This is a genomic window from Minwuia sp. (genome assembly GCF_048263705.1).
Taxonomy (GTDB): Bacteria; Pseudomonadota; Alphaproteobacteria; order Minwuiales; family Minwuiaceae; genus Minwuia.
Window position 1 is genome coordinate 112,362 of record NZ_JBLXDV010000002.1, and the last position, 225,882, is coordinate 338,243.

At 63.9% G+C, this 225,882-nt stretch carries 214 protein-coding genes and 1 other RNA gene (2 of these 215 running past the window's edge); 113 read left to right on the forward strand and 102 right to left on the reverse strand.

Annotated elements, in window-relative coordinates:
- The 6 genes from murB to lpxC form a co-directional block, all read left to right on the forward strand.
- Positions 1-455, forward strand: partial view of a UDP-N-acetylmuramate dehydrogenase gene (murB, locus tag ACN0X7_RS02950; protein ID WP_417513945.1) — the final stretch only. It extends 475 nt beyond the left edge of the window; the window shows 455 of its 930 coding nt (coding positions 476-930); the start codon falls outside the window, past its left edge; it ends in the stop codon at positions 453-455.
- Complete coding sequence (locus ACN0X7_RS02955; RefSeq protein ID WP_417513947.1) at positions 452-1,357, forward strand: D-alanine--D-alanine ligase; 906 nt, start codon at positions 452-454, stop codon at positions 1,355-1,357. Before murB ends, ACN0X7_RS02955 begins: the two co-directional genes overlap by 4 nt.
- A complete protein-coding gene (locus tag ACN0X7_RS02960) occupies positions 1,345-2,223 on the forward strand; it encodes a cell division protein FtsQ/DivIB (protein ID WP_417513948.1) in 879 nt (292 codons plus the stop codon). Before ACN0X7_RS02955 ends, ACN0X7_RS02960 begins: the two co-directional genes overlap by 13 nt.
- Before the next feature lie 3 nt (positions 2,224-2,226).
- Complete coding sequence (ftsA, locus tag ACN0X7_RS02965; protein ID WP_417513950.1) at positions 2,227-3,471, forward strand: cell division protein FtsA; 1,245 nt, start codon at positions 2,227-2,229, stop codon at positions 3,469-3,471.
- Positions 3,472-3,619: 148 nt separating this feature from the next.
- Positions 3,620-5,251 (forward strand): cell division protein FtsZ, encoded by a 1,632-nt coding sequence (gene ftsZ, locus ACN0X7_RS02970; RefSeq protein ID WP_417513952.1) that lies wholly within the window; start codon positions 3,620-3,622, stop codon positions 5,249-5,251.
- Between the two features lie 245 nt (positions 5,252-5,496).
- A complete protein-coding gene (lpxC, locus tag ACN0X7_RS02975) occupies positions 5,497-6,399 on the forward strand; it encodes a UDP-3-O-acyl-N-acetylglucosamine deacetylase (RefSeq protein ID WP_417513954.1) in 903 nt (300 codons plus the stop codon).
- A gap of 194 nt (positions 6,400-6,593) precedes the next feature.
- Here lpxC and ACN0X7_RS02980 read toward each other — a convergent pair whose 3' ends face one another.
- A complete protein-coding gene (locus ACN0X7_RS02980) occupies positions 6,594-6,998 on the reverse strand; it encodes a helix-turn-helix domain-containing protein (protein ID WP_417513956.1) in 405 nt (134 codons plus the stop codon).
- 143 nt (positions 6,999-7,141) lie between these two features.
- Between ACN0X7_RS02980 and ACN0X7_RS02985 the strand changes: the two genes are divergently transcribed.
- Genes ACN0X7_RS02985 through ligA form a run of 3 tightly spaced genes read left to right on the forward strand, consistent with a single transcriptional unit; the run spans position 7,142 to position 11,745 of the window.
- Complete coding sequence (locus ACN0X7_RS02985; protein ID WP_417513958.1) at positions 7,142-7,987, forward strand: outer membrane protein assembly factor BamD; 846 nt, start codon at positions 7,142-7,144, stop codon at positions 7,985-7,987.
- 12 nt (positions 7,988-7,999) lie between these two features.
- The gene (recN, locus tag ACN0X7_RS02990; RefSeq protein ID WP_417513960.1) at positions 8,000-9,667 is read left to right on the forward strand and encodes a DNA repair protein RecN; all 1,668 of its coding nucleotides are present in this window, start codon (positions 8,000-8,002) and stop codon (positions 9,665-9,667) included.
- Complete coding sequence (gene ligA, locus ACN0X7_RS02995; RefSeq protein ID WP_417513962.1) at positions 9,664-11,745, forward strand: NAD-dependent DNA ligase LigA; 2,082 nt, start codon at positions 9,664-9,666, stop codon at positions 11,743-11,745. The genes recN and ligA overlap by 4 nt, the downstream gene beginning before the upstream one ends.
- 84 nt (positions 11,746-11,829) lie before the next feature.
- On the opposite strand, the gene ACN0X7_RS03000 is transcribed toward ligA, so the two are convergent.
- The 5 genes from ACN0X7_RS03000 to ACN0X7_RS03020 form a co-directional block, all read right to left on the reverse strand.
- Positions 11,830-12,834 carry an ABC transporter ATP-binding protein gene (locus tag ACN0X7_RS03000; protein WP_417513964.1) on the reverse strand — a complete coding sequence of 335 codons (1,005 nt, stop codon included), beginning with the start codon at positions 12,832-12,834 and terminating at the stop codon, positions 11,830-11,832.
- On the reverse strand, positions 12,831-13,814 hold the full coding sequence (locus tag ACN0X7_RS03005; RefSeq protein ID WP_417513966.1) for an ABC transporter ATP-binding protein: 984 nt from the start codon (positions 13,812-13,814) through the stop codon (positions 12,831-12,833). Before ACN0X7_RS03005 ends, ACN0X7_RS03000 begins: the two co-directional genes overlap by 4 nt.
- Positions 13,815-13,818: 4 nt before the next feature.
- Positions 13,819-14,745: an ABC transporter permease gene (locus ACN0X7_RS03010; RefSeq protein WP_417513968.1), complete on the reverse strand. Its 927-nt coding sequence runs from the start codon at positions 14,743-14,745 to the stop codon at positions 13,819-13,821.
- Between the two features lie 2 nt (positions 14,746-14,747).
- Complete coding sequence (locus ACN0X7_RS03015; RefSeq protein ID WP_417513970.1) at positions 14,748-15,731, reverse strand: ABC transporter permease; 984 nt, start codon at positions 15,729-15,731, stop codon at positions 14,748-14,750.
- Between the two features lie 78 nt (positions 15,732-15,809).
- Entirely contained in the window at positions 15,810-17,399 is a 1,590-nt protein-coding gene (locus ACN0X7_RS03020; protein ID WP_417513972.1) for an ABC transporter substrate-binding protein, read from the reverse strand.
- Positions 17,400-18,329: 930 nt separating this feature from the next.
- Between ACN0X7_RS03020 and ACN0X7_RS03025 the strand changes: the two genes are divergently transcribed.
- Together ACN0X7_RS03025 and ACN0X7_RS03030 are read left to right on the forward strand one after the other, a co-directional pair.
- Positions 18,330-18,776, forward strand: a complete 447-nt coding sequence (locus ACN0X7_RS03025) for a cytochrome P460 family protein (RefSeq protein ID WP_417513974.1) — start codon at positions 18,330-18,332, stop codon at positions 18,774-18,776.
- Between the two features lie 149 nt (positions 18,777-18,925).
- On the forward strand, positions 18,926-19,303 hold the full coding sequence (locus ACN0X7_RS03030) for a c-type cytochrome (RefSeq protein ID WP_417513976.1): 378 nt from the start codon (positions 18,926-18,928) through the stop codon (positions 19,301-19,303).
- A gap of 69 nt (positions 19,304-19,372) precedes the next feature.
- Here ACN0X7_RS03030 and ACN0X7_RS03035 read toward each other — a convergent pair whose 3' ends face one another.
- The 7 genes from ACN0X7_RS03035 to ACN0X7_RS03065 form a co-directional block, all read right to left on the reverse strand.
- On the reverse strand, positions 19,373-20,632 hold the full coding sequence (locus ACN0X7_RS03035) for a class I SAM-dependent RNA methyltransferase (RefSeq protein WP_417513978.1): 1,260 nt from the start codon (positions 20,630-20,632) through the stop codon (positions 19,373-19,375).
- A 1-nt stretch (position 20,633) separates the two neighbouring features.
- The gene (locus ACN0X7_RS03040; protein WP_417514662.1) at positions 20,634-21,359 is read right to left on the reverse strand and encodes a TlyA family RNA methyltransferase; all 726 of its coding nucleotides are present in this window, start codon (positions 21,357-21,359) and stop codon (positions 20,634-20,636) included.
- Positions 21,356-22,714 (reverse strand): TRAP transporter large permease, encoded by a 1,359-nt coding sequence (locus ACN0X7_RS03045; RefSeq protein WP_417513980.1) that lies wholly within the window; start codon positions 22,712-22,714, stop codon positions 21,356-21,358. Before ACN0X7_RS03045 ends, ACN0X7_RS03040 begins: the two co-directional genes overlap by 4 nt.
- Before the next feature lie 3 nt (positions 22,715-22,717).
- Positions 22,718-23,389, reverse strand: a complete 672-nt coding sequence (locus tag ACN0X7_RS03050) for a TRAP transporter small permease subunit (protein WP_417513982.1) — start codon at positions 23,387-23,389, stop codon at positions 22,718-22,720.
- Positions 23,390-23,450: 61 nt separating this feature from the next.
- Positions 23,451-24,503 carry a TRAP transporter substrate-binding protein DctP gene (dctP, locus tag ACN0X7_RS03055; RefSeq protein ID WP_417513984.1) on the reverse strand — a complete coding sequence of 351 codons (1,053 nt, stop codon included), beginning with the start codon at positions 24,501-24,503 and terminating at the stop codon, positions 23,451-23,453.
- A gap of 71 nt (positions 24,504-24,574) precedes the next feature.
- Entirely contained in the window at positions 24,575-25,795 is a 1,221-nt protein-coding gene (locus ACN0X7_RS03060; protein ID WP_417513986.1) for a CaiB/BaiF CoA transferase family protein, read from the reverse strand.
- On the reverse strand, positions 25,792-26,304 hold the full coding sequence (locus tag ACN0X7_RS03065; RefSeq protein WP_417513988.1) for a MaoC family dehydratase: 513 nt from the start codon (positions 26,302-26,304) through the stop codon (positions 25,792-25,794). The genes ACN0X7_RS03060 and ACN0X7_RS03065 overlap by 4 nt, the downstream gene beginning before the upstream one ends.
- A gap of 139 nt (positions 26,305-26,443) precedes the next feature.
- On the opposite strand from ACN0X7_RS03065, the gene ACN0X7_RS03070 reads away from it, so the two are divergent.
- Positions 26,444-27,793 carry an MATE family efflux transporter gene (locus ACN0X7_RS03070; RefSeq protein WP_417513990.1) on the forward strand — a complete coding sequence of 450 codons (1,350 nt, stop codon included), beginning with the start codon at positions 26,444-26,446 and terminating at the stop codon, positions 27,791-27,793.
- On the opposite strand, the gene ACN0X7_RS03075 is transcribed toward ACN0X7_RS03070, so the two are convergent.
- From ACN0X7_RS03075 to ACN0X7_RS03105, 7 genes are all read right to left on the reverse strand, one after another.
- Positions 27,781-28,677, reverse strand: a complete 897-nt coding sequence (locus ACN0X7_RS03075) for a DMT family transporter (protein ID WP_417513992.1) — start codon at positions 28,675-28,677, stop codon at positions 27,781-27,783. The genes ACN0X7_RS03070 and ACN0X7_RS03075 overlap by 13 nt on opposite strands.
- Before the next feature lie 62 nt (positions 28,678-28,739).
- A complete protein-coding gene (locus ACN0X7_RS03080) occupies positions 28,740-29,243 on the reverse strand; it encodes a 2,4'-dihydroxyacetophenone dioxygenase family protein (RefSeq protein ID WP_417513994.1) in 504 nt (167 codons plus the stop codon).
- Positions 29,244-29,280: 37 nt separating this feature from the next.
- Entirely contained in the window at positions 29,281-30,873 is a 1,593-nt protein-coding gene (gene ggt, locus ACN0X7_RS03085) for a gamma-glutamyltransferase (protein WP_417513996.1), read from the reverse strand.
- Positions 30,874-30,942: 69 nt separating this feature from the next.
- Positions 30,943-33,198, reverse strand: a complete 2,256-nt coding sequence (locus ACN0X7_RS03090) for a response regulator (RefSeq protein WP_417513998.1) — start codon at positions 33,196-33,198, stop codon at positions 30,943-30,945.
- A gap of 321 nt (positions 33,199-33,519) precedes the next feature.
- A complete protein-coding gene (locus ACN0X7_RS03095) occupies positions 33,520-35,034 on the reverse strand; it encodes a YifB family Mg chelatase-like AAA ATPase (RefSeq protein ID WP_417514000.1) in 1,515 nt (504 codons plus the stop codon).
- 62 nt (positions 35,035-35,096) lie between these two features.
- On the reverse strand, positions 35,097-35,495 hold the full coding sequence (locus ACN0X7_RS03100; protein WP_417514002.1) for a hypothetical protein: 399 nt from the start codon (positions 35,493-35,495) through the stop codon (positions 35,097-35,099).
- A gap of 166 nt (positions 35,496-35,661) precedes the next feature.
- Positions 35,662-36,048 carry a hypothetical protein gene (locus ACN0X7_RS03105; protein ID WP_417514004.1) on the reverse strand — a complete coding sequence of 129 codons (387 nt, stop codon included), beginning with the start codon at positions 36,046-36,048 and terminating at the stop codon, positions 35,662-35,664.
- Between the two features lie 160 nt (positions 36,049-36,208).
- Between ACN0X7_RS03105 and ACN0X7_RS03110 the strand changes: the two genes are divergently transcribed.
- Positions 36,209-37,003 (forward strand): enoyl-CoA hydratase-related protein, encoded by a 795-nt coding sequence (locus tag ACN0X7_RS03110; RefSeq protein WP_417514006.1) that lies wholly within the window; start codon positions 36,209-36,211, stop codon positions 37,001-37,003.
- A gap of 4 nt (positions 37,004-37,007) precedes the next feature.
- Here ACN0X7_RS03110 and ACN0X7_RS03115 read toward each other — a convergent pair whose 3' ends face one another.
- The 3 genes from ACN0X7_RS03115 to ACN0X7_RS03125 form a co-directional block, all read right to left on the reverse strand.
- Positions 37,008-37,829 (reverse strand): glucosaminidase domain-containing protein, encoded by an 822-nt coding sequence (locus ACN0X7_RS03115; RefSeq protein ID WP_417514008.1) that lies wholly within the window; start codon positions 37,827-37,829, stop codon positions 37,008-37,010.
- A gap of 42 nt (positions 37,830-37,871) precedes the next feature.
- On the reverse strand, positions 37,872-39,260 hold the full coding sequence (locus tag ACN0X7_RS03120; RefSeq protein ID WP_417514010.1) for a glutamate--cysteine ligase: 1,389 nt from the start codon (positions 39,258-39,260) through the stop codon (positions 37,872-37,874).
- A 64-nt stretch (positions 39,261-39,324) separates the two neighbouring features.
- Positions 39,325-40,077: a 16S rRNA (uracil(1498)-N(3))-methyltransferase gene (locus tag ACN0X7_RS03125; RefSeq protein ID WP_417514012.1), complete on the reverse strand. Its 753-nt coding sequence runs from the start codon at positions 40,075-40,077 to the stop codon at positions 39,325-39,327.
- 98 nt (positions 40,078-40,175) lie between these two features.
- On the opposite strand from ACN0X7_RS03125, the gene ACN0X7_RS03130 reads away from it, so the two are divergent.
- Genes ACN0X7_RS03130 through ACN0X7_RS03150 form a run of 5 tightly spaced genes read left to right on the forward strand, consistent with a single transcriptional unit; the run spans position 40,176 to position 44,399 of the window.
- Complete coding sequence (locus ACN0X7_RS03130; protein WP_417514014.1) at positions 40,176-41,348, forward strand: amidohydrolase family protein; 1,173 nt, start codon at positions 40,176-40,178, stop codon at positions 41,346-41,348.
- Positions 41,349-41,395: 47 nt separating this feature from the next.
- Positions 41,396-42,493, forward strand: coding sequence for a hypothetical protein (locus ACN0X7_RS03135; protein ID WP_417514016.1), 1,098 nt, complete (start codon positions 41,396-41,398; stop codon positions 42,491-42,493).
- A 42-nt stretch (positions 42,494-42,535) separates the two neighbouring features.
- Entirely contained in the window at positions 42,536-43,345 is an 810-nt protein-coding gene (locus ACN0X7_RS03140) for an enoyl-CoA hydratase (protein WP_417514018.1), read from the forward strand.
- A 1-nt stretch (position 43,346) separates the two neighbouring features.
- A complete protein-coding gene (locus ACN0X7_RS03145; protein WP_417514020.1) occupies positions 43,347-43,856 on the forward strand; it encodes a CoA-binding protein in 510 nt (169 codons plus the stop codon).
- Between the two features lie 3 nt (positions 43,857-43,859).
- Positions 43,860-44,399, forward strand: coding sequence for a carboxymuconolactone decarboxylase family protein (locus ACN0X7_RS03150; protein ID WP_417514022.1), 540 nt, complete (start codon positions 43,860-43,862; stop codon positions 44,397-44,399).
- 10 nt (positions 44,400-44,409) lie between these two features.
- On the opposite strand, the gene ACN0X7_RS03155 is transcribed toward ACN0X7_RS03150, so the two are convergent.
- The gene (locus tag ACN0X7_RS03155; RefSeq protein ID WP_417514023.1) at positions 44,410-45,552 is read right to left on the reverse strand and encodes a GSU2403 family nucleotidyltransferase fold protein; all 1,143 of its coding nucleotides are present in this window, start codon (positions 45,550-45,552) and stop codon (positions 44,410-44,412) included.
- Between the two features lie 205 nt (positions 45,553-45,757).
- Between ACN0X7_RS03155 and ACN0X7_RS03160 the strand changes: the two genes are divergently transcribed.
- Entirely contained in the window at positions 45,758-47,044 is a 1,287-nt protein-coding gene (locus ACN0X7_RS03160) for an O-acetylhomoserine aminocarboxypropyltransferase (RefSeq protein ID WP_417514025.1), read from the forward strand.
- A 3-nt stretch (positions 47,045-47,047) separates the two neighbouring features.
- Here ACN0X7_RS03160 and cysQ read toward each other — a convergent pair whose 3' ends face one another.
- Together cysQ and ACN0X7_RS03170 are read right to left on the reverse strand one after the other, a co-directional pair.
- Entirely contained in the window at positions 47,048-47,833 is a 786-nt protein-coding gene (gene cysQ, locus ACN0X7_RS03165; protein ID WP_417514027.1) for a 3'(2'),5'-bisphosphate nucleotidase CysQ, read from the reverse strand.
- Between the two features lies 1 nt (position 47,834).
- The gene (locus tag ACN0X7_RS03170) at positions 47,835-48,581 is read right to left on the reverse strand and encodes an SDR family oxidoreductase (RefSeq protein ID WP_417514029.1); all 747 of its coding nucleotides are present in this window, start codon (positions 48,579-48,581) and stop codon (positions 47,835-47,837) included.
- 95 nt (positions 48,582-48,676) lie between these two features.
- On the opposite strand from ACN0X7_RS03170, the gene fdhD reads away from it, so the two are divergent.
- From fdhD to ACN0X7_RS03190, 4 genes are read left to right on the forward strand one after another with little or no spacing between them, the layout of a single operon-like run.
- Complete coding sequence (gene fdhD, locus ACN0X7_RS03175; protein WP_417514031.1) at positions 48,677-49,552, forward strand: formate dehydrogenase accessory sulfurtransferase FdhD; 876 nt, start codon at positions 48,677-48,679, stop codon at positions 49,550-49,552.
- Positions 49,549-50,151, forward strand: a complete 603-nt coding sequence (gene mobA / locus ACN0X7_RS03180) for a molybdenum cofactor guanylyltransferase MobA (protein ID WP_417514033.1) — start codon at positions 49,549-49,551, stop codon at positions 50,149-50,151. Before fdhD ends, mobA begins: the two co-directional genes overlap by 4 nt.
- A 59-nt stretch (positions 50,152-50,210) precedes the next feature.
- Positions 50,211-50,984 (forward strand): hypothetical protein, encoded by a 774-nt coding sequence (locus ACN0X7_RS03185; RefSeq protein WP_417514035.1) that lies wholly within the window; start codon positions 50,211-50,213, stop codon positions 50,982-50,984.
- On the forward strand, positions 50,930-51,748 hold the full coding sequence (locus ACN0X7_RS03190; RefSeq protein ID WP_417514037.1) for an FkbM family methyltransferase: 819 nt from the start codon (positions 50,930-50,932) through the stop codon (positions 51,746-51,748). Before ACN0X7_RS03185 ends, ACN0X7_RS03190 begins: the two co-directional genes overlap by 55 nt.
- Positions 51,749-51,858: 110 nt before the next feature.
- Here the strand turns inward: ACN0X7_RS03190 and ACN0X7_RS03195 are convergent, their stop codons facing one another.
- On the reverse strand, positions 51,859-52,608 hold the full coding sequence (locus ACN0X7_RS03195; protein ID WP_417514039.1) for a CoA-transferase: 750 nt from the start codon (positions 52,606-52,608) through the stop codon (positions 51,859-51,861).
- A complete protein-coding gene (locus tag ACN0X7_RS03200) occupies positions 52,605-53,441 on the reverse strand; it encodes a CoA transferase subunit A (RefSeq protein WP_417514041.1) in 837 nt (278 codons plus the stop codon). Before ACN0X7_RS03200 ends, ACN0X7_RS03195 begins: the two co-directional genes overlap by 4 nt.
- Before the next feature lie 183 nt (positions 53,442-53,624).
- Between ACN0X7_RS03200 and ACN0X7_RS03205 the strand changes: the two genes are divergently transcribed.
- The 5 genes from ACN0X7_RS03205 to ACN0X7_RS03225 all read left to right on the forward strand — a co-directional run bounded on the left by ACN0X7_RS03205 (position 53,625) and on the right by ACN0X7_RS03225 (position 56,224).
- Positions 53,625-53,849 (forward strand): hypothetical protein, encoded by a 225-nt coding sequence (locus ACN0X7_RS03205; RefSeq protein ID WP_417514043.1) that lies wholly within the window; start codon positions 53,625-53,627, stop codon positions 53,847-53,849.
- 34 nt (positions 53,850-53,883) lie between these two features.
- Positions 53,884-54,750 carry a sulfurtransferase gene (locus ACN0X7_RS03210; RefSeq protein ID WP_417514044.1) on the forward strand — a complete coding sequence of 289 codons (867 nt, stop codon included), beginning with the start codon at positions 53,884-53,886 and terminating at the stop codon, positions 54,748-54,750.
- Positions 54,751-54,842: 92 nt separating this feature from the next.
- Positions 54,843-55,106: a hypothetical protein gene (locus tag ACN0X7_RS03215; protein WP_417514046.1), complete on the forward strand. Its 264-nt coding sequence runs from the start codon at positions 54,843-54,845 to the stop codon at positions 55,104-55,106.
- A gap of 12 nt (positions 55,107-55,118) precedes the next feature.
- Positions 55,119-55,328, forward strand: coding sequence for a hypothetical protein (locus tag ACN0X7_RS03220; protein WP_417514048.1), 210 nt, complete (start codon positions 55,119-55,121; stop codon positions 55,326-55,328).
- 170 nt (positions 55,329-55,498) lie between these two features.
- A complete protein-coding gene (locus tag ACN0X7_RS03225; protein ID WP_417514050.1) occupies positions 55,499-56,224 on the forward strand; it encodes a hypothetical protein in 726 nt (241 codons plus the stop codon).
- 46 nt (positions 56,225-56,270) lie between these two features.
- Here the strand turns inward: ACN0X7_RS03225 and ACN0X7_RS03230 are convergent, their stop codons facing one another.
- Genes ACN0X7_RS03230 through ACN0X7_RS03240 form a run of 3 tightly spaced genes read right to left on the reverse strand, consistent with a single transcriptional unit; the run spans position 56,271 to position 59,068 of the window.
- A complete protein-coding gene (locus tag ACN0X7_RS03230; RefSeq protein WP_417514052.1) occupies positions 56,271-57,809 on the reverse strand; it encodes a cryptochrome/photolyase family protein in 1,539 nt (512 codons plus the stop codon).
- 9 nt (positions 57,810-57,818) lie between these two features.
- The gene (locus tag ACN0X7_RS03235; protein WP_417514054.1) at positions 57,819-58,478 is read right to left on the reverse strand and encodes a ChrR family anti-sigma-E factor; all 660 of its coding nucleotides are present in this window, start codon (positions 58,476-58,478) and stop codon (positions 57,819-57,821) included.
- Complete coding sequence (locus ACN0X7_RS03240) at positions 58,475-59,068, reverse strand: sigma-70 family RNA polymerase sigma factor (RefSeq protein ID WP_417514056.1); 594 nt, start codon at positions 59,066-59,068, stop codon at positions 58,475-58,477. The genes ACN0X7_RS03235 and ACN0X7_RS03240 overlap by 4 nt, the downstream gene beginning before the upstream one ends.
- A 128-nt stretch (positions 59,069-59,196) precedes the next feature.
- Here ACN0X7_RS03240 and ACN0X7_RS03245 point away from each other — a divergent pair, with 128 nt between their 5' ends.
- The 3 genes from ACN0X7_RS03245 to ACN0X7_RS03255 are packed head-to-tail and all read left to right on the forward strand — an operon-like array spanning position 59,197 to position 62,570.
- Positions 59,197-60,543 carry an NAD(P)/FAD-dependent oxidoreductase gene (locus ACN0X7_RS03245; RefSeq protein ID WP_417514058.1) on the forward strand — a complete coding sequence of 449 codons (1,347 nt, stop codon included), beginning with the start codon at positions 59,197-59,199 and terminating at the stop codon, positions 60,541-60,543.
- A complete protein-coding gene (locus tag ACN0X7_RS03250) occupies positions 60,540-61,319 on the forward strand; it encodes a DUF1365 domain-containing protein (RefSeq protein WP_417514060.1) in 780 nt (259 codons plus the stop codon). Before ACN0X7_RS03245 ends, ACN0X7_RS03250 begins: the two co-directional genes overlap by 4 nt.
- 3 nt (positions 61,320-61,322) lie before the next feature.
- Positions 61,323-62,570, forward strand: a complete 1,248-nt coding sequence (locus tag ACN0X7_RS03255; RefSeq protein ID WP_417514062.1) for a class I SAM-dependent methyltransferase — start codon at positions 61,323-61,325, stop codon at positions 62,568-62,570.
- A 132-nt stretch (positions 62,571-62,702) separates the two neighbouring features.
- Here ACN0X7_RS03255 and ACN0X7_RS03260 read toward each other — a convergent pair whose 3' ends face one another.
- The 3 genes from ACN0X7_RS03260 to ACN0X7_RS03270 are packed head-to-tail and all read right to left on the reverse strand — an operon-like array spanning position 62,703 to position 65,736.
- Complete coding sequence (locus ACN0X7_RS03260) at positions 62,703-64,301, reverse strand: class I adenylate-forming enzyme family protein (RefSeq protein ID WP_417514064.1); 1,599 nt, start codon at positions 64,299-64,301, stop codon at positions 62,703-62,705.
- Positions 64,302-64,315: 14 nt separating this feature from the next.
- Positions 64,316-65,524 carry a serine hydrolase domain-containing protein gene (locus ACN0X7_RS03265; RefSeq protein ID WP_417514066.1) on the reverse strand — a complete coding sequence of 403 codons (1,209 nt, stop codon included), beginning with the start codon at positions 65,522-65,524 and terminating at the stop codon, positions 64,316-64,318.
- Positions 65,521-65,736, reverse strand: coding sequence for a YdcH family protein (locus ACN0X7_RS03270; RefSeq protein ID WP_417514068.1), 216 nt, complete (start codon positions 65,734-65,736; stop codon positions 65,521-65,523). The genes ACN0X7_RS03265 and ACN0X7_RS03270 overlap by 4 nt, the downstream gene beginning before the upstream one ends.
- Positions 65,737-65,891: 155 nt before the next feature.
- Here ACN0X7_RS03270 and ACN0X7_RS03275 point away from each other — a divergent pair, with 155 nt between their 5' ends.
- From ACN0X7_RS03275 to ACN0X7_RS03300, 6 genes are all read left to right on the forward strand, one after another.
- Entirely contained in the window at positions 65,892-66,512 is a 621-nt protein-coding gene (locus ACN0X7_RS03275) for a TIGR02444 family protein (RefSeq protein ID WP_417514070.1), read from the forward strand.
- Between the two features lie 57 nt (positions 66,513-66,569).
- Positions 66,570-66,797, forward strand: a complete 228-nt coding sequence (locus ACN0X7_RS03280) for a DUF465 domain-containing protein (RefSeq protein ID WP_417514072.1) — start codon at positions 66,570-66,572, stop codon at positions 66,795-66,797.
- Positions 66,798-66,882: 85 nt separating this feature from the next.
- A complete protein-coding gene (locus ACN0X7_RS03285; protein WP_417514074.1) occupies positions 66,883-67,887 on the forward strand; it encodes a phosphotransferase family protein in 1,005 nt (334 codons plus the stop codon).
- Positions 67,888-67,996: 109 nt separating this feature from the next.
- Positions 67,997-71,338 (forward strand): DUF2126 domain-containing protein, encoded by a 3,342-nt coding sequence (locus ACN0X7_RS03290; RefSeq protein ID WP_417514076.1) that lies wholly within the window; start codon positions 67,997-67,999, stop codon positions 71,336-71,338.
- Between the two features lie 4 nt (positions 71,339-71,342).
- A complete protein-coding gene (locus ACN0X7_RS03295) occupies positions 71,343-73,928 on the forward strand; it encodes a circularly permuted type 2 ATP-grasp protein (protein WP_417514078.1) in 2,586 nt (861 codons plus the stop codon).
- A complete protein-coding gene (locus tag ACN0X7_RS03300) occupies positions 73,925-74,836 on the forward strand; it encodes a transglutaminase family protein (protein ID WP_417514080.1) in 912 nt (303 codons plus the stop codon). The genes ACN0X7_RS03295 and ACN0X7_RS03300 overlap by 4 nt, the downstream gene beginning before the upstream one ends.
- 184 nt (positions 74,837-75,020) lie before the next feature.
- On the opposite strand, the gene ACN0X7_RS03305 is transcribed toward ACN0X7_RS03300, so the two are convergent.
- The 3 genes from ACN0X7_RS03305 to ACN0X7_RS03315 are packed head-to-tail and all read right to left on the reverse strand — an operon-like array spanning position 75,021 to position 76,889.
- The gene (locus tag ACN0X7_RS03305; RefSeq protein WP_417514082.1) at positions 75,021-75,488 is read right to left on the reverse strand and encodes a nuclear transport factor 2 family protein; all 468 of its coding nucleotides are present in this window, start codon (positions 75,486-75,488) and stop codon (positions 75,021-75,023) included.
- Complete coding sequence (locus tag ACN0X7_RS03310; protein ID WP_417514084.1) at positions 75,436-76,200, reverse strand: SDR family NAD(P)-dependent oxidoreductase; 765 nt, start codon at positions 76,198-76,200, stop codon at positions 75,436-75,438. Before ACN0X7_RS03310 ends, ACN0X7_RS03305 begins: the two co-directional genes overlap by 53 nt.
- Positions 76,197-76,889, reverse strand: coding sequence for a DUF6134 family protein (locus ACN0X7_RS03315; protein WP_417514086.1), 693 nt, complete (start codon positions 76,887-76,889; stop codon positions 76,197-76,199). Before ACN0X7_RS03315 ends, ACN0X7_RS03310 begins: the two co-directional genes overlap by 4 nt.
- Positions 76,890-77,057: 168 nt before the next feature.
- On the opposite strand from ACN0X7_RS03315, the gene ACN0X7_RS03320 reads away from it, so the two are divergent.
- A complete protein-coding gene (locus ACN0X7_RS03320; protein ID WP_417514088.1) occupies positions 77,058-78,017 on the forward strand; it encodes an alpha/beta hydrolase in 960 nt (319 codons plus the stop codon).
- A gap of 8 nt (positions 78,018-78,025) precedes the next feature.
- Here the strand turns inward: ACN0X7_RS03320 and ACN0X7_RS03325 are convergent, their stop codons facing one another.
- The gene (locus ACN0X7_RS03325) at positions 78,026-79,213 is read right to left on the reverse strand and encodes a CaiB/BaiF CoA transferase family protein (RefSeq protein ID WP_417514090.1); all 1,188 of its coding nucleotides are present in this window, start codon (positions 79,211-79,213) and stop codon (positions 78,026-78,028) included.
- Positions 79,214-79,344: 131 nt separating this feature from the next.
- A non-coding RNA gene (ssrS, locus tag ACN0X7_RS03330) (6S RNA) lies at positions 79,345-79,506 on the reverse strand.
- Between the two features lie 131 nt (positions 79,507-79,637).
- On the opposite strand from ssrS, the gene ACN0X7_RS03335 reads away from it, so the two are divergent.
- The 5 genes from ACN0X7_RS03335 (at position 79,638) to ACN0X7_RS03355 (ending at position 84,484) form a co-directional block, all read left to right on the forward strand.
- On the forward strand, positions 79,638-80,381 hold the full coding sequence (locus ACN0X7_RS03335; protein WP_417514092.1) for an SDR family NAD(P)-dependent oxidoreductase: 744 nt from the start codon (positions 79,638-79,640) through the stop codon (positions 80,379-80,381).
- A gap of 19 nt (positions 80,382-80,400) precedes the next feature.
- Positions 80,401-81,936 carry a DHA2 family efflux MFS transporter permease subunit gene (locus ACN0X7_RS03340; RefSeq protein ID WP_417514094.1) on the forward strand — a complete coding sequence of 512 codons (1,536 nt, stop codon included), beginning with the start codon at positions 80,401-80,403 and terminating at the stop codon, positions 81,934-81,936.
- Positions 81,933-82,805 carry a DMT family transporter gene (locus ACN0X7_RS03345; RefSeq protein ID WP_417514096.1) on the forward strand — a complete coding sequence of 291 codons (873 nt, stop codon included), beginning with the start codon at positions 81,933-81,935 and terminating at the stop codon, positions 82,803-82,805. The genes ACN0X7_RS03340 and ACN0X7_RS03345 overlap by 4 nt, the downstream gene beginning before the upstream one ends.
- A 75-nt stretch (positions 82,806-82,880) precedes the next feature.
- Positions 82,881-83,795, forward strand: coding sequence for an aldo/keto reductase (locus ACN0X7_RS03350; RefSeq protein WP_417514098.1), 915 nt, complete (start codon positions 82,881-82,883; stop codon positions 83,793-83,795).
- A complete protein-coding gene (locus ACN0X7_RS03355; RefSeq protein WP_417514100.1) occupies positions 83,795-84,484 on the forward strand; it encodes a DUF6064 family protein in 690 nt (229 codons plus the stop codon). The genes ACN0X7_RS03350 and ACN0X7_RS03355 overlap by 1 nt, the downstream gene beginning before the upstream one ends.
- Here ACN0X7_RS03355 and ACN0X7_RS03360 read toward each other — a convergent pair.
- Both ACN0X7_RS03360 and ACN0X7_RS03365 read right to left on the reverse strand, forming a co-directional pair.
- Positions 84,481-85,068: a HupE/UreJ family protein gene (locus ACN0X7_RS03360; protein WP_417514102.1), complete on the reverse strand. Its 588-nt coding sequence runs from the start codon at positions 85,066-85,068 to the stop codon at positions 84,481-84,483. The two genes, ACN0X7_RS03355 and ACN0X7_RS03360, sit on opposite strands and share 4 nt — an antisense overlap.
- Before the next feature lie 2 nt (positions 85,069-85,070).
- Positions 85,071-85,658, reverse strand: a complete 588-nt coding sequence (locus ACN0X7_RS03365; RefSeq protein ID WP_417514104.1) for a HupE/UreJ family protein — start codon at positions 85,656-85,658, stop codon at positions 85,071-85,073.
- Positions 85,659-85,975: 317 nt separating this feature from the next.
- Here ACN0X7_RS03365 and ACN0X7_RS03370 point away from each other — a divergent pair, with 317 nt between their 5' ends.
- The gene (locus ACN0X7_RS03370) at positions 85,976-89,686 is read left to right on the forward strand and encodes a vitamin B12-dependent ribonucleotide reductase (protein ID WP_417514664.1); all 3,711 of its coding nucleotides are present in this window, start codon (positions 85,976-85,978) and stop codon (positions 89,684-89,686) included.
- Positions 89,683-90,150 (forward strand): GNAT family N-acetyltransferase, encoded by a 468-nt coding sequence (locus ACN0X7_RS03375; protein ID WP_417514106.1) that lies wholly within the window; start codon positions 89,683-89,685, stop codon positions 90,148-90,150. Before ACN0X7_RS03370 ends, ACN0X7_RS03375 begins: the two co-directional genes overlap by 4 nt.
- 157 nt (positions 90,151-90,307) lie before the next feature.
- Here ACN0X7_RS03375 and ACN0X7_RS03380 read toward each other — a convergent pair whose 3' ends face one another.
- The 5 genes from ACN0X7_RS03380 to ACN0X7_RS03400 form a co-directional block, all read right to left on the reverse strand.
- A complete protein-coding gene (locus ACN0X7_RS03380; RefSeq protein ID WP_417514108.1) occupies positions 90,308-91,687 on the reverse strand; it encodes a DUF2330 domain-containing protein in 1,380 nt (459 codons plus the stop codon).
- 85 nt (positions 91,688-91,772) lie between these two features.
- A complete protein-coding gene (locus ACN0X7_RS03385; protein WP_417514110.1) occupies positions 91,773-91,901 on the reverse strand; it encodes a hypothetical protein in 129 nt (42 codons plus the stop codon).
- Positions 91,902-91,983: 82 nt separating this feature from the next.
- Positions 91,984-93,465: a VWA domain-containing protein gene (locus ACN0X7_RS03390; protein WP_417514112.1), complete on the reverse strand. Its 1,482-nt coding sequence runs from the start codon at positions 93,463-93,465 to the stop codon at positions 91,984-91,986.
- A gap of 31 nt (positions 93,466-93,496) precedes the next feature.
- A complete protein-coding gene (shc, locus tag ACN0X7_RS03395; RefSeq protein ID WP_417514114.1) occupies positions 93,497-95,452 on the reverse strand; it encodes a squalene--hopene cyclase in 1,956 nt (651 codons plus the stop codon).
- Between the two features lie 75 nt (positions 95,453-95,527).
- Positions 95,528-97,120 (reverse strand): GMC family oxidoreductase, encoded by a 1,593-nt coding sequence (locus ACN0X7_RS03400; protein WP_417514116.1) that lies wholly within the window; start codon positions 97,118-97,120, stop codon positions 95,528-95,530.
- 147 nt (positions 97,121-97,267) lie between these two features.
- On the opposite strand from ACN0X7_RS03400, the gene ACN0X7_RS03405 reads away from it, so the two are divergent.
- The 9 genes from ACN0X7_RS03405 to ACN0X7_RS03445 all read left to right on the forward strand — a co-directional run bounded on the left by ACN0X7_RS03405 (position 97,268) and on the right by ACN0X7_RS03445 (position 105,859).
- Complete coding sequence (locus tag ACN0X7_RS03405; RefSeq protein ID WP_417514118.1) at positions 97,268-98,029, forward strand: SDR family NAD(P)-dependent oxidoreductase; 762 nt, start codon at positions 97,268-97,270, stop codon at positions 98,027-98,029.
- On the forward strand, positions 98,026-99,486 hold the full coding sequence (locus ACN0X7_RS03410) for an NADH:flavin oxidoreductase (RefSeq protein WP_417514120.1): 1,461 nt from the start codon (positions 98,026-98,028) through the stop codon (positions 99,484-99,486). Before ACN0X7_RS03405 ends, ACN0X7_RS03410 begins: the two co-directional genes overlap by 4 nt.
- Complete coding sequence (locus tag ACN0X7_RS03415; protein WP_417514666.1) at positions 99,486-99,881, forward strand: cupin domain-containing protein; 396 nt, start codon at positions 99,486-99,488, stop codon at positions 99,879-99,881. Before ACN0X7_RS03410 ends, ACN0X7_RS03415 begins: the two co-directional genes overlap by 1 nt.
- Before the next feature lie 91 nt (positions 99,882-99,972).
- Positions 99,973-101,151, forward strand: a complete 1,179-nt coding sequence (locus tag ACN0X7_RS03420; protein WP_417514122.1) for an ABC transporter substrate-binding protein — start codon at positions 99,973-99,975, stop codon at positions 101,149-101,151.
- A gap of 186 nt (positions 101,152-101,337) precedes the next feature.
- On the forward strand, positions 101,338-102,261 hold the full coding sequence (locus ACN0X7_RS03425) for a branched-chain amino acid ABC transporter permease (protein ID WP_417514124.1): 924 nt from the start codon (positions 101,338-101,340) through the stop codon (positions 102,259-102,261).
- Complete coding sequence (locus ACN0X7_RS03430; RefSeq protein ID WP_417514126.1) at positions 102,261-103,238, forward strand: branched-chain amino acid ABC transporter permease; 978 nt, start codon at positions 102,261-102,263, stop codon at positions 103,236-103,238. The genes ACN0X7_RS03425 and ACN0X7_RS03430 overlap by 1 nt, the downstream gene beginning before the upstream one ends.
- Positions 103,231-103,986 (forward strand): ABC transporter ATP-binding protein, encoded by a 756-nt coding sequence (locus ACN0X7_RS03435; RefSeq protein WP_417514128.1) that lies wholly within the window; start codon positions 103,231-103,233, stop codon positions 103,984-103,986. Before ACN0X7_RS03430 ends, ACN0X7_RS03435 begins: the two co-directional genes overlap by 8 nt.
- Positions 103,973-104,680 carry an ABC transporter ATP-binding protein gene (locus ACN0X7_RS03440; RefSeq protein WP_417514130.1) on the forward strand — a complete coding sequence of 236 codons (708 nt, stop codon included), beginning with the start codon at positions 103,973-103,975 and terminating at the stop codon, positions 104,678-104,680. Before ACN0X7_RS03435 ends, ACN0X7_RS03440 begins: the two co-directional genes overlap by 14 nt.
- 120 nt (positions 104,681-104,800) lie before the next feature.
- Positions 104,801-105,859, forward strand: coding sequence for a GGDEF domain-containing protein (locus ACN0X7_RS03445; RefSeq protein ID WP_417514133.1), 1,059 nt, complete (start codon positions 104,801-104,803; stop codon positions 105,857-105,859).
- A 46-nt stretch (positions 105,860-105,905) separates the two neighbouring features.
- Here the strand turns inward: ACN0X7_RS03445 and ACN0X7_RS03450 are convergent, their stop codons facing one another.
- From ACN0X7_RS03450 to ACN0X7_RS03480, 7 genes are all read right to left on the reverse strand, one after another.
- The gene (locus tag ACN0X7_RS03450) at positions 105,906-106,583 is read right to left on the reverse strand and encodes a dienelactone hydrolase family protein (RefSeq protein ID WP_417514135.1); all 678 of its coding nucleotides are present in this window, start codon (positions 106,581-106,583) and stop codon (positions 105,906-105,908) included.
- Positions 106,584-106,634: 51 nt separating this feature from the next.
- Positions 106,635-108,950, reverse strand: coding sequence for a xanthine dehydrogenase family protein molybdopterin-binding subunit (locus ACN0X7_RS03455; protein ID WP_417514137.1), 2,316 nt, complete (start codon positions 108,948-108,950; stop codon positions 106,635-106,637).
- Positions 108,951-109,063: 113 nt separating this feature from the next.
- Complete coding sequence (locus ACN0X7_RS03460) at positions 109,064-109,531, reverse strand: hypothetical protein (protein ID WP_417514139.1); 468 nt, start codon at positions 109,529-109,531, stop codon at positions 109,064-109,066.
- 299 nt (positions 109,532-109,830) lie between these two features.
- Positions 109,831-110,619: an enoyl-CoA hydratase/isomerase family protein gene (locus ACN0X7_RS03465; RefSeq protein WP_417514141.1), complete on the reverse strand. Its 789-nt coding sequence runs from the start codon at positions 110,617-110,619 to the stop codon at positions 109,831-109,833.
- Between the two features lie 82 nt (positions 110,620-110,701).
- Entirely contained in the window at positions 110,702-114,553 is a 3,852-nt protein-coding gene (locus tag ACN0X7_RS03470) for a calcium-binding protein (RefSeq protein ID WP_417514143.1), read from the reverse strand.
- A 141-nt stretch (positions 114,554-114,694) separates the two neighbouring features.
- A complete protein-coding gene (locus tag ACN0X7_RS03475; protein WP_417514145.1) occupies positions 114,695-115,234 on the reverse strand; it encodes a carboxymuconolactone decarboxylase family protein in 540 nt (179 codons plus the stop codon).
- 2 nt (positions 115,235-115,236) lie between these two features.
- Complete coding sequence (locus ACN0X7_RS03480; protein WP_417514147.1) at positions 115,237-116,028, reverse strand: enoyl-CoA hydratase/isomerase family protein; 792 nt, start codon at positions 116,026-116,028, stop codon at positions 115,237-115,239.
- A 66-nt stretch (positions 116,029-116,094) separates the two neighbouring features.
- Here ACN0X7_RS03480 and ACN0X7_RS03485 point away from each other — a divergent pair, with 66 nt between their 5' ends.
- The 9 genes from ACN0X7_RS03485 to metZ all read left to right on the forward strand — a co-directional run bounded on the left by ACN0X7_RS03485 (position 116,095) and on the right by metZ (position 124,344).
- Positions 116,095-116,883 (forward strand): methyltransferase domain-containing protein, encoded by a 789-nt coding sequence (locus ACN0X7_RS03485; protein ID WP_417514149.1) that lies wholly within the window; start codon positions 116,095-116,097, stop codon positions 116,881-116,883.
- A 58-nt stretch (positions 116,884-116,941) separates the two neighbouring features.
- Positions 116,942-117,289: a PilZ domain-containing protein gene (locus ACN0X7_RS03490; RefSeq protein ID WP_417514151.1), complete on the forward strand. Its 348-nt coding sequence runs from the start codon at positions 116,942-116,944 to the stop codon at positions 117,287-117,289.
- A 436-nt stretch (positions 117,290-117,725) separates the two neighbouring features.
- Positions 117,726-119,135, forward strand: a complete 1,410-nt coding sequence (gene cysG / locus ACN0X7_RS03495) for a siroheme synthase CysG (RefSeq protein ID WP_417514153.1) — start codon at positions 117,726-117,728, stop codon at positions 119,133-119,135.
- A 12-nt stretch (positions 119,136-119,147) separates the two neighbouring features.
- On the forward strand, positions 119,148-119,429 hold the full coding sequence (locus tag ACN0X7_RS03500) for a DUF2849 domain-containing protein (protein ID WP_417514155.1): 282 nt from the start codon (positions 119,148-119,150) through the stop codon (positions 119,427-119,429).
- 128 nt (positions 119,430-119,557) lie between these two features.
- Positions 119,558-121,213, forward strand: a complete 1,656-nt coding sequence (locus ACN0X7_RS03505) for a nitrite/sulfite reductase (protein WP_417514157.1) — start codon at positions 119,558-119,560, stop codon at positions 121,211-121,213.
- On the forward strand, positions 121,200-121,706 hold the full coding sequence (locus tag ACN0X7_RS03510) for a DUF934 domain-containing protein (RefSeq protein WP_417514159.1): 507 nt from the start codon (positions 121,200-121,202) through the stop codon (positions 121,704-121,706). Before ACN0X7_RS03505 ends, ACN0X7_RS03510 begins: the two co-directional genes overlap by 14 nt.
- Before the next feature lie 137 nt (positions 121,707-121,843).
- Complete coding sequence (locus ACN0X7_RS03515; RefSeq protein ID WP_417514161.1) at positions 121,844-122,566, forward strand: phosphoadenylyl-sulfate reductase; 723 nt, start codon at positions 121,844-121,846, stop codon at positions 122,564-122,566.
- 156 nt (positions 122,567-122,722) lie between these two features.
- Positions 122,723-123,145 (forward strand): rhodanese-like domain-containing protein, encoded by a 423-nt coding sequence (locus ACN0X7_RS03520; protein WP_417514163.1) that lies wholly within the window; start codon positions 122,723-122,725, stop codon positions 123,143-123,145.
- The gene (metZ, locus tag ACN0X7_RS03525) at positions 123,142-124,344 is read left to right on the forward strand and encodes an O-succinylhomoserine sulfhydrylase (protein ID WP_417514165.1); all 1,203 of its coding nucleotides are present in this window, start codon (positions 123,142-123,144) and stop codon (positions 124,342-124,344) included. Before ACN0X7_RS03520 ends, metZ begins: the two co-directional genes overlap by 4 nt.
- Positions 124,345-124,446: 102 nt before the next feature.
- Here the strand turns inward: metZ and ACN0X7_RS03530 are convergent, their stop codons facing one another.
- The gene (locus ACN0X7_RS03530) at positions 124,447-124,794 is read right to left on the reverse strand and encodes a GIY-YIG nuclease family protein (protein WP_417514167.1); all 348 of its coding nucleotides are present in this window, start codon (positions 124,792-124,794) and stop codon (positions 124,447-124,449) included.
- Positions 124,795-125,048: 254 nt separating this feature from the next.
- Here ACN0X7_RS03530 and parE point away from each other — a divergent pair, with 254 nt between their 5' ends.
- Positions 125,049-127,013 carry a DNA topoisomerase IV subunit B gene (gene parE, locus ACN0X7_RS03535; protein WP_417514169.1) on the forward strand — a complete coding sequence of 655 codons (1,965 nt, stop codon included), beginning with the start codon at positions 125,049-125,051 and terminating at the stop codon, positions 127,011-127,013.
- Positions 127,014-127,076: 63 nt separating this feature from the next.
- Here parE and ACN0X7_RS03540 read toward each other — a convergent pair whose 3' ends face one another.
- Positions 127,077-129,515 (reverse strand): DUF4962 domain-containing protein, encoded by a 2,439-nt coding sequence (locus ACN0X7_RS03540; RefSeq protein ID WP_417514171.1) that lies wholly within the window; start codon positions 129,513-129,515, stop codon positions 127,077-127,079.
- A gap of 56 nt (positions 129,516-129,571) precedes the next feature.
- Entirely contained in the window at positions 129,572-130,246 is a 675-nt protein-coding gene (locus tag ACN0X7_RS03545) for a methyltransferase domain-containing protein (protein ID WP_417514173.1), read from the reverse strand.
- Positions 130,247-130,456: 210 nt separating this feature from the next.
- Between ACN0X7_RS03545 and ACN0X7_RS03550 the strand changes: the two genes are divergently transcribed.
- From ACN0X7_RS03550 to ACN0X7_RS03560, 3 genes are all read left to right on the forward strand, one after another.
- Positions 130,457-131,521, forward strand: a complete 1,065-nt coding sequence (locus ACN0X7_RS03550) for a glycosyltransferase family 4 protein (RefSeq protein WP_417514175.1) — start codon at positions 130,457-130,459, stop codon at positions 131,519-131,521.
- The gene (locus ACN0X7_RS03555) at positions 131,518-133,527 is read left to right on the forward strand and encodes a heparinase II/III domain-containing protein (RefSeq protein WP_417514177.1); all 2,010 of its coding nucleotides are present in this window, start codon (positions 131,518-131,520) and stop codon (positions 133,525-133,527) included. The genes ACN0X7_RS03550 and ACN0X7_RS03555 overlap by 4 nt, the downstream gene beginning before the upstream one ends.
- Positions 133,528-133,590: 63 nt before the next feature.
- Entirely contained in the window at positions 133,591-134,904 is a 1,314-nt protein-coding gene (locus tag ACN0X7_RS03560) for a nucleotide sugar dehydrogenase (protein WP_417514179.1), read from the forward strand.
- 32 nt (positions 134,905-134,936) lie between these two features.
- On the opposite strand, the gene hemF is transcribed toward ACN0X7_RS03560, so the two are convergent.
- Positions 134,937-135,785: an oxygen-dependent coproporphyrinogen oxidase gene (gene hemF / locus ACN0X7_RS03565; protein ID WP_417514181.1), complete on the reverse strand. Its 849-nt coding sequence runs from the start codon at positions 135,783-135,785 to the stop codon at positions 134,937-134,939.
- Positions 135,786-135,884: 99 nt separating this feature from the next.
- Entirely contained in the window at positions 135,885-136,325 is a 441-nt protein-coding gene (locus tag ACN0X7_RS03570) for a tRNA (cytidine(34)-2'-O)-methyltransferase (protein WP_417514183.1), read from the reverse strand.
- Positions 136,326-136,529: 204 nt separating this feature from the next.
- Between ACN0X7_RS03570 and petA the strand changes: the two genes are divergently transcribed.
- The 8 genes from petA to ACN0X7_RS03610 all read left to right on the forward strand — a co-directional run bounded on the left by petA (position 136,530) and on the right by ACN0X7_RS03610 (position 143,595).
- Positions 136,530-137,051 (forward strand): ubiquinol-cytochrome c reductase iron-sulfur subunit, encoded by a 522-nt coding sequence (petA, locus tag ACN0X7_RS03575; RefSeq protein WP_417514185.1) that lies wholly within the window; start codon positions 136,530-136,532, stop codon positions 137,049-137,051.
- Between the two features lie 10 nt (positions 137,052-137,061).
- Complete coding sequence (locus ACN0X7_RS03580) at positions 137,062-138,318, forward strand: cytochrome b (protein WP_417514187.1); 1,257 nt, start codon at positions 137,062-137,064, stop codon at positions 138,316-138,318.
- 2 nt (positions 138,319-138,320) lie between these two features.
- On the forward strand, positions 138,321-139,106 hold the full coding sequence (locus ACN0X7_RS03585; protein ID WP_417514189.1) for a cytochrome c1: 786 nt from the start codon (positions 138,321-138,323) through the stop codon (positions 139,104-139,106).
- A gap of 185 nt (positions 139,107-139,291) precedes the next feature.
- A complete protein-coding gene (locus ACN0X7_RS03590; RefSeq protein ID WP_417514191.1) occupies positions 139,292-140,209 on the forward strand; it encodes a hypothetical protein in 918 nt (305 codons plus the stop codon).
- Between the two features lie 210 nt (positions 140,210-140,419).
- Positions 140,420-141,298, forward strand: a complete 879-nt coding sequence (locus ACN0X7_RS03595; protein ID WP_417514193.1) for an S-methyl-5'-thioadenosine phosphorylase — start codon at positions 140,420-140,422, stop codon at positions 141,296-141,298.
- 6 nt (positions 141,299-141,304) lie between these two features.
- Positions 141,305-141,847: an adenine phosphoribosyltransferase gene (locus ACN0X7_RS03600; protein ID WP_417514195.1), complete on the forward strand. Its 543-nt coding sequence runs from the start codon at positions 141,305-141,307 to the stop codon at positions 141,845-141,847.
- Positions 141,848-141,877: 30 nt separating this feature from the next.
- Positions 141,878-142,735, forward strand: coding sequence for a VOC family protein (locus tag ACN0X7_RS03605; RefSeq protein ID WP_417514197.1), 858 nt, complete (start codon positions 141,878-141,880; stop codon positions 142,733-142,735).
- 11 nt (positions 142,736-142,746) lie between these two features.
- Positions 142,747-143,595, forward strand: coding sequence for an enoyl-CoA hydratase (locus tag ACN0X7_RS03610; protein ID WP_417514199.1), 849 nt, complete (start codon positions 142,747-142,749; stop codon positions 143,593-143,595).
- A gap of 2 nt (positions 143,596-143,597) precedes the next feature.
- Here ACN0X7_RS03610 and ACN0X7_RS03615 read toward each other — a convergent pair whose 3' ends face one another.
- Entirely contained in the window at positions 143,598-144,122 is a 525-nt protein-coding gene (locus ACN0X7_RS03615; RefSeq protein WP_417514201.1) for a DUF721 domain-containing protein, read from the reverse strand.
- Positions 144,123-144,132: 10 nt separating this feature from the next.
- Between ACN0X7_RS03615 and mutY the strand changes: the two genes are divergently transcribed.
- From mutY to ACN0X7_RS03650, 7 genes are all read left to right on the forward strand, one after another.
- Positions 144,133-145,200, forward strand: coding sequence for an A/G-specific adenine glycosylase (mutY, locus tag ACN0X7_RS03620; RefSeq protein ID WP_417514203.1), 1,068 nt, complete (start codon positions 144,133-144,135; stop codon positions 145,198-145,200).
- A gap of 206 nt (positions 145,201-145,406) precedes the next feature.
- Positions 145,407-146,696, forward strand: coding sequence for an alkyl sulfatase dimerization domain-containing protein (locus ACN0X7_RS03625; RefSeq protein ID WP_417514205.1), 1,290 nt, complete (start codon positions 145,407-145,409; stop codon positions 146,694-146,696).
- Between the two features lie 320 nt (positions 146,697-147,016).
- Positions 147,017-148,387, forward strand: a complete 1,371-nt coding sequence (locus ACN0X7_RS03630) for a hypothetical protein (protein ID WP_417514207.1) — start codon at positions 147,017-147,019, stop codon at positions 148,385-148,387.
- Positions 148,388-148,396: 9 nt separating this feature from the next.
- On the forward strand, positions 148,397-148,777 hold the full coding sequence (locus ACN0X7_RS03635; protein ID WP_417514209.1) for a hypothetical protein: 381 nt from the start codon (positions 148,397-148,399) through the stop codon (positions 148,775-148,777).
- The gene (locus ACN0X7_RS03640; protein WP_417514211.1) at positions 148,777-149,157 is read left to right on the forward strand and encodes a hypothetical protein; all 381 of its coding nucleotides are present in this window, start codon (positions 148,777-148,779) and stop codon (positions 149,155-149,157) included. Before ACN0X7_RS03635 ends, ACN0X7_RS03640 begins: the two co-directional genes overlap by 1 nt.
- 614 nt (positions 149,158-149,771) lie before the next feature.
- Positions 149,772-150,464, forward strand: coding sequence for a phosphatidylserine decarboxylase (locus ACN0X7_RS03645; RefSeq protein WP_417514213.1), 693 nt, complete (start codon positions 149,772-149,774; stop codon positions 150,462-150,464).
- On the forward strand, positions 150,461-151,210 hold the full coding sequence (locus ACN0X7_RS03650) for a CDP-alcohol phosphatidyltransferase family protein (protein WP_417514215.1): 750 nt from the start codon (positions 150,461-150,463) through the stop codon (positions 151,208-151,210). Before ACN0X7_RS03645 ends, ACN0X7_RS03650 begins: the two co-directional genes overlap by 4 nt.
- An 88-nt stretch (positions 151,211-151,298) precedes the next feature.
- Here the strand turns inward: ACN0X7_RS03650 and ACN0X7_RS03655 are convergent, their stop codons facing one another.
- The gene (locus ACN0X7_RS03655; protein WP_417514217.1) at positions 151,299-152,165 is read right to left on the reverse strand and encodes a LysR family transcriptional regulator; all 867 of its coding nucleotides are present in this window, start codon (positions 152,163-152,165) and stop codon (positions 151,299-151,301) included.
- Positions 152,166-152,271: 106 nt separating this feature from the next.
- Between ACN0X7_RS03655 and ACN0X7_RS03660 the strand changes: the two genes are divergently transcribed.
- Positions 152,272-153,855: a proton-conducting transporter membrane subunit gene (locus ACN0X7_RS03660; RefSeq protein WP_417514219.1), complete on the forward strand. Its 1,584-nt coding sequence runs from the start codon at positions 152,272-152,274 to the stop codon at positions 153,853-153,855.
- A complete protein-coding gene (locus ACN0X7_RS03665) occupies positions 153,852-156,278 on the forward strand; it encodes a YbcC family protein (protein WP_417514221.1) in 2,427 nt (808 codons plus the stop codon). The genes ACN0X7_RS03660 and ACN0X7_RS03665 overlap by 4 nt, the downstream gene beginning before the upstream one ends.
- A gap of 18 nt (positions 156,279-156,296) precedes the next feature.
- Here the strand turns inward: ACN0X7_RS03665 and ACN0X7_RS03670 are convergent, their stop codons facing one another.
- Both ACN0X7_RS03670 and ACN0X7_RS03675 read right to left on the reverse strand, forming a co-directional pair.
- Complete coding sequence (locus ACN0X7_RS03670) at positions 156,297-157,013, reverse strand: alpha/beta fold hydrolase (RefSeq protein WP_417514223.1); 717 nt, start codon at positions 157,011-157,013, stop codon at positions 156,297-156,299.
- 67 nt (positions 157,014-157,080) lie between these two features.
- On the reverse strand, positions 157,081-157,710 hold the full coding sequence (locus tag ACN0X7_RS03675; protein ID WP_417514225.1) for a pyridoxamine 5'-phosphate oxidase family protein: 630 nt from the start codon (positions 157,708-157,710) through the stop codon (positions 157,081-157,083).
- Positions 157,711-157,826: 116 nt separating this feature from the next.
- Between ACN0X7_RS03675 and ACN0X7_RS03680 the strand changes: the two genes are divergently transcribed.
- Positions 157,827-158,369 carry a GNAT family N-acetyltransferase gene (locus tag ACN0X7_RS03680; protein ID WP_417514226.1) on the forward strand — a complete coding sequence of 181 codons (543 nt, stop codon included), beginning with the start codon at positions 157,827-157,829 and terminating at the stop codon, positions 158,367-158,369.
- Positions 158,370-158,390: 21 nt separating this feature from the next.
- Here ACN0X7_RS03680 and ACN0X7_RS03685 read toward each other — a convergent pair whose 3' ends face one another.
- Positions 158,391-159,146 carry a helix-turn-helix domain-containing protein gene (locus tag ACN0X7_RS03685; protein WP_417514228.1) on the reverse strand — a complete coding sequence of 252 codons (756 nt, stop codon included), beginning with the start codon at positions 159,144-159,146 and terminating at the stop codon, positions 158,391-158,393.
- Positions 159,147-159,166: 20 nt separating this feature from the next.
- Here ACN0X7_RS03685 and ACN0X7_RS03690 point away from each other — a divergent pair, with 20 nt between their 5' ends.
- From ACN0X7_RS03690 to ACN0X7_RS03700, 3 genes are all read left to right on the forward strand, one after another.
- Positions 159,167-159,694: a hypothetical protein gene (locus ACN0X7_RS03690; protein ID WP_417514230.1), complete on the forward strand. Its 528-nt coding sequence runs from the start codon at positions 159,167-159,169 to the stop codon at positions 159,692-159,694.
- A 10-nt stretch (positions 159,695-159,704) separates the two neighbouring features.
- Positions 159,705-160,055, forward strand: a complete 351-nt coding sequence (locus tag ACN0X7_RS03695; RefSeq protein WP_417514232.1) for a hypothetical protein — start codon at positions 159,705-159,707, stop codon at positions 160,053-160,055.
- A 207-nt stretch (positions 160,056-160,262) separates the two neighbouring features.
- Positions 160,263-160,946, forward strand: coding sequence for an SDR family NAD(P)-dependent oxidoreductase (locus ACN0X7_RS03700; protein ID WP_417514234.1), 684 nt, complete (start codon positions 160,263-160,265; stop codon positions 160,944-160,946).
- A 57-nt stretch (positions 160,947-161,003) separates the two neighbouring features.
- Here ACN0X7_RS03700 and ACN0X7_RS03705 read toward each other — a convergent pair whose 3' ends face one another.
- The 3 genes from ACN0X7_RS03705 to ACN0X7_RS03715 all read right to left on the reverse strand — a co-directional run bounded on the left by ACN0X7_RS03705 (position 161,004) and on the right by ACN0X7_RS03715 (position 163,285).
- Entirely contained in the window at positions 161,004-161,606 is a 603-nt protein-coding gene (locus tag ACN0X7_RS03705) for a 2-hydroxychromene-2-carboxylate isomerase (protein WP_417514236.1), read from the reverse strand.
- Between the two features lie 25 nt (positions 161,607-161,631).
- Positions 161,632-162,432 carry a MauE/DoxX family redox-associated membrane protein gene (locus tag ACN0X7_RS03710; RefSeq protein ID WP_417514238.1) on the reverse strand — a complete coding sequence of 267 codons (801 nt, stop codon included), beginning with the start codon at positions 162,430-162,432 and terminating at the stop codon, positions 161,632-161,634.
- An 82-nt stretch (positions 162,433-162,514) separates the two neighbouring features.
- On the reverse strand, positions 162,515-163,285 hold the full coding sequence (locus ACN0X7_RS03715; protein ID WP_417514240.1) for an SDR family oxidoreductase: 771 nt from the start codon (positions 163,283-163,285) through the stop codon (positions 162,515-162,517).
- A gap of 187 nt (positions 163,286-163,472) precedes the next feature.
- Between ACN0X7_RS03715 and ACN0X7_RS03720 the strand changes: the two genes are divergently transcribed.
- The 5 genes from ACN0X7_RS03720 (at position 163,473) to ACN0X7_RS03740 (ending at position 167,850) form a co-directional block, all read left to right on the forward strand.
- Positions 163,473-164,066, forward strand: coding sequence for a superoxide dismutase (locus ACN0X7_RS03720; RefSeq protein WP_417514242.1), 594 nt, complete (start codon positions 163,473-163,475; stop codon positions 164,064-164,066).
- 110 nt (positions 164,067-164,176) lie between these two features.
- A complete protein-coding gene (locus ACN0X7_RS03725; protein ID WP_417514244.1) occupies positions 164,177-164,464 on the forward strand; it encodes a hypothetical protein in 288 nt (95 codons plus the stop codon).
- A 103-nt stretch (positions 164,465-164,567) separates the two neighbouring features.
- On the forward strand, positions 164,568-166,274 hold the full coding sequence (locus ACN0X7_RS03730; RefSeq protein WP_417514246.1) for an AMP-binding protein: 1,707 nt from the start codon (positions 164,568-164,570) through the stop codon (positions 166,272-166,274).
- Positions 166,275-166,278: 4 nt separating this feature from the next.
- Positions 166,279-167,133, forward strand: coding sequence for an alpha/beta hydrolase (locus ACN0X7_RS03735; protein WP_417514248.1), 855 nt, complete (start codon positions 166,279-166,281; stop codon positions 167,131-167,133).
- An 84-nt stretch (positions 167,134-167,217) separates the two neighbouring features.
- Positions 167,218-167,850, forward strand: coding sequence for a LysE family translocator (locus tag ACN0X7_RS03740; RefSeq protein WP_417514250.1), 633 nt, complete (start codon positions 167,218-167,220; stop codon positions 167,848-167,850).
- Positions 167,851-167,854: 4 nt separating this feature from the next.
- Here the strand turns inward: ACN0X7_RS03740 and ACN0X7_RS03745 are convergent, their stop codons facing one another.
- The 3 genes from ACN0X7_RS03745 to ACN0X7_RS03755 are packed head-to-tail and all read right to left on the reverse strand — an operon-like array spanning position 167,855 to position 169,594.
- Positions 167,855-168,154, reverse strand: a complete 300-nt coding sequence (locus ACN0X7_RS03745) for a CcdB family protein (protein WP_417514252.1) — start codon at positions 168,152-168,154, stop codon at positions 167,855-167,857.
- Complete coding sequence (locus ACN0X7_RS03750) at positions 168,154-168,378, reverse strand: type II toxin-antitoxin system CcdA family antitoxin (RefSeq protein WP_417514254.1); 225 nt, start codon at positions 168,376-168,378, stop codon at positions 168,154-168,156. Before ACN0X7_RS03750 ends, ACN0X7_RS03745 begins: the two co-directional genes overlap by 1 nt.
- A 13-nt stretch (positions 168,379-168,391) precedes the next feature.
- Positions 168,392-169,594 (reverse strand): acetyl-CoA acetyltransferase, encoded by a 1,203-nt coding sequence (locus ACN0X7_RS03755; protein WP_417514256.1) that lies wholly within the window; start codon positions 169,592-169,594, stop codon positions 168,392-168,394.
- A gap of 288 nt (positions 169,595-169,882) precedes the next feature.
- Between ACN0X7_RS03755 and ACN0X7_RS03760 the strand changes: the two genes are divergently transcribed.
- A complete protein-coding gene (locus tag ACN0X7_RS03760) occupies positions 169,883-170,569 on the forward strand; it encodes a PRC-barrel domain-containing protein (RefSeq protein WP_417514258.1) in 687 nt (228 codons plus the stop codon).
- A 138-nt stretch (positions 170,570-170,707) separates the two neighbouring features.
- Positions 170,708-170,905 carry a CsbD family protein gene (locus ACN0X7_RS03765; protein WP_417514260.1) on the forward strand — a complete coding sequence of 66 codons (198 nt, stop codon included), beginning with the start codon at positions 170,708-170,710 and terminating at the stop codon, positions 170,903-170,905.
- Between the two features lie 80 nt (positions 170,906-170,985).
- Here ACN0X7_RS03765 and ACN0X7_RS03770 read toward each other — a convergent pair whose 3' ends face one another.
- The gene (locus ACN0X7_RS03770) at positions 170,986-172,617 is read right to left on the reverse strand and encodes a GMC family oxidoreductase (protein ID WP_417514262.1); all 1,632 of its coding nucleotides are present in this window, start codon (positions 172,615-172,617) and stop codon (positions 170,986-170,988) included.
- Positions 172,618-172,886: 269 nt separating this feature from the next.
- Complete coding sequence (locus ACN0X7_RS03775) at positions 172,887-173,861, reverse strand: hypothetical protein (protein ID WP_417514264.1); 975 nt, start codon at positions 173,859-173,861, stop codon at positions 172,887-172,889.
- Between the two features lie 124 nt (positions 173,862-173,985).
- Between ACN0X7_RS03775 and ACN0X7_RS03780 the strand changes: the two genes are divergently transcribed.
- Entirely contained in the window at positions 173,986-174,783 is a 798-nt protein-coding gene (locus tag ACN0X7_RS03780) for a TIGR03084 family metal-binding protein (protein WP_417514266.1), read from the forward strand.
- A 236-nt stretch (positions 174,784-175,019) separates the two neighbouring features.
- On the opposite strand, the gene ACN0X7_RS03785 is transcribed toward ACN0X7_RS03780, so the two are convergent.
- The 6 genes from ACN0X7_RS03785 to ACN0X7_RS03810 form a co-directional block, all read right to left on the reverse strand.
- Positions 175,020-176,519, reverse strand: coding sequence for a CoA-acylating methylmalonate-semialdehyde dehydrogenase (locus tag ACN0X7_RS03785; RefSeq protein ID WP_417514268.1), 1,500 nt, complete (start codon positions 176,517-176,519; stop codon positions 175,020-175,022).
- A gap of 93 nt (positions 176,520-176,612) precedes the next feature.
- The gene (locus tag ACN0X7_RS03790; RefSeq protein WP_417514270.1) at positions 176,613-176,903 is read right to left on the reverse strand and encodes a 4a-hydroxytetrahydrobiopterin dehydratase; all 291 of its coding nucleotides are present in this window, start codon (positions 176,901-176,903) and stop codon (positions 176,613-176,615) included.
- An 18-nt stretch (positions 176,904-176,921) separates the two neighbouring features.
- The gene (locus ACN0X7_RS03795; protein ID WP_417514272.1) at positions 176,922-177,377 is read right to left on the reverse strand and encodes a DUF302 domain-containing protein; all 456 of its coding nucleotides are present in this window, start codon (positions 177,375-177,377) and stop codon (positions 176,922-176,924) included.
- 93 nt (positions 177,378-177,470) lie between these two features.
- Positions 177,471-178,820: an ATP-binding protein gene (locus ACN0X7_RS03800; protein ID WP_417514274.1), complete on the reverse strand. Its 1,350-nt coding sequence runs from the start codon at positions 178,818-178,820 to the stop codon at positions 177,471-177,473.
- Positions 178,821-178,823: 3 nt separating this feature from the next.
- Positions 178,824-179,519, reverse strand: a complete 696-nt coding sequence (locus ACN0X7_RS03805; RefSeq protein ID WP_417514276.1) for a response regulator — start codon at positions 179,517-179,519, stop codon at positions 178,824-178,826.
- The gene (locus ACN0X7_RS03810; protein ID WP_417514278.1) at positions 179,520-180,026 is read right to left on the reverse strand and encodes a MarR family winged helix-turn-helix transcriptional regulator; all 507 of its coding nucleotides are present in this window, start codon (positions 180,024-180,026) and stop codon (positions 179,520-179,522) included.
- A gap of 72 nt (positions 180,027-180,098) precedes the next feature.
- Between ACN0X7_RS03810 and ACN0X7_RS03815 the strand changes: the two genes are divergently transcribed.
- From ACN0X7_RS03815 to ACN0X7_RS03830, 4 genes are all read left to right on the forward strand, one after another.
- Positions 180,099-180,986, forward strand: a complete 888-nt coding sequence (locus ACN0X7_RS03815) for a branched-chain amino acid aminotransferase (RefSeq protein ID WP_417514280.1) — start codon at positions 180,099-180,101, stop codon at positions 180,984-180,986.
- A gap of 92 nt (positions 180,987-181,078) precedes the next feature.
- Positions 181,079-181,633 carry a hypothetical protein gene (locus tag ACN0X7_RS03820; RefSeq protein ID WP_417514282.1) on the forward strand — a complete coding sequence of 185 codons (555 nt, stop codon included), beginning with the start codon at positions 181,079-181,081 and terminating at the stop codon, positions 181,631-181,633.
- A 68-nt stretch (positions 181,634-181,701) separates the two neighbouring features.
- Entirely contained in the window at positions 181,702-182,082 is a 381-nt protein-coding gene (locus ACN0X7_RS03825) for a DUF2794 domain-containing protein (protein WP_417514284.1), read from the forward strand.
- A gap of 2 nt (positions 182,083-182,084) precedes the next feature.
- Positions 182,085-183,299 carry a threonine synthase gene (locus tag ACN0X7_RS03830; RefSeq protein WP_417514286.1) on the forward strand — a complete coding sequence of 405 codons (1,215 nt, stop codon included), beginning with the start codon at positions 182,085-182,087 and terminating at the stop codon, positions 183,297-183,299.
- Between the two features lie 671 nt (positions 183,300-183,970).
- Here ACN0X7_RS03830 and ACN0X7_RS03835 read toward each other — a convergent pair.
- A complete protein-coding gene (locus tag ACN0X7_RS03835; protein WP_417514288.1) occupies positions 183,971-184,810 on the reverse strand; it encodes an enoyl-CoA hydratase in 840 nt (279 codons plus the stop codon).
- Between the two features lie 49 nt (positions 184,811-184,859).
- Here ACN0X7_RS03835 and ACN0X7_RS03840 point away from each other — a divergent pair, with 49 nt between their 5' ends.
- The gene (locus ACN0X7_RS03840; RefSeq protein ID WP_417514290.1) at positions 184,860-185,204 is read left to right on the forward strand and encodes a hypothetical protein; all 345 of its coding nucleotides are present in this window, start codon (positions 184,860-184,862) and stop codon (positions 185,202-185,204) included.
- 30 nt (positions 185,205-185,234) lie between these two features.
- The gene (locus tag ACN0X7_RS03845) at positions 185,235-186,383 is read left to right on the forward strand and encodes an epoxide hydrolase family protein (RefSeq protein WP_417514292.1); all 1,149 of its coding nucleotides are present in this window, start codon (positions 185,235-185,237) and stop codon (positions 186,381-186,383) included.
- 175 nt (positions 186,384-186,558) lie between these two features.
- On the opposite strand, the gene ACN0X7_RS03850 is transcribed toward ACN0X7_RS03845, so the two are convergent.
- A complete protein-coding gene (locus tag ACN0X7_RS03850; protein WP_417514294.1) occupies positions 186,559-187,794 on the reverse strand; it encodes an LLM class flavin-dependent oxidoreductase in 1,236 nt (411 codons plus the stop codon).
- Complete coding sequence (locus ACN0X7_RS03855) at positions 187,791-188,690, reverse strand: SDR family oxidoreductase (protein WP_417514296.1); 900 nt, start codon at positions 188,688-188,690, stop codon at positions 187,791-187,793. The genes ACN0X7_RS03850 and ACN0X7_RS03855 overlap by 4 nt, the downstream gene beginning before the upstream one ends.
- A 154-nt stretch (positions 188,691-188,844) precedes the next feature.
- On the opposite strand from ACN0X7_RS03855, the gene ACN0X7_RS03860 reads away from it, so the two are divergent.
- From ACN0X7_RS03860 to ACN0X7_RS03880, 5 genes are all read left to right on the forward strand, one after another.
- The gene (locus tag ACN0X7_RS03860) at positions 188,845-189,603 is read left to right on the forward strand and encodes a VacJ family lipoprotein (protein ID WP_417514298.1); all 759 of its coding nucleotides are present in this window, start codon (positions 188,845-188,847) and stop codon (positions 189,601-189,603) included.
- A 96-nt stretch (positions 189,604-189,699) separates the two neighbouring features.
- A complete protein-coding gene (locus tag ACN0X7_RS03865) occupies positions 189,700-190,668 on the forward strand; it encodes an aspartate carbamoyltransferase catalytic subunit (protein ID WP_417514300.1) in 969 nt (322 codons plus the stop codon).
- On the forward strand, positions 190,668-191,972 hold the full coding sequence (pyrC, locus tag ACN0X7_RS03870) for a dihydroorotase (RefSeq protein ID WP_417514302.1): 1,305 nt from the start codon (positions 190,668-190,670) through the stop codon (positions 191,970-191,972). The genes ACN0X7_RS03865 and pyrC overlap by 1 nt, the downstream gene beginning before the upstream one ends.
- A 39-nt stretch (positions 191,973-192,011) precedes the next feature.
- Complete coding sequence (gene plsY, locus ACN0X7_RS03875) at positions 192,012-192,626, forward strand: glycerol-3-phosphate 1-O-acyltransferase PlsY (RefSeq protein WP_417514668.1); 615 nt, start codon at positions 192,012-192,014, stop codon at positions 192,624-192,626.
- Entirely contained in the window at positions 192,626-193,405 is a 780-nt protein-coding gene (locus tag ACN0X7_RS03880) for a DUF2927 domain-containing protein (RefSeq protein ID WP_417514304.1), read from the forward strand. Before plsY ends, ACN0X7_RS03880 begins: the two co-directional genes overlap by 1 nt.
- Before the next feature lie 54 nt (positions 193,406-193,459).
- Here ACN0X7_RS03880 and ACN0X7_RS03885 read toward each other — a convergent pair whose 3' ends face one another.
- From ACN0X7_RS03885 to fabI, 4 genes are read right to left on the reverse strand one after another with little or no spacing between them, the layout of a single operon-like run.
- Positions 193,460-194,605, reverse strand: a complete 1,146-nt coding sequence (locus tag ACN0X7_RS03885) for a Crp/Fnr family transcriptional regulator (RefSeq protein WP_417514306.1) — start codon at positions 194,603-194,605, stop codon at positions 193,460-193,462.
- A 42-nt stretch (positions 194,606-194,647) separates the two neighbouring features.
- On the reverse strand, positions 194,648-196,375 hold the full coding sequence (gene sppA / locus ACN0X7_RS03890; RefSeq protein ID WP_417514308.1) for a signal peptide peptidase SppA: 1,728 nt from the start codon (positions 196,373-196,375) through the stop codon (positions 194,648-194,650).
- Entirely contained in the window at positions 196,375-197,448 is a 1,074-nt protein-coding gene (gene aroC, locus ACN0X7_RS03895; protein ID WP_417514310.1) for a chorismate synthase, read from the reverse strand. Before aroC ends, sppA begins: the two co-directional genes overlap by 1 nt.
- Positions 197,449-197,462: 14 nt before the next feature.
- Positions 197,463-198,275 (reverse strand): enoyl-ACP reductase FabI, encoded by an 813-nt coding sequence (fabI, locus tag ACN0X7_RS03900; RefSeq protein ID WP_417514312.1) that lies wholly within the window; start codon positions 198,273-198,275, stop codon positions 197,463-197,465.
- A gap of 153 nt (positions 198,276-198,428) precedes the next feature.
- Between fabI and ACN0X7_RS03905 the strand changes: the two genes are divergently transcribed.
- Entirely contained in the window at positions 198,429-199,694 is a 1,266-nt protein-coding gene (locus tag ACN0X7_RS03905) for a YihY family inner membrane protein (RefSeq protein WP_417514314.1), read from the forward strand.
- A 12-nt stretch (positions 199,695-199,706) separates the two neighbouring features.
- Here ACN0X7_RS03905 and ACN0X7_RS03910 read toward each other — a convergent pair whose 3' ends face one another.
- Positions 199,707-200,726 (reverse strand): lysophospholipase, encoded by a 1,020-nt coding sequence (locus tag ACN0X7_RS03910; RefSeq protein WP_417514316.1) that lies wholly within the window; start codon positions 200,724-200,726, stop codon positions 199,707-199,709.
- On the opposite strand from ACN0X7_RS03910, the gene ACN0X7_RS03915 reads away from it, so the two are divergent.
- On the forward strand, positions 200,726-201,148 hold the full coding sequence (locus tag ACN0X7_RS03915; protein WP_417514318.1) for a nuclear transport factor 2 family protein: 423 nt from the start codon (positions 200,726-200,728) through the stop codon (positions 201,146-201,148). The two genes, ACN0X7_RS03910 and ACN0X7_RS03915, sit on opposite strands and share 1 nt — an antisense overlap.
- A 38-nt stretch (positions 201,149-201,186) precedes the next feature.
- Here the strand turns inward: ACN0X7_RS03915 and ACN0X7_RS03920 are convergent, their stop codons facing one another.
- The 8 genes from ACN0X7_RS03920 to ACN0X7_RS03955 form a co-directional block, all read right to left on the reverse strand.
- Complete coding sequence (locus tag ACN0X7_RS03920; protein ID WP_417514320.1) at positions 201,187-201,774, reverse strand: uracil-DNA glycosylase family protein; 588 nt, start codon at positions 201,772-201,774, stop codon at positions 201,187-201,189.
- Positions 201,775-201,851: 77 nt separating this feature from the next.
- On the reverse strand, positions 201,852-203,135 hold the full coding sequence (locus ACN0X7_RS03925) for a 2Fe-2S iron-sulfur cluster-binding protein (protein ID WP_417514322.1): 1,284 nt from the start codon (positions 203,133-203,135) through the stop codon (positions 201,852-201,854).
- A gap of 99 nt (positions 203,136-203,234) precedes the next feature.
- Positions 203,235-204,734 (reverse strand): hypothetical protein, encoded by a 1,500-nt coding sequence (locus ACN0X7_RS03930; RefSeq protein WP_417514324.1) that lies wholly within the window; start codon positions 204,732-204,734, stop codon positions 203,235-203,237.
- A gap of 96 nt (positions 204,735-204,830) precedes the next feature.
- Positions 204,831-206,606: a multiheme c-type cytochrome gene (locus ACN0X7_RS03935; RefSeq protein WP_417514326.1), complete on the reverse strand. Its 1,776-nt coding sequence runs from the start codon at positions 206,604-206,606 to the stop codon at positions 204,831-204,833.
- Between the two features lie 8 nt (positions 206,607-206,614).
- Entirely contained in the window at positions 206,615-208,621 is a 2,007-nt protein-coding gene (locus ACN0X7_RS03940; RefSeq protein ID WP_417514328.1) for a hypothetical protein, read from the reverse strand.
- A complete protein-coding gene (locus ACN0X7_RS03945) occupies positions 208,618-209,433 on the reverse strand; it encodes a hypothetical protein (RefSeq protein ID WP_417514330.1) in 816 nt (271 codons plus the stop codon). Before ACN0X7_RS03945 ends, ACN0X7_RS03940 begins: the two co-directional genes overlap by 4 nt.
- The gene (locus ACN0X7_RS03950) at positions 209,430-211,100 is read right to left on the reverse strand and encodes a cyclic nucleotide-binding domain-containing protein (RefSeq protein ID WP_417514332.1); all 1,671 of its coding nucleotides are present in this window, start codon (positions 211,098-211,100) and stop codon (positions 209,430-209,432) included. The genes ACN0X7_RS03945 and ACN0X7_RS03950 overlap by 4 nt, the downstream gene beginning before the upstream one ends.
- Before the next feature lie 183 nt (positions 211,101-211,283).
- Positions 211,284-212,258, reverse strand: coding sequence for a multiheme c-type cytochrome (locus tag ACN0X7_RS03955; RefSeq protein ID WP_417514334.1), 975 nt, complete (start codon positions 212,256-212,258; stop codon positions 211,284-211,286).
- A gap of 206 nt (positions 212,259-212,464) precedes the next feature.
- On the opposite strand from ACN0X7_RS03955, the gene ACN0X7_RS03960 reads away from it, so the two are divergent.
- Both ACN0X7_RS03960 and ACN0X7_RS03965 read left to right on the forward strand, forming a co-directional pair.
- Positions 212,465-212,776, forward strand: coding sequence for a tetratricopeptide repeat protein (locus ACN0X7_RS03960; protein ID WP_417514336.1), 312 nt, complete (start codon positions 212,465-212,467; stop codon positions 212,774-212,776).
- A 285-nt stretch (positions 212,777-213,061) separates the two neighbouring features.
- A complete protein-coding gene (locus ACN0X7_RS03965) occupies positions 213,062-214,219 on the forward strand; it encodes a porin (protein WP_417514338.1) in 1,158 nt (385 codons plus the stop codon).
- A 282-nt stretch (positions 214,220-214,501) separates the two neighbouring features.
- Here the strand turns inward: ACN0X7_RS03965 and ACN0X7_RS03970 are convergent, their stop codons facing one another.
- A complete protein-coding gene (locus tag ACN0X7_RS03970) occupies positions 214,502-215,302 on the reverse strand; it encodes a crotonase/enoyl-CoA hydratase family protein (RefSeq protein WP_417514340.1) in 801 nt (266 codons plus the stop codon).
- A 19-nt stretch (positions 215,303-215,321) separates the two neighbouring features.
- Here ACN0X7_RS03970 and ACN0X7_RS03975 point away from each other — a divergent pair, with 19 nt between their 5' ends.
- The gene (locus tag ACN0X7_RS03975; protein ID WP_417514342.1) at positions 215,322-216,032 is read left to right on the forward strand and encodes a hypothetical protein; all 711 of its coding nucleotides are present in this window, start codon (positions 215,322-215,324) and stop codon (positions 216,030-216,032) included.
- Positions 216,033-216,064: 32 nt separating this feature from the next.
- On the opposite strand, the gene ACN0X7_RS03980 is transcribed toward ACN0X7_RS03975, so the two are convergent.
- The gene (locus ACN0X7_RS03980) at positions 216,065-217,093 is read right to left on the reverse strand and encodes a histone deacetylase family protein (protein WP_417514344.1); all 1,029 of its coding nucleotides are present in this window, start codon (positions 217,091-217,093) and stop codon (positions 216,065-216,067) included.
- A 140-nt stretch (positions 217,094-217,233) separates the two neighbouring features.
- On the opposite strand from ACN0X7_RS03980, the gene ACN0X7_RS03985 reads away from it, so the two are divergent.
- Positions 217,234-218,490 carry a D-amino acid dehydrogenase gene (locus tag ACN0X7_RS03985; protein WP_417514346.1) on the forward strand — a complete coding sequence of 419 codons (1,257 nt, stop codon included), beginning with the start codon at positions 217,234-217,236 and terminating at the stop codon, positions 218,488-218,490.
- Here the strand turns inward: ACN0X7_RS03985 and ACN0X7_RS03990 are convergent.
- The 7 genes from ACN0X7_RS03990 to ACN0X7_RS04020 all read right to left on the reverse strand — a co-directional run.
- A complete protein-coding gene (locus ACN0X7_RS03990; protein WP_417514348.1) occupies positions 218,472-219,377 on the reverse strand; it encodes a hypothetical protein in 906 nt (301 codons plus the stop codon). The two genes, ACN0X7_RS03985 and ACN0X7_RS03990, sit on opposite strands and share 19 nt — an antisense overlap.
- Positions 219,374-221,596, reverse strand: a complete 2,223-nt coding sequence (locus ACN0X7_RS03995; RefSeq protein ID WP_417514350.1) for a glycosyltransferase — start codon at positions 221,594-221,596, stop codon at positions 219,374-219,376. The genes ACN0X7_RS03990 and ACN0X7_RS03995 overlap by 4 nt, the downstream gene beginning before the upstream one ends.
- 31 nt (positions 221,597-221,627) lie before the next feature.
- On the reverse strand, positions 221,628-222,722 hold the full coding sequence (locus ACN0X7_RS04000) for a glycosyltransferase (RefSeq protein WP_417514352.1): 1,095 nt from the start codon (positions 222,720-222,722) through the stop codon (positions 221,628-221,630).
- Positions 222,719-223,579, reverse strand: coding sequence for a hypothetical protein (locus ACN0X7_RS04005; protein ID WP_417514354.1), 861 nt, complete (start codon positions 223,577-223,579; stop codon positions 222,719-222,721). Before ACN0X7_RS04005 ends, ACN0X7_RS04000 begins: the two co-directional genes overlap by 4 nt.
- Before the next feature lie 121 nt (positions 223,580-223,700).
- Positions 223,701-224,159, reverse strand: a complete 459-nt coding sequence (locus tag ACN0X7_RS04010) for a hypothetical protein (protein WP_417514356.1) — start codon at positions 224,157-224,159, stop codon at positions 223,701-223,703.
- Positions 224,160-224,206: 47 nt separating this feature from the next.
- Positions 224,207-225,160, reverse strand: coding sequence for an outer membrane beta-barrel protein (locus ACN0X7_RS04015; protein ID WP_417514358.1), 954 nt, complete (start codon positions 225,158-225,160; stop codon positions 224,207-224,209).
- A gap of 237 nt (positions 225,161-225,397) precedes the next feature.
- Positions 225,398-225,882, reverse strand: the 3' portion of a protein-coding gene (locus tag ACN0X7_RS04020; RefSeq protein ID WP_417514360.1) for an NADPH:quinone oxidoreductase family protein. The gene runs 478 nt beyond the window's last position; the window shows 485 of its 963 coding nt (coding positions 479-963); its start codon lies beyond the right edge, outside the window; the stop codon is at positions 225,398-225,400.

Genomic DNA, 225,882 nt, shown 5'->3' on the forward strand with positions numbered 1-225,882 from the left:
TCGACCCGACGGGCCTGCTGCAGTGGTCGATCAACGAACAGCTCGACTTCGGATACAGGACATGTGGTCTGCCCGAGGACCATATCTTCGTCGAGGCCGTCCTGCTGGGCGCGGAGGGCGACCCGGCGCTGATCGCCGAACGCATGGACCGGATCAGTACCGAACGCACGACCAGTCAGCCGGTGAAGTCCAGCACGGGCGGATCAACCTTCGCCAACCCGGACGGGCACAAGGCCTGGGAACTGATCGACGCCGCAGGCTGTCGCGGGCTGGTGATCGGCGACGCGCAGATGTCCGAGCAGCACTGCAACTTCATGATCAACCGCGGCAGCGCAACCGCGCACGATCTCGAAACACTGGGAGAAACCGTCCGCAAGCGTGTACTGGCCCGTTCCGGCGTCGCCCTGCACTGGGAAATCAGACGCATCGGCATCGGCCCGGAGGTGACGGCATGACCCGCGTGGCCGTCATCATGGGCGGATGGTCCGCCGAGCGCGAGGTCTCGCTGGTGACGGGCGAAGCCTGCGCGCGGGCCCTGGAGAACTGCGGCTACGCGGTCGAGCGCGTCGATGTGGACCGCAGCCTCGCCCAGAGGCTGGCCGATGTGGCACCCGACGTGGTCTTCAACGCCCTGCATGGCCGGTTCGGCGAGGACGGGACCGTTCAGGGACTGCTGGAGATCATGGGCATCCCCTACACCCACTCGGGCGTTCTCGCCTCGTCGCTGGCCATGAACAAGCCGGAAGCGAAGGTGCTGTTCCGCGATGTCGGCATTCCGGTGCCCGATGGCGAGGTCATGACACGCAAGGCCCTGGCGGCCCGCACGGATTTCCAGCCGCCCATCGTCATCAAACCCTTCAACGAGGGCTCCTCGGTCGGCGTCGAGATCATTCTGGAAGACGACAACATCCGTCCGCTGGATTCCGGCAATGCCGACGAAAAGGTTCTGGTGGAACGCTACATTCCGGGACGCGAGATTCAGGTCGCCGTGCTGGGCGACCGTGCACTGGGCGCCATCGAGATCGTCTCGCCGGGCCGCTTCTACGATTACGAAGCCAAGTACGCACCGGGCGGATCGCGGCATGTGATGCCGGCACCGATGCCCGGGACGGACTACGACCTGGCACTGGAATACGCCCGGAAAGCCCATCAGGTCCTGGGGTGCCGCGGGCTGACCCGGGCCGACCTGAGATATGACGATACCGGCGAGGGTCCGGCATCGCTTTACCTGCTGGAAATCAACACGCAGCCCGGCATGACGCCGACGTCGCTGGCACCCGAGATCGCCGCCCATCAGGGCATCTCGTTCGAGGATCTCTGCCGGGAACTTGTGGAGGATGCATCATGCGATCGCTGAAGGCCGACGACGCGGACCGGGTCCTGGAATCGAAGAAACCCAGGTCGCGGAAGAAACCGTCGACGGAACGCACGATGCCGCGCCGCAATCGCCGCCGCCGGATGGCATGGGCGGGCGGCCTGATGGCCGTGCTGCTGGTCGGCGCGACAGGTGTCTACGGCTACTCCGACAACTGGCACGGCAAGACAGCCAAGGCCATCGATCGCGGGATCGATCAGGTGCATCGCGGCCTCGGTCTGGGCCTGGCCGAAGTCACCATCAGCGGGCGGCACCGCGCCGGACCCGAGGCCCTGCGCGCGATGCTGGACCTGCAACTGGGAGACCCGATCCTGCGCCTGGACCTGGACGATCTGCGGCAGCAGATCGAACAGAACGGCTGGGTCCGGCATGCGAGCATTTCGCGCCATCTGCCCGGTCGCCTGCATATCGCGATCAACGAACGCGAGCCCTTTGCGCGCTGGCAGCTCAACGGCAAGACCGCGCTGATCGACAGCGAAGGCGAGACGATCCTGCGCAATGTCGGCAGCCGCTATCAGCATCTGCCCCGTCTGGTCGGTCCGCAGGCCAATCTGCGCGCTGGCGAACTGTTCGACCTGCTGGAACGCTCACCCCGGCTGGCGGCGCAGGTCCGGACCGCCAGCCTGATACGGGAACGGCGCTGGGACATCGGGATGGAGAACGGTGTCACCATCCGGCTGCCCGAAACCGAGGCCGGTGACGCATGGGCCCAGTTCAACGAAGTGGACAGGCGCGACGGCCTGCTGGCCAAGCGGCTGAAGCTGATCGACCTGCGTGTGCCCGGTCGCGTCATCGTCCGTCTGAAGCCGCAGCCGGCCGCACCGGTCAACAGCGAAAGGGAAACCTGATCCATGGCATCCTCGCGTTCTCCCATCATTGCCGCGCTGGACGTCGGTTCGTCGAAGGTCGCATGTGCCGTGGCGACCCCGCACAATGGCGGTCACCGGATTCTGGGTGCCGCCACGAAGCGCGCCCACGGCCTGCGCAAGGGTGTCGTGACCGACATGGATGCCGCAGAGGCCGCGATTCGCGCCGCCGTCGACATCGCCGAGCGGATGGCCCAGACCGAGATCGACGAGGTGTTCGTTTCCCTGTCCGGCGGATTCCCGGCATCGCACACGGTGGGCGTGGAGATCACCGCCCCCGATCGCCCGATCGACGATCAGGATGTGCGCCGGCTGCTGCGGCAGGCGGGGGCCAAGTCCGAACCGGGCGAGCGGTCGGTGCTGCACGCCATCCCTGTCGGCTTCTCGCTGGACGGTGCCAGCGGCATCGGGGATCCGCGCGGCATGGTCGGCCGCCGTCTGGGTGTCGATGTCCACATCGCAACGGCGGCCAGCTTCGCCCAGCGCAATCTGGAAATGTGCGTCGGCAGGGCGCACCTGCGTCCCGCCGATCTGATCGCTGGCGCATACGCCGCGGGACTGGGCGCGCTCACCTGGGACGAGCGCGACCTGGGCACGGCGGTCGTGGATCTGGGCGCGGGCATCACCAAGATCGGCATGTTCCGGGATGGCAATCTGGTGCACGTGGAATCCGTGCCGATCGGCGGCGCGCACATCACCAACGACGTGGCACGCATTCTGGCCACCTCCATCGAGGCCGCGGAGCGCCTGAAAACCACCCGCGGCGGCGTCTTCGTCGGACCGCAGGATGACGACGAGACGATCCCTGTTCCCGCCATCGGCGACGGATGGACGGAAGCATCCAGCCAGATGCCGCTTTCGCTGCTGATCGGTGTGATCCGTCCGCGCGTCGAGGAAATCTTCGAGACGGTGCGGGAACGCATCGAATCCAGCGGTCATGCCGCGATGGCCGGCCGCAAGATCGTGCTGACCGGCGGCGGCAGCCTGCTGAGCGGCATTGACCGCCTGGCGCATGACATTCTGGACAAGCCGGTGCGTGTCGCCCGCCCCCTGAACGTCACCGGATTGCCCGAAGCCATGTCCAGCCCGGCCTATACCACGCTGGTCGGATGCCTGGCCTTCGCCGACCGTCGTCTGGAGGCGCGCGCGCAGCTTCATGCGGTCAGCGAATCGCAGCGGCGCGGCGGCGGCATTGCCCGCTTCGGCCGCTGGCTGCGGGAGAACTTCTGATGTCGGAACATCCGCGCCCCAACAGTTTCAACAGGCCCCGCAAGAGGGTCCGAACGGGAAAGGTGCCCCCGTCAAGCGCACCGCAGTCCGGCCAACCGGACCTACCCCCTGAAAACCTCTGTCGAGCAGACAAAAAGGAGGCCTCGACATGCCCATCAATCTGACCACACCGGATCTGAGCGAAACATTGCCTCGCATCGTCGTCTTCGGCGTCGGCGGCGCGGGCGGCAATGCCGTCAACAACATGATCGAATCCGAACTGCAAGGCGTGGAGTTCGTCGCAGCGAACACCGACGCCCAGGCGCTGACCAAGTCACGGGCACCGCGGCAGATTCAGCTCGGTGCCGGCCTGACCCAGGGTCTTGGCGCGGGCGCGCAGCCGGACATCGGCCGCCAAGCCGCCGAGGAAGCGCTGCCACAGCTGATGGAACATCTGGACGGCGCGCACATGTGCTTCATCACCGCCGGCATGGGCGGCGGCACCGGCACGGGTGCCGCTCCGGTGATCGCGCGCGCGGCCCGTGAAGCCGGCGTCCTGACCGTCGGCGTCGTGACCAAGCCGTTCCAGTTCGAAGGCAAGCGCCGCATGACCATCGCCGATGACGGCGTGATCGAGCTGCAGCAGAACGTGGACACGCTGATCGTCATTCCGAACCAGAACCTGTTCCGGGTCGCCAACGAGAAGACCACCTTCGCCGATGCCTTCAAGATCGCCGACGAGGTCCTGCATTCGGGCGTGCGCTCCATCACCGACCTGATGGTCGAACCCGGGCTGATCAATCTCGATTTCGCCGACGTTCGCACCGTCATGAACGAGATGGGCAAGGCCATGATGGGCACCGGCGAGGCCGAGGGCGAGGAACGCGCCCGCCGTGCGGCAGGCGACGCAATCGCCAATCCGCTGCTGGAAGATCTCACCCTGAAGTCCGCCCGCGGCGTGCTGATCAACGTGACCGGCGGCATGGATCTGACCCTGCACGAGGTCGACGAGGCCGCCAGCCTGATCCGCGAGGAGGTCGATGAGGACGCACACATCATCATCGGCTCCATTCTGGATCCCGAGCTGGACGGCAGGATGCGTGTTTCGGTGGTCGCCACCGGCATCGACGCCCTGGAAGCCCAGGCCGCCAAGCCGCAGTCCGGTTTCACGCCCCGCGTTGTCACCGCAAGCGAGCCCGCGCCCGCGCCGGCTTCGACGCCGTCGATGCCTCAGCCGGTCGCACCGCGCATGCCCTCGTTCGGCAGCACGCACGGCGCAACGGCCATGAAGCTGGACGCGCAGGAAGAGGTCGAGGCTGTCGAGATGGAGACGCAGCCCATGATCGACGATGTCGCCGAGGCTGCCATGCCGGAGGCCGCGCCAGAGACGGTTGAAAAGGAAACGGAAGCGAAGAGCGAATACCAGTTCCCGACTTTCCCGACCAACCGGAACGGTCCGCCCGCTTCGGCACCGGTGATTGCACCGGCGGCAAAGCCCTCGGGAGCGTCTGCGCCGACGCCCGAATACGGCACACGGGAGGCTGCCGAGGAGCCGAGGAAGGGCCGCTCGCTGTTCGACCGCCTGACGAAGCGGGCCGCCCGCGATCCGGAGGAGCCGCGCGCTGAATCGCGCCGCAGCCTGTTCGGCAATCGCGACAGCCAGCCGGAAGTACCGGCAGGCCGGAACGAACCGCAGATGGGTGCCCCACGTCTCGACCTGGACGAGCCGGAACAGCCGGCCCAGCGGACGGTCGACGACGACCTCGACATCCCCGCGTTTCTGCGGCGTCAAGCCAACTGAAGACCACCCCAAGGGCAATGTCCCGACAGGGTAACAGTGGGTAACAAAGAGTGACTTGAGCGCTGACGGGGCGATTCATATAACCCTGTCAGCGCTTTTTCTTTTAGTGATTCAAAAGATTGATTGTGGCGCGTTCGAGGCCACGTCAGCCGTCGGTGATCAAGAAGGCGCTGCCGGAGCGGTCGAAGAACAAGAACAAGCGAACGGAACGACGTCGACATGCGTCTAACCAGAGGGTACGGCAAGTGAGCTATCAGAAGACGATTGCCAAGCGTGTGGAATCCAGCGGCGTCGGCCTGCATTCGGGCGTCGATGTCACCATTGCCTTCTCTCCGGCCCCGGTGAATACCGGCATCATGTTCCGGCGCAGTGATCTGGAAGGCGATGCCGCATTGATACCGGCCCGCTTCGATCATGTCGCCGACACACGTTTGTGCACCGTCATTGCCAACCGCCAGGGTGCATCGATCGCCACCATCGAGCACGTCATGGCCGCGCTGGCCGGGATGGAAGTCGACAATGTCTTCGTCGATATCTCCGCCGCCGAGACGCCGGTGATGGACGGCAGCGCGCAACCTTTCGTCGCCATGCTGCAGAAAGCGGGCTTTGTCGAGCAGGAACAGCCGCGCCGTGTGCTGCGCGTCCTGCGTGAAGTGACTGTTGGCGAGGGCGACTACTGGGCGCGCCTGTCCCCCTCTGACGAGTTCCGGCTGAGCTTCAACATCTCCTTCGCCAATCCGCTGCTGGCAGCTCAGTCCACGCATTTCCACAAGGCGTTCAACGATTTCGAGAGCGAGATCGCGTCAGCACGCACCTTCTGCCTGTACGAAGAGATCGAGGGCATGTGGGCTGCGGGTCTGGCCAAGGGCGGCTCGCTGGACAATGCCGTTGTGGTTCAGGGCGACAAGGTGCTGAACCCGGAAGGGTTGCGCTACGAGGACGAAAGCGTGAAGCACAAGGCGCTGGATGCGATCGGTGACCTCTTTACATCCGGCCATCAGATCGTGGGCGCCTATCACGGTGAGCGCGCCGGACACGCGCTGAACAACCAGTTGCTGAAGGCGCTGTTTGCCGATGCGGCCAACTACGTCATCGAGGACGAGGAAACCGACTGGGAAGAACTGCGCCTGGTCGACGCTGCGGACTGACGATCAGTACTGATCGGCAAACGCCGGTCCTGAAACGCTCCAGCATTTGATTGAAACGCCAAAGGCACAAGGCATCATCGCCGTTTCCCTGCGGAAGCAACGGACGACGCAGCGAAAGCTACGCGTGCAGGGTTTTCGGGCAGACCGGAGGCACCGGTTCGGGAGTCGACGATTCAGTGAAAGGCGGGACTGTTCTAGCCGGCCAGCCTGCGTTCGACCTCTTCCATCGCTTCCTCGTCACCATCGGCCAGCGCCCGCACCAGAGTGCTGATCGCGCCCTTCACGTTTCCGCTGGGCAGACGGCTGAAGTTGCGGGCGAGTTCGATGGTGGTGCGGTTGGCCGCGCCATGTTCCAGGGTGTCCACACCGGCATTTTCCTCAAGTCCTTCGAAGAAATAACCGACGACACATCCGAGACGCTGGGACATCGCGAACAACCGGCCCGCGCTCACCCGGTTGGCCCCGGTCTCGTACTTCTGGACCTGCTGATAGGAAATTCCGAGCATCAGTGCGAGATCGTGCTGCGTCATGCCGAGTTCCGTACGACGGCGGCGGATGCGCTCGCCGACATGCCGGTCCACATTTCGGTCCTGTTGCATAAAGTGACTCCTGTCTCGGAATGTGACTCAAACGGTGCGCTGGAAGCCGCATCCGCGGGGCTGCGGCCTCTCACCCGATCAAACTTCAAGTGCCGTGCCGTCCGACCGCTTGATTTAGCGGCATGGCCGTGACAAGAGACGGTATGAGTTCAGTCAGACTTTCGATCCGATCGGTCTTGCGCGCTCCGGTTCTTGCCGCAGCGCTGTTTGTGCTCGTGAACTGCGGCGGTTCGGACGAGAAACCCGTGGCGGTCAATCCGGCCAACGAGCCGCCGGTGGAAGTGCTCTACAACGCGGCGCTCGACCGGCTGGCCGAGCAGGACTACGAGGATGCGGCGGAGGCTTTCGACATCGTCGAGCGCCAGTATCCCTATTCGGTCTGGGCCACCAAGGCCCAGCTGATGGCCATCTTCGCCTATTACATGACCAACGATTACGACCTTGCGATCGGCGCGGCGGAACGGTTCATTCGTCTGAATCCCGGCAGCAAGGAGACCCCCTACGCCCATTACATGATCGCGATCTCCAACTATGAGCAGATCGCCGATGTCGAGCGGGATCAGGGACGGACACGCGAGGCGCTGACCAAGCTGGAAGAGGTCATCCGCCGCTATCCGCGATCATCGTACGCGCAGGACGCCCAGGCCAAGCTCGCCCTGACCCAGGACCATCTGGCGGGCAAGCAGATGTCGGTCGGACGCTATTACCTGGAGCGCGGGCACTACGTCGCCGCGATCAATCGCTTCAAGGTGGTGATCGAGGAATATCAGACCACGAGTCACGCACCCGAAGCGCTGCACCGGCTGGTCGAATCCTATCTGTCGCTGGGTGTCATCGACGAAGCCCGGGCGACGGCTGCCGTTCTGGGGCACAATTACCCGCGCAGCCAGTGGTACCGCGACAGCTTTGCCATGCTGGAAGGCCGCGATCTGATCCCGGAGGAAGACGAAGGATCGTGGATATCGCGCACATGGAAACGCATTTTCTGATGTATATGGGCGATGCTCCGCTCGCTCTCGATTCGTGACATCGTCGTTTTCGACCGGCTGGACCTCGATCTGGCCGACGGGCTCTGCGCCCTGACCGGCGAGACGGGCGCTGGCAAGTCCATCCTGCTGGATTCACTCGGTCTGGCGACCGGTCAGCGCGCCGAGGGCCGCCTGGTCCGCCAGGGTGCCGAGAAAGGCAGCGTGATCGCCGAGTTCGCGCCGCCCGCCGGGCATCCGGCCTGGGATCTTCTTGCCGCGCAGGACATCGATATCGAGGACCGGATCATCGTGCGGCGCTCGCTGAATGCCGATGGGCGCAGCCGCGCCTTCGTCAACGATCTGGCGGTCAGCGTCGGCTTTCTGAACACGCTCGGCCAGTCGCTGGTCGAAGTGCACGGTCAGTCGGCCGAAGTCGGGCTGATGCAGACGGCGAACCATCGCGGCATCCTCGATCAGTTCGCGGGCAATGCGAAACGCCTCTCGGCCGTCGCGAAGGCCCACGCTGCCTGGCGCACGGTCGCCAATGAACTGGCGGAGCGCCGCGCCGCGCTCGAAACCGCTGCGCGCGAGGAAGACTATCTGCGCCACGCGGTCGGCGAACTGGAAGACCTCTCGCCGACGGAAGGCGAAGATGAGGTCCTGGCCGAACGCCGCGCCTTCCTGATGCAGGTCGAGAAGATAGCGGACGCTGTCTCCGACGCGGTGGGCGCGCTGGAGGGCGACGGCGGCGTGACCGGCAGGTTGCGCAGCGCGGAACGGGCGCTGGATCGCGTGCGTGCCCACGCCGAAGGCCGCCTGGATGCCGCCATGCATGCCCTGGAGCGCGCGGCGGTCGAAGCGGATGAGGCAGCGCAGGCCATCGCGGCGATCAGCGCTGATCTGGACGTCGCGCCCGGCGAACTGGCGCAGGTCGATGATCGCCTGTTCGCGCTGAAAGGCATGGCGCGGAAACACCGGATCGAGACATCGGGCCTGATCGGATTGCTGGACAACATGCGCGCACGTCTGGACGCGATCGAGACGGGCGACCGCGACATCGCAAGGCTGGAAGCCGAGGTCGCCGACCGGCGCGCCGGCTTCGTCAAGGCAGCCGAGGCGCTGTCCGAGGCACGACGGGCCGCCGCCGTGGAACTGGACGCCGCGGTGCGCGACGAGCTTGAGCCCCTGCGCATGGGCGGTGCCCGGTTCGTGACCACCGTCGTCCGGCAGGAGGATACCCACTGGGGCGAGAACGGCATGGACCGTGTCGCGTTCGAGGTCGCCACCAACCCCGGCGCCGCGCCCGGACCGATCGCCAGAATTGCGTCGGGAGGCGAACTCTCGCGCTTCATGCTGGCGCTGAAGGTCGTCCTGGCGGAAGTCGGCGATACGCCTGTGCTGGTTTTCGACGAAGTGGACCGCGGTGTGGGCGGCGCAACGGCGAATGCCGTGGGCGAACGGCTGCAGGCGCTGGCGCACCGATTCCAGGTGCTGGTTGTCACCCACAGCCCGCAGGTTGCGGCCCGCGCGGGTCATCAGTGGCTGATTGCCAAACAGGTCGGAGAGAGCGCCACGACCCGTGTCACCGAACTGACAGGCCAAGACCGCCGCGAGGAGATCGCGCGCATGTTGTCGGGTGCCGAGATCACCACAGAAGCCCGTGGTGCGGCCGACAGACTGCTTGAAGGACAGGACAGATGAGCGACGCCATTCCAGACGATGTGCGTGAAGAGCACGCCCGCCTGGTGACGGAAATCCGCGCCCACGACACGCGCTATTATCAGGACGATGCGCCAAGTGTGTCCGATGCCGAATATGATGCATTGCGTCAGCGGCTTCTGTCACTGGAAGCCGAGCACCCGGCACTGGTGACACCGGACAGCCCGTCACAGACGGTCGGTGCGGCACCGGCTTCCGGCTTCAGCAAGGTCGTTCACGCGAGACCGATGCTTTCGCTGGGCAATGCCTTCTCCGAAGAGGACGTCGCCGAGTTTCTGCAGCGCGTCAGACGGTTTCTGAACCTGGGAGAGGACGAACCGGTCGCCATCAACGCCGAACCGAAGATCGACGGGCTGTCCGCATCCCTGCGCTATGAGGGTGGCAAGCTGGTTCAGGGCGCAACACGGGGCGACGGACGCGAAGGCGAGAATGTGACCGCCAACCTGCGCACGGTCGATGACATTCCCGACACCCTGCCGGATGGCGTGCCGGAAGTCTTCGAGGTCCGCGGCGAGGTCTACATGTCGAAGTCGGCCTTCGCCGCGCTCAACGAAGCGCAGGCGGCGGCGGAGAAGCAGATCTACGCCAATCCCCGCAACGCGGCGGCGGGGTCGCTGCGACAGCTCGATTCAACCGTCACGGCGAGCCGGAAACTGAGCTTCTTCGCCTATTCGTGGGGTGAGACGTCCGATCTGCCTGCCGATACCCAGTCCGGCGTTCTCGATGCCTTCAGGAACTGGGGGTTCTCGGTCAATCCCCTGACGCGGCTTTGCCATTCGGTCGACGAGATCATGGCGCTCTACCGGGAGATCGAGACCGCGCGGGGCGAGCTGGACTACGACATCGACGGCGTAGTCTACAAGATCGACCGGCTGGACTGGCAGGAACGGCTGGGGTTCGTCAGCCGCAGTCCCCGCTTTGCCATCGCGCACAAGTTCCCCGCCGAGAAGGCCACCACCCTGTTGCGCGGCATCGACATTCAGGTCGGCCGCACCGGATCGCTCACCCCCGTTGCGCGGCTGGAGCCGGTAACCGTCGGCGGTGTCGTGGTCTCCAACGCGACGCTGCACAATGAGGACGAGATCGCGCGCAAGGACGTTCGGGTCGGTGACACGGTCACCGTTCAGCGCGCGGGCGACGTGATTCCGCAGATCCTGGGGCATCTTCCCGACAAGCGCCCCGCCGATGCCGAGCCGTTCGCGTTCCCCGAGACCTGCCCCGCCTGCGGCAGTCACGCCGTGCGCGATGTGCGCGAGAACGGTGAAATGGATGTGCGGCGGCGCTGTACCGGCGGCCTGATCTGCCCGGCGCAGGCGGTGGAGCGTCTGAAGCACTTCGTTTCCCGGAACGGGTTCGATATCGAAGGGCTGGGCACGAAGCAGATCGAGATGTTCTACGCCGCGGGCGAGGTCACGGCACCGGCCGACATCTTCACGCTGAAGGCGCGCAACGATGATCTGAAGCTGGAAGAACGCGAGGGGTTCGGCGACCTGTCGGTGAAGAACCTGTTCGAGGCCATCGACGCCCGGCGCGAGATCGGGCTGGACCGGTTCCTGTTCGCGCTGGGCATTCGCAATATCGGGCAGCAGACATCGCGCGTGCTGGCAGCCAACTATCTGTCGCTGGAAGCCCTGCTGACCGTACTCGACAAGGCCGTCGAGGAAGGCCCGGAGGGCGAAGCCTGGTCGGAACTCACCGGGATCGACGGGATCGGCAACACGGCGATCGGCGCGCTGACCGGTTTCCTGGACGAACCCCACAACCGGAAAGTGCTGGATGATCTTCTGGCCCAGGTCACGGTCACCGATTTCGACGCACCCGCGCAGGATTCGCCCGTCGCGGGCAAGACCGTCGTGTTCACGGGTACGCTGGAAGCCATGACCCGCGACGAGGCCAAGGCCCGCGCGGAATCCCTCGGTGCCAAGGTCTCCGGTTCCGTGTCGAAAAAGACCGACTATCTGGTCGCCGGACCGGGTGCGGGTTCGAAGGCGAAGAAGGCCGCCGATCTGGGCGTCACGACACTCACTGAACAGGAATGGCTGGATCTGATCGGCGGATGATCCGCACGACCGCACCGTCCGTTCCTTGAGCGTATCCCGGTCTCCTCCCGGGCGGCCTTGCGTCGCTCAGACGGGAGAGAGGACCTACCACTCGGGCAGGCGGCCTTCCTCGACGGCGTGACAGGCGACCATCGAGGGTCCGACGCTGATCGCCCTTGGCACTTCGGTCTTGCACCGGTCGTTGGCCAGCGGGCAGCGCGGATGGAACGGGCAGCCGGGGGGCGGGTCGATCGGGCTCGGAACCTCGCCGGCAACCGGCGTGCGCGCCCGGCCCGACATCTCCAGATCCGGAATCGCGTCCAGCAGCATCCGCGTGTACGGATGCCGCGGCTCGCGGAACAGCGTATCCGTCTCGGCCCATTCGACCAGACGTCCCAGATACATGACGCCGACCTTGGTCGACACATGATAGACGACCGCCAGATCGTGGCTGATGAAGAGGTAGGTCAGGCCGAGCTCTTCCTGAAGTTCCTTCATCAGGTTCAGGATCTGGGCCTGGACCGACACGTCCAGCGCCGACGTCGGTTCGTCGCACACCAGGAACTCGGGCTCACCGGCAAGCGCACGCGCGATAGAGATGCGCTGGCGCTGGCCGCCGGAGAATTCGTGCGGATATTTCTCGCCATCCTTCGGGCTGAGACCGACCTGTGTCAGGTGTTCGCCGACCCGGCGCATGATCTCGTCCTTGTCGCTGGCCAGCTTCAGATGCCGGATCGGCTCGGCGACGATATCGGCGACACGCCAGCGCGGATTCAGGGACGCATACGGGTCCTGAAAGATCATCTGCATGCGGCGCTGGGCCGAGGCATTGCGGCGGCGCGCCTTCTCACCGGACACATCCATGCCGTCGAATTCGATCTCGCCCGCCGTCGGGTTGTAGAGACCGACCACCAGCCGGGCGACGGTCGACTTCCCGCAACCACTCTCACCGACCAGGCTGAAGGTTTCGCCCCGTCCGATCTCGAAGCTGATGCCGTCAACCGCCTTCACGAAAGCTTTCGGCAGCCGTTCGGTGACCCGGTTCAGCCAGGGCGGCGAGACATCGAAGTGACGGACCAGATCATCGACTTTCAGAAGGATGTCGCTCATACCACGCCCTCCTCGGCCGGTTCATGCAGCCAGCAGGACACGTCGTGCGTCCCGTCGCCCATCAGATCGGGTCGCAGCGTATGGCACTTGAACATCACCTTGGGGCAGCGCGGATGGAAGGCGCAGCCGTTCGGGATGTCGGTCAGGCGCGGCATCGATCCGTCGATCTGCGTCAGCTTGGTCGCGCGCGTGCCCATGGTCGGGATCGCGCCCATCAGGCCTTCGGTATAGGGATGTTTCGCCCGCTTGATGACGTCCTGCACAGGACCGATTTCCGCCACACGGCCCGCATACATGACCGCCACGCGATCCGCCGTTTCGGCGATGACGCCCATGTCGTGGGTCACCAGCATGATCGATGTCCCGTGCTCGGCACACAGGCGTTTCAGCAGGGTAATGATCTGTGCCTGAATCGACACATCCAGCGCAGTCGTCGGCTCGTCGGCGATGATCAGCTTGGGCTCAGCGCAAAGCGCCAGGGCGATCACCACGCGCTGCCGCATGCCGCCCGAGAACTGGTGCGGATAATGGTCCAGACGTTCTTCCGCGGCGGGAATGCCGACCTCCCGCAACAGATCCAGCGCCCGCTGCCGCGCCTGTTTCTCGGTCAGTCTGGAATGAGTCTGGATGGTTTCGATCAACTGGTCGGACACGCGGAACAGCGGATTGAGGCTGGTCAGAGGGTCCTGGAAAATCGCCCCGATCTCGCTGCCGCGCAGCTTCCGCATCTCCTCGTAGGACAGATTGTCGATGCGCCGCCCGTTGAGCAGGATCTGCCCTTCGGCGATGCGCCCGGGCGGTTCGATCAGACCGATGATGGCCGCGCCCGTCATGGACTTGCCCGCACCGGATTCGCCGACAACGCCCAGAACCTCGCCCTTGCCGATGCTCAACGAGATATCGTCGACGGCAACCAGCGTGCCGCGCCGGGTCGGAAACTCGACGCGCAGGTTCTTCACTTCAAGTACCGGATCCGCCATCGCCCTACCTCAGCTTCGGATTGAGCGCATCGCGCAGCCAGTCGCCCAGCAGGTTCACCGCGACCACCAGCAGGGCGAGAAAAATGCCCGGGAAAGTGACGATCCACCAGTCGCCGGAAAACAGGAAGTCCGACCCGATGCGGATCAGGGTTCCCAGAGACGGCTCGGTGGCCGGCACACCGACACCCAGAAACGACAGCGTCGCTTCCAGCAGGATCGCGACCGCCAGGTTGATGGTGCCGATCACCAGCACCGGCCCCATGACGTTGGGCAGAACATGGCGATACATGATGGCGATGGATGAAACGCCGATCACGCGCGCGGCCTGCACGTATTCCTTGCTTTTCTCCACCATCGTCGAGCCGCGCACGGTGCGCGCGAACTGCGGCCAGATCGACAGCGCGATGGACGCCACGATCACATACAGCGCCACATCCCCACCCTCCGGGAACACGGCCTTGCTGACGCCGCTGATCAGCAGCGCAATCAGCAGGGCGGGAAAGCTGAGCTGGACGTCGGTGATGCGCATGATGACCGCATCCGTACGGCCCCCGACGAACCCGGCGACCAGCCCCAGCGTGACGCCCAGAACGATGGCCAGTACGACCGATGACAGCCCCACCAGAATGGACACGCGCGAGCCGTAGAGGATCGCCGAATACATGTCCCGGCCCTGATCGTCGGTCCCCAGCACGAACGGCATGTAACCGTCCGGGTGCCAGACCGGCGGTGTCGAGGCATCCAGCAGATCCAGCGCCGCCGGTTCGAACGGATCCTGCGGTGTGATGACCGGCGCGATCATGGCGGCCGTGATCATCACCAGCGCGAGCACCGTCGACATCATCGCCACGGGCGAGGTGCGGAAGCTGTGCCAGATATCGCCGTCCAGAAAGCGGGCGAGATTGTCCTTGAAGCGCGTCCAGGGTCCCATCGTCAGTGCCCCCCACCGGTGCGTTCGACCCTGAGGCGCGGATCGACCGCGTAGTACAGCAGGTCCACGATCAGGTTCAGCACGACGAAGATGAAGGCGACCACGATCAGATAGGTCGACATCACCGGCACATCGGCGAACTGCACGGCCTGCAGGAACAGCAGCCCCATGCCCGGCCACTGGAACACGGTCTCGGTCACGATCGCGAAGGCAATCAGGGAACCGAGCTGCAGTCCGGTTATGGTGATCACCGGGATCATCGTGTTCTTCAGCGCGTGGCGGAAATGAACGGCCCGGTTGGACAGGCCGCGGGCGCGAGCGAACTTCACGAAATCGGTGCGCAGCACCTCCAGCATCTCCGAGCGGACCAGCCGCATCACCAGTGCGAGCTGGAACATCCCCAGCGTGATACCCGGCATGATCAGCGCCAGCCAGCCCGACGAGGTCAGATATCCGGTCTCCCAGAGGCCGATATCCACCGTTTCACCCCGGCCGGACGACGGCAGCCAGTTCAGGATCACGCTGAACACGGCCATCAGCAGGATGCCGATCAGGAACGTCGGCAGCGAAATACCCATCAGCGAGAATGTGAGGAACCCCTGACTGAGCCAACTTCGTGGATAAAGGCCTGTGTAGACTCCGGTTGGTACACCGATCAGCAGCGCAAACAGGGCGGCAACGATCACCAGTTCCAGTGTGGCCGGGAACCGTTCCGCCAGCAGCGCATCGACCGGCCGTCCAAGCCGGTAGCTGATCCCGAAATCGCCCTGCACGACCTGACCGATGTAGCGGCCGAACTGGACCATGACCGGATCGTTCAGCCCCAGCTTTTCCCGCAGTTCCGCACGTTCGGCAAGCGAGGTGTCCTGCCCGACCATCTGTGCCACAGGATCGCCGACGAACCTGAACATGGTGAAGCCGATCAGGGCCACCACCAGCATCACCAGCACGGCCTGGATCAGTCTTCGGATAATGAACGCGATCATTCAGTTGCCCCTCGGAAAGACACAACCCTCCGCCTTCACGGGGAAGACGGAGGGTTGCCGTTCTTTCACATCGACCGATCAGTCGATGGTGACGTGACGCCATGCGAACTGGTTGTCAGCCCGCTGTGCGACGTTCAGGCCGTTGCGCACACCCCATGCCAGCGCCTGCTGGTGCAGCGGGATGTAGGCCACATCGTCGGTGGTCATCTTCCAGGCCTGCTGGATCATCAGATCGCGCTTGCCCTTGTCGGTTTCCGACAGGATCTTGCCGGTCAGTTCGTCCACCTTCGGGTTGCAGTAGCCGCCCAGGTTGAACTTGCCGTTGCCGGTTTCCGCATTGTAGCAGCCGTGCAGGTTGTAGAGCACGTTGAAGCTGTCCAGCGACCCCGGGGTCCAGCCCAGCAGGTAGAACGACGTGTCCAGGCTGGGTGCCAGAACCTTCTTGAAGTACAACGCCTTCGGCTGGGCCAGCAGGTTCACCTTGATACCGACCTTGGCCAGCATGGAAACCACGGCCAGGCAGATCGCCTCGTCGTTTACATAGCGGTCGTTCGGGCAGTCCATGCCGATCTCGAAACCATCCGGATAGCCGGCCTCGGCCAGCAGGGCCTTGGACCGGTCAGGGTCGAACGGAAGACGTGAAAAACCTTCCTGATTGCCGCCGTTGATGCCCGGCGCGACCATCAGCGGGCTCGGCTCGGACAGGCCGCGCATCACCTTCTTCTTGATCAGTTCGACATTGATCGCGTGATAGAACGCCTGACGGACACGGATGTCCTTCATCGGGTTCTTGCCCTTGATGTTCGAATAGAGCAGTTCGTCGCGCGACTGGTCCATGCCCAGGAAGATCGTCCTGAGTTCCGGGCCGACCAGCATCGAGGTGCCGTCATTGCCCGACACGCGGTCCATGTCCTGCACCGGGATCGGATAGGCCATGTCCACCTGTCCCGACAGCAGCGCGGCGACGCGGGTCGCATCGGAACCGATCGGCTTCAGCGTGACCTTGGTCAGGTTGTGCTGCTTGTCGGCATTGCCCCACCAGTCCGGATTGGCCTCGGCCACGGTCTGCACGTCGGCTTCGCGGCTGACCAGCCGGAACGGGCCGGTACCGTTGGCGTTGCGGGTTGCGAAGTTCTCGACATCGCCGGTCGCGGACTCGGCGGTCAGCGCACCGTTCTCTTCCGCCCATCCCTTGGACATCATGCCCCAGGTTTCCCACTCGAAGTGCAGGATCGGGTTTGGCGACTCGGTGACGAAATCCACGGTGTGGTCGTCGACCTTGATCACTTCCTTCACACCGGCGAGACGGGTCTTCAGGTCGGAACCTTCGCCGTTCACGCGGTCGGCGGAGAAGATCACATCGTCTGCGGTGAAATCACGGCCATCGTGGAATTTCACGCCCTTGCGCAGGTAGAAGCGCCAGCGGGTCGGTTCGATGATCTCCCAGCGCTCAGCCAGGGCGGGTTCGATCGAAAGGTCGGCCTTACGCCGGATGAGGCCTTCATAGATGTTGCCCATGAAACCCAGTGTGAAGGTTTCATTCAGGTTGTAGGGATCCATCGAGTTGGCATCGCCCTGGAACGCAAAGGTCAGTTCCTTCGCGCTTGCGCCTGCCGCGCCGATCGCCAGTGCGGCGACGCCAGCAAGTAAGGTGGTTCTGAAGTTCATGGGTTTGGTCCCCCTGCCGTCAGGTTGAATTTTGGAGGCGCTTATGACGCGCCCGCGACGCCGCATAGTGGCTATGCGTCCGAAGGCGCGTCAACGGCTTTGTTTCAAACCCGTGCCGAACCACGACGGACGCTGCGTCACTTGCTCCGGCAATCTCTCACATCGAGTTGAACAACAGTCATTGGTCCGCGCCGCCGGGACGGCAGAGACTGGAAATGTCCGAAACAAGATATCTGAACTCGGGCATGGGACAGGGAATTGGGAGGTTCAGGGATGAAACGCATGAAACACAAATGGCTCTCGGGCGGCGTTGCGCAGATCGCACTGGGTGCCACCATCGCGGCGGGCAGTGCCATCACGCTGGCAAACGTCACATACGCGGTCACGCCCGTCCCGAAGGCAAACCCGACGGCGGTCAGCCGCAGCGACGAGGCGCGTGTTCATCTGGCCGGGGCGCACAAGGCCGGCGAAAACGCCTGCAACCCCTGTGCAGCCAAGAACCCCTGCGCAGCGCAGAACCCCTGTGCCGCAAAGGCGTGCAATCCGTGTGCGGCGAAAGCTTGCAACCCGTGTGCGGCCAAGAACCCCTGCAGCCCGTGCGGTGCCTGCAATCCGTGCGCGGCAAGCACCGGACATTCATCCAAATGCGTGGTCCCCAGGCTGGCCGGGTCAGCCGCCTGCAATCCGTGCGCAGCGAAAAACCCCTGCGCCGCGAAGGCCTGTAACCCATGTGCAGCCAAGAATCCCTGTGCTGCCAAGGCCTGCAATCCGTGCGCTGCAAAGAATCCCTGTGCCGCCAAGGCCTGCAATCCATGTGCTGCGAAAAACCCTTGCAATCCGTGCGGTGCATGCAGCCCGTGTGGCGCGGGTGAAGCCCCCGAGCTGACCGCCGCCGAGGCCAACGGCCTGTATGACTGCCTGAAAGGCGACATGTGGGCGGGTTATGCGAAGTCCGGTCTGACGTCGGCGGAGCGCTATCACGGCTGGGCCAATGTGGCGGCACGTCCCTACCCGTCGGCCACGCATGGCGGTCGGCTGGTCAACAACTACGTGAACGCCACCGGCGCCAGCAACTATGGCAGGTTCGAGGACGCCGGCCCGGCCAGGGTGGGAACCGTGCTGGCGAAAGACAGCTTTACCGTCAACGCCGCCGGAAAGGCCGGACCCGGCCCCCTGTTCCTGATGGAGAAGATGCCACAGGGCTTCAACGCCGATACGGCGGACTGGAACTATATCATCGTCATGCCGAACGGCGCGGTCGGCGGTGCGACGGGAGGCAAGAACAGCGCGAATGTGCAGTTCTGCCACGACTGCCATGTCGCCGTGTCGGATCAGGATCACATGTTCTTCCTGCCCGAAGAGTTCCGCGCCAAATAGCCTTGCCGGCGGCCATGTTCAGTCCGCATTCAGTTCCGCATGCGACAGGCTGCCTGATCAACAGACGGGGATGGTCGTACTAAGTGTCGATCATCCCCGATCCGTTTCCGGCACAGTCGGCAACGATGCGAAGAAAGGTAAGGAACCCGATGAACAAGAAAATTCTGACGATGGCGGCCATGGGCCTGGCGCTCGGTATCGGCACGGCGCATGCGGAGGGCGATCCGGCTGCGGGTGAAAAGGTCTTCAAGAAGTGCAAGATCTGCCACAAGGTCGAGGAAGGCAAGAACAGCCCGGTCGGCCCGAACCTCTATGGCATTTTCGGTCGCGAGGCCGGCAAGGGTGACTTCAAGCGCTATTCAACGGCCTTGAAGAACTCCGGCATCGTGTGGAACGAGGAAACGATCGCCGCCTATCTGAAGGATCCGAAAGGCTACATCCCGAAGAACAAGATGGCCTTCCCCGGCCTGAAGAAGGACAAGGACGTCGAGAATGTCATCGCCTATCTGAAGCAGGTCACCCAGTAGGCGGACAGATTGTTCAGTCACGCAGGGAGGCGGCGCGCGGGCGTCGCCTCTTTTCGTTTCGGGGAGCTCTCACTCCCGGACGAACAGAGCAGCCAGTTCGACGTCCGCGGCCCAGTAGAACTGATCGATGGGCCTGACCTCGACCAGCCGGTAGCCGCCGTCGACCAGCGTCCTGGCGTCCCGGGCAAAGCTGCCCGGCGCGCAGGAGACGTAGATCACCCTGCCCACCCGCGATACCGCCAGCTGTTCCGCCTGATCCTTCGCGCCAGCCGCAGGCGGGTCCAGCACGGCCAGGTCGAACCGCTTCAGTTCGTCGGCGCGCAACGGACGGCGAAACAGGTTGCGCTCTTCCACCCGCGCGTCGGCACCGGGCGTCGCATCGATGCCGGCCTTCAGTGCCGCAATCGCCTGCCGGTCGGAATCGACGGCCAGCGTCGCCTGCGTCAGCGGCAGGCTGCTGGTCAGCGTACCCACGCCGCAGAACAGATCGACCGCGGCCCTTGCGCCTTCGGACCAGTCCGCGATCAGCGTCCGCATGCAGATTTCGGCCTCCCCGTCCGCCTGCAGGAAGACACCCGGTGGCGGCACGACCCGCAACCGTGACCAGTCGAGATGCGGCGGGCGTCGTTCAATCACCGTGCGCGGCATGTCGCCGTCGACGATCGAGATTCGGGCGAGGTCGGTCGTCCGTGCGAAATCGGACAGGGTTTCATGTGTCGTCAGATCGTCGGCCAGCGGTCCGTCCAGCAACAGGTCGATCCCCCCGTCGGTGACATTCGCCTGCGCGCGCAGTTCCTGCCCGGGCTTCAGCAGGGCACCCACAACCCGTCGCAAGGGTTCGAGAAGGGCCTCCAGTTCCGGGCGCATCACGGGGCAGGGTCCGATATCGATCACCCGCTTGCCGCGGCGTTCGTGGAAACCCAGTGTCACGCGCCCCTTTGCAATGACGAGCGCCGTCAGCGCGACCCTGCGCCGGCGCCCCGCATCGCCTTCAAATCCCGCCGTAACCGGCACGTCGGTCAGCCCGCGCCGCTGCAGGGCCTCGACGATCAGTTCGCGTTTCCATGCGCTCAGAAACGCCGGCTTCAGATGCTGAACCGCACAGCCGCCGCAGGCTCCGAAATGCGGGCACGGTGCATCCGTGCGCGCGGGGCCGGCCTCCAGTACCGTCTCCAGAACCGCCCGGTTCGGCCCGCCCTTGCCGCGTTTCTTTTCAGGTGTCGCCGTCACCACGTCGCCCGGCGCCGTCAGCGCCACGAACCAGCGGTCGTCGTCCTTTTCGGCAATGCCATCACCGCCCTGCCCGATGGATTGGATGGTCATCTTCATGTCAGGCCTTCCATGCGGCGATCAGAAACTCACGATTGCCGTCACTACCCTGAACCGGGCTGTCGGTCACGCCCTGAACCCGCCAGCCCATCTCATCGGACAACCAGCACCCGATCGTCTCCGGCACGGCGTCGCGAATGATCGCATCCCGGACAATGCCTCCCTTGCCGACATGAGCGCGCCCGACTTCGAACTGCGGCTTGATCAGGGCGACCAGCCAGGCGGAAGGCGCGGCGCAGGACAGTGCGGCAGGCAGACCGACGGCAAGGCTGATGAAACTCAGGTCCGCGACAATGGCCGAAGGCGCGATGCCGATCAGACCGGCGGTGATGTCGCGTGCGTTGACCCCTTCGATGTTCGTCACGCGGGGGTCTGCCGTCAGGCGGGGATGCAACTGGCCGTGCCCCACATCGACGGCAACCGCGTGCCGGGCACCGCGTGCCAGCAGCACATCGGTAAACCCGCCCGTGGATGCGCCGACATCCAGCGCGTCCCGACCCTCGACCGGCAGTGCGAAGTGGTCCAGCGCGTGCGCCAGCTTCAGGCCGCCCCGGCTCACCCAGGGATGGTCGGCTTCCGTGAGAGTCAGCCGGGCATCGGCTGGCATCATCTGCCCAGGCTTGGTCACACCCGCGACCTTGCCGTCCAGGATCAGCGCGCGGGCGCGGGCGCGACTGGCGGCAAGACCGGCCTGTACCAGAAGCACGTCCGCGCGTTCGCGGTTCACCCCATCATGGTTTCCGGCAGCCATGTGATGATCGCCGGGAACATCACCAGACCGGCCACCGTCAGCACATCGGCAACGAAGAACGGGCCGATCCCGCGGAACACATCAGACAGCGGGATGTCAGGTCTGACGCCGTTCACGACATAGCAGTTCAGACCGATCGGCGGCGTCACGAGACATATCTCGACCATCTTCACGACGATGATGCCGAACCAGATCGATACCTGCGCGGTGCTTTCGAAGCCGAGCTCCGGCCCCAGCGCGATGACAGCCGGGTGTACGACCGGCAGGGTCAGCAACAGCATCCCGATGGCATCCATGAACATGCCCAGGACCGCGTAGGCGAGCAGAATGGTGATCATGATCAGCCACGGATCCAGCGGCAGGGACACGATCCAGTTGGCGAACGTGTCCGGCAGATTGGCAAACCCCAGGAAACGCACGAAGATCAGGACGCCCCAGATGATCGAGAAGATCATCACGGTCAGCTTGGCGGTTTCCAGCAGCGCTTCCTTCAGGCTTTCCCATTTCATGCCCCGCGACATGGCCATGACGAAGACCACGAAGGCCCCCAGCGCGCCGGCTTCGGTCGGTGTCGCAAGGCCGAAGTAGATACCGCCGATGATGATGGCGATGACCAGCATGATCGGGAAGGTGCCCGGGATCGTCTCGAACCGTTCCATCCAGGAAAATCCGGTGATGGGTCGGCCAAGGTCCGGATTGCGCCACGCCCGGAACACGATCAGCAGCGCGTAGATCACGGCGGAGAACAGTCCCGGCAGGAAACCGGCGAGCAACAGCGCGCCGACAGATTCCTCTACGATGATGGCGTAGAGCACGAGGATGGCGCTTGGCGGGATCAGCGATGCCAGCGTACCGCCGGCCGCAACCACACCGGCGGCAAGCCGACGGTCGTACCCGTTCTTCAGCATCTCCGGTATGGCGATGCGTGCGAACACAGCCGCCGTGGAGGTCGACGCACCCGAAACTGCGGCGAAACCGGCAGTCGCGAAGACACTGGCGACCGCCAGGCCGCCGGGCACCCAGCCGATCCAGCGGCGGGCAGCCTCGAAAACGGCCTTGGTGATGCCGGCATAGAAGGCAAGGAAGCCGATCAGGATGAACATGGGCAGCACGCTGAGCGGATAGGCGACTGCCTTCGAATGCGGCGTCTGTCCGGCAATGCCGCCGGCGACGTTGAACGCGCGCCACAGATCGAAGTTGGGCTTCACGTAGAAGATGGCGATCAGCCCGATGAAGCCGACCAGAGCGGTCGCGAAAACCACCCGCATGCCCAGTGCGATCAGGGCACCAAGGGCGATCATGCCGATCACACCGATTGTCAACGGATCCATGGATCAGGTCCCCTTCGGCTGGAAGCGGTCACTGCCGTCGTCCGATTCTTCGATGTCGTGGCGGGCGATTTCTTCAATGGTCATGATTGTCGGAACGGCAACCGGGTCCGCCTCGGGGCGTCCGACCAGCCGCGCGAAGCCGACGAGTTGCAGCAGCAACCTGAGCCAGAGCAGCGAGAAGGCGACCGTGACCAGCAGCTTTGACGGCCAGACCGGCAATTGCACATCGATGGTGGAATCGCCGCTGTCGTAAGACCGCTGGAAATGCGTGAAGCTGTAATAGACAAGCACCGCGACGACGAAAAGCGAGAACAGGATTGCCAGAAACTCGGCGATCCAGAGCATGCGCGGCGACAGCCCCCGCAGCGCCAGATCCATGCGTACGTGCCCGCCCATGCGCTGGCAGTAGGCAATACCCAGAAAGGCGAAGATCGCGATCGCCTGTTCCATCACGTCGATGTAGCCGGGGATCGAGAACCACAGGCCGGGGTCGATACCGAATTCAGCGACCAGCCCGCCGTTGATCCAGATCAGGATGCGGCCCAGCACCTGGGCAACGCCAAGGAACATCAGGCCGAAGATCGAGAAGGCCGCGACCAGATTGAAAACGGTCTCGATACGAAAGAGCCAGCGATCTGTCGTTGCCAGACCACCAGCTTCTGAGGTGTCAGTCATGTGTACCCGGGTTCCAGATGAAGAAATGGTGGAGGCGGATGTCCGCCCCCACCTTCAGACTTCACGAGCCGTTGCGTGCCTTCTCGGCTTCCGCCAGCAGAAAATCGAGCAGTTCCTGCGTCGGCAGACGATCCGCATACAGATCGACAAAGCCTTCTTTCCAGATCGGCTTGCCGATTTCGTCGCGGAACGTGGCCAGTTCCTCTTCGGAGAACCGGATTTCCTGCATCACGGAGGCAAACAGCGGCAGATTGATCTTGTCGGCCGCCAGATAGGCTTCCTTCTGCTTCTCGTAGACGCTGTCCTTCAGCTCCAGCAGCAGATCCTTGTACTGCTGCGGCAGCGCGTTCCAGGCATCCAGGTTGAAGACCGTCGGGCAGTCCGCCGTACCGGGCTGGAAGTTGCCCGTGTACCAGTCGGCAACCTCATGCACCTTGTAGGCGGCATGCGCGTAGGTGAAGGGGAAGGAAACCGCATCCACCGTGCCGCGTTCCAGCAGCGTGTAGACTTCGGTCGCCGGTACGGTCTGCAGGGTGGCACCCAGCTTCTCCATCGCGATGGCGACACCGCCACCGGCACGTACCTTCATGCCCTTCCAGGCGGCCAGGTCGCGCGGCGGCTCGCCACGGCCCAGGAATTCGTACTGCGGCAGCACGCCGGCCATGTAGATCATGGCGTTCATGCCGGCCATTTCCTTCTTCACGGCCGGATGCTGGTAGTAGGCGTCCGAAGCCTTGATGCGGACATTCCAGTCACCGATCGGCAGGAACGGCAGCGAGAAGATCATCGCTGACGGGGTCCGGTCGGGGCTGTAGAAGTTGCAGAAGTTGGCCGCTTCGAAGGCACCGATCTCGATACCGTCGAGATTCTCCTTCGGCTTGGACAGGCCGCCGTAGTTCAGCTTGTAAGTGAACTTGCCGCCGGTGCGCTCGGCGAGTTGCTCCGCCAGATGCTCAAGACCTGCGGTGAACGCGCGGGGCTTGCCCCAGAGCGAGTGATTCCAGGTCACGGCGGGGCCGTCGACCATCTTGGCATGCGAACCGGCCTGCGCCGTGGTCGCGAATGCAAGAGCCGCAGCAGCAATCGCCGCGCCCCTGAGAGCGTTGTGAAGCATCGATATCCTCCCTGATATACTCAAAACTTGTGTTGTTATTGACCGGACCATAGCCGGGCCGGAGGCCGCAATCAATTCGGTTCTGCGGTGACGCCGTCGCGGATCAGTCCATCGATCTCTGCATCGTTCAACCCGACCTGCCTGAGATACAGACGGCTGTGTGCACCTTTCTGCGGCGGCGGCGTCGGATCGGTCACCTGCGCCTCGCGCCCGGTGAAGTTGAAGCCCGGTCCCAGCACATCGATCGGACGGTCCAGCCCAGGCACATCGGGGAGATGGTGCAGCACGCCTCTTTCCCGGACATGCGGATGCGCGGTGATCTCCTCGACATCGCGGAGCTTTCCGGCCGGTACGCTGGATGGCGCCAGCAGCGCCTCCCATTCCAGCGCGGTTCGTGTGGCGAAGACGTCGTCCAGCATCTGCTGGACCCGTTCGGTCACCTCCGCCCTGCCCGCCCAGGGAAAAATATCGGGGCTGTCGATCAGATCCGCGCGCCCGATCACGTGCAGCAGGCTGTTGGCCTGTTTCGGTGTATTGGCCGCCACCACCAGCGTGCCGTCGGCGGTCTCGAACATGCCCGAAAACGGGCTGCCGGACGCCGCCTGCCGCCCGGTCTTCACCTGACGCCGCTGGCTGGCGAGCCACGGCCCGACGACCGGACCCATGATCATCAGCGCCGAATCGAGCATGGCGACATCGACATACTGACCGCCGCCGCCCGCCTTGCGCCCGTACAGCGCCGAGGACAGCGCGAAGGCCGCCACCAGCCCGGCCACATAGTCGATCACCGGCCAGCCGACGCGCGTCGCGCCGTGCGCGTCGTCGCCCTGAACCGCCATCATGCCGGAAATGCCCTGCACGAAGTGATCGTAGGCGGGAATGTCACGCAGCGGACCCGACTGGCCGAAACCGGAAAGCGACAGATAGACGAGATCGTCCCGGTCCTGTCGCAGATCGTCGTACCCGAGCCCCAGTTTCGCCATCGTGCCAGGCCGGTAGTTTTCGATCACGGCATCGCTGGTGGCCGCCAGCTTGCGGAAGATCGCCTGCCCGCGCACATCCTTCAGGTCCAGCGCGACCGAATGCTTGTTGGCGTTCTGGATCAGGAAGGCGTCGGCCATCCCGGCGGCCTTCTGCGCCGGATCGGGGGATGCATAGCGAATGAAATCCAGCGGCTGCACGGCTTCGACGCGGACGATTTCAGCGCCCAGCCAGCCCATCTGATAGGTGCAGAACGGTCCCGCGAACACATGCGTCGCATCCAGGATGCGCACGCCGTCGAAGGGTTTCACGACGCCTTCTCCATCGGCACCCACAGCAGCATCCATTCGGCATAGGCGACGGGATCGGGTTTGCCTTCCTGCTCGAACCGGTTGCCGGTCTTGACCATCAGACGGCCGCCCGACCGCCAGGTCGCGTCCAGGATCGTGATCCGATCGCGCACGCGGACATCGTCGCCGACGACCAGCGGCGCCAGATAGCGCACCTTCTCGAAGCCGTAGTTCAGGCCGAAGGCCGCATCGGCCGGGCGCATCCGCACATTGTCCAGAAAATGTGACAGCAGGCTGGTGACCAGAAAGCCGTGCGCCAGTGTGCCACCATAGGGCCCATCACGCACGGCGCGTTCCGGGTCCAGATGCAGCCAGTGCCTGTGTTCGGTCGCGACGCCGAACATGGTCACCCGTTCCTGATCGATGGTGACCCAGTCGCTGACCCCGAACTCCTTGCCCACAAGATTCGTGAAGTCGGCAATCGTATGCGATCCCCGCTCCGGATCGGTTGCCGTTTCGGAAACTTCCATGCGCGTCCCTCCCCGGACATGCGATATCGATTGTTCCGGCATCGGATTTCTTGCCCGAGCGGAAAACAGAATTGCCTCGTGCTGTGATCATAGTGCGCTACCGTCATGTCCGTCTTCAATGATCGTATCGAGGTCGGCCTTGACCCCCGCAGAACGCAAGCGCGCAGCCCTTCTTTCAGGGCCCATCTGGCCACCGCTGGTGCGGATGGCGGTCCCGACGACCATCGCCATGCTGATTTCGATGATGATGAGCGTTGTCGAGACCTGGTATCTGGGCCGCATCGGCACCGTGGAACTGGCGGGCGTCGCGCTGGTGTTTCCGATCTACATGCTGACCATGATGCTGGCCGCCGGCTCCGTCGGCGGCGCGGCCAGCGGGGCGACGGCCAACGCGGTCGGGGCCGGCGATCAAGCGCGGGCCGAGATGATCCTGCGCGCCAGCATACGTATTGCCGTCGTGGCCGGCCTGCTGATGGGGCTGCTGTTCTGGCTGGTCGGACCGGCCTTCTATGGCCTGCTGGGCGGCGAGGGCGCGGTGCTCGAAGCGGCGCTCAGCTATTCCAACATCCTGATGGCCGGCCTGGTGCTGATGTGGCTGTTCAACATGATCTCCGGCATCCTTCGGGGCGCGGGTGACATGGTGACACCGGCCCTGCTGCAGGCGCTCGTCTCGCTGAGTCATCTGGGATTCTGCTGGCTGTACATCATTCATTTCGACATGGGTATCGAAGGTGCCGCCTTCGCCATGATCAGTGCCTTCGGGGTCGGCACCGCGGGCCTGCTGATGATCTTTCTGACCGGACGCGGCCCCATCGCCTATCGCGCCGGGCCGGTCAGCCGGGCCCTGCTGATGCCGCTGCTGAAGTTGGGATCTCTGGCCGGCATCCAGGCGGTGATGACGATCCTGACGACCCTGCTGGTGACCGGGCTGGTCGGACAACTCGGCGCGGCCTGGCTGGCCGGTTACGGCGTCAGCGCGCGTCTGGAATTCCTGATGATCCCGATCATCTTCGGCGTCGGTGCCGCGCTGATCGCCATCGCGGGCGCCAACCGTGGCGCGGGTCAGCAGGCGCGTGCCGCCAGCATCGCCTGGCGCGGCACGGCAGCAACCACCTGCCTGGTCGGCATCATAGGTCTGCTGAACGCGGCGTTCCCGGAAGCCTGGGCATCACAGTTCACCGACGATCCGGAGGTGATCGCCGCCTCGGCGGTCTACATGCGGCAGGTCGCGCCCTTCTATGCGTTCTTCGCACTCGGGCTGACGCTCTATTTCGCCAGTCAGGCGATGCAGACACTGGGCGTGCCCGTCTTCGGCTCACTGCTGCGACTGCTGGTTATCGCGGGTGGCGGCGCGCTGTTGTGGTCGATCGATGCCGCAACGCCCCAGAACCTGTTCATCGCGGTCGCCGCGGGCATGTGTGCCTATGGCGTCGTGGTCGCGCTGGGGCTGCGGTTCATCTCGTGGCGGCCCGTGCTTCAGCCCGCCTGAGCAGCCAGCCTTTTCCCGCGCCAGTCGTCGTACAGACCGACCGCAAGGAACAGGCCGAACGTCACCACCGCCATGCCTGCGATCTGCGACAGGTCGGGTTGCTCGCCCAGCAGCGGCGCGCCGATCAGGATCGAGAGTGCGGGCACCAGCGACGGAAACACCGCCGCCCGTGCGGGTCCGATCCGCGACACGGTAATCAGGAACAGCAGGGTCGCCAGAAAACCGTTCAGCACGCCCTGCCCGAAGAACTGCATGCCTATGTCGGCCCAGCCGTGAACCGCGATCAGGTCACCATAGTCTGTCGTCGCGACGTGGAACGGCACCAGGGCGAGCGCGCCCAGCACGGACACCACCGCCGTACCGCGCACCGCATCGATCTGCCAGACACGCAGCAGCACGGTGAACACGGCCCAGCACGACGGGGCCGCCACCACCAGAAGATCGCCGATCAGGACATCGCGGTTGAAGGTGACCAGGAAGGCCGCACCCGCGATCAGGATCAGCCCCGATCCGATCAGCAGCAGACCGACCGTCCGCGCCGCGCTCAGGCGTTCCTTCAGGAACAGGATGGACAGCAATGTGGTCATCAGGGTCAGCGTCGCCGGGGCGATCACGCCGCCATGCGAGACCGTGGTCAGGCGCAGCCCTGAACTCAGCAACAGCGCGAAGGCCGGCCCGGCGAAAAGGGTCAGCATGATACCGCGCGCCCAGCCGACGCCGCCAAGGTCACGCACCCCCACCTTCAGCAAAACCGGCAGAAGGATCAGGCCGGCGGGCCAGTAGCGGGCGACGGCCATATCCAGCGGCCGATAGTCCGACGTCATGCCATAGCGCACGATGACGATGTAGCCAGCCCAGATGGATGCCGTGACAAGCCCCAGCAAGACGCCGGTGCCGAGGCTGCCGCGGTTGCCGTAGGTGCCCTGGGGGCTGGGCGTCGCGTCGGTCAGCGGATCAGTTTCTGCACGAAATCATCGCCCAGTCCGACCGACCGGCAGTGGTTCCGGTACTTGTCCAGACGCGTGAACACATCCTCGAAACCGGTCTGCTGGCCGTTCTCGTCGACATAGAGGATCGGTCCGAAGTTGTGGAACAGCACCGTCATGTGACCGGCCTCGCCCTTGGCGAACAGCGTGTGCGTCTCGCCCGCGGGTTCGTAGATGAAGGTGCCGGGCCGGGCGATCCAGTCGTGTTCGACATAGCCCCAGGTCCCCTCCAGCGTGTAGCCGGTGACAGGCGCCGGATGCCGGTGGCGGCTGATGACGCCCTCACCCTTCGCCTTCAGGATGTTGACCCACATGCCCTGCAGCACGTTGAAGAACAGCGGGCGGATCCAGATGTTTTCGCCGCCCGACATCCACTGCCGCTCATCGTCGAAATCGACATCCTCGACCAGTTCCGGTGCCGCGTCCGGCGGCAGGGCCACCGACAGTCTGCTCATCTCGTTCATATCGTCTCTCCCCGTTTCCTCTCCGTGGTGGCGCGTATCAGTATCCCATCGCGCAGCCGTCCTTGCGCGGGTCGGATCCGGCAGCCAGCGTGCCGTTCGCATGGTCGATGCGGATCGCCTGCGCACCGCCCCAGGGCATCTCCGGCTCGTTCACCGGATGCCCCAGATCGGCCAGCCCCTGACGGACGGCATCGGGGACGGAGCGCTCGACATCCAGTTTGCCGCCGACATGGAAGGTGCGCGGACAGTCGATGGCTTCCTGCACGTCCATGCCGTAGTCGAAGATGTTGGTCAGCAGGTGCGCATGGCCGACCGGCTGATAGCCGCCGCCCATCACGCCGAAGCTGAGCTCGCAACGTCCGTCGCCCCCCAGCACCATCCCCGGAATGATGGTGTGCAGCGGACGCTTGTGCGGCGCGACGCAGTTGGGGTGGTCCTTGTCGACCACGAAACCCGCCCCGCGGTTCTGCAGCAGCACGCCCGATTTCGGCGCGGTCTTGCAGGATCCGAACGAGAAATACAGCGAGTTGATGAAGGATACCGCGTTCAGATCCCTGTCCACGACGGTCAGATAGACCGTGTCGCGATAGATCGGGCCGGTCGTCTTCGCCGGATCGGCCATCGCCTTGCTGAGCGAGATCCGGTCGCGCAGTTCGGATGCGAGTTCGTCCGAGAGCAGGTAATCGACCGGCACATCGGCCTGACGCGGATCGGCCACATGCTTGTCCCGTTCGGCAAAGGCGAGCCGGGTCGCCTCGGCCTCGATGTGCAGCCGCTCCACGCTGACCGGATCGTAGGCATTCAGATCGAAGCCTTTCAGGATGTTCAGCATCAGCAGCGCGGTGATCCCCTGCCCGTTCGGCGGAATCTCCATCACGCTGCGGCCCGCATACTCGCTGCTGATCGGATCGACGTATTCGCACTTCTGCGCGGCGAAATCGTCGATCGTGTGGACGGCATCGATCGAGTTCAGATAGCTGACGATATCCGAGACGACATCGCCTTCGTAGAATCCGGCGCGCCCCTTTTCGGCGATCTTCTTCAGCGTGCCGGCAAGTTCCGGCGACTTCCACACAGACCCGACGGCAGGGCTCTGGCCATTGTTCAGATATTGTGCCGCGGAATTGGCGTCGCCGCTCAGGCGGTCAATGTTGCGCGACCAGTCCACCGACACGCGCGGCGTGATGGCGAAGCCGTTCTCGGCATAGCTGATCGCGCGCTGCAGCACGCGATCGATGCCCATCGTGCCGTGATCGTCCAGCAGGCGGCACCACGCGTCGACGGCACCGGGCACGGTGATCGAATGGGGGCTTTCGAGACCAATCTGGGTGATGTTCTGATCCAGCAGGTGGTCCGCCGTCAGCTTGCCCGGCGCATGGCCCGACCCGTTCAGCCCGATGACCGGCCCCTGCCCGCCCTTCTGCAGCAGCACGAAGCAGTCGCCGCCGATGCCGGTGGACATGGGCTCGACCACACACTGTACCGCACAGGCCGCGACCGCCGCGTCGATGGCGTTGCCGCCCGCCTGCAGGATTTCCATCGCCGCAAGGGTCGAAAACGGATGACTGGTCGCGGCGGCACCATTGGTCGCGTGGACGACCGAACGGCCGGGCTGTTGCAGATCGCGCATGGACAAAAGCTCCCCAGGAAAACGAGTTCGTTTCCTATCACGTCGGGGACACGTCGGGGAAGCGCCGGTTCAGTCGCGCGGGCCTGCGCTGCGTCCCGGGCGCCAGTGTTCCAGCGCGCGATTCAGTTCGGCTTCATTGATGGGCTTGGCCAGATAGTCGTCCATCCCCGCATCCAGACACATCTGCTTGTCCTCGGCCATCGCGTTGGCCGTCAGGGCGATGATCGGCAGATCAAGTTCGCCGGCCCGGATCTCCCTGATCTTCCGGGTGGCCTCCAGACCGTCGACTTCGGGCATGTGGATGTCCATCAGGACCAGATCGAACTCGTCCTTTTCGGCGGCTTCTATGGCCTCGGCACCATTGACCACCGGGGTCACCTGATGGCCCTGCTTGCCCAGCAGCGCCAGCGCCAGCATCTGGTTGATCTCATTGTCTTCGGCCAGCAGGATCCGGAGGGGCCCTTCGGAAGCCTTGGCGGACGGCTGACCCGGACTCGGCACAGCCTCCGGCGCATCCGGTTCGATCTCGACTTCCGGCGCACTCACGATCTGGCGCTGCAGCGACAGGCGGCGGATCGGCTTGATCAGATAGGCGTCATAACCGGCATCCTTCAGGTCGTCGGTCTCGCCGCGCCGGGCGGCCGGGACCGAAACCACGAGGCGCGTGTCCGCGACTTTCTCGTCCGCCCGGACCCGCTCAACGAATTCATGGACCGGGATGTCTTCAAGCCCGCCGTCATACAGCACGGCGGTGTAGGGCGTACCGCTGGCCGCCGCACCGGTCAGCTTGGCCAGTGCCTCGGCACCGGTCTTGGCCACGTCTGCAATGCCCCCGGAATCGATGATGTGATCGCTCAGAACCCATCTCGAAATATGGTTTGCGTCGGCGATCAGCACGCGGGCATCCGTCAGCCGCGCGACAGGTGTGCTCTCCACCGCGCCCCGGGCATGTTTCAGCTTCACCTCGAACCAGAACGTGCTGCCCTTGCCGGTTTCCGAAATGATGCCGATCTCGCCATCCATCTTCTCGACGATGCGCCGGGTGATGGCCAGACCCAGACCCGTGCCGCCGTAGCGGCGGGAGACCGACGAATCGACCTGCGTGAACTCCTCGAACAGGGCACGCTGCTTGTCCTCCGGCACACCGATGCCGCTGTCGATCACCTCGACGCGCAGCTTCGCCATGCCGTCCTCGTCGCCCAGCATGCGCATGGCGATCACGACGCCGCCCTCGTGGGTGAACTTCACGGCGTTGCCGACCAGATTGACCAGCGCCTGACGCAACCGGCCCGGATCGCCGATCAGATTGCGCGGCACCGCCGGATCGATCTGGGTCGCCAGTTCGATTCCCCGCTCATAGGCGCGCGGGGCCAGCAGTTCCGCAATCCGCTCGGCCAGATTGGCGACATCCACGTCGATCTCTTCCAGTTCAAGGAAACCGGCTTCGATCTTCGAGAAATCCAGAATGTCATTGATCAGCGTGAGCAGCGACTGCCCGGACTCCTGCACCGCCTCGGCATAGTTCTTCTGCTCGGCCGTCAGCTTGGTATCCAGCAGCAGGCTGGTCATGCCGATGACGCCGTTCATGGGCGTGCGGATCTCGTGGCTCATGGTGGCGAGGAAGCCGGACTTGGCGCGATTCGCGGCCTCGGCCAGATCGCGCGCTTCCTCCAGTTCCTGTTCCTGCACCTTGCGATCGGTGATGTCCCGGCCGACGCGCTGAATCTCCTGGATGCGGCCGTCCGGATCCCGAAGTGCCACATCCTCCCACGATATCCAGCGATAGCCGTTGTCGGTCATGACGCGCTGGTCATAGACCGCGCGGTAGGGCGGCTGAAGCACCCGCTCCATGTCGAAACCCTCGGCCCCCTCGTCATCGGCGACCCGGGGCGAGAACACCTGCCCCACGGTGGCATCCCCGCCCAGCCCGAACGTGCGCGTCAGCGCCTCGTTGGCGAAGGTCAGCCGGCCCTGTGTATCCAGCCGCAGGATCAGGTCATGCTGGGTTTCGACCAGACCGCGATAGCGTTCCTCGTTCGCACGCAGCGTCGAGTTCATGTCGTTCAGCGCCTCGACAGTCTCCGACAGGCGATCGGCCATCTCGCCCATGCGGCGGGCCTGGACGTTCAGACGCATGTATTTCCGCCGGGCGTCCTCGATCAGGATGCCCATGATCAGGACCACCGTGATGACCAGCGCGCTGATGGACTTGGGACCGAGCGTGATTTCGGCTTCCCCGGCGAAGAGATCAGCATTGAATATCCACAGAATGACGCCAATACCAGCCACCGCCAGCAGCGGCGCGAAGTATCGCAACCGCCCCAACGAATGCCGTTGTCGCGTCCTTTCTGGTCCGATATCGATCACCCAATTCTCCGGTGACTAGAGCGTCCTGTTGAACAGTTGGACCGCAACGATTCAACCGAACGCAACGCGCTGCGGCTTCTGCCTGTCTTGAAACGCAACACGATGTGTCCGCAAAACCGCGTTCCGTTCCGGTCCGAATGGCAGAACCGTTTCATTTCGCCACCCGTCCGGCGGGCGACACGCCCGACCACGACCGCCCCTGCAATATTCATGCACTACATTGATAAATGATATGTAACTGCATGCAAACTGGCGAAAATGCCCGCGATCACAGGCGGCTCAGTTGACCGCGCCCCGGCGGCGGTAGGTCAGCGCCTCGGCGATGTGACCACGCTTCACTCCCTGGGAGCCGGCAAGGTCCGCGATCGTGCGCGCGACCCGGATCACACGGGTGTAGCCGCGCGCCGAAAGTTTCAGCCGGTCCGCCGCGTCGGTCAGCAGCGCCTGCGCTTCGGGCTCCGGCGTCGCGACCCGCAGCAGGGCCTCCCCATCGACCTCGGCGTTGGTGCGTCCGGCCATGTCCAGACGATCTGCACGTCCGGCCTGAATCCGCCGGGCGTCGGCGACCCGCGCCGCAACGGCTTCCGAGCCTTCGGCGGCGGGCGGCAGCGACAGGTCTGCGGCCGAAACGGCGGGCACATCGATCACCAGATCGATACGGTCGATCAGGGGTCCGGAAATCTTCGCCTGATAGTCGGCGGCGCAGCGCGGCGCGCGGCTGCAGGCACGTTCGGGATCGTCCAGATGACCGCAGCGGCACGGGTTCATCGCTGCGACAAGCTGCACCCGTGCCGGGTAGGTGACATGCGCGTTGGCCCGCGCCACGACGGCCTCGGCGGTTTCCAGCGGCTGCCGCAGCGCCTCCAGCGCCGGACGCGGAAACTCTGGCAGTTCGTCCAGGAACAGCACCCCGCGATGGGCCAGCGATATCTCTCCCGGTCGAACCTTCAGCCCGCCGCCGACCAGCGCGGGCGTCGAGGTCGAATGGTGCGGGTTGCGGAACGGCCGCCGCCGGCTGAGCTGTCCCCCGGTCAGTTCACCGGCCAGACTGCGGATCATCGAGACTTCCAGCGCTTCGGCGGGTTCCAGCGGCGGCAGCAGACCGGGCAGCCGCGCCGCCAGCATCGACTTGCCCGAGCCCGGCGGTCCCATCATCAGCAGGTTGTGCCCCCCGGCGGCTGCGATCTCCAGCGCCCGCTTGGCGCTTTCCTGCCCCTTTATGTCGCGCAGGTCGGGGCCGCCCGCATCCGTATCGACCGGGCCGGGCTGCGGGGACTGCAGGATCTGGGAGCCCTTGAAATGATTGACGATCGCCAGCAGGTCGCGCGCGGCAACGATATCGATATCGCCGGCCCACGCGGCCTCGCCGCCGCACTCTGCCGGACAGATCAGACCCATGCCCTTCTCGGCGGCTGCAACGCCCGCAGGCAGGACACCGGCAACGGGCGCGATCTGCCCGTCCAGCGCCAGTTCGCCAAGCGCCACGAACCGGGCCATCTCCTCACGCGGCAGCACATCCATCGCGGTCAGCAACGACAACGCAATGGGCAGATCGTAGTGACTGCCTTCCTTGGGCAGGTCGGCGGGCGACAGGTTGACCGTGATCCGCTTCGGCGGCAGGCCCAGGCCGATGGCGTCCAGCGCCGAACGGACCCGCTCCCGGCTCTCGGCAACGGCCTTGTCCGGCAGGCCGACGATGGTGAATGCGGCCATCTGCGGGGAAATCTGGACCTGCACATCGACGTGCCGGGCGCGAAATCCCTGAAAGGAAACTGTGGCGATACGGGCAACCATGATGGCCGCACATTAGCCCCGGAATTGCCGGAACGTAAACAGAACTTTTGCAGAGCCCACATTCAGGCGCAATTGCGCCTCATGCCCGCAGCGCCGAACCAGTCATACGCTTCGCCAGGTTCATCGAAAATCCGGTAGATCACGTTTGCCTGTTCGTTCTCGGCAACAGCTTCGTAGAGCCGCATCAGCAGGCGCTTGCTCTGGTCGCCCACGACAATCGCCGTATGGGGCGTACGGCGCGCGTCGGCGAAGTCGGATGCGCGGCGTGCAAGCTCGCGCATGTCCTCCAGCGTGATCGCGTTCATTTCCGCCTGCCGCAGATCCCAGAGCACGTACCTGGAGGGGGTCTGACGGAAATGCGCCGACGCCACGTCGATCAGTTCGGCAGCCTCCGGCATCCCGGTGACCCTGAAAACGACCAGATCGGATATCGGATCCTGGTGGACATTCACATCAGCCATACGTGCCCTCCCTTTCCGAACGGTTGCACAATTCCTTTGTGATACAATCAGAAAAAACGGGCGCTTGCCAGAGCCAACAACCGTCTGACTGCCATGATCAAATGGTGGTTCTGATGCGGCAGGAATCCGGTCGCACGGTCAGGGAACGACCGCACATGAGCCGGGATCAGCTCCCGCGTTCCTGATCGATCCATTCGACGGCGTCTTCCAGAGTCCCGAATATCCGATAGATCACCGGGGTCCCCGTGGATTCCGCCAGCGCCTCGTAGAGACGCACCAATGCGCGCTTTCCATCGTCATCGACAACCAGCGCGGTGCGGGGATCGGGCCGCGATTTCGAGACATCGGCCGAGCGCCTGGACAGCGCGTGCATGTTGTCCAGCCGTATGGAGCTCAGGTCCGCCTTGCGCAGATCCCAGATCGAACAGGAAGTCGCGTGATTCAGAAAATGGGCATCGCCGGCGGCGATGAAATCCTCGATCGTCAGCAACCCGATTGCGGTGAAGATGACCAGCTCGCGCGCGGCATCGTACTGGATGTTGACCGTTGACATTCTACAGGGACGGCTCCGTTCGATCCTGCCTGCTGATGGATACCGGGACGAAACTGAAGCTTTGGCAGGGGCATTTCAATACCTCAGTTCCGCGAGCGGACATTGCCGTCGCGTCCGTCTATGCTTGACGCGAATCCAATTGTCAGGAGCCTGTCCATCCATGTCCGAATCGCTCGTTCTCACCGACATTGACGCGCGCGGCGTCGCAACCGTGACCATCAACCGCCCGGCGGTGAACAACGCCTACAACAGCGAAATGATCAAGGGCCTGCTTGACGCTTTCGGCACACTGGCAGGCGACGATCGGGTGCGTCTGGTGCTGATCAGGGGCAACGGAAAACACTTCCAGGCCGGCGCCGACCTGAAATGGATTCTCGCCTGCCGGGACAGACCTGTCGCGGCGAACGTCGAGGTGTCGATGGACACCACCAACGCGGTGCGCGGTCTGGACGCTTTCCCCAGGCCGGTGATCTCGCTGGTGCACGGCGGGTGCTTCGGCGGCGGTACCGGCATCGTCGCGGCCTCTGATATCGTCATCGCCTCGGAGGACGCCATCTTCTCCATCACCGAGGCGCGCTGGGGTCTGATGGCCGGACCGATCATCCCGCAGCTTGTCGCCCGCATGGGCGCGAAGAACGTGCGTCGCTACGCCCTGACCTGCGAACGGTTCAGCGCGGCCAAGGCCCTGGAACTCGGGCTGGTCGACGAGGTCTGCGCCACCGGCGATCTGGATGCCACCGTGGCGCCGATGGTAGAGAACCTGCTGCACTGCCCGCCCGATGCGCTGGCCCAGACCAAGGCGCGCATCCGCCAGTTCGGCAACCTGCTGATCGATGACGATCTGGCGCACGACCTGGCCAACGAGCACGCGATGAAGCGCCTGACCGACGAGGCCGGCGAAGGCCTCGTCAGCTTTGTCGAGAAGCGCAAGCCGAGCTGGTATCCGGCGGCCTAGATGTTCAGCCCGGCTTCGGCACGCCCAGCATCAGGCTGCGATTTGCGCGGATCATGTTGCGGATTTCGCGCACATAGGCCTGGCCGCGTTCGGAATAGCGCGTTAGGCCACCGGCCAGACGGTTCGCATCCAGCCTGCGGCCGGCCAGACGCATCTTTGCGCGCAGTTTCCTGAGCGACGCATAGGCACCGACGGTGTTGATCGCGTGCAGATAGGCGCGAACGGAGGCGTTCACATTGGCATAGGCCGCCACCTCGTGGGTCTTGCCGACGGCGCGCCGTGCCGGAATGATCCCGCAGCCGGGCCGGAAACACCACATGCCGAAGATGTTGTTGCCCTGCCGCGCGAAGCGGGACTGGCCCCAGCTCGACTCGTTGGCCGCCTGCGCCAGCATCAGGGTCAGCGGCACGATATCGACCCGCGCCAGCAGCGCATCCCATTCGGTCCCCGTCCAGTCGATCCGATAGGTCCGCGCGACATCGGCGACCCACGCCGGCGTCTCGTCCGCCGCATGGGCCAGCAGCAGCTTCGCGCGCAGTTCGGCAATGCGGCCGTTCTCCTGGCGGATGACCGGGCGCAGCGTGTCGAAGAAGGTCTGCTTCTTCTCCAGCGTCGGCGTCTTCGGTGCGACAGCCATCTCCCGCCCCTTCACGATCGGCGCGGGCAGAAAATGCTTCGGGACCCAGCCGGCAGGCGGACGGCCCACATCATCCAGATCGTCAACCAGCGCAGGACTCTCGGGCGGATGATAGTGCCGCCAAGCGCTGAACCCCGTTGCCGCGAGGACGAACAGGGCCAGCAGCACGAGTTGGAAACGTTGGCTCATGGTGAGACGATGATGTGTCAGGCTGCCGCGTGCAAGAGGTGCCTAATACGCGTATTCGCTGAACACGCGGCTGACGTCGCCGTTCCACGGGCCGTGATACTTCTCCAGCAACTCGTCGGCCATGGAGCGGTTTTCGTCGACCATGTGGCGCAGGGTGCCGAGGAAATGCCGTTCGTCCTGGCCCATGCCGTCGATCTTCGCGCGGGCGGCAAGGCCCCTGTCGGCGATGGTGAGCATGTCGGCGGCGACGTCCCGGACGGTGCGGCCATCGGGCGTCGGGGTGGCAAAGCCCTGCTCCGGCACGGCATTGCGCAGGGCATCGACATCTGTGGCGCGCCATCCGCGGATCAGGTCCAGTGCCGCGTTCTGCGCCATCTGGTCGTACAGCAGCCCGACCCAGAGCGCCGGCAGCGCGCAGATCCGCGCCCAGGGGCCGCCATCGGCGCCACGCATCTCCAGGAATTTCTTCATCCGCACTTCGGTGAAGATGGTCGTCAGGTGATTGTCCCAGTCCTTCAGGGTCGGCTTGTGACCGGGATAGCCGGGCAGCCTGCCGTCCAGAAAATCGCGGAACGACTGGCCGGACGTGTCGATATAGCCCTGATCGTCCCGGTGGACGAAATACATCGGCACATCAAGGGCGTAGTCCACATAATGCTCGAAGCCGAACCCGTCCTCGAAGACGAACGGCAGGTTGCCACAGCGATCCGGATCGGTATCGGTCCAGACGTCGGAGCGCAGGCTGAGCTTGCCGCTCGGCTTGCCTTCCCTGAACGGCGAGTTCGCGAACAGCGCGGTGGCGATCGGCTGCAACGCCATGCCGATGCGGAACTTCTCGACCATGTCGGCCTCGGAGCCGAAGTCGAGGTTCACCTGCACGGTGCAGGTGCGGAACATCATGTCCAGGCCCTTGCCCCCCTTGGTCGGCATGTAGGCCTTCATGATGTCGTAGCGGGGCTTGGGCATCATGTCGAAATCGGCGCGCGTGGCAGTCGGGTGAAAGCCCAGCCCGATGAAGCCGACACCGATCTCGGCGGCAACCTCTTTCACCTGCGCCAGATGGGTGTTCACCTCGGAACAGGTCTCGTGCAGCGTATGCAGCGGCGCGCCCGACAGTTCGAACTGTCCGCCGGGTTCCAGGCTGATCGCCTGCCCGTCCATGGCCATGGCGATCGTGTTGCCCTTTTCCTGAAGGGGCTGCCAGCCGAAACGCTTCAGGCCTTCGAACATGGCGTGCACGCCGGACGGGCCGGCATAGGGGATGGGCTGCAGGGTCTTCAGATCGAAGCCGAACTTCTCGTGTTCGGTCCCGATGCGCCAGGTGTCGCGGGGCTTGGCACCGGATTCGATATAGGCGACCAGCTGGTCACGGCTCTCGACGATGGTCGATGAGAGGGCGCGCCCCTCCGCCGAGTCGATCATGGTCGACATTCCGTTGCTCCGTATTTCCTCACCCTGAGGGCCCGAACCTAGGGCGGATTCGAGCAAAAGGGAATCATTCGAAACCACCATCACCATTGCGCCAGTCGCCGAGGTGCGCCTGCCAGAGCGCGAGCGCGGCAAACGCGGCGGTATCCGCCCGCAGCAGCCGCGGTCCCAAACTGACCGGCACCGATTGCGGCAGCGCGCGGATCATCTGCTGCTCGGACGGGGAGAACCCGCCCTCGGGCCCGATCAGCACGGCCCACCTGCCACCCGGGCAGCACTGCGCGAGCGCCTCGGCGATGGGGGCGGCGTTTGCGCGCTCGTCGGCAAACAGCAATTGCCGGTCCTCCGGCCAGGCCGCGATCACGGTTTCGAGTTTCTGCGGTTCGTGAACGGTCGGCAGTGTCAGCCGCTCGCACTGCTCCGCCGCCTCGCGCGCATTCGCGGCCAGGCGTTCGGTGTTCACGCGACCGACCACCGTGCGTTCGGTCAGGACGGGCCGGATTTCCGATGCGCCGAGTTCACCCGCCTTCTCGGCGATCGTGTCCACCCGCTTGCCCTTGATCGGCGCGAACAGCAGCCAGAGATCGGGTTCTTCGGCCTGAGCGCGCACCTGATCCAGCAGCGCGACATCGACCCGGCTCTTGGAGACATGATCGATGGCCGCGCGCCATTCCCCGTCGCGGCCGTTGAACAGTTTCAGGGTCGCGCCATGACCCAGCCGCATCACGTTGCGCAGATAATGCGCCTGATCCTTCTCCAGCGCGATCTCGCCACCTGCCTTCAGGTCGGTATCGACATGCAGACGCGGTTCCGTAGCCATTCCGGCGCTCCCTGCCCTGTGCGTTCAGCCATTCTCAGCGGTCAGACGATGACCTATTGTACCTGGCCGACAGACGCAACGACCGGGGAGACATCACGATGCCATATGCCGAGGGACGCACCTATCATGACGCCGACGCGCACATCATGGAAACGCCGGACTGGCTGAGTGAATTCGCCGACGATGCCACCTGTCAACGCCTGAAGGACATCTTTGTCGGCTCGGTCGCGCCGGGCGAGGACGAACGCATCGCCGAGGATCTGGCCCTGCATGGCGACGCCGATTATCGCGCGCAGGATGAAGCCGAACTGATGAACCGCAAGAACTGGAAGGCCATCGGCGCAACGCTGAAGGCCGACCGGCCCAAGGCACTGGACCTGCTGGGGTTCGCGTCGCAACTGGTCTTCAACACCTTCACCAATGAACCGCTGCAGCGCGCCGAGCATGACGACGATGCGGACTTCGCCTACGGCATGGCCGAGGCACACAACCGCGCGATGCTGGATTTCTGCGCCGTGGACAAGCGGCTGCTGTCGACCTGCTATGTCCCGCTGATGGACCTGGAGCGCGCGCCGAAGGTGGCGCGCGCGTTGTTGCGCGATGGCGCGGACTCGCTGCTGATTGCCGCCGCCTGCCCGAAGCATCACAGCCCCAGCCACATCGCGCTGGACGCCGTCTGGGCGCAGGCCGAGGAAGCCGGCATCCCCATCGTCTTCCACGTCGGTTCGGGCGGAAACTTCTTCGACCGGACCTACTTCCAGAACGGCCTGCCGATGGAGCCCGACTTTCACGGCGGGGCGGAGAACTTCCGCTCCATCGACTACATGGCGATCCCGAACCCGATCCAGCAAACGCTGGCAACCATGATCCTGGACGGCGTGATGGAGCGCTTCCCCGACCTGAAGTTCGGCGTCATCGAACTGGGCGCGAGCTGGGTACCAAGCTGGATGAAATACATGGACTCGGCCTTCGAGGCCTTCCAGCGCCACGAGCAGCGCCTGAAGAACCTGCCCATGCGCCCGTCCGAATATGTAAGGCGTCAGGTGCGCGTCACCCCCTACCCGACCGAGGACGCGGGCTGGATCGCCGAGCAGGCGGGCATGGAAGTGCCGCTGTTCTCGTCGGACTATCCACATGTCGAGGGCGGCCGGAATCCGCTGGGCCGCTTCGAGAAGTCGCTTGAGCATGCGTCCGACGCCGTGAAGGACCACTTCTACGAACACAATTTCGCCGACCTGATGGGCGCGTCCCTCCGCCGCGCGCTGGGTTGAGGATCAATCCGGTTCCTGTCCGGCTGATCAGCCTTGTGTTGCTATGTTTGCTGCTGTCCGCGTGCGGCGAGGACGAAGGCAGCTTTTCGCAGCACCCGGGTTTTGCTGCCTACTACGCCGCGAACCCGCGCAGCGATGCGCTGCCGGATGCGGGCGGGCAGCAACTGCTTGACCGTTATCGGCCGCGCCTGTTCGTTGGGCCGGCGCAGGAAGGCCCCATCGGCTTCTATGCCGACTACATCGCCCACGGCACATTGACCCTGGGCGATGGCACCACGGTCGAACTGGTCGACCGCGACATACTGAACGCGGCGCGCGATGATCCGTACGCCCAGTTCGATCATGATCCGCCCCCACAGTCCGACCCTGTACCGGTGGCCTATGGACGGATTGACCAGTTCGAAGATCCTTCAGGGCGCATGATGACGGCCCTGACCTATCATTTCGTGTTCCGCTATTCAGGTCTGGTTGCGGGCCTGCCCTGGTGGAAGGAGTGGCCGGCGCGGATCCTGTCCGACCCGGACGACTGGCACCAGTTGGACCACTACACCGCCTTTCGGCTGATCCTGCACGATGACCGACCGGTCGCGGTCTGGATGCAGCAGCACAATTTCATGCGGACCCATCTGATCGGCGAAACCGTCGACTGGCCGGACGACGACCGCTTCAGGATCGTCGCAGCGATCCGGTCCAACGAACTTTACACCTATCGGCCGGGGCGGACAGCGCACCGCGCCATCAGCTTCCCGACCGAGGACAATCTGCGTTACCTGATCGTTGGCGGCGATCCGCCGATGACGGGCGGCCATGACATCACCGAACCCGTGACCGAAATCGACTACAGGATAGAGTTTCTGCCACCGTCGGACGCGTTCTACAGCTTTCAGGGACGGCTGGGCGAGGAGCGTCTGATCTGGCCGCGCAGCGGGCCGCCGGGCGCGGACTACAACACGCTGCCGGCCTTCAAACCGCTGTGGCGGCAACTCGCCGGCGGCTACTTCCGCGATGGCGATGAAGGTGACCTGAAACGCCTCGGCGGTATCCGGTTCGAAGCGACGGGCGGGGAAGTCGAAGCGCAGGCCGCGATTCTGGCACACAATATCGGATGCCTGATACGCGACCGGCAGGACTGTGACTTGCGCTGACGTTGGGTTACCATGGCGTTTCAGAGTTCAGGGAGAGAAAAGATGGCTGATACGGCACAACAGGTTGCAACAGATGACATTCTGCTGCGCGAGGACCGCGATGGCATTGCCTGGCTGACGCTCAACCGGCCCGGCGCGTTCAACAGCCTGTCGACCGAACTGATGACCTGCATCCAGGACGAACTGGCGCGGCTGGCCGACGATGCCTCGATCCGCGTCATCGTGATCGCGGGCTCGGGTCCCGGCTTCTGTGCGGGACACGATCTGCGCGAAGTGCGCGGCAATCAGCGGAACGCGCCATTCCTGAAGGCCATGCTGGCGCAGTGCAGCACCATGATGCAGACCATCGTCAACCATCCGAAGCCGGTGATCGCGCGGGTGCACGGCATCGCCACCGCCGCCGGCTGCCAGCTTGTCGCGAGCTGCGATCTGGCCATCGCCGAGGACGGGTCGCGCTTCGGCACGCCCGGCGTGAACATCGGCCTGTTCTGTCACACGCCGATGGTGGCGCTGTCGCGCAACGTCAGCCGCAAGCATGCGATGGAAATGCTGCTGACCGGCGAGATGGTGGATGCCGACGACGCCATCCGGTTCGGCCTGATCAACAGGGCGGTGCCGCTCGCCGATCTGGACGAGGCCGTGATGACGCTCGCCAAACGCATTGCGTCGAAGTCCTCCTACACGCTGAAGATCGGCAAGCGCGCCTTCTACGAGCAGCTTCAGCAACCGACGCTGGGCGAGGCCTATGCCTACGCCTCCGAGGTCATGCTGGAAAACCTTGCCGCACACGATGCGGGTGAAGGCATCCAGGCCTTCATCGACAAGCGCGATCCGGTCTGGGAGGACCGCTGAGATGGCCGACACGGCGGCGGCGCTGCCGGACGAGAGCTATGACGACGACGAGATCCGTCGCGTCCTGCGCGAGACGAAGACCATCGCCATGGTCGGTGCCTCGGCCAACTGGAACCGACCCAGCTTCTTCGCCATGAAATACCTGCAGGCCAAGGGCTACCGGGTCATTCCGGTCAACCCGAAGGAAGCGGCGGCAGGCAATGAGATCCTTGGCGAGAAGGCGGTCGCGGGCCTGAGGGACATCGACGTGCCCGTGGACATGGTGGACTGCTTCCGCAATTCCGACGCCATCCCGCCCATCGCCGACGAAGCCATCGAGATCGGCGCGAAGACGCTCTGGCTGCAGCTTGGCGTGCGCCACGATGCGGCTGCCGCGAAGGCGCGCGCGGCGGGCCTGACCGTGATCCAGAACCGCTGCCCCAAGATCGAGTTCGGCCGACTATCGGGCGAGATCGGCTGGATGGGCGTCAACACCGGCGTGATTTCCTCGAAACGGCAACGGCGGGTCTGAACCATGGATCGCATCATCGAACCGGTCAGCCTGCGCAATGCGAAACCCGACCAGCGCGCGGTGCTCGACACGTTGCGCAAGCAATGGTCGAAGGTCCCAATGTCCTTCGCCTTCATGGCCACGCAGCCCGAGGCGCTGGAGGCATTCTCCGCCTTCTCGCGCGCAGTGATCTACGACTGCCCGCTGGATCCGAAGCTGCGCGAGATCGTCTATCTGCGCACGGCCATGCTGGCCGGCTGCAAGCTTTGCGTCGCCAACCACACGGCGGAAGCCCGCAAGGAAGGCGTCAGCGAACAGCAGATCGCGGACCTGGCGGACGCCGCCGGCAGCACCGCTTTCTCGGACCTGGAGAAAGCCGCGATCCGCTACGCCGAGCACGTCGCCGGCAAGCCGGGCCGGACGCCCGACGATCTGCTGGCGCAATTGAAGGACGGTCTCGGCAATGACGGCGTGATCGCGCTGACCCAGGTCATCGGTCTGGCCAACCTGTTTTCACGCTTCAACAACGCGTTGCACACTTACGACGAGGCTGACTACGCCTGATCCGGTGCAGTCACAGCGTTTCCAACACCCCGGCAATGTCGGGTCGGCGCGCGAGACTCGCTTCGATCCGATGCCGCCAGGCCGGGCCACGCGACAGGGCGTCTTCGTAAGCTTCCTTCAGATCGCCGGGACGGTCCTCGGAAAGAACCGAGACGAGTATCCCGACTTGCATAAGGTCTTTCCTGGCTTTCAGGCTGTCCGGACCATCCTTGCGTCGGTCGGCAACAATTAGTTTGTGGATGGCGAAGCGTTCCGGCCGAGGTATCCTGATCAGAACGCCATCGCGATAGACCAGCGCCGCATGAACGGGATCGGCGATCAGGAAGTTCAGATGGTGCAGAGACTGGGCGCTGACACCAAGAGCGCCCAGCGGCCTGATTCCCTCGTCTTCCCGGAACGACGGAGTTAGAAACTCCACGAGCGCCCCGCCATTCCCCTGTCTCCATCGCCAGACATCAGCGGGTGCGAGGCCCGGCACGGGCGCGAAATCGAAGTCACGGAATACATCCTCCAAGCCCGGATCAACATGGTCTTCCAGCGCGAGTGACAGCCGTTCGAAACTGGCAATGTCGATATCGTCGGTCATCGCTGCCTGATCCATCCGCAGGCGGATCGCCAGTTCTCCTTCATACTGGCGGAAAGCGTTCGTCCCGACGAGAACACCTCCCAGCCGGAAAAGGCCTGTTCGCGCCATGGCGGACATCAGACTGCCCGTCGGACCATCGGCACCCAGAAAACGCTCGCTGCGCAACAGCCGGACCAGCCGGATTCTCTCACGGCTTCTTCCCTCGCGCTCGGCTTTCAATTCCTCGTGGCGTTCGACCCTTCGCCTGAGGTTTTCGGAATCCTCGCCAAGATAGCGTTCCTTGATATCAGTCCCGATCCGGTAGCGGTCATACCAGTAGCCTCGCTCACCGCGACGCCGCAGCATGGGCTTGCCACGAATCTCCGACACGGCTTCGTCGAGAAGCAGAGTAATGAGATCATGATAGGCTGCCGTCGCCGTATGTGAATGTCTTCGAACGTCGATCATCAGACTTTGCCACACAAAAAAAATTTCTGTGTGGCAAAGTAATCCTCCAGCACTTGCCACACAAGGATTTTTTTGTGTGGCAAGCAAGTGCCGTTGCGCTGAGGCCAGCGATCCTGCCATTCTGGCCAAGCTCAAGGAAGGTGCAGCACTTGATTGAAACGGTCATACGCACGGACTGTCACCCCCGCCACCGTGCGGGGGCAACAGACGATACGGCGAACACCGTGCGTGTAGGATATTCAGAAAGGCCCCCGGATAAACCGGGGGTGACAGTCCGGCAGTTGGCGATTGAGTCAGGGACGGAACTGCGCAACGGGGGTGCGGGATGACGCAGAAAAGCGACTATGGATTCGAGACGATTGCGGTGCATGCGGGGGCATCTCCGGACCCTGTGACAGGTGCGCGGGCAACGCCGATCTATCAGACCTCGTCCTACGTCTTCGAGGACGTGGACCAGGCCGCCAGCCTGTTCAACCTGCAGACCTTCGGGAACATCTACACACGCCTGACGAATCCGACCGTGTCGGTGCTTGAGGAACGTGTCGCGACGCTGGAAGGCGGGGCGGCGGCGCTGGCGGTGGCATCCGGCCACGCGGCGCAGATGGTGCTGATGTTCGCGCTGCTGGAACCGGGCGAGAACTTCGTCGCGTCCAGCAAACTGTATGGGGGGTCGATCACGCAGTTCGGCACGACGTTCCAGAAAATGGGCTGGCACTGCACCTTCTGCGATCCGGACGATCCCGACAGTTTTCCCGCCGCCATCGACGAAAAGACCAAGGCCATCTTCATCGAGAGCAGTTCCAATCCCGGCGGAGTGATCACCGATATCGAACGGTTCGTCGAGATCGCCCATGCGCATGGCATCCCGCTGATCGTCGACAATACCTGCGCATCGCCGTGGGGATGCCGACCCTTCGACTGGGGGGCGGATCTGGTGGTGCATTCGGCGACCAAATATCTGGGGGGCCATGGCAATTCCGTCGGCGGCGTCATTGTCGAGAGCGGCGACTTCGACTGGGCGGCCAGCGGGCGGTTCCCGTCCATCGCTGCGCCTTGTCCCGCCTATCACGGCCTGAACTTCTACGAGACGTTCGGGCGTTTTGCCGTCACGGCCTATGGCCGCGCGGTCGGCCTGCGCGACTTGGGTCCGGCACTGTCGCCGTTCAACGCCTTTCTGATCCTGACCGGGATCGAGACCCTGCCGCTGAGGATGGAGCGCCACACGGCCAATGCGCAGCAAGTCGCCGAATATCTCGCCGACCACGATCAGGTGGACTGGGTATCCTTCGCCGGACTGCCCGGTGCGAAATACGAAACGCTGCAGAAGAAATATCTGCCGAAGGGCGCGGCCCCGCTTTTCACCTTCGGCCTGAAGGGCGGTTACGATGCGGGTGTGAAGCTGGTCGAAAGCGTCAACCTGTTCTCCCACCTGGCCAACATCGGCGAGACCAGGAGCCTGATCCTGCACCCCGCCTCCACCACGCACCGGCAACTGACAGGGGATCAGCAGATCGCAGCCGGTGCAGGCCCGGACGTGGTGCGTCTGTCGATCGGCATCGAGACCATCGACGACATCATCGCCGATCTGGATCAGGCATTGGCGCAGTTCTGACGCTCACCCGCCCCGCGCGACGAAGAACGGATTCTCGAAGCCCGGCTTGCCATAGGTCAGCGGGTGGCCGACGTCACCTGCGACCTCTCCGCCGTCGATCACCTGGATCACCCCGCCTGCCGCGGCGAGCACCGCATGCCCGGCGGCGATATCCCATTCCATGGTCCGGCCCAGACGCGGATACATGTCGGCGGCACCTTCGGCCAGCCGGCAGAGCTTCAGCGACGAACCGGCGGACACGAGTTCCAGTACCGGGATGTCCTTGAGATATTCGTCCGTCGCGCTGTCGCGGTGGGAGCGGCTGGCGACCACCACGAAGCCGTCGTGATCGGCGGACCGGACCCCGATCGGTTCGGCCTGACCCTGCCCTTTGCGGCGAAAGGCATGGCCGCTGCCATAGCCCCAGTAGCTCTGGTCCAGCGCGGGCAGATGAACGGCACCGACGACAGGCACGCCATTCTCGATCAGGGCGATGTTCACGGTGAACTCGCCGTTGCGGTTGATGAATTCCTTCGTGCCGTCCAGCGGATCGACCAGAAAGAAACGTCCGCCCGAGATGTCGGGAATATTGCCGGCGGCCACCGATTCCTCGGCCACCACGGGAATGCCGGTGTTCAGCGCGTCCAGCCGTTCCAGGATGATCGCCTCGGCCTTCTCGTCGGCCGCGGTGACCGGCGAGCTGTCGTCCTTGGTCTTCGAATCGAAGTCGGTGCCGTAGATCTCCAGGATTGCACGGCCCGCTTCCTCGTTGATGGCGACCAGCGCCTCGGCCAGTTCCTTCGGATCCATCTCAGCGCCCTCCCGCAACGTCGAGCAACGCACCGGTGACATAGGAGGCTTCCTCGCTCATCAGCCAGACGGTCGCCTGGGCGACTTCTTCCGCGCTGCCGCTCCGGCGCATGGGAACGCCGTCCTTGAACTTCTCAACCCGGTCCGCAGCACCGGCGCTGGCATGGATTTCGGTGTCGATCAGACCGGGGCGGATCGCGTTCACGCGGATACCTTCCGGCCCGACTTCCTTGGACAGGCCGAGCGTGAAGGTATCGATGGCGCCCTTGGTCGCCGCGTAGTCCACGAATTCGTTGGGCGAGCCCAGCCGCGCGGCGGCGGACGACATGTTGACGATCACACCGCCCTTGCCGCCGTGCTTCGTCGACATGCGCAGGATTGCCTCACGCGCGCACAGGAAGGACCCGGTGATGTTGATGCCGAGAATCTTCGCCAGACGCTCCGACGTCATCTCATCGACGCGCGAGATGGGCAGCACAACGCCGGCATTGTTCACCAGCGCGGTCACCGTGCCGAGTTCGTTGTCGACTTCGCGGAACATGGACTGGACGTCGGATTCCTTCGAGACGTCGCAGGGATAGACGATCGCCTTGCCGCCCTTCGCCTCGATATCCTCCACGGCCTGCAGCGCTGCGTCGCGATCATTCTGATAGTTCACGCAGACGTCGTAGCCTGCCTCGGCGGCCAGACGGCAGACTGCCGCCCCGATGCCCCGGCTGCCGCCGGTAACGATTGCCACGCCTGCCATGATCTTTCTCCCCTGAATTGAGCGGCGGAGGAAACCACTCCCCCAACGGACGGTCAAGGCTGGCACTGGCTACGGAAACGCACCACATTCGGGATATGGACGAATCAGCTACCTATCTTGTGCGGCCCGACCCGGCAGACGTGCGCCTGACACGGCGCATGAAGGGCATTGACCACACGGGGCAGCCGGTCGAGCAGGACGTCGCCGTCGAGATGGCGCTGACCCTGTTCCTGAACGGGCAGGAGATCGTCACCATGATGACCATCGGCGACTATCCGGACTGTCTGGCCGTCGGATACCTGCTGAACCAGAACATGATCACAGCCGACGATGAGATCACCGGTATCGAGCTGGACGACGAGAAACCGCACATCTTCGTCGCCACGGCGCGCCGCACCGATTACGAATTCAAGCTGAAGAAACGCACCCTGACATCGGGCTGCGCCCAGGGGACCGCGTTCGGCGATGTCATGGAGAAATTCGACCAGGTCCGGCTGGACACGTCGGCGGAACTGAAGACCTCCTGGCTTTACGCCCTGACCCGCACGATCAACACCACGCCGTCGCTGTATCTGTTGTCCGGCGCGATCCATGGCTGCGTGCTGTGTGAGGGCGATCGCCCGCTGATCTACATGGAGGATGTCGGACGCCACAATGCGGTGGACAAGATCGCCGGATACATGCGGCTCAATGGCGTGTCACCGGCGGGCAAGCTGTTCTACACGACCGGCCGGCTGACCTCGGAAATGGTGATCAAGACCGTGCAGATGGAGATACCGATTCTGATCTCCCGCTCCGGCTTCACGGCCTCGGGCGTGGAACTGGCCCGGCGCGCCGGACTGACCCTGATCGGCCGGGCACGCGGCAAGCGATTCGCCTGCCTGTCGGGCCAGGACCGCATCCGTTTCGACGTTGATCCGGAGAAAATACCCGACGAACCATCGAAACATCGCAGGAAGGCGGCTGAATGAATGTCGCGGGCCTGATCCTCGCGGGCGGACTGGCCCGGCGCATGGGCCGCGGACAGAAGGCGCTGCTGCCGCTGGGCGGGCGTCATCTGATCGGCCACGTCATCGAGCGCCTGTCACCGCAGGTCGCACCGCTGGCGCTGAACGTGAATGCCGAACTGGACCAGTTCTCGGAACTGGGCCTGCACATCGTCAGCGACACCGTACCGGGTTTTGCCGGTCCGTTGGCCGGCGTGCTGGCGGGGCTGGAATGGATCAGGCGACTGTCGCCTGTGCCCGATTTCCTGCTGACCGCACCGACCGATGCACCGTTTCTGCCCGATGATCTATGCGCGCGCCTTGCCGCAGCCGCCGAGGATGAAGCGGCTGACATCGCCGTCGCGAGCAGCGGGGAACGCACACATCCCGTAGTCGCATTGTGGCGGCCATCGCTGTCGAAAGATCTGCGAAAGGCTTTGATCGAAGACGACATTCGCAAGATCGACCGCTTCACCGCAGTGCACAGGACCGTGCATGTCGACTGGAGTCTCGACGGCGGCGATCCGTTCTTCAACATCAACCGGCCTGAGGATCTGGAGGCAGCGGAGACACTTTTGGGGTGACCGCGCCGGACGCAGCGGCTATGTCCGCCTGAGCACCAGTACACACCAGCGGAGCCCGCATGTCAGCCCCCACCGAACAGGAAGCCGTCAATATCGTCACCCTGAAATGGGGCGACCGGTACGGGCCGGACTTCGCCAACCGGCTCTACAATGGTGTGGCCAGGAACCTGACGCGCCCGTTCCGCTTCATCTGCTTCACCGACAACGGCGAAGGGCTGCTGCCGCAGATCGAGGTCCACCCCCTGCCGCCCATCGTGCTGCCGGAAAGCCATCAGCGCACGACCTGGCTGAAACTGGGCCTGTTCATGGATGGCTTGGCCGAGATGCAGGGCGACTGCATGTTCCTGGATCTGGACCTTTTGATCACGGGCAACATCGACTGTTTCTTCGAGTACATGCCCGGCAAGCGCTGCATCATCCACAACTGGGTCCAGCGGCATCTGGTCTTCAAGAAGCGTCCCGACGTGGGCAATTCGTCCGTTTTCCGCTGGCGGGCGAACACGACCCAGTTCATCGTCGACAAGTTCTATGCCGAGGCCGACTGGGCGATGGCGAACTTCAAGCCACCGCAGACCTATCTGACCTACGGCCTGGGCGAGAAATACTGGTGGCCAGAGGAATGGGCGCAGAGCTTCAAGCGCCAGTGCATCCCGCCATTTCCGCTGAACCTGTTCCAGACGCCAAAGCTGCCGGAAGAGGCACGGATGGTGGTCTTTCACGGTCTTCCCGACCCGGACCAGGCGCTGGAGGGCTACAAGGCGAAACGGCTGCACAGGCGATGCCTGCCGACGCCGTGGATCAGGGATTTCTGGGACGAAAGCGCGCCGCGGTGATCCGGAAGATCAAGCGCGCGCTGGGGATCCATTTTTCCTCCAAGGCGCTGGCGCGCAATCCGAACATCTGCCTCAGACAATATGCCCGACGGTTCCGCAGCTTCGGCGATCTGGCGCGCGATCTGACCGACCGGCAGAAGGTCACGATTGTTCAGGTCGGAGCCAATGACGGATCGGCGAACGACCCGCTTGGCAGGATGATTGCCGCCCATCCTGAACGCATCGCCAGAGCGCTGCTGATCGAACCCCAGACGGATGCGTTCGGCAGGCTGTCCGGACGCTACGCGGGGCAGGCGCACATCACCTGCCTGAACGCCGCCATCGACCGGACCGCCGGTGAACGCCCGGTCTATTCGATCGACAAGGACGCGGTCGAAGCACGGATCGGGCAGCGGATGTCGGACGGGATCGCGTCTTTCGATCGTAGCCACGTCGCCAGCGTTTTGCGGGCCAATACGGACGGGCTGACGGATGCGGAAATCGATGAACTGATCACAAGCGAGGTCGTGGCCGTCACGACCCTTGCGGCTGCATCGGCGGAAGTCGGCACGGATCAGCCGGATATCCTGCTCGTGGATACCGAAGGTTTCGATGCCGAGATCATGCGCATGGCGCTGGAAGCGGGATGGCGGCCCGCCCTGCTGCAGTACGAACACAAGCATCTGAGCCCGCAGGACCGCCGCGAGATCTCATCGCGGCTGATGGCCGAGGGCTACCGGCTCTGGGCCGATCACGCCGACGTCTGGGGTCAGCGCGCCAGCTAGAGCGTTTTTCGTTTTCATGGAATCACCATGAAAACGAAATAACGCAACTCGCACAGGTAGTTGCCATTCTTGAAAACAGTCTGAATGGTTCCATTCAGACTGTTTCCGCCCTAGGCGTACTCGGGAAAGACGCGTTGCGCGAAGCGGGGATAGGTCTCCGCGATTTCCACCGAGACGTGCTGGCGGATCTCGTCCAGCACGGCCCGGGTGGGCATCTCGGTTTCCGGCACGTGGTCCGGCACATCGAAATCGAAGCCCGTGTTGTCGCGCACTTCCTCGACCGTGTGACCGGGATGCACGCTTTTCAGATGGAACCGTTTCCGGTCGGCGTCGAACCCCATCAGGCACAGCGGCGAGACCATCGCGTAGGGCCCGCCGGTGCGATAGACGCCCTTTTCGCTGACGCCCGGTGTCGACACGAAGTCGACCTTCGGCACGAACACGCGGCGGCTGTGTTCCTCGCGGAACAGGATCACGCGCGGCACCAGATAATAGAGATAGGCCGAGCCGAACGATCCCGGCCAGCGGATGCCGCCGGACGGATAGTCGCCGGTCCCGACCAGATTGATGTTCGCTTCGCCGTCGATCTGGCCGCCGCCCAGGAAGAAGGCATCCAGCCGCCCCTGCCCGGCCCAGTCGAACAGTTCGACACCGCCGTTGGTCATCAGGTTGTTGGCGCGGCTGCCGAGGATGTTCACCTTCATCGTCCCGCCGCTGTGACGGCGCGCCAGCAGGCACCCGCCCCCCGGGATCGGCGACGATGCGCCGGCCGCCACCAGACGCGAGCCCTCCAGCAGGCGTGCGATGATGGCGATCAGCAGTTCCTCGGGCTTGACCTCGTCGGGCGCGACGCCGCTCATTCGGCGGCCACCGCGCGACCCGAGCCCTGCACGAATTCGGCGACGTAACCCGCGAAGCCCTCGTCGGAACGCGCCGAAGCCACGTAATGCTGCATGTGCGCATCGTCCGTACCGTACTCGTTCCAGAACGACAGCGGCCAGCAGCCCTGCTTGGCCTCGGCGACCGCGCCGACATAGACGTTCGGCAGCGTACCGGCAGCGGTTCTGTCGTCTTCCAGCAGGTTGCCGTCCACGATCTCCTCGACCGTGATCAGCGATTGCGTGGCCGCGCTGGCCATCGCCACCAGTTCCCGGCGGATACCCAGATAGACATTGCCGTGACGGTCGGCCTTCAGGCCATGGAAGATCGCGAAGTCCGGGCGGATCGCCGGCAGCAGCACGATCGGGTCCTCTTCGTCGGAGAACGGGTTCTGCTGAACCTTCCAGTCGTCGCGATGCTTCAGCACGTCCGAACCGATCATGCCCCGCAACGGCATGTAGGGAATGCCCTTCTGGCCGGCCTGGATGCCCGCGTGAATGGCCGGACATGTGGCGTCCTTGATCCTGATCTCGCCCGCCTTCAGCGCCGCCTGAAAGCGGGGTGCCCCGCCGAACTCGCCCAGTGTGACCGCCGACGTCTCGATGGTCTTCACCGCGCCCGCGCCGATCAGCATGTCGCCCTGCAATCCCGTCACCGGGACACAGACCAGATGCAGGTCGCGCACGCCCCGGCGCACCATGGCGCGGGTCAGTTCCATGGCGATGCCGGAATAGTCGGCGGGGATCGCGATCTTGGAGCCGTCGGGAATCAGCGCGGCCAGTTCGTCGGCATTCGACTTCACGATATCGGTCAAGGCATGTCCTCCCAGAGTATGGGCCGGAATATATCATCACCGCAGGGGACGGCAAAGCGGTCGGGGCGCATAGGAGATACGCCGCCCGGACGGCGCACCGATGCTGGCCAGAGCAAGTAAGCGTTCCTTGATCATCCGCTACTCAACTGTTATCTTTCAGAAAATCAAAGGAGATATGCCTGCATGGCCCGCGCGAAGATATCGAAAGTCGGTGGACGGACAGCTGTTATTCTACCGGATGAGGTAGCCGAACGATTCGAACTCTTCGCTGGAGAAACCGTATACGTGCGCGATTCTGCACGTGGACTTGAAATCACGGGCATGAGTCCGACCGAAGAGAATGATCTTCGGAACGGACAGCGCACGCTCAATCATTATCGCCATCATTGGCGCTACGCAGGCGAGTGATCTACAGTCCCCTGGTCGAAAAAGGGGAAACGAGATGACCGACCGTGCTGCACGCTGGCTGATGAGCACCGATGCTCTCGCCGACCGGATTGATGACCCGGATCTGCGCATTTTCGACTGTTCGACCCGGCTCGCACCCGATCCCAAGCATACCTATCGTGTCGTTGCCTGCCGCGACGAGTGGCAGCATGCGCACATTCCGGGTGCCGGCTTCATCGATATTCAGGCACAACTGTCGAAGCCCGATCCGGTGCTGCGCTTCACGTTGCCGGACCGGGCAGCGTTCCAGGACGGGGTCCGCGCCCTTGGCATCAACAACGACAGCCACGTCTTGCTCTACAGCCGGCATCACCCCATGTGGGCGACGCGCGTGTGGTGGATGCTGCGCGCCTTCGGATTCGACAATGCGGCCATTCTGGATGGCGGGATCGACAAGTGGGAGGCGGAGGGCCGCCCGGTTTCCAGCGGCGATGACAGCTATCCGGCCGGGAATTTCACCGCCAATCCACGCCCCGAGCTGATCGCCGACCGGCACCAGGTGCTCGGCGCGGTCACGACCGGACAGGCGGTGATCCTGAATGCCCTCAGCCGCGAACAGCACGCGGGCGGCGGGACACACTATGGCCGCGCAGGCCGGATCGCCGGATCGGAACTGTCGTCGGCGCGCGAGATGATCGACCCGAAAACCAGAGCCTTCCGGCCCCTGCCCGAACTCCGCGCAATGCTGGCGGACACGGGGGCGATGGGCGACAAGCCCGTCATCACCTATTGCGGCGGCGGGATCGCGGCGACCACGCCGGCGTTCGTCATGGCCCTGCTGGGCAAGGACGATGTCGCCCTCTATGACAATTCGCTCAGCGAATGGTGCTCCGATCCCGCCCTGCCGATGGAAACCGGCTGACCGTCCGCATATTCCGACTTTGTTCTCAATTTCGATTGACTAATGTGTATATTTACCGATAATACCGCCTACACAATCAGTGGAGGCGTGGTGTGCATATCGATGACCTTCTGGACGAACGGGAGCGGCTGCTGGGACAGCGGGCTTCCGTGCTACAGGCCATGAGCCCGGCCGTCATGGCGTCCGATCTGGATCAGGAAACGCAGGAGGAGTTTCGGGCCTGCGTGGAACAGGCGCTGGACGACGCCTTCTTCGGCCTGCTGGACCCAATCGAAACCGAGATCGAGGAACATGAGGCGGCGCGGTCGTTCCGCAGGTTGCGCGCGGACATCATCGACCTCAGAAGCCGTCGGTAGGAGGTCGGTACCATGACAATGACAGTGATGGTGGAAGTCTTCGCCCAGATCAAGGATCCGGACCACGAGCGCCTCTCGGTCACGCTCTCCGACGGCCAGATCACCCTGCAGTCCGCCGACGGCCCGCGGCTCTGGTTCAGCCGCGCCACCTTCGACCAGATCGCTGAACTTGTCCGGCAGCAGGACATCGCGCTGTCGGAATTCAGACGGGACGCCGGCTGATACCGAGGCCGGGGAAACGCGCCAACCGAGCGATTCGACGCGGTTTCAGCTCGGGGACAAACGATCCGGGATCAAAAAGCGCAGACGTCGAGGTGTGCCGCACCGGAAAAAGTGCCGTTCGCGGAATGATTGCAGTTCAAGCGCACCTCGGAATGCAATAGGAACCGAGCATGTTCAGGATAATTTCATTGCTCGCCCTGAGTGCTTTCCTCGCAGCGTGCGCGGCAACGCGCCCCGCCTTCCAGCCCCCGCTCGCGCCCGATCAGCTCGCCATCGGAAACCAGACCTACCGTGTGCCCTTGTCGCCAGGATCATGCCCGCTGGGCATCGACGACCCGCTGGAAGCACGCATCCTGAAGATCGCGCATCGGAAACTCGGGCGTCGCCTGAAGGTTCATCTGGTGCACATGAACTGTGACGGGTTAAGAGAGGCGCAAAGGACCGGTGACCTCAAGACCATCGAGTTTCGCATCTGGGGCGAACCGCTGGTTTCGGGACGTGTTGCCTCCGCCACGCCGGAGAATGTCCTGCGCTTCGAGAGTACCCGCAGTCTCTTCAGCGACATCAATGACAGCGAGCGCGCCAATGCCCGGAAGGCCCTTCTGGACGCAATTGATGAATCGGCCCGTAGCAGGAGCACGGAGATTCTGTGCCTCCACCCTGCCGCGTCGGCGCGATCGGTTGGCGGAGAGGTCTGCCTCGCAGAGACGGATACGAACGACCCGACCATGATCGACATGTCCGGATCCGTGCGCATGCTGAACCAACACTTCGTGGTCGCAGTGGTCGCCAGATTTCCAGGCGATGGCGTACGCGGCCCGACATTTTCCGAGGCCGAGGCCATGCTGGATCAAATGGTGCTGCTGAAGTGGAGCAAGACCGTTCCAGCTTCTTGATTGAAGCGGTCCGAACCGGCAACAGGGCCTTCCGACACCGGGCAGGCTATTTCGGATTGCGGCGGAACTTCAGGGCGTCGGCCTCGATCTCGTCCTTTCGCGCGTCGGACATCCGGTCATAGGTGGCGTACATGTTCGACAGCCGCCGGTTGCCCTCCAGGCGGTCCCGCTTCCGGGCCAGGAAATCCCAGTAGAGATAGTTGAACGGACAGGCGTCCGGCCCTGCCTTCTTCGACACGCTGTAGTCACAACCGGCGCAATAGTCGCTCATCCGGTTGATGTAGTTGCCACCCGCCGCGTAGGGCTTCGACCCCAGCAGACCGCCGTCGGCGAACTGGCTCATGCCCAGCGTGTTCGGCAGTTCCACCCACTCGTACGCATCGGCGTAGACGGCCAGATACCATTCGTGGATCTTGACCGGTTTGACGCCGAGCAGCATGGCGAAGTTACCGGTCACCATCAGACGCTGGATATGGTGGGCATAGGCCTCGTCGCGGGTCTGTTCGACGACCTGCCGCACGCACGCCATCTTCGTCTCCGCTGTCCAGTAGAAGTCGGGCAGCGACCTGCGCTGGTCCATCTCGTTCAGCTCGGCATAGTCAGGCATCTTCAGCCAGTAGACACCGCGCACATATTCCCGCCAGCCGATGATCTGCCGGATGAAGCCCTCGGCCGCATTCAGCGGCGCATCCCCGTTCCGGTAGGCCTTTTCCACGCGTTCGCAGACCTTCAGCGGATCGAGCAGGCCCGCGTTGATGTAGATCGACAGCAGACTGTGGAACATGAACCGCTCGCCGGTCATCATCGCGTCCTGATAGTCCCCGAAATCGGGCAGGCAATCGCTGATGAAGTGATCCAGCGCCTTCTCCGCGTCGTCCGACGTCACGGCGAAGCGGAAATTCCCGAGGCTGCCGAAGTTGTCGGGAAAGCTGGATGCGACCAGTTCAAGCACTTCCAAGGTGATCTCATCGGGCTCGAACCAAGTCCGTTCGGGCAGGTCCAGACCGTCCTTCGGCGGCTTGCGATTTTCGGAATCGTAGTTCCACTCCCCGCCCTCAGGATCGTCACCATCCATCAGCAGACCGGTCTTGCGGCGCATCTCCCGATAGAAGTATTCCATCCGAAGCTGTTTGCGGCCATCGGCCCAGGCGGCGAATTCATCGCGCGTGCACAGGAAACGCTCGTCGTTGAGGATACGCACGCGGGGCGAGAACCGGTATTTCCAGCCCGACATCTCGTCCATCAGGCGCCATTCCCCGGGCTCGACCAGCACGATTTCCTCGGGGTTCAGGTCATCGACGGCCCGCGCGACCTCGTCGCCCAGCGAGCCGGTATTGGCGTCATCGTCATAGGCGACGTAGCGCACCGTCCATCCGTCATCGCGCAAGGCGTCGCGGAAATGGCGCATTGCGGAGAAGATGAAGGCGATCTTCTTCTTGTGGTGCGGGACGTAGGTGGCTTCCTCGGCCACCTCCGCCATCAGGACCGTGTCCCTTGCCGGATCGGCGTAGGACAGCGACGCCATGTCTTTCGACAGCTGATCGCCCAGAACAAGGATCAGCCGCCCTTCGCCGGACGCAGCCATGGAGTCAGGTCAGATACGGATGAACGACTGCATCAGCCGCGGCACGATACCGGTGAACGCGAGCGGGGCATCGGTTGCGATGATGCAGATGCAGTCCTCGCCGCTGTCGGAGACCGGCTGATGCTGAATATCGCCGTCCAGATCGGCGATGTCGCCTGCCTGAAAGCGTCCAATCTCATCGGTATAGGAACCGCTGACGATCAGGGTCATCTCGTGTCCGCCGTGACTGTGCTGGGGCACCGAGCGGCCCGGCGCGATCTTCAGCAGCTTGACGCCGTCGTCATGCCCGTCCGGTCCCTTCAGCTTCGCCTGCTTGATGCCCGGCCCGATGGCCCGCCAGCGGACCTCGGACAGATCGTCCGGCAGCAGATTGCCAAGCGGGGCCGGCACGCCGTGCTTGCCCTGCACCGCAGGTGTCTCGGCCTGATCGTCGGGTCGATGGCCGGCGATCCGCGCGAACACGGCATCCAGCGCGCGATCGCTGACGCTGACGGGCGGCGCGTCGGCCATCAGTACCGCGCCCATGTCCTCTCCCAGCGCCGCGTGGCGACGGCATCGCGGACAGGCACCCAGATGGGCGGCAACGATCAGGGAAAGTCCCTGCGACAGGCTGCCGGCTGCATGGGCAAGCAGCGTCGCTTCACTCGGGTGATGGCGAATCTCGCTCAAAGCTCGTCTCCTACCAGGTTCCGGACCTTCCTGAAGGCCAGCCGCAGGCGTGATTTTACGGTCCCCAGCGGCAGGTCCAGCTTGTCGGCGATGGCCGAATGCGGCAGGCCCTCGAAAAACGACAATCGCACGATCTCGAACTGCTCCGGCGGCAGGTCCGCCATGGCCGCCCGCACGCGCTCCTGATCCTGCACGACCGACAGGGCCTTCTCGCCATCGTGGGGCGGGTCGGGCTGGAACATCGGGTCATGGGGATCCGGCTGCGGCCGATTCCGGCGACGCAGCAGGTCGATCCGCTTGTTCCGGGCGATCGTGAATATCCACGTGCTCGCGCCCGCCTTGGCCGGATCGAACAGGCGGGCCTTGGTCCACAGTGTGACCATGGTTTCCTGAACGACTTCCTCGGCCAGATCGTCGCTTGCACCGGACTTCATCATGAAGCCCTTGATGCGCGGGCCAAAGTGGCCGAACAGGTCGGCAAACGCGCTGCGGTCGCTCTTGCCGGCGACGCGCAGGATCAGGTCATTGAAATCGGGATCGGGCAGCGCCGCTGTCCTCCCCGGCTTGCGATTATCAACAGATGCCGTCATTAACATGCCCACCTTACGGCACCATTCCCCGAACGGATCACCCCGATCCCGCCGATCAGCGAGATCACGGCAACGTCTGTGATCCATCCTCAGAAGGCATTCGTAACCTGCGCATGATCACTCAATCAATGCCTTCGGGAACCCGGATCGCCGTCATCGGAAGCGGCATCACCGGATTGTCCGCGGCCTGGCTGCTCGGCCAGCGCCACGACGTGACCATCTTCGACCGGGCCGACTATGCCGGCGGCCACACGAACACCGTCGATGCGCGCACCGGCGACGGCATCGTCCCGGTCGACACAGGATTCATCGTCTTCAACGACCGGAACTACCCGAATCTGTGCGCACTGTTCGACCACCTGCGCGTCGCGACGGCGGCTTCGGACATGTCGTTTTCGGTCTCCGCGGACGATGGCCGGTTCGAATACGGCGGCGCACGGCCTTCGATGCTGTTCGCGCAGAAGCGGAATGTGGTGAAGCCCAGGTTCCTGCGCATGCTGCGGGACCTGATGCGGTTCTACCAGGCAGGCCAGCAGGCGGTGCGCGACGGCATCGATGACGTCTCGTTGCGGGACTTCCTGACCCGCCTGGATGTCGGCCCGGAACTGATCAACTATCATGTACTGCCGATGAGTGCGGCCATCTGGTCGTCGCCGGCGGGTCGCGTGCTGGATTTCCCGGCGGCCCCTTTCTTCCGTTTCATGCAGAATCACGGCCTGCTGGGCCTCGGCGACCGGCCGCGCTGGCGCACCGTGGTCGGCGGCGGGCGCAGCTATGTGCATGCCCTGCTGAGACAGTTCAACGGCACCCTTAAGCTGAACACCGGCGTGGAGGCGGTCACCCGCACGCCCGACGGTGTCCGCATCGAGGACCGCCAGGGCGGCATCCACCTTTTCGACCAGGTGATCATGGCGAGCCATGCCGACGAAAGCCTGCGCATGATCAAGGACGCCGATCCTGCAGAGGAACGCATCCTTGGCGCGTTCAGGTACCAGCGCAATCTGGCGGTGCTGCATGGCGATTCCGGCTTCATGCCGACGCGCAGGCGGGCATGGGCAAGCTGGAATTATCTGATGTCGGACGGCGCGGAGAAGCGCGCGCCCACCGTCACCTACTGGATGAACCGGTTGCAGCCGCTGGGCACGCGCGACAATCTGTTCGTCACCCTGAACCCGCCGGTCGAGAACATGCCATCGCACGTACAGCGCAGCTTCCCCTACGATCATCCGATGTTTGACGGCGCGACCGATCAGATGCAACGGGCGATCTGGGACATTCAGGGACAGCGCGGCCTGTGGTTCTGCGGCAGCTATCTGGGGCACGGGTTCCATGAAGACGGCATCCAGGCCGGTCTGGCGATCGCCGAAGCGGTCGGCGGCGTGCGCCGGCCATGGACCGTGGAGGAGGAATCGGGGCGCCTGCAGATCCCGCCCGGCTGGCCCGAGACCATCCGCCAGCACGTGCAGGCGGCATGAGCAAAGCGCCCGGAGCAATCTACGAAGGCCGCGTGATCCATACGCGCAGCCGGCCCCGGCGTCACCGGCTGTCCTACCGCGTCTTCGCGATCCTGCTCGACATCGACCGGCTGGCGGAGACCGACCGCCGTCTGAAGCTGTTCGGCCACAACAGGTTCAGGCTGATGTCGTTTCGCGACCGTGACCACGGCCCGCCGGAAGGTCATCAGGATCTGCGCGGCTGGGTCGACCGGATGGTCGCCCGGATCGGACAACCGGTCCCGGATCGGGTTGAACTGCTCTGTTACCCGCGTCTGTTCGGCTATGTCTTCAATCCGTTGAGTGTCTATTTCTGCTACGACGGCTCGGGCGCGCTGACCGCGACCGTGCAGGAGGTCCACAACACCTTCGGAGAACGGCATGCCTATGTCCTGCCCGCCGACACGAAGGGCGACGGCGTGCTGGTCAGACAGACGGCGGACAAGCGCTTCTTCGTATCGCCCTTTCTGGCTGTCGAGGGTCGCTACCGGTTCGCCATCCGCCCGCCCGGCGATGACATCGCCGTCGTCATCAAGCACGCGGACGCCGACGGTCCGATCCTGAATGCGGCCTTCACCGGCAAGTTCCGCCCGCTCACGGACCGGCAGATCACGCGCGCGGTCTTGCGCCATCCGTTCATGACCCACAAGATATTCGCCGGCATCCACTGGGAAGCCCTTAAATTGTGGTTGAAGGGCGTGCCCTATGTCGGCAGGCCGAAATCGAAGAAACGTGACACGGGCTTTCAGCAAGGCTGATCGATGACAGAATCCGGCAGTTCCACGCCAGAACGGCAGAACAATCCGACGATCGAGGCACGCCTCTGGCTGCGCGCGCTGCGGCCGATCCTGGCGCGAATCGCGTCGGGCCGGGTGATCCTTCGCCTCCCGGACGGCAGCGAGCAGACCGGCGGATCGGGCGAACCCGTGGCCGAGATCGACATCCATGACTGGCGCACCCTGCGCCGCCTGCTGCTGGGAGGTGAACTCGGCCTCGCCAAGTCATATCTGGCGGGTGAATGGCGCACGCCTGACCTGCTGAAGGTCTTTCAGGTCGCACAGGCCAACATGGCGGGCATCCGCGCGGCGGTGCACGGCACCCTGCTGTCGCGGCTGATCAGCATGACCGGACACCGGCGGCGCGCGAACACCCGGCGCGGCAGCCGGCGCAACATCGCCGCACACTACGATCTGGGCAACGGCTTCTACGAGACCTGGCTGGATCCGACGATGACCTATTCGTCCGCCCAGTTCGAGGACGGGGCCAACGATCTGGAAACCGCGCAGCTGACCAAGTACCGCAGCATCTGCCGCCTGGCCGGCATCAAGGCCGGGGACAGGGTGCTGGAGATCGGCTGCGGCTGGGGCGGCTTTGCCGACGTGGCCACGCGTGAATTCGGCGCGACCGTCGAAGGCATCACCCTGTCGAAGGAACAGCTGGCCTATGCACAGGAACGGGCACGCAGACACGGTTTCGATGACCGCGCCAGCTTTCACCTGACCGACTATCGCGACACCACCGGCGAGTATGACCACATCGTCTCGATCGAGATGTTCGAGGCCGTCGGCGAGGAGAACTGGCCGGTCTATTTCCAGACCGTGCGCGACCGGCTGAAACCGGGCGGGGCCGCCGTGGTCCAGGCGATCACCATCCAGGACGGGATATTCGAGAGCTATCGACGCCGGGTCGATTTCATCCAGAAGTACATCTTTCCCGGCGGCATGCTGCCCAGCCCGCAGAAGTTCCGGGACGGCGTCCGGTCGGCGGGCCTGGCCGTCAACGCCGAGAATTTCTTCGGCGGTTCCTACGCCCAGACCCTGCTGGAATGGCACACACGCTTCAACGACGCGTGGGAGAAGATCGCCGCCATGCCCGGCTTCGACCAGCGGTTCCGGCGCATGTGGAATTTCTATCTGCTGTACTGCACCGCAGGATTCCAGTCCGGCGCCATCGACGTCGCCCACTTTCGCCTGACCAAGCCGAACCAGGACGCTCCGGCATTCGACTGAAACAGCCGGGCACACAATGCGTCACCCCCGGCTTGTCCCATCGGCGTCCGGCGTGGCTTCGGCCATATTCTGGAGGCGCTGCGCGGACCGGGAACCGGCGATCAGCCGGAGATGAGACCGCCTCAACGCGTGTCAGCCGCGCTCGGCGACCTTGCGGCGGATGTCGCCTTTCTGGATCTTGCCGGTCGCGGTCATGGCGAATTCTTCCACGAACTCGACGATGCGCGGCATCTTGTAGGCGGCCATGTGGTCGCGGCAATGCTGCTGAACCTGCTCGACCGTCAGGGTCACGCCCGCTTTCGGCAGGATGAAAACGCCCACTTCCTCGCCGAATATCCTGTCAGGAATGCCGATCACGGCACACAGCGACACCCCGTCCATCATGTAGACGACGTCCTCGACCTCGGTCGAATAGATGTTCTCCCCGCCGCGGATGATCATGTCCTTGGCACGGTCGACCAGAAACAGATAGCCGTCCGCATCCAGATATCCCAGATCGCCGGTATGCAGCCAGCCGCCGCGCAGGGTCTCGGCGGTCGCCTCCTCGCGGTTGAGATAACCGATCATGTTCTGCGGGCCGCGGCTGATCAGTTCCCCGACCTGCCCCTGAGGCACGTCATTGTCCTCCGGATCGACAACGCGGATCTCATTGCCCGGCACGGCCACGCCGACCGAGCCGATCTTGTCGAACGCCTGCGCCGACGACAGGGCGACGATCATGCCGCAGCTTTCGGTCTGGCCCATGCAGTGGACAAGACCCGCATTCGGGAACATGTCCTGCACGGCCTGCAGGCGGTCCATCGCCATCGGGGCCGCGCCGAACCCGATCACTTTCACGCCCGAGAAATCGAGTCGGTCCTTCAGCGGATGCTGTTCCATCATCAGCAGCTGCGACGGCACGGCGAAGAACGCATCGATCCGGTGATCGGCGATCTGCCGCATGGTCCGCTCGGTCTGATAGGTATCGACGATCAGGGTCGCGCCCAGCGTGAAGATCACCAGGAAGAACACATGGCTGGCGATGTGGAACATCGGCGTGCAGGCCAGAAAGCGGCTGTCCGATCCGGTGTGCTCCCAGGCTTCGGGCGACAGCAGCGCACCTGCGATCAGGCTGTGGTGCGTATGGACGACACCTTTCGGCGATCCCGTCGTGCCGGACGTGTAGTAGATGGCGGCGGGGGCGGACGTGCTGATCGTCTCCCGCGACTGCCATTCACCGGCATAGGGCGGCGGCGGATCGCGATCGACCGCGAATCGCGGCAGCTCCCGGTCGGCTTCGGTCAGCGCGTCGTCGATCAGCCTGTCGAACCGCGTCTCCTGCACGATCAGCACCGGATCGGCATCGCCGATCATGTAGGCCAGTTCGCGTGCCACCAGCTTCGGATTGATCGGCACGGCGACGGCACCGGCGGCCAGAATCCCGAAATACCAGATCGGGTAATGGTCTGAATTGTCGACCAGCAGAGCGACCCGCTCACCCGGCTTCACACCGCGTTCGTTCGTCAGCCAGGCGCGTACCGCGTTCATCTTCCGGACGAGCTGCGCATAGGTCAGGATGCGCCCGTGATGCACGATGGCGACCTTCGCGGGCACCTGCGCGGCGGCGCGCGCCACCAGATCCGGAAACGTCATGCGATCCGTGATCCCGTGCTTCATGCGCATTTCCCCGACGAACGCATCGGGCGAGACGCCATAGCGGCGCTCGACCGCGTTCCAATCTTCGACTTTCAAAAAGGTGTCTCCCCTCAAGCGGCCTTCCGCCAGCCGCCGCCCCTGATCTCCATGCCGCCGATGCTTTCGTAGACCGCATCGACGAGCGCCTGCCCGCGATCGTTCAGCAGCAGCCCCTCGCCCATCCGGTTCATGGTGTAGCCGAAACTGATGCCGTTCTCCGGGTCGGCGAAACCGAGGGAGCCGCCCGCGCCGATGTGACCGAACGCCTGCGCCCCGATGATGCCGCCTTCCATGCCCAGCGCCCGATGGTCCATCGACTTCATGAAGCCGGGTCCGAACCGCACGGGGATCTGCAGCGTGGCGTCCAGATTGCTGGCCGCCGAGACTTCCGACATGGCCGCGATCGTGTCCGCGCCGGCCAGCGTGACGCCATCCCAGCTGCCGCCGTTGGCGAACGGCCGGTACATGAACGCCAGCCCCTTGCCGTTGGTGATGCCGCCCGCGCCGCCCAGTTCGGCGGCATGGCCCTCACGCGTGTTGCAGCCGTGCGACAGGAAGCCGCCCGAGTTGAACAGGAACAGATGCGGGATCGAACCCGGCTGGTTCAGCCCCACCTCCAGAAACGGCGGCTGCGGATCGCCGGGCTGATGCCGGCGGAAGATCATCGGCGCGACACGCGGCTCGATCTCCTCGGGCAGGCCGATCCAGAAATCGAGGCCCAGAGGATCGGCGATGTGGTCCTTGAAGAAGGTACCCAGCGACTTGCCCGAGTGACGGCGCACCAGCTCACCCACGGTCCAGCCGAAGGTCAGCCCATGATAGCCGCCGCGCTCGCCGGGCCGCCAGAACGGCTCTTCGGCGGCGAGGCGCTCGCACATGTAGTCCCAGTCGTAGATGCCGTCCTTCTTCAGCTTTTCCCGAATCACCGGCACGCCGACCGTGTGATCCAGCATCATGCGGACGGTGGCGCTTTCCTTGCCGTTCCGGGCGAACTCCGGCCAGATGTCGGCGACCGGCGTGGCCAGGCTGAACCCGCCCTGGTCGATCAGGTGGTGCGCACAGATCGCTGTCGCGCCCTTGGTCGCCGAGAAAACCACCGAGACCGTGTCTTCTTCCCACGGCCGTTCGGTTTCCGGGTCAGCGACACCGCCCCACAGATCGGCAACCACCTCACCGTCGATCGTGACGCAGCAGCTTGCGCCGACCTCGCCCCGTTCGCTGAAATTGGCTTCGAACGCGTCACGGACGGACTCGAAACCCTTCGCCACCTGGCCGTTCATGCGATGATGTCCGGCGACAGCAAGGCTTCCAGCCTGGCGATCTCGTCCTTCAGTTGAAGCTTCCGCCGCTTCATGCGCTGCATCTGCAAATCGTCATATGCACCCTTCTCCCCCAAGGCTTCGATCGCGGCGTCCAGATCGTTGTGGGACAGTTTCAGCTGTCCCAAACGCTGTTCCACCGCAATCCGCTGTTCACCGACCGCTTCGGTCATCAGGTTTCTCCCGCTTTCCGGCCCGCATCCGGTCTGGCATAGTCTACCGGCCCTGACCGGTCATGCTGTTGCCGATCGTAACATGCTGATCGCGTGCGCGAAACGGAACGACGACATCACGATACAAAGGCCGGTTGCGACCGGATGTGGAATTCATGGCGGTATTTTCTTCTGGCGTCTTTCCCCCGAACGAGTTCTGGGATTTTGCCACCCGACTGTACGCACGGGATGACACAAGGGAAGCCTGTCTGGACCTGCAGGAACGGAAGGGGCTGGACGTCAATGTCCTGCTGTTCTGCTGCTGGGTCGCCTCCAGCGGCCGCGGTACATTCCGCCAGGGCGAGCTGGAAGCCGCGCTGGACGCCGTGTCTGAATGGCGCGGCCATGTCATCGAGGTGCTGCGCGAACTGCGCAACCGCCTGAAAGACGGCATGCCGCCTGCCCCCAAACCGCTGTCGGACGACCTAAGGCGGGTGGTGGTGGAGTGCGAACTGCATTCCGAGCACGTCGAGATCCTGATGCTGCACCAGTCGATGACACGGGTCGGCACCGGCACCTTCGACCGGGTTCAGCAACTGGAAGACTGCACGGCGAATCTGCTGCGCTATCTGGTCGAAGCCGGGGCGGGCACGGGCCGGCAGGAACTCTCCGCCATCATCGATATCCTGTGTGCCGCGTTTCCCGAGGAGTCGCGACAGCGGGTCGAGACCACCTGCGGCGGCATGGCGTTCCGCCTGGACGCGGGCGACGACAGTGTCCTGGGCAGCAGCCAGTGAGAATTTTTGCCGATATCCCTTGAAGTGCCCCGGCGTCATGCGCAGGATTACATATTGATGACAGCCGCAGACCGGCTGCCACGTTCAGGCAAACCTTCAAGGGAGCACAACGTGACTGCAAAAACTTCTCTCAACAGACTTCAACAGAAGCACACGGAACTCGACGAAGCGCTGCAGCGCGAAGAGGCCCGCCCTCTTCCCGATGACGCACTGATCTCGAAACTGAAGAAGGAGAAGTTGCGATTGAAGGACGCCATGGCTGCCCGGGAACACGAGGCCGCCTGACGTCTGCAGTGTGTAGAACGATGCGTACCGTTGAAGGCCCTGTCATACTGATGGGGCCTTCTGTATTTTGGGGCGGATGGGGTGTGTGACTGAACTGGAAACCGCGCTTGCCGCGGCGCTGTCGCGCCGGAACGGTGAGCGCCTGACCGTGACCGGGCTGACCCGGCTGTCGGCGGGTGCGTCGCGCGAGGCCTATGCGTTCGAGGCGACCGATTCGTCAGGCGCTGTGCAGAAGCTGATCCTGAAGCGCGATCCGCCGGGCAGCCCACAGGACCCGCAGAGCGACGACAACCGGTTCGGTGCCGACCGGGCGACCGAAGCGGCGATTCTCGATACGGCCCATCGCGCCGGCGTACCGGCACCCGAGATGATCTTTCTGGCCGAACCGGAAGATGGCGTCGGCACCGGCTTCGTCATGCAGGCCCTGGAAGGTGAAACCCTGCCGCAGAAGATCCTGCGCGACGAGAACCTGGACACGGCACGCGCCCGGCTGCCTGTCCAGCTGGGCGAGGCGCTGGCGCGGCTGCACGCGATTCCGCCGGACGGGATACCTGGCCTGAGAACCTTCACGCTGGACGATCACCTGAAGGCCTTCCGGCGGGTGCTGGACGATTACGGTCAGCCGCAGCCCGGCTTCGAATACGGTCTGCAGTGGCTGCACCGGCGGCGTCCGCCCACCGAACCGCTGGTCTTCGCGCACGGCGACTACCGGATGGGCAACATCATGGTCGACGAGTCGGGTCTGGCGGGCATTCTGGACTGGGAAGTCGGTCACCGGGGCGACCGCCATATCGATCTGTCATGGCCATCGGTACGCGCCTGGCGATTCGGTCGTGACGAGACCCCACTGGCCGGCGTCGGACAGCGCGCGGACTTCCTTGCCGCCTATGAAGCGGCGGGCGGAAAGCCCGTCGATCCGACTGTCGTGCATTACTGGGAGGTTCTGGGTACACTGCGCTGGGGCATCATGTGCATGACCATCGGACAGCAGTTCACGTCCGGGCGGGAGCGATCCGTCGAGAAAGCCGTCATCGGACGACGCGTCGCCGAGACCGAACTGGACTTCCTGATGATGATCGATCCGGTCTGAGGCCTGGTTGGCCCCGGGGGGTGTGCGGTTGCTGCGCCTTGAGACTGCCGGGCGTCCCCCCTATCTTCGGCCCTCATACAAAGTCGTTCACTTTTCATAGGTTTTTCATATGCCGATCCATGCGGCGCTCAATCACAAGACCCACTACAATTACGATCGCAAGGTCGCGCTCTCACCCCAGATCATCCGGCTGAAGCCGGCGGCGCATACGCGCACGAAACTGCTGGGCTATTCGCTGAACGTTTCGCCGAAAGAGCATTTCATCAACTGGCAGCAGGATCCGCTGGGCAATTTCCTGGCCCGGGTGGTCTTCCCCGAGCCGGTCGATCACTTCCACGTGGAAGTCGATCTGGTCGCCGAGATGGCCGTGCTGAACCCGTTCGACTTCTTCACAGCCGAATATGCCGAGAAATGGCCCTTCGCCTACGATCCCGACGAGATGGAGCAGCTTGAACCCTATATCGAGCCGGACCCCGTCGGGCCGCTGCTGAACGACCACCTGGCCAGCATCAGCCGTGAACCGATGACGACGATCAATTTTCTGGTGGGCATCAATCAGGATCTGGAACAGCGGATCGACTACATCGTCCGCATGGAACCGGGCGTCCAGACGCCCGAGGAAACCCTCGGATCGGGCAAGGGATCGTGCCGGGATACGGCCTGGCTGATGGTTCAGATCCTGCGCAACCTGGGCCTCGCGGCGCGTTTTGCGTCCGGATATCTGATCCAGTTGAAGCCGGACCAGAAGTCGCTGGACGGACCGTCCGGCACGGAGAAGGATTTCACCGATCTGCACGCCTGGGCCGAGGTCTATCTGCCCGGCGCGGGCTGGATCGGACTGGACGGCACGTCCGGCCTGCTGGCTGGCGAAGGTCACATCCCCCTGGCGTGCGCCCCGCGTCCGACCAGCGCCGCACCGATCACCGGGACGATGGGGGCGGCCGAAGTCGAGTTCAGCCACGAAATGTCCGTGTCGCGGATGTATGAATCGCCCCGCGTCACCAAGCCCTACACCGGCGATCAGTGGCAGGCCATCGACACGCTGGGCAACGAGATCGAGGACAAGCTGCAGGCGGGCGACGTGCGCCTGACCATGGGCGGCGAACCGACCTTCATCTCGATCGACGATCTGGACGGCGCGGAATGGAACACCGAGGCGATGGGGCCGAACAAGCGCCGCCTGGCCTATGATCTGATCCAGCGCCTGCGCAAACGCTTCGCCCCCGATGGCCTGCTGACCTTCGGTCAGGGCAAGCTTTACCCCGGCGAACCCCTGCCACGCTGGGCCTTCGGCCTTTACTGGCGCGGGGACGGCCTGCCGCTGTGGACGGAAGAGCGCGTCATCGCCCGCGAAGGCGAGGACTACAAGCACACCCACAAGGAAGCGCAGAAGTTCATCATCGGACTGTGCGAGCGGCTGAACGTCGATTCGAAATTCGTTCTGCCGGCCTACGAGGACCCGCTGAAGACCCTGGAAGCCGAGCAGGAACTGCCGGTCAACATGGACCCCGATCATCCCGACTTCGAGAAGGAGCGCGATCGCGCCAGACTGGCGCGCGTGCTGCGCAAGGGGCTGGGCACGCCCAGCGGCTATGTCCTGCCGCTGCAGGCCTGGCAGGCGAAGGCCGGTTCCTCATGGATCACGGGGCCCTGGCCGTTCCGGTCGGAGCATCTGTTCCTGCTGCCGGGGGACAGCCCGGTGGGGTTCCGGCTGCCGATCGATGCGCTGCCGCACATTCCCGCATCGCGTTACCCCTATTATTCGCCGGTCGATCCGTTCGCGATCGAGGGCGAACTGCCCGCCCCTGACGCCAGCCGGACGCCGTTCCTGGCAGAGACCCGGGATGGCGGTCACGATGCCCGCGTGCAGCAGCCCCTGCCCGATGCCTCGAAGCAGAGCGCACCGGTCGATGGCGTCAGCAACGAGGTTCGCACCGCGCTGGCGGTCGAACCGCGTGACGGGCACATCAACGTCTTCATGCCGCCGACCGAGTCCGCCGAGGATTATCTGGAACTGGTCGCGGCCTGTCAGGACGTCGCCGCCGAACAGAATGTCCCGATCTATATCGAGGGCTACGAACCGCCGTACGATCCCCGCCTGAACGTGATCAAGGTGACGCCCGATCCCGGCGTGATCGAACTGAACATTCATCCGTCCCCCGACTGGCCGACCCAGCGTGACGTGACGACCGCGCTCTACGAGGAAGCCCGTCAGGCACGGCTGGGAACCGAGAAGTTCATGGTCGACGGACGTCACATCGGCACCGGCGGCGGCAATCACATCGTCTGCGGCGGCGCCAGGCCTGCCGACAGCCCGTTCCTGCGCCGCCCCGACCTGCTGGGATCGCTGATCCGCTACTGGCAGAACCACCCCAGCCTGTCCTATCTGTTCTCGGGCCTGTTCATCGGGCCGACCAGCCAGGCCCCGCGCGTGGACGAAGGCCGCGACGATGTCCTGTACGAACTGGAGATCGCGCTGTCGCAATTGCCGGATCCGGAATCGAACGTGCCACTGTGGATGGTGGACCGGACCCTGCGCAACCTGCTGATCGACCTGACCGGCAATACGCACCGGGCCGAGATCTGCATCGACAAGCTGTATTCGCCGGACGGGCCGACGGGCCGGCTGGGACTGGTCGAGTTCCGCGCGTTCGAGATGCCGCCCCACGCCGAGATGAGCATGGCGCAGCAACTGCTGCTGCGCGGGCTGATCGCCCGATTCTGGGAGCAGCCCTACACCCGGCCCCTGATCAGGCATGGCGACCGGTTGCGCGACCGGTTCATGCTGCCGCACTACATCTGGGAGGATTTCAAGGATATCCTTTCCGAGATGCGTCAGGCCGGTTTTGCCTTCGACGACGCCTGGTACGCGCCGCACTTCGAATTCCGCTTCCCGCGCTACGGCGAGGTCGAATATCTGGGCATGGAGATCGAGCTCCGGCTGGCCCTGGAACCCTGGCACGTCATGGGTGAGGAACCGGGCGGCGGCGGCACGGTCAGATATGTGGACAGCTCGGTGGAGCGCGTTCAGGCCACGGTACGCGGCCTGACAGATCCGGGGCGCTACATGCTGACCTGCAACGGACGGCACGTCCCGCTGCAGTCCACCGGTACCGCCGAGGAATATGTCGCCGGAGTCCGCTACCGGGCCTGGAAGCCCGCATCGGCGCTGCATCCGTCCATCGACGTTCATGCCCCCCTGACGTTCGACCTGATCGACCGCTGGAACGGGCGTTCCATCGGCGGATGCCGATACCATGTCGCGCATCCGGGCGGGCGCAACTACGAGACGGCACCGGTGAATGCCGAGGAGGCCGAGGGCCGCCGCCTGGCGCGCTTCGATGCCTACGGACACACCCCCGGTGCGCCGGGCACGGCTGTCTACGAACGCAACCCGGCGTACCCGCACACGCTGGATCTGCGTGCACCCGTCAGGCCGGCGATTGTCTGACGCGGTGTCCGACACCGTTTCCGATACCGGACTGTCCCACGGCGGCGGTCAGGGCCAGTGGGGCAGTGATTTCCGGCTGGGCTATTCGCCGCCGCCGGACGTCTTCGACGAGATGCTGGGCACAGGCGACGAGGGTCTGCGCCCGCTGTGGCAGGACATCGCCGACTTTCTGGCCGATCTGTCCGAGGTCGACTGGCAGGGGCGCTGGGAGCGCGGGCGTCGCGCCATGCGCCGCCAGGGCATCTCCTACACTGTCTACGGCGCGGATCACGACGGCGGCGCAAGCTGGCGGCTGGATCCCGTGCCGATGGTGCTGCGTGCGGATGAATGGTCCGCGCTGAGCACGGCGCTGATCCAGCGGGCAACGCTGCTCGACCTGATCCTGCGCGACCTGCTCGGCCCGCAGACCCTGCTTTCGGAAGGCCGGATCCCCCCGGCGCTGGTGTTCGGGCATCCCGGCTTCTTCAGGCCAACCGTCAACGCCGAGGCCGCCGATCAGCAGAAGCTGTTCTTCTATGCCGCCGACATGGCGCGGGGTGCGGACGGTCAGTGGCGGGTCATGATGGACCGGACCGAATCGCCGACCGGGTTCGGCTATGCGCTGGCGAATCGCACGATCATGGCGCAGGTCTTTCCCGAACTGCTGCGGTCCATGGACGTCCGACCGGTGAGCGGCTTCTTCGCCTCGGTTCTGAAGGGTCTGCAGGCCGCCGCGCCGCGTGGCCGTGAGGATCCCCGCATCGTCATCCTGACGCCCGGCCGCCACAACGAGACCTATTTCGAGCACGCCTTCATGGCCCGGCAACTGGGCTGCGCGCTGGTCGAGGCCGACGACATGACCGTCCGGGAAGATCACGTGTTCCTGAAGACCCTGCAGGGTCTGCAGCAGGTCGATGTCATCTTCCGCCGCATGGATACGGGGTTCTGCGACCCGCTGGAGCTGCGCGGCGATTCCTCGCTGGGTGTGCCCGGGCTGACCCAGGTGGCGCGGCGCGGCAATGTCTCGATCGTCAACGCCCTGGGATCCGGCATCGTCGAACAGCCGGCCCTGACCCCGTTTCTGCCCGGCCTGGCACGGCAGATGATGGATGAGGAACTGGCACTGCCGTCGGTCGCGACCTGGTGGTGCGGACAGTCGGCAGAGCGCCAGCACGTGATCGATCAGCTGGAACGGCTGGTGGTGAAGCCCGCCTTCCCGCCCGATCCCGGCGAACCCGTCTTCGGCGGACAGATCGATACCAAACGACGTGAAAGCCTGTTGCGTGCCATCGCCGAACGGCCCGAAAGCCATGTCGGACAGGAACTGATGCGCCTGTCCACGTCGCCGACCTGGTCGAACCACGGGCTTGAGCCCCGCGCGGTCATGCTGCGCATGCTGCTCTGCTGGACACCCGACGGCTGGACCGTCATGCCGGGCGGCATGGTGCGCGTCGCCCCCGAACGGCGCGGCAGGGTGGTTTCGATGCAGCGGGGCGGCGGCGCGAAAGACGTCTGGATCCCGGGTGCCAGCGGTCCCGCGGAAACGCCGAGGAAACGCCCGGCCGCGAGCGTGCCGATCCGGCGGAACAGCACCAACCTGTCGTCACGCGCGGCTGAAAGCCTCTACTGGTTCGGACGTTATCTGGAGCGCGCGACGGGCATGTCGCGCCGGATCCGGGGCGCGATCCGCAACGTTGACGAGCGCCTGTTTCCCGTCGCGACCGGCGACGAGAAAGGCGTCATCCACGGCGTTCTGGGTTCGGGCATCTTTCGCCTGCCGGAAGCGGACACCCTGTCCATCGAGGAACTGGTCCAGCATGCCGGTCAGGTCTATCTGGATCCGGATAATCCGAGCAGTCTGGTCAATGTCGCCGACCAGATGCGCAGCGCGGCCGACAACCTGCGCTACATGATGTCCGGCGATACCTGGCTGGCCACGACGCGCGTGCAGGATTCCATTCAGGCCGCGCGCCGCGTGGCAGGACGGCCCGGGGTTCTGGGCGACCGGATCGACGACATCGTCTATGCGCTGCAGTCCCTGAACGGATCGATCCAGGACACGATGCCCATCGGCCATGGCTGGCGTTTCCACGACCTCGGCCGACGGCTTGAGATGGCGCTGCAGATGATCGATCTGCTGGCGGGCACCCTGCTGCGGCCCGAAGCCGCGTCACCGCTGATCCTGACGACGGTGCTGGACATCGCCGACTGCACGGCGACCTATCGGGAACGCTATCGCGATGTCACCGACATGGGCGCGGTGCTGGACCTGCTGATCTGCGATGACGGTCATCCCCGATCCGTGGCGCACCAGCTTCAGCAGATCACCCGTCATGTGGAACAGCTGTCCGAACTGCGCGGCCCCCTGCCGGGCGAGGATCGTCACGTCGCCATCCGGACCTATGCGGCGGTCCAGCTGGCCGACGCACGGGACCTGGCTGACAGGGACGAGGACGGCAGCCGACCCAGGCTGGAGCAATTGCTTGAGATCCTGCTGGGACACCTGCCGCAGCTCAATGACGCGGTCACCAGCCGCTATTTCAGCCATGTTTCCGGCCGGGGCCGACAGCTCGGCATCGGCCTGAACGATACGATCGAAGGCATCGCATGATCTACCGTGTCCGCCACCGGACGGCCTACCGCTATGCGGATACGGTGATGCTGTCGCACCATCTGCTGCATGTGACGCCGCGCGCGACCCCCGCCCAGGTACGCATGGAAACGCGGCTGGAGATATCGCCCGCTCCCGCCGAACAGCCGCTGCGGCAGACGGACTACTACGGCAACGAGATCGCCGTTTTCAATCTGGCGACGCCGCACGACCGGTTCGTCGTCGAGAGCACCAGCCTGATCTCGGTCAATCCGCCCGCGACACCGGACCCGACCGATACGCCGGCCTGGACGGAAGTTGCGAAATCGATTCAGGAAAATCTGGAGCCGTCGAACTATGCGGTTGCCGATTTCGTCGGGCGTCACGAGTTCTCCGACATCATCGAGCAGCTTCGCGACTACGCCGCGCCCAGCCTGTTGCCGGACCGTCCGCTTCTGGACGCCGCGATGGATCTGAACCAGCGCATCTACAAGGACTTCGTCTACGATCCCAAGGCGACGGACGTGACCACATCCGTGGCGACCGTCCTGCAGAAGCGGCGGGGCGTCTGTCAGGACTTTGCGCACCTGATGATCGCCTGCCTGCGGTCCTTCGGACTGCCGGCGCGCTATGTCTCGGGCTATCTGAGAACCCTGCCCCCGCCGGGCAAGCCACGCCTGATCGGTGCAGACCAGAGCCACGCCTGGGTCAGCATCTTCATTCCGGAAGCGGGCTGGATCGATCTCGATCCGACGAACGCCTGTCTGGCGGGCGGCGATCACATCACGCTCGGCTGGGGCCGGACCTATGCCGACGTCGCACCGGTGCGCGGCGTGATCACCGGCGGCGGCGAGCATCAGTTGAAGGTCGAGGTCGATGTGGCCCCGCAGGACAGCGATCCCGCGCCGCCTGACGAACTGGTCGCCTGAGACGGCGCTTGGCGTGTTCCAGCATCTGATTGAATCGGTCAGAGGCACAGCTTGTCACCCCGCCGCCGTGCGGAGGCAACGAATGATCCGGCGAAAGCCGCACGTGCCGGATATTCAGGAAGGCCCCCGGACAGACCGGGGGTAACAGTCCGAAAGCCGGCGATCCAGTCAGAGACTGGACGGCTCAATGCTGTGCGAGTTTCCCGCGGATTTTCCTCAGCACCCAGCCGATCACTGGCAGACGCTCGTACATCTGGCTGGCAGCATCCCAGAAATCGATATGCTCCCGCACGCGCCCGTCACCCGCGAACCGGATCAGGCTGCTGCCCTCGACAACCCACAGGTCCTTGCCAAGCTGCTTCACATAGCCCGACATCCGCCATCGGACGAAGGCGGAGTCGTCGCTGATCATGCCGCACTCCAGCACCGCCAGCCGGTAATCCCGCATCTTGGTGAACATGGCCTCGAAGACGCCGTGAAGCGTGTTCAGGCCGGTGAAATCGCTGAACGGATCAACGAAATGCACGTCTTCGGCATAGATCTGGTTCAGCCGGTCCAGGTCGGACTGCTGCATCCCCTCGAAATAGCTGACGAACCGGTCAAGATTCTCGGTCGCGTGTGACGCGGCGGACGAGGGGGAAGTAGAGGGCATAGGGCAGCATCCTCACCAGTTTCAGGATCCAGACGAAGGTCCGGGGGAACGCAACTTCGAAGCGGCCATCCAGAACGCCGTCCACCAGTTGCTCGGCGGCCTTGTCCACCGGCATCAGGAAGGGCATCGGAAAGTCGTTCTTCTGCGTCAGCGGCGTATCGATGAAACCCGGGTTGATGATGCCGACGGTCACGCCTTTCGGCGTCAGTTCCGCACGCAGCGATTCCATCATGTTGATCAGCCCGGCCTTGGTGAACCCATAGGCTGCGGCTTTCGGCAGGCCGCGGTAGCCGGACACCGAGCCGACGACGTAGATTTTCCCCGCACCGCGCACGATCATGCGCGGAATCAACTGCTCCATCGGGTGCGCCGAACCCATCACGTTCACGTCGAACAGTTCACGGATCACCTCGGCGCGGAAATCCTCGCCCGTCATGGGACGGTAGGTCCCCGCGTTCAGGACCGCCGTGGAAATCGCACCCAGATCGGTTTCGATTTCCGAGACGATGCTGGCCATCCGCTTCGGATCGGTGACATCGCCGGGATAGGCCGTGATGTCGCCCAGGAAGTCGGCGGCCTCGCCTTCGAGTTCTTTCAGTTCATCTTCGCTGCGGGCCGTCACCGCGACACGCCAGCCCCGCTTCGCGAACTCCAGGGCCGACTGGCGGCCGAGACCGGAACTCCCGCCGGTGATCCATACGACACCACTCATTGCTGCACTCCTTCCGCCGCCACACACGATGCGCACCGATATTCGATGGTCTCACCGCTCTTGTCGACGAAGGTCATGCGAACCCAGCGCCCGCGATCATCGTACCAGACATCCACGTCGCGAAGGTCACCGGAATAGGTATATCGCGCAGCCTGCACCTCGCCGGCGTTCGTGGCGACCGGTTCGGTGCCCGCGCGCCGTATCGCGACATCGGCAAAACTGCCCGTCAGCGTATTGATGACACGCGTCTCGCCGACCACCGCCGGGTGCCAGTGATTGCTGGGAAAGACCGCGCCGTCGGCACTCTCGGGCCCCTTCGGACCCTGCAACCGCGTCTGGCCGTTCTCGACCTGCGCTGTCACGCGATGGCGGGTGCCATCGTCATTGACCGCCGCATCGAGCATCGCAAGACGGTCGTCGCGCCACAACGCGCTGGACCCGTATTCGAACCTGTAGACAGTCAGCCCCAGCATCTTCACGGCGACCTTGAAATCGACGTCCACCTTCACGCCGTCCTCAGCCTGACTGAAGCTGACGGTGTGGCTGCCGATCCGATCCCCTCCGCGGTAGACATCGAAGACGATCCGCTCGCCATAGAGCGCCAGCGGGTCGAAGGCGGCGTGCGCAGGCAGGCTCAGGGCGCCGGCAATCGCCGTGGCACCGAGGAAGGCTGTCAGTCGCGCCCGCATGCTCACTCCATGGTTTCCGAGGTGATCTTGTTTTTCTGGTCGCATTGGCTACGCCTTGTTGTGTTAAGTGGATCACTGATCCGTTCCGCCCGATCTGGCGCGGTATGTAAGGCATGGGTATCTTTCCGGCCCCAATCAACATCCGGCTGCGAGGGATACGCGGGTTTGATGATCCTGTTCATTGTCATCGCCACGGTTGCGGCCCTTGTCGTGCTGTTTCTGCTGGGTCCGCGTGATCGCGTCGCACCGGGCGTCCCGTTCAGCGCGGACAGCCTGGGCGACAATCTGGATGCCGTTCTGGCCCGCTCCGAGGCGAAGTACCCCGACATCCGGCCCGGACTGCAGAAGGAAATCATCTGGCGCGATCCCGGGACGAAAGCCCGGACCGACTGGGCCATCGTCTATATCCACGGGTTTTCCGCCGCCAAGCCCGAAACGCGTCCGCTACCGGATCTGGTTGCCGACGCGCTGGGGGCGAACCTGTTCTTCACGCGTCTGACGGGTCATGGCCGGACGGGCGAGGCGCTGGCGCAGGCGAACGGCGGGGACTGGCTGAACGATGCCGCCGAAGCCCTGGCGATCGGCCGCCGCATCGGAAAGCGCGTGCTGGTGATGGCGACGTCCACGGGCGCGACGGCGGTTGCTCCGCTCGCCCTGGACAACGAGGCGGGCGCGGATGCGATGGTGTTCGTCTCACCGAATTTCGGCCTGCGTGCCAAAGGCGCGGAATATATGACCATCCCGTGGGGGCGGCAGATCGCGACATGGGTGCTCGGGCGGGAACGCAACGCGGCGACCGACAATGAGGCCTACAACACCGGCTGGACCGTCCGCTACCCGACGGTTTCGCTGGCACCGATGATGGCGCTGGTGCAGCACGTCCGCAGGCTGCCGTTCGAGGAGGCGCGCACGCCGGTCATGATGCTGCACGCGCCCGACGACCAGGTCGTGCAGCCGGCGGCGAGCCGGACGGTCTTCGCGCGCTGGGGCGCACCGAAACTGTGGCTCGACGTGCCGGGCACCCGCGGTCCGACGCACCACGTGATCGCCGGCGACATCATCAACCCGGAGATGACCGAGCCGCTGGCCGCCCGGATCATCGACTGGGTCCGGTCGCTCGACCGATAGCCCCGGGGTTACTGCCGCCGCTGCTCCAGTGCGATGCCGGCGGCATACAGCTTGTCGATGGCATCGTCGTCCAGGCCTGCTTCGCGCAGGATCTCGCGCCCGTGCTCGCCGAACTTCGGCGGGATGCTGCGCACCGACCCTGGCGTCCGCGACAGCTTCACCGGAATACCCGTGCCCTGATAGTCGCCATCGCTGACCACCATCTCCCGCGCGAGCGTGTGCGGATGGGCGGCCACGTCCGGCACCGTCAGCGCCGCCCCGGCGGGCACGCCCGACTTCAGCAGCAGGGTGGCCAGTTCAGTACCGTCCCAGTCGGCGCAGAGTTCCGTCAGGAGGGTCGCCAGTTCCGCCCGGTTCACCGACCGGTCCGGGTTGTGAATGAAGCGCGGATCGTCGGCGATCTCCGGCCTGCCCAGAATTTCCATCAGGCGATGGAACTGGCGGTCGTTGCCGACGGCGAGGAACACCCCCCGGCCCCTGGTCGGAAACAGATCATAGGGATAGATGTTGGGATGCGCGTTGCCCGTCAGTTTCGGCGCATTGCCGGACTGGAAGAAGTTGGGGGCATGGGGATGCTGCATGGCGAAGCCGCAGTCATAGAGCGTCGCCTCGATGTACTGGCCCAGTCCCGACGTCTGCCGTTCGTAGAGTGCCGACAGGATACCGATGGCCGAGTAGAGACCCGTCCCCAGATCGACCAGCGGAATGCCCAGGCGCACCGGTCCCGATTCCTCTGTACCGTTGACGGATATGAGGCCGGTCCACGCCTGAATGGCCGCATCATAGCCGGGCTGGCCGCCGAAAGGGCCATTGCCGCCGAACCCGGAAATCTGGCAGTGCACCAGCTTCGGGAAGCGCTTCGACAGCACCTCGTGGTAACCGATCCCCCACTTCTCCAGGCTGCCGGGCTTGAAGTTCTCCATCAGGACGTCCGCGCCTTCCAGCAGCGTCATCAGCACGTCGCGGCCTTCCGGCTTGCCCAGATCGAGTCCCAGACTGCGCTTGTTGCGGTTCACGCCGGAAAAATAGGCTGACAGCCCGCCCTTGAACGGCGGACCCCAGTCACGGACCTCGTCCCCCTGCGGCGGTTCCAGCTTGATCACGTTCGCACCGTGGTCGGCCAGAATCTGGGCACAGTACGGTCCGCCCAGCACCCGTGTCAGATCGATGACCTTCAGACCATTCAGTGCACCCACGACGCTTTCCCCCTCCTCAAGATCAGACGAAGCATGTCATAGCGGACGGTGAGCGCCCTGTCCCGTGCGAAGCGCGCCTGTTTGCGTGTGGACAGGCAAACAGGCGGATCAGGGTCGCAAGGAGAGGTTCGGGCGGGACCGCATCGGCCGTCAGTGCGTATGAAGCACCTCTGAGACCTGTATGAACAGGTGGGCGCCGTATGTCCGGAACCACGGCTCCGGTCAGGAACAGCTCCCGAGAGATGTTTATTGGCCCAGGGGCTTGTTGCACCGGACGCACCGCGCAGAACACCGCCCGAGCGCCCAATGTAGTCCTTAATTCCCGTCTGGCAATGAATGCATTCGCGGCCCGCGCAATTGCCCGGTGCGACGGCACGGCTTTCGCCCTAGGATTGCTGTGCAATCGAACGGGGAGGATACAACCATGAGCCTGAGACTTGAGGGACGCGCCGCCATCGTCACCGGCGCAGCGAGCGGCATCGGACGTGCCACGGCGGATCTTTTCGCGCGGGAGGGCGCGATGGTCATGGCCGTGGACCGCCCCGACACGGGTCTGGCCGATGCGCACGACCACGCCTATGTCACGCCGTTCGAGCAGGACATCGCCGAGGCGGGGGCCGCCGAGAAGATCATCGGCGCGGCGGTCGACAGGTTCGGCAAGCTGGATATCATCTACAACAACGCGGGCGTCAGCCGGAACGCACTGGGCGAGCACATGACGGACGACGAGTGGGACATCACCATCTCGGTCAACCTGACATCGGCCTTCAAGCTGGCCCGCGCCGCCATCCCGCACCTGCGCGAGAGCCCGGCGGGCCGGATCATCTCCACGGCCTCGGTCATGGCGCGGATGACCGACTACGGCCTGACCGCCTATTGCGCATCCAAGGCCGGCGTCGTGGGCATGACCCGCACGCTGGCGCTGGAGCTGGGCAAGTTCGGCATCACCGTGAACTGCATCGAACCCGGTGCCATCCAGACCGGCATGACCGCGCAGAGTTTCGCCAACGAGGACATCTCGAAAATCTGGGCCAAGAAGGCGGCCCTGCGCCGGCTCGGCGATCCCATCGACATCGCCCGGGCGGCGCTTTTCCTCGCGTCCGACGACGCGGGATTCGTGTCAGGCCACAGCCTGACCGTCGACGGCGGCCTGACATTGCGAACCTGACAGGAGCTGGACAGGGCACTTGAGCGACACGGTGAGCGACAAGGGACAGACAGTCACGCAGGGCATGACGCCTTTCGAGCGTGGGGCGCTGATCTTCACGCTCACCATGTCGACCATGCTCTATGCGATGACCGTGACCATCGCCAACGTGGCCCTGCCCAAGATGCAGGGCGCGTTCGGCGCGACGGCAGACCAGATTTCGTGGGTTGTCACCTTCAATCTGGTTGCCACGGCGGTGGTCACGCCGATGACCGGCTGGCTGGTCGCCCGTCTGGGGCAGCGGCGCGTCATGCTGTTCTCGGCGATGGGTTTCACCTGTGCGACCCTTGCCTGCGGCATGGCGACCTCGCTGGAACAGATCGTCTTCTTCCGCGTGTTGCAGGGCATGTTCGGCGCGCCCATGGTGCCGGGCAGCCAGTCCATCGTGCTGCAGGCCTTCCCGCGCGAGAAGCATGCGTCGACCATGGCCATCTTCGGCGTCGGCGTCGTCATGGGACCGATCATTGCGCCGACGCTGGGCGGTTACCTGTCCGAGGAGTTCGGCTGGCGCTGGGTCTTCTTCATGGTCGTGCCTTTCGCGCTGATCGCCATTCTCGGCATTCTCGCCTTCGTCCGTGATCTGGGACATCCCGGCAAGATACGTTTCGACTGGACCGGTTTCATCGCGCTCAGTCTGGCCGTGGCGTCGACGCAGTTCATGCTTGACCGCGGAGAGCGGGAGGACTGGTTCCAGTCGACCGAGATCATCATCTGCGCCTGCATCGCGGTGCTGGCGTTCTACGTCTTCATCAGCCACAGCCTGACCGCCTCGAAGACCCCGTTTCTCGATTTCGCCATGCTGAAAGACCGGAATTTCGCCCTGGGCATGGGCTTCATCCTGGTCTTCGGGATGCTGAATTTCACGCCGATGGTGATTTTTCCGCCGATGCTGCAACAGTTACGCGATTTTCCCGAAACCACGATCGGCTGGCTGCTTGCCGCACGGGGGATCGGGACGCTGGTCGGATTCATTGCCATGATCTGGCTGACGAAATACGACCCGCGCATCTGGATGGCCATCGGCTTCGGCATGCAGGGCGTGGCCGGGCTCTACATCACGACGTTCGATCTGAATCTCACGCCCTGGGATGTGGCCTGGACCAGCGCCCTTCAGGGTCTGGGCACCGGCGTCTGCTGGGTACCGGTCACCCAGATCGCTTTCGCCACGCTGAACCCGGCGAAAGCACCGGAAGGCAGCGCCGTCTTCCACCTGATCCGGAACTTCGGCTCCAGCTTCTTTATCTCGGTTTCGGTCGCGGTGTCGCTTCGCACCTCGAAGGTCAACTATTCCGATCTGACCGGGCAGATTTCGCCGCTGAACGAGACCTTGCGCTATCCGTCCGTGATGGGAGGGTGGAACCCGGAGACTGAAAGCGGACTGATGGCCCTGGCGGGAGAGATTCAGCGTCAGGCGATCATGATCGGCTACATCAACGCCTTTTACCTTTTCGCGATTGTCTCGCTGTCTGTGATTCCGTTCCTGCTGTTCGTCAAATGGAAAGGACATGCCGCATGACCGAGCGCATGAAGGGCTATCTGCTGACGGCGGGCGGGGTCATGGCGCTCAGCCCGGACGCGCTGATCATCAAGCTGTCGGGCCTGTCGGCCATGTCGATGATCTTCTGGCGCGGCGCGCTGGTGGGCGGGATGCTGACCCTGCTGCTGCTGCTGTTCTGGCGCGGCCGGTTCTTCCAGCAGTTCCGTGCCATCGGCAAGGCCGGGCTGCTGGTCACGCTGTTCTATGCGATATCGAACAGTTGTTTCACAGCAGCAAACACACTGACCGTTTCCGCCAACGTTCTGGTCATCGTCGCGACCACGCCGCTGTTTTCAGCGATCTTCGCCAGCATTTTCCTGAAGGAACACGCATCGCGGCGCACGTGGATCGCGTCGCTGATCGCGCTTTGCGGGGTCGGGCTGGTGGCGGGCGAGCAGGTCTCGCTGAACGCCGGACTGGGTGAACTGTTCGCATTGATCTGCGTGATGGGCATCGCCATCGTCTTCGTCGTGATCCGCTCGGCGAAGGAGATCAACATGTTGCCCGCCACGGCGCTGGCGCTGCTGATCACGGTGCCCGCGGGCTTTTTCTGGTTCGACGTGCCGGCGACCGACATCGGGGTCGTCGCAATCATCGTCGGCGGCCTGTTCTTCATTCCCATCGCCTACATCGGGATCACGATCGGCCCGCGCTATCTGCACCCGGCAGAGACGGGGCTGATCATCCTGCTGGAAACGGTGTTCGGTTCGCTCTGGGTCTGGCTGGCACTGAACGAGCGACCGACCGATCTCGGTCTGGTGGGCGGTGTCATCATACTCGGCGCGTTGATCGGCAACACGATGATCGGGTTGCACAACGAACGCAAACGAACCGCACCCGCCGCATGATCCATCGGTCAAGGTGGACATTTGCCCGATCGTCACGACATCGGGGGTTCTGCAATCCCCGACGGAGGTGACAGGATGGATTCCGATCGCAGACTGATAATGGCCGGGGCGCTGGCCGCATCCGCCGCCGCCGTACTGCCGGTCGCCGGTTTCGCACAATCCGCGCAGAGCGACACGCGTCCGGTCCCGTCGACCGGCGAACGGATACCTGTCGTCGGGCTGGGCACCTGGGTCACCTTCAATGTCGGCACGGACCCCGATCTGGTCGATCGGTCCGTCGATGTGACCCGTGCCTTCGTGGCGGAAGGCGGCGGCATGATCGATTCCTCGCCCATGTATGGCTCGGCGCAGGATGTCATCGGGACGGCGCTGACGCGGCTGGACCGACCCGCCAACATCTTCTCGGCCGACAAGGTCTGGACGGATGCCGACGACGGGCCGGGTCAGATGGCACAGACCGCACGGCGCTGGGGCGTGCAGCGCTTCGATCTGATGCAGGTGCATAATCTGGTCGACTGGGAACGCAATCTGGACACGCTGTTCGCGATGAAAGCCGACGGCAGAGTGCGCTACGTCGGCATCACCACATCCCATGGGCGTCGCCACGGCGACATGGCCCGGATCATGGAGCGCTATCCACTGGATTTCGTGCAACTGACCTACAACGTGCTGGACCGCGCGGTGCAGGACCGTCTGCTGCCGCTGGCACAGGACCGCGGGATCGGGGTCATCGTGAACCGGCCATTCCAGCGCAAGGCCCTGATCCGCCGGACCGCAGGTGCTCCCCTGCCCGGCTACGCCGCCGACTTGCAGGCCCCGAGCTGGGCGTCGCTGATGCTGAAATTCATTCTGGCCCATCCGGCGGTCACCACGGTCATCCCGGCCACGACGCAGGTCGCCCACGTCCGCCAGAACAAGCAGTCTGCCCGGACGGCGCTGCCTGACGCGGAGTTGCGCGAACGCATCGCGCGGGATGTCCGCGACCTGTGATGGGCGACTGGCTGACCTACAGCCTTTCCGATTTCCTGATGTTCGGGCCGGAGACCTACTGGCGGCTGTTCGAACGCGCCAATGAAGGCTCCGGCCTGATCGATACCCTGCGCCGCATCCTGCCAGCGCTGCTGCTGATCCTCTCTCTTGGCCCGTTTCGCGCGGGCAGCGCAAACGTTCGCGCAGGCTTTGTGATCCTGTGCGCCACGATGCTCTGGGTCGCCTGGAGTTTCATCTGGGACCTGTACCGCCCGATCTACTGGCCGATGGCGTACCTCGCGCCGGTGTATGCTCTGGGCGGCGCGGTCTTCATCGCCGCAGCCCTGACCGAACCGCGCGAGATCGAATCCGCAGCGGGCCGTTCCGCGTTGCGCGTGACGCTCGGGCTGATCGCGTTCGCATACGTCTACGCGGTGCTCGGTGCCGTGGTCGAACGCAGCATCCAGTCTGTCGAGTTGATTTCCGTCGCGCCCGATCCAACTGCGGTCGCTGCCCTGGGGTTCGCCCTTCTGGCGCGGCGGTTGTGGCATCGTGCGCTGCTGCTGGCAGTGCCTGTTATCTGGCTGTCAATCAGCGCGATCACGCTCTACGCACTGGGGAGCCTGCAATGGATTGCGCTTCTGATTGCGATCCTCATCGCCCTGCAGTCACTGGTCCGACACAGATCGCAGGCCGGTCCCTCGCTCTAACGGAAAACCACCAGCGACAGGACCAGCAGCGATGCCGCGACAACCCATGATCCGGCGATGCGCGTTGCCAGCCTGAGCCACTCGCGGCGAAACCGGATCAGCAGCGCGCCCAGATAGGCGGGCACGATCCCGGCACCGACGGCGGTGGCTCCAAGCACCGACCAGGCCTGCGTTTCGGCAAAGTCCTCGGGCACGGAATCAAGGCCGATCACCGCGCCCACAATGACCCCGGGCACCGCCAGCAGGAGCGCCTTCGTCGGCAGGGTGAGGGCCGCACCGGCACCGCAGATCATGGCCAGCACCAGCAGCACCTGTTGCGGAAAGACCGGCAGCACGCCGGCCGCGCCCAGTCCCAGCCCGGCAAGCAGGGCCATCAGAAAGGCCGGAATGCCGATCCGGTACTGCCGCCAGCCCATGGTCCCGACCAGCAGACCCAGCGCGATCAGCGACAGCAGATGCTCGGGGACGACGTAGGGATGCAGCAACCCGCCATAGAAGGCATCGATCCCTTCTATGGCGGAATGGGCATGGGCCGAGCCGGGCAGCGCGGTTGCGGCAGCAACCGCGAACCAGCGATGGCGCACGATCACAGGGTGCCGGTCAGAAACCCGAGTCCGGCAAGTGCGATGACGCCGCCACCGGCCCTGACCGCGATCCGTCCCTGCGGCCAGTGCGCCAGCAGGCCGAACCCGATACCGATCAGGTGCATCAGGCCCGTGCCGATCACGAAGCCAACCGAATAGGAAACGGCGTTCGCCGCTTCCGGCAGTTCGGTGCCGTGCGCGTGGCCGTGAAAGATCGCGAATATGCCGACGACCGCCCAGGCCACCCACAGCGGCGGGCGCACCGCCAGCGCGACCAGCACGCCCAGCACCAGGGCGGACGCGGCGATGCCCGTCTCGACCTGCGGGACCGGCACGCCGGCAACGCCCAGCACGCCGCCGACGACCATCACCACGGGAAAGACGACCGGCAACTGCCAGATCGCGGGCTTGCCGAGGAATGCGCCCCAGAGGCCGACGGCGACCATGGCGGCGACATGATCCCAGCCCAGGATCGGGTGCAGGAAGCCGCTGACCAGACCGCCGGCGACGCCCTCGCCTTCATGGGCAAACGCCGGACCGGCAAGAACGATGGCGAGGATCGAAAGCAGGGGCAGAAACAGGATTTTCATGATGTTTCCCAATGCGGAACATGGATGATTCAACTGCGGTGAATCTGCCGCATTCGCCGGGGAGCGGCAAGACCGGCGTTGTCACATACCCCATGCACACCCGGACGGACTCGTTACGTTCCACATATCCACAAAATCTTCACCCGTGCACACAAGATATGGGGTTTTTCCTGTTGCCCTACATGTGCGTTTCGCCCAATATGTAGTGGCTGCTGGTCGACAGGGCGCTAAGCCTTGGGAGCAGCGGGGAAATCAGCATCAGATTCGGGTCCGTCTCACGAAGCGGGCCCATTATGCGGCAGGCAGAGGGGCAGACCATGCGTATCGAGCGGCGATTCACGACCGAGGGAGCGTCACCTTACGACGCGATCGAATTCCGGACCACGAACAGCGAGATCCGCAATCCGGACGGCTCGATCGTCTTCCGGCTGGAGAACCTGGAAGTGCCCCGGCAGTTCACCCAGGTCGCCGCCGACATCCTGGCGCAGAAATATTTCCGCAAGGCCGGTGTTCCCGCCGCGACGGCGCCCGTCGATGAAGAGGATGTGCCCGCGTGGCTGCAGCGCCGCGTGCCGGACGAGGACGCGCTGGCCAAGCTGCCGAAGGCCGAGCGCTACACGGGCGAATCCACCGGCAAGCAGGTCTTCGACCGTCTGGCCGGCACCTGGACCTACTGGGGCTGGAAGGGCGGCTATTTCGACGCAGAGGCCGATGCCCGCGCCTATTACGACGAGATGCGCCACATGCTGGCGAAGCAGATGGCCGCGCCGAATTCCCCGCAATGGTTCAACACCGGCCTGCACTGGGCCTATGGCATCGATGGCCCCGCGCAGGGCCACTGCTATGTCGATTTCCGGACCGGCGAGCTGGTGCAGTCCGAAAGCGCCTATGAGCATCCGCAGCCCCATGCGTGCTTCATCCAGTCGATCTCCGATGATCTGGTGAACGAGGGCGGGATCATGGACCTTTGGGTCCGCGAGGCGCGCCTGTTCAAGTACGGTTCGGGCACCGGCACCAATTTCTCGTCGCTGCGGTCGGCAGCCGAACCGCTGTCCGGGGGCGGCAAGTCATCGGGTCTGATGAGCTTCCTGAAGATCGGCGACCGCGCGGCGGGTGCCATCAAGTCGGGCGGCACGACCCGGCGCGCGGCCAAGATGGTGACCGTCGATCTGGACCATCCGGACATCGAAGAATACATCATGTGGAAGGTCGTCGAGGAGCAGAAGGTTGCCGCGCTGGTCGCCGGATCGACCCTGGCGAACAAGCACCTGAACCTGGTACTGGCCGCCTGCTGGAACGACAGGTTTGCGCCGGACGACGATGCCCGCCTGGACCCCAAGGAAAACGCGGCCCTGAAGTCGGAGATCATCGCCGCCCGCAAGGCCGTGATCCCCGAGAACTACATCCAGCGCGTCATCCAGTTCGCGAAGCAGGGCTATCGCCACATCGACATCCCCGTCTACAACAAGGACTGGGACTCTGATGCCTACCTGACGGTCTCGGGCCAGAACTCGAACAATTCGGTGCGCGTGCCCAATGCCTTCCTGAACGCGGTGCAGCAGAAGACCGACTGGAACCTGATCAACCGCACCAACGGCGAGGTCGCGAAGACCATCGACGCCGAGAAGCTTTGGGAAGACATCTGCTATGCCGCCTGGGCGTCCGCCGACCCGGGCGTGCAGTACGACACCACCATCAACGACTGGCACACCTGCCCCAACGATGGCCGGATCAACGCCTCGAACCCGTGTTCGGAATATATGTTCCTGGACGACACGGCCTGCAACCTGGCCTCGCTGAACCTGATGATGTTCCGCGACAAGGACGGCTCGTTCGACATTCCCGCGTTCGAGCACGCCTGCCGGCTGTGGACCGTCACCCTGGAAATCTCGGTGATGATGGCGCAGTTCCCGTCGAAGGAAATCGCCGAACTTTCCTACAAGTTCCGCACCCTGGGGCTGGGCTACGCCAACATCGGCGGCCTGCTGATGTCGATGGGCCTGCCCTACGATTCCGATGAAGGCCGGGCCATGTGCGGGGCGATCACCGCCCTGATGACCGGCGTGTCCTATGCTACCTCCGCCGAGATGGCGGGCGAACTGGGCGCGTTCCCGGGCTTCCGCAACAATGCCGACGCCATGATGCGGGTGATGCGCAACCACCAGCGCGCGGCGAAGGGCGAACTGGACGGCTATGAGGACCTGGCCGTCGCGCCGGTGCCCCTGAACGCCGAAGACTGCCCGCACGCGACCCTGGTCGAGGCGGCGGTCCGGTCCTGGGATCGCGCGGTCGATCTGGGCAAGGTCAACGGCTATCGCAACGCGCAGGCGACCGTGATCGCGCCGACCGGCACCATCGGGCTGGTGATGGACTGCGACACGACCGGCATCGAACCGGACTTCGCGCTGGTGAAGTTCAAGAAGCTGGCCGGCGGCGGCTACTTCAAGATCATCAACCGCACCGTCCCCGAGGCGCTGGACGTGCTCGGCTATACCGAGGCGCAGCGCGACGAGATCATCAACTATGCGGTCGGCCACGGCACCCTGGACGGCGCGCCGGTGATCAACTTCGAGAGTCTGATGGCGAAGGGCTTCACCGAAGCCGTGCTGGAGGATCTGGAGCAGGGCCTGCAAAGCGCCTTCGACATCCGCTTCGCCTTCAACAAGTACGCGCTGGGTGAGGAATTCTGCATGCGCGTCCTGGGCTTCGAGATGGAGCAACTCGACGACATCAACTTCGACATGCTGGCCGCGATGGGCTTCACGAAGAAGGAGATCGAGGCCGCCAACACCTATGTCTGCGGCGCGATGACCCTGGAAGGCGCGCCGCATCTGAAGGACGAGCATCTGCCCGTCTTCGACTGCGCCAACCCGTGCGGCCGGATCGGCAAGCGCTATCTGTCGGCGGAAAGCCACATCCGGATCATGGCGGCGGCACAGCCGTTCATCTCGGGCGCGATCTCCAAGACGATCAACATGCCGAACGATGCGACGGTCGAGGATTGCAACGAAGCCTACATGCTGTCTTGGCGTCTGGGCCTGAAGGCCAATGCGCTCTATCGCGACGGATCGAAGCTGTCGCAGCCGCTGAATGCGGTGGCGCTGGAAGACGACGACGAGACGCTGGAAGAGGCGCTGTCGCATCAGCCGATGACCGAAAAGGCGCAGATCGTCGCCGAGCGGATCGTCGAGAAGGTGCTGGTGCGCGAACGCCGGCGTCTGCCGGGCCGCCGCAAGGGCTATACGCAGAAGGCGCTGGTCGGCGGGCACAAGGTCTATCTGCGTACCGGCGAATATGATGACGGCGAGATCGGCGAGATCTTCATCGACATGCACAAGGAAGGTGCCGCCTTCCGCAGCCTGATGAACAATTTCGCCATCGCGATCTCGATCGGCCTGCAGTACGGCGTGCCGCTGGAGGAGTTCGTCGAGGCCTTCACCTTTACCCGCTTCGAGCCGAACGGCATCGTGCAGGGCAACGACGCGATCAAGAACGCGACGTCGATCCTGGACTATGTGTTCCGCGAACTGGCCGTCAGCTACATGGGCCGCAACGATCTGGCCCATGTCGAGCCGAGCGACCTGCGCGCGGACGCCCTGGGCGGCGGTGCGCACGAAGGTGAACTGCCGGAGGCCGAGGCCAAGGAAATCCGCGCGACGGACGAGGCGCTGGAAGCCGTCATGAAGGTCGCATCGACCGGCTATGTCCGCTCCAACCTCTACGTGCTGAACCCCGACAAGCGGAAGGCGACGGTGGAAGCCGTCGAACAGACCGCCGAGGTCATGCGCGCGGCCGGCGGCGGCGGTGGCGAGACCGTCGTTCGCGCCACGCACACCGAGGTTTCTGCAACCAGTACAGGCGGATCGGGCGGTGCAGGTGCCGCCAGCAACCGCGCGCAGCAGGTGGCCCAGGCCCGGATGCGCGGCTACGAAGGCGACTCCTGCGACGAATGCGGCAACTTCACGCTGGTCCGTAACGGCACCTGCATGAAGTGCGACACCTGCGGCGGGACCACGGGCTGCTCGTGACCGTATCCTTCCGCACCGCGACCGAGGCCGACGTACCGGCCATCGTCGCGATGCTGGCCGACGACACACTGGGACAGGGGCGCGAGGATCAGACCGATCTCGCGCCCTATCTCATGGCGTTCCGTGACATGGAGGCACAGGGCGGCAACGGGATGATCCTGGCGGTGGATGGCAACGGGGACATCACGGGCTGCCTGCAGCTGACCCTGATCCCGGGCCTGTCGCGCGGCGGTGCCTTGCGCGGGCAGATCGAGAGCGTCCGGGTCGCCGCATCGGCGCGCGGGCAGAAGATCGGTGAGAAACTGATCGGCCACGCCATCGAACAGGCGCAGGCCGCCGGGGCGACGCTGATCCAGCTCACCTCCGACCTGAAACGGACCGACGCGATCCGCTTCTACGAACGCCTCGGGTTCGTCAACTCGCACGCCGGCATGAAGCTGGAGGTTCGCCGGGAGCCGAAATAATTCAGGGTCGGGTGATCCAATCTTCGTGCCCGTCGTAAAGGGTACGGTTGCGCATGACAATCGAACGTTTGTTCTCCCTCCCGAGTCCAATCTCAGCGCCGGGCTTCATGCCGGAAACCCAGGTTTCTGACTTCCCTCCCCCTCCCAGGGCCCGGCGCTATTTGTTCCAGATGCTTTCCCACCATTTGTCGCCCGGCCCCTGCGCGGGCAGCGACATCTGCTGGCGGATCTCGCCGATCGGCCAGGCCGTCAGTGATGCGAGGCGCTGCGCACGCGCGTCCTGCCGGGCGGGAAGCTGCTGCTTGTAATATTCCGCCTCAGGGCATTGCACCTCGCCGGTCCAGGGATGGCGGATCACATAGCGGGCCTGATAGTTCGACTGATCCTGCGTTTCCCGGAACATCAGGTCGCGCGGATGGGTGGTGGAATCATAGCGCAGATGCAGCCGTGTCACGAAGGCCTCGACCGGCTGCTGCGGGGCGAAGCGTTGCACCGGCGCGGGCAGCGGGCGCGGTGTCGGACCCGGTTGCGGTACCTGGATCGGTTTCTGCGTCAGGTCGGGCTGCACCCACCACGCCCCCAGCGTGCGCAGTTCGTCGCGCGACAGCGGGTCGGCGGCACAGGGATCGCACCAGTTCATGTTCCAGGCATATTCCAGAAACATGACACCCGGTTCGCGGCGCACCTGCTCGGCGAACAGGGAACGATAGACCTCGGGAAATTTCGAACGGATGAAGACGGGCAGTTCGGCATCGGTCGGCATTTTCACGGTGCGATAGTTCTCGCCCTCGACGCGGCCCTGACGCGTGACCGTGAAAACGAACAGTTCCTGCATCCCGTCGGCATTCAGCGTGCCGAGGCGAATCGGCAGCATGAAATCGGGACTGTTGAAGGCGATCTGCAACGGCCTGAGATAGTTCAGCCCCGTCCGGGCCTTCTCCTCCAGGTTGATCTTCGCGACGAAGAACTTCATGCCCGCGCCGACATAGTCAGCCAGCACCGGTTCCGCCCCGTCCGGCAGGGTATAGCCGTTCTGCGTCAGCCATGTCGCGAGGCCGCCGCTTTCTTTGGCCGACAGGATCTGGATGTCATATTCGCCGACCGTGTATTCAGCCTCGACGGTAACACCGAGCGATTTCGCTGATCTGCTGGCCCCCTCCGCCTCGTCCTGAACGCGGGTCTGCATGCTCATGGCGCGCATCCGCCGCTGCATGCAGGGATTCTCGTCGAAATATTCGACCAGGCGCGGCGCGGTGAAAGCATCGATGTGGTCGATCACGGCGGGCTCGGCCACGTTGATCTGGCCGCGTTCCAGCACCGTCGGCGTCGGGATGACCATGGCGAATTCGGAAGGTTCGCCCTGATAGTCGTTGGCCATCGTGATCACGGTCCGGTCCAGATGCCGGGCGACGATCACCTTGGACGCCTTGTTGAAGAGTTTCGCATCGCCCTTGGCGACGTAGAAGCCGCAGAAGGCCGACGCCTGGGCGGTCATCGTCAGCAGAAGGGAAATGGTCAGAAAACCGGAACGCAGCATGGTTTGCCTCACTGGAAAATTCCTGTGAGGTCAGTCTAACCCGGCTTGCGTGGCAGAAATGAGGCTTATTGCCAGAGGATGCGCGTCAGAAGAACAATCCGACGATAACCAGGGCAACGACCGCACCGATGACCGAGCCGATCAGGACGTAGCGCATATGCCCGGATTTTTCGCCCTGACGGGCATTTTCAGGATTCAGTTTTTCTGTCGTCATGGGGTTCTCCCTTTTTTCTTCGTTCTCAAGACATGGGGATTACGGTCGCGACTTCACCCCCGGATCACCGCGACGCAACGTATCAGAGGGCGGCGCGGAGTACCCGGTCGACGATACGTTCAAGGTGGCGGAGCGAATTGCAGACCTCGACCTGATGGCAGTGCGGTGCGTATTTCAGCATCTCCGAATCGCCAGATCCCCATTGCAGCCTGCCTTCCGGGTTCAGCCAGATCAGCCGCTTGGACCGGTCGTAGAGCGTCTTGATGATCTCCGTGCGCGGTTCCGAGTAATTGGACCGGGCGTCGCCCAGGATGATGACCGTCGAGCGGTAATCGACATCGTCGAGTGCAATATCGCGGAAATCCATCAGCGAACGGCCGTAGTCGGTCGGCATGTAGGCAAAGTCCTCCAGCACCGAGGCCACCGCCTCCTCGATCGGTCGCGTCTCGAACAATTTTGTGACTTCACGCAGTTCGCCCGCAAACGCATAGGCGCGCACTTTCGGCAGCACCTCCTGCAGCGAGTAGAGGAACATCAGCAGGAAACGCGCAACGTTCGCCACCGAACCCGAGACATCGCACATGACGTGCACGTCCGGTCGGTCGATCTTGGTGCGCCGCCACTGCGGTTCGACGATCAGCCCGTCATAGCCGTGGTTCTTGCGCAGCGTGCGGCGAACATCCAGTTGACCCCGATGCGACTTCTTGCGGCGGCGCGAGTGCAGCACGACCAGCTTCTTCGCCATCTTGCGCACCAGTTCCTGCATCATCTGATAGTCGCGGCGCTCGATGTTGGTCAGCCGGACCTGCTCCAGCAGTTCCTCACGGATGCGGCGGCTCTTGCCCGCCGCCTGCAGCGCGAGTTGCTGTTCCACATAGTCCCGGATGCGATCCATCATGCGGCCGCGCAGCGCGTTCAGCCGCTGGCCCAGCCCGTCGGCCTGCCGGTCACCGGCCTGCCCCGCATCGCGCAGGTCGGCCAGATCGTCGTCCAGATCCTCCAGCCCCATGCCCTCGGCGATGCGGCGGGTGAACTGCCCGATCTGGGTGAACAGCACGATTTCGCGCACGCCGGAATTCTCGGCGGACTCGGCCATCCGCGCTTCCAGGCCGGGCCGGTCGTTCGACAGCAGCATCTGCGACAGCTCGGAAAGCTCGCCCAGCTGGGCCGCGGAGACTTCGGACGGCGCGGCTCCGCCGCCGCCGCCAGCCTGCCCCTCGCCGTCACCGCCCTGCGCCTCGCCCTGACCGCCTTCGCCCTGGCCGCCCTCGCCCGCCTCGCCGCCGTCGGCAGAGGGGTCGTTGTCGCTGGATTCCTCGGATCGGGACGGTTTGTCGGCATCGAACTCGGGCGCGGCGAAGAACCGCTCGAAACAGTCGTCGAACCGGTCCTTCTCGAACTCCGACTTGGCCAGTGTGACCGACAGGGAATCCTTCAGCAGGTCCCGGTCTTCCCACCCCACCAGATCGATGGCGCGGTGCGCCTCCAGCGTCTCGGCCGGCGAGATCGGCAGATCCGCCTCGCGCAGGGCTTTCAGGAAATCGGCCAGCATCGGCGTGATCATTCGGCGCCCTCCCCGGCAGCCGCGCGTCCGGTCAGATACCGAACGTGACGGTCGGATCGTTCCTGCGCTTCAGATTGCGGTAGCGGCTGACCGCCCAGAGCGGGAAGTAAGCACTGTAGCCATAGTAGCGGAGATAGAACACGCGTGGGAAGCCGACGCCGGTGTAAAGCGTCTCATCCCACTTCGGCCCCTCGCGCCCGCAGGCCGACAGCCATTCGATACCGCGCGCAACCGCCGGGTGATCGACCTCGCCCGACGCCATCAGGCCCAGCAGTGCCCAGGCGGTCTGCGACGGCGTGCTCGCCTTCACCTCGCCATAGCTCGCGTCGGCGTAGGTCTCGCAATCCTCGCCCCAGCCGCCGTCGGGCTGCTGCACGCTCAACAGGAAATCGACCGCCCGCCGGATGAAAGGGGCCTGCATGTCCTGACCGCACGCGTTGAACGCTGAAAGGGCGGACCAGGTGCCGTAGATGTAGTTCACGCCCCAGCGGCCGAACCAGCTGCCGTTCTTCTCCTGCTCCCGCCTGAGGAAACGGAGCCCCTTGGAGATCGGCTTGTCGGCGACATCATGGCCGATCTGCGCCAGCATCGAGACGCAGCGCGCCGTGACATCGACGGTCGGCGGGTCGAGCAGCGCGCCGTGATCGGCGAACGGAATGGCGTTCAGATACTGACGATCGTTCTCGGCATCGAAAGCGCCCCAGCCGCCGTTCGACGATTGCATCCCGATTACCCATTCCGCAGCCCGATAGATCGCGGGCCGGTAATGCGGGTCGCCCATCCGGTCCAGCGCCATCACGACGACCGCGGTGTCATCCACGTCAGGATAGTGATCGTTCCAGTATTCGAAAGCCCAGCCGCCGGGCTTCAGATCCGGACGCCGCCAGACCCAGTCGCCGACCACATCCGTGATTTCACGTTCCAGCAGCCAGTGCGCGGCCTGCTTCATCTGCGCGCTGTCGGCAGGCTCGCCCGCTTCCAGCAGCGCGTGCATGCCCAGGCACGTATCCCAGATCGGCGACAGGCAGGGCTGGCAATAGGCCTCGGTCTCCCGATCCATGATCAGCTTGTCGACAGCGGCCCGCGCGACCACGCGATCCGGATGATCCCTGGGAACGTCCAGCGCATGAAACGCCATCACCGTGTTCGCCATGGCCGGGAAGATGCCGCCCAGACCGTCCTCACCGTTCAGCCGCGGACGGATGAAATCGAGCGCCTCCTTCAGCGCCTTCTGACGCTTGCCTTTCGGCAGGATCGGCTCGGCCCGGCGGACCAGCTTGTCCAGGCTCAGGAAGAACGCGCCGACCGGCGAACCGGTGGGGTTGGAGTTGTACTCCTTCACCTGGTCGGGCGGCACGCGAAACAGTTCTTGCACGTCCACGCCGCGCGGGTTCGCAGCCAGCTTCCGCTTCGCCATCATGATCAGCAGCGGCACGATCACCGTGCGCGACCAGTAACTGACCTTGGACAGGTGAAACGGAAACCATTCGGGCAGCAGCATGATCTCGATCGGCATCGCCGGAATGGCACGCCAGGGCACCTGTCCGAACAGGGTCAGGGCGATGCGTGTGAAGACGTTCGCGCGCTCGGCGCCGCCGGCGGCCAGGATCGCGTCGCGCGCCCGCAGCATGTGGGCGGCGTTCGGATCGTCGCCGATCAGCTTCAGCGCGTAATAGGCTTTCACGGTGCAGGACAGGTCCAGCGCCCCGTCTTCGAACAGCGGCCAGCCGCCATGCACAGAGGACTGCGTGCGGCGCAGATAATTGCCGATCTTCTGTTCCAGCGGATCGTCGATCTCGTCGAGGTAGTGATTCAGCATCACGTACTCCGCCGGGATCGTGGCGTCAGCCTCGAATTCGAAGATCCAGTGCCCGTCGTCGCGCTGCACTGCCAGCAGTTCGGACCGGGCATCCTCGATCAGGTTTTCCAGCGCCGAAAGATCGGTCGGCGCAGGCGTTGCCGCTGCAAGTTTCACTATGTCAGACATGAAATGTTGCGTAGCAGCAAAGTCTGAATCTGGCAACCGGACGGGTCGCATTCCGGCCCGTCGATCAAGCGCTTGTCAGTGTTTCGTGCGCATGACGTCCGCGATCTTCTCGGCAATGACGATGGTCGGCGCATTCGTGTTGCCGCCGATCAGGCTGGGCATCACCGAGGCATCGACGACGCGCAGCCCCTCGACGCCGCGCACCCTGCAGTCCAGATCGACCACCGAATCCTGATCGGATCCCATGCGGCAGCTGCCGACCGGATGATAGATCGTCTCGGCCTTGCGCCGGATGAAGGCCTCCAGCGCGGCGTCATCCTCGACGTCCCTGCCCGGGAACATCTCTTCGCCCATGTGCTGTTTCAGGGGCGGGGCGGCCAGCATGCTGCGTCCGATGCGCGTGCCGCGCTTCAGCTTTTCCAGATCGTCCGCATGATCCAGATAGTTCGGGTCGATCAGAGGGTCGGCCATCGGATCCGGCGACTTCAGACCGATCCGGCCCCGGCTCTTCGGGCGCAGGTCACAGCAATGAAGGGTCACCCCATGCGCCCTGATCCGGTTCTGGCCGTGCTGATCGCTGGCGACGGGCAGGAAGTGGTACTGCAGATCCGGCAACGGCTCCTCGGGTGTCGAACGGACAAAGGCACCCGCCTCGGCGAAGTTGCTGGTCAGAAGGCCGGTGCGGTTGCGGCGGTAGTCCCGTGTCGCCTTGAGCCCCATCAGGATGCCGCGCAGGGTGAAGGCGAAGCCGAGTTTCGTGGTCGTCCGGTTGACGATGGAGACGTCCAGATGGTCCTGCATGTTGCGGCCCACCTGCGGCCGGTCAGCGATCAGGTCGATGCCGAACTCGGCCAGCTCGGCACCCGCGCCGATACCCGACAGTTGCAGCAGCTGCGGGCTGTTCACCGCGCCGCCGCACAACAGGACCTCGGCATTGGCGGTCACCGTCTCGTGCTGGCCCTGCCGGCGGTATTCGACGCCGGTCGCCCTGGTGCCGTCGAACGCCACCCGTGTCGCATGAGCCAGATCGATGATCTCAAGGTTCGGGCGGTCGACGCCTTCCAGATAACCGTGATAGGCGCTGCACCGCTCGCCGTTCTTCTGGGTGAGCTGGTACAGTCCGGCGCCTTCCTGCCGGGGACCGTTGAAATCCTCGTTCCCGGCGATCTGGTTTGCGGCGCAGGCCTCGACGTACATCCGCGACATCGGGTTCGGAGAGCGGGGATCGGCGACATTCAGCGGGCCGCCCTGGCCGTGCAGGTCGTCGGTGAAACGTTCGTTGTTTTCTGAGCGGCGGAAATAGGGCAGCAGGTCCTCCCACGCCCAGCCGGTGCAGCCTTCCTGTGCCGACCAGCGGTCGTAATCGGCCCGGTGTCCGCGGATGTAGACCATGCCGTTGACCGCGCTGGAACCGCCCATCGCCTTGCCGCGCGGCCAGAACAGTTCGCGACCGTTCAGGTTCTTCTGCGGTTCGGTCCTGAACAGCCAGTTCCGGTTCGGATCCTTCATGGTCTTCATGATCCCGGCGGGCATGCGGACCGATGAATCCTGTTTGGCGGGTCCGGCCTCCAGCAGGCAGACCGAAACATCGGGGTCTTCCGTCAATCGGCTGGCCAGCACGCAGCCCGCCGAACCGCCACCCACGATCACATAATCAAACGCCGCCATAACCCGCTCCCAAATAACTGCCGATTGTTACAATTGATTAATGACCATCGGTCAATAGCGTTCGACGCCAGATCGGCGGGCAATGGCCGCGAATGACGCCGTCTTCAGGCTTGCACTGCGCGCTTTCATTACTTTAAGCTTAAAGTAATGACACAGCATGCACTCATCACAGGCGGCGCTCAGGGCGTCGGACGCGCGGTGGCCGAGAGGCTGCTCGACGCCGGTTTCACCGTCACCATCACGGGACGCAATGCCGAGCGGCTGGACGAAGCCGTCACGGCGCTGTCGGGCAGGGGCACGATCGCGAGCCATGTCGCCGATGTGGCAGACGAGGACGCGGTAACCGCACTGTTCGAGGCGGCATCCTCGGAACGCGGGCCGATCACCGTTCTGGTGAACAACGCGGGCATTTCCGGCTCCGCACCGCTGTCGCGGATGAGTGCCGACCATTTCGACGAGATGATGTCGGTCAACGCGCGGGGCTTGTTCCTGTGCTGCCGCGCGGCAGCCGGTCCCATGGGCAAGGCGGGTGGCGGACGCATCATCAACATCGCATCGACCGCCGGCCTGAAGGGCTATGCCTACGTCGCCGCCTACGTCGCCTCCAAGCACGCTGCCGTCGGCCTGACCCGCGCACTGGCGCTGGAACTGGCGTCGAAGAAGATCACCGTGAACGCGATCTGCCCCGGCTTCATCGAGACGCCGATGACCGTCCAGACCATCCGGAACATCGTGAAGCAGACGGGCCGTTCGGAAGAGGAGGCGCGCGCGGAACTGGTGAAGTTCAATCCGCAGAAGCGCCTGATCGAGGTGGACGAGATCGCCGATACCGTGCTGTGGCTGACCACCGACGCCGCCCGCTCGGTCAACGGCCAGACCATCGCCATCGACGGCGGCGAGAGCGCATGAGTATGAAACTGCTCGAACCGCTGGACATCAACGGCATGGTGATCCCGAACCGGGTCGCCGTCCCCGCGATGGTCACGCGGCTGTCGGGCGAGGACGGCATGATCAACGACGATATCGTCGACCGCTACCGGCGCTATGCCGAGGGCGAGGTCGGCCTGATCGTCGTCGAGGCGACCGCCGTGCACAGCGCGAAGTCGGGCCCGCTGCTGAGGATCGGGGATGATGATTTCATTCCCGGCCACCGCCGGCTGGCCGAGGCCGTGCACGGTGCGTCCGATTCGAAAGTCGTGCCGCAGATCATCCATTTCATGAAGGTCGCGCGCTCGGGCTGGCGGCAGCGGATCGAGGACCTGTCGGAAAAGGACATCGAAGGCATCATCGCCGATTTCGGAATGGCGGCGCTCAGGGCACGCGAAGCGGGTTACGACGGTGTCGAACTGCACTCGGCGCACGCCTATACGCTGTCGTCGTTCCTCAGCCGCCGCAACGCGCGCAAGGACGCCTATTCGGGACGCACGCTGGAAGGCCGCCTGGCGATGTTCGGGCGTGTGATGGCCGAGGTCCGCAAGCGCGTCGGTACCGACTTCCCCGTGGGCATCCGCTTCCTGGCCGAGGAAGCCATCAAGGATGGTTATACCATCGACGAGGCCAAGCTGATCGCGCTGCGGATGGCGCAGGCTGGTGTCGATTACATTTCGCTGTCGGTCGGCGGCAAGTTCGAGGACGCGGTGCATCGCGACGGACATCCGCTCTATCCCTACACCGGCTATTCCGGCGACCGCTGCATGCCCGGCAACTGGTACCCGCCCCTGCCGCACGTGCATCTGGCTGCCGGCATCAAGCAGTTCATCAACGCCAAGGGCTTCGACGTGCCGGTCATGTCGGTCGGCAAGATCGCCGACCCCGACGATGCCGAACGCCTGCTGCAGGACGGCAAGGCCGACATCATCGGCATGGCGCGGCAGCTGCTGGCCGATCCGGACTGGCCGAAGAAGGTGCGCGAAAGCCGCTCCGACCAGATCGTGCGCTGCATCTATTGCAACGTCTGCAAGCAGCTGGACGAGAATTTCAAGGAAGTGCACTGCTTCCTATGGCCCAAGGGCGCGCGGCAGGCCCCGGCGGACAACCCCGGACAGGCCGCACCGCAATGGCCCGCTGACGGCGCAAACCTCACCGCAGCCGTCGATGGCGGGCAGATACGGCTTTCCTGGACCGCTGCCGACGACGTGATCGGATATGATGTCTACCGCTCGGAAGACGGCGGCCCGGCGACCGTGGCCGAGGCGGTGAAGTCCAGCAAGTATGTCGATCGCGTCGTGCTTGGCGGCCTGACATATACCTATTATGTTCGCGCCTTCGATGCGCACGGCAATGCAGGGCCACCGTCCAATCCGGTGGAAGTCGGGATGCCCCTGCCTGCGCCGGTTCAGTCGCTTGTTGAGGGAGTGCCCGCGTGATGGTGAAGAAGGTCGATATCGCTGCCGAAATCAGGGACAAGCCGTTCTTCAGGGGTCGTTCGCCCGAGAACGAGGCCGAAGCGGGCAGCGCCTTTGCCCGGTTGGGCAACATGGGCAATGCCGAGATCTTTGCCGGTCGCTGGCAGGGTCATTCGCCCTGGGAGCGGCATCCGAACGGTGACGAACTGGTGCAGGTGCTGGACGGCGAGACGACCATGACCCTGTTGACGGGTCCGGGCGAAGGCGAGACCCACACGCTGACGGGCGGTCAGTTTCTGGTGGTGCCCGCCGGGGTCTGGCATCGCTTCGAAACGCCCGAAGGCGTGACCGTGATGGCCGCCACGCCCCAGCCGACCGATCATTCGACCGCTGACGACCCACGGGAAAGCGCCTGATTGCGCGATCGTCCCGCGATCATTATGACTCTAGCGCAACGGGGCCATGCGTGAGATGGCCCGACAAGAACCGAGCAGGGAGGCTCAGAACATGTTCAAGAAATCACTCGCACTGGCCGCGGGCGCGGCGATGCTGGCGGGCGGCGTTGCCCACGCGGGCTCGCACAGCGAACCAGTCAAGATCGGCTTCGTGACGACCCTGACCGTCGGCCCCGCCGTCATCGGGCGCGACATGAAGGATGCCGTGGAACTGGCGGTCGAACACATCGGCGGCAAGATGGGTGGCAAGGACGTCGAGGTCATCTTCGAGGATGACGGCTTCAAGCCCGAGATCGGCAAGCAGAAGACCGAGAAGCTGGTCGTGTCCGACAAGGTCGATTTCGTCGGCGGCTACATCTGGTCGAACGTCCTGCTGGCGTCCTACACGTCGGTCGTGGGCAAGGGTCCGTTCCTGATCTCGTCGAACGCCGGTCCGTCGCAGATCGCCGGCAAGCTGTGCCATCCGGACTTCTTCTCGACCTCGTGGCAGAACGACCAGACGCCGATGGCGATGGGCGAGGTTCTGAACCAGCGCGGCGTGAAGTCGGTCTATATCATGGCCCCCAACTACGCCGCCGGCAAGAACATGGTCGCGGGCGTGGAACGCACCTACAAGGGCGAGATCGTCGGCAAGGACCTGACCAAGTGGCCGGGCCAGCTCGACTTCTCTGCCGAGCTTGCCAAGGCCCGCGCTTCGGGTGCGGAAGCCGTCTTCGCCTTCTATCCGGGCAAGGCGGGCGTGCAGTTCTTCAAGCAGTACGAACAGGCCGGCCTGAAGGGCAAGACGCCGCTGTATACCGTGTTCACCGTCGATGCGATCAGCCTGCCCCTGCTGGGCGATCTGGCCGTCGGCAGCCTGGCCACCCAGTTCTGGAACCCGGACCTGGACAATGAGGTGAACAAGAAGTTCGTCGCCGACTACAAGGCGAAGACCGGGCGCTTCCCGTCCTTCTACGCCGCGCAGTCCTATGACACGATCATGCTGATCAAGTCGGCGGTCGATGCGGTGAACGGCGACCTGTCCGACAAGGACGGCATGCGCGCCGCCATGAAGAAGGCCGATTTCCCGTCGGTGCGCGGCAAGTTCTCCTATGGCAACAACCACATGCCGATCCAGAACTTCTACCTGCGCGAGGCCTACAAGACCGACGCGGGCGAATACACGGTCAAGACCGTGCAGACGGTGTTCGAGAACCATCAGGACACCTATGCCAGTGAGTGCAAGATGTAGTCACCGGGTCTGCTGACACGACAGGCGCGGCGGCTTTCCGGTGGTGGAGGTCGTCGCGCCTTTCATTTCAATCAGACACGACCCGCACCGGGACTTGATCCCGGTGCCCAGCACGGCATCGATGCCAGACTGGGTTGCGGGATCAAATCCCGCAACAGGTGAGTGCCTCGCGGCCATGGTCGAGATATGAACTGGATCCTTCTGATCGAGCAGATACTGAACGGCGTGCAGCTGGGGCTGCTGCTGTTCCTGCTCGCCGCCGGGCTGACCCTGGTCTTCGGGATCATGGATCTGGTGAACCTGGCGCACGGGTCGCTCTACATGATCGGGGCGTTCATCGCCGCGACGCTGACCCAGCTCACAGGCTCCTTCATCGTCGCCGCGATCCTGACCCTGCCCGCGACCATGCTGGTCGGCATGGCGGTCGAGATGATCGCGCTTCGAACGCTCTATGACCGGGACCACCTGGACCAGGTGCTGGCCACCTTCGGCCTGATCCTGTTCGCCGACGATTTCGTGCAACTGGCCTGGGGCCCGGCGGGCATGGACATCCGGCTGCCCGACTTCCTGCGCACCAGCTTCGAGATCCTGCCCGGCGTGACCTATCCCAGCTACCGGCTCGCCATCATCGTGGTCGGCCTGTCGGTCGCCGCAGGGCTGTATTTCCTGGTCGCGAAGACACGCATCGGCATGCTGATCCGGGCCGGGGCCTCGAACCGGGAGATGATCGGCGCGCTGGGCGTCAATATCCGGTTGCTGTTTACCCTGATCTTCGGGCTGGGCGCGGCGATGGCCGGACTTGCGGGTCTGATGGCCGGACCGATCCTGACCGTGCAGATCGGCATGGGCAACGAGATCCTGATCCTCGCCTTCGTGGTGATCGTCATCGGTGGCATCGGATCGATCCGCGGCGCGTTCGTGGCCGCCCTGATCGTCGGTCTGATCGATACGGTCGGGCGCGCCTTCCTGCCCGAACTGCTGGGGCTGTTTCTGGGACAGACGACGGCCGATACCGCGGCCCCCTCGATCTCGTCGATGATGAGCTATCTGCTGATGGCGATCATTCTCGCCTTCCGGCCCGAGGGCCTGTTCCCGCCGAGGAGCGGCTGATGACCGGTGCCATGGAACGCCGCGACTGGATCGCGGGCTTCATCGTGTTCGCGGCGCTGCTGGCGCTGCCGACCATTGCCGACATCGCCGATGAGCCCTTCTGGGTGACATTGGTCGCGCGCACGCTGGTGGTCGCGGTCGGCGCGGTCGGTCTCAACCTTGTGCTGGGTTTCGGCGGCATGGTCAGCTTCGGCCACGCGGCCTATGTCGGCATCGGGGCCTATGTCGTCGGCATCGGGTTCCATCATTATTTCGAGGATGGCTACGCCTGGATGAATGCCGGCTGGGTGCAGCTGTTCGGTGCCATGATCCTGTCGGGGCTGGCGGCCCTGATCATCGGCGCGATCTGCCTGCGCACCAAGGGTGTCTATTTCATCATGATCACGCTCGCCTTCGCGCAGATGGTCTATTTCATCTTCGTCGGGCTGGACGTCTATGGCGGCGACGACGGGCTGTCGATCTACGAGATGGCCGAGTTCGGCGGCGGGTTCTCGCTGGGCGACGATACCGACCTCTATTACGTTTCATGGTTCGCGCTGGCCGGGGTGGTCTATCTGGTTCACCGCCTGACCAACGCCCGCTTCGGCATGGTGATCCGGGGTGCGAAATCCAACGAACGGCGGATGCGCGCGATCGGCTTCCCCACCTACCGCTACCGCCTGACCGCCTTCGCCATCTCGGGTGCGATCTGCGGCCTTTCAGGGTTTCTCACCGCCAATCTGACCGAGTTCGTCAGCCCGGACATGATGCACTGGACCCGCTCGGGCGACCTGATCATCATGGTCGTGCTGGGCGGCATGGGCACCCTGTTCGGCCCGGTCTACGGCGCGCTGGCCTTCCTGCTGATCGAGGAACTGCTGTCGGCTTTCTTCCAGCTCTGGCGGCTCTGGTTCGGGCCGTTTCTGATCCTGGTGGTTCTGTTCGCGCGCGGCGGCATCGACGGGCTGATCAAGGGGAGGATCGGCACCCGTGGCTGAATTCGCCCTGCAGATCGAGAACCTGGTGAAGCGCTTCGGCGGTCTGGTCGCGACCGATCACCTGTCGATGGAGATCGTGCCGGGTGAAATTCACGCCGTGATCGGACCGAACGGCGCGGGCAAGACGACCCTGATCGGACAGCTGACCGGCGAGATCAGGCCCGACGACGGCCGGATCACCTTCGATGGGCGCGATATCACCCGCCTGCCCGTGCACCGCCGTTCGGCGATCGGGCTGGCGCGATCGTTCCAGATCACCAATGTGCTTCAGGATTTCACCGCGCTGCAGAACGTCGCCCTGTCGGTGCAGGCCCACAGCGGGCACAGTTTCCGCTTCTGGAAGCCTGCCGCGGGGGACAGCCGCCTGGAAGAACCGGCCCGCGCCGTTCTGGATCAGGTCGGACTGGCCGACCGGGCCGACACGCCTGCATCCAGCCTGTCGCACGGCGAGCAGCGGCAGCTTGAGATCGCGATGGCCCTTGCCACCGGTCCGAAGGTTCTGCTGCTGGACGAGCCGATGGCGGGCATGGGCCCCGACGACAGCCAGCGTATGGTGGCCATCCTGAACGGGTTGAAGGGCGACCTGACCATCCTGCTGGTCGAGCACGACATGGATGCGGTCTTTGCCCTGGCCGACCGGATCACGGTGCTGGTGTACGGCGGCGCCATCGCCACGGGCAGTCCCGACGCCATCCGCAACGACCCGAAGGTCCGGTCTGCCTATCTGGGAGACGATGACGATGCTTGAGGTCGAGGCCATCGACACGTCCTACGGGCGCAGTCAGGTGCTGTTCGGCATGTCGCTGCATGTGAAGGCAGGCGAGGTCGTCACGCTGATGGGCCGCAACGGCATGGGCAAGACGACGACGATCCGGTCGATCATGGGCATGACGCCGCCCGGCGCCGGGTCCATCCGCTTCGACGGTGCGGAGATCGCCGGAAAGCCGTCCTATGCGATCGCCAAGATGGGACTGGGGCTGGTGCCCGAAGGCCGGCAGATCTTCCCCAACCTGTCGGTGCGCGAGAATCTGCTGGCGACGGCGGGCAATCGCTCCCCCGGGGCGCAGCGCTGGACATTGCCGACGGTGCTGGAGGCCTTTCCCCGGCTGGCCGAGCGCGCCCGCAACATGGGCGATCAGCTTTCCGGCGGCGAACAGCAGATGCTGGCCATCGCGCGCGCACTGATGACCAACCCCCGCCTGCTTCTGCTGGACGAGGCGACCGAAGGCCTCGCCCCGCTGATCCGGGCCGAGATCTGGTCGATTCTCGGTCGCCTGAAACAGGAAGGGCAGGCCATTCTGATCGTCGACAAGAACATCGGCGCGCTGACGAAACTGGCCGATCGCCACACGATCATCGAGAAGGGATCCGTGGCCTGGAGCGGCACGTCCGAAGACCTGGTGCGCGATCCCGACATCGCGCATCGATATCTCGGTGTCTAGCGCGGAACACCCGCCCGTTGAGCCTAAATTTACGAAATCGAAACGTGTGAGGCGGACAATGCGCGCACTTGGCGGGACACGGTCAGCACCTCGTCACAGCACCGCAGCCGGGAATGCCTCATGCTTTACGAATTCGACGACAAGAACGATACGAAGCGCTTCTGCGAAACTGCGATCCAGTTGATCGAGAGCTATGACATCCGGTCCACGCCAGACTATTTCCGGCTGTTCTACGACTATGCGTCCGAACGCGATCCGGTGGTATCGGCCACGCTGCGCGATGTCAGCGACGAGACCCCGGAAGTGTTCCGCAGGGCGGCCGAGGACCTGCTGTACAATCACTACGGCGAAGACCGCAACTTCAGGCTTCTGACCGAAACCGGTGACGCGATGCAGGATCAGATCCAGCATGTCGTCGATCAGGTTTCGCATGCGGGCGAGGACGTCGGCGAATTCGGCACGGCACTGGACGGGCTGGAAAACGGGCTGGGATCGATCGAGGGCGGTCGCGCGATGCAGACCATCGTGAGCCAGATGATCGTCGCCACCCGCCAGATGAAGGTGAAGTCCGAGCAACTGGAACAGGATCTGAAACAGTCCGCCAACGAGATCAGCAATCTGCAGGAAAAACTGGAGGAATCCCGACGGGAGGCCCTGACGGATGATCTGACCGGCATCACCAACCGCGCAGGCTTCGACCGCACCCTGCAACGACGGGCGGACAAGGCGGCCGCTTCCGGCGAACCGCTGACCCTGGTGATGTGCGACATCGATCACTTCAAACGGTTCAACGACGCCTACGGGCATCAGCTGGGCGATCAGGTGCTGAAGCTGGTCGGCGCGGTCATGCGCGACGGCCTGAAGGGCCGCGATACCCCCTGCCGTTACGGCGGCGAGGAGTTCGCGCTTATCCTGCCCGAAACGGACATGGTGGGCGGATCGAAGGTCGCGGAGAACATGCGGCAGGCGATCTCGTCCAAGCGGATCATCCGCAAGAGCACCGGCGAGGAGATCGCGCGTGTCACCATGTCGTTCGGCGTCGCCGAATATCGCAACGGCGAGTCACCCGCGGCGCTGGTCGGTCGGGCCGATGCCGCGCTGTATCAGGCCAAGTCCGACGGCCGCAACCGGGTCAGCATGGAAGCCGACGTGACGCCGAAGCTGGTGGCCGCCAACTGAGCGCAGCAGACATCAGGCTTCAGGCTTCAGGCCGCGCCTGCACGTCTCATGCATCCACATGTTTCGAAAACAGCTCCAGCGTCCGCCCCAGTGCCAGGGCCGCATTCTCGGCATGGAAATCCTTGCGATGGTCGCAATTGAAGCCATGTCCGGTGTTCTCGTAGACGAACACCTCGACGCCTGACGTGGCCTTTCGGATCTTCTCGACATCGTCGAGCGGAATGCCGCCATCGTTCTCACCGAAATGCAGGATCAGCGGCGCACCGACCTTCTCGTCCAGATGCGGCACGATCTGTCCGCCGTAATAGCCTGATCCGGCGGCGATCTTGTCCGACAGACGACAACAGGACACGAAGACCAGCGTGCCGCCCCAGCAATAGCCGACGATGCCGACCTTGCCGGCCTCTGCGGCGGCATCCGCTGCCGCCTCGATATCCAGCATCACCTTGTCGAGGTCGCACGCGGCACGCCATTCAAGCGCCTTTGCGATCTCGTCCGGCGTGTAGCCGCACTCCAGCTTCGGTTCGACCCGGTCGTAGATCGCGGGCGCGATCGCCAGATACCCGTCGGCGGCATAGCGGTTGGTCACATCCCGGATGTGCTCGTTGACCCCGAAGATCTCCTGAATGACGATCACCCCGCCCTTCGGTTTGCCTTCCGGATCGGCGCGCCAGGCGTCGAACTCGTGCCCGTCAGAGGCCGTCAGTCTGATCCAGTCACCCATGATTTGCGTCTCCCGTTCACTCAGCAGCAATAGACTTCGGCGGTTCGGATTCTAGCCGTTCAGCGCGGACCAGACCTTCATCGGCGTCAGCGGCATCTCCAGACCGTCGATCGATTTGCCCGCATCCAGAACGGCATCATGCACGGCATTGACGAAGGCCGGCGGTGCGCCGATGGCACCGGCCTCGCCCGCGCCCTTCACACCCAGCGGGTTGGTCGTGCAGCGCACGTTGCGGGTGCGGAAGCGGATTTCCGGAATGTCGTAGGCACGCGGCATCTGATAGTCCATGAAGCTGCCCGACAGCAGCTGGCCGCTCTCCTCATCATAGACCGTGTGCTCGGCCCAGGCCTGTCCCAGCCCCTGAACCACACCGCCATGGACCTGTCCCGCCAGCAGCAGCGGGTTCATCGTCACCCCGAAGTCGTCGACGCAGACATAGTCCATGATCTCGACCTGGCCCGTCGCCGGATCGACCTCCACCTCGCAGATATGGCACCCGTTCGGGAAGGTCGGCTGTTCGTTGTTGTGGTCCTTCATCGCGTCCAGACCGGGCTCCACCCCTTCGGGCAGGTTGGCGGCGTCCTTCGCTGCCTCGGCGACCTCGAAGATCGACATGGAGCGGTCGGTGCCCGCGACGGTGAATTTCGCGTCGGCGAACTCGATGTCCACCTCGGCGGTTTCCATCATCTTGGCGGCGACCTTCTTGCCCTTCTCGATGGATTCTTCGGCCGCTGTGAGAACCGACGCACCGCCCACCGGAATGGACTTGGAGCCACCCGTGAAGCCGGGCGGCACGCGATCGGTATCGCCCTGGATCATCTCGATCTCCTCGACCTCAATGCCCAGTTTCTGCGACAGGATCTGCGCATATGAAATTGCGTGGCCCTGGCCCGAGTCCAGCGCCCCGGAATAGATGCGGACCTTGCCCTTCTCCTCGAAGCTCAGCCGGGCGGGAACGCCCGCACCGCCGCCGCAGCGCTCGACGTAGGTCGACATGCCGATCCCACGCAGCTTTCCGTTGGCTTCCGACTGCGCACGGCGCGCGTCGAAGCCGGTCCAGTCGGCATCCTGCATGGCGTCGGCCATCATGCCGGGGAAATCGCCGGAATCGATGACGTCGCCCAGCCCCATCGTATGCGGCATTTCCTCCTTCGTCGGGAAGTTGCGGTTGCGCATCTCGTCGGAGCTGACGCCCATATCGCGTGCCGCCTGCTCGACCAGACGTTCGATCATGTAGGCCGCTTCCGGACGTCCGGCACCGCGATAGGCATCGGTCGGCACGGTATTGGTCATCACGCCCTTCACCTGAAGGTGCATCACCGGGATCTTGTAGAGGCCCGTGTACATGCCCGCCGCCGCGTCGGTCGGGATGAAGGGCGCGAAATTCGCCAGATATGCCCCCATCGCGGCCCAGGTCGTCGCCCGGAGGGCCTGAAAGTGACCGTCCGCGTCCATCGCCACCGAGACCTCGGTGACGTGATCCCGCCCCTGGCTGTCGGAGAGGAACATCTCGGAGCGGTCACCGGTCCAGCGCACCGAGCGGTTCAGCCGCTTCGCCGCCCAGAGCGTCATCACCGCTTCGGGATAGAGGAACGCCTTGGTGCCGAAGCCCCCGCCGACATGACCTGTGATCAGGCGCAGCTTCGGCATCTCGATGCCCAGAATGCCCGAGAGCTGCTGCAACTGAAGGCCCGGACCCTGGCTGGGGACATAGAAGGTGATGCGGTCGCTGTCCGGTTTCACCTCGGCGACGGCCGCGCGCGGTTCCATCGCATTGCAGACCAGGCGGTTGTTGATGATCCGGACCGTCGAGACCTTGTCGGCCTTGTCGAAGATGGCATCGACCTGATCCTTGTCGCCCTTCTCATAGTTCAGGATGATGTTGTTCGGCGCTTCGTCCCAGATCTGCGGTGCGCCGTCCAGCGTGGCCTCGTAGGTGCCGGTGGTCACGGGCAGTTCCTTGAAATCGAACTCGATCAGGTCCGCCGCATCCTGCGCCGCCGCCATCGTTTCGGCGACGATGAAGGCCAGCGGCTCGCCGACATAGCGGACCCGGTCCTTGGCCAGAATGTGACGCGGCGGCTTCGGATGTTCCGACCCGTCGCCGTTGCGGATGTCGGTCAGGCACGGGATCGGATGCACACCGTCCTCGGTCAGTTCATCGCCCGTGAGTACGGCAATGACACCGGGCACCTCGCGCGCCGCCGCGACATCCAGCGACGCGATCTCGGCGTGGGCGACCGGGGACCGATAGACAAGGCCGCGCGCCGCCCCTTCGACATGAACGTCGTCCGTGTAGCGCCCATGGCCCCGAACAAGCGTCGGATCCTCAATACGCCGCGGGCCGTCACCAATACCGAATTTCATCTTCCGCTCCCCAAGAACCAGTGCATCTGAAAGGGAGTATGAGCGATCACGATCCTTCCGAACACCCACCTTTCATCGATGCCCCGGGATTGTGAGAAACGCGCGCGTCGCGCCTACTTCTCGTTGCCGTCAGGCCGGGTGGGTATGTTGCAGACCAGCAGCCGGCAAACCTCGTCTCCCGCGCCCAGCGGCAGGATCAGCCTGTGCCACGAACCGATCATGATGTTGCGGGGCGCCCTGTGCACCGTATAGAGCGGTATCCGGTGTTTCATGACCGCGAGGTAACAGACCCGGAAGAATGCCGTCACCGGGCTGTCCGTCGGAATCTCGCTGAGGTATTTGTGGGTCATGTCAAAACCGCTGAAATTCGCGATCTTGCTGCCGTAAAGACTGTAATAGAAATCCCTGCCACCATCGACGACATCCAGCAGGATGATGGACCCCAGGGCGGGGGCGAGCAGCATCGGATCGACCTTCAGGATCTGGGCGACACCGGATTGCCTGGGCAGACCCTGCCAGTAGTCGTGAACGGTACGCAGGGCCAGATAGGGCAGAAGGCCACTGTCGGGCGCTGCGAACACGCGGGCTCCCATGAGCGGCCCGTCCAGCCATTCCTGCGTCCCCGGAGAAATCCTGCCCGTTATCAGTTCGTCTGCATATCGTTCGTCGATGACGGCGCTCCGCACGGGTTGAGGTTCTCTGGAACCTTACACGCCATACGTTAAGAAATATCAATACATATGCCAACAAGAAGCGGTAAATTTTCGCCGTTTTTCTTGCACAGTTCGGACATCCGCAGACCGCAATTGCGCGAAAGGAAAAACGGGGCCGGCAGAGAGACTGCCGACCCCGGACACGGATCACCCGTACTGATACGGCATCAGCGGCCCTTGTAGTCTGGCGCCCGTTTTTCAGTGAAGGCTGTCAGTCCTTCGACAACGTCGTGGGACTGGCCGTAGGCTTCCCACACGTGCATTTCGCTTTGCAGGGCGCGGTCGAGGGGCATATCGAGACCCTGATCGATCATGTGCTTCATCTGACGCATCGCCAGCGGGCTCTTCGAGGTCAGCCGCGCCACCAGGGCCTCGGTCCTGGCGATCAGCTGATCATCGGGCACGATCTCGTTGACCAGGCCCCAGTCCGCGATCTCCGTCACCGGCAGCAATTCTCCGGTCATCAGCAGATAGCGCGCGCGGGTCTCGCCGATCTTGCGCGGCAGGCGGATGGAACTGCCACCGCCGGGCAGCATGCCGAAATTGATGTGCCCGTCGCCGATCTTCACCGATTCAGCGGCGATCACCAGATCGCACGCCAGCAGCAGTTCCATGCCACCGGCAGCGGTGATTCCGTTCACGGCCGCGATCGTCGGCTTCTCGCATTCGCCGACCCGCGCGAAGGACGCATAGGCCTGTTTCATGAAGGTGCGCACCTTCACGGGATCGCCTTCACCCATGAAGCTCAGCACGTATTTCAGGTCCGCCCCCGCCGAGAAGGCGCGCCCGGTGCCCGTGAAGACGATGGCCTTCACTTCCGGGTCGCCCTCGGCACGGTCGAGAACCCTGGCATAGCCGTCGAGAATGTTCTGGTTCATCGCGTTCAGTGCATCCGGGCGATTCAGGGTCACCCAGGCTGCACCGTCGCGCACTTCATACAAAAGATCGTCCGTCATGATCCCGCCTCCCCGCGGCATGATTGATGGTTTGCAATCATGCGCGCAGCCGAGGTCCGGGATCAATCGGGCAATGGCCGCGTCAGACAAAGATCAGTTCGCCGCCGTCACCGCCGGTGACATTGTAGGCATCCGCGCGGCTGTCATAGGTCAGCACCGCCCCGGGATCGCCGAGGCCATCCATCAGGTTGATTTCCGTCACCACGCTGGGGTCGAAGGTGATCGAACCGCCGCCGTCGGGGAAGGCCGCCGTCCAGGTTCCGTCCTCATTGTCCTGGAACGTGACCTCGTCCAGGCTCAGACCATCGCGATCCGACGTATCGAACAGGTCCAGGCTGTTGCCGCGACCGCTGTCGATGATCGTATCGTCGTTGCCGGGCCCGTCCGCGACGTCGAAGACATAGGTGTCACTGCCGCCGCCGCCCTTCAGGATATCGTCGCCCTGGCCACCGATCAGCGTGTCATTGCCGTTGCCGGCATCCAGCGTGTCGTCGCCGTCGCCGCCGTCCAGGCTGTCACCGACGTTCTTCGTGACCAGGAAGTCGTCGCCGATGCCGCCGAACAGGGTGTTCTGTCCCTCGCTGCCTTCCAGCGTGTCGTTGCCCGCGCCGCCTTCGATCAGGTCGGATGCATTGCCGCCCTCAATCTGGTCATTGCCGGCACCGCCGAACAGTTCGTTCAGGCCCTCGCTGCCATCGATCTCGTCGTCGCCGGCACCGCCGAAGATGCTGTCGGCACTGTTGCCGCCATCGATCTTGTCGTCGTCGTCACCACCGTAGATCGTATTCTGGCCTTCGCCGCCCTTCAGATGGTCCTTGCCCGCACCACCGACCAGCAGGTCATCGCCGTTGCTGCCGTCCAGCTTGTCGTCGCCGTCGCCGCCGAACAGGGAATCGTTGCCGTTGCTGGCCTTGATGTCGTCCTTGCCGCCCAGGCCCACCAGGATGTCGTCGCCGTTGGTGCCCTTCAGCTTGTCCTTGCCGTCGTCACCGGTGATGGCATTGCGGTCGTTCTCGATATCCGAGAAGTCCGGTTCGCCGCCGGTCAGGTGGTCGTCAACGTCGATGGAGCTGCCGGAGCCATCCGAACCATCGGATGCCCTGGACCCATTGGACGCGTCAGAACCTTTCGAGCCGCCAGAGCCCCTGGAGCCGCCCGAGCCCCCGGAACCGCCCGAGCCCGTATCGTCATCGCCCGGAAAGGTCACGTCGCCGTCGATGATCAGCGCGTCTTCACGCAGGTCGTCCAACTTGACGCCGGAAAGCAGCAGGCTGCTTTCGCCGGCAGTGATCAGCAGGCCGCTGCGGGTCTCCGCCAGGGTCAGATCGCCGCCCGTCAGCCCCGAGCCGGTGAAATCGATGCGATCACCATTGCTGAACCCGGTGATGACATCCGTTCCGAAGTCGGCGTCATTGATGCTGATCGTGTCCTGACCGTTCCCGGTTTCGATCGTGTCGCTACCCGTGCCACCTTCGAACAGTTCCGAGGCATTGCCGCCTTTCAGGACATCGTCGCCCGCCCCGCCGAAAAGCTGGTTCGCGCCTTCCTTGCCTTCGATGGTGTCGTTGCCGTCGCCACCGGTGATCGTGTCCACCGCATTGCCGCCGGTGATCTTGTCGTCACCGGCACCGCCGTCGAGGCTGTTCGCGCCTTCCTTGCCTTCGATGGTGTCGTCGCCGTCGCCGCCGGTGATCGTGTCCGCCGCATTGCCGCCGGTGATCTTGTCGTCGCCCGCACCGCCATCGAGGCTGTTCTGACCTTCCTTGCCTTCGATCACGTCGTCGCCTTCGCCACCGATGATGGTGTCTTCGCGGTTGCCGCCCTTCAGCGTGTCGTCACCGTCACCACCCTCGATCCGGTTCACGCCTTCGCGACCGTCGATGTCATCGTTGCCGGTCCCGCCGAAGATCTGGTCCTCGCTGTTGCCGCCCTTGATCTTGTCATCGTCGGCACCGCCGAAGATGGTGTTGGCACCTTCGCCGCCGTCGATGTCGTCCTTGCCCGCACCGCCGACCAGCAGGTCTTCACCGTTGCCGCCCTTCAGCTTGTCGTCATCATCGCCGCCGAACAGTGAATCGTTGCCGTTGCTGCCGTCCAGATCGTCCTTGCCGCCGCGTCCGACCAGGATGTCGTCGCCGTTGGTGCCTTTCAGCTTGTCCTTGCCATCGTCACCGACGACGGCCTTGTCGCTGTTCTCGATGTCCGAGAAGTCGGGCTCGCCCGTGTCGCCGCCATCGCCGGGGATTTCCTCACCGGCAAAGAAGAACAGCGCGGCCGGGGCCAGGTTGGTCACGCCCAGCAGGGTGACGGAATTGCTGCCCGCCGTGATCACGGTGTTCGTACCGTCATCGGTGATTTCCAGATCGTCGCGCAGGAAACTGGTGGAGGAGAAGTCGAGCAGGTCGCCTTCCGAGAAATCCGTGATGACCTCGTGACCGAAATCGTCACCGTTCAGGTAGAACCAGTCATCGCCCGCACCGCCGGTCATCGTGTCGTTGCCGGTGCCGCCGATGATCAGGTCCATGCCGTCACCGCCTTCGATCACGTCATTGCCGGCGCCCGCATGCAGGTTGTCGTCGCCGTCGCCGCCGAAGATCGTGTCGGCGTTGCCGCCGCCCAGAACGGTGTCGTCGCCCGAGCCGGCATCGATCAGGTCGAACCCGACGCCGCCATTGATCGAGTCGTTGTCATCGCCACCGAACAGTTCGTCGTTGCCCGTGCCGCCGCCGACGAAATCGGCACCGGCACCGCCGCGCACCGTGTCATCGTTGGAGCCGCCAGCCAGGCTGTCGTCGCCGTCACCGCCTTCGACCAGGTCATTGCCCGATCCGCCGAAGACACGATCCACACCGGCACCGCCGAACAGGCTGTCCGCGCCGCCTTCGCCATGGATCGTGTCGTCACCTTCGTCGCCGGTGACGATATCGTCACCGACACCAGCCTGAACCCGGTCGCTGCCGGATCCGCCGGTGATGCTGTCGGCACCGCTGCCGCCGCGCAGATCGTCATTGTCCGCGCCACCGTCCAGGCTGTCGTCGCCGGAGCTGCCTTCCAGCCGGTCGGCACCCGCGTCACCCAGCAGGGTATCGTTGCCCGCATCGCCGGTCAGCGAATCGTTGCCGTCGCCGCCTTCCACGTGATCGTCGTCTTCACCGCCGCGGGCCGTGTCGTTTCCGGCACCGCCGAAAACGACGTCGTTCGAGAGACCGCCGCGCAGGATGTCGTTGCCTGCGCCGCCGGTCAGGCTGTCGGCATCGGCGAAACCGAACAGCGTGTCATCGTCGTCACCGCCGTCCAGCGTGTCTTCGCCTTCGTCGCCGCGCACCGTATCGGAGCCCGCGCCGCCGAAGATCAGATCGTTGCCCTGTTCGCCGCGCAGCAGATCATTGCCGGCCTCACCCAGGATCGTGTCCAGCCCTTCTCCGCCCCGCAGGTCGTCGTCGCCGTCGCCGCCTTCGATCAGGTCGTCGCCCAGCTTGCCGATCAGCTTGTCGGCACCGGCACCGCCCTGGATGACATCGTCACCGTCTTCGCCCAGCAGGATGTCATCGCCCTCGTCCCCGATCAGCGTGTCATCACCCGCACCGCCGCGACCGAAGTCGTTGCCCGCACCGAACGCGAAGCTTTCGGAAGCATCGCCGCCGAACAGCTTGTCCCGCGCGTCACCGCCCACGAAACGCCTCGGCGCGTCGTCGTCCAGCCCACCCGTCGGGGTTCCGGATTCCTCTTTCTCGCCGGCCTCTTCTTCCGGTTCGACCTTCCGCACACGGTTGTCGAGCCGCAGGGGGTCGTTGCGATCGCCCCGAACCGACCGTGCGAAAAGCGCGTCCTCGGCAGGCGCGTCGGCCGGCGCGGCGAAAAGCGTGTCCGCCCCCGTCAGCGTCTCGTTCGACAGCTCTTCGATCTGTTCGTCATTCTCGGGTTTCGTCGCCATCTGACCTGCACCAGTTCCGTACGTTCGTACCAAATTCGATCGACACCTGTGCCACCATGATACATTCAGGGGCGCGTACGATGCCTATACCAGTGATATGGGCAAGATGCGGGCCTGATACATCTGCGCGACGGTCACAGATTAGCGCTCCAGCGTTAATGTTGTGTCGCCGCCGTCCTCAATCTCGACATCGAACGTGTTCAGCAGGCGCGACACCATCATGTAGAACCCGATGGCCATGGTCAGTTCCACCAGCCCCTGATGGCTCAGCTTCGCTTCCAGCGGCTTGAACGTGGCGTCCGAGGCACGGACGTTGCGGACGACATCGTCGGTATAGCGGAGCACGAGCTTTTCGTCCTCGCTGAACAGATCATTGTTTGCACCGTCTGCAATGGCGGCGATCTTGTCGTCCGTACCGCCGACCGCGCGGGCCAGCGCCTCGTGCTGATGAATCTCGTAGGGCGCTTCCGACAGATGGCCCACCCGCAGGATCGCCAGTTCCAGCAGCCACTTGTCCACATCCGACTTGCGCAGCAGCGCATCCGAGAAACTCACGAACTTCCGGAACTCGGGCTCTGCATGCGCCAGCATCCGCATCACATTCATCGGCGGCAGCTTCGCCAGAAGGCTGGCGATCTCCTCGGGTGCGTCTGCGGGGTCGACATAGGGGATACGGGCCAAGTTCACTCTCCGGTAAAGACGGGGCGTCGCTTCTCACGGAAGGCGTTCACCGCCTCCTGATGATCTTTCGACAGGTTGGACATCAGTTCGTAGGATATGGAGGCATCCATGATGGCATGCGCCATCTGCTTCAGCCCGATGTTGACCGAAACCTTGGTCCAGCGGATCGCCTTGGACGCGCCGTTCGCCAGCCGCTCGGCCATCTTCGCGGTCTCCGCATCCAGCGCCGCCGCGCTGACCGCATGGTTGACCAGCCCCATGGCAGCCGCATCGGCCGCGGTCATCAGCTTGCCGGTCATCAGATATTCCTTGGCCCGCGCATAGCCGATCAGCTGCGGCCAGATGATCGCGCCGCCGTCGCCGGCCACCAGACCGACCGACACATGCGGGTCTCCGATGCGCGCGTCCTCGTGGGCGATGATGATGTCACAGAACAGCGCGATGGTGGCGCCCAGTCCGACCGCATCGCCGTTCAGGCGGCAAATGATCGGCTTTTCAAGGTCCAGCAGCCCGAAGACGATCTGTTTGGCTTCGGTCGCCGTCCGCTCGAAGCTGGCAGGCTGATCGATCCCTTCCTGCATCCAGTCGATATCGCCGCCCGCGCAGAAAGCCCTGCCCGCGCCGGTCAGCACGATGACCTCGGCCTCGTCGTCCTGCAGGTCGGTGAACAGCCGCGCCAGTTCGGCGTGCAGTTGCCGGTTCACCGCGTTCATCACATCCGGCCGGTTGAGCGTGACGGTCAGGACCTTGTCCGACCTTTCAAACGCGATGCACTGGTAATTTTCCTGATACATAATCCCCTCCCCTGTGTGGACAATTATCCGCGGGGGGTCAGCCTGCGTCAAACAAGGGGACACGCCATGTCATCGAACCCGTGGAATCCGGAACAATATCTGAAGGGCACGATGGGCGACCTGCGCACCCGCCCGGTGTTCGACCTGCTGGCCCGTGTGCCGGTGGATACGGCAACGTCCGTCTACGACCTGGGCTGCGGACCAGGCAATTCGACCGCACCGCTGAAGGCCCGCTGGCCCGGCGCCACGGTCACCGGCATCGACAACAATCCAGCGATGCTTGAGAAGGCCCGCGACAGCTTCGCCGGCATCACCTTCCGGGAAGCCGATATCGGCACCTGGGAACCCGACGATCCGGCCGACGTGATCTTCGCCAACGCTGCGCTGCACTGGGTACCCGATCATGCCCGCCTGCTCGCTCGCCTGCTCGGCTTCCTGCGTCCCGGCGGCTGCCTTGCAATCCAGCAGCCGAACAATTTTGCCGCGCCTTCGCATGCGCTGATCGGCGAGATCGCGCGTGATCCCCGCTTCCGCGATCGGCTGAAGGGAAAGCTGCTGGGCGATTTCGTGCAGGATGTCCGCTTCTATCACGACCTGCTGCGCCCGATCGCGGATGCGGTGGATATCTGGGAGACCGAATACGCCCAGCCGCTGAACGGCGCGGACCCGGTACTGGAATGGGTGCGCGGCACGGCGTTGCTGCCGGTGGAAACGAACCTGGACCGCGACGACTTCAGCGCGTTCGTATCCGTCTATCGCGAGAAGCTGCGCACGGCATATCCCGTCGCGCCCGACGGGATCACCCTGTTCCCGTTCCGCCGCATGTTCATCATCGCCACCGGGACCGCGGCTTAACGCCTGTCTCATAAGATCGTTCGATAATCGGATCAGCGTGAGTGAAGCGAGGACCCCGATGAAAGAATTCAAGTCCCTGATCGAAACCGCCGTTCAGGACGGTCGCACCTGGCCGTTCGGACAGCGCCGCGCCGCCGAGCGCAGGCCGGCGGACATTTCCGTACGTGTCGAACGCCATCGCGGGCCGGTCGCCGACGATCATACCGTCAGGAACGTTTCCGACGGCGGCATGCTGATCACGCCACGGATCGACGGTTATGTCGGCGAGCACGTCTATCTGGATGGCGAACGGCTGCCCGCCCGACTGGAAGCCCGGATCACCTATCAGCATGAAGATGCGACGGGCATCGCCTTCGTCGCACGCGTCGATCGGCCCGACGTCGTTCAGGCCGTCGCTGCGTCCTGACGGGCGGCTGTGAGTCACCGCCGTGACGGTCATCGCGGCCGCTTTTATTATACACTCAAATACTGTGTAAAATTTAATTCCACCTCGGAGGTGAATATTTATATTGACCGGAGCGGGAAAATAACAAATTCTCCTCCATGTCAGATGCAGGTCGATATCCGAACGCGATAGAGACACACCAGCCGGAAGGCTGGCGGCATGGCACAGGGCCTGGTCCGAGCCCTCTCTCGGACCCGCGGAATTTGATTGGGCAGCTTGCGCCGCGTCAACAATTGCTAAAGCGCCACGGGGAAGTCTCCGTGGGCCCTTTGTTGAGGCACGGAGACTGCGCTATGTCAGCGAAAAGACACGCTCTACGTTCGTTCTGGAACCGGTTTCAGGCCTTTGTGCCGCGGTATTCCAACGCCTTCTTCCTGCTGGCCTGAGGAGAAGCGCCATGAACGCGTTCCCAATTTTCCTGAAACTTGCCGGTCAGCCCGTACTTGTCGCGGGCAGCGGCGATGCCGCGATCGCCAAGGCGCGCCTGCTGCTGGCCGCTGACGCACAGGTCACCATCGTCGCCGAAGATCCGGCGAGTGACATCCTCGAATGGTCCGCGTCGGGCCGCATCGATCTGAGGCATCGTCAATTTCACACTTCAGATTTGGATGATGTGAAATTGATCGTCGTTGCGATGGAAGACGCGTCCGGAGACCGCCAGATTGCCGAAGCGGCACGCCGTGCAGGAGTCACAGTCAACGTGGTGGACCGCCCGGCGCTGTCCGATTTCACCATGCCCGCCATCGTCGAGCGCGGCCCCATCACGGTCGCGATCTCGTCCGGCGGTGCCGCGCCCGTGCTGTCGCGCCAGGTGCGCGGCCTGATCGAAACGGCACTGCCGAAGAACCTGGGCGCGCTGGCCGGGTTCATCGACCGCTTCCGGGGCGCGGTGAAGGCCACCCTGCCGACCGCGACCCAGCGCCGGAAGTTCTGGGACCGGTTCCTGTCCAGTCCGGTCGCGCGCAAGGTCCTGTCCGGCGACGAGACCGACGCCCGGCAGGACATGCTGGCTTTCATCAACCGTTCGGCGGCGGGCGAGGTCACGGGCCGCGTCGCCATCGTCGGTGCCGGTCCGGGCGATCCGGAACTGCTGACCCGCAAGGCACATCGCCTGCTGCAGGAAGCGGACGTGATCGTCCATGACCGGCTGATCTCCGACGAGATCCTGAACCTGTCCCGCCGCGACGCGCGCCGGATCTATGTCGGCAAGGCCCGCGCCGCCCATTTCCGCTCCCAGGACGAGACCAACGCCATCCTGGCCGCCGAGGCACGGGCCGGACATCTGGTCGTGCGCCTGAAGGGCGGCGATCCGTTCGTCTTCGGACGCGGCGGCGAGGAAGCCGAATATCTGGCCGATCGCGGCATCGAGGTCGAGATCGTGCCCGGCATCACGGCCGCCGTGGGCTGTGCCGCGGCGTCCGGGTTCCCGCTGACCCATCGCGATCACGCCAGCGCGGTCACCTTCCTTTCCGGTCAGGGCAAGGATGGCGAGGCCGATCTGGACTGGCGGTTGCTCGCCAGCGCCCGGCACACGCTGGCGATCTACATGGGCATCGACACCGCGCGGCAGAGCCGGACGCACCTGATCGCCCACGGCCGCAGCCCGGCCACGCCCGTCGCGATCATCGAGAACGGCACGCTGCCCGATCAGCGCACCGTCCACGGGCGCCTGGACGACCTGCCCGACCTGCTGGCGCGCGAACGGATCGCGTCGCCCGCGCTCATCATCATCGGCGAGGTCACGCAAAGCGGCCTCGCCCGCCTGTCCGCCGATGCGGCTGCCGCGCCGCTGGCCCACGTTCTGTGAGGAGTTGAACCCATGAGCCTGCACATCATCACCGCGAACCGGCTGAACGATGGCCTTGCGATCTTCCTGGGCGACCAGGGCTGGTCGCTGGACATCGCTGACGCGACCGTCGCCGAGGACAAGGAATCCGTCGCGCAGTTGCTGGAACGCGCCGAGACCCAGCCGGCCATCGCGGTCGGCCCCTATGAGATCGCCGTCGAACGCACCGAAACCGGCCTGCGTCCCACGAAATACCGCGAACGCCTGCGCGTGACGGGGCCGAGCGTCGATTACCTGAAACCGCAGGCGGCGTGAGAAACACAGACTGTCACCCCGGTCCTGTGCCGGGGTCCGGCGCGGCACCGCCGCTCCACTGATGATTCTGACCGGATCCCGGGACAAGCCCGGGATGACGCAACAGAGAAAAGAAGGGCTGAAACGCCATGTACCAGTACGACACCATCGACCGCGACCTGGTGGATACCCGCGTCGCCGAGTTCCGCGATCAGGTCGCCCGGCGCGTGTCCGGCGACCTGTCGGAGGAGGAATTCCGCCCGCTGCGCCTGATGAACGGTCTGTACCTGCAGTTGCACGCCTACATGCTGCGCGTCGCCATCCCCTATGGCGTGCTGTCTTCGGTGCAGATGCGCAAGCTGGCCCGGATCGCGCGCGTCTATGACCGGGGCTACGCGCATTTCACCACGCGCCAGAACATCCAGTACAACTGGCCGAAACTGGAGGAGACGCCCGATCTGCTGGCCGAACTGGCCGAGGTCGAGATGCACGCCATCCAGACGTCCGGCAACTGCATCCGCAACACGACCGCAGACCAGTTCGCCGGTGCGGTCGCCGATGAGGTCGACGATCCCCGCATCTGGTCGGAGATCATCCGGCAATGGTCGACCTTTCATCCGGAATTCACCTTCCTGCCGCGCAAGTTCAAGATCGCGGTGACGGGCACCGCGAAGGACCGTGCGGCGATCAAGGTGCATGACATCGGCATCGTGATTGTCCGCAACGATGCCGGAGAAACGGGCTTCCAGATGTGGGCCGGGGGCGGCCAGGGCCGCACGCCGATGATCGCGAAGCTGATCCGCGACTTCCTGCCCGAACGCGACCTGCTGAGCTATCTGGAGGCGATGCTGCGGGTCTATAACCGCCACGGCCGCCGCGATAACAAGTACAAGGCGCGCATCAAGATCCTGGTCCATGAGATCGGTGCGGATGAGTATGCCCGGCAGGTCGAAGAGGAATGGGAGAGCATCCGGGACGGCGTGCTGTCCCTCCCCGAGGAGGAGATCGCCCGCATCCGCGCGCACTTCGCCGAGCCTGCTTTCGAGCGTCTGGACGGCCCGTCGGGCAGCTTCGCGGCGAAACAGCTTGAGGACCGCGCCTTCGCGCGCTGGGTGAAATCCAACGTCAAGCCGCACAAGCAGGCGGGCTATGCCATCGCCAACATCTCGCTGAAGCCGGTCGGCGGCATTCCCGGCGACGCCACGGCCGAGCAGATGGACGCCGTGGCCGATCTGGCCGAGCGCTATTCCTTCGGCGAACTGCGTGTCGCGCACGAGCAGAATCTGGTGCTGCCGCACGTCCGGCAGGGGGACCTCTACGACCTCTGGCTGGCGCTGGGCAACGTCGAACTGGACACCCCGAACATCGGCCTGCTGGGCGACATCATCGCCTGCCCGGGACTGGATTATTGCAGCCTGGCCAACGCGCGTTCGATCCCGTTGTCGCAGCAGATTTCCGAGCGGTTCGCCGATCTGGACCGGTTGCACGACATCGGCGAAGCGACCCTGAACATTTCCGGCTGCATCAATGCCTGCGGGCACCACCACGTCGCCAACATCGGCATCCTGGGCGTCGACAAGAAGGGTGAGGAATTCTACCAGATCACCCTGGGCGGGCGCGCCGACGAGGATGCGTCCATCGGAAAGATCGTCGGCCCGGCCTTCACCGCCGACGCCGCCGTCGATGCCATCGAAACCATCATCGAAACCTATGTCGCCAACCGCCGCACGGGCGAACGCTTCATCGACGCGTTCGACCGTCTCGGCATCAATCCCTTCAAGGAGGCCCTCTATGGCACTGCTTAAGAACGGCAAACTGTTGCAAGACCGCTGGGAGACCGCGGAAACCGTCGAAGAGGCGCTGAAGCCCGGTGCGAAGTTCGTCTCGCTGGACCTCTGGCTGGCTGAGCGCGGGCTGCTGCGCGGACTGGGTGCGATCGGCGTGATCCTGCCGAACGACGCCGATCCGGGGGTACTGGTCGACGATCTGGACCGCATCGCCGCGATCTCGCTCAGCTTCCCCGCCTTCACCGACGGGCGCGCCTTCAGTCAGGCGCGTATCCTGCGGGACCGCTACGGGTTTGGCGGTGAATTGCGCGCCAACGGCCCCGTCATCGCCGATCAGTACAGCTTCCTGCTGCGCTGCGGCTTCGACGCGGTGGTGGTTTCGGCGGACATCCATCTGGAGACCTGGCTGGGTGCCGCGCAACGCTTCCGGTCGGTCTATCAGCCTGCCGCCGACGACCGCGTGCCCGCCTATCGCCTGCGTCACGCCGCACCGGTTGCCCTGGCCAGTTGATTCCCTCGGGTCACCCCCGCCTTGCGCGGGGGTCCGGTGCAGCGTTGCTGCACGTTCAACAGTTCACCGGATGCCCGGACAAGCCGGGCATGACCCTCTGAGTCCGTCATAGACTCCACATTTATTGAGAACCCGCCATGTCCTTTCACGCCCCCTTCGCCGATACCGAACGCCTGATCCGCTCTGCCAATCAGGCGCACGAGATGAACATGATGTTCGGTCACCTGGGCGGGCGCGACCTGATCGCCGTAGCCTGCCGCAGCTTCGGCGACCGGCTGACGCTGGTGTCCTCGTTCGGCGCGGAAGCGGCGGTGCTGCTGTCGCTGGCGGCGGAGGTGGATCGCAACATCGCCGTGACCTTCATCGACACGGGCCGCCTGTTCGGTGAGACCCTGCGCTATCGCGAGACCCTGATCGAGCGGCTGGGCCTGACCAGCGTGACCTCTGTGCGCCCGGACCCGGTGCAGGTGAAACAGGTCGACGGCGACATGCTGCAGTTCCGGCGCGACCCGGGCCTGTGCTGCTACATCCGCAAGGTCGAACCGCTGCAGCGGGCGCTGCGCCCCTACGATGCCTGGCTGACCGGACGGAAGCGCTATCAGGGCGGCGCACGCGGACACATGCCGACGATCGAGGCGGCGGATGGCCGCCTGAAGTTCAATCCCCTTGCGGACTGGACCAGAGACGACATAGAAGCCCATTTCAAGAGGCACGACCTGCCGCACCATCCGCTGGAAGCCGACGGATTCCTGTCCATCGGCTGCATGCCGTGTACCGATCGGGTCGCCCCGGGCGAGGATCCGCGGGCGGGCCGCTGGCGCGATCAGGACAAGACCGAATGCGGCATACATACGATCTGAAGGACGTGACCGTGAGACACGGGCCTGTTTCGGGACCTGATCCCGGAACCCGGCGCAGCGTTGGGGCCAGGCTGGGCACCGGGATCAAGTCCCGGTGCGCGGATGTATTTTGAGATGGCGGACTGTGCTTGATCCGCATACTTGAGGGAAAGAGTCATGAGTGAGGGATATGCGGGCGATGTTCCGCCATGGAACGCGCATGATGCGCTGACCGGAGACAGGAATGCCGTTCTGATCGACGTGCGGACCGTGCCGGAATGGCAGTTCGTGGGCATTCCCGACCTGTCGGGCATGGCGAAGGACACGCTGTTCATCGAGTGGCAGCATTATCCCGAGATGAAGATCAACGAGAGCTTCGTCGAGGATGTGCGTGCCAAGGGAATCTCCGAAGACCAGCCGATCTATCTGCTGTGCCGGTCGGGCGTCCGGTCGAAGGCTGCTGCGAAGGCGTTGACGGCGGCAGGATACCGGTTCTGCTACAACGTCTCGGAAGGGTTCGAAGGCGACAAGGACGACACGGGCCGCCGGGGCAACCTGGGCGGCTGGCGCTACCACGACCTGCCGTGGAAACAGCAATGACGCACCTGCTGGATGACATATCGAACTGGTCGCCCGAAACGCGGCTGGTGCGCGGCGGACTGGACCGTTCGGCGCAGGGCGAGACCTCCGAGGCGCTGTTCCTGAACTCGGGCTTCGTCTACGAGACCGCCGCCGATGCCGAAGCCCGCTTCAAGGGCGAGCAGGACGGCTTCATCTATTCCCGCTATGGCAATCCGACAGTTGCGATGTTCGAGGAACGGCTGCGTCTACTGGAAGGGGCCGAGGCCTGCTTCGCCACCGCGTCGGGCATGGCCGCGGTCTTTGCATCGCTGATGTCGCAACTGAAGTCGGGCGACCGGCTGGTCGCATCGCGCGCCCTGTTCGGAAGCTGCCATCACATCATCACGCAGATCCTGCCGCGCTTCGGTGTCGAGACCGTACTGGTCGATGGCGGTGATCTGGATCAGTGGGCGGAGGCGTTGAGCCCCTGCGCGGACGTGGTCTTTCTGGAAACCCCCGCCAATCCGACGCTGGAACTGATCGACCTGCGGGCCGTATCCGATCTGGCGCACAAGGCGGGCGCGACGGTGGTCGTGGACAATGTCTTCGCCACGCCCATGCTGCAGAAACCGCTGGAACTGGGTGCCGATGTCGTCGTCTATTCCGCGACCAAGCACATCGACGGTCAGGGACGCTGCCTCGGCGGGGCGGTGCTTTCGTCGCAGGCATTCATCGACGAGAAGCTGATGCCCTTCATGCGCCACACCGGCCCGTCTCTCAGCCCGTTCAACGCATGGGTGCTGGTGAAGGGACTGGAAACCCTCTCCCTGCGCGTCGAGAAGATGTGCGCCAACGCGCTGGCACTGGCACGGCATCTGGAAACCCTGCCCGGCATCGCGCGGGTCAGCTATCCCGGACTGGAGAGCTTTCCGCAGGCCGCGCTTGTGCGGGAACAGATGTCCGGGATCGGCGGCACCCTGATCGCCTTCGAGATCGCGGGCGGTAAGGAGGCCGCGTTCCGCTGCATGGACCGGCTGAAGATCGTCGACATCTCCAACAATCTCGGCGATTCCAAAAGCCTGATCACCCACCCGCAGACCACGACGCACCGCGCCATCTCGGATCAGGAGCGCGCCGCGATCGGAGTCACGGCCGGTCTGGTGCGCCTGTCGGTCGGGCTGGAAGGCATCGATGACCTGAAAGCCGACTTCACGCAGGCGCTGGCAGGCTGCGGCTGAGGAAACGCCGTGTTGCGCGGGGGGTCAGGCGGGCAACCATCCGTCAGACCGGATGCCCGGCATGACCCTTCAGGATTCGGCGCAACCGCTTTCGCAAACGGGTCACCCCCGCCTCGCGCGGGGGTCCGGTATCAGCGGACAGTCGGAGATCGAGGCACCGCCGAGTGCATAGGAAAGATCGCGCCACTGTGGATTGACTGCCTCGATCGCCTTCATTTTTTCGATCCAGGTCCAGCGCTTGATGCGCTTCTCACGCCTGATGGCTTGTTCCGGGTCGGCGTGGGTTTCGAACCAGACAAGGTGCTTGAGCCCGTATCTCGCCGTGAATCCGCCGCCGCCATGCCCGCATCGATGCTGCTCGCAGCGCCGAGCCAGATCGCTTGTCAATCCGACATAAAACGTGCCGTTGCGATGATCGGTCATCAGATAAACGTGGAACTGCCTTTCCATTCGTCGATTCTGAGTCAGACCGGATGCCCGGGCAAGCCGGGCATGACCCTTCAGGATTCGGCGCGACCGCCTGCGCAAACGGGTCACCCCCGCCTCGCGCGGGGGTCCGGGATCGGCGGATCATTGCCAACTCCCGAGCCGGATTTGAGCACATGGCTCTTCCAACACGATATCCGCATATCTCGTGCTTCGCGTTTGTGCGGACCCCTGATATGGTGCGTCGTCCCAGTAAATGACGTGATTCGATGAACGATATGAGTGACCTATTTGCCGCCACGACCAAGGGCGGCGACAGCGACTATTCGGCCAAGGACATCAAGGTTCTGGAGGGGCTGGAGCCCGTCCGCCAGCGCCCCGGCATGTATATCGGCGGCACCGACGAGCGGGCGCTGCATCATCTGGTCGCCGAGGTACTGGACAATTCCATGGACGAGGCCGTCGCCGGTCACGCCAGCCGCATCGAAATCACGCTGCAGGCCGACGGCGTCTGCGTCATCGACGACAACGGGCGCGGCATCCCGGTCGATCCCCATCCGAAGTTCAGGGACAAGTCCGCGCTGGAAGTGATTCTCACAACGCTGCACGCGGGCGGCAAGTTCGAGGAAGGCGCCTACGCCACCGCGGGCGGGCTGCACGGCGTCGGCATCTCGGTGGTCAACGCGCTGACCGACGAACTGACTGTCGAGGTCGCGCGCGACCGACGGCTGTGGCGGCAGAGCTTCTGCAAGGGCATTCCGCTGGGCAGCCTTGAGGATCTGGGCCCCGTCCAGAACCGGCGCGGGACGCGCGTGCGGTTTCACCCGGATCCGGAAATCTTCGGCGAGAAGCTGATCCTGAAGCCCGCACGCATCTACAAGCTGGCCCGCTCGAAGGCCTACCTCTATCCGGGCGTCGAGATCCGCTGGAAGACCGACCCGGCCCTGATCACCGACGACACGCCACCCGAGGCCGTGCTGCATTTTCCGGGCGGTCTGGCGGATTACCTGACCGATTCGCTGGGCGCGCAGGCCACCGTCTCGCCGACGCCCTTCGCCGGACGCGTCGACCTGGCCGACGGCAGGGGCCGCGCCGAATGGGCCGTGCAGTGGCTGGAATGGGGCGACGGCTGGACCACGTCCTACTGCAACACCATCCCGACGCCGCAGGGCGGCAGCCACGAGAACGGATTCCGCTCGGCGGTGTCGCGCGGGCTGAAGGCCTATGGCGAACTGACCAACAACAAGAAGGCCGCGCAGATCACGGCGGACGACGCGCTGGGCGGCGCGACCGGCCTGTTGTCGGTCTTCATCAAGGATCCGCAGTTCCAGGGGCAGACCAAGGAGAAACTGGCCAGTCCCGAAGCCACGCGCCTGGTCGAGAATGTGGTCAAGGATCACATCGACCACTGGCTGTCGGGCAATCCGAAGGTCGCCGAGCGCCTGCTTGAGAAAGCCATCGACCGGGCCGAGGAACGCGCGCGGCGGCGCAAGGAAAAGGAAGTCAGCCGCAAGACGGCGACCCGCAAGCTGCGCCTGCCCGGCAAGCTGGCCGACTGCACCGCCAGCCAGCGCGAAACTACCGAACTGTTCATCGTCGAGGGCGACTCGGCGGGCGGCTCCGCCAAATCGGCCCGCAAGCGCGAGACCCAGGCCATCCTGCCCCTGCGCGGCAAGATCCTGAACGTCATGAGCGCAGGTGCCGAGAAGCTCGCCCAGAATCAGGAACTGGCGGATCTGACGCTGGCGCTCGGCTGCGGCATGGGACGGTCGTTCGTGCTGGACGACCTGCGCTACGGCAAGGTCATCATCATGACCGACGCCGACGTGGACGGCGCACACATCGCGGCGCTGCTGATGACCTTCTTCTTCCGCGAGATGCCGGGGCTGGTCGACGACGGACGGCTTTATCTCGCCTGTCCGCCGCTCTACCGCCTGTCACAGGGCGGAAGGACCCATTACGCCATCGATGACGCGCACCGCGAGAAGCTGATCGCCACCGAATTCAAGGGCAAGAGCAAGGTCGAGGTCAGCCGCTTCAAGGGTCTCGGCGAGATGCCGCCGGCCCAGCTGCGCGACACCACCATGGACCCGAAACAGCGCCGCCTGCTGCGCGTGGACCTGCCCGCCGAAGACCGCGCCGACGCCGCCGGCCTGATCGAGCGTCTGATGGGCAAGAAGCCGGAAAAACGCCTGGAATTCATCCAGGACAACGCCCGCTTCGTCGAGGACGTAGATATCTAGGGCGATTCTCCGCTCTGTCGTTGACGCCTTCTTCTGCGCCAAGGCAGTTTCCATGCAGCAGCGCTACCGCGCCGCCAGATCGGGTACGGGCTTCGCCGGGATCGGGCATTGCGCGTTCTCGACCGAGGGGCCGACGCGCCTTGCCACCGCGCCGTCGCCGTTGATCTGGACCTGATGGGTGCCGATGCGGACGGAGAAACCGCCGTTGGGCAGCGCTTCGGGCGCGCCGATCTCGGCACCGGTGCAGTCGAGGTCCACCGCGACCAGAAACTCGGCTGATTCCGATTTCGCCTTCGACGCCAGCGTCATGTGCCACTGGTTCGTCCAGTCGGGCACAAAGAAGGGATCCGGGTCTTCCGGAAAGCTGTTGATCTGCGACGTCGTGAAGTCCGGCGCGGACAGCACGCGGAAGCAGGCCTTGCCGTTGCCCCTGGCGATCTTCATCCGGCCCGGCCCCTGTTCCTCGATCTGCTCCCAGGCGTGCAGATTCCACTCCCATTTGCGGGCCTCGTCGGACGCCAGATCGTCGTAGATCAGCGCCAGGTCGGGCCGGACATAGGTGATAGTGCGCTTCGCCTTCGACAGGGCACCCTGATACGCCTTGGTCGCATCGCCCGAGGTCATGTCGTAGTCGCCGCAGCGCGCGAAGTTCGTGATCTTGCCCTGCGCCGAGCGGTCCTGATGCGGCTGCCCCTGACCGCCGTCAAAGGTGATGGCGTTGTGCGCCCTGGTCTGCATGGTCCAGGCGATGTGATGCTTGGACTTCCAGGTGTCGTAATAGCCGCTGTCGACCGCCAGCGATTCCTGCCGGCCGTTGATGATGAAGCTGTTCTGGTCGGCGTGGCTGTGGCTGAAACTGCCATAGGGACTGGATTTGAACAGGATGGAATAGCGTTCGGGGTCGTCCAGTTCGGAATGCATCACGACCCAGCCGATGGACGGAAAGATGGCGGTGTCGGGCAGTGCGACGTGATCGGCCTGATCGAAGGGGCGCTTCGGTTCCTCGTACAGGGGTCCGTACAGATGCAGGTAGAATTCGGGCCGCTGCGGGTCCCACTGGCTGGCGAACCGTCGGCTGATCGGCGTGTCGATCCGCTGGCGGTACATCATGGCGACCAGCGCCCAGACATCGGGGAAATCGTTCTCCCCGCCATCGCCGAAGGAGGAGTTCGGCGTCCCCGGCGGCACCAGATAGCTGAAGAAGATGCCGGCCTGCTGCGGCCAGCCCATCTGTGTCGGATCGACGTCGATCGCATTCTTGATGACGTCCCAGTAGTGCATGTTGTTGACGGCGTCCCAGATGCCGTAGTTCACGCCGTTGCCGAAGCCCCCATCCTCGCCGCCCCAGGGATTGTTGACGGCCAGATAGATCGGGTAGGTGCGGAAGAACCAGTTGCGCGCGCGCGGGGTGTCACGGGCCATCAGGGTTGCGATGGCGGTCACGGCACCCGCCTGCCGGAAACCGTGGCTGTTGTAGGGTTTCAGTTCCAGCGCACGCCTTGGATTGACGACATACTGATCGAAGGCGGCCTGCGTGCGGTATTCGATCATCCGCTTCAGTTCGGTCTTCGTGTCGTCGTCCATGTGCTTGTGGGTCAGGTCATAGACCAGCGCCAGCGCCAGCGCGATGCGCAGGTTGGACAGGTCCGACGACCGCACACCGGTCGAATGGTCCGGATCCCACGAAGCCAGCACCAGCGCCCGCCGCCAGGCTTCCTGCATCATCGCCTCGTCGCGGGTGAGGTGATAGCTGTAGATCGTCGTGCCGAGCTGGACCGTCGCCCTGTTCACCACCTGGGCGATGAACTTGGCCACGCGAATCCGCTCGTAATAATCCTCGACCTCGAAGGTTGCGGTCGGCGGCTCGGGATCCAGTTCCCCGGCGATGAACTTCTCGGTCACCGTCTTCACGACGCCGCGGAAGATCGGCTTCCGCTCTCCCTGCCGCAACTCGCGACGCAGGGTATTGAAGCCTTCCTTGCCGGGAAAGCTGCGCGGATGGCGCTTGTTGAAGGCACGCTCCCAGGCTTCCTGAACGGACGGCGCGACAAAGATGTGTGCCTTTTCGTTGATCGAGAAGCTGCGCCACTCGCCCCATGCGTCGGCGCCGGTGCGGTCGTGCCAGCGCCGGGCACGCCAGCGATAGGGCGCGACGTCCAGCGGTGCGTCCAGCAGCAGGTGGTTGTATTCGGTGATGCGGCGGATCTTCTCGCCCTTGCCGTCGGTCCGCTCGATCTCGACTTCGTAGTTGATCGCCTCCCCCTCGTACCGCCAGCGGAAGACCGGCGGGTTCTGGACCACCAGCGCCTCGTTGAACGGATAGAGCGGCATTTCCAGCTCGCTCTGGACCGACATCCAGTCCGTCACCTCCTGCCGGTCGGGCAGGGTCTCGATATAGTAGAGCCAGGGGTCTGCGCGTTCCTTTCCGGCGTCTTGGGCATATGCAGCCTGATACAGGCCAACTGCGCAAATCAGGAAAGTCAGAACGGATAAGCGTCTCATCTTGGGAACTCCAGCGCGGGTACCGGTCGGGCCATGCAAGATCGGGGCAGCCGCCGTCAGGGCTTCTTCACCGCAATGATCGACTTGATGAAACCGCCCGCACGCTCGTCCACGATCATCGCGTCCGGAAACAGCTTCTTCATGGATGTGCGCGTCAGCAACCGGAAGTCGGGCCGCGTGCCCTTGGGCCAGAAGCGGTTGGTGAACCGTATGGTCGGCACCATCATCCAGCGCGGCATCATCACGATGAACACGGGCAGCCAGGAATGGCTCTCGACGGGAAAGTACTTGTAGGGCGTCTGCACGAAATAGCCCTTCGTGATGCGCCGCAGTTCGGACGCGAACTGTCCCTGGAACCGGTCGGCGCTCTCGTTGAAGCGCCTGTCGTCGGTCATCCAGCGCATCTCCTCCTTCGGACCGGTGACATGTTCGATCACCGACGAACAGAAGACGATGTCGAAGGCTTCATCCTCGAACGGCATGACGTCTTCGTCGCCCGCGAGTTGCACCGTGCGGTAACCGCGCTGCGCGGCCTCTGCCAGATCGCTCTCCGAAATATCCGCCACCGTCACATCGGCGGGCTCTTTCAGAACCGACGCAATATGACCGCCCGTGCCGCCGCCCAGATCCAGAATCTTCGTCTCGGGTCCGATATCGAAGCTGCTCAGAAACAGCCGCGCCCGCTTCTGGCGCGAATGACCGGAGAATTTCCTGAACAGTTTCCAGAGCATGACCGCCCCTCGATTGACATCCGACACGCCCGCACACTAGACCGGCAGACAACTTGCATTCGACGCCTTGTATAGCGAACGTCACGCCGGATGCCTATGCCAGCCGCACGTGTCAACAGGGGGATGTCGAGTTTGACGAGGGGTCACGACAAACCGCGCGTGCTGATGGTCGGACCCTTTCCGCCCACCAGGGGCGGAGTCACGACATTCATGCTGAACGTGCTCAACTCGCCGCTGGCCGAACGTTTCCGGTTCATCGCACACACGACATCCCGTCCGCCGAAGAAGAACGTCGTCGACAACTACGGCTATGCGGCCATGTTCAAGGGCGGGACCGGTCGTCTGCTGAAGGCGGGCTGGGTGACCTTCTGGCACCTGCTTACATTCCCCTTCGTGCTGGTCTTCCGGCGCATCGACCTGGTCCAGATCCAGTCTTCGGATTTCCAGACCTTCTGGGAGAGCTGTCTGTATCTGATGATGGCAAAGCTGTTCCGCCGTCCCACGATGCTGCGGCTGGGCGGCGTGTTCGACAAGTTCTACGAAAGCAGCAGCCCGCGCGTTCAAGGACTGATCCGGAAGGGCATCGCCGCGCCGGACATCCTGATCGTGCAGTCGGAAAGCTGGCGGTCCTATCTGGCGAAGGTCGGACGTACCGACGATGTCATCGTGCTTTACAATTCGATCCCGGCGGCATCCATCACGCCCGTCGAGTCCCCGCGGAACGACCCGCCGCGCGTGCTGTTCTTCGCCGGTTCGGAATCGGTGCGCAAGGGCGCGCAGGTCGTCATCCAGGCGCTGAAGCATCCCCACCTGCAGAACGTCGCCGCGGACTACCGTTTCATCGCGGTGATCGATCCCCTGAAATCGCAGATCGAGGCCGAAACATTTCCCCGCAACGTCGAACTGGAAGGGTTTCTGGAGCACGCGGGCTTCCTCGATGAACTGCGGCGGGCGGACATCTTCCTGATGCCCTCGTTCGGCGAGGGTTTCCCGAACAGCCTGCTGGAGGCCATGGCGGCGGGGTGCGCCTGCATCGCGACCCCGGTGGGGGCCGTGCCGGAAATCGTAGATCACGAGGTCGAGGCGCTGGTGATGCAGCCCGGCCATGTCGAGGAACTGGCAGGCGCGATCCGCCGGCTGGCGGAAGACCCCGATCTGCGGCTGCGCCTCGTCACCGCGGCGCAGGACAGGCTGCGCCGGCAGTTCACGGCGGAAAGCGTGCTGACCAGACTGGAATCGGGATACGAGTCCCTCCTGCACGGGAGGACCGCATGACCAGCGCCGACGAAACCTCCGCCGCGCTCTCGCGGATCATCAAACGCTACCGCTGGTACCGCAACCGGCTGGCCGCCATGTCCGCAAGCGAGGTCGCGCACCGCATCGATGAGATGCGCAAGCGGCAGATTTCCAAGCGGCACGTGCCCGGATCGGTGCTGGACTTCGACCCCGGCGACATGTCCCTTCCCGTCTGGCCGGGACTGGCCGAAGGCGTCGGGCGCCTGGCCGCGGATCCGACCCTGATGTCGCACTGGGCGAAGCACCGGGATGCCGTCGCCGAATGCCGGTTCGAATTTCTCGGCATCACCTGGCCTGCCCCCGGCAGGGACGGCGCGATGCCGGACTGGCATCTGGATCCGGTGACGGGCGACCGCTGGCCCGCCGGCGATTACTGTTTCGATATCCCCTACCGGCATGCCGATGCGTTCGGCGACGTCAAGAATGTCTGGGAGATCTCGCGGCTTCAGTACCTGCAGCCGCTTGCCGCCTACGCCCGCATTTCGGAAGACCCGGCGGCGACGCGCCTGTGCCTTGATCATCTGCTGTCGTGGATTGACGAGAATCCGCCCTATCAGGGGGTCAACTGGCCATCGATGATCGAGGTCGCCTTCCGCATCGTCAGCATCATCGTCGTGACCAGCCTGCTGGGCGACCACGTCTCTCGGGACGAGCGCATCATCATCCTGCGGTCCCTTTACCAGCACGGTTGGTGGATCGACCGGTTTCCGTCGCGCCATTCGTCGGCCAACAACCATCTGGTGGCGGAGGCTGCCGCGCTGTTCCTGCTGGGCAGCCTGTCGCCCGACCTGCCGGGCGCGTCGCGCTGGCGCAGCTACGGCACCCGCACGCTGGAGCGCGCCGCCACCGACCAGATCGCGCCCGACGGCGTGGGCCGGGAACAGTCGCCTGCCTATGCTGCACTGACGCTGGAATGGCTGCTGCTCTGCGGCGATCTCGGCCGCCGTCTGGACCGACCGTTTTCACAGAGTTTCTGGCACCGGATCGGCAAGGCGGGCGAGTTCCTGAAATGGATAACCGACAGCGGCGGCCACCAGCCCCGGATCGGCGATGACGACGACAGCCATGTCTTCGGCAACGGCATGGGGATCGAGCCGACGGTGAATTCGGTGATGGGCTGCATCGCCAGCGCCACCGACGAACCCGCCTTGGCCCCGCCGGTGCCGGTTTCACACCTGAGGAACGCCCTGTTCCCGGCTCCGCAACCCGACGTGATCTGGCCCGCCGGCGTGCGCCACTTCGGCGAGGGCGGCTATACCGTCGACCGCCAGCCGGCGCGGGACGGTACCGCCGATCATCTGCTGGTGTTCGACCACGGGGCGCTGGGGTACCTGTCGATCGCCGCGCATGGCCACGCCGATACACTGGCCGTCTGGATGCATGTCGGCGGGCGACCGGTGCTGATCGACGGCGGCACATACCTGTATCATGCCGGCCATCAGTGGCGGGACCATTTCCGGGGCACGGTCGCCCACAACACGCTGACCATCTCGGGCGAGAACAGCTCGGAGATCTCAGGCCCGTTCAACTGGGCCCGGAAGGCGAAGGCTTCGGTCGCAGGGTTCACGCCCGAGGCCGACAGCTGGACCATTTCCGCCGAGCACGACGGCTATCTGGAAAGCCACCGGGTCACGCACCGGCGTACCGTCGCGCGTCAATCGCCGAACACGTTCCGGATCGCGGACAGACTGCTGGGGCCACGCGGCGATCACCGGGTGGAGATCGGCTTTCTGGTCTCACCGGACTTCCAGGTCGAGGCCATGGGGACGGGGTTCGTGATCCGCGACGAAGCCCACAAGACCGTGCTGCAGATTCTCAACGACGGGCAGTTGCCGGGCTGGGTCGAAACGGGGCGCACCGCACCCGAACGGGGATGGTATTCACCGTCCTTCGGCGTCCGTCAGGCCGCGCCGCGCATCGTTTTTGCCGGTCAGCTGGCCACCAATCATGAAACCGCCTTCCGACTGGTTGTCGGAGACCGTTAGTCTGTCACAGGATAGAAACGGGACGCAGACATCCTGCATGTCCCTGAAATGGAGCCTGAAAATATGCGTCTGAGTGTCTTCGGCATGGGTTATGTCGGCAATGTATCCGCCGCCTGCTTTGCTTCCGACGGGCATACCGTCATCGGCGTCGATCCCAATCAGACCAAGGTCGATCTGATCAATCAGGCGAAGTCGCCCATCGTCGAGCCGGGCCTGGCGGAACTGATGGAAGAAGGGGTCCGGAGCGGCCGCCTGAGCGCCACGACCGATCCGGTCGAAGCCGTCATGAAGACCGGCCTGTCGCTGGTCTGTGTCGGCACGCCCAGCCAGCAGAACGGCAATCTGGACCTGCAGTATCTGACGAAGGTCTGCGAGGAGATCGGCACGATCCTGAAGGACAAGGACGATTTCCACATCGTCGTCATCCGCTCCACCATGCTGCCCGGCACCATCCGCGAGACCGTGATCCCGACGCTGGAAAGCACGTCGGGCAAGACAGTCGGCGAAGGTTTCGGTGTCTGCAACAACCCGGAATTCCTGCGTGAAGGCAGCGCCGTCCGCGATTTCCGGGAGCCGCCGAAGACCGTCATCGGCGAGAGCGACAAGCGCTCGGGCGATGCGCTGGCCGACCTGTACGCCCATCTGGACGCACCGCTGATCCGCACGGACATCGAAGTCGCCGAGATGGTGAAGTACGCCGACAACGCCTGGCACGCCGTGAAGGTGACCTTCGGCAACGAGATCGGCGCGATCTCGAAACGCCTCGGCATCGACAGCCACAAGGTGATGGACATCTTCTGTCAGGACACCAAGCTGAACATCTCCCCCTATTACCTGCGTCCGGGCTTCGCGTTCGGCGGATCCTGCCTGCCCAAGGACCTGCGCGCCATCACCTACAAGGCCCGCGAACTGGACCTGCCGGTGCACCTGCTCAACGCGGCTCTGCCGTCGAACCGCTGGCAAATCGAGGCCGGCGTGGACATGGTGCTGAACAAGGGCCGGCGGAAAGTCGGCGTGCTGGGATTCAGCTTCAAGGCGCACACCGACGACCTGCGCGAAAGCCCGCTGGTCGAGGTCATCGAGCGGCTGCTGGGCAAGGGCATGGACCTGAAGCTGTACGACAGGAACGTCAGCCTCGCACGGCTGACCGGTGCCAACCGCGACTACATCACCAGGGCGATCCCGCACATCTCCGATCTGATGGTGGATTCAATGCAGGAGGTCATCGACCACGCCGAGGTGCTGGTGATCGGCAACGGCGACCCGGCGTTCCGCCGCGTGCCCGAAATGATGCGCGACGATCAGGTGCTGGTCGATTTCGTGCGCGTGCTCGATCAGCCCAGCGAGAAAGGCCGCTATGACGGGGTGGCCTGGTAGGCCTTCCCGTCAGGTCCGCGGCCGGCCCTGCATCACGGCCACTTCGCCTCGGGCGGCAGGGACATCAGGATGGCTTCGGTATTGCCGCCGGTCTTCAGGCCGAAGGTCGTTCCCCGGTCGTAGATCAGGTTGAACTCGGCGTAGCGCCCGCGGCGCACCAGTTGATGTTCGCGCTGTTCAGGCGTCCATTCCCGGTCCTTGTGCTGGCGGACGATGCGCGGATAGACGTCCAGGAACGCGCGTCCGACGTCCTTGGTGAAATCGAAATCGGCCTGCCAGTCGCCGGTGTCGTGATGATCGTAGAAGATGCCGCCGATCCCGCGCGGCTCGTTTCTGTGCGGCAGGTAGAAATATTCGTCGCACCATTTCTTGAAACGCGCGTAATAGTCTTCGCCGTGCGCATCGCAGGCCTTCTGCAGCGCCGCGTGAAACGTTTTCGTATCTTCTTCGTCGGGATACATCGGGGTCAGGTCCGCGCCGCCGCCGAACCAGCCGACCGACGTCCGGATGTGGCGCGTGTTCATGTGCACGGCGGGCACCAGCGGCGAGCGCATGTGGGCCACCAGCGACACGCCCGAAGCCCAGAACCTGCCGCCGGACTCCTTCGCGCCCCGAATCTGGCCGGCGAAGTCGTCGGAAAAGGTGCCGTCGACCGTGGAGATATTCACGCCGACCTTCTCGAACACCCGGCCCCGCATGACCGACATGACGCCGCCTCCGCCCCCCGGACGATCCCAGGCCTTGCGTTCGAACCGGCCTGGCGGCAGGTCGGCCAGCGGGCCTTCGTGCTCGGCCTCGATGGCTTCGAACGCGGCGCATATCCGGTCGCGCAGATCCCTGAACCAGTCGCTTGCCGCCTGCTTGCGCGCTTCATCATTCATCTGTCTGTTCCCGATCATCAAAATCCGTGCGGAGATATCAGGGTCAGTCGCAAGCTTCTTGATGCAAGTCAATCGGGCGGGACATGCGGCGCATCCGTGTCATCGTGTCTGCCGCAACGCCTCGCCCAGCGCCATGCCCGCCGCGACCACGACATTCAGCGACCGCGCGCCATCCGCCATGGCGATGCGGATTCGGTGATCCGCCGCAGCGTGGACATGATCCGGAACCCCGGCACTCTCGCGGCCCATCAGCAGAATGTCGTCGGGCCGGAATGCGAAATCATGGAGATCGGTTTCGCCCGCCGTGGTCAGCAGGATGATGCGCGTGTCCGGATTCGCCGCGCGGAACGGTTCCCAGGCCGCGTGCAGCCGCATGTCGGCACGATCGGCATAGTCCATCGCCGCCCGCCGCATATCCTGCGTCCCCAGCGGAAAGGCCGTGGGCCGAATCACATCCAGCGGCACACCGAGACACGCCGCCAGCCGGATCGCGCCCCCCAGATTCTGCGGGATGTCAGGCTGGAAAAGGGCCAGACGCATGAGCTGATTTCCCCTTATGTTTCGACGTGTTGAATGGCACAGCGGCCTGCCTTCAAGGCGATGCGTCCGACTGTCGCAAGCGATCGGGCCAACTGGACTTGGCCCGGCAAAACTGATTTCTAAACGCGTTACGGGAGTGGGGCTGCCGGGATTCGTGCGCGTGCCTTACCCACAGAAACAGATGATGCGAGAAGGTTTAAGCCTATGAGCGAAGGACATGGCGACGGTCCCCGTCGGGATTTCCTGATTATTACGGCCACAGCCGCAAGTGGCGTCGGCGCTGCAGCGCTGGTCTGGCCGTTTATCGACCAGATGAACCCGTCGGCCGATGTTCTGGCGCTTTCAACGACGGAAGTCGATCTGTCAGCGGTTGAACCGGGCCAGACCATCACGGTGACCTGGCAGAAGAAGCCCGTCTTCATCCGGCGTCGTACGGAAGCCGAGATCGCCGAGGAGCGCGCGGTCGATGTGTCCGACCTTCCCGATCCGCAGACCGATGTCGAGCGGGTCAAGGAAGGGCATGACGAATGGCTGGTCGTGCTGGCCGCCTGCACGCACCTGGGCTGCATCCCGAAATCCGATCAGGGCGAATACGACGGCTGGTTCTGCCCGTGCCACGGTTCGCACTACGACGCTTCAGGGCGCATTCGCAAGGGTCCGGCACCGCTGAACCTGGAAATCCCGCCCTACGAATTCACCTCCGACACCCAGATCCTGATCGGCTGAGGACCCAGACATGTCATTTCAGACCAACAATTCGGTGATCAAGTGGGTGGACGACCGCCTGCCGCTGTTCACGGTGATGCACCACGCGTTCATCGAACATCCCTATCCGCGCAACCTGAACTTCGCCTACCAGTTCGGTTCGATCCTGGGCATCGTCCTGGTGATCCAGATCCTGACCGGTGTCGTTCTGGCCATGCACTACACGCCGCACGTGGACTTCGCCTTCGCGTCGGTCGAGCACATCATGCGCGACGTCAACGGCGGCTGGCTGCTGCGTTACATGCACGCCAACGGCGCGTCGATGTTCTTCATCGCCGTCTATCTGCACATCTTCCGCGGTCTCTATTACGGATCGTACAAGGCCCCGCGCGAGATGATCTGGATCATCGGCGTGGTGATCCTGCTGCTGATGATGGCCACCGCCTTCATGGGCTACGTGCTGCCCTGGGGCCAGATGTCCTTCTGGGGCGCCACGGTCATCACCAACCTGTTCAGCGCCATTCCCGTGGTCGGTCCCGGCATCGTCGAATGGCTGTGGGGCGGCTTCGCGGTCGACAATGCGACCCTGAACCGGTTCTTCAGCCTGCACTACCTGCTGCCGTTCGCGCTGGCCGGTCTGGTCTTCCTGCATCTGGTCGCACTGCACCAGAAGACGTCGACCAACCCGCTGGGCATCGACATCAAGGGTCCGGCGGACTCGATCCCCTTCCACCCGTATTTCACGGTCAAGGACGGTCTCGGCTTCGCTCTGTTCGGCATCCTGTTCGCGTTCTTCATCTTCTTCGCGCCGAACTATCTGGGCCACCCGGACAACTACATCCCCGCGGACCGGCTCTCGACGCCCGCGCACATCGTGCCCGAATGGTACTTCCTGCCGTTCTACGCGATCCTGCGTTCGGTGCCCGACAAGCTGCTGGGCGTGATCGCCATGTTCGCCGCGATCGCCGTGCTGTTCGTCCTGCCGTGGCTGGACCGGTCCAAGGTGCGGTCCGCCGCATTCCGGCCGCAGTACAAGCTGTTCTTCTGGATCTTCGCGCTCGACGCCGTCGTTCTCGGCTATGTCGGTGCGATGCCTGCCGAGGGCATCTATCTGGTGATCGCCCGGATTGCGACGGCTTACTACTTCCTGCATTTCCTGGTCATCATGCCGCTGCTTGGCTGGTTCGAACGACCCAAGCCCCTGCCGAACTCGATATCCGAATCGGTGCTCGGGTCAGGCAAGACCGCCAATGCGGCAGCATCGGCCCCCGTGAAGGAGAAAGCGTGATCATGGCCCATCGTCTTGTGAAAACGCTGGCGGCGGCGATTGCCGTCACAGGCCTCTCGATCGGCGCGGCACAGGCTGCCGGTGGCAGTGCCAAGGAACTGAAGGACGTCGAGTTCTCGCACAGCGGCCCCTTCGGCACCTATGACCGGCACGCGGTCCAGCGCGGCTTTCAGGTCTACAAGGAAGTCTGTTCCGCCTGCCACGGCATGGAATATGTCGCCTACCGGAACCTGACGGAGATCGGCTTCTCGGAAGATCAGGTGAAGGCCATCGCCGCCGAATACACGGTGACCGACGGCCCGAACAATGATGGCGACATGTTCGACCGGCCCGCGCGCCCGTCGGACAAGTTCCCTTCGCCCTTCCCGAACCCGCAGGCAGCGGCGGCATCCAACGGCGGCGTCGCGCCGCCCGACCTGTCGCTGATGACCAAGGCCCGCCCCAACGGCGACGCCTACGTCTATTCGCTGCTGACGGGATATGGCGAGAAGGACGCGGAAGGCCACGAACTGACCTGCCCCGAGGGCACCTACGTCAATCCGTACTTCGTCTCCGGCCATTGCATCGCCATGGCACCGCCGATCGACGATGACCTGGTCGAATATGCCGACGGCACCGCCGCGACGAAGAGCCAGATCGCATCGGATGTCAGCGCCTTCATGGCCTGGGCCGCCGAGCCGAAGATGGAAGAACGCAAGCAGATGGGCGTCAAGGTCATCCTGTTCCTGATCTTCCTGTCGGTTCTGCTCTATCTTGCGAAGAAGCGCATCTGGGGCCGCCTGCACTAGAGCGTTTTTCGTTTTCATGGAATCACCATGAAATCGAAACAACGCAACTCGCACAGGTAGTTGCCATTCTTGAAAACAGTCTGAAGGTTCCATTCAGGCTGTTTCCGCCCTAGGCGGTCACAACACACAGACCCGAAGAGGGCCGTGGCAATCGCCGCGGCCCTTTTTTTGCTCTATGCTCCGCCATGATGCAGGCGGACAACGAAATTGCGAAACGACCCGCGCCGAAGATCGAACTCGGCGCCGAGGACCGCACCCCGGTCCTGCTGCCGCCGCGCGTCGGCCAGGTCGAGGTGCGCGACCGCGTCACAGTCTGGGGACTGGTCTCCCGGTCCTGGCTGATCTTCCTGCGGCATCTGGATATCTTCCTGATGCTGATGTGGCGGCCCTTTGCGGTGTCCGTGGCCGCCGCCTACGCCGCCGTCGAAGCCACGCCCTTCATCGGCGCGGAGATCGCAGCAACGCTGTTCACGCTGATCAGCATGGTGGTGATCATTCCCGTCGTGACCGCCTGGCATCGCATGATCCTGATGGGTGCGGACAATCCCCGCGCCCGGATCGCCTATCAGGTCACCCGGACGGAATGGTCCTATCTCAAGGCTGCTGCCGTGCTCTACGGGCTGGGTTACATCATCGGCCTGGCGGTGAACGCGATCTACGGCCCCCTGCTGGGCGGCCCGATCATCTGGCTGGTGCGCGAAGGGTTCGATCCGGCAGGCCTGCTGTCGAATTATGGCCCCGCCGCCGTGTCCTGGGGGTCGGTCGCCATCATTCTCGGCTTTCTGGTCGCGCGCTTCTTTCTGGTCCTGCCGTCCGCGGCCGTCGGTCTGCCGATGGGTTTCTCCGATTCGGCGGTCGCGACGCGCGGCAATGGCGTGCGGCTGGTGCTGGCCTATCTGCTCGCCAGCATCCCTGCGGCCGCTCTTGCCGCCTGGTTCGATACGCCGGTCACGGTGCTGACATCAGCCCGCAGCGCCGACGAGATGTTTCTCGACCTGGTCCTGGCGATCGTGCCGCGCATCCTGCTCTATACCATCGCGGTCGGCATACTTTCGCTCGCCTTCGAGCGGCTGGTCGGTGTACCCAAACGCATGCTGGACTAGAGCGTTTTTCGTTTTCATGGAATCACCATGAAAACGAAATAACGCAACTCGCACAGGTAGTTGCCATTCTTGAAAACAGTCTGAATGGTTCCATTCAGACTGTTTCCGCCCTAGTGTGGAACACGCTCGGTAGAGACAGGTTGGGTTCCAGGAAATGATTGCGCTCCAATCATTTCCTGGAACGCTACAGCGCAGACGCGGAGAATCTCTTTGGACAAGACGGAAACGGTCATCGGCGTGATCGGTGGCAGCGGCCTCTATGGCATGGACGGCCTGACCGATACGGAATGGCGGCGCATCGACAGCCCCTTCGGCACGCCCTCGGACGAGGTGCTGTTCGGGCGGCTGGGCGACGTGCAGATGGTGTTCCTGCCGCGCCACGGTCGCGGCCACCGGATCAGCCCGAGCGGCATAAACTACCGCGCGAACATCGACGTCATGAAGCGGGCGGGCTGTACCGACATCATTTCGGTCTCGGCCTGCGGCTCGTTTCGCGAGGAACTCGCCCCCGGCTGTTTCGTCATCGTCGATCAGTTCATCGACCGGACCTTCGCCCGCGAGAAAAGCTTCTTCGGCAATGGGCTGGTCGCCCATGTTTCGATGGCGGACCCGGTCTGCGCCCGCCTGGGCGACGCGCTTGAAAAGGCCGCGTCGGACTGCGGGATCGACCACGTGCGCGGCGGTACCTACCTGACGATGGAGGGGCCGCAGTTCTCGACCCGCGCCGAAAGCCACCTGTACCGCAGCTGGGACTGTTCGGTGATCGGCATGACCAACATGCCCGAGGCCAAGCTCGCCCGCGAAGCCGAGCTCTGCTACGCGACGGTCGCCATGGTCACCGACTATGACTGCTGGCGCGAGGAAGATGCCCACGTCGATGTCGCCGCGGTGCTGGAAGTCCTGACGGGCAACGCATCGAAGGCGCAGGATCTGATTGCGGCGGCCGCTCCCGCACTGTCGGGCAGTCGCAACATCTGTCATTCGGGCTGCGACCGGGCACTGGAAGTCGCCCTGATCACGCCACCGGAAGCGCGGGACGAGGAGATGGCCGTGATGCTGGATGCCGTTGCCGGACGCGTGTTGGGATAGGACGAGATGAACGACATTCACGATGAAATCAGAAGCAAGATCCGCACGATTCCGGACTACCCGAAGCCCGGGATCATGTTCCGCGACGTCACCACGCTGTGGGGCGACGCGCGCGGGTTCCGCACGGCGATCGACAAGCTGGTCCAGCCCTACGCCGGCGTGCGCATCGACAAGGTCGCGGGCATCGAGGCGCGGGGTTTCGTGCTGGGCGGGGCCGTCGCGCATCAGATGTCGGTCGGCTTCATCCCGATCCGCAAGAAGGGCAAGCTGCCCGGCAGCACACTTTCCGAAGACTATGCGCTGGAATACGGTACGGACACGATCGAGATCCACGACGACGCCATCACCGAGGGCGATAATATCCTGATCGTCGACGACCTGCTGGCGACCGGGGGCACCGCAGCCGGTGCCGTCAATCTGGTCCGCAAGGCGGGCGGCACCGTGGTAGGCTGTTGCTTTATCGTCGACCTGCCCGATCTTGGGGGCAGGGAAAAACTGCTGGGCATGGGTCTGAGTGTCATGACCCTCTGTGCGTTCGAAGGCGACTGACGGTCCGGCGTTCTTTGGGGGAGGAAAAACATGAGTCACGGTATCAACGGTTTCGACCACATCGTGGTGGCGGTGCGCGATCTGGAGGATGCGCGGGACGCGTGGCTGCGTCTGGGCTTCACCTGCACGCCGCGCGGACGGCACCGCAACATGGCGACGGGCAATTACTGCATCATGTTTCCCAACGACTACGTCGAACTGATCGGCGTCGTCGATCCCGGTGCGGACGACCGCGGACTGATCTCGCGCATGGAAGACAATGGTGAGGGGCTGGACCGGCTCGCCTTCTCCGTCTTCGATGCCGATCGAACCGTCGAATCATTGAACGCCGACGGTGTGGGCATCCGCGGTCCGCTGGATCTGCGCCGTCCGCTGGAGCTGCCCGAAGGCGAGGTCGAGCCGCGCTTCCGGCTGGTTCATTTCGAGGACCCGGCGACCACCACCCCCGGCATCCACGGTTTCATCTGCTACCACGAGACACCGGAAATCACCCGCGGCGAACCGGCCTGGCTGCAGCACGAGAACGGCGTCCAGAGCATCCTGACAATTACCGCGGTTGTCGAGAATCCCGAATCGCTGGTGGATGGCTGGCAGCGTCTGCTCGGCCCCGGCGCGACCGTGCTGACCGACGACACGCTGACCGTGCATACGGGCAGCCACGCCCTGATCTTCGTCACGCCCGACCATCTGGACGTCATGTTCCCCGGCGTTGCCGATGAGACGCAGCGCAAGGCACCCTTCATGGCCGCCGCGACCTTCCGCGTGGGCGACACCGAAGCGACGGCACGGCTGCTTTCGGATCGCGGCGTCAGTTTCCGGCAGGATCGCGACGGAGGCATTCTGGTTTCACCCGGCGAGGCCAATGGCGTGATCGTGGCGTTCGAGTAGGAGATCGGAGGATGAGCGAGTTCGAGACCCTGCTCTATGAACGCCCGGCGGATCACGTCGCCAGGATCGTGCTGAACCGGCCGGACACGCGCAACGCGCAGGATACGAAGCTGCTGTACGAACTGAACGCGGCATTCGACAAGGCCGCGCAGGATGATGAAGTGAAGGTCATCATGCTGGCGGGCAACGGTCCGCATTTTTCCTCCGGTCACGATCTGCGCGAGGCCGGCAGCTACGACAACATGGACGAATTTGATACGGTCGGCACCTGGTGCGGCTGGCACTGCGCGGGGGCCGAAGCCCAGATGGCGCGCGAACGCGAAATCTACATCGGCTTTTCCGAGCGCTGGCGGAACATCCCGAAGCCCACCATCGCCGTCGTCCATGGCAAGGTGATCGCGGGCGGCCTGATGCTGATCTGGCCCTGTGACATCATCATCGCCGCCGATGACGCCATGTTCCTGGACAACACGGTGGCCATGGGCGTCGGCGGCGTCGAATATTTCGCGCACCCCTGGGAGCTGGGGCACCGCAAGGCCAAGGAGATGCTGTTCACGGCGGACTGGCTGACGGCGGAACAGGTCGAGAAACTGGGCATGATCAATCACATCGTGCCGAAGGATGAACTGGACGGTTTCGCGCTCGGCATGGCCGAAAAGATTGCACAGAAGCCGATGTTCGCGCTGAAGCTGGCCAAGGAAGCGGTGAACGCCGCCCAGGATTGTTCAGGCCGCAACAACGCCATGCAGACCGCCTTCGCCCTGCATCACGTGGCCCACAGCCACAACATGCAGGTCCATGGCATGCTGGTCGATCCGACGGGACTCAGCCCCGCCGTCGCCGGCAAGGCGAAGAAATAGCCTCAGCCGCCCTCGGCGGAAAAGATGGCCATGCCGAGACTCCGCAGCGACGCCTGCAGCGCCGGATCGCTGACGCCCGCAATCAGGTCGTCGAGCTGTTTCTGCTCGTCGGGTGTCAGGGGCCGTTGCTTGTGCACGTGCCTTTTCGGCTTCTGCCGGATCGGTCCCTGCCGCAGTTTCAGGCCGGTGACAGCACGCCAGCCGAAGAAGCGGTTGATCCGTTCGATGATCAGCGGCTGCAGATGCTGCACCTCGGTGGCCCAGCCGGACGAGACCATCATGTGCAGGGTCGCGCCCTCGCCGGTACTGTCGTCGCGCGGCCACGCCAGCCGTTCGGGCCGGCACTGATCCGAGAGCGTTGGCCCGACGATCTCCGCCCAGCGCTGAACCACCTCGACATGTGCAAAGCCGCGTTTGCGCAGGACCGGCGACAGGATGCGCGCGGCCTGTTCACCCGCAGGCCGGAATCCGCCGCCGCGCCGGGGCTTGTCACCGCCCGTCTTGCTGTCCCCGGCATTTGCCGCCACGGTGTGCCTCATGAATGCGATTGAACCGACCCGGATCGTAGCCGATCTGCTGGCCCACTACGACCGCCATCGCCGCGCGATGCCCTGGCGGGCCTTGCCGGGCGAGACACCCGATCCGTACCGCGTCTGGCTGAGCGAGATCATGCTGCAGCAGACAACGGTTGCCACCGTCGGCCCCTACTTCCGCAGCTTCGTGGACCGCTGGCCCACGGTTGCCGATCTCGCCGCTGCCGCGCAGGACGAGGTGATGCATGCCTGGCAGGGGCTGGGCTATTACAGCCGCGCGCGCAATTTGCTGAAATGCGCGAAAGCCGTCGTCGCCGATCATGGCGGGCAGTTCCCGGACACGGAAGCGGACCTGCTTGCCCTGCCCGGCATCGGTCCCTACACCGCCGCCGCCATTGCCGCCATCGCCTTCGACCGGCCCGCGATGCCCGTGGACGGCAATATCGAGCGCGTGACGGCGCGCCTGTTCGCGGTGACCGGCGAGATGCCAGGATCGAAGCCGGAGCTGAAGCGGCTGGCCAGCACGCTGACGCCGCAGGACCGTCCCGGCGATTTCGCGCAGGCACTGATGGATCTGGGTGCCACCATCTGCACACCGAAGTCACCGGCCTGCTCGCGCTGTCCACTTCGCCAGCATTGCAACGCCGCCGAACAGGGCATCGCGGCACAGTTGCCCCGCCGTGCGCCGAAGAAAGCCAAGCCGACACGGCACGCGATCTTCTTCTGGCTGGTGCGCGAGGACGGGGCTGTCCTTTTCCAGAGACGTCCCGACGAAGGTCTGCTGGGCGGGATGGTCATGCCGCCCTCGACGCCCTGGCGCGACGCGAAAGTCTGGCGGGATGGCGAGGCGCTGTCTCACGTGCCACTGCACACCGAATGGCGCGCGCTGAACGGCGTGGTCCGCCATACGTTCACGCATTTCCATTTCGACATGACGGTCTGGGTGGGTCAGGTCACGGGCGACGAACCGGCAGGCATCTGGACGCATCCGGAAGACTTCGGAACGCTGGCCCTGCCGACCGTCGCCAAGAAGGTCTGCAAACACGCACTGGACGGCGGCACCCTGTTGTAGACCGCTGGTCTCACAGCTGAAAAACCTCCCCCGTGCAAGGGGGAGGTGGCCGCGAAGCGGTCGGAGGGGGTTGAAGGGGGCGGAGCTTGCTCCGGCAAGGTCAATTCGGCCGCACTGCCTTCAACCCCCTCCCCGACCCTCCCCCTTTCATGGGGGAGGGAGTAGGCTGCTGTTGCACGGCTGCGGACTCACAGGGAGAGAAAACGATGGCTGACCTGCTGGGCATGAGCGCCCGCATCATCGACGAGGGCATCGACGAAGGCCCCGGCGTCTTCAACCGGGTCAACCGGGAACTGTCAGAAGTCGGCGACGGCGTCGCGGTGGTGGAGGCCTTCAGCCACGTCATCAGCTTCGACACGGGCGACGGGCTGGTGCTGTTCGATACCTCGCTGGAAGGGCACGCGCGCCCGATCATCGAGAGCCTGCGCAAGTGGCGCGACGCGCCTATCGACACCATCGCCTTCACCCATGGCCATGTCGATCACATCGGCGGCGCGAAAGCCTTTGTCGATCACGCGCTGGACCGGGGCGACCGGCGGCCCCGCTTCGTCGCGCACGAAAACGTGGACCCGCGCATCGACCGCTACACGCTGACCAGCGGATACAACAAGATCATCAACTGGCGGCAGTTCGCCATGTCGCGCGGCAAGAAGCTGGAGGACATGGACGACGCGCCCTTCGGTCCGACCGAGTGGGTGCGCCCCGACACGACCTTCCGCGAGAAGCTGTCGGTGCGCGTCGGCGATGACACCATCGAGATGCGCCACGACAAGGGCGAGACCGACGACCACCTGTGGGCCTGGCTGCCCGAGCGCAAGGCGATCTGTGCGGGCGACTTCCTGATCTGGATGTTCCCCAACGCGGGCAACCCGCAGAAGGCGCAGCGCTATCCGCTGGAATGGGCGCACGCGCTGCGCCAGATGCAGGCGATGGGGGCGGAACTGCTGCTGCCTGCCCACGGCCTGCCCATCGCGGGCAGGAAACGCATCAGCGAGGTGCTCGACAACATGGCCCGCGCGCTGGAAGGGCTGGTCGAGGAGACCCTGAAGCTGATGAACCAGGGCGCGAAGCTGAACGACATCATCCATTCGGTGCATGTGCCCGCCGACCTGCTGGAGAAGCCCTACCTGCGCCCCATGTATGACGAGCCGGAGTTCGTGGTGCAGAACATCTGGCGGCTCTACGGCGGCTGGTACGACGGCAATCCCGCCAACCTGAAACCCGCCCGCGACGCCGAACTGGCCGAGGAGATCACCCGCCTCGCCGGCGGTGCCCCGGCACTGGGCTTTCGCGCCCGCGAACTGTCGGAAGCCGGCCAGCACCGCCTCGCCTGCCACCTCGCCGAAATCGCCGCCGCCGCCGCCCCCGACTCAACGGCGGTGCACAAGGCCCGCGCCAAGGTCTACGCGGCAAGACGCGACGCCGAACTCAGCCTGATGTCAAAGGGCATCTACGGCGCGGCGGCGGCGGAGAGCGCGGGGAAGGTGGAGGAGTGAGGGGGCCGGGCGGATACGGATGACATCCGGGGTGTTCCGGAAAACGAAGGCTTTTCGGAAACCTCGAAGGGCAACTCCGGGGACAATGCGCCAATGCGCTGCACGTGCGAAAGATATTTGACCTTGATCATCACGCTGGAAATATGGGCGGAGAGCGGAAGTTCGCTGGATGTGCGGCGGAACGTGCCACGTCCAATCAAAGCGGACTATTCGGAGTTGAATTCAATGCTCCTTTGGATTGTTTGTCGGGCGTTCATACATAAGAACTTCATTATCGAAAATTTTGGCAAGCTCGGCATGTTTGTATTGAGAGGATTCCGATGGACTTGATCCGCCCCCGATTTACCGAGTTTTATGACGTCTTCGCCCCGCAGGCAGAGCTCGACTTCGCGATTCCGTTCCTAGACGAAGACATCCCGCTTTATGTCGACCCCTTTCTCCTGTGGCGCTCGCCTGGTCTCCAGGACAAGGGGCTGCATCAGGTGATTTTGGGTGCCTTCAACAATCTGGGGGCTCTCTCTAAATCGGGCAGCCAGGAACAGGCGATCCTGCAGCTCATAGCTGCTTCGGAATGTGATGAGGTTGGTTTAGGGACATCTGCGACCAAGAGGGGGACGCGGATTGGTCGCGCCAAGGCGGAAGAAGTTCTCAGCCTTTTCGAACGGATACCCTACTATCGCGATCATGGTTTTAGGCATTTCGAAGAGGTTCAGCTCTTTGTTGATGGCATTGGCAAAGATCGTATCAGCGATATCGCCTGTAATTTCATTAAGAGCTTCTTGATCGACTACACCGCTCAGGAGTGCAAAGCGTTGGGTATCGAGCTAAAGCGCGCCGTGGTCCCAAACGTCTATGATCCATCCTCTTTGATTTTTGACGACGTTGAGACTGACGTTCCGGTTCACCCGGAGACGGGGCTCCCAGTCTTACTTGTGCCAAAACGGTGGCTAAGGCACGTCCCTTGGATAAACTATGACAGCTATTTCCGGGATTTTTGCCCCCAGGATGACATAGCGCACGAGGGGGAAGAGCTCTCCCGTGTCAGGGTACAAACATACAACCGCGATAACTATGGCGTCATTGATGCCTACGTGCAGGCGCGAGAGCGCTCCTTTGAAGACTGCAAAAACGACCCTCTTTTCTCACGGATTCCGGTACTTTCTGCCCGCCGAAAGCTGACGGCGATCAAAAAACTGCCAACCGGGAAAGACGATGGAGCGGACATCGCCTATGAGAAGCTGATCGGGCAACTCCTTCCGTCTCTCCTGTATCCGCAACTCGACTTCGCTCAGGAACAAGCTCGCACCGACAGCGGCGTGAGCATCCGCGACCTGATCTTTTACAATAGCCGGACGCATCCCTTCCTTCAGGAACTTATGGCAGATTATGGTTCGAGGCAGATCACGTTCGAAATGAAAAATGTGAAGGCCATTGAGAGCAAGCATGTGGATCAGCTCAACCGATACCTGAAAGAAAACCTTGGAAGCTTCGGAGTCTTCGTAACACGCAATCCGTTGAACAAGGCGCGGTTTTCGGGCACGGTTGATTTATGGTCAGGGCAGCGGAAGGCGATTGTCACTTTGACGGATGCGGACATCGAACAGATGGTTGAGGTATTTGACAGCAAGCAACGTGACCCGCTCGATGTTGTTATCAAAAAGTATGCAGAATTTAGAAGGGCTTGCCCTTGAGGAGGAGTATTGAAGAGCATTGAAGATATCGAAAATCTTGAAAAAACGATTGGGCAGCTCAAGGCTGTTCACGGCGAGATGTCTCTTCTTTCGAAGAAGTCTCAGAACGATGCTGTCAATAAATTCAAGTTGGGTATGATCAACAAGGTTATCGCTTCTGCTAATAGTGTGCTCGGATCAGAATATCGACCCTTCGATGACTTCGAGGCATTCGATGTCGACGAACTGCCATCAAATAGCGATGTGGTTTTTGTTATTGCTCAATATCTTGAAGAGATTGAGAGGTTTAGAACCGACAATATCGTCAACCATGACTACAAGTGGGTCTATCTGATCGAAGGTAAGCCGAGCGAAATCCTAGCGGATGCAAAAACACGAGGGAGAGGCTAATGGCATATCAACCCGAAACGACCACAGCGAAGGTCGCAACATATCGAGCGGCAAAAGGCGTGTTTTTCGGCCTGCTTTTCGAAATGAAAGAACTATCAAGGAAAAAGGCTGATGCGACGCTTAGTAAAGGAAAAGTGAAAATTCTCAACAGGGTGCTCGAAGATCTAAATGAAGTCTTGGGCGACGAAGCGGAGGCAAAGTACCTAGATCTGCTGGACGAGGATGACCTACCACAGAACAGTGACGCGGTCTTGGTGATGGTTCAGTACGAGAAGGCGTTGAAGGCGTTCGCCGAGCGTTACAAGGCATTTGATCGAGAGAAACGTGAGAGTTATTGGGTGACTGAGAACTCGTCGCTTGAGAGAGATTACGTTGATTAATTATAATTTCCCTCTTCGGGTTTGCCGCTAAATACTAGCAAGCTCTAAGTCGGCGAAATCGGGTATGCGTCAATGTCCGCTATGCGTGCTGCGGCCGCAGTATTTAGCGAATGGGGCGAAGGTCGCCTTTGGGCCGAAAGCGAAGCGGGAATTTCACCGCCGCCAGCCAAGAATGACTAACACAGCACGACAACTATGGCTCGAAGCCGTTATCCACGTATTCCACAAAACCTGGTTTTTTCAGAACGGTATCGGTGCGCGCCGGGGCAGGCTCGGGGGTGCCTGTCAACGTTCCGAAATCCGCTACCGGAAACGGGAATCAGACAAAGGCTTGCGTGACGCTGTGTGAATTCGGTGTCTGCGAGAGCGGAAGGTCATTTCTGACGTAGTCCGTCGGCGCGATGTCCTGGTGGACCGCGCGGTCAGCGCAGAAGTCTGTCACGAACCCAATCGGCAGCAATCACAGCTACGATGCGATTTGACCAGCGGCGTGTCTCATGCGACGCATGGCAATCTGGACGGCGCGCTGCAACACCTGCTCGATATCGGCGTTGTCAAAAGATCACCATTTAGAGTCCACGCTTCTGGATCGAATTTCTAGCGAAAGACCGCCCATGAATATGCTCAAGATTGTTGCGGTCCCGATGCATCCCGAGGGCCGGAAGTTCGTGGCGATCTTCGCGGCCATATCGGTGGGTCTGGCCTTCGTCTGGGAACCGCTGTTCTGGATCGGCTGCGGGCTGACCGTCTGGTGCTATTACTTCTTCCGCGATCCCGTGCGCGTCATCCCACAGCAGGCGGGCCTTGTGCTGTCGCCTGCGGACGGGGTGGTATCGCTGATCCAGGACGTCGTCCCGCCGGCGGAACTGGGGCTGGGCGACGCGCCCCTGCAGCGGGTTTCGGTCTTCATGAACGTCTTCAACTGCCATGTGAACCGCGCGCCGGTCGCGGGCAAGGTGACTGCGGTCGCCTATCATCACGGCAAATACCTGAATGCGTCGCTGGACAAGGCCAGCGAGCACAACGAGCGCAACGGCCTGACCATCGAGATGGCGGACGGCGTTCGCATCGGCGTGGTTCAGATCGCCGGTCTGGTGGCGCGGCGGATCGTCTGCTTCGTGGCCGAGGGCGCGGATCTGGAGGTCGGACACCGCTTCGGCCTGATCCGCTTCGGCAGCCGTCTGGATGTCTATCTGCCGCCGGGTGTGTCCCCGCTGGTTGCCGTCGGTCAGACGGCGGTGGCGGGCGAGACGGTGCTGGCGGACATGACAGGACCCCGGGAACAGCGGCGCGGCGTGCCGGAATGAAGAAAACCAGCCGCATCAAACTACGCCACATCGCGCCGAGCCTGGTCACGATCTTCGCGATCTGCGCGGGACTGACCTCGGTCAGGATGAGCCTGCAAGGCCACCTGGAAACGGCCCTCTACTTCATCCTGCTGGCGGTGTTCCTGGATGCGGTCGACGGCAAGCTGGCGCGGTATCTGGATTCGGTCAGCCTGTTCGGCGCGGAACTGGATACGCTGGCCGACTTCTTCAATTTCGGTATTGCGCCCGGCATCCTGCTGTTCAACACGCTCTACATAGGCACCGAACACGCCAATCTGGGCTGGCTCGCGACACTGCTGCTGGCGGCCTGCTGCGCCCTGCGGCTGGCGCGCTTCAACCTGTCGATGAAAGATCCGGAAGGCGCGGCGAAGAAGTCCACCTTCTTCGTCGGCGTTCCGGCACCGGCGCTCGCCTGCCTGGCGCTGTTGCCGATCTTCATCCAGCTGCAGGGATGGTCGACCGAGAGCGTTCTGCCCCTTTGCGCGATCTACACGATGGGCGTCGGGTTCCTGGCCGTCAGCACGGTACCGACATTCTCGATCAAGTACGCATCGATCAAGCGGTCGCACGTGCCGGTCGCGGTGATCCTGTCGATCGCCCTGGTGACCTGCCTGATGGTCTATCCCTGGCCCATGCTGATTGCGGCGAACCTGATCTATCTGGTGTCGATGCCGTTTTCGTACCTGTCGCACCGCAAGCAGGCAGCGGCACTGGCCGACGTCTGAAACCGCGCCGATCGAGCGCCGGAAGCAGCCGGTCCGCATCAGCACCGCAAGGTCCAGGACCCGGAACGCTCGGGTCCTTCGGATCCGCCTACTTCAGCAGCTTGCCCAGCAGCGGATTGCCGAAGCGGCGCTCGATGGTGACGGCATAGAACGTCTCGGTCAGATTCGGCAGTTCCTCGGCCTGGATCAGGGCCCCGACAGCAAGCTCGTCGCGCACGACGATGGGCGGCAGGACGGCCAGACCGACGCCTTCCCGCGCGAGCAGCCGCATCATGGCCATGTCGTCGACCTCGGCGGCGATCTGCGGCTTGATGTCCAGCCGGTCGATCATGGCGTCGAAGCCCATCCGCAGACCGCTGGCCGTCGAGGGCAGGATCAGGGGGAAGTCGGACAGACGCTGTGACAGCGACAGGTCCGACGGGCACAGGCCGGGCACGCCGATCAGGCTGACCGTCTGTTCGTCGATCCGTTGCGTGATGAAGGCGGTCAGCGCGTCCGACGGCGGCGGCTGATTCGTCAGCACCAGATCCAGATGCAGGGACGCGAGCGCATTGAAGAGCTCGGCCGCGCTGCCCGAGCGCAGGATCACCTCGACATCCGGTTGCGCCAGCACGGGGCGCAGGAACGAAAGCTGGAAGTTGCGGGAAAGCGTCGCGAGCGAGCCAATCCTGAGCGCCTGCCTGTACTGCCCGGTCTGTTGCAGTGTCGCGACGAGTTCGTCGCCCGCCGCGAAGATGGCGTCGGCGTGATCCAGCGCGATCCGGCCCGCCTCGGTCAGGTGCAGCAGGCGGCCCCGGCGTTCGAACAGCGCATGGCCCAGCCGTTCCTCAAGCTGTCGGATCTGGGTGGACACCGCCGACTGGGACACATTCAGATTTGCCGCAGCCCGGGTCAGGTTGCCTTCATAGGCGACGGCCCGGAAATAACGCAGGTGGTGATAGTTCAGTTCCGACATATCATTCTATTATTCAGAACTATATCTGCTGAACAATGTATTTTTCGCAATGATCGATCTCGCCTAGATAGTCGACATGTTTCAACCCGGTGAGGGATCCGCCGCCATGCTTCTGAACCTGATAACCCTTGTCGCTCCGCTCGCCATGCTGACCGTCGTCTTCTTCGCGCGGAAGCATCCTGGCCGCCGCCCGACGGCGCTGATCGCGCTGGCCGAGAGGGCCGCGCTGGTCGGACTCGCAGCCGCCATCCTGTCGGTGGTCGTGCTGCTGTCGCAGGGTTCCGGCACGCTACGTTTCATCGAGATCGGCGGCTTCAGCCTGGCTACCCGGCTGGATGCCGTCAGCGCCACGATGCTGGTGCTGATCACCTTCGTCGGCTGGGTGGTGCTGCGCTACTCGGGGTCCTATCTGGACGGCGAGCCGCAGCAGGGCCGCTTCATCGGCTGGATGGCCGCGACGCTGGCCGCGGTGCTGATGATCGTACAGGCGGGCGACCTGATCACCCTGCTGGCGGCCTGGATCGCCACCAGCCTCTGCCTGCACCAGCTGCTGCTGTTCTATCGCGACCGGATCGCGGCGCGGCGGGCGGCACGGAAGAAGTTCGTGGTGGCGCGGATCAGCGACCTGGCGCTGGTCATCGCCTTCGCCCTGCTGACCGTCGGCTTCGGCACGACCGATATCACGTCGATCCTGAACATGGCGCGGGACGGCGCGACCCCGGTGGCGGCCATTTGGGCGACAGGCTTCCTGGCCATCGCCGCCATCCTGAAGTCGGCCCAGTTTCCCTCACACGGCTGGCTGACCGAGGTCATGGAGGCCCCGACCCCGGTATCGGCACTGCTGCACGCAGGCGTCATCAACGCGGGCGGGTTCCTGCTGATCCGGTTCGCCGACGTGATGCTGCTGGCGCCCGGCGTCCTGGCAGCGCTGGTGATGATCGGCGGCTTCACGGCGCTGCTCGGCGGTCTGGCCATGCTGACCCAGTCGGCAGTGAAGACCTCGCTGGCCTGGTCGACGATCGCCCAGATGGGTTTCATGATCATGCAGTGCGGCCTGGCGCTTTTCCCGCTGGCCCTGCTGCACATCGTGGCGCACTCGCTCTACAAGGCGCATGCCTTCCTGTCCTCAGGCACCGCGGTTGACGTGGTCGCCGCGATCCGCCGGCCTGGCCCCGTCGCGATCCCGAACGGCAAGGCAGTCGCCCGTGCCTTTGTCCTGGCCATCGGCATCTATGTGGTCATCGGCCTGATCTTCGGCTTTGCCGAGAAGTCCCCGCAGGCGATCGCGCTGGGCGCGATCCTGATCTTCGGTGTGGCCTACCTGCTGGCCCAGGGTCTGGCCGACGCCGCGCCCCGGGTACTGACCCGCTATACGGCCCTCTGCTCGGTGGCCGCAGCCATCGGGTACTTCGCGCTGCAGACCGGCGCCGAATGGATCATGACGGGCACCCTGCCCGCCACTCCCGCACCCGGCCCCCTGCAGTGGACGCTGATCGTGCTGGCCGTTCTCAGCTTCGGCGCAGTGGCCTTCGCGCAGGCGATGTTTCCGCTCTGGGCCTACCACCCGGCCACCGCGTCCCTGCGGGTGCATCTGACCAACGGGCTCTACGCCAACGCCCTGTTCGACCGCCTGCTGAACGGCTGGTCGGCAAAGCCTTCAACCGACGATCCGACGGGAGTATCGAAATGACAGACTCAACCGAAAACGCAGCCCTGTCCGCCTCCGTGCAGGATCAGGCCATCGACGCCGCACTGAGGCACATTCCACCGGTCTGGCCCCTTTCCTCGTTCGTCGCCGTGAACCCGTTCATGGGCCAGACCGGCGAGACACTGGCCACCGCCGGCGCGCGGCTGGCCCGGGTGGCAGGCACCAGGGTGACGATGCCCAACGCGTGGTACATGGACAGGATCACATCCGGCGAGATCACCGACGCCGACCTCGCGGCCGCGCTCGACGCGTCCGCGCACGCCGGCAAGCCGGACAGCGTCGATGCGCTGAAGGCCCTGGCCCGGGAAGAACCGACTGCCGTGACCGGGATACAGACCGTTGCCGACATCGCGGCGGCGGAGACCCGTGTGGACTGGCCCGCCGTGATCGCCGACCGGTTTGGCACATGGGCCAGCGGCTATTTCGACGAAGGACAGGCCCTCTGGGCCGCGCCGCGCGGCAGAAGCGCCTGGGCGGCCTATCGCGCCTATGCCACGCACGATCTGACGCCCGAGATCATCGGGCTGGCGGGCTTCGGCCAGTTCGTCGCCGACGCACCCGAGAAGGCGGCCGACGCGATCGCGCGGGCCACCACCACTCTGGGACTGGATGAGGCCGGTCTGGAAAGCTATTTCCACCAGTTGCTGCTGACATTCGGCGGATGGTCCCAGTATGCCCGCACACAGCTCTGGCAGGCCGAGCTGGCCGGGAAGGACGACCGGACCCTGTCGGATTTCCTCGCCATCCGGCTGCTGTGGGAAGAGGCCATGCTGACCCTGGGTCCGGCGTCCATCGAGACCCGCTGGACCGAAGCCAGGTCCGCACACGGCAACGCGCCCGCACCGGACAGCCAGCATATTGCCGGGGAGATCCTGCAGGAAGCGGCCGAGCGGGCGGCCCAGCGCAGGCTGGCGGACATCCTTGCCCAGCCCGCGGCCACGGCGGACGAAGGCCGCCCCGCACTTCAGGCGGCTTTCTGCATCGACGTCCGTTCCGAAGTGTTCCGGCGGGCGCTGGAATCGGTCGATCCGGCGATCCGGACCATCGGCTTTGCCGGCTTCTTCGGCCTGTCCGCAAAGCACCGCGGATTCGCGTCCGATGTCGAGGAACTCCGGCTGCCCGTACTGCTGAACCCGGCGGTCACATCCTCTTCCGGCAGCGAAAGCATGGTCGACGCGGATCTGTCGCGGCGCTACCTGCTGCGGGCAAAGCGGGCCTGGGGCCGCTTCAAGCTGGCGGCGGTCTCATCGTTCGCGTTCGTCGAGGCGATGGGACCGGTCTATGTCGGCAAGCTTGTCGGCGACGCGCTGCATCTGCGTGGACAGTCACCGGCAAACGATCCGGCCCCGCGCTTCGATCCCCCGCTCGATCTGGAAACCCGGATCGGCGCGGCAGAGACCGTGCTGCGGGCCATGTCGCTGACAGCCAACTTCGCCCGGGTCGTCGTGCTGGCCGGGCACGGAGCCAACGTCGTCAACAACCCCCACGCCAGCGGGCTGCATTGCGGGGCCTGCGGTGGCTATTCAGGCGAGGTCAACGCGCGGCTGCTGGCCGGACTGCTGAACGACAGCGAGGTGCGGGCAGGCCTGACCGAAAAGGGCATCCGAATCCCCGACGACACCCTGTTCCTTGCCGGGCTGCACGACACGACCACCGATACCGTGACGCTCTATACCGAGGATCGCGCGTTCCCCGATCATGCTGAGGACGTGAAGCAGGCCGAGGCCTGGATGAAGACGGCAGGTGCCATCGCCAGGGGTGAGCGGGCGCTGCGCCTGCCACGCGCCGACAAGGCCGACGATATCACCGTCAGGGCAAAGGACTGGGCGGAAGTCCGGCCGGAATGGGCGCTGGCAGGCTGCAGCGCCTTCATCGCGGCCCCGCGCAGGCGCACCAGCGGCCGGTCGCTGGCGGGCCGGGCCTTCCTGCACGACTATGAATGGGGACCGGATTCCGAAAACGGGTACGGCGTGCTGGAACTGATCATGACCGCGCCGGTCGTCGTCGCAAGCTGGATCAGCCTGCAGTACTACGGTTCGACGGTGGCACCCGAACTATTCGGATCGGGCAACAAGCTGCTGCACAATGTCGTCGGCGGCATCGGGGTGTTCGAGGGCAACGGCGGCCTGCTGCGCGCGGGCCTGCCGATGCAGTCGGTGCACGACGGGGAAAACCACGCGCATGAACCGCTGCGGCTCTCGGTCTGCATCGAAGCGCCGCGCGAGGCGATGAACGACATCCTCAGCCGGCACGACGGTGTCCGCGCCCTGTTCGACAACCGGTGGCTGCACCTGTTCGCCATGGACGGGGACGGACGGCTGTCGCATCGCTACACCGGCGACCTGACCTGGGAGGCATTCGAGGGCGAAACCGACGCATCGCCCGAAACCCGGGCCGCCGCATGATCGGCAACGCCGCCGGCGTCAGCTGTTTCCGGCCAGAAATCCGGAAATCGCTGCGCTGGCGGCTTCGACGTGTTCCGGCTCTTTCCAACGCTCGATCAGGGTCGCCTGCGGCGCGATCCCGGCGATCCGCCGCGAGGTGACTTCCGGGTGATAGACGTCCGTGCCCATCGCGACCAGCAGCGGCACCGGACAGGCGGCGACGACGTCCTCGCCGACATTGAACAGGAAATCGCCGCCGAACATGGTTTCGCGAAAGCGCGCCCATTCTTCGTCGCTGACGGACGGATGCAGCGGCTTCACCTCCTCGGCCCAGCTGTCGAACATCTCGAAGAAGGTCTGGCGGTTGTCGTCATAGCCGATCGGCTGCAGCATCACCGCAGAGGCGACGCGGTCAGGAACGGCCCGGATCAGTTCCATGATGAACGACCCGCCGATGCACATGCCGATGACGTGAAACCGCCCGATCCCCAGATGATCCAGCAGCCCGAGCTGGTCGGCCAGATAATCCTGCCAGCCATCGTCACCGGTGATCGGTGCTGTCGATTGGCCCGCGTTGCGCTGATCCATCGCGACAACCCGATAGTGCGACGACAGCCGCCTGATCGGGTCGTAAGGGGCGTTCCGCCAGTAGGGCACCGACGATCGCATCCCGCCCGGCGCCAGCGCCAGCACGGGAAAGCCATCGCCATGTATTTCATAGTGAATGCGGGCTTCATTTCGTTCGAATACGGGCATGGCGGCCTCCCTGGGCAAGTGAGTCACGGCAGGTGAAAATCAGGATCGACGACCCCGATCATCTGGATCAGTCCTGATCATCGTCCAGCATGTCACGGTGCGGGTCATCTTTAGGCAGGCCCGCGCGGATGTAGTCACGCTTCTTCCATTCCGGCGGCGGCGGCGTGCCCTGTCCCGCGCGCGGGACATGGGGGGAGGGCCTGCCCTCGGCAAAGTCGGGGACGTAGCGCGGGCAGTTCGGATAGATCTCGCAATCGACGCGGACGACGAATTTGGCGCCCACGTGACGCGCGAGGCTTTCGGCATCCTGCAGGATCGTCGCCTTGCCATTGATGCGCATGCGCAGGCTCCTGCCGTCGAACTTCACGAACAGCAGGCCGATGTTCGGGTTCTGCCGGATGTTGCCAAGCGTCCGGTACATCGAGTTGCCGTCATATTCGGGATATTCGATGGTGTTCGGGCCGACGATGCGAACAAAGCCCGGGTCGCCGGACTTCATGCTGCAATCGACATAGCCGTCCCAGGTGGATGCGATGAAGAAACAGGGCGTCTCCGCGATCATCTGTTTCTCGGCGTCCCAGAATTCGCGGTGGACGCGCCTGTCGGCGATGGCGTCGGCCGTGCGCCGGCCATCCATGTCGTCCTGCAGCGCGCGCATCCCCTCATGGAAGAAGGGCCGGTCTTCGAAAACATCCATGCTCTGAGCCTCTGTGCGCGATGAGGAGCCATTGTCGGCCACAAGCCCGCAACGGCCAAGAGCAAAGGCGAAGGCAACGGCTTGCCGCAGCGGTTACGGCGCCCCAGTTCGACGAGATGACGACGTCCGGTACCGACAGGCGAAGCGAACAGGCGCTCATCCGGCCCTTCGAGGCGCGTGACGCGACCCCTGTGCGCGATCTCTTCATCCGCGTGAACCGCGGCCTCGCGCCGCCGCATATGCGCGGTGCGTTCGAACTCTATATCCAGCGCTCACTGACAGAAGAGATCGATCGCATCGGCGACTATTTCGCCGACCGCAACGGTGCCTTCTTCGTCGCCGAGCGCGGTGACCGTATCTGCGGCATGTTCGGGCTGGAAACTGTCGGTCCGGGCAGCGTCGAGCTGCGCCGCATGTATGTCGATCCGGATGCGCGGGGCCTGGGTCTGGGCCGCCAGCTGCTCGCCCGTGCCGAGGCGGAAGCACGAAAGCTGGGCGGCGACCGCCTGATCCTCAGCACGTCCGAAGTGCAGGAGGCGGCGCTGGGGCTGTATCGCAGCTCAGGTTATGTCCAGACCCGGGAAGAGATCGCCGACACCGTCAGCAACAAGACGCTCGGCGGCGGACTGCGGCGGTTTCATTTCGAGAAACCGCTCTGACCGCCCGGCGATGACAGAACCTCAGTCCGCCACCGCCATGGCCCTGAGCGCCTGTTCGGTCTCCTCGTCCGCCGGGAAATACATCTCGATCTTCAGATCGTCGAGGGTCAGATCCTCCGGCGTGCCGAACTGCGCAATGGTCGCGAACAGCGAGAGCCGCAGCGGTCCGGCCCGGTAGATCGTCGGCACGACCGGCCCGAAATCGTCCTGTCCGGCACCGGGCACGCGGGCGAGCACATCGGCCACGCGATCCAGCTCTGGCACACCCCCTTGCGCCGCGCTTTCCGTCCGCAACCGTCGTGCGGCGTGCCGGGCGACCTCGGGCCAGTTCTCGATCAGCGGCGGCAGGGCATCGGAGATCAGCAGGTCCAGCAGGCTGTCGCCCTCTCCGATCTGAAGCGGACCGAACAGGCGTTCCGCGGGCCGGTTCATCCGAACCATGCGCCACAGACGGTCGAACGCGACCGCCGGATAGGGGCTGTGCGCCGTCAGCGTGTGTTCGACAGCCGCGCGGACCGGTGCCATCGCCTGGGCATCCCATTCACGCGCGGGGTACTGTGCCGCGAACCCCGCGACGGTGAGCATCTCGTTCCGCGCCGCCAGCGGCAGCTGCAGCGCATCCCCCAGCCGCCCGATCATGTCCGGGCTGGGTCGCGCCCGGCCGGTCTCGAGGAAAGACAGATGCCGCGTCGAAACGTCGGCTTCCATCGCCAGTTCAAGCTGACTGAAACGGCGCGCCTTGCGCCATGCCTTCAGGGTCTGCGGAAATGCGTTCATGCCCCCGGAGAATAGAGCACATGACGAGGCGCGTCAGTTACCTCGGAGGTAATTGCCTGCATGTCGAGGGCGGCCCAAGAATGCCGGCACACGACACGCGGGAGCAGAACATGTCGCAGGAGTTCCACAAATTCTGGCTGAAGATCACAGCCCTTGTCATCGCCGGGTTTGCGCCCGTGCTTTTCCTCGGGACGATGGAAGCCACATCCGGGCCTGCGCGACTGACAATCGACATGCTCAGCTGGCCGGTCGATGGCGTGCAGACCTATGACGCGCCCGAAACGCGTTTCCTCTCGGCGCTGCTCGGCGGCTTTCTGCTGGGCTGGGGCGTGATGGTCTGGTGCCTGTCGGTCTGGGTCCATGACCTTGCGCCGGAACCGGTACGCAGATCGGTGGTGATTGGCATTGTGTGCTGGTTCCTGCTGGACAGCGCCGGTTCGATCGCATCCGGAACGGCTTCCAACGCACTGTTCAACGTCGTCATCCTGCTGGTCGCCGTGGGGCCGCTGTGGCGGCCTGCCACTTCCACCACTTCCACCCCATCCTGAGGACTGAATCATGACCTTCTTTCGCGGTTTTCTTGCGGCTCTTTTCATCACCATCGCGATCTACACGATCTTCGTCGTCGCGGATCACGGCTGGAACCTGATCCCGGTGTTCGTCGGCGACATACTGGCGGTAACATGGCGCGGTCAGTTCAACCTGGATTTCCTGACGTTTCTGATGCTGACGGGCGTGTGGATCGCCTGGCGGGGCGGCTTCAGCGCAGGCGCACTGGTCCTGGGCGCCGTCGCTCCACTCTTCGGCATGCCGTTCCTGTCCGCCTATCTGCTGTTCCTGACAGCAAGAACCGGAGGCGATATCCGGCAGGTGCTGCTGGGCGTCCATGCGGACCCGAAGACCAGTTGAGCGGCTCAGGTCCCGCCGGACCGGAAGGTGATCACACGATACAGGTAGATCAGCACGAAGCCGCCCACGACCACGCTGGAGGCCGGGTCGGGACGGCAGGCCTGCCGTCGCATGCTTTCCGGGCACCTGGCACGCGCGGGGCATCCGATCCGGGCGGCAAGACGTAGTGTTGGACATCAGATGTGCATCACGGAAGCGGACCGGAACATGAGCCGATTTGAAAGAGCCATTGTCATCGGGGCGTCGGGCGGCATCGGATCCGCCATGGCAGACGCCGTGTCCGAACGCGGCGGCGAGGTGACGGGGCTGCACCGCGCCTCCAGTCCGGCCATCGATCTGACCGACGAGGCCAGCATCGAGGCCGCCGCCGACGCCGTCTCGGCGCGCGGCCCCTTCGATCTGATCTTCATCGCGACCGGCGCCCTGTCGCTCGATGCAGCCGGGCCGGAGAAGAACCTGCGGCAACTCGAACCGGATCACCTCGGACGGATCATGGCGCTGAACGCCATCGGCCCGGCCCTTGTGATCAAGCATTTCCACAGTCTGCTGCCGCGCGAGGGACGCTGCGTGATCGCCGCCCTGTCGGCCCGGGTGGGCTCGATCGGCGACAACGGTCTGGGCGGCTGGTACGGCTATCGCGCCTCGAAGGCCGCGCTGAACCAGTTCGTGCGCACGGCATCCATCGAGATCCGCCGCAAGCGGCAGCAGGCCGTTACCCTCGCCCTGCATCCGGGGACGGTGGAGACACGATTGTCAGCAGATTTCACCGACGGCCGGAAAACATTCTCGCCCGGCGAGGCGGCTTCGAAGCTGCTGGATGTCCTCGAAGGCGCGACGCCCGGCATGAACGGCGGCTTCTTCGACTACGCCGGTGAAGCCATCGATTGGTAGATCCCGAACCTCCGGACGGATCACCGGGAGATTGCGGTCCATCCGGTTCGTGAAGCGCTATGCGCCACCGCCACAACGCCGCAGTTCGTCCTCGACGAATTCCATCCGGTCCTTGCCCCAGAACAGCTCATCACCGATCAGCATGGACGGCGCGCCGAAGACGCCACGATCCAGCGCCGATCCGGTTTCATCGGCCAGTGCTGCGCGAACCGGATCGCTTTCGGTCTCGGCCTCGAACGCATCGCCGTCGATGCCCAGTCCTTCGGCGAGTTTCCGCAATGTCGGCAGACCGGAGATGCTGTCGTCCCCGCGCTCCCAGTAGGCATCCAGCACGGCGGAAATGAAGTCGGCCTCGCGGTTCCAGCGGCGCATCGCGATCGCGCCGCGCAGGGCCACGCTGGTCTTGATCGGAAACACGTCCGGGAAACCGAACGCGAGGTCATGCTTCCCGGCCCAGCGCATCAGGTCGCGCTTGCGGTTCTCGATCTTCGCGGCGGGTTCCTCCATCAGCACGTAATTGTGGTGCCGGAAGACATAGCCCAGATTGAAGGCGCGCGGCACGATCCGGGCGCCATGGCGATCCGCAATCGCGGGCAGCAGTTTCCACGCGAAATAGGTGTTCGTGCTGCCCGGATCCCAGAAGAACTCGATATCGGTCATCGGAGCGATATCGCATGGAACCGGATCAGTATGCCAGCGCCTTCAGCGGCATCCAGATGCCCATCAGCACCATCATCACGTTCTCGGTCAGGGAAATCGCGCCGAGCGGAACATTGCTGTCGCCGCCGACGCAGGCGCACTTCAGGTTGCGCTTCTCTATGTAGACGGCCCTGAAGACCGAGACTGCGCCGATGCCCCCGATGAACAGCGCCAGGGGCGAGGCGAGCCAGATTCCAATACCGGCGATCATCAGCAATCCGGCAAGACCTTCGGCGTACGGATAGATGTAGCCATAGCGCACCCAGCGCCGGGCCAGCAGGTCGTAGTTCAGGAACATGGTCGAGAAGCTCTCGACGTCCTTCAGTTTCTGCACCGCCAGCAAACACATGGAAATGGCGATGAACAATTCGAAGGTCCGGACAGAGACGATGTCCGTCGAAGCGGTGGCGGCGGCCGTGGCCACGGCCATCAGGAACCCCATGACGAACAGCGCGATGACCGGTCGATAGGTGTTGTGGTCCGCATCGGGGACATCATGACCCAGATGCGCGCGCAGATCGTCATACCCCCCGACGCGTTCGCCTTCGATGAAGATCTGCGGCGTGGTTTCGACACCGTGCTCGGCCTGGAAGGCGTCGGTTTCCTCACGCGTCGTCAGCCAGCGATCGTCGACCTCGAAGCACTCACGCTCCAGCAGGTCCTTGGCTTTCAATCCGTAGGGACAGACATGTTCCGGCATCACCATGCGGTGGATGACGGCCTTCCGTCCGCGCCCCGCCTTCCGGCCCGAAGGCAGGAGGCTCACCAGCATATCCCGAACAGACATTTCCCTCTCCCGGTTGCACAGCGGTACCGGAAGATATGGGCCGCCGCCGGGGCAGGTCAGCCGTGACCGAAGGTCCCGGTGATCAGGTCGATTCCGGGTTCTTCTTCCTGAACCGCTGCATGCCGCCGATCCAGCGGTCCACGTCGGTTGCCTTGCGGCGCATGTATTCCAGCACCTGCCTGTGCGGAATCATCAGGAACTCTTCCCTGTCCATCGTCTCGATCACGCAGTCGGCCAGTTCCTCCGGCTCGATCATGCCGTCGACGGACGCCACCGAGACATCGCGCCCCGTGGTCATCGCCGTCCGCACCGCCTGCGGGGCCAGCACCGAGACATGCACGCCGCGGTCGCCGTAGTTGATGGCCAGCCATTCCGCGAAGGCGACGGCGGCGTTCTTGGTGACCGCATAGGTCGCCGAGTTCACATGGGTCAGCAGACCCGCAGCCGACGCCGTGTTGATCAGATAGCCCTCACCGCGCACGGCCATCTTCTCGGCCACCGCGCGCGCCGCGTAGACGTGAGCCATGACGTGAATGTCCCAGTTCAACTGCCAGTCGGCGTCGGAGGTTTCCACCCCGCCCATGCGCGCGATACCGGCATTGGAGACGAACACGTCGATATGGCCGTATTTCTCCTCCGCCGCCGCAACCAGCGCCTGGATGTCGTCTTCTTTGGCCACGTTGGTGACCACCCCCAGGCCGTTCACGCTGTCGGCGACCTGTTTCAGGGCGTCTTCCTGAAGGTCGGCCACGACAATGCCCTTGGCCCCTTCGGCATGGAAACGCTCGGCCAGCGCCTTGCCGATGCCGGACGCACCGCCCGTGATGACGCAGATCTTTCCGGTTACCCGCATGTTCGTAATCCTCCCCTTTGGCAGTTGACCTTCTAGCATGCCCCCGATCGGCGGACACCCCTTGACCTGAGCCAGTTTGACGCCCTTTATTCCGGCGTCATATGCACCATGTGGCTAGGCGTTGGGTTTCACACCGCCGCAGTCCGGCGTCGATAGAATCAAGATAACAAGACGGGAGATATCATCCATGGCTTTTCAACTTCCTGACCTGCCCTATGCAGACAACGCGCTGGAGCCGCACTATTCGGCCAACACGTTCAGCTTTCATCACAAGAAGCATCACAATGCCTATGTGACCAAGGCCAACGAACTGGTCGCGGGCACCGACCTCGACAATGCATCGCTGGAAGAAGCCATCCAGCAGGCACACAAGGATGGCAATCAGGGCCTGTTCAATCAGGTGGCGCAGATCTGGAACCACACGTTCTTCTGGAACTCGATGGCCCCGAACGGTGGCGGCGAGGCGACCGGTGACATCGCCGACGCGATCAAGGCCGACTTCGGCTCGACCGAGGAACTGGCCGCCAAGTTCAAGGCCTCCGCGGTCGGCAACTTCGGTTCCGGCTGGACCTGGGTCGTCCTGAACGGCGGCAAGCTGGAGATCGTCAACACCTCCAACGCCGGCACCCCGCTGACCGACGGCATGAAGCCGGTCCTGACGGTCGACGTCTGGGAGCACGCCTATTACCTGGATTACCAGAACCGCCGCCCCGATTTCGTGCAGGCGTTCTTCGACCATCTGGTCAACTGGGACTTCGCCAACGCCAACATGAAGGGCTGATCCGGAACCTCGGACGACCCCGATCAACGAGAAGGCCCGGGCCACCGCCCGGGCCTTTTTTCGTGGCGTCGCCGCGCAGTGCCCCTCTCGCTCCTGTATGATGTGGTTTCATGCAGCCGTTTCTCCACCTCACAATCGCCGTTCCGCTGATCGTGCTGATGAGCACCATCAGATCCGAAGCGCAGACGAGCGCGGCAGACCTGAAACGGCACATCATCGAACAGTCGATCGCGAGCTATCCCGGTCCGTGCCCCTGTCCCTACAACATCATGCGCAACGGACGACGCTGCGGCGGCTTCAGCGCCTATGTCAAACCGGGCGGACACGCCCCGATCTGCTTTCCCGAAGACATCACGCCGGAGATGCTGAAAAAATTCCGCGACTCTCGACGCGAGTGACCCCTTCCCCTATTGCGACGTTCTGGCGCACACTGTATCTGTCAGCGTAACGAAACGGGCCAGCCTGACTGGCCGTATTGACACATACTGAGGGAGCAGCGCCGTGACCGACAAACCCTGGATCGGATCCTTGCCGCCGGGCGTCAAGTGGGATGCCGAGATCGAAACCTTTCCCGTCCAGCAGATTCTGGACGATGCGGTCGCGCAATGGCCCGAACGCAACGCGCTGGATTTCATGGGCAAGACCATCAGCTATGGCGATCTGTCCGACATGGTCGATCGCGCCGCCAAGGGTTTCCAGGCGCTGGGCGTCGGACCGGGCGTGCACGTGGGCCTGTTCCTGCCGAACACACCGCATTACGTCGTCTGCTTCTACGGCATCCTGAAGGCGGGCGGCACGGTGGTGAACTATTCCCCGCTGGATGCGGCCAAGGTGCTGGAGCACAAGATCGAGGACAGTCAGACCGACATCATGGTCACGCTGGATCTGGTCGCGCTCTATCCGCAGATGGCGGCCATGCTGGGCAAGACACGCCTGAAGAAGATCGTCTACGGCAGTCTGACCGATGTCCTGCCCTGGCCGAAAAGCTGGCTGTTCCCGCTGGTGAAGGGCAAGGAAATCGCCAAGGTGCCGTCCGACGAACGTCACGTCAGCTACAAGAAAATGCTGGCCAACGACGGCAAGTTCGACAAGCACCCGATCGCCGATCTGAACGAGACCATCGCCGTGCTGCAGTACACCGGCGGCACCACCGGCCTGCCGAAGGGCGCCATGCTGACCCACGCCAACCTGACTTCGGCGACCAGCATGTATGTGGTCAACAATGGTGGCGACGAACCGACACTGGAAGGCGGCAAGGAACGCATTCTGGCCGTGCTGCCGCTGTTCCACATCTACGCGCTGCAGATCAACATGCTGCTGGCCATGCGGTTCGGGGCCGAGATCGTCCTGCACGCCCGCTTCGAACTGGATGCGGTGATGAAGGATCTGGAAGCCAAGAAACCCACCATGTTCCCGGGCGTACCGACCATGTTCACGGCCATCGTGAACTATCCCGGCATCGAGAAGATGGATCTGTCCTCGCTGAAATTCTGCGCGTCCGGCGGTGCCCCCCTGCCCATAGAGGTGGCGCAGAAGTTCGAGCGGCTGACCGGGTGCAAGCTGGCCGAAGGCTGGGGCATGACCGAAACCAGCCCGGCGGGCGTGTCGACGCCGATCACCGGCGATCCGCGGCCCGGATCCTGCGGCATCCCCATGCCGGGTATCGACTTCAAGTTCATCGACGTCGACGATCCGACGAAGACCCTGCCCATGGGCGAGCGCGGCGAGATCTGCATCAAGGGCGCGAACGTCATGAAGGGCTACTGGAACAAGCCGGAAGCGACCGCCGAAAGCTTCACCGACGACGGCTTCTTCCGCACCGGTGACGTCGGCTACATGGACGAGGACGGATTCCTCTACATCGTCGACCGGACCAAGGACATGATCCTGTGCGGCGGTTTCAACGTCTATCCGCGCAACATCGAGGAGGCGATCTATCAGCACCCCTCGGTCGAGGAAGTCTCGGTCATCGGCATCGATGACGAATATCGCGGGCAGGCACCGAAAGCCTTCATCAAGCTGAAGGACGGGGCCGAGGGCTTCACCCTGGACGAACTGAAAGCCTTCCTGAAAGACAAGCTGGGCAAGCACGAGATGATTTCCGACATGGACATCCGCGCCGAACTGCCGAAGACGCTGGTCGGCAAGCTGTCCAAGAAGGAACTCTACGAGGAAGAAGAGAAGAAGCGGGCAGCCAAGGCGGCCTGATCCGATGGAAGACCGTCAGGACATCGGCTTCACCGCGAACGGTGTCATGCTTGCTGGCTGGTTCTATCCGGCCGGTGAGGATGCGCCCGTCGTGGTGATGAGCCATGGCCTGTCGGCCATCCGGCGCATGAATCTGGACGGCGTCGCAAGACGCCTTCAGGAAGCCGGGCTCGCCGTGCTCTGCTACGATCATCGCAACTTCGGCGACAGCGGCGGCGAACCGCGCCAGGAAGCCGACCCGTGGGCGCAGGTCCGCGACATGCGCGATGCGATCAGCTTCGCCCGCTCCCTGCCGGGCGTCGACCCCGACCGCCTCGGCATCTGGGGCACCAGCTATTCGGGCGGCCATGTGCTGACCGTGGCCGCGCTGGACGACCGCGTGAAATGCGTCGTCAGCCAGGTACCGTTCACCCACGGCGCGCGCACGTTCGACAGCTGGATCCCGGAAAAGGCACGGCAGAAGACGCTGGCCCGCATGAATGCCGACCGGACCGCGCGCTACGCGGGCGAAGCGCCGGCGACGGTGCCAGCAGCCATTGAAGGCACTGAGACCGCCGAATGGGTGGATGAGACCGACACCGAAGGCGTCTACGTCAACGCGCTGACCCTGCGCAGTCTGGAGATGCTGCGCGAGTACGAGCCGCCCAGCTTTGCCGCGCGCATCACACCGACGCCCCTGCTGATGATCATCGCGGACCGCGACACGCAGACGCCGACCGACTGGCAGGTCGAGACGTTCGAGCAGGCGCAGGAACCAAAGAAGCTGGTACGCCTCGACTGCCGCCACTACGACCCGTACAGCCGGAACGTCGATGAGGCCGCTTCCGCCGCCCGCGACTGGTTCGTCCAGCACCTCTGATCGCAGGGCGTCGATGGGCCGCCCTCGACACGGCATGGCGGCACGGTACCATTGCCGCCACCGCCCTGATCCGGAGGAAAATTCATGCCGCCGCTCGACCTGCTGATCCCCTTTGCGCTCGCATCCCTGATCTTCGCCTGCAGCCCCGGGCCGGGCATGCTCTATACGGCGGCGCAGACGGTGGCGCACGGGCGACGGGCCGGGTGGCGCGCGATCCTCGCCCTGCACCTCGCCGAATATGTACACGTGGCCGCTGCCGCCTTCGGCCTGGCCGCGCTGCTGCAGGCCGTGCCGGTGCTCTACACGGTCATGAAGATCGCCGGGGCGGCCTACCTGATCTGGCTGGGCATCCGCATGCTGCGCGCAAACAGCAACCCGTTCGCCGCCGCGAACGAACCGGCGGCGCGGCCCGCCACCTCCACATTTGCGCACAGCCTTGCCGTCGGCGTCCTGAACCCGAAGGCTGCGGCCTTCTATCTCGCCTTCCTGCCGCAGTTCACCGACCCGTCCGCCGGTCTGCCGATCTGGGCGCAGGTTCTGGTACTGGGGGTGGCGGTGAATGTCCTGTTCACCATGACGGACACGATCTGCGTGCTGCTGTCGGACCGGCTCGGTGCGCTGCTGCGCCGCTCGCAAAAGGCGGTACGCCGGGCACAGAAGATCAGCGGCGGCATCCTGATCGGCCTCGGCGCAAGTCTCGCCCTGTCAAAGCAATGAGCGCTCAGAAGCCGTGGAACAGCATGTCCAGCGCGTTGGAGATTTCGGCAAAAGAACCCGACATGTTGTCGATCGGCTGCGGTAGATCACGCGTTGGAAATGAGCCCATCAGATGCGTCGCCATCAAGTAGCGCTCACCCTCAATCTCAAAAAGCGGATGCAGCCTGCTTCTCGGAAATTCGGCGAGATTCTCGGAAATCAATGGCGCAAAGACCCGCGACTGCCTGATGTCGATCAGGTCAGATTGCAATTCGATCAGCAACGTACCATCGCCGGCGATACTGTAGACATCGAACTGCGTCATCAGAACTGACGGTATTTGTCCAGCGGGCTACCGTTCTTCAGATACCACTCATCCCACGCTTCGAACGCAGCACGATTCGCTTCCCGCCAGGCTTTCGCGCGCGGGATCGCCGCGCGGATCTCTTCCGCCGACCGCCCGACGATGCGCACGCCCGCCGCCCGCGCCGCGCGGATCAGCGCGGGATCCAGGTCCGGATCGACAGTCCTGCGCGTATCATCGGCCATCTGCCTGCCCCTATCAGGCGCCGTGCAGGCCGACGATGGCGATGGACGAGACGTTCTGATGCGGGAAGCCGCCCAGATTGTGCGTCAGGCCGATGCTGGGGTTGGACAGCTGCCGGTCGCCGGCGCGGCCCAGAAGCTGGGTGTACATCTCATAGAGCATGCGCAGGCCTGACGCGCCGATGGGATGGCCGAAGCATTTCAGGCCGCCATCGATCTGCGCGGGCACGCCGCCGTCCGCGTCATAGAAACCGTCGAGGAAATCCTTCCAGGCCTCGCCTTCCTTCGAGATGAACAGGTCTTCCGCCGTCACCAGTTCGGTGACCGAGAAGCAGTCGTGGCATTCGAACATCGACACCTGTTCGCGCGGGTTGTCGATGCCGGCTTCGGCATAGGCACGCTTTGCGGCATGGCGCGTGGTCAGGAAATAGCTGCCGTCCCAGCTGTTGTGGCTGGCTTCCAGGCCGTTGGAAACGGCGAGCTGCAGTGCCTTCACCGTCACCATGTCCTTGCGGCCCAGCTTTTCGGCCATTTCAACCGAGCAGACGATGGCTGCCGCCGAACCGTCGGAAACGCCGCAGCAGTCGTACAGTCCCAGCGGATCGGCAATCATCGGCGCATTCAGCACCGTGTCCGTATCGACGACCTTCTGCAGATGGGCCTTCGGGTTCTTCGCACCGTTTTCATGACTCTTCACCGAGACCTGCGCCATCGCGCGCTTCAGATCGCTGTCGGAAACGCCGTGCTTGGTCTTGTAGGCGGTGGCGAGTTGTGCGAACGAGCCGGGCGCGGAGGCGTTCGCCCACGTCATCGCCGATACGGCACCGGCCATGTTCTGCGGCAGACCGCCGTAGCCGGTGTCCTTCAGCTTCTCGACACCGCAGGCCAGCGCGATGTCCGCCGCCCCGGAGGCGACCGCATAGACCGCGCCACGGAAAGCTTCGGTGCCGGACGCGCAGTAGTTCTCGACCCGCGTCACCGGGATGTAGGGGAGCCGTAGCGTGGTCGCGAGCGGCAAGGCCGACTTGCCGACGTGCTGGTCTTCGATGGCCGTGGAGAACCAGGCCGCATCGATCTGATTGGTCTCGATTCCGGCATCGGCGATGCACTCCTCATAGGCCTCGACGATCAGATCCTCGGCGTTGCAGTCCCAGCGTTCGCCGAACTTCGAGCAGCCCATGCCCAGAATGGCGACCTTGTCCCGAATACCTGACGGCATGTCTTCTCTCCCCGACGTGTTGTGTGCGATGCAGGAAAGGTAGCGAAACAGCAGCACACATCAAGCATTTCGCATCCGCATGATCTGTGAACCCTGCAAGATCACCGCTCCGGCTTCTGGATGCGGCACATCGCCCCGAAATCACAGCACCCGTCTTCAATCCCGCCCAATGATCCCAATTTCGGCCATGTGGCTTCGCGAGGATGTCACGCGTAAACAAGAAAAGTGGACAAGTGTACAATGAACAAGAAGATGCTCTCTGCAAGCATACTGGCCCTGGGAATGACAATGGCCGGATTCGGTGCCGCCAACGGTGCCTCGACAACAAATCAGGCGAAAACGGATGACGAGAAGGTAGAAGCCGTGAGCGAATGCCGTGAAGCCATTCGCGATCTCGAATCCGATTACGCAAAGGACGACACGCGTCTGCCCGCGGATCTCCGCCGCGACGAGCGCAGCCTGCGGGAGGCCGCGATGACCTTTGCCCGGAACGGCAATGAGGATGCATGCGAGATGGTGATCTCCGAGATCCGCAACATGCGCGAGAACTACGCCGAGAAGCAGGAAGAGATCGAGGAACGCCGCGCGGAGCGCGAGCGACTGGTCGCGGACAGCATATCCCTGGGACGGGAGGGCCGGCTGGTCTGGATGGACGGCCTGATCGGCGATGAAGTCGTGAACACCCGGGGCGAAGAACTGGGCAACGTCGAGGATGTCGCCGTCAGCAATGGCGCCGACAAACAGGTCTACGTGATGATTTCCCACGGCGGCTTTCTCGGCATCGGCGAGGACATGATCCCGATCCGCCTGTCCGACCTGCGCCAGACGAAGGACGGTGATACGCTGGTGCTGAATGTCGGCGCCGACACGTTTGCCGAAGCGCCCGAAGTCGAATTCGATGACGAGGCCAGGGCCACCGCCAGCGGCTGGGCGTCCGATATGGAAGCCTGGTGGAAACGCAACATCAGCAACTGACGGACCGGACGGAAGCCGCACCCGGACAGGGTGCCTTCCCGCAGACAACAGATCGCCACGGCCGGGTTACGGTCCGCCAGCCGGGCGGTCTGACTTCGCAAGGACACGGACCGGCATCAGACCGAAGGAGAGTTGCATATGAATTCGGAAGAACTGAAGGGTAAGTGGAATCAGCTGACGGGATCGGCGCGCAAACAGTGGGGCAAGCTCACGGACGATGATGTCGCCGAGATCAAGGGCGATCGCGACAAGCTGATCGGCAAGATTCAGGAACGCTACGGCATCGCCAAGGAAGAGGCCGAGAAGCAGGTGGATGACTGGAAAGACGCAGCCTGACACCAACACAGGTCAAGACAGGAAAAGGCGGCGGTAACCCCGTCGCCTTTTTCGTTGGGCAGTCCGGCAGGCCCGGCCCGTCAGGCATCGTCCAGAATGTAGCGGGCACCCTTTTCCGCGATCATCAACGTCGGCGTGTTCGTATTGCCTGACGTGATGGTGGGCATGACGGAGGCATCCACCACACGCAGTCCCTCAAGGCCGAGGACGCGCAACCGGTCATCGACCACAGCCGCCGGATCGTCCGACCGGCCCATCTTCGCCGTCCCGACCGGGTGGAAGATCGTCGTGCCGATGTCGCCGGCGGCCTGCGCCAGCGACTCCGGATCATCGCCGACAGAGGGGCCTGGCAGAAACTCGTCAGGCCGGTATTTCGCCAGCGCGTCCTGCGCCATCAGCCGCCGCGTCACCCGGATGGCATCGGCTGCGACGGTCCGGTCCGCATCGGTATCCAGATAGTTGGGCGCGATCTTCGGCCCGTCATTCGGATCGGCCGAGCGCAGGCGGATCGTCCCGCGCGACGTCGGGCGCAGGTTGCAGGCACTGACGGTCACGGCGGGAAAGCGGTGCAACGGGTCACCGAACTTGTCCAGCGACAGCGGCTGGATATGGAACTGGATGTTGGCGCGGTCATGGTCGGCGCTGGAGCGCGTGAACATCCCGAGCTGCGAGGGTGCCATCGTCATCGGCCCGCGCCGGAACAGCGCATAGCTCAGTCCGATGCCGGCCCTGCCCAGCAGCGAGTGATAGGTCTCGTTCAGCGTCTTCACATTGCTGACCCTGTAGATCGCGCGCTGTTGCAGATGGTCCTGCAGATTGCGTCCGACACCTTCCAGCACGTGATGCACCGCGATGCCTTCATAGGTCAGCCAGTCGGCGGGACCGACACCGGACCGCTGCAGGATGACCGGCGATGCCACGGCACCGGCACTCAGGATCACCTCGCCACGTGCCCGCGCTTCGAAGGTGCGGCCATCGCGGCGAAAGACGATGCCCGTGGCCCGCTTTCCGTCGAACGCGACCCGGTCGATCAGCGCATGGGTCTCGACGCGCAGGTTCGGGCGATCCATCACCGGCTTCAGGAAACCCTTGGCTGCCGACCAGCGCACGCCCTTCTGCTGGTTCACATGAAAATAGCTGACGCCTTCATTGTCGCCCCTGTTGAAGTCGTCGACCTTCGGCACGCCCATCTCGGCGGCGGCGTCGCGGATCGCATCCAGGATTTCCCAGTTCAGGCGGGGCGCTTCCACACGCATCTCGCCATCGTCCGCATGATCGTCGTCGGGGCCCATGAAATGGCCGTCCAGTTTCCGGAAGACCGGATGCACGTCCTCCCAGCCCCAGCCATCGAGGCCCAGTTGCCGCCAGATGCGATAATCCTCGGCCTGTCCGCGCATGGAGATCATGCCGTTGATGGCCGAACAGCCCCCCAGCGTCTTGCCGCGCGGATAGATCAGCGACCGCCCGTTCAGGCCCGGCTCGGGCTCGGTCCTGAACATCCAGTCGGCCCTGGGGTTGCCGATGGCGAACAGGTAGCCGACCGGAATGTGGAACCAGATCCAGTTGTCCCTGCCGCCACCCTCCAGCAGCAGCACGCGGTTCTTCGGGTCCGCCGAAAGACGGTTCGCCAGCAGGCATCCGGCGGTGCCAGCACCGGCGATGATGTAATCGTACTCGCCCTCGAACGGTTCGATTTTCTCTGTCCCGCTCATGGGGTGATTGTCAGGACAGTGGGAGTGGTTGGCAAGGCTGGGTACTGACCAACCACTCCCACTGTGCCATCTCGGTCTCGAGCCGGAGTTGACTGTATTGAACTAATCCTAAATCGGCGGACTCTCTCGGCATCATTCTCCATATTCTATTGCTATTTACGGCGACTATGAATAAAAATCGAAATTCTGAAAATAATAATATAATAATAATTTATAATTATGAAAAAAATTGAAAAATAGTCATTAAGAGTCAAATTTCTTATATATAGTCAATCTTCACCAAAGAATTTTATTTGTCCGATCAAAAAATATTTATCATGCCAAACTCTGCCTAATGGATCAAATTGATAACCGCCACCCCAGAGATTGATGTGCCAATCGCCGACATCATTGGAGTATTCATGTATTTCAGTATTGTTTGATGATTCATTGAGGCCCGAAACTTTCCATGCTTTATATTTCTTAAGAAATTCTACCGTATAAATCTTTGTGCAAACAAGGTTTCCTAGAAAATCTTTGCTGCTGTCGCCCATATAAATTTTCACATCGTCGTTATAACAGCCGACGCCATCCAGAATTACGCGAAACTGCTCTCCAGATTCAATTCGACTTTTCAGTCCGTGTTCATCTTCAATTTTCTTTATATCAGCGTGATTTCCAAATTCATTTTCGTAGAATTCTCTAATCTTTTCAATATCGCCAGATTCTAATGGGTGGTCTTCCAATTTTCCAGGTTCAATGAGATTCGTAAGACCTTTCGCAGTTACCTTCCCTGCCTTGGCAGCCACGAGTGCCCATTCAACGACTTTTTTCGCTGACGCTCTAACTGCCTTCTCCAGTTTGCGCCGCTCTTCCTCCGACAAACTAGAATTTGCAGTATTAAATTTGTGCATCTCCCTTCGTTGCTCTTTGAGTAGATAGGGAAAGATTTTGTTTATCGAAGTTTCTGTTTTGATTGAAATTTCATCAGCTCGCCTTAGGTCGGCTATCGAGGGTTCATTGGCAACTTGGCCGCTAGCATGTCCGCCTTGATTTCGAACGCCTCCACCGTTGTCTTGCAGCCTCCTCTCGCGTTCGTCATCCTCGGCTCGAGTACGTCTCATCGCCTCGCCGATGCTCACGTCATCTTGAAAGGCTCTCTCCTCAGCTCGCCGAAGTTCCCCAACAGATGCGGCTGCATGAACCACATCCTGAAAACCAAGCCCTATTAGCAAGATGGAGAGCGCGATAGATGCTCTGATCATAAATTTCTCCATCAGCGAAATGTTTCAGGCATTATAATTTCAGAAAAATTATTTGATGGACAGAGGTTTTTCTAAGAAGCCGCAATGCTAGAAGATGCGATGAGTGTGGGAGAATCAACTCGACATGCAGCAGGCAGAAGACTTCCGGGCGGAATGCGATGGGGTGAAAGCCCTGATCGCACCGTTGTCGGATGCGGACTTCGAGAAGAAGACCGCGTTCAAGGACTGGACGATCAATGACGTCATCGGCCATCTGCACATGTGGAACCGGGCCGCCGAGCGCAGTCTGAACGCGCCCGACGAATTCAACGAAATGCTGCAGGGCGTGTATGCCCACCGTGAGAAAGGCGGCACCCTGCCCCAGTTCGAATACAAGTGGCGGAACGGCATGTCGGGCCGGGCACTGGCGGATGCGTGGGCGGAAACCTACGTCGAGGTCGCCGACGCATTCGCCGCAGCCGATCCCTCGCAACGCCTGCCGTGGGGCGGGCCATCGATGAGCGCGCGGTCATCCATTTCCGCACGCCTGATGGAGACCTGGGCGCACGCGCAGGAAATCTATGACGTGCTGGGCCAGACCCGGCAGAACCGCGACCGCATCCGCAACATCGTCGTGCTGGGCGTGAACACCTTCGGCTGGACCTATGCCGTGCGCGAGGAAACACCGCCGGGCCCGATGCCGTTCCTGCGCCTGACCGCTCCGTCGGGCGACATCTGGACCTATGGCGACGAAAGCACGGTGGAACGGATCGAGGGCGCGGCAGAGGAATTCTGTCAGGTCGTGACCCAGGTCCGGAACATCGCCGACACGAACCTGAAGGTTACCGGCCCGGTGGCCACCGACTGGATGTCCAAGGCACAGTGCTTCGCCGGCGCTGCCTCACCGCCGCCCGCGCCGGGCACGCGTATGACCGCGGCCTGACGCATTCCGGCGCCTGATCGAGGCGGTCACATGCACAGCGTGTCACCCCCGGCTTGTCCGGGGATGAACGTCCAATCTTCGAACGGCAGAGGTGCTGTATACTCGGCAAGGCCCCCGGACAAGCCGGGGGTGACACACCGGGTAGCGGCGATTCAGTCAACGACCGGACGTCCGAAACAGTTCTGCACTGCTTCGGTCGCCCGCCTCGCCAGTCGCCCCATGCCAAGGCGGACGGACTAGCTTTTGATCGTCGGGATCGTGAAGTCCGGCCCGATCTGGACACCGCCCGGCCAGCGGGAGGTGACCGTCTTGATCTTGGTGTAGAACTTGACGCCTTCCGGACCGTGCTGGTTGGTGTCACCGAACGCCGAGTTCTTCCAGCCGCCGAACGTGTGGAACGACAGCGGCACCGGGATCGGCACGTTCACGCCGACCATGCCGACCTGCACCTTGCGGGCGAAGTCGCGGGCGGCATCGCCATTGTGGGTGAAGATGGACACGCCGTTGCCGAATTCATGATCCGACGGCAGGCGGGTCGCCTCGTCGAAATCCTTCGCGCGCACGACCGACAGGACGGGACCGAAGATCTCTTCCTTGTAGATCCGCATGTCCTCGGTGACATTGTCGAACAGGCAGCCGCCCATGAAATAGCCGTTCTCGTAACCCTGCATCCTGAACTCGCGGCCATCGATCAGCAGGTCCGCCCCTTCCTCGATCCCCAGATCGACATAGGACTTCACCTTGGCCAGATGCTCGGCGGTGACCAGCGGGCCGAAATGCGCGTCCGGGTCTGTGGACGGGCCGACCTTCAGGTTCTCGACCTTCGGGATCAGCTTTTCCAGCAGCTTGTCGGCAGCCTCGTCGCCCACGGGCACCGCCACCGAGATCGCCATGCAGCGCTCACCGGCGGAACCGTAAGCCGAGCCGATCAGGGCATCGGAGGCCATTTCCATATCCGCGTCCGGCATGACGATCATGTGGTTCTTGGCACCGCCCATGGCCTGACAGCGTTTGCCCTGCTCGGCCGAGCGGGAATAGATGTACTTCGCGATGGGCGTCGAACCGACGAAGCTGACGGCCTGGATGCGCGGGTCGTCCAGGATCGCGTCGACCGAGACCTTGTCACCGTTGACGACGTTCATGACTCCGGCGGGGGCACCGGCTTCCATCATCAGTTCGGCCAGGCGCATGGGCACGCTCGGGTCCTTTTCCGACGGCTTCAGGATGAAGGTGTTCCCGCAGGCGATGGCGATGGAGTACATCCACATCGGCACCATGGCGGGGAAATTGAACGGCGTGATGCCGGCAACGACGCCCAGCGGCTGGCGCATGGAATAGAGGTCCATGCCGGTCGCCACGGAATCGGAAAACTCACCCTTCAGCAGGTGCGGGATGCCGCAGGCGAATTCGACCACTTCCAGACCGCGCTGCACGGACCCGCGCGCATCGGGCACGGTCTTGCCATGTTCGGACGACAGCAGTTCCGCCAGTTCGTCCATATGCTTCTCGATCAGGTCCTTGTAGCGGAACATGACGCGCGCACGATGCATCGGCGAGGTCGCGGCCCAGGCCGGGAAGGCTTCCTGCGCGTTGGCAACGGCCCTGTCCATCTCCTCGACCGAGGCCAGCGCGACCTCCTTGGTCTGCTCGCCCAGCGTCGGGTTGTAGACGGGATGGGTACGCCCCGAAGAACCGGCGACATGTTCGCCGCCAATGAAATGACCGATCTGCTGCATGAACTCTCTCCCCGAGTGCGCGTGTTGTCTGCCTGAACTTGTAGGCGACGCCGGGGACCGGAGCAAGATGCGGCGCAGGCATACGGGCCTTGTTCAGCCCGCCGTCTTGTCCATGAACTTCGCCAGCTTCACGTCCAGTTCGGTCACCCCGCCCGCGTCGTGCGTCGACAGCGTCACGTCGACGGTCTTGTAGACATTGAACCATTCGGGGTGGTGATCCATCTTCTCGGCCTTCAGGGCCACGCGGGCCATGAAACCGAACGCCTCGTTGAAGTCCTTGAACTCGAAGCTCTTCTCAATGGCATCGCGCCCGTCGACGGCCTGCCACCCCGACAGTTCCGCCATTGCCTCGGCGCGCTGTCCGTCCGTCAGTTTCTCAGCCATGATTCTGCTCCCTGTCGATCATTCTACCGCTGTCGATGCGATACGCGCCCAGATGACGTCCAGTTCGGCAGCCATCCGGTTCAACGCATCGCCCCCATCGTAGGGTGCGAAGGCGTCCGTCGGAATGCGATAAGTCAGCGCCGCCGTCCCGTCGGCCCGTTCGGTGATGTAGAATCGCAACGGCGCTTCGATGCCGGCGGGCACGCTGGCGGCCAGCATGCGCACGGCAAAGTCGTTGCGGAAGACGCCGACGACGAGGTTGCCGGGAATCTTGATCCCGCGCCCTGCCGCACCGGCACTCGCGCTCGCCCGGCTGACGACGAAGAAGCCCTCCGCATCGACCGCCGCTTCCAGCGCGTCGGCCAGTTCGGCAAATGACTTGGAGGACGGCAGCGTGACCGTCCCGGGCACCTGATCGGCCTGGGCGGGCAGTGTCAGGAAAAGGGCGAAAAGGACGATGAGTGCGCGACGCATTTGGACCTCCACGGGCTTGCAGGGGCAATCATCGCGCGATTGGCGGACCTGCGTGAGCGGTTAATCCGTGGCTCACGCGATTGTGGGGGCGCGTCATACCGGCAGTCGAAGTTCCACGCGCAATCCGCCCATGGGAGAGTCCAGCAACCGTATGTCGCCGCCATGCTGGCGCACGACGTCCCGCGCAATGGTCAGGCCCAGCCCGGCGCCGCCCGCATCGGGCCCGCGCGCGCTGTCCAGCCGCCGGAAGGGCTGAAACACGTCCTTGCGCTGATCGGCGGGAATGCCCGGTCCGTCGTCATCGACCTGCACGAAAATCTGGTTCACCCGCCGCTCGGCGCGAATCGAGATCCTGTCCGCAAACCGTCGGCTGTTCTCGACCAGGTTCACCAGGCAGCGCTTCAGACCGTTGGGCCGCCCGATCATGTCCAGATCTCCGACCGTCTCGACGGAAACATTCGCGTTCTGGCGCTGCATATCGGTTTCGATCGAGCGCAACAGGGCTGCGAAATCCACCGGCTCGGCAGGTTCCTGATCCTGACCGCGGGCATAGGCGAGGTAGTCGTCGACCATCCGCTGCATGTCGTCGACGTCGCCGCGCAGCGCCTCGATCTCGTCGGTTTCGCCCAGCATCGCCAGTTGCAGCTTCATGCGGGTCAGCGGTGAGCGCAGATCGTGGCTCACCCCGGCCAGCATCTCGCTGCGTTGTTCCACCTGCCGGGTCATGCGCTGCTTCATTTCCAGCAGGTTGCGGGCCGCCTGCCGGACCTCTGCCGCGCCGCTGGGCCGGAAGTCGGGGGCCTCCTGCCCCTTGCCGAATTTCTCCGCTGCCGAGGCCAGCCATCGGATCGGGCGGATCTGGTTGCGCAGGAACAGGATGGCGATGAACAGCACGATCACCGACGTGCCCATCATGCCGAAGATGAAGATGTTGATGGTCAGCGAATAGAGCCGCTCGTCCCGCGTCGTCAGCCGGATCACACCCTCGGGCAGTTCGACCGCAACGATGAAGTTCCGCGCCTCGGTCTCGGTATCGATGGTGAAGGGCCGCCAGATCCGCGTCACCAGATTGCGCGCCAGCATCCGGTCCTTCAGGGAGAAATTCTGGTCATCGAAGTTCGCGCGCGTGATCGGGTTCTCCAGCGTCTCGCCGGGTAGATATTCGACCTCCAGACTGAGATGTCGCCGGGCGGTGTTGAACAGCCAGTCCACCTTCTGCGGATCCGGGTCCAGGCGGATCTGGTCGATGATCAGCGCGATCTCCCCGGCGACACCGAACGCCATGTGCGCCGACACGGAATTCCAGTGCCGTTCGTAGAAGAACCAGGCGACGATCGCCTGAAGCACGATCATCGGCGTGATGATGATCAGAAGCGCACGCGGGAACAGCCGCTTGGGCAACCATCGGCGCAGGCCCAGTTCGAATGGCAGGTTGATGCGCACCGGTCAGTCCATCGGCGTCGCGTGCAGCACATATCCCTCGCCGCGAATGGTCTGCAGGTGGACCGGATTGCGCGGATCGTCTTCCAGCTTGCGCCGCAGCCGGGTGATCTGCACATCGATCGCCCGCCCCGCCGGATCGCCGTCGTTACCGATGTTTCCAGCCAGCAGGTCCCGGCTCATGGTCTCGCCCGGCCGGCTGGCCAGGAACTGCAGCAGCGCCGATTCCCCGCTTGTCAGGCGGACCGGCACCTCATCCTGGGTCAGGCGCCGGCTGCTGCGGTCGAACACGAACGCACCGAAGCCCACACGCTGACTGGTCCGCGTACGGCGCTCGCGCCTGAGAATGGCCCGGATGCGGAGCAGCAGTTCCGCCGGCTCGAACGGCTTGGACAGGTAATCGTCGACACCGGTTTCCAGACCGGCGATGCGGTCACCGGAATCGCCGAGCGCGGTGAGCATCAGGATCGGCACGTTCTGGCCGGCTGTGCGCAGGCGTTCGGCAAAACTTCTGCCATCCTCGCCCGGCAGCATGACGTCCAGGATGACCAGATCGAAGACGATGCCGCGCAGACGCTGATCGGCATCGGCGGTGGATGCCGCCTCGGAAACGCGGAACCCGTTCTCTCCCAGAAACCGTCGGAGCAGGTCCCGCAGGCGGCTGTCATCGTCGACCACAAGGATATGCGGTGCGTCCGACACCTAGCCGTCCTCCACAAGCGAGAAGACGTCGGACCGGTCATCGGGATCGACCAGCGCGCGCAACACCGCCGCATAGCCCTTCACCGCTTCCGGTCCGGCTTCCTCGAAGGCTTCGCGGACGCGATCACGCTGCGGTGCCGAACAGGCTGCCTCCAGCGCCACGCCCTGATCGGTCAGATGCAGGTGCCGCATCCGGCGGTCGCGCTTGCCCTGCCGCTGTTCGACGTAGCCGTCGCGCACCAGCGAACCCAGCACCCGCGACAGGGACTGCTTCGTGATCCTGAGAATGCCGAGCAGCTGCTGCACGGTAATCCCCGGGTTGCGGCCCACGAAGTGGATGACCCGGTGATGCGCCCGACCATAGCCATACTCGGCCAGCACATTGTCCGGACCGGACGTGAAATCACGATAGGCGAAGAACAGCAGTTCGATCGCCTTCCGGATATCTGTCTCGGAATAATCGGAAATTTCGTCCGGCAGCCTGGCTGATAAATTTAAGTCAACCATGTTGACGTATATTCCTCACAATGTTACAAACCCTACGTCAATTGAGACATATTCGTTCAAACGAGGCCCACAATGAGCAACTTTGCCGACCTGGAAGGTCTGATCTGGTATAACGGAAACATGGTTCCCTGGCGCGAAGCGGACGTGCATGTGCTGACACATGGTCTGCACTATGCCAGTTGCGTATTCGAGGGTGAACGGGTTTATGAAGGCGAGATTTTCAAGCTGACCGAACACAGCGCGCGGCTGGTCCATTCCGCCGACGTGCTCGATTTCGAGATCCCCTATTCGGTTGCCGAGATCGACCAGGCCTGCCGCGACGTGGTGAAGGCGAACGACATCACCGACGGCTATGTCCGCCCGGTCGCCTGGCGCGGCAGCGAGATGATGGGCGTTTCGGCGCAGTCGAACCGCATCAACCTGGCCATCGCGGTCTGGGAGTGGCCCAGCTATTTCGCCCCCGAAGAGCGCCTGCGCGGCATCCGCCTGCAGATCTCGAAGTGGCGGCGCCCGGATCCGATGACCGCGCCGACGGATTCCAAGGCAGCCGGTCTGTACATGATCTGCACCCTGTCCAAGCACAAGGCCGAGAAAGACGGCTATCAGGACGCCCTGATGCTGGACTGGCGCGGTCAGGTGGCCGAGGCGACCGGTGCGAACATCTTCTTCTCGAAAGACGGTGTGCTGCACACGCCGACGCCGGACTGCTTCCTGGACGGCATCACGCGCCGTACGGTCATGGATCTGGCACGCAAGCGCGGCATCGAGATCGTGGAACGCGCGATCATGCCGGAGGAAATGGCCGAGTTCGAGGAATGCTTCCTGACCGGCACTGCCGCCGAGGTGACGCCGGTCCGCGAGATCGGACCCTACAGCTTCACGCCGGGGCAGATCTGCAAGGACCTGATCGGTGACTACGACGCCGTCGTGCGCCGGAAGAACACCGCCGCCGCGGCCTGACGTCGGGCAACAGGCTTTCGTCCGGGGGGCGGTTCTCTTATGTAGAGGGCCGCCCTTCGCACTTCAGGGATCATCATTTTGGAGACAGTCCCGTGGCCCGCAGCGGAAAACCGCCCCCCAGTCAGCGCAACAACGCCAATCCTCGCCTGAGACGCAGCAGGTCCGCTTCATCCGGCGATGCCGTCCCGGCGTCGGCCCTGACCATCTGGAAGGAGAAGGACCTGACCCAGTTCAAGCTGGGGGTGATCGAACTGGATGAGACCGGCAGCAACAGCGCATTGGAGAAGGCCGCCCGTGCCCGCGCCAGCGACGTGGATGCGGCGATCGTCTATGCCTACCTGCTGGACACGCCGGTCAGCACCGCCTGGTGGCGCGAGTGGGCCGGGTACGACCTGGAGGAGGATCTGCTGCGCGCCGCCGTGCTGGCGCGGCCCGCGGTCCGTGCCCGCCTGAACAGCTTCGATCCGAAGGACAATGAATGGGGTGTCGACAACCGGGAGGATTTCGCGGATCTGCTGATCCACGCCCATCATGCCGAGATTGACGAGGACGACATCCGCAAGGGGTTCCGCTCCTGGCTCGCCAGCCTGCCGCCCGATGCCCGCCGCCTGTTCGCCGCCGACCTGAAGAAGTGGATGCGCGCCTGATCGGCTCTGGTGTCGGGCCGCGTGGGGTGTCATCATTCGGGCACCATCCACCGGGGAGAGCGCAGTTCATGGGCGAAGTTGTCAGTCTGGATGCTTACGGGACCGGCACGCGGCAGGGCAGTTCATCGTCCGGCGGCAAGCAGCCGGAAATGGATGTCTGCTTCGACCGCCGCGAACTGGGGCAGATTCTTGACGTCTACGGCCACATGGTCGCGAACGGGGACTGGCGCGACTATGCCATCGGGCATGACCGGGATGTCTGCGTGTTCGCCGTGTTCCAGCGCGCTTCGGAAGCCCCCCTCTACCGCATCGTGAAGCGCCCCAAACTGGCCAGGAAGCAGGGCATGTTCCAGGTCATCGCCCGGGATGGACGGGTGATGAAACGCGGTCACGATCTGCAGGCGGTCCTGCGAGTCTTCGACGCCAAGCGCTGGAAAGTCGTCGAGTAGAGATGACCTACGTCACCCATCTGGAATGCAGCGCCGAGGGCGATCACTACGCCTTCGGTGAGGTCCACAACCTGTCGAAGGCGGGCAAGCCGCTGCTGGTGCGCTACGACCTTGAACGGATGCGCGCCGAACTGGATCGTGACCGGCTGGCCGCGCTGTCGCCGGGTCTGTGGCGCTACCGCGATCTGCTGTGCGTTGAACGTGACGAGGATGTCGTCAGTCTGGGCGAGATCCAGACACCGCTGCTGCCGCTGGCGCGGACGGCGGAACGGCTGGGCGCGGACTGGATCAGTACCAAGGACGAGGGCCGCCTGCCGACCGGATCGTTCAAGGCGCGGGGCATGGCGCTGGCCGTGTCCATGGCCAAGGCACTGGGCCTGAAGCGGCTGGCGATCCCGACCAACGGTAACGCCGGCGCGGCGATGGCGGCCTATGGCCGCGCCGCAGGCATGGAAGTCTACGTCTTCTGCCCGGAAGAAACGCCCGATGTGAACGTGCGGGAGATCGCCCTGCAGGGCGCGAAGGTCTGGCGGGTGAACGGCCAGATCGACCAGTGCGGCGGCATCGTCCGCGACGGCAAGGAACGCATGGGCTGGTTCGATGTCTCGACCCTGAAGGAGCCCTACCGGATCGAGGGCAAGAAGACCATGGGCCTGGAACTGGCCGACCAGATGGGCTGGACCCTGCCGGACGTGATCTTCTATCCGACCGGCGGGGGCACCGGCCTGATCGGCATGTGGAAGGCCTTCGCCGAACTGGAAGCGCTGGGCTGGATCGGATCGCACCGCCCGCGCATGGTCGCCGTGCAGGCGACCGGCTGCGCGCCCATGGTCCGGGCCTGGGAGAACGGCTGGGACCACGCGACCCGCTGGGAAGATGCCACAACCGTGGCCAGCGGCATCCGCGTGCCGCAGGCCGTCGGCGACTTCCTGATCCTGCGCGCCGTACGCGACAGCGGCGGTTTCGCCATCGCCGTCGAGGATGAGGCGATCATGGCCGCTCAGGCGCAGTGCGCGCATGATGACGGCGTGCTGCTGGGTCCCGAGGGCGCGGCGACGCTCGCCGCCTACGAAACAGCCCTCAAGGACGGTCGCGTGCGTGCCGACGAACGCGCCGTGCTGTTCAACTGCGGCACGCCCCTGAAATACCCGATGCCGCCGGTCAGCCATGCGCTGGACCTCGACGCACTCGACTGGAGCAGCGTCGAGACGGCCTGAGACGCATGAGCAATCTGTTGCGAGGCCTGATCCCGCAACCCAGTACTGAAGCGACCACAATCGCTGGCGCCGCCGTCTGGGCACCGGGATCGAGTCCCGGTGCGCGTGGTAGTCTGGCACATCGGCCTTAATCCGTTCGGCGCGTTGCGGGACTTGATCCCGCAACCCGGTACTGAAGCGACCACACCCACTGGCACCGCCCGCTGGGCACCGGGATCAAGTCCCGGTGCGCGTGGTGGTCTTGTGATGGACGGCGAGAAACGCTGACTCGTCGCGGCAAACCATTGTTCGCCGACACGCCCCATTGCCCTGCCGCTTTGCGGGACTTGATCCCGCAACCCAGTACTGAAGCGACCACAATCGCTGGCACCGCCGTCTGGGCACCGGGATCAAGTCCCGGTGCGTGTGGTGGTCTGGCACATCGGCCTTAACCCGTTCGGCGCGTTGCGGGACTTGATCCCGCAACCCAGTTCTGAAGTGACCACACCCACTGGCGCCGCCCGCTGGGCACCGGGATCGAGTCCCGGTGCGCGTGGTGGTCTGGCACATCGGTCTTAACCCGTTCGGCGTGTTGCGGGACTTGATCCCGCCACCCGGTACTGAAGCGACCACGACCGCTGGCGCCGCCGTCTGGGCACGGGGATCAAGTCCCGGTGCATGTGGTGGTCTCCCTACTTTCCCGAGAAATTCGGGGCGCGGCGTTCGACGAAGTGCGCGACGCCTTCCTGGAAATCTTCCGATTCGAAGCTGCCGGGCATTTCCAGATTGGCCGACAGGATCGCACTTTCCAGATCCTGATGCAGTGCCTTGTAGACCTGCGCCTTCATCACCCGCATGGAGCGCGGCGAGACGGACGTCGCCAGTTCTTCGGCATAGGCCCGGCATTCGTCGACGAAGCTGTCCGTCGGGATAACCCGGCTGACGAGGCCGATCTGCAGGGCTTCCTCGGCGCGGACCTTGCGCGCGCTCATCAGCAGGTCCAGCGCGGCGGCATGTCCCACCAGCGCGGGCAGCATCCATGAAATGCCATGCTCGGCGATCAGGCCGCGCTTCGAGAAGGCAGTCGTGAACATGGCGGAATCGGAGGCGAACCGCACGTCGCAATAGAGCGCCATCACCATGCCGAGACCCGCGCACGGGCCGTTGATCGCACCCAGAATGGGCTTGGGCACGGTCGGGAAATAGGAATAGCGCTGATCGTAGTCGCGGCTGAGTTTCAGCCCGCCCTCGATGGCATTGTGGCGGGGCACGACGCTGTTCATCCGGCTTTTCGCCTTCTCCGCCTCGTCCTGCAGGCCGCCCAGCAGGTTCATGTCCGCACCGGAACAGAACCCGCGCCCCGCGCCTGTGAGTACGATAGCACGGACACTGTCGTCGGCCGTCGCCTCGGTCATCGCCGCGTGCAGTTCGCTTTCCATCACGCGGGTCCAGGCGTTCAGCGCCTCGGGCCGGTTGAGCGTGACAGTCAGAACCGGTCCGTCCTTTTCGTAGAGAATTTCCGAATAAGCCATGCGATCCTCCCCTGATGCAGGCTCGCATGATGGCGCACGGAAGGCCGGTATGGAAGAAATTCAAGGTGCCGCGAAGTTCGGCGCGCTCGACCTGATGCTGCTCGGCGTGTTCTTCATCAGCTACAATGTGCTGGCGCTGCTGCAGATCGCCTTTCTGTATGGCGGCAGGTACGTCACCTTCGGCGCGGTGACGGTCGGTGCCGTCCTGCTGGCGCAGGGTTTCGTATTTCTGGACGTGTCGGCATTCTGCGCGGATCGCTCCAGCGTGATCATCTGCAGCGACGACAAGCGGCAACTGGTCAGTCTGGGTATGGTCTGGGTGATCGTCTGCGCCGCGATGCTGGTCATCTTCGCGGCGTTGCAGGGCTTGCGGCGGTTGCGGGCCGCAAAATAGCGGGGCCGTTCAATTCTGGGGGAGACGGGCATGAAGCCGTTCGAGGTACACATCAGCGATGAAGAGGTCGCGGACCTGAAGGCCCGGCTGAAGGCCACCCGCTGGCCGCGGGAAGAGCCGCGGGACGCCGGGTGGGACTACGGCGCGAACATGGCCTATTTGAAGGAACTGTGTGCCTACTGGCAGGACGGGTTCGACTGGCGCGCGGTCGAGGATGAAATCAACGGCTTCGACAATTTCACGGTCGGCATTGACGGTATCGACATCCATTTCATCGCGGAGCAGGGCTCGGGCGAGAGCCCGGTGCCGCTGCTGCTGACCCACGGCTGGCCGGGATCGTTCCTGGAATTCATCGAGGTCATCGAACCGCTGGCCCATCCCGAGCGCTTCGGCGGCAAGGCCGAGGACGGTTTTACGGTCATCGTGCCCAGTCTGCCGGGCTACGGCTTCTCCGGCTCACCGGGCAAGCCGATCGATTGCCGCGACGTGGCGGGCCTGTGGCGCAAGCTGATGGTGGATGTGCTGGGGCATGAGAGGTTCATCGCGCAGGGTGGCGACTGGGGATGTCTCGTGACCTCGTGGATCGCCGCCGACCATGGCGATGTCTGCATCGGGGCGCATCACAACATGTGGATCATGCGCCCGCCGCAGGGCGAAGGAACCCCACCCCCCGATGCCGAGGAACAGGCCTGGCTCGACGGGCGCGCGAAGGGCATGGCGAGGGAAACCGCCTATCAGATGATTCAGGCGACCAAGCCGCAGACGCTGGCCTACGGGCTGACGGATTCTCCTGCGGGACTGGCGGGCTGGATCGCCGAGAAGTTCCATCGCTGGGGCGATACGCGCGGGCAGATCGAAAGCCGTTTCTCGAAAGATCGGCTGCTGGCCAATATCGCGCTCTACTGGTTCACCGGCACGATCAACACGTCCACCTGGATGTATTGCGCGATCCCGCTGGGTGAGAGTTTTTCAGTGCCCGACGGCAAGCGGATCGAGACGCCGGTCGGCATCGCGCACTTTCCCGGCGATACGTTCGCCATGCCGCCACGGCAATGGGTCGAGCGCGCGGCCAATGTCGTGCACTGGACCACGATGCCCGCCGGGGGGCACTTCGCGGCGATGGAGGAACCTGACTTGTTCATCGAAGACGTGAGGGCCTTCAGACGCCTGATTGCCTGATCGCCTGATCGCCTGATCGCCTGATCGCCTGATCGCCTGATCGCCTGATCGCCTGATCGCCTGATCGCCTGAGGACGCATCACCGAACTGCCCCCCGCACAAGGCGGGGATGACAGCCTGTAACGAGGCAGGCACCCCGCGTTCGCATCCGGCGCGAAGGCGCGGGACCGGCGGATCAGTCCCCGGCGGCGGTCTGCTTTTCCTTTTCCGCCATCTGCGCCTTCAACTCCTCCGGCGTCAGGCGCACGATGTCCTCGTTCTGGTGGCTGTAGATGTCGAAACCTTCGGTGGTCAGTTCTTCCAGCTCGATCTTCCGCGCCAGCACATCGGCCTTCCAGGCCTCGTGGTCGGCCTGCTCGGCGTGGAATTCCGGCATCACCTCTTCGGCGAACAGCCGGTAGCTCTTGCAGATGTCCTCGTGACTGGTGCGGCCCGCCTGAGCGACCAGAATGCACTGGTCCACGTGGGCGTCGGCGAACATCCGTATCTTCCTGCGCAGGGTTTCGGGGCTGCCGATCAGGGCCGTCTCAATGGCCTTCTCCGCCTTCTCGGAATAGCGCCATTCCTGATAGGCCTTCCACAGATCGCTCTTGCCCGGCGCGTCGACGCCCATCCGCCCGTAGTAGGACAGGGCGAAGATGAAGAAGGTCCAGCCGTGCGCCTTCTCGATGGCTTCCTCGTCGGTCTCGGCGCAGAAGAACCCGTTGGCGATGGCGATGTTCGGGTTCTGCGGATAGTCGGTGAGCGGATTCGGGTGGTTCAGCAGCATGTTGTAATAGCGGTGCACCCACGCTTTCGCGGCATCGGCGGAGATGAAGCTGAAGCCCAGCGCGCCCATGCCCCACTGTCCGGCGCTGGCAATCGTCTTGATGTTGGAACACGCGACCCAGAGCGGCGGATGCGGCTTCTGCAGCGGCTTGGGCACCACGTTGCGGGCCGGAAACTTGAAGAACTCACCCTCGAACGCCCAGTCGGTCTTGCTGAACATCGGGATGATGGCGCGAACCGCCTCTTCCCAGCGGTCGCGCTTGGAGCGGACCTGCACACCGAACGGATGCAGTTCCGCCGGCCCCGCGCCCTCACCCAGACCCAGTTCGACGCGGCCGTTCGACAGCAGGTCCAGCGTCGAGATCTTCTCGGCCACACGGTGGGGCTGATTCGTCGTGATCTGGACGATGCCGTGGCCCAGCCGGATGTTCTTCGTTCGCTGGCTGGCGGCGCCCAGGAAGACTTCCGGCGCGGACGCGTGCGAATATTCCTCCAGGAAATGGTGCTCGACCACCCAGGCATTGTCGAAACCGAGATGGTCGGCCAGTTCGATCTGGTCGAGGGATTCGTTCAGCGTGCGCTGTTCCGACCGGTCGTCCCAGGGACGCGGAATCTGGTGTTCGTAAAAGATACCGAATTTCATGACTGATCCTCCCCGGCGTCGTCATCGGTGTAGCCGCCCAGAAAATGCGGCGGCCCGTTATAGCGGTGAAAGCCCTGATAGGGCTTCGCGTTGGTGTGGTCGGGCACGGTCCAGTCCTGCCGGATCGACTGGCTGGCCCCATGCACATAATAGCAGGCGCCGGACACGTACGACGACCCTTCCGACAGCAGGAAGGTCACAACCGAGGAGACCTCGGCCTCGGTGCCCATGCGTTTGAAGGGCATCTTCTTCAGCCCTTCGGTGAACTTGGCCTGCATCTCGGGCGTGTAGGTGTTCATGCCCGACGACGCGATATAGCCCGGCACCACCGAATTCACCCGCACGCCATAGTTGGCCCATTCCACGGCCAGCGTCTCGGTGACCGTGATCATCCCGGCCCGCGCGCCGCCGGTGTGGACCATCATCGGTGTACCGCCGATGGGATCGGCGACGATGTTGACGATGGACCCGCCATGGTCCCGCATCCACTGGGTCAGGGCTTCTCGGGCAACGGTGAAGCCGGAGACCAGATTGTTCCGCACCACGGTCTCGAAGCCCTTGGTCGACATGTCTTCTGCAGGCGAGGTGAATTGCCCGCCCGCATTGTTGACCACCCCGTCCAGCCTGCCGCCGCGGTCGACCACATCGGTGACCATGGCCCTGACCGCTTCCTCGTCGCGCAGGTCGCAGGCGTGGCAGATGGCGGTTCCGCCGTCCTCGGCGATCTCGTCCGCGACGGTTTCCAGCTTGACCATCTGGCGGCCGACCAGCGCGACCGTCGCCCCCAGAGACGCCAGTTCATGCGCCGTGCAGCGGCCGATTCCCGACCCGCCGCCCGTTACAAGTACGGTTCTCCCGGCAAACAGATCTGGTCGATAGATCGAACGATAAGGCAAGCGCTCCTCCCCTGAAGCAGTCACTGCAACCATCTCACAGTTCCGACTGTGGCGCGATTGCGACGCCTTCATCACACTTTGGAAACACCTTTCTTGCAAGGATGACATTCTCGCGCCAGATGATAGAACGAAGTGGGCCTCGGAGGGATCGCACATGAAAATCGTCAGAACCTGCGCAGTGATTGCCATCGCCAGCTTTGCCTGGACCGGCGTTGCAGTGGCTGAGGCCGTCGAGGATCCGTACGAATCGACGAATCGCGACATCTTCGAATTCAACATGAGCCTGGACCGCTCGCTGATGCGGCCGGTGGCGCGCGGGTACCGCACCGTGGTGCCCGATCCCTATCGCCAGGGCATTTCCAGCGTGCTGGACAATCTGACCGAACCGCGGACCCTGCTGAACAACATCCTTCAGGGCGAGGGTGAAGCCGCGTGGAACACCTTCATGCGCTTCATGATCAATTCGACCGTGGGTCTGGGCGGCCTGTTCGACATCACGACCGCCGGCAACCACGAACGTCGCAAGGAAGATTTCGGCCAGACGCTGGCGGTCTGGGGTGCGGGCAGCGGACCCTATCTGATGCTGCCGGTGTTCGGTCCGTCGAACGGGCGCGACGCCGCCGGATTCGTCGTCGACACCGTGACCGATCCGTTCGGTTTCGTATTCGGTTTCGTTCCCGCCGCTGCGCGCACGGGCACCGCCATGGTCGACAACCGCTCCGAACTGATCGAGGAAACCGAGGTCCTGGAGGACACGGCCATCGATCTCTACGCGTCGGTGCGCACCCTCTACACCCAGAACCGCGAGCACGAGATTCGCAACGGTGCTCCGCCGCCGCTGGAAGATCTGTACCGCGATCTGGAGCTGGAAAAGGACATTCAGGTCACCTTCCCGCGCTCCCAGACGAACTGATCCGCGCCCGTCGTCCGATGGGGGCTTGTGAGGAATGACCGTTTCACGCAAACGGAGCTTGCACTTGCGCGCCCGCTGAATATTGTGCCGGTTTTAATGACCGATCAAATTCCGACCGACGATCTGCCTTTCCCGCACCGGCATCTGCTGGGCACCCAGAACCTTTCCCGTGACGACATCCAGCGCATCCTCGACCTGTCCGAGGGCTATGTCGATCACAACCGCCAGCGGGGCAACCGCCGCCTGGATCTGGCGGGGCGCACCCAGATCAACCTGTTCTTCGAGAATTCGACACGTACGCTGACGTCCTTCGAGCTGGCCGGCAAACGGCTGGGGGCCGACGTCATCAACATGAACACCGAGGTTTCATCGACGAAGAAGGGCGAGACCCTGATCGACACGGCGATGACGCTGAACGCCATGCATCCCGACATTCTGGTCGTCCGCCATCCGGCCTCCGGCGCGGTCGCGCTGCTATCGCAGAAGGTGGACTGCGCCGTGGTCAATGCCGGCGACGGCAAGCACGAACATCCGACGCAGGCGCTGCTGGATGCGCTGACGATCCGGCGGCGACTGCATCGCCTGGAAGGGCTGAAGATCGCCATCTGCGGCGACGTCGCACACAGCCGCGTCGCCCGGTCGAACATCCATCTGCTGAACACGATGGGCGCGCGCGTCCGGGTCATCGCCCCGCCGACCCTGCTGCCCACCGGCATTGCCCAGCTGGGGGTCGAGACCTACACGGACATGCGCGCGGGGCTTGAGGACGTGGATGTGGTGATGATGCTGCGGCTGCAGCGTGAACGCATGACGGGATCGTTCCTGCCGTCGGTACGCGAATATTATCACTTCTACGGGCTGGACCATGAGAAACTGGCCTTTGCCAAGGACGACGCGCTGATCATGCATCCCGGCCCGATGAACCGCGGCGTCGAGATCGACACGGATGTCGCCGACGATATCCACCGCAGCGTCATCCGCGAGCAGGTCGAGATGGGTGTTGCCGTCCGCATGGCGGTGCTGGAACTGCTGACCCCGAAATACGGCAACGGAGCCCCCGTCTGATGGCCCGGCATCGCATCGCCTACATGAACGGTCGCGTGCTGGATCCGCTGACCGGGCGCGACGAGAAGGGTCATGTCCTGATCGAGGACGACCGCATCGCCGCCGTGGGCCCGGACATCTTCCCGAAGGGCGCGCCGGACCGGACCGAAGTGGTCGATGTCGACGGACTGTGCATCGCGCCGGGGCTGATCGACATGCATGCCGTCATCGGCGAGCCGGGGTCCGAGCACAAGGAAAGCTTCGAGAGCGCCGCTGCCGCCGCACGTGCGGGCGGAGTGACGACGCTGTGCACCATGCCGAACACCGATCCGGTGATCGACAATGTGGCGCTGGTGGAATATGTGCTGCGCCGGGCGAACGAGGGTTCGGACGTCCATATCCGCCCGCTGGCTGCGGCGACCCAGGGCCTGGAAGGCAACCAGTTGACCGAGTTCGGCCTGCTGAAAGCCGCGGGCGCGGTGGCCTTCACCGACGGTGACAGGGCCATTGCCAACGCCAACGTCCTGCGCCGGGCGCTCAGCTATGCCACCGCGTTCGATGCCCTGATCGTGCAGCACGCGGAAGAGCCGTCGCTGGCGTCAGGCGGCGTGATGAACGCCGGTGCGCTGGCCACCCGGCTGGGCCTGTCGGGCATTCCCACCGCCGCCGAGACCATCATGGTGGAGCGCGATATCCGCCTGGTGGAGATGACCGACGGCCGCTATCACGCTGCGCATCTGACAACCGCAGAGTCCCTTGACGCCGTCCGCCGGGCCAAGGGCCGGGGATTGCACGTCTCCTGCGGGACCGCCCCGCACTACTTCACGCTGAACGAGAACGAGGTGAACGGCTATCGCACCTTCGCGAAGGTGTCCCCGCCCCTGCGTTCCGAAGATGATCGCAAGGCCGTCGTCGATGCGATCCGCGACGGCACGATCGACGTGATTTCATCCGCCCACACGCCGGAAGACCCGGAAGCCAAGCGTCAGACGTTCGAGCAGGCGGCCTTCGGTGTCGTCGGGCTGGAAACCATGCTGGCGCTGGGGCTGCAACTGCACATGAGCGAGGACGTGCCGCTGCTGACCGTGCTGGCGTGCATGACATGCAACCCGGCTCGGCTGCTGGGGCTGGAAAGCGGCGCGCTGGAACCCGGCCGTCCCGCCGATCTGGTCATCTTCGATCCGGACGCGCCGTGGATCGTCGATTCGAAGAAGTTCCGGTCGAAATCGAAGAACTCCCCCTTTGACGAGCGCCCGCTGCAGGGCCACGCGGTCCGCACCGTCGTGGACGGGCACACCGTCTTCGTCCGTCGCGTCGAGAGATAGGCGGTATCCGGCATGTATTCAGACCTCATGCTGAACATCATGCAGGCCTTTTCGGCCCCGCTTCAGCTCGGCGGAACCTTCGTGCTGGCCTACCTGCTGGGGTCGGTGCCCTTCGGCCTGCTGCTGACCCGGCTGGCTGGAATGGGCGATGTCCGGTCCATCGGTTCCGGGAATATCGGCGCAACCAACGTGCTGCGCACCGGCCGCAAGGACATTGCCGCGCTGACCCTGGTGCTGGATGCGGGCAAGGGTGCGGCCGCTGCGCTGGCAGGCTGGTACATGTTCGGACCCAGCGCCGAGATCCTGGCGGCCATCGGCGCATTTCTGGGACATCTCTTTCCGATCTATCTCGGTTTCCGGGGCGGCAAGGGTGTGGCCACGTTCCTGGGCATCGCGCTGGCGGTGAACTGGATTGCCGGTCTGCTGGCCTGCGCGATCTGGCTGCTGGTCGCGGTCGTGACCCGCTACTCATCGCTGGCGGCGCTGGTCGCCACCGCGGCAACACCGGTCTTCGCGTGGTACTTCTACAGTCACCTTTACATGGAACTGGCGATACTTCTGGCAGCGCTCGTCTACCTCAAGCACCGCGCCAACATCCGGCGGCTGGTCACCGGCGAGGAGCCGAAGATCGGCGCACGGAAGGAGGCCAGCTGATGCGGTACCTGCTGGCGCTGATCATCGCCGTTGGCCTCGCCGCATGCGAAACGGCACCCACCGGACCGGCATCAAAGCCGGCGTTCACCCGCGCGGATGTCATCAGGGGCTTCGATCGGGTCGCATTCGGGCGCGAGTTCGCCGATGCCGATTCCGACAGGGTGCTGAAATATGCCGAACCCATCAGGCCGGTGATCGTGCATGAACCGAACGACCTTCAGTCCATCCGTCGTGTGCGGTTCGTGTTCCAGACCATCGAAGGCTTCTATCGGGCCCCGGTCATCGAACGGCTGGAAACCGTGGAGATACGCTCGATCCGGGAAGGCCAGCTCGATCCGTTCAACTTCGTCATCTACGCCCTTGGCCGCGACAGCTACGAGATATTGCTGAACCGGCTTGAAAGCCGGCTCGCCGGCAATCCGAAACTGTGGAACCAGTACGAGCTGTCGCGCTGCAGCGGCTTCTTCGGCGGTGACGGCAGCCACGATCTGAGAACCTTCATCATCGTGGATGTCGATAACCCGCTGCACGACATGCAGGAATGCTTCTTCGAGGAAATCCTGCAGGGACTCGGCCTGCCCGACGACGACGACGGGCTGATCTGGTCGCTGTTCAACGACAGCAATGACGTGCACATCCCCGGTGCCTTCGACAATCTGCTGGTCTCCATCCTTTATTCGGATGCGATCAGGCCCGATATGCCGCGCGCCCAGGTGCAGGCGCTGGTTCCCGCGATCGTCGACGATCTCTGGCCCCTCTATCAGGCCTCGGACGGCTGAACCCGGAACCCGGGTTCTGTGACCGCAGCGGCGTCAACCGGAGACCGGACCGCGCTAGGCTGCGGTCGATTTCGCCTCGACGAACTTGGTGGTCGTGTCCTTCAAACGCTCGATCAGGATCAGCGAGAGATTGAACAGGATACGCGCGGCAACGTCCGGCATCTTTTCCATCGACGCCTTCATCGTGTCCTGCGTGATCACCAGAATTTCCGACGGCTCCCGCGCAACGACATCGGCGCTGCGGGGCTGGGCGTTCAGATAGGCCATCTCACCGAAGATGCCGCCCCTGCCGAACGTCGAAAGACGATGCCCGTTGCCCCGGACATCGACCGAACCCTGCAGCACCACGAACATCTCGTTGCCGACTTCTCCCGATGCGACGATGTTTTCGCCCTTGCCGCACTTGATGATCGTCGCCAGCCGCAGAAACCGCATGGCGTCCTTGTGGTCCAGGGCCATCAGCAGGGGAATGCCGTGGTGTGGCGTCTGCTCCAGCCGCCGGGTCAGGAAGGCCCAGAGCTCATCATCGTCCATCGCCGCCGGCTGGACCGCATCACACACTTCGGCGTAGGTCCGGCGGAACCAGCTCACAAGCTCGATATCGTGATCCACGCGACGGCTGATCCTGCCGAAGGGCGAGCCGACCCGGGCGAGGTGATCCGTATCGCCGGTCGGCAACACCATCGGCACACGGAAGCCGAAATCCGGGTCCTGATAGTTCTCGGCATAGCGCCGGTAGCCCAGACGCTCGAAAACCGCAACCTCGCCGGGGCTCGCATTGGTGAAGTCGAAGCTGGAGTGCCGCGCACAGGCGATCTTGTAGGCCGCTGTCATCAGCAGATTGGCGCCGCGCGCATCCAGCACGGACGTGTCCACCACCAGATAGTCGGTGAACGAGACGACCAGTTCGGGCAGGCTCTGAAACGGCCCAAGCGCATAGCGTTCGCTCATGTAGACCGGCAGTTTCGCCAGCGGTGCAATGATGATGCGCAGACACGCCGCGATCTTCCCGCTGACCTTGACATAGACATGCATCGCGGCCCGGTCGGCCACATCCGACAGCGTCTTCAGATCGTGATCCGCGTTGGGATAGGTACGTTCCGATCTCTCAGCCAGCAGGCGATAGCGGAAGCGGAAGATCTCTTCGCTTTCCTCCCGGCTGTTCGCGATCAGGACTTCCAGATTTCGGGGCTCGGTCATCTCAGCAGCCTGACAGGTCAGGCTGAAGATCGGGTTAAGATGTCAGTCCAAAATCAGGTCGGGCATCCGCACCCTGATCCCGCCTTCGGCTTCCAGTCGCTCGACGGCGTGATCCCATCCCCGAAGCCAGTTGATGCGGGAGCGGACGGAGACGAAACCCAGATCGGCCGCATGGAACAGGCGCTGGGTTGCCGACAGCCGCGGAAACTCGACGATCTCCACCGGATCCGACGGTTGCAGCGACAGCGCCTGTGCCGCCTCCTCGAACGCCACTTCCAGGCCGCCCAGACGGTCCACCAGGCCCAGCTCCAGCGCCTGATTGCCGGTCCAGACGCGCCCCTGCGCGGCGCGTTCCACTTCATCCGCCGTGAGCCCGCGGTTCTCTGCGACCGCTGACGTGAACGCGGCGTAGATCGCATCGATGCGGCGCGAGAGCATCGCGCGTTCTTCCGACGTGTATCGGGTAAACGGCGAGTTGATGGCGGCATGCGGGCCGCTGCCCACCGTCTCGAACCGGACGCCGTAATCCGACAACAGATCCTCGATCACGATCTTGCCCCCGATCACCCCGATGGACCCGGTGATGGTGGATGGGTGAGCGACGATCCGGTCGGCCGTCATCGCGATCATGTAACCGCCCGAGCCCGCCACCGATCCCATGGTCACGACCACCGGCTTCTCGATGTTGGCAATGGTCTCGGCGATCGCATCCGACGGCGCGTAACCACCGCCCGGACTGTCGATGCGCAGCACGATGCCATCGATCTCCGGATCATCTGCGGCGAACCGCAATGTCTCGACAAGGCTGACCGAGGCAATGGTGTCGGTTTCCAGCGGGTTCGCGTAACCATCGCGAATCTCGCCGGTTGCCGCGATCAGGGCGATCCGCGCCTTCGGTTCCTCCGGCGCCTTCAGCGCGACGGACAGATATTCCGACGCGCTGACATGCCGTTCGTCCAGCAGATCGGTCAGCGTGGCCCGGTGCGCCAACCGATCCACCAGACCCAGTTCCAGGGCCTTCTCGGGCGACCAGAACGCGCCGTCCAGCGCGGCCTGGAGGTCGGCGACGCTGTTCACCGCCGCCCGGTTTCCGGTGATCCCGGTCATGGCCGACGCCCGTACGTCGTCGACCAGTTCCTTCAGGGCCGCCCGCAGGTCATCGCTCATCCGCCTCTCGGTGATCACGTCGGCGGCGGACTTGAACCGCTTGCGCTTCTCCAGCTGCGGTTCGATACCAAGATCGGATATCAGCTCGCCCGCATATGGCGTCTGCAGGGCGATACCGCCCACGGCGAACTCGCCCGATGCCGGCATCCAGATCTCGTCGAAGGCGGACGCCAGCCGATAGCGGCCGAAATCCCACTGCGTGGCATAGGCATAGGAGGTCTTGCCCGACGCACGGAACTTCGCCATTGCCGTCGCAAGCTGCGCCCCATGGGTCAGTGGCACGTCGGCCGCCGACAGATCGATCATCACGGCCTGAATGCGCTCGTCGTCCGCCGCCCGCTCGATCACCCGCACCATGCGATGAACCGACAGGCCCTTGCCCTGGACCAGCTTGAGAAACTGACCCGCCCCTGCCTTTTCGCTCAGCCTGTCGTTGAAGCTGAGGTCGAGGACGGCGACATCGGGAATGTCATCGCCGCCACCGCTCCACGGCGCGGCAATCAGCAGAAAGACGAGCAGGCCCAGCACACCGATACCGATGAACAGCGCCAGCGCGCGCACCGCATACCAGAATATCCTGAAGATGCGGCCAATCACGCCCATCAGATGTCCTTCACCGCGCGGGCCCGCAGCAGATGATCCGCCAGCACGCAGGCCATCATGGCCTCGCCCACGGGGACGGCGCGTATGCCCACACAAGGGTCGTGGCGTCCCTTCGTGACGATCTCGGTCTCATTGCCCTGGCGATCCACGGTTGCGCGCGGCTGCAGGATGGAAGACGTCGGCTTCACCGCAAACCGGCAGACAATCGGCTGGCCGGTCGAGATGCCCCCAAGAATGCCGCCCGCATGATTCGATGTGAAAGCGGGCTGGCCGCCTTCCATCCGCATCTCATCCGCGTTCTGCTCACCGGTCAGGGCGGCGGCGGCAAACCCTTCGCCGATCTCCACGCCCTTGACCGCGTTGATCGTCATCATGGCCTGCGCGAGGTCGGAATCCAGCTTGCCGTAGACCGGCGCGCCCAGTCCGACGGGCACGCCCTCTGCCACCACCTCGATCACGGCCCCCACCGAACTGCCGGACTTGCGGATACCGTCCAGATAGTCTTCCCAGCGGCCCGCCGTCTGCGGGTCCGGGCACCAGAACGGATTGCGGTCGATGGTCTCCCAGTCCCAGGCGTCGCGATCGATAGCGATCTCGCCCACCTGAACCAGCGCACCGCGGATGCTCACCCTCTCGCCCAGCACCTTGCGGGCCAGCGCGCCGGCGGCGACACGGCTCGCGGTCTCCCGTGCCGACGACCGCCCACCGCCGCGATAGTCCCGGATGCCGTATTTGGCGTCATAGACATAGTCGGCGTGGCCGGGCCGGAACTTGTCCTTGATGTCGGAATAGTCCTTCGAGCGCTGATCCACATTCTCGATCATCAGCTGGATCGGTGTGCCGGTCGTCCGCCCCTCGAACACGCCCGACATGATGCGCACCTGATCGGGTTCGCGCCGCTGGGTCGTGAACCGGTTCTGACCCGGCCTGCGCTGGTCCAGGAAGTGCTGGATCTCGTCTTCGGTGATCGGGATCAGCGACGGACAGCCGTCGATCACACAGCCGATCGCCGGACCATGGCTTTCACCCCAGGTCGTGACCCGGAACAGATGACCGAAACTGTTGTGAGACATGCCGTGTATCCGGCCTACATGCTGCCGATATCGGGCGCATCCACGGCCTTCATGCCCACCACGTGATAGCCGGAATCGACATGCAGAACCTCGCCGGTGACGCCCTCGCCCAGATGGCTGAGCAGATAGAGTGCGGAATTGCCGACCTGCTGGATGGTGACGTTCCGCTTCAGGGGCGAATTCAGTTCGTTCCATTTCAGGATATGGCGGAAGTCGCCGATGCCCGATGCGGCCAGCGTCTTGATCGGACCGGCAGACAAGGCGTTCACCCGGATGCCCTTCGGCCCCAGATCGACCGCCAGATAGCGGACGCTGGCTTCCAGCGCCGCCTTGGCAACCCCCATGACGTTATAGTGCGGCATCACCCGTTCCGCCCCGTAATAGGTCAGCGTCAGCAGGCTGCCGCCTTCCGACATCAGGGGTTCGGCCAGCTTCGACAGGGCCGTGAACGAATAGCAGCTGATGTTCATCGACCGGCGGAAATTGTCGGACGTCGTATCGACGTAGCGGCCCTTCAACTGGTCCTTGTCGGCATAGGCGATGGCATGGACCAGGAAATCCAGCTGTCCCCAGCGTTCCTCGACAGCAGCGAACAGATCGGTCATCGACGCGGTATCGGTCACATCGCACGGCATGACGAAGTCGCAGCCGATCGAATCGGCCAGCGGCACGACCCGCTTCTTCAGCGCGTCCCCCTGATAGGTGAAGGCCAGTTCCGCACCTTCATCGGACACGGCCCTAGCGATACCCCAGGCGATCGAACGTTCGTTCGCAACACCCATGATCAGGCCGCGCTTGCCTTCCATCAGACCGCTGCGTTCACTCATGCCTTCTTCCCCCGGATAACGTATGTCTACACAGACACCCGTTGTGACCGGCCGCCCAAGTTTCGCTTTGCCATTCGGACCTCGTCCGCGCAACCATGGGGCCGGATATGTTGTGTACGCTGGAGGTTATAAGCGTTGGACGGTCAAATTGCCATGCGATTAGCACGGGCGAAGCTGCGTGATCTGGGGTCGCTCGGACACTTTGTGTTACGCAGTTTTGCAGAACACCGACTGACCGAGGTGGCGGCCTCCCTGACCTTCACGTCCCTGCTGGCCCTGGTGCCACTGATGACGATCAGCTTTGCCATCATCTCCGCCTTCCCCCAGTTCGACAACATGCAGGAGGAACTGGAGAACTTCATCTTCGGCAATTTCGTGCCTCACGCCAGCGAGACCCTACGCGAATACATGGGCACCTTCCGGGGCAATGCGGGCAAGCTCTCGGCCATCGGCACGGTGTTTCTGGGCGTCACGTCGATCATGCTTCTGGTCACCATCGAAGGCGCGCTGAACCGGATATTCCTGGTCAAGCGCAAGCGGTCGATCACGATGCGCCTGCTGGCCTTCTGGGCGCTGCTGACGCTGGGGCCCGTGCTGTTCCTGGTGTCCATATCGATGACCAGCACCGTGTTCACTCTGGCGAACCAGACCGGCGGGGAGGATCTCAGCGCCGCCTTCAAGCTGGTGGGCCGGGTGGTGCCGTTCATCCTCGGACTGGCGGGCTATGTGGTCCTGTATACGGTGATGCCGAACCGCCGGGTCGAATGGCGCGACGCGCTGGTCGGCGCGGCCATCGCCGCCTTCCTTTTCGAATCGCTGAAGGCGCTGTTCGGACTGTATGTGGTCATGTTTCCCACCTATCAGACGATCTACGGCGCGATTTCCGTCCTGCCGATCCTGCTGCTGTGGATCTATCTGTCCTGGATCATCACGCTGGCGGGTGCAGGCATCGTTGCCTCCCTGCCCGAATGGCGCGGCCATGCCGGCACAAGCCTGTCCGAAGCCCCGCGAGCGGGCCGCCTTGCGCTGGCAATCGAGGTGTTGCGGGTTCTCCGCAAGGCCCATCCCAATGGAGAGGACGTGCGTCCCCGCGCCCTGATCAAGCGGCTGAAGGCATCACCATCGGTGCTGGAGGAAATCATGGACCGGCTGGAGACGGCCGGGTTCGTGAAGGAGACACGACGGCATCGCTGGGTGCTGGCGCGCGAGATTCGCGACCTGACGCTCTACGATCTGATGCTCGCCCTGAAGATCCAGATCCGGCAGCCGGAACTGCGCGGCGGCCCGGTGCCCGGACTGGAGGACGTGATCGACGACGCGATCACATCGGAACGGAAGGTGTTCGGCGTGCCCCTGCCGGATCTGCTGGATCGCGATGGCGGTGCTACACCCTCGATCATTCGCGAAAGCCCGTCATGAAACCGGTGGCGATCAGCCGCCTTCGGCCCCGTCGCGCAGAAAGTCCGCGCGCTCATGGGCACCGCTCGGCAGGTCCGGACCGCCCTTCATGATCCAGTGCCGCACGTCGTTCTGCACGATCGGCCCGTTCAGATCGCGGAACAGCATGTGCCAGCCCTTGGGGTACACGGCCAGATCCGGTTCGATCTCGAACCGGGCAAGCGTCTTCACCACCGCATGGCGTGGCACGATCTCGTCGTGCTCGCCGTACAGGACCAGCACAGGCGTCTCGATCCGGGGCACCGCCGCATAGGCCGCATCCATCAGGTTCACCAGCCCCGCGATCACATCGACCCGTGCGCCCTTGATCACCAGCGGGTCACGGCCCATGGCCCTCAGCATCTCGATATTGTCCGTCGGTTGTCTGCGCAGTCCGTTGCCGCGCAGCACGAGCCCCGGCAGGACCGCGTTGAAGGCGCTCAACACCCGCTGATAGGTCGGATTCATGGTCTCGCGGCTCCAGACCGCGGGCGCGCTGAGGACGGCACCGTCGACCCGCGGTGCCCCCGAACGGCCCAGCAGCGCCATGACGACCGCGCCGCCCATGCTTTCGCCGACCAGGAAGACCGGCTTTCCCGGATGCCTGGCCTGCACGACCGATATGACATCCGCGAGATCGTCGACCAGCGTCTCAGCCGTCGGCCAGATGCCCGGATCCGCATTGGCACCGAACCCGCGCTGATCGTACGCGTAGGTCCGAATCCCCTCTTTCGCCCAGCGCGCCGCCGGTTCGCGCCACGCGTGGGCATAGTCGTTGATGCCGTGCAGGGCGATGACGACGGTCCGAACCTCGCCGACGGCATCGGCCTGACGCAGCCGCAGGCGATAGCCGTCGGACATGACGAAATGATCGCCTTCCAGCGCCGCTTCCTGTATGGCCGGGCCTGCGGGCTGATACCGTTGCGTGCAGGCGGCCAGACCGACGAGCAGGATGATCGTCAGGAAACCCCTGAGAACACGGGTCGCGGCCGGCAGATGAGAGTGAGAGGTCAATGTCAGACTCCGACGAACAGATGATGGCGCTGCTGAATGCCAATGCGGAATTCTATCGCGCCTTCCGGTCCGGCGACATCGCCGCGATGACCAGCCTATGGGCGGATCGTGAAGATATCGTATGCATTCATCCCGGCCACGCATCGTTGCGCGGCCGTGAGCAGGTCCTGGGGTCCTGGTTCGATATCCTGTCGGCACCGCCGCCTGTGACCATGCAGGACGCCGACGGGATCATCAGCGGCGACATCGGCATTGTGACCTGTGTCGAAATCATCGAGGATGCCTATCTGACCGCGACCAACCTGTTCGCATGGACGGACGGAGACTGGACCATGGTGCATCACCACGCCAGCCAGATTTTCGAATCGCTGGGTGACGCTGACGATCAGGATCAAGAGTCCCTGCCGACGACGCTGCACTGACGGGTTCGCCCGGAACAGTCGGCGTTCCGGGAAACGCTTCACGACGCCAGCAGTCGCGCCACCCGTTCCTGGAGTGCGGGGACGACCTCGGCCTGAAACCACGGATTGCGGTTCAACCAGAGATTGTTGCGTCCCGATGGATGCGGCGTCGGCAGGTGCGACGGCAGAAAGGCACGCCAGTCCCGGACGGTCTCGGTCAGGGTCGGCCGGCGCTGACCGGGCAGATGATAGTCCAGGGCGTACTGTCCGATGCAGACGGTGAGTTCGATGCCGTCGAGCGTGCGAAAAAGCCGGTCGTGCCAGGTGGCCCGGCATTCCGGACGGGGCGGCAGATCGCCCTTGCCCTTCACCGTTCCGGGATAGCAGAAACCCATGGGAATGATGGCGAAGCACGAGGGGTCATAGAAGGTGGCCCGATCCACGCCCAGCCAGGTGCGCAAGCGGTCGCCGGAGGGGTCGTTCCATGGGATACCGGTCTGGTGAACGCGTATCCCCGGTGCCTGTCCGGCGATGGCAATCCGTGCACCCCGCCCGACGTTCAGCACCGGGCGCGGCCCCAGCGGCAGCGCATCCGCGCACAGCGTGCACGCCCGGATCTCGGACAACAGTTCGTTCAGTTCATCCAATCGTCGGCCCCGATGAAAAAGCGCGCCGACTGACAGCCGACGCGCTTTCCCGGTTCAGTGGTGAGTCAACGCGGCTGTCAGGCGTCCAGTTCCATATCGGTCTTCGGCACTGAGATACAGGTCAGGCAGGACCCCTTGTTCACTTCGGCGCTCGGGTCGGTGGCGTAATTCACGTCGCCGGAAAGCACCGCCGTGACGCATGTGCCGCATGCGCCGGCGCGGCAGCCGGAATCCATGTCGATATCGTTCGCCTCGGCAAATTCCAGGATCGAATCGGCCGATCCGTCCCAGACGATTTCCTTCTCGGATTTCACGAACTTCAGCTTGAAGCCGGTGCCGCCCGTTGCGGGCGCCACGCCGTCTTCCTTGTCCGCGCTCTTCTTCGACTTGACCGTGGCCGGACCGAAGGCCTCGAAATGGATCCGGGATTCGGGAACATCCCAGTCCCGCAGCCCGTGGAACAGGCTTTCCATCATCGGCGGCGGACCGCAGAAATAATAATCGTAGTTGTTCGACGGCAGGACCTCGCGGAACAGGTCTGCGCCGACCCGTGCCTTGTGATGATAGTCCTTGCCCTCGACATCATCCTCATCGGGACCGGAGTAGACGATCCGGACATGGATGTTCTCATGCGCCTGATCGATGGCTTCCAGATGCTCGCGGAAGACATGCTCGCGACCGTTGCGCACGCCAAGGAAGAACCATGTCTCCCGTTTCGACCCGCTTTCGACGATGGCATTCAGCATCGACAGCACCGGCGTGATACCGATGCCGCCGCCGATCAGAACGACCGGCGTGCTGCGGTGCATGTCCAGGTAGAAATCCCCGCCCGGCGCCTGCACGTTCAGGATGTCGCCTTCGTTCACATTGTCATGGAAGAAGTTCGACGACGACTTGCCGACGTCGGCCTTGGCCGGGTCCTTCGGCGGCGGATTGCGCTTGATTGAGACGCGGTAGTATTCGCTCTTCGGGCTGTCCGAAAGCGAGTAGCAGCGCGTCGTGACCTTCTTGCCCGACGGCAGGTCGAGCTTGAACGTCAGATACTGGCCGGGCTCGAAAGGCGGCAGGGGCCGTTCGTCATGCGGTTGCAGATAGAACGAGCAGATATCCTTGTTTTCGGGGTTCTTGCGGGCCACGCGGAACTTGCGGACACCGTTCCAGGAGAGCTCATTCTTCTGCTTGTCGAACTCACGTACCGCGCGGATGCGCTCGACGCGTTCCTTCAGCAGACTGATCTCTTCCTGTACGCCCCTGTCGACCACCCCGGCGGCGCGAAAGTTGTTGTAGATCAGTGACAGTACATACAGTCCCATCAGGACCAGTACCGCGATCGCTACATAGTTGACCGCTCCGAGTTCCATCCCGTCCTTACCCCCCTTGTTGGACGCGTCCGCCAGACCCGCCGACGGGATGCGCCCTGTTCAGGCGCATCCCTCATGCCGGGGCGATCCGTCGATCCGTCAGAATTTGCGGCGAACCTCGAACCGCAGTCCCGCAATGTCGTCGTCATTATTGCGGATACCGTACATCGCGTCAGCACGAATCAACCAGGCCTTGCTGATCGGCAGCTGCCAGCGCACCCCCAGGGCATACTGGTCGCCCCGCGCGTTCGCATCGTTGCCATAGGCCTGCACGGTCGCCGCTTCCACAACGATCTGCTGATCCAGGTTGAACAGATACTGCAGGCCGATCGCGCCACCGAAGGCGTCCGCGGCCGTGTCGTCCAGGAACGGGAAGCCGGTCAGACCGTCGGTCTCGAAGTTGATACCGGTATTGATCAGCAGGCCGTTTGCATTGGCAAGCGGCTGCGGGCGTCCGGTACCGAAGAAGAAGTTGGCATAGGGCAACAGCGTGTAGGGCTTGTGCGTCATCCAGCTGGTCTCGACCAGCAGCGCCATGCCGTTACCCAGGTCCTGCCCGCCGTCGTCGCGCTTCTGACGGCTGGCAAAGCCGCGCACGGAATACGACAGGATGTCGTGATAGCGCGATGTCCAGGACAAGCTGGCGCTCAACAGATCCTGGTCGCCCAGCTTGTTGTCGTCGACATCGATATAGCCGATGCCGCCTTCGATGTAGCCTTCCAGCGTCTCGATGAACGCGGCCATGCCGTAGACGTTGGCGTTATTGTCGGCGACCTTGCCGCCGGCATCGACGATGGCGTCATTCTCGACGTCGTCAAAGCCCGCGAAGAAGGAGAATTCCATGTTCGAGATGTCCAGCGCCTTCGAGTTCAGCGCCGGAATGGCGTAGGCGCCGCCGACGACCGCGTCGTTCATCCAGAGGCCGTTCTGGAAGAACAGCGGTACGAGACCGACGGAGAACGGATAGTCGCCCTTGTAATAGCGGCCCGTGAAGCCCTGCGCGATGGCACCTGCGTCGCCCTCGAAGAACAGGGTTTCCAGATTCAGGTCGAACTCGATATCGCACTTGTCTTCACTGTCGCCACCGGCGAATTCGCAGCGGGTGAACTGATTGCCGGTATCGATCGGCCGGATGAAGGCGTGGAGACGTTCGGTCGACGTGATCTTGAAGTCGATGTCGATGTTCAAACGCGTCGCGATCTGGGCGACCTCGTCATTCCCGTTGTCGTTGAAGGCCACGGCCGTGCGCCAGTCACCAAAGGCCTGAACCGCGAACTGCGTCGGATTGAGTTCACCGAAAATCGTCAGCGGCTCGCTGAGCTGTCCGGAGACATACTGCGGCTGTCCCAGTTCGAACAGCGGCCGCGGCGCAACCACTTCCGATTTGCCGCCGTAGATCGCGAGCTGTGCCTGAATATCGTATGGCGTATCCGCATACGTCGGGTCCGGCTTGAACGCGTCCGCCTGGAACTCGATGCGCTTGGCACCTTCCGACATCTTCGGATTGTAATCCTCGGCCGACCAGCCGCTGCCGGCCGAGAAGGCCAGGACGGTCGCAACCGCTGTCGCGCTTGCGACGGTATTTCTGAAATGACGCACTGCACCCATCTCCCTTGAACCCCCAAAACCCTCGCGGGCGGTCAGATCTTTCGGAAGCGGGCGGCACCCCTCCGGCACCGCCCGTCCGATTTGACGTTACTGAACCTCGATTTCCACAGTGTAGGGATGCATGTCCAGCATCCACTGGTTCATCGCCTGCTCCATTTCCTTCGTCGCACCGACGAAGCGCATGAAGTAGATCGGCTCGGCACGGCTGCGCATCCGCGCGGACAGCTTGTAGGTGCCCGGCTTGGTCAGCAGTTCACCCGGCACCGTGTAGTTGGCGTCGCGGTCACCCAGAGGCGGGATCGAGCGGGCCTCCATCCGGATGAAGCCCGGATGGTTCAGCACGGTGGTCGGCGTGTTCGGCTGACGCAGGAACGGCCGCTGGTCGATGTCGAAGTTGACCGGCAGGAACATCTCGCGATCCGTGCCCTTTACGTTGGTCGTCAGGAACTTGGTCTGGAGATTGAACAGCTGGCGGTCGTGGGCGATCCGGCCTTCCTGCACATCGATCGAGTGCAGATCGGCCATGTCACCGTCACTGTCGACGTAACCCGATTCCCAGATCCTGTTGCCGTCCGGATCGGTCAGCGCGACGTTCAGCCAGATCTCGGGCTGGGCGCCCAGGCTGCCCGACGGCAGGTTGTGACCGTTGTTCGTGTTCTGCACGTTGTACTTGAAGTCGAAGTCCTGTCCGACACGCGGTCCGTCGTCGAAGAACGGGCCGTCGAGATGACTGCCATTCTCCATCACGGCGCGGCGGAGTTCCTTCTTGTACTCCAGACCTTCGAGATTCTCCTCGATGATCTCGCGGGCCTCGAACCGGTCGTCTTCCGAAGACCAGACTTCCGGGAAATCGACTTCGATCTCTTCGTTATAGACCTTTTCCTCGAACTCCTCGGTGCCCCATCCAGCGCGCCAGTCGAACTGCAGCCACTCTTCCATGGTCCAGTTCTCCGCCGACGGATTGTGCGGGAAGATGCCCGGATGCGCGATCGGATAGCCGGGACCGTAGAAGGCGTGGTTGTGACGGTCGCGATCAGGGTTGATGGCTTCGCCGTTCACGACGGCTGCCGGCCCCTTGGCGTAACCTTCGGCCTTACCCGGAACCTTGCCCATGTGGCATTCCTGGCAGCTGATGCCTTCGGCGTGCGCGGGGCTGTCGCGATACTGATCCCAGACGACCTCGAGCTTGATGCCCAGGTTCACCGCCACCTGGTGACAGGAGGCGCAGAATTCCGGTTCGGAAATCTGCGAGAACTTCACCACGTTCGTGTGAATCTTTGCGCCGCGCTCCTCGTCGGAGGTCGCAACCCGGTAGAAGCTCTTGTCTTCCAGCACCTTCTTCAAGCCCTCGCCGTCAGAGTTGGTGTAGACCGACTCATAGATCTTGCCCGGCTCGATGCGGCGTTCGCCGTTCGGCTTGTAGTAGGTCGTCTTGACGCGATGGCAGGTGATGCAGGTGATGCCTTCACGGCTGACCTGGCTGCGTTCCCAAAGCGGGGCGGCGCGGGATTCACCCAGCGTCGTGCCCACACTCTGATGACAGCGCACGCAGAAGGTGCCGATCGTTCCCTGAGTCAGGTTGGTGATCGCCTGCTCGAACTTGTGGAACATCGGAGAAATCGACGCGTACGCGTGATTGGACGACGCCCACTCCTGATAGATGTCCTCGTGACAGGCTGCGCACTTGGATGCACTGGGGAACTGTTCATCGTTGAAAAGTTCCGTATGCGCCTGATCCCCCAGCGCCTGCCCCTTGTCCTGGGCCTGAGCAGCACCAAATCCAAATACGACGGCGGCCCCCAAAGCCACCGCCACCAAACGTCCGCGCCATATTGAAATGTGCGACTGATATTCAGTAGCCATTAACATCCTCATCCTCCGTCCTTGCCGGTGTTCTCGTGTCCAACAACCGGCGCTCCGACCATTGACTCGTTGAACTGCGGCTCGCGATGGTATTCGTGACAAAGCAAACAATCTTGTTTCACTCTTGCAGTAGTATGACACTCTGCACAAGTCTCCTTGGCCACCGGTTGGAACCCTGACTGGAACTGTGTTGCATCAAAGCTACTAAATGATGCCGCGTATTCAGCATTCGGGTTCGGCTTATGACAGGTTGAGCAAAGCGTACCCGGTCCGAGAAGATTGATGTGCGGTCCGTGATCATACTTGACGTAGGGCCGATCCTCGACGGGCTGGTATACCCACTCAACCACGAGCGTGCCGACAGTATCGTCGCCCCCCCCCATCTTGTCGGTGACCTGAGTCACAGCGTGGCACTTGGCACAGTTGCCGAGACCGGAATCGGAAAGCAGGAAGTCGCGCAGCCCATGCGCCAGATCCACGGATTCGCTGTCGGCCCGTTCGGCCAGGATCGGCGCATTGACGCCATAGTCGAACCAGGCGGTCGCAACCAGGTTGCCGTCACCGTCGGGGACATATTTCACGGACAGGCCGTCCGATGACCATCCGCCGCCCGTGACCGCGCTCGGCTCCTCATATTCCCGCTGCTGCATCCAGGCGCAGACCGCCTGGCGAATCAGTTCGCCGTCGAGGCCGGCCAGCAACCGCTCTGGCGGCGGCGAGCCCGGCAGTGCCTCGATCCGCTCGACCAGCGGGCTGATCCCGCTTTCGGCCAGTTCCATGTAAAGTTCGCCGATGACGTCCGTGTAGGCATCCGGATCGTCGGCCGGCACGCCCAGCAGCAAGGCGAGCGCCACGGGGAGGTTGTCGCCATTGTCCTCGTAGAAATACTCGTCCGCCTCGGGCGGCTCCGCATCCTCGCCGGCGGCCTTCGCCTGAAGATACTCGGTCTGCTCTTCGGTCAGGCCGCAAACCTCCGTAACACGCTCTGGATCGAACGGATTCTCTTCCATGTAGGGCACGTTGATCAGCTGCATCGCGCGATCCTGAACGCCCTGCAGATGGCAGGATGAACAATTGTCCTCGAACGATCCCTGGGGCACGTTCCGGCCGGCGCGCGTGACGTCGTGGCAGGTGACACACGTCGGCTGCTCGTTCTCCGCCAGTTCCTTGGGGAAATGTTCGGCGAAATGCGCGATGTGGTTGAACTGGATCGCGCCGCGGACCTCGTGCGGATAGGACGAGGAGAAATCGGGATGGTTCCTGGAAAAGGATTCGATCTCGACCTGATGGCAGCTGTTGCACTGCTGGTCTTTCATGGGCGCGATATTCGCGTCGACGCCCTTGTGCTCGGTATGGCACATCACGCAATCGGTCTGCATGTCCGCGCTGGGCGACGAGGCCTTGAAGACCTCCCCGTCGAACGTCGCGTTGTGCGGCGATCTCTCGGGCCCGGCGAATGCATGACAGTCCACGCAGCTGTCCCCCACCGACTGGCTGGTCACGAACGCCTTCGCCCAGGCGACGACGCCCTGGCCATGCGCCTCGTGGCAGGCGGCGCAGCCCTTCTCTTCCATCGCGAAGTTCGAATGGGCACCTGAAAGCGGTCCGGGCATCAGGGATGACGCCTGCGCCTGATCGCCCTGGAAGCCGGAGGGCTGGAACCACAGAAACGCCAGGATGGCAGCCACGACGAACATCGCCACCAGCGCCGAGATGCGCTGACGACGGCGGCGCAGCGAGGGCCGCGGCGTGCACGGCGGGTGCTGCATGCAGCAGGTCCCGTCCGGCCGGGGTCCGTCCGCGCAGGGACCGCCCGCCGACGGCGCGCGCCGGCATTCCCAGCGATCACCGTTGCGATAGGGCGTGCACTCGGAAGTGCCGCCGCACGACCCGTTGAAGTTCGGGCCATTCGGGCAGGGTTTTCCGAACGAACAGGCGCGGCCGCAGACATAGGGGAATGTCGGGCGCTCGTAGGCGCTGTTCTGATAGCTGAATCTGTCTTGGTCCGTGATCATAGCAGGTACACATGAACGAGGATGATATGCCAGATCATCAGCAACAACACGCCGACGGCCATGGGCACGTGGAAAAGCAGCCAGACCTTGGCCATACCGTTAACGGCATAGGCGAAATCCAACCGGTTCTTGATCAGGGCGAGGTCTTCGAGCTGCGCCAGATAGCCCCTCTCGGTCTCATCGAGGTACCGGGCAATGGCCGTGGTCTCCCGCCGGATGTAGGCCCGTCCGGACTGGAAGCCGAAAAAGTGACTGGCGAGATATCTGGGTCGCCGGAAATACCAGGCCAGCGTTTCCGTGTAGTAGCGGGCGAGCGTATCGGAAGCTGCTTTCTCGGCCGCCTCCTCGACAATGGCTTCCGCACGGGCGCGAATCTCGGCGATCTCGTTGGGGATGCGTTCCCAGATGATCTCGAGGCCGTTTTCGGTCAGACGTCGCGGGATCACCTTCTGCATCCAGTAGCCCAGGATGCCGGACAGGCTGACCAGATAGAAGAACAGCGCGAACAGCTGCTCATAGGCACCGGTCGGCCAGATGCTGCCGGTGTGGACGAAGAAAACCGCCAGTGCCAGCGTCCCGAAGACCGCGTGCGCGGCGGTCCAGTAGGCCCCGCGGCCCAGCGGGATCATCGCGAGCCGCTTGCGCACGTTGAACAGCGCCAGAAAGACCATCAGACCGGTCAGCGTGTATCCGGTCACGATGGCCGGTTCGCCGTTCATCATCCAGGTCTTCCAGGAATCCCAGACCAGAAAGATGAATACCGCGATGGCGGCCAGCCAGAAAACGATCAGGGCGCGATGCAGCGATCTCATTTGTAGCCCCCTCTGAACGGATCGGGACCGCGGAAGTCAACGCGGCGCAGCGCGTCGTGCGGACAGGCCCGCTGGCAGGCCGGCCCGCCAGGATTGCTGGAACAGAAATCGCACTTGGTCGCCTTCATGATCGGCTTGTGCTCACTGTCGACCAGCGGCTCGCCCTGAAGGTTCGCCACCTGAACCAGCCGGATGTTGTCATACGGACAGGAGGCCGCACAGGTGCCGCAGCCGATGCAGGTATCGTCATTGACCACGACCGAGCCGTCGGACATGGACCGGTGGATGGCCCCCGTCGGACAGCCGATCATGCAGACCGGATCGGCACAGTGCATGCACGCGTTGGCAACCATCCAGTGATCGAAGGTCGCGCCATGGCGGATGAACCGCGGATTGCCGCCGTGCGTGGAGGCGCAGGCCCGCACACAGTCGTCGCAGCGGGTGCAGCGGTTCAGATCGATCAGCATGGCGCGGGTGCCGTTGATGTAGCGCCGCCCGACCGCCCATTCCTTCAGCGCGTCAGAACTGATCTCCGCACCGGCCAGGTCGGCCAGCCTCTGGGTCGGCGGATCCATCTCCGGGAAGGCGTATTCCTCCAGGACCTGTCGCGGAATGCGCAGGAGGTCGACATAGCCCAGCGCCGTCAGCGAGGTTTCCATGACGACATCGTCGTCCTTGTTCTTCCAGGCCCGATAGAGCTCTTCCAGGCCGTACACGTCGCCCGCCCCCAGATAGGTCAGCGTGCGTTCGCCGTTGCCCAGTTCGGCCGAGACACGGGCGAACCCGGCCCGCACCATCAGGATACCGTCCGGATAGTCGCCCTGCTTTGCGATGGGCGTGCCGTGCTCCATCTCCCGTCCCTGCGCCAGCATGCGCTTGTAGCTGGTGTGCCAGTCGAAGGCCCCGTGGGTTTCGAACAGGGTGCTGTCCTCGACCGCCTTCAGCTGGTCTTCGGTCAGATGCTGGAACATCGGCGCTTCCTGAAGCGCGTTGTGCAGCGCGTTCTTGCGGTACGCCAGATCGATCTTGTCTTTCCAGGTCGTGTCGAACCGGCGCAGTTCGCGCAGACCCTGCCAGCGGATCTCCAGTACGCGGACCTGCGTTTCCGCGAAGATCGAGGCGGTTCGCGGGACGCGGCCCAGCGCCGCCAGTTCGCCGAAGATCATCTCCGGCCCCAGCTGGGCCGTCTGATGCTTGTCGAGAATCGCGGGAATGTCCTGCAGGTAGACACCGGCCGTCGTACCCGAGGTGCCGGCTGCCTGAGCGCCTTGATAGCGACTCGGGTCGCGCACTTCAGGCCGCCAGTTGTTGGTCCAGAGCTGGCTTAACGCCTCGAAGACACCCTTCTTCTTGGTGCTGAGCCGGCCCAGCATGTTCTGAGGCAGGTTCGGACTGAGGACGACGCGCAGATATCCGTCGAGAATCAGGAAGGCGGAATTGCCGTAATCGCCTTCGCGGACCACGATCTCGCCCGGTTCGTAGACCGTCTCACGGGTATCGTTCAGCAGTATGCCGCGCAGCGGCGTGTTGCCCGGAAACCGGCTTTCATCAATGTCCCGAAAGATCGGCAGCGCCATCAGTTCATCGACGACGCTTTCCGTCATGTCCGGACCGAATGGCGTCGCCCAGCGCTGCGGCCGGGCCATCGTTTCGACGGCTGTCACCATTTCCGCTCTGCCCCCTGCATGGCCGGACACAACCCCCGTTGCAGCCCGACCGTCCCCCTGGTGTCTTCGACGTATGCCTCCACCGGTATCTCATCCGGCGTCTTCAGATTTGACGACCGGCCACCGGAAGGCAATCCCCTCCGGTGGCCCGCCGCCACACCCGTTGCGTTTACAAGCTACAGATCACTTGTATTCGCTTTTGCTCGGCAGCATTGATCCCACCTTGCCGGTGAGGTCCATGTTGCCCTTGTAGATCTTCGCCACCAGCGCCCGCGCGTTGTCGGCAGTCGGTGCCGCAATCAGCGCGTCCGCTTCCGGCATGCCGACCGCCTTCAGGGCCGCAACCGCCTTGGAGGCGCGTGCCTTCTGGGCAGCGACATACTTGGCGTCGCTTGTCTTCTTCATGGCGTTCTCAGCCTGAACCAGCGAAGCCGCCTGTCCGGTCACGAACCAGCGTGACAGTTCGGCAGGCGTCATTTCCTTGTTCTCGGTCTGGCTGTCATAGAAACGGTGACGCACCTGACCCTGGCTGTATTTGACCAGTTCGAAGTCCGGATTCAGCGGGTGACCCGCCGCCAGCATCTTGGCCGCAGTATCGCCGTCCAGCGAATCGCGCGCCATGCCGTGACAGTTGAAGCAGTTCTGAGCCACTTCATAGTTCACGCTTGCGGGCATATCCGGAATGTCATCGCGCCAGCGCGGCCAGCGCATGCCGGCAGCCGCGGCCTCTTTGTAGCGCTGGGTCTTGTGCAGCGGCGTCTCGTCTTCCTTCTTCGTGCCCTTCGGGCCGTAGACGTTGTGGATATTGATGTATTCGGATCCCGGACCATGGCAGCTCTCGCACGACGGTCCGAAATTGTTGCCGACGCGGCCACCGGCCTTCTTCGGCGCCTGTGTGTAATGACACTGACCGCAGGTTTCCGAACGCTTCATGCTGCGCTCACCCACGGCTTCGGTCACCTTGTCGGCCATATCGCGCTTGTGGATGTCCTTGTAGGACTCCGCGTGCGGCGTGCCTTCCCAGACCTTGTACTCTGCGCCATGGCAGTCCTTGCACTCGGTCGGCCCGACGTTTTCCTGGGCCTGCGCCGCAGCGCCTGCCATCCAGAGACCAGCCGCCGTCGCCAGCGCCAGTCCGATTTGTCTCAGTCCAGACATGAACATGTCTGCCACCCCTTGGTTGGTTGCCTCAACTCTGCTCTCCCGCCGTCCGGCAGACCGTTGAACCTGATCTGCCCGTTACGACGAACGCATTACAGTCTAGCAGCCTTAACGGGTGATGAAAGTGTTGATTCAAAACCATTCACAATCGATAACCCTTTTGAATCATTCGTCACTTCCCAGACCCGTAAGGTCCGAACCCGATGCACCGTACATTTGCCATCGTCGCACTGACAGCCGCCCTTGCCGCCGGGGCAGTCGCCATCGTCGGCCAGAAGCAGAGCGCGGACGGATCGCGGCCCGTCGCGAGCGGCGGCAGCGTCGCCGCCCTGGAGACTGCCGTACAGCGCAATCCCGATCATGCGGACAGCTGGCGGAAACTCGCGCGCGCCTATCGCGCCGCCGGCGAGACGAAGAAGGCGCTCAATGCCTATGTCCGCGCATCACGCATCGAACCGTCGGACCGCGAAACCATTCTCGCCCTGCAGGACATCGCCCGCGCATTGCGTCCGTGATTTATGTTGCTTTGACGCAACAGCAACATCGAAAATATGACACCAGAGCCACAGCGTGCTGGTGTCAGCGCCCCCGAATATCGAATTTAATTCATATATTTCAGATACTTATTAGATCCGCCAGCTGCTTTTCGTGGCGCGGACCCGTTTCGGGCAACACCCTCGCTTGCACTTGCACCCCCCGGTTGGCTGGCGTAACAGAAATCAAGCCGCAAGTGGTTGGAGGGTATTCCTTCCATGGGGCGGTGGAGGAAGTGCGTTTATTCCTTTAGGAGGGCAAACCAAATGAACCACAAACATCTACTCGCAGGTGTTGCTGCTGCGGCCATCATGGCTTCGGGCAACGCATTCGCAGCGGCCCACGCCAGCGTCGAAGACGCCGTCAAGGCCAACGCAGCCGCCATCGACGCGCTGTCGAAGGAAGTTGAGGCCCTGCAGGCCGGCTCCGACGGCATCCAGAAGGGCGTCAAGGGCGTCAACCTGAAGCTGTCCGGTCACGTCAACCGCGCCGTGATGTTCGCTTCTGACGCAAACGACGTGTCGTTCTTCCAGTTCGTCGACAATGATGCTTCCTCGACCCGCATCACCTTCGACGCCGACACCAAGGCCTCCAGCGGCATGACCGTCGGTGCGCGTATCGAGCTGCAGATCGAATCGAATTCCAACATTGCCACGGCCAACCCGAACTCGATCACGGCCGATGGCGACGCCGAGAACCTGCGTCATGCCTATGTGTTCGTGCAGGGCGGCTTCGGTACGCTGACCACGGGCCAGCAGGGTGAAGCAACCGAAGGCATCCTGCACAACTCGTTCAACTTCGCTTCTCTGGCCGACATCAACCCGGAACACACCAACGGCGCAGCAATCGCCGGCGGCGGTTTCCTGGCATTTGGTGACGGTGGCCGTCAGGACTCGATCCGTTATGACACCCCGAACTTTGGTGGCATGAAGGCCTCGATCTCGGCACGTGACAACGGCGACGTCACTGCTGCGCTCCGTTACCGGGGCAAGATTGGCGGCATCGGCCTGCTGGCCGGTGTTGGCTATGAAGGCAATGGCGGCAACGACAATATTGCTGGCTCCATGGGCCTGAATTTTGGCGTTATCGCGCTGAACGGTGCCATTGCGGTTGAACTGGCCGACGGTGCGGCCGAGAACGATGCGATGTACTACGTCGGCCTGGCCCATAAGGGCAACTACAGCAGCCTCGGCGCTACCTCGATCGGTGTTGATTACCTGAATGTCGTCCGTGACGACATTACGGGTGCAAACGGTGTTGTTCTGACCGCCGCTGGCGCGCTGAACAACAACTCCATCGGTCTTGGTCTGGTGCAGGGTCTTGCTCCGGGTGCCGATGCCTACGCTTCGGTTCGTCATTTCTTCGGAAGTGAAGCAATCGATAGCGCCCAGGCAGCCATGGTTGGTATGCGCGTCAAGTTCTGATGCGGCTCTCTCTTCGGATTGCTCTCGTTGGTATCGCAGTCGGTCTTATGGCCGGCTGCGATCACCAGCCACTGGACGAAGAACCTCCAGGTGGACCAAATGATTCAGTTTCGGGACCCGGACTGTTCACTGGTGCTGATGGCGGATTTATTCTATCCGGACATGGCAAGAGCAAAACTCAGAAGAGAACATACTGATCCAGGCTTTCTGGCTGAAGATCAAAAAGGGCGGTCTCGCGAGAGGCCGCCCTTTTTCTTTGCGTCCGCGTTTGCCTGTCGGCGTTCAGTTTCCGGTGAAGGTCGGGGTCCGCTTCTCCAGGAAGGCGTCGACGGCTTCGGTATGATCCTCGGTCTGGTGCGCCAGGGACTGGAACGCGGCAGACAGTTCCAGCACGCCGCGCAGGTCGGTCTTCTGTCCCTCGCGCAGCAGCCGCTTGGCCATGCGCAGCACCTCAGGCGGGTTGACGGCGATGCGTTCGGCCAGCGCCCGTGCCTCCGGCATCAGTTGCTCCGGCGCCACGCAACGGCTGGCCAGCCCCCATGCCGCCGCGGTCTTCCCGTCCACACGATCACCGGTGAATGTCATCTCGGCGGCGCGGCTCAGCCCGACCGCGCGCGGCAGCAGATAGGCCCCGCCGTCGCCCGGAATGATGCCCAGCTTCACGAAGGATTCGGCAAAGAAGGCACTCTCGGACGCGATCCGTATGTCACACATGCAGGCCAGATCGCATCCCGCCCCGACGGCAGGACCGTTCACGGCGGCGATGGTCGGCACCTCAAGCTCCCACACCGCAAGCGGGATCCGCTGGATTCCGGTGCGGTAGCTCTCGCGGGTCTTCATGGGCGCGCCGCCGAAGATCCCGGCGCGTTCCTTCATCTGCTTGACGTTGCCGCCGGCGGAGAACGCCGACCCCTTGCCCGTGATGATCACGCACCGCACCGACAGGTCGGACTGGATTCGCGCGCAGACATCTTCAAAAGCCTGAAAGGTCTCCGTATAGGAAAGGGCGTTGCGCTGTTCAGGCCGGTTTAAGGTTACGGTGACTATATGACCATCCTGTTCGTAGATTAGTTCATCGCTCATGTTCTTCCCCGGAGTTTCAATGGTGGTTCGGTCATTCAGCCTATCGGGCGGCGGTGCCGCGTTCCAGCGCCTGTGTATCGCGGCGGCATCCGCCCTTTGGATCGCGGTCCTGCTGCTGATGAATGCCGATGGCGCGCGGGCCGCAGCGACCTGCACGGGCGCACCGGAAACCGACGTCCGGATCAGGCTGCAGATTCCGGACGTCGATCTGATCCACGAGAAAAGCTCGGGGGAAATCACGCAGATCGCCGGGCAATCGAAGAAGCGGTTTCTCGAGAACGACACGCGCCTCAACGGCTTTGCCGAATTCCGCATGCAGACCGGACATCAGGTATCGGTCCGCCAGCTGCGTCCCGGCGGTCCCTGCTACTATCTGGAAGATCTGGATATCTGGATCACCGTGCAGGAGCTGCGCATTCACATCGCCAGCGAACTGCCTCCGGGCTCATGCCTGTATCGCGTCACGCTGGCCCATGAGCGCAAGCATATCGATATCTATCGGGAATCGGTCGGACAGTTGCGCGACGAATTCCGGGCCGCGATCCATGACGGCACGGTGCTCCGTCCGATTTCCGCCGGTGACGTCAATGCCGCCTTGAGAAGGTACAGCACGGCGGTCGGGACGCTTCTTTCGGACCTGCGGAACCGCAATGCGCAGCGGATGACCCGCCGCAATGCCGTCCTGGACACGCCTGCGGCGTATCGTGCGGAATATGCACAGTGCCCCTGAAGCGGTCGAACGCGAAGTGAAGGGAACGCCGCTCAGGCGCCGCCGTTTTCGAATCCGTCCAGGAACGCCGCCAGATTGGCACCCAGTTCGTCGCAGAGGTAGCCGCCTTCCTGAACGATGACCGTCGCCGTCTGTGCCGCGGCGACGCGGGCACCGGCCCGCCGGAAACCGCCGGTGGTCACCTTCAGGACGCCCAGCGGATCGTTCTCCTGCGGGTCCAGCCCGAGCGAGATCAGCAGGATGTCGGCACCGAAGCGCTGCACCGCATCCAGTCCCCTGCCGATCGCGTCCAGATAGGCATCGTCGCCCGAACCGTGCGCCAGCGGCAGGTTCAGGTTCCTGCCCGCACCGGCACCGTCACCGCGTTCGGCCGCATATCCGCAGAAGAACGGGTAGTAATTTGTCGGATCGGCGTGGACCGAGACATTCATCACGTCGCCGCGGCTGTAGAAGATGCCCTGCGTACCGTTGCCGTGATGAATATCCACATCCAGGATCGCAGGCCGGCGTCCGGCCGCCACCGCGCGCTGTGCGGCGATCGCCACATTGTTCAGGAAACAGAACCCGCCTGCCATGTCGGCATAGGCATGGTGCCCGGGCGGGCGGCAGAGCGCATAGGCCACCTGTCCCGTCGCCAGCACCATGTCCGTCGCCGTCAGGGCACAATCGGCCCCGGCCAGCGCCGCTTCCCAGGTTCCCGCACCGATCGGACAGGCCGTGTCCGCCATGAAGAACCCCGCCTGTCCGACGATATGGTCGGGGCGGGTCGTCATGTGCCGTCCGGGATGCACGTTCGGGATCACTTCCTTCCCCGCATTGGGCAGGGCCGACCAGCGCTGATGCGCGGTCTCCAGGAAATGCAGATAGTCGACACCGTGAATCGCCGCCACCGGTGCGATACCGTGCCGGTCGGGTGCCAGCACCTCATGCCCCGCATCGGTGACCGCTGCGAGAAAGCGGTCCGCCCGCTCGGGACATTCGGGGCTGGATGTGACGCGTCCGCTGCTGATGAACGAAGACGGGTCGTGCTTTTGCTGGTCGGGACTGTATATGACTTTCATGGACGCAGAATGATCAACCGCGACAGCCCCCGCAAGGGGCAAGCGCCGGGACGGACACGACGCTGAGATATGCCGGTCCGGAGCGAACGCGGAAACGGCCCCGTCCGACGGTCAGCCCGCTGGAAGAAAGGAGCATCTTCGTGGACACAATCGTGCTGGGCGGCGGCGTCGTCGGGATCACCACGGCATGGGAACTTGCCGCGCGCGGCCATGATGTCACGGTCGTCGATTCCGAACCGGAAGCCGCCAGCGCGACAAGTCACGCCAACGGTGCGCAGATCAGCCCTTCCGAATCCGTGCCCTGGGCCAGCCCGCACAATCTGGCGCTGGCCCTGCGCTGGATGCGGCAGCCCGACGGGCCGTTCCGTCTGCGGCTGACCGCCGATTCGCGGCAATGGTGGTGGCTCAGCCGGTTCCTGCGCAATTGCCGGCAGTCGATCTGGGACCGGAACGCGGTGCGCATGGTCAATCTCGCACTGTACAGCCAGGCGCGCCTCGCCGCGATCCGGGATGACGTCGCCATCGACTATGACCGCGAAGCGCACGGCATTCTCAGGGTCTACCGGGATGAGCGGGCGCTGCAGGCCAGCCTGGGCGTGATCGACGTGATGGCGGACCTGGGGGTTGCGATGGACCGGGTGGATCGCGATCAGATCAGCGAGATCGAACCCGCCCTGGTCCCGGCAATCCGGAACGGCACCATCGCCGGGGGCATTCTGGCGGCAGGCGATGAAACCGGAGATGCCCGGAAATTCTCGTCCGCCCTTGCGCAGGAACTGGCGGCGCGCGGAGTCGATTTCCGGTGGCAGACGACCGTCACCCGTATCCTGACCCACAATGACGCGATCCACGGCGTGCTGACGGACAGGGGCCGCATCGGTGCCGAACGGCTGGTGATCTGTGCCGGTCTTCAGTCACCGGCGCTGACACGGGCGCTCGGCTTCGATCTGCCGATCTATCCGTTGAAAGGATATTCCGCGACACGGCGTCTTTCATCGACCAACCGCGCGCCCCGGCTGAGCGTTACCGACGAGAACCGGCGCATGGTCGTCAGCCGGCTGGGCGACCGCATCCGCGCGGCAGGCAAGGCGGATCTGGTCGGGCACGACCGACGTCTGCATCCCCGGCGGGCACAGAACCTGATCGACGATCTGGACGCGCTGTACCCGGACCTTGCGTATGAAGGCCAGCCGGAACTGTGGACCGGACTGCGCCCGATGACACCCGATGGCGTGCCCCTGATCGGAACAACGCCGGTCAAGGGTCTGTTCCTGAACACCGGTCATGGATCACTGGGGTGGACCATGGCGGCCGGCTCCGCCGCGCTGGTGGCCGATGTCATGGATCGCCGGCAGCCGGAAATCGCGGCCGAGGACTATCAACCGCGTCTGGTCTGATCTCGGGCCGGTTCCCCGCCGGACCGGTAGACGTAGGCGGACCCAAGGTTCATGACGGCCTTGATCTGCCATTTGCGCAGCAGATAGCCGACACGCAGGTCATAGAAGTCCTGACGATCGGCGATGCCCGTCAGCCGCGCGAGCGCCTCATCGAAGACGGGAAGGCTTTCGTAGGTCAGCCGCCGTCGCCTGAACGCGCCCAGTTCGGACCGGGTCGTGGTCAGGATCACGGGTGCAAAGCGGCGGTTGAGCGATACCGCCTGTCCGATCTCCTCTGCCAGATGATCCAGTTGCGAATCGTCGACGCCGATCAGATTGATGCCCAGCGCGCGCAGTTCACCCCGTTTGGCCGAATAGGCGGCCAGTCCGGGGGACGGCCGGAACGACAGACCGACCGGTCGTTCGAGCCTGTTGTAGATGTGTCGCGCGCGCGCCAGTTCGTCCGATCCGCCGCCGGAACCGGTTCCGGGTGTTTCATCGACGGGCACCAGTTCCCGCGTTTCGGCCCCGCGCTTCAGCCATCCCGTCAGCCCTTTCGACAGAGGCTCCCGGGCTGCGCCGGTGCCCGCGACCGAATTCGGACGATCCAGCATCTGCCGCGTCTCCAGTCCCATCAGGTCTGCGACCGGTATGACCTGTACCGGCCCGGTCCTGCGTCTCGCACCGTCCGCATCGCGCTGGGCCTGCAGCAACTGATACTGCTCCTCGATCAGCCGCCGCTGCATCAGTTCGCGCGCCGACTGATCGGCGATCATCCGGGACTGGCGTTCCATCTGCTGCCGCAGCCGCACCACCTCGGTTTCCAGCATGCCGAACCGGTCCGCAAAGGCACGGCGCAGACCCTCGATCGTGGCATCGAGCCCCTCACCTTCTGGCTTTCCCGTCATGTGGCATGCTCCTCGTCTCGACGGTCCCAGCCGTACGCCTGCTCGGTCCGGTCGAGCATGGCCGACCAGCCGAAGGCCGAGCGTACATGATCTGCTGCCCGGCGTCCGAATCGGGCCCGCAACATGTGATCTTCGACAAGCGGGACAAGGACGTCCGCCAGCGCCGCCGGCGTGGCCTCGCGCACCAGAAACCCGGTTTTACCGTCCAGAAAGGTCTCCCGGGCCCCGCCGGCATCGGTTGCCACCACCGGACACCCGGTCGCCTGCGCCTCAACCAGCACATTGGGGAACCCTTCGGTGCGGGACGTCAGCAGCAGAACGTCCATCCCGGCATACTCCCGGGCCATCGCAGTGCGGCGTCCGGCAAGTTCGATGCGGTCTTCCAGGCCCGCCTCGGCGATCCGGCGCGCGAGGGGCGTCGAAAATGGCCCGTCCCCCACCAGAACGCCCCTGACATCGAAACCGCGACGCCGCAGTTCCAGCACGGTCTCTAGCCACAGCATCGGACGTTTCTCTTCGGTCAGGCGCATGACGCCCCCGATCACGACCGCCCGCTCCGCGGCAGGCGACGCCCGATCCGCGACGGGAAATCCGGCCAGATCGAAACCGTTCCGCACCAGACCGATATCCGCAGGCGCCATGCCGAGCCAGCGGCTATAGTCATCCCGGCCGGACTGGCTGTTGTTCACCAGACTGACGCGCTGATGCGCCAGCAGCAGCAGCATCAACCGTCTGAGATAGGGCCGATTGCGGCCTTCCTTGCGGTCCGGGGCCAGGCTGCGGGTCCCGATCACGATCTGGGGTACACCGGCCAGCAGCCCGGCGAGCGCCACGATCGCGCCCGTCACATCCTGCCAGCCATGCACGACCGCCGGTCGTTCCGCGACCATCAAGCGGCACAGCGCGCCCAACTGCGCGGCCAGGTTGTCGGGCAGCAGTCCAACGAGGTTGGCGGCATGAGAAAGCTCGACCGGCAGCCGGGCGTCCGGATGGTCCCGGCCAAGTGCCAGATCGTGGCATGTGATTCCGGCAGCATGGAGTTCCGCCAGATGATGGTCGTTGCCGGTCACGGACAGGTCCTGCAGCGATGCAACATGGATCCGGTCCGGTGAAGTGGATCGTTCGGCCAGTCCCATCGCGGTCAGGACCAGTTGCCGTTCGGCCCCGCCTGGTCCCAGCGTGCCGGTGACCAGAAGCGCCTTGCGCGGCGATTCGGGCGGTCGGACGCGTACCGCAGCCCGGCCTGCCAGACGTTCGAGCACCACATCGGGCAGTTCGATATCCATCGCCGCCAAACCGTCCAGCCCGGGCATCTCATCCAGACCCAGGGCGCGGGAAAGCGCCTGCAGGCGCGCCATGTGCTGGGCCGGAACCCGCCGCCGCCAGTCGCGTGCGTCCAGCTGTCTAAAGACCCGGATCGCCTCGGACACATGCCCGTCGATAAGCAGGTGACTGCCGATACGCCGCAGGATCCGCCGCCGCTCCAGCGGCTGATCGCTTCCGACGCGCCGCCGCATCCGTTGCGCGACATCGAAGAAACCCTGCCGCTCCATCAGTCGCGCCGCGTTTCCGATATCCCGGGCGTCGAGCATTCGATCAATCCCGTCCGAGGCGGCCTGAGCCGCCTGCGCCAGTTGACCCAGACGGCGGTTGGCAGCGATCCGAAGCCCGACCCGGGCCGGGTCCTTGTCGGGCATCGTATCCCGGTCGTCATCCAGCGAATCGAGCACGCGATCATACTGTCGGTGCCGGGCACCAATGCGCGCCAGCCCCGTGCGGGCCGCCGTGCTGGACGGATCCCGCTCGATGGCCGCGCGATAGAAGTCCGCCGACTGCCGGAGTTCGCCCAGCCGGAACGCAGCATCGGCCCCGGCGAGCAGCAGCGGCAGCGGCAGGTCGTCCCCGCCGGTCCGGACGAGATGCAGGACCCGTTCATGGTCTGCTGCGGACTGGCACAGTTCGACGAGTGCAGCGCGCAATACGGTATCTTCGGGACGGTGATCCAGCAGCAGGGACAGTGCCGCGACAGGATCGGCGTGCGAAAGCTTCAGGCAGGCGACATAGGCCTCGACCAGCGCCGGTGTCGCGGCTTCATTGCGAAGCAGGTGGCGATAGAGACCGGATGCTTCCGCATACCGGCCCGTCTGTCTCAGATGATCGGCAATCGATCGGGTAGTTCCGACCGCCGGATTGCTCGAAAGCGCCTCGTCATCAGTCATGCGCTTCTATGGGCGCATTGCCCCGCCAAGGTCAACGACCGACAAGCGCGGCGATCCGATCCGCCGCTTCGGCAGCCCCGTTCGCCTGAAACGCGCCGGGGCGCGCGGGGGCCTTGCGCATCGCCCGGGCGATGCCGCGCTCGACACGGGCCGGAAGATCCTGTGCGGGCCGCGATTCGACCACCTCGGCGTGACCCGACTGTGCGGCAAAGCTGGCCCGCAGCGACTGATCGTCGACTTCCATCTGGTTCGGGATGAAAATGGCCGGGCGGTCCGAAGCCATGATCTCGTGGAAGGAATTGTACCCCGCCGCACTGACGATCAGATCGAAGGCCTGAAACAGGCGCGCCAGGGGGTAGGTGTCCAGAACCGTGACATCCGCGCCGAACGCCGGCTGCTCGCCCGCGATCTTCCAGCGCGCCAGGAAAATCCGGGTGTCGCCGCGTTGCCGAAGCGCGTTGATCGCGGCCCCCGCCGCATCCCAGTTGCGCTCGATCCGGCCGGCACCAAGCTGTACCAGCGCCGCCTTCTCCCCGTCCCGAAGGTTCAGGAGCGCGCGCGCGGCCCCTCTGTCCAGCAGCTCGGACTGATCCAGCAGGCGGATCGGCGCCGTCTTCACGAACTGCATCGGCGGCGGGGCCAGTTCATTCGCCCGGGTGGTCACCCCCTGATCCAGCGCAGCCGCCAGTTCGCCGGGTTCGAGCACCAGATCGCAGAGCGCCTGATCCTGCAGATTGCGATGCAGGTTCCGGACCTGACGCCACATCGGACGCCGGATCCAGACCAGCCGCCGCCGACGGGTGCTGCGGGTCACACTTTCCGAGACCCAGGGAAAGATCGCCGTCCCGTCCTGAACGACGACATCGCTGCGATAGAGGGACAGCAGCGCCTCGAATTCCCGGCGCAGCTGGTTCGTCCAGGCGCGCCGGGACATATCGAGGTGATCGATACCCGGGACATGCTCGACGACGGCGCGCGGCAGCAGTTCGAAGGCATCCAGCGCCGGGGAGTTGGACACGATGATCGGCGTCACATCCTCGGGCAGACGCCGGGCGATCGCCAGGATGCGGGTCGCATGGCCCATGCCCGTGCCGTTGATGCAGACGAAGGTGACCGACCGGGTCATGGCCTGTCCTCCTCGGCGACGGCGTCGGCCGCGATCGTGCGCAGCCAGGCCACGGGGTCGCCGGTCGCCGGGCGATGGCCGGAACCGGCGACCGCGGAAGGTGGCGGCTTTCCCGTGGCGATGAAACGGTCGGCAGCGACGCGTCCCTCCGCACCGGACGCGTCGAAGATCGGCAGTCCGGCGGAAGCCGCATATCGGCTGAGATCGTGCTGCAGGCCGGCCGGCCCGTGCACGGCGAGCAGATCAACGTGCTGCACCAGCCAGACGTCCGAGACCGTGTCGGGCGGGATGATATGGACACCCGGGCCAAAGGCCGGTTCGGTCGGCATCGGCGAGGTCAGTATCAGACGCAGGCCGAGGTCATCTCGTCCGGCTAGCGAGGATGTCCATGTCCGGAAAGACTCATCTAGTGACGCGGACGGAGACATCAACACGCCCGCGAAGGTGCGCGACCGTTCGATGGACGGGCCGCGCGGCGCAGGTTCGGGCTCGGCTTCGAGCAGCGGCAGGGGATCGCGGACGACGGTCAGACCGTCGAGATCGGGTACGGCGTCTCCGGTCGGATCGATGAAGATGACGGTCCGGAATCCGCAGCCTGTCAGTCGCGCCTGGACGAACAGGGTGCTGAACGGACGAAGCGACGGGTCGATCCGGCTTCCGGCCGTGGTCAGAACGAAGGCAATGGCCTGTGCGCCGACATCCAGGAGGCCCGTCGATGCATCCACGGCGGCGTCCGGAGAGGAAAACAGATAAATCCCGTCGATATCGGGATGGTTCGGCAGATTCCCGACCGAGCAGGGCCGGATGCCGGCGCATTGATCCAGACCAAAAGGAAAACCGGCGCTGTCATAAACCAACAGCACCGGTTTCTGGTATTCCTGTCCGCCTTGTTCGGCGGCTCGCATCCGCATCGGTCGCTCAGTCTTTCTGGAACATCAGGCGCAAGACCGGGTGATCCGGATGGCGTGGTCTCGCCGATCAGCTGTCTGCGGTAATTTCCTGAATGTCGCTCGCATCCAAGCCTTCGATAACGTCTTCCACATCGACGCCGCCCGCTTCGGCGGAACCCACGCCCTGGATCTCACCGTTCTGGATCATGGTGTTGACGACATTGCCAAGCGCGCCGGCCTGCAGCAGTGCACCGACATCGACGCCGCGGGCGCTGAGAGACTTGACCGCGTCCTCGACGACATCAGAAGCAGAACGCTGCGCCTGGGCGACCTGAACATAGACCTCGGACTGAGCCAGGGCGGCATCCGCCTTGGCATCAAGTTCGAACCGCAGCCCCTCGTCGGATGACACGCGATCCTTGTGCGCGCCGTCGTCGCGGGTCGCCGCATCGGCGAACTTTGCCGGAATAAGGACCGCAGCGACGGTCTGCAGAAGCACGACGCCTCCGCGGATAACTGCACCAATCGTATTACGTAACTTGCTCATCTTGGCTTTCCTGCACCAGTTCCAGTTTATATGCGCCTATCGCCCGATCACTTGGCGGTCGAGAACAGCAGCTTGACCCCGACACCCACACGCGGGCCCGTGAAGTCCTGCGTATTGATGTTAGACTGCTGGTCAACGACGCCGGCTTCAGCGAAGCCCGTCACATTCTTGGAGAATTTATAGTCAACCCGGCCAAACACCTCGAAGATATCGTCTTCGCGGGTAATGCCGCCCTGCACCGCGGGGTTCCCGGCGTCGAATTCCTTGTTGGAATATTTGGCACGGAGACCGATCGAGGCCTTCTTGTTGATGTGATAGCCAGCCCGCGCGCCCACGAAGTAAAGCAGGTTGGACTGGAAGTTCGTGTCCGCGTTCGTGTCGAGAAGACCGGTCTCGGCCATCAGGAACGTGCGATCCTGGAACGGATACCAGAAGGCACGGGCCGATGCGAAGATACGCGTCTGGTCCAGACCCGGGAAATTGTTCTCGTCGAAATCGCGATAGCTGCCGCGCACATTGGCGGTCAGCGCGTAGGAACGGTTGGGCGCATAGCGCGCGGTGAAGTCAGCACCGTTCTCGATATACTGATTGTTGCCATCCTTGCGGCGGTAATCGCCGAAGTATCCGACCCGCGCGAACAGGGCACCGAACCGCTTGCCCACGTCGGCAAAGCCGCCCAGCAGCAGATTGTCCTGATCGGTACGATCAACGTGCTGGAAATACTGCAGCCGGCCCGCGACGCGCACGATGATGCCGTCCTGCAGGCGACCGGTCGCGATCAGCTGGTTGTTGGTCGAGAGCCGGATATCGTCATCGCGGATCGCAGCGTTCTGGACGCTGTTCACGAAGTTGTCGATATACTCAACCTTGTTCGTCGACAGAAACAAGGAGGACCATTCAGCCGCACCGGCGGCAGCCGGTACCGCCACGAAGCCTGCTGCTGCGAGCAGCGCAGCGCCGACCGTCGAAACTCTAAAGCTGTTCTTGCGCAAGTCGATCATTCCCTCGACACCCTCACCATTCTCAACTAGTGGCCATTTTAGCCCGGCCCAGGAACCTGATCTCTATCCCTCTCCCCGACGGTGGTCAAGCGTGTCGAGGCCTTTGTTTCTCTGGTGTTGCCTATATGCAGCAAAACCGTCACATGAACTGTGCGCCCACGCACACAACGCCGAAACTATGCATCCCAGACGTAAACAAAGCGTTCCGGACAGGCGCATTCGACAGGGCACCGCGGATCACGGGGAAAGCACAACCTTCCCGATCGCCTGACGACCGGAGATCACTGCCAGCGCCTCAACGGCTCGTTCGAGAGGAAAAACCGAATGGACATGGGGGTTTAGCTTACCATCGGCGGCGAGATCGAGCATGTGAACCATGTTCCGCCGACCGGCAGCCGGATCGCGTCGCCCGTATTCACCGGCGCGCACGCCGATCACCGAACAGCCTTTCAGCAGCGCATAGTTCGCGGGCACGTCGGGGATCGTGCCGCCGGCAAACCCGATTACGAGCAATCGCCCGCCCCATGCTATCGCCCTGAGCGACTGGAATAGAAATTCTCCGCCGACGGGATCGTAGACAACGTCGGCACCCGCACCATCCGTGATCTCCATCACGCGGTCCCGGAAGTTCTCCGACCGGTGGTCAATGGCGACTTCCGCGCCCTTCGACAGGACGGCCTCGGCCTTCGCATCAGAGCCCACCGTCGCGATCACGCGCGCGC

Bases quoted from the DNA above. Each gene is read 5' to 3' on its own strand.
- ACN0X7_RS03370 (WP_417514664.1), top strand. From the start codon at position 85,976: ATGCGTATCGAGCGGCGATTCACGACCGAGGGAGCGTCACCTTACGAC.
- ACN0X7_RS03095 (WP_417514000.1), bottom strand. From the start codon at position 35,034: ATGGTTGCCCGTATCGCCACAGTTTCCTTTCAGGGATTTCGCGCCCGG.
- ACN0X7_RS04015 (WP_417514358.1), bottom strand. From the start codon at position 225,160: ATGATCGACTTGCGCAAGAACAGCTTTAGAGTTTCGACGGTCGGCGCT.
- ACN0X7_RS03145 (WP_417514020.1), top strand. From the start codon at position 43,347: ATGGCCGACACGGCGGCGGCGCTGCCGGACGAGAGCTATGACGACGAC.
- ACN0X7_RS03430 (WP_417514126.1), top strand. From the start codon at position 102,261: ATGACCGGTGCCATGGAACGCCGCGACTGGATCGCGGGCTTCATCGTG.
- ACN0X7_RS03585 (WP_417514189.1), top strand. From the start codon at position 138,321: ATGGCCCATCGTCTTGTGAAAACGCTGGCGGCGGCGATTGCCGTCACA.
- ACN0X7_RS02960 (WP_417513948.1), top strand. From the start codon at position 1,345: ATGCGATCGCTGAAGGCCGACGACGCGGACCGGGTCCTGGAATCGAAG.
- ACN0X7_RS03305 (WP_417514082.1), bottom strand. From the start codon at position 75,488: ATGCCCTCTACTTCCCCCTCGTCCGCCGCGTCACACGCGACCGAGAAT.
- ACN0X7_RS03205 (WP_417514043.1), top strand. From the start codon at position 53,625: ATGGCCCGCGCGAAGATATCGAAAGTCGGTGGACGGACAGCTGTTATT.
- ACN0X7_RS03810 (WP_417514278.1), bottom strand. From the start codon at position 180,026: ATGGTTGACTTAAATTTATCAGCCAGGCTGCCGGACGAAATTTCCGAT.
- ACN0X7_RS03415 (WP_417514666.1), top strand. From the start codon at position 99,486: ATGGTGAAGAAGGTCGATATCGCTGCCGAAATCAGGGACAAGCCGTTC.
- ACN0X7_RS03625 (WP_417514205.1), top strand. From the start codon at position 145,407: ATGGCTGACCTGCTGGGCATGAGCGCCCGCATCATCGACGAGGGCATC.
- ACN0X7_RS03380 (WP_417514108.1), bottom strand. From the start codon at position 91,687: ATGCTGCGTTCCGGTTTTCTGACCATTTCCCTTCTGCTGACGATGACC.
- ACN0X7_RS03760 (WP_417514258.1), top strand. From the start codon at position 169,883: ATGGCCGGATTCGGTGCCGCCAACGGTGCCTCGACAACAAATCAGGCG.
- ACN0X7_RS03610 (WP_417514199.1), top strand. From the start codon at position 142,747: ATGAGCGAGTTCGAGACCCTGCTCTATGAACGCCCGGCGGATCACGTC.
- ACN0X7_RS03710 (WP_417514238.1), bottom strand. From the start codon at position 162,432: ATGTCTGTTCGGGATATGCTGGTGAGCCTCCTGCCTTCGGGCCGGAAG.
- ACN0X7_RS03410 (WP_417514120.1), top strand. From the start codon at position 98,026: ATGAGTATGAAACTGCTCGAACCGCTGGACATCAACGGCATGGTGATC.
- ACN0X7_RS03665 (WP_417514221.1), top strand. From the start codon at position 153,852: ATGACAGACTCAACCGAAAACGCAGCCCTGTCCGCCTCCGTGCAGGAT.
- ACN0X7_RS04010 (WP_417514356.1), bottom strand. From the start codon at position 224,159: ATGAGCAAGTTACGTAATACGATTGGTGCAGTTATCCGCGGAGGCGTC.
- ACN0X7_RS03345 (WP_417514096.1), top strand. From the start codon at position 81,933: ATGACCGAGCGCATGAAGGGCTATCTGCTGACGGCGGGCGGGGTCATG.
- ACN0X7_RS03660 (WP_417514219.1), top strand. From the start codon at position 152,272: ATGCTTCTGAACCTGATAACCCTTGTCGCTCCGCTCGCCATGCTGACC.
- ACN0X7_RS03640 (WP_417514211.1), top strand. From the start codon at position 148,777: ATGGCATATCAACCCGAAACGACCACAGCGAAGGTCGCAACATATCGA.
- ACN0X7_RS03945 (WP_417514330.1), bottom strand. From the start codon at position 209,433: ATGAGATCGCTGCATCGCGCCCTGATCGTTTTCTGGCTGGCCGCCATC.
- ACN0X7_RS03835 (WP_417514288.1), bottom strand. From the start codon at position 184,810: ATGGCTTATTCGGAAATTCTCTACGAAAAGGACGGACCGGTTCTGACT.
- ACN0X7_RS03905 (WP_417514314.1), top strand. From the start codon at position 198,429: ATGCGATTAGCACGGGCGAAGCTGCGTGATCTGGGGTCGCTCGGACAC.
- ACN0X7_RS03860 (WP_417514298.1), top strand. From the start codon at position 188,845: ATGAAAATCGTCAGAACCTGCGCAGTGATTGCCATCGCCAGCTTTGCC.
- ACN0X7_RS03520 (WP_417514163.1), top strand. From the start codon at position 122,723: ATGAGTGAGGGATATGCGGGCGATGTTCCGCCATGGAACGCGCATGAT.
- ACN0X7_RS03560 (WP_417514179.1), top strand. From the start codon at position 133,591: ATGCGTCTGAGTGTCTTCGGCATGGGTTATGTCGGCAATGTATCCGCC.
- ACN0X7_RS02955 (WP_417513947.1), top strand. From the start codon at position 452: ATGACCCGCGTGGCCGTCATCATGGGCGGATGGTCCGCCGAGCGCGAG.
- ACN0X7_RS03230 (WP_417514052.1), bottom strand. From the start codon at position 57,809: ATGGCTGCGTCCGGCGAAGGGCGGCTGATCCTTGTTCTGGGCGATCAG.
- ACN0X7_RS03365 (WP_417514104.1), bottom strand. From the start codon at position 85,658: ATGAAAATCCTGTTTCTGCCCCTGCTTTCGATCCTCGCCATCGTTCTT.
- ACN0X7_RS03725 (WP_417514244.1), top strand. From the start codon at position 164,177: ATGCAGCCGTTTCTCCACCTCACAATCGCCGTTCCGCTGATCGTGCTG.
- sppA (WP_417514308.1), bottom strand. From the start codon at position 196,375: ATGGGCGTGATTGGCCGCATCTTCAGGATATTCTGGTATGCGGTGCGC.
- ACN0X7_RS03605 (WP_417514197.1), top strand. From the start codon at position 141,878: ATGAGTCACGGTATCAACGGTTTCGACCACATCGTGGTGGCGGTGCGC.
- ACN0X7_RS03690 (WP_417514230.1), top strand. From the start codon at position 159,167: ATGACGAGGCGCGTCAGTTACCTCGGAGGTAATTGCCTGCATGTCGAG.
- ACN0X7_RS03010 (WP_417513968.1), bottom strand. From the start codon at position 14,745: ATGGGACCCTGGACGCGCTTCAAGGACAATCTCGCCCGCTTTCTGGAC.
- ACN0X7_RS03695 (WP_417514232.1), top strand. From the start codon at position 159,705: ATGACCTTCTTTCGCGGTTTTCTTGCGGCTCTTTTCATCACCATCGCG.
- ACN0X7_RS03715 (WP_417514240.1), bottom strand. From the start codon at position 163,285: ATGCGGGTAACCGGAAAGATCTGCGTCATCACGGGCGGTGCGTCCGGC.
- ACN0X7_RS03290 (WP_417514076.1), top strand. From the start codon at position 67,997: ATGCCGATCCATGCGGCGCTCAATCACAAGACCCACTACAATTACGAT.
- ACN0X7_RS03300 (WP_417514080.1), top strand. From the start codon at position 73,925: ATGATCTACCGTGTCCGCCACCGGACGGCCTACCGCTATGCGGATACG.
- ACN0X7_RS03155 (WP_417514023.1), bottom strand. From the start codon at position 45,552: ATGGCAGGATCGCTGGCCTCAGCGCAACGGCACTTGCTTGCCACACAA.
- ACN0X7_RS03545 (WP_417514173.1), bottom strand. From the start codon at position 130,246: ATGCTCTGGAAACTGTTCAGGAAATTCTCCGGTCATTCGCGCCAGAAG.
- ACN0X7_RS03220 (WP_417514048.1), top strand. From the start codon at position 55,119: ATGACAATGACAGTGATGGTGGAAGTCTTCGCCCAGATCAAGGATCCG.
- ACN0X7_RS03185 (WP_417514035.1), top strand. From the start codon at position 50,211: ATGTCAGCCCCCACCGAACAGGAAGCCGTCAATATCGTCACCCTGAAA.
- ACN0X7_RS03975 (WP_417514342.1), top strand. From the start codon at position 215,322: ATGGTGGTTCGGTCATTCAGCCTATCGGGCGGCGGTGCCGCGTTCCAG.
- ACN0X7_RS03170 (WP_417514029.1), bottom strand. From the start codon at position 48,581: ATGGCAGGCGTGGCAATCGTTACCGGCGGCAGCCGGGGCATCGGGGCG.
- ACN0X7_RS03655 (WP_417514217.1), bottom strand. From the start codon at position 152,165: ATGTCGGAACTGAACTATCACCACCTGCGTTATTTCCGGGCCGTCGCC.
- ACN0X7_RS03735 (WP_417514248.1), top strand. From the start codon at position 166,279: ATGGAAGACCGTCAGGACATCGGCTTCACCGCGAACGGTGTCATGCTT.
- ACN0X7_RS03550 (WP_417514175.1), top strand. From the start codon at position 130,457: ATGCTGAACGTGCTCAACTCGCCGCTGGCCGAACGTTTCCGGTTCATC.
- ACN0X7_RS03450 (WP_417514135.1), bottom strand. From the start codon at position 106,583: ATGGGTGACTGGATCAGACTGACGGCCTCTGACGGGCACGAGTTCGAC.
- ACN0X7_RS03190 (WP_417514037.1), top strand. From the start codon at position 50,930: ATGCCTGCCGACGCCGTGGATCAGGGATTTCTGGGACGAAAGCGCGCC.
- ACN0X7_RS03020 (WP_417513972.1), bottom strand. From the start codon at position 17,399: ATGAACTTCAGAACCACCTTACTTGCTGGCGTCGCCGCACTGGCGATC.
- mutY (WP_417514203.1), top strand. From the start codon at position 144,133: ATGAATGCGATTGAACCGACCCGGATCGTAGCCGATCTGCTGGCCCAC.
- ftsZ (WP_417513952.1), top strand. From the start codon at position 3,620: ATGCCCATCAATCTGACCACACCGGATCTGAGCGAAACATTGCCTCGC.
- aroC (WP_417514310.1), bottom strand. From the start codon at position 197,448: ATGTCTCACAACAGTTTCGGTCATCTGTTCCGGGTCACGACCTGGGGT.
- ACN0X7_RS03335 (WP_417514092.1), top strand. From the start codon at position 79,638: ATGAGCCTGAGACTTGAGGGACGCGCCGCCATCGTCACCGGCGCAGCG.
- mobA (WP_417514033.1), top strand. From the start codon at position 49,549: ATGAATGTCGCGGGCCTGATCCTCGCGGGCGGACTGGCCCGGCGCATG.
- ACN0X7_RS03510 (WP_417514159.1), top strand. From the start codon at position 121,200: ATGGCACTGCTTAAGAACGGCAAACTGTTGCAAGACCGCTGGGAGACC.
- ACN0X7_RS03350 (WP_417514098.1), top strand. From the start codon at position 82,881: ATGGATTCCGATCGCAGACTGATAATGGCCGGGGCGCTGGCCGCATCC.
- ACN0X7_RS03310 (WP_417514084.1), bottom strand. From the start codon at position 76,200: ATGAGTGGTGTCGTATGGATCACCGGCGGGAGTTCCGGTCTCGGCCGC.
- ggt (WP_417513996.1), bottom strand. From the start codon at position 30,873: ATGCGCGATCTGCAACAGCCCGGCCGTTCGGTCGTCCACGCGACCAAT.
- ACN0X7_RS03500 (WP_417514155.1), top strand. From the start codon at position 119,148: ATGAGCCTGCACATCATCACCGCGAACCGGCTGAACGATGGCCTTGCG.
- ACN0X7_RS03775 (WP_417514264.1), bottom strand. From the start codon at position 173,861: ATGATCAGAGCATCTATCGCGCTCTCCATCTTGCTAATAGGGCTTGGT.
- ACN0X7_RS03745 (WP_417514252.1), bottom strand. From the start codon at position 168,154: ATGACGCAGTTCGATGTCTACAGTATCGCCGGCGATGGTACGTTGCTG.
- ACN0X7_RS03485 (WP_417514149.1), top strand. From the start codon at position 116,095: ATGTCATCGAACCCGTGGAATCCGGAACAATATCTGAAGGGCACGATG.
- ACN0X7_RS03955 (WP_417514334.1), bottom strand. From the start codon at position 212,258: ATGTCTGGACTGAGACAAATCGGACTGGCGCTGGCGACGGCGGCTGGT.
- parE (WP_417514169.1), top strand. From the start codon at position 125,049: ATGAGTGACCTATTTGCCGCCACGACCAAGGGCGGCGACAGCGACTAT.
- fdhD (WP_417514031.1), top strand. From the start codon at position 48,677: ATGGACGAATCAGCTACCTATCTTGTGCGGCCCGACCCGGCAGACGTG.
- ACN0X7_RS03490 (WP_417514151.1), top strand. From the start codon at position 116,942: ATGAAAGAATTCAAGTCCCTGATCGAAACCGCCGTTCAGGACGGTCGC.
- cysQ (WP_417514027.1), bottom strand. From the start codon at position 47,833: ATGGATCCGAAGGAACTGGCCGAGGCGCTGGTCGCCATCAACGAGGAA.
- ACN0X7_RS03405 (WP_417514118.1), top strand. From the start codon at position 97,268: ATGACACAGCATGCACTCATCACAGGCGGCGCTCAGGGCGTCGGACGC.
- ACN0X7_RS03670 (WP_417514223.1), bottom strand. From the start codon at position 157,013: ATGCCCGTATTCGAACGAAATGAAGCCCGCATTCACTATGAAATACAT.
- ACN0X7_RS03270 (WP_417514068.1), bottom strand. From the start codon at position 65,736: ATGACCGAAGCGGTCGGTGAACAGCGGATTGCGGTGGAACAGCGTTTG.
- ACN0X7_RS03680 (WP_417514226.1), top strand. From the start codon at position 157,827: ATGACGACGTCCGGTACCGACAGGCGAAGCGAACAGGCGCTCATCCGG.
- ACN0X7_RS03470 (WP_417514143.1), bottom strand. From the start codon at position 114,553: ATGGCGACGAAACCCGAGAATGACGAACAGATCGAAGAGCTGTCGAAC.
- ACN0X7_RS03555 (WP_417514177.1), top strand. From the start codon at position 131,518: ATGACCAGCGCCGACGAAACCTCCGCCGCGCTCTCGCGGATCATCAAA.
- ligA (WP_417513962.1), top strand. From the start codon at position 9,664: ATGAGCGACGCCATTCCAGACGATGTGCGTGAAGAGCACGCCCGCCTG.
- ACN0X7_RS03025 (WP_417513974.1), top strand. From the start codon at position 18,330: ATGTGGGCGGGTTATGCGAAGTCCGGTCTGACGTCGGCGGAGCGCTAT.
- ACN0X7_RS03750 (WP_417514254.1), bottom strand. From the start codon at position 168,378: ATGGCCGATGATACGCGCAGGACTGTCGATCCGGACCTGGATCCCGCG.
- fabI (WP_417514312.1), bottom strand. From the start codon at position 198,275: ATGAGTGAACGCAGCGGTCTGATGGAAGGCAAGCGCGGCCTGATCATG.
- ACN0X7_RS03390 (WP_417514112.1), bottom strand. From the start codon at position 93,465: ATGATCACGCCGATGCTGGCCGATTTCCTGAAAGCCCTGCGCGAGGCG.
- ACN0X7_RS03355 (WP_417514100.1), top strand. From the start codon at position 83,795: ATGGGCGACTGGCTGACCTACAGCCTTTCCGATTTCCTGATGTTCGGG.
- ACN0X7_RS03995 (WP_417514350.1), bottom strand. From the start codon at position 221,596: ATGACTGATGACGAGGCGCTTTCGAGCAATCCGGCGGTCGGAACTACC.
- ACN0X7_RS03645 (WP_417514213.1), top strand. From the start codon at position 149,772: ATGAATATGCTCAAGATTGTTGCGGTCCCGATGCATCCCGAGGGCCGG.
- shc (WP_417514114.1), bottom strand. From the start codon at position 95,452: ATGTCTGACATAGTGAAACTTGCAGCGGCAACGCCTGCGCCGACCGAT.
- ACN0X7_RS02980 (WP_417513956.1), bottom strand. From the start codon at position 6,998: ATGCAACAGGACCGAAATGTGGACCGGCATGTCGGCGAGCGCATCCGC.
- ACN0X7_RS03935 (WP_417514326.1), bottom strand. From the start codon at position 206,606: ATGGCTACTGAATATCAGTCGCACATTTCAATATGGCGCGGACGTTTG.
- ACN0X7_RS03140 (WP_417514018.1), top strand. From the start codon at position 42,536: ATGGCTGATACGGCACAACAGGTTGCAACAGATGACATTCTGCTGCGC.
- ACN0X7_RS03050 (WP_417513982.1), bottom strand. From the start codon at position 23,389: ATGACTGACACCTCAGAAGCTGGTGGTCTGGCAACGACAGATCGCTGG.
- ACN0X7_RS03815 (WP_417514280.1), top strand. From the start codon at position 180,099: ATGAGCAACTTTGCCGACCTGGAAGGTCTGATCTGGTATAACGGAAAC.
- ftsA (WP_417513950.1), top strand. From the start codon at position 2,227: ATGGCATCCTCGCGTTCTCCCATCATTGCCGCGCTGGACGTCGGTTCG.
- ACN0X7_RS03675 (WP_417514225.1), bottom strand. From the start codon at position 157,710: ATGGATGTTTTCGAAGACCGGCCCTTCTTCCATGAGGGGATGCGCGCG.
- ACN0X7_RS03580 (WP_417514187.1), top strand. From the start codon at position 137,062: ATGTCATTTCAGACCAACAATTCGGTGATCAAGTGGGTGGACGACCGC.
- ACN0X7_RS03530 (WP_417514167.1), bottom strand. From the start codon at position 124,794: ATGGAAAGGCAGTTCCACGTTTATCTGATGACCGATCATCGCAACGGC.
- ACN0X7_RS03770 (WP_417514262.1), bottom strand. From the start codon at position 172,617: ATGAGCGGGACAGAGAAAATCGAACCGTTCGAGGGCGAGTACGATTAC.
- ACN0X7_RS03590 (WP_417514191.1), top strand. From the start codon at position 139,292: ATGATGCAGGCGGACAACGAAATTGCGAAACGACCCGCGCCGAAGATC.
- ACN0X7_RS03425 (WP_417514124.1), top strand. From the start codon at position 101,338: ATGAACTGGATCCTTCTGATCGAGCAGATACTGAACGGCGTGCAGCTG.
- petA (WP_417514185.1), top strand. From the start codon at position 136,530: ATGAGCGAAGGACATGGCGACGGTCCCCGTCGGGATTTCCTGATTATT.
- dctP (WP_417513984.1), bottom strand. From the start codon at position 24,503: ATGCTTCACAACGCTCTCAGGGGCGCGGCGATTGCTGCTGCGGCTCTT.
- ACN0X7_RS03795 (WP_417514272.1), bottom strand. From the start codon at position 177,377: ATGCGTCGCGCACTCATCGTCCTTTTCGCCCTTTTCCTGACACTGCCC.
- ACN0X7_RS03600 (WP_417514195.1), top strand. From the start codon at position 141,305: ATGAACGACATTCACGATGAAATCAGAAGCAAGATCCGCACGATTCCG.
- ACN0X7_RS03160 (WP_417514025.1), top strand. From the start codon at position 45,758: ATGACGCAGAAAAGCGACTATGGATTCGAGACGATTGCGGTGCATGCG.
- ACN0X7_RS03445 (WP_417514133.1), top strand. From the start codon at position 104,801: ATGCTTTACGAATTCGACGACAAGAACGATACGAAGCGCTTCTGCGAA.
- ACN0X7_RS03970 (WP_417514340.1), bottom strand. From the start codon at position 215,302: ATGAGCGATGAACTAATCTACGAACAGGATGGTCATATAGTCACCGTA.
- metZ (WP_417514165.1), top strand. From the start codon at position 123,142: ATGACGCACCTGCTGGATGACATATCGAACTGGTCGCCCGAAACGCGG.
- ACN0X7_RS03120 (WP_417514010.1), bottom strand. From the start codon at position 39,260: ATGTCGACCATGATCGACTCGGCGGAGGGGCGCGCCCTCTCATCGACC.
- ACN0X7_RS03980 (WP_417514344.1), bottom strand. From the start codon at position 217,093: ATGAAAGTCATATACAGTCCCGACCAGCAAAAGCACGACCCGTCTTCG.
- ACN0X7_RS03940 (WP_417514328.1), bottom strand. From the start codon at position 208,621: ATGATCACGGACCAAGACAGATTCAGCTATCAGAACAGCGCCTACGAG.
- ACN0X7_RS03885 (WP_417514306.1), bottom strand. From the start codon at position 194,605: ATGACCGAGCCCCGAAATCTGGAAGTCCTGATCGCGAACAGCCGGGAG.
- ACN0X7_RS03465 (WP_417514141.1), bottom strand. From the start codon at position 110,619: ATGACGGACGATCTTTTGTATGAAGTGCGCGACGGTGCAGCCTGGGTG.
- ACN0X7_RS03280 (WP_417514072.1), top strand. From the start codon at position 66,570: ATGACAGCCGCAGACCGGCTGCCACGTTCAGGCAAACCTTCAAGGGAG.
- ACN0X7_RS03255 (WP_417514062.1), top strand. From the start codon at position 61,323: ATGACAGAATCCGGCAGTTCCACGCCAGAACGGCAGAACAATCCGACG.
- ACN0X7_RS03400 (WP_417514116.1), bottom strand. From the start codon at position 97,120: ATGGCGGCGTTTGATTATGTGATCGTGGGTGGCGGTTCGGCGGGCTGC.
- ACN0X7_RS03865 (WP_417514300.1), top strand. From the start codon at position 189,700: ATGACCGATCAAATTCCGACCGACGATCTGCCTTTCCCGCACCGGCAT.
- ACN0X7_RS03030 (WP_417513976.1), top strand. From the start codon at position 18,926: ATGAACAAGAAAATTCTGACGATGGCGGCCATGGGCCTGGCGCTCGGT.
- ACN0X7_RS03685 (WP_417514228.1), bottom strand. From the start codon at position 159,146: ATGAACGCATTTCCGCAGACCCTGAAGGCATGGCGCAAGGCGCGCCGT.
- ACN0X7_RS04000 (WP_417514352.1), bottom strand. From the start codon at position 222,722: ATGACCCGGTCGGTCACCTTCGTCTGCATCAACGGCACGGGCATGGGC.
- recN (WP_417513960.1), top strand. From the start codon at position 8,000: ATGCTCCGCTCGCTCTCGATTCGTGACATCGTCGTTTTCGACCGGCTG.
- ACN0X7_RS03740 (WP_417514250.1), top strand. From the start codon at position 167,218: ATGCCGCCGCTCGACCTGCTGATCCCCTTTGCGCTCGCATCCCTGATC.
- ACN0X7_RS03825 (WP_417514284.1), top strand. From the start codon at position 181,702: ATGGGCGAAGTTGTCAGTCTGGATGCTTACGGGACCGGCACGCGGCAG.
- ACN0X7_RS03915 (WP_417514318.1), top strand. From the start codon at position 200,726: ATGTCAGACTCCGACGAACAGATGATGGCGCTGCTGAATGCCAATGCG.
- ACN0X7_RS03950 (WP_417514332.1), bottom strand. From the start codon at position 211,100: ATGGTGACAGCCGTCGAAACGATGGCCCGGCCGCAGCGCTGGGCGACG.
- ACN0X7_RS03840 (WP_417514290.1), top strand. From the start codon at position 184,860: ATGGAAGAAATTCAAGGTGCCGCGAAGTTCGGCGCGCTCGACCTGATG.
- ACN0X7_RS03065 (WP_417513988.1), bottom strand. From the start codon at position 26,304: ATGGAAGTTTCCGAAACGGCAACCGATCCGGAGCGGGGATCGCATACG.
- ACN0X7_RS03045 (WP_417513980.1), bottom strand. From the start codon at position 22,714: ATGGATCCGTTGACAATCGGTGTGATCGGCATGATCGCCCTTGGTGCC.
- ACN0X7_RS03125 (WP_417514012.1), bottom strand. From the start codon at position 40,077: ATGGCTACGGAACCGCGTCTGCATGTCGATACCGACCTGAAGGCAGGT.
- ACN0X7_RS03250 (WP_417514060.1), top strand. From the start codon at position 60,540: ATGAGCAAAGCGCCCGGAGCAATCTACGAAGGCCGCGTGATCCATACG.
- ACN0X7_RS03240 (WP_417514056.1), bottom strand. From the start codon at position 59,068: ATGACGGCATCTGTTGATAATCGCAAGCCGGGGAGGACAGCGGCGCTG.
- ACN0X7_RS03505 (WP_417514157.1), top strand. From the start codon at position 119,558: ATGTACCAGTACGACACCATCGACCGCGACCTGGTGGATACCCGCGTC.
- plsY (WP_417514668.1), top strand. From the start codon at position 192,012: ATGCAGGCCTTTTCGGCCCCGCTTCAGCTCGGCGGAACCTTCGTGCTG.
- ACN0X7_RS03830 (WP_417514286.1), top strand. From the start codon at position 182,085: ATGACCTACGTCACCCATCTGGAATGCAGCGCCGAGGGCGATCACTAC.
- ACN0X7_RS03785 (WP_417514268.1), bottom strand. From the start codon at position 176,519: ATGCAGCAGATCGGTCATTTCATTGGCGGCGAACATGTCGCCGGTTCT.
- ACN0X7_RS03845 (WP_417514292.1), top strand. From the start codon at position 185,235: ATGAAGCCGTTCGAGGTACACATCAGCGATGAAGAGGTCGCGGACCTG.
- ACN0X7_RS03630 (WP_417514207.1), top strand. From the start codon at position 147,017: ATGGACTTGATCCGCCCCCGATTTACCGAGTTTTATGACGTCTTCGCC.
- ACN0X7_RS03080 (WP_417513994.1), bottom strand. From the start codon at position 29,243: ATGAACGAGATGAGCAGACTGTCGGTGGCCCTGCCGCCGGACGCGGCA.
- ACN0X7_RS03765 (WP_417514260.1), top strand. From the start codon at position 170,708: ATGAATTCGGAAGAACTGAAGGGTAAGTGGAATCAGCTGACGGGATCG.
- ACN0X7_RS03225 (WP_417514050.1), top strand. From the start codon at position 55,499: ATGTTCAGGATAATTTCATTGCTCGCCCTGAGTGCTTTCCTCGCAGCG.
- ACN0X7_RS03115 (WP_417514008.1), bottom strand. From the start codon at position 37,829: ATGAGCCAACGTTTCCAACTCGTGCTGCTGGCCCTGTTCGTCCTCGCG.
- ACN0X7_RS03315 (WP_417514086.1), bottom strand. From the start codon at position 76,889: ATGCGGGCGCGACTGACAGCCTTCCTCGGTGCCACGGCGATTGCCGGC.
- ACN0X7_RS03320 (WP_417514088.1), top strand. From the start codon at position 77,058: ATGATCCTGTTCATTGTCATCGCCACGGTTGCGGCCCTTGTCGTGCTG.
- ACN0X7_RS03000 (WP_417513964.1), bottom strand. From the start codon at position 12,834: ATGAGCGACATCCTTCTGAAAGTCGATGATCTGGTCCGTCACTTCGAT.
- ACN0X7_RS03780 (WP_417514266.1), top strand. From the start codon at position 173,986: ATGCAGCAGGCAGAAGACTTCCGGGCGGAATGCGATGGGGTGAAAGCC.
- ACN0X7_RS03570 (WP_417514183.1), bottom strand. From the start codon at position 136,325: ATGCGTCTGGCCCTTTTCCAGCCTGACATCCCGCAGAATCTGGGGGGC.
- ACN0X7_RS03105 (WP_417514004.1), bottom strand. From the start codon at position 36,048: ATGTCAACGGTCAACATCCAGTACGATGCCGCGCGCGAGCTGGTCATC.
- ACN0X7_RS03015 (WP_417513970.1), bottom strand. From the start codon at position 15,731: ATGATCGCGTTCATTATCCGAAGACTGATCCAGGCCGTGCTGGTGATG.
- ACN0X7_RS03385 (WP_417514110.1), bottom strand. From the start codon at position 91,901: ATGACGACAGAAAAACTGAATCCTGAAAATGCCCGTCAGGGCGAAAAA.
- ACN0X7_RS03275 (WP_417514070.1), top strand. From the start codon at position 65,892: ATGGCGGTATTTTCTTCTGGCGTCTTTCCCCCGAACGAGTTCTGGGAT.
- ACN0X7_RS03990 (WP_417514348.1), bottom strand. From the start codon at position 219,377: ATGACGGGAAAGCCAGAAGGTGAGGGGCTCGATGCCACGATCGAGGGT.
- ACN0X7_RS03705 (WP_417514236.1), bottom strand. From the start codon at position 161,606: ATGACCGATATCGAGTTCTTCTGGGATCCGGGCAGCACGAACACCTAT.
- ACN0X7_RS03755 (WP_417514256.1), bottom strand. From the start codon at position 169,594: ATGCCGTCAGGTATTCGGGACAAGGTCGCCATTCTGGGCATGGGCTGC.
- ACN0X7_RS03210 (WP_417514044.1), top strand. From the start codon at position 53,884: ATGACCGACCGTGCTGCACGCTGGCTGATGAGCACCGATGCTCTCGCC.
- ACN0X7_RS03540 (WP_417514171.1), bottom strand. From the start codon at position 129,515: ATGAGACGCTTATCCGTTCTGACTTTCCTGATTTGCGCAGTTGGCCTG.
- ACN0X7_RS03110 (WP_417514006.1), top strand. From the start codon at position 36,209: ATGTCCGAATCGCTCGTTCTCACCGACATTGACGCGCGCGGCGTCGCA.
- hemF (WP_417514181.1), bottom strand. From the start codon at position 135,785: ATGAATGATGAAGCGCGCAAGCAGGCGGCAAGCGACTGGTTCAGGGAT.
- ACN0X7_RS03150 (WP_417514022.1), top strand. From the start codon at position 43,860: ATGGATCGCATCATCGAACCGGTCAGCCTGCGCAATGCGAAACCCGAC.
- ACN0X7_RS03005 (WP_417513966.1), bottom strand. From the start codon at position 13,814: ATGGCGGATCCGGTACTTGAAGTGAAGAACCTGCGCGTCGAGTTTCCG.
- ACN0X7_RS03245 (WP_417514058.1), top strand. From the start codon at position 59,197: ATGCCTTCGGGAACCCGGATCGCCGTCATCGGAAGCGGCATCACCGGA.
- ACN0X7_RS03700 (WP_417514234.1), top strand. From the start codon at position 160,263: ATGAGCCGATTTGAAAGAGCCATTGTCATCGGGGCGTCGGGCGGCATC.
- ACN0X7_RS03480 (WP_417514147.1), bottom strand. From the start codon at position 116,028: ATGTATCAGGAAAATTACCAGTGCATCGCGTTTGAAAGGTCGGACAAG.
- ACN0X7_RS03850 (WP_417514294.1), bottom strand. From the start codon at position 187,794: ATGAAATTCGGTATCTTTTACGAACACCAGATTCCGCGTCCCTGGGAC.
- ACN0X7_RS03420 (WP_417514122.1), top strand. From the start codon at position 99,973: ATGTTCAAGAAATCACTCGCACTGGCCGCGGGCGCGGCGATGCTGGCG.
- ACN0X7_RS03265 (WP_417514066.1), bottom strand. From the start codon at position 65,524: ATGAACGGCCAGGTGGCGAAGGGTTTCGAGTCCGTCCGTGACGCGTTC.
- ACN0X7_RS03880 (WP_417514304.1), top strand. From the start codon at position 192,626: ATGCGGTACCTGCTGGCGCTGATCATCGCCGTTGGCCTCGCCGCATGC.
- ACN0X7_RS03720 (WP_417514242.1), top strand. From the start codon at position 163,473: ATGGCTTTTCAACTTCCTGACCTGCCCTATGCAGACAACGCGCTGGAG.
- ACN0X7_RS03455 (WP_417514137.1), bottom strand. From the start codon at position 108,950: ATGAAATTCGGTATTGGTGACGGCCCGCGGCGTATTGAGGATCCGACG.
- ACN0X7_RS03790 (WP_417514270.1), bottom strand. From the start codon at position 176,903: ATGGCTGAGAAACTGACGGACGGACAGCGCGCCGAGGCAATGGCGGAA.
- ACN0X7_RS02985 (WP_417513958.1), top strand. From the start codon at position 7,142: ATGAGTTCAGTCAGACTTTCGATCCGATCGGTCTTGCGCGCTCCGGTT.
- ACN0X7_RS03925 (WP_417514322.1), bottom strand. From the start codon at position 203,135: ATGGAACTCGGAGCGGTCAACTATGTAGCGATCGCGGTACTGGTCCTG.
- ACN0X7_RS03515 (WP_417514161.1), top strand. From the start codon at position 121,844: ATGTCCTTTCACGCCCCCTTCGCCGATACCGAACGCCTGATCCGCTCT.
- ACN0X7_RS03100 (WP_417514002.1), bottom strand. From the start codon at position 35,495: ATGGCTGATGTGAATGTCCACCAGGATCCGATATCCGATCTGGTCGTT.
- ACN0X7_RS03960 (WP_417514336.1), top strand. From the start codon at position 212,465: ATGCACCGTACATTTGCCATCGTCGCACTGACAGCCGCCCTTGCCGCC.
- ACN0X7_RS03650 (WP_417514215.1), top strand. From the start codon at position 150,461: ATGAAGAAAACCAGCCGCATCAAACTACGCCACATCGCGCCGAGCCTG.
- ACN0X7_RS03965 (WP_417514338.1), top strand. From the start codon at position 213,062: ATGAACCACAAACATCTACTCGCAGGTGTTGCTGCTGCGGCCATCATG.
- cysG (WP_417514153.1), top strand. From the start codon at position 117,726: ATGAACGCGTTCCCAATTTTCCTGAAACTTGCCGGTCAGCCCGTACTT.
- pyrC (WP_417514302.1), top strand. From the start codon at position 190,668: ATGGCCCGGCATCGCATCGCCTACATGAACGGTCGCGTGCTGGATCCG.
- ACN0X7_RS03440 (WP_417514130.1), top strand. From the start codon at position 103,973: ATGACGATGCTTGAGGTCGAGGCCATCGACACGTCCTACGGGCGCAGT.
- ACN0X7_RS03195 (WP_417514039.1), bottom strand. From the start codon at position 52,608: ATGAGCGGCGTCGCGCCCGACGAGGTCAAGCCCGAGGAACTGCTGATC.
- ACN0X7_RS03130 (WP_417514014.1), top strand. From the start codon at position 40,176: ATGCCATATGCCGAGGGACGCACCTATCATGACGCCGACGCGCACATC.
- ACN0X7_RS03035 (WP_417513978.1), bottom strand. From the start codon at position 20,632: ATGAAGATGACCATCCAATCCATCGGGCAGGGCGGTGATGGCATTGCC.